Origin of the sequence: Bradyrhizobium sp. AZCC 1719, assembly GCF_036924525.1 — a bacterium.
Taxonomy (GTDB): Bacteria; Pseudomonadota; Alphaproteobacteria; order Rhizobiales; family Xanthobacteraceae; genus Bradyrhizobium.
The window spans coordinates 2,316,400-2,544,070 of record NZ_JAZHRU010000001.1; the positions used below are offsets into that span (position 1 = coordinate 2,316,400).

The 227,671-nt window shown below is 62.9% G+C and carries 215 protein-coding genes and 1 pseudogene (2 of these 216 running past the window's edge); 120 read left to right on the plus strand and 96 right to left on the minus strand.

Annotated elements, in window-relative coordinates:
* On the plus strand, positions 1 to 569 hold the 3' portion of the coding sequence (locus V1292_RS10930; protein WP_334372444.1) for an ABC transporter ATP-binding protein. 415 nt of this gene lie to the left of the window's left edge; the window shows 569 of its 984 coding nt (coding positions 416-984); its start codon lies off the left edge, out of view; it ends in the stop codon at positions 567 to 569.
* Between the two features lie 158 nt (positions 570 to 727).
* Here the strand turns inward: V1292_RS10930 and V1292_RS10935 are convergent, their stop codons facing one another.
* The gene (locus tag V1292_RS10935) at positions 728 to 967 is read right to left on the minus strand and encodes a hypothetical protein (protein WP_334372446.1); all 240 of its coding nucleotides are present in this window, start codon (positions 965 to 967) and stop codon (positions 728 to 730) included.
* 135 nt (positions 968 to 1,102) lie between these two features.
* Between V1292_RS10935 and V1292_RS10940 the strand changes: the two genes are divergently transcribed.
* Positions 1,103 to 1,372, plus strand: a complete 270-nt coding sequence (locus V1292_RS10940) for a GlsB/YeaQ/YmgE family stress response membrane protein (protein WP_028351772.1) — start codon at positions 1,103 to 1,105, stop codon at positions 1,370 to 1,372.
* Between the two features lie 6 nt (positions 1,373 to 1,378).
* On the opposite strand, the gene V1292_RS10945 is transcribed toward V1292_RS10940, so the two are convergent.
* Positions 1,379 to 2,311 carry a LysR substrate-binding domain-containing protein gene (locus V1292_RS10945; RefSeq protein WP_334372448.1) on the minus strand — a complete coding sequence of 311 codons (933 nt, stop codon included), beginning with the start codon at positions 2,309 to 2,311 and terminating at the stop codon, positions 1,379 to 1,381.
* 90 nt (positions 2,312 to 2,401) lie between these two features.
* Here V1292_RS10945 and V1292_RS10950 point away from each other — a divergent pair, with 90 nt between their 5' ends.
* The 3 genes from V1292_RS10950 to V1292_RS10960 all read left to right on the plus strand — a co-directional run bounded on the left by V1292_RS10950 (position 2,402) and on the right by V1292_RS10960 (position 6,410).
* Positions 2,402 to 3,217 (plus strand): acyl-CoA thioesterase domain-containing protein, encoded by an 816-nt coding sequence (locus tag V1292_RS10950; RefSeq protein ID WP_334372449.1) that lies wholly within the window; start codon positions 2,402 to 2,404, stop codon positions 3,215 to 3,217.
* 143 nt (positions 3,218 to 3,360) lie between these two features.
* Positions 3,361 to 5,106: a type I secretion system permease/ATPase gene (locus tag V1292_RS10955; RefSeq protein WP_334372450.1), complete on the plus strand. Its 1,746-nt coding sequence runs from the start codon at positions 3,361 to 3,363 to the stop codon at positions 5,104 to 5,106.
* Positions 5,103 to 6,410 (plus strand): HlyD family type I secretion periplasmic adaptor subunit, encoded by a 1,308-nt coding sequence (locus V1292_RS10960; protein ID WP_334372451.1) that lies wholly within the window; start codon positions 5,103 to 5,105, stop codon positions 6,408 to 6,410. Before V1292_RS10955 ends, V1292_RS10960 begins: the two co-directional genes overlap by 4 nt.
* Positions 6,411 to 6,603: 193 nt before the next feature.
* Here the strand turns inward: V1292_RS10960 and V1292_RS10965 are convergent, their stop codons facing one another.
* Positions 6,604 to 7,086 (minus strand): CinA family protein, encoded by a 483-nt coding sequence (locus tag V1292_RS10965; RefSeq protein ID WP_334372453.1) that lies wholly within the window; start codon positions 7,084 to 7,086, stop codon positions 6,604 to 6,606.
* A 140-nt stretch (positions 7,087 to 7,226) separates the two neighbouring features.
* On the opposite strand from V1292_RS10965, the gene V1292_RS10970 reads away from it, so the two are divergent.
* From V1292_RS10970 to V1292_RS10985, 4 genes are all read left to right on the plus strand, one after another.
* Positions 7,227 to 8,306, plus strand: a complete 1,080-nt coding sequence (locus V1292_RS10970; protein WP_334372455.1) for an amidohydrolase family protein — start codon at positions 7,227 to 7,229, stop codon at positions 8,304 to 8,306.
* Positions 8,303 to 9,406, plus strand: coding sequence for an amidohydrolase family protein (locus V1292_RS10975; RefSeq protein ID WP_334372456.1), 1,104 nt, complete (start codon positions 8,303 to 8,305; stop codon positions 9,404 to 9,406). The genes V1292_RS10970 and V1292_RS10975 overlap by 4 nt, the downstream gene beginning before the upstream one ends.
* Positions 9,406 to 9,819 carry a Rieske (2Fe-2S) protein gene (locus tag V1292_RS10980; protein WP_334372457.1) on the plus strand — a complete coding sequence of 138 codons (414 nt, stop codon included), beginning with the start codon at positions 9,406 to 9,408 and terminating at the stop codon, positions 9,817 to 9,819. The genes V1292_RS10975 and V1292_RS10980 overlap by 1 nt, the downstream gene beginning before the upstream one ends.
* Positions 9,820 to 10,043: 224 nt before the next feature.
* On the plus strand, positions 10,044 to 10,634 hold the full coding sequence (locus V1292_RS10985; RefSeq protein WP_334372458.1) for a DedA family protein: 591 nt from the start codon (positions 10,044 to 10,046) through the stop codon (positions 10,632 to 10,634).
* A gap of 49 nt (positions 10,635 to 10,683) precedes the next feature.
* On the opposite strand, the gene V1292_RS10990 is transcribed toward V1292_RS10985, so the two are convergent.
* The 8 genes from V1292_RS10990 to V1292_RS11025 all read right to left on the minus strand — a co-directional run bounded on the left by V1292_RS10990 (position 10,684) and on the right by V1292_RS11025 (position 21,039).
* On the minus strand, positions 10,684 to 12,660 hold the full coding sequence (locus V1292_RS10990; RefSeq protein WP_334377000.1) for a glycosyltransferase family 2 protein: 1,977 nt from the start codon (positions 12,658 to 12,660) through the stop codon (positions 10,684 to 10,686).
* Entirely contained in the window at positions 12,660 to 13,868 is a 1,209-nt protein-coding gene (locus V1292_RS10995) for a hypothetical protein (protein ID WP_442895514.1), read from the minus strand. Before V1292_RS10995 ends, V1292_RS10990 begins: the two co-directional genes overlap by 1 nt.
* A gap of 14 nt (positions 13,869 to 13,882) precedes the next feature.
* Complete coding sequence (locus V1292_RS11000) at positions 13,883 to 15,202, minus strand: HlyD family efflux transporter periplasmic adaptor subunit (protein ID WP_334372459.1); 1,320 nt, start codon at positions 15,200 to 15,202, stop codon at positions 13,883 to 13,885.
* A gap of 486 nt (positions 15,203 to 15,688) precedes the next feature.
* The gene (locus tag V1292_RS11005) at positions 15,689 to 15,955 is read right to left on the minus strand and encodes a hypothetical protein (RefSeq protein ID WP_334372461.1); all 267 of its coding nucleotides are present in this window, start codon (positions 15,953 to 15,955) and stop codon (positions 15,689 to 15,691) included.
* A 349-nt stretch (positions 15,956 to 16,304) separates the two neighbouring features.
* A complete protein-coding gene (tcuB, locus tag V1292_RS11010; RefSeq protein WP_334372463.1) occupies positions 16,305 to 17,420 on the minus strand; it encodes a tricarballylate utilization 4Fe-4S protein TcuB in 1,116 nt (371 codons plus the stop codon).
* Between the two features lie 33 nt (positions 17,421 to 17,453).
* Positions 17,454 to 18,485, minus strand: coding sequence for an esterase (locus V1292_RS11015; protein WP_334372464.1), 1,032 nt, complete (start codon positions 18,483 to 18,485; stop codon positions 17,454 to 17,456).
* A 67-nt stretch (positions 18,486 to 18,552) separates the two neighbouring features.
* The gene (gene tcuA, locus V1292_RS11020; RefSeq protein WP_334377002.1) at positions 18,553 to 19,944 is read right to left on the minus strand and encodes an FAD-dependent tricarballylate dehydrogenase TcuA; all 1,392 of its coding nucleotides are present in this window, start codon (positions 19,942 to 19,944) and stop codon (positions 18,553 to 18,555) included.
* A 195-nt stretch (positions 19,945 to 20,139) separates the two neighbouring features.
* The gene (locus V1292_RS11025; protein WP_334372466.1) at positions 20,140 to 21,039 is read right to left on the minus strand and encodes a transcriptional regulator GcvA; all 900 of its coding nucleotides are present in this window, start codon (positions 21,037 to 21,039) and stop codon (positions 20,140 to 20,142) included.
* Between the two features lie 115 nt (positions 21,040 to 21,154).
* Here V1292_RS11025 and V1292_RS11030 point away from each other — a divergent pair, with 115 nt between their 5' ends.
* Entirely contained in the window at positions 21,155 to 21,358 is a 204-nt protein-coding gene (locus V1292_RS11030; RefSeq protein WP_334372468.1) for a DUF1127 domain-containing protein, read from the plus strand.
* 71 nt (positions 21,359 to 21,429) lie between these two features.
* A complete protein-coding gene (locus tag V1292_RS11035; protein WP_334372469.1) occupies positions 21,430 to 22,050 on the plus strand; it encodes a GNAT family N-acetyltransferase in 621 nt (206 codons plus the stop codon).
* 65 nt (positions 22,051 to 22,115) lie between these two features.
* Here V1292_RS11035 and V1292_RS11040 read toward each other — a convergent pair whose 3' ends face one another.
* Both V1292_RS11040 and V1292_RS11045 read right to left on the minus strand, forming a co-directional pair.
* Positions 22,116 to 22,946: an enoyl-CoA hydratase gene (locus tag V1292_RS11040; RefSeq protein WP_334372471.1), complete on the minus strand. Its 831-nt coding sequence runs from the start codon at positions 22,944 to 22,946 to the stop codon at positions 22,116 to 22,118.
* 127 nt (positions 22,947 to 23,073) lie between these two features.
* Positions 23,074 to 23,775, minus strand: coding sequence for an SDR family NAD(P)-dependent oxidoreductase (locus tag V1292_RS11045; protein ID WP_065747561.1), 702 nt, complete (start codon positions 23,773 to 23,775; stop codon positions 23,074 to 23,076).
* Between the two features lie 170 nt (positions 23,776 to 23,945).
* Here V1292_RS11045 and V1292_RS11050 point away from each other — a divergent pair, with 170 nt between their 5' ends.
* A complete protein-coding gene (locus V1292_RS11050; protein ID WP_442895515.1) occupies positions 23,946 to 25,715 on the plus strand; it encodes an acyl-CoA dehydrogenase family protein in 1,770 nt (589 codons plus the stop codon).
* A 46-nt stretch (positions 25,716 to 25,761) separates the two neighbouring features.
* Positions 25,762 to 26,850, plus strand: a complete 1,089-nt coding sequence (locus V1292_RS11055) for a Zn-dependent alcohol dehydrogenase (RefSeq protein ID WP_334372473.1) — start codon at positions 25,762 to 25,764, stop codon at positions 26,848 to 26,850.
* A gap of 100 nt (positions 26,851 to 26,950) precedes the next feature.
* Here the strand turns inward: V1292_RS11055 and V1292_RS11060 are convergent, their stop codons facing one another.
* From V1292_RS11060 to V1292_RS11085, 6 genes are all read right to left on the minus strand, one after another.
* Positions 26,951 to 27,304 (minus strand): nuclear transport factor 2 family protein, encoded by a 354-nt coding sequence (locus tag V1292_RS11060; RefSeq protein WP_334372474.1) that lies wholly within the window; start codon positions 27,302 to 27,304, stop codon positions 26,951 to 26,953.
* A 38-nt stretch (positions 27,305 to 27,342) separates the two neighbouring features.
* Complete coding sequence (locus V1292_RS11065) at positions 27,343 to 27,852, minus strand: hypothetical protein (protein ID WP_334372476.1); 510 nt, start codon at positions 27,850 to 27,852, stop codon at positions 27,343 to 27,345.
* A gap of 127 nt (positions 27,853 to 27,979) precedes the next feature.
* A complete protein-coding gene (locus V1292_RS11070) occupies positions 27,980 to 29,452 on the minus strand; it encodes an amidase (RefSeq protein ID WP_334372478.1) in 1,473 nt (490 codons plus the stop codon).
* 106 nt (positions 29,453 to 29,558) lie between these two features.
* On the minus strand, positions 29,559 to 30,728 hold the full coding sequence (locus V1292_RS11075) for an alpha/beta hydrolase (protein ID WP_334372480.1): 1,170 nt from the start codon (positions 30,726 to 30,728) through the stop codon (positions 29,559 to 29,561).
* A gap of 266 nt (positions 30,729 to 30,994) precedes the next feature.
* The gene (locus V1292_RS11080) at positions 30,995 to 32,539 is read right to left on the minus strand and encodes an acyl-CoA synthetase (protein ID WP_334372482.1); all 1,545 of its coding nucleotides are present in this window, start codon (positions 32,537 to 32,539) and stop codon (positions 30,995 to 30,997) included.
* A gap of 187 nt (positions 32,540 to 32,726) precedes the next feature.
* A complete protein-coding gene (locus V1292_RS11085; RefSeq protein ID WP_334372484.1) occupies positions 32,727 to 33,899 on the minus strand; it encodes an acetyl-CoA C-acetyltransferase in 1,173 nt (390 codons plus the stop codon).
* 147 nt (positions 33,900 to 34,046) lie between these two features.
* Between V1292_RS11085 and V1292_RS11090 the strand changes: the two genes are divergently transcribed.
* The 7 genes from V1292_RS11090 (at position 34,047) to V1292_RS11120 (ending at position 42,630) form a co-directional block, all read left to right on the plus strand.
* Positions 34,047 to 34,712 carry a TetR family transcriptional regulator gene (locus V1292_RS11090; protein WP_028351745.1) on the plus strand — a complete coding sequence of 222 codons (666 nt, stop codon included), beginning with the start codon at positions 34,047 to 34,049 and terminating at the stop codon, positions 34,710 to 34,712.
* Positions 34,713 to 34,798: 86 nt separating this feature from the next.
* Complete coding sequence (locus tag V1292_RS11095; RefSeq protein ID WP_225670349.1) at positions 34,799 to 35,557, plus strand: SDR family NAD(P)-dependent oxidoreductase; 759 nt, start codon at positions 34,799 to 34,801, stop codon at positions 35,555 to 35,557.
* Between the two features lie 346 nt (positions 35,558 to 35,903).
* Positions 35,904 to 37,775 carry an AMP-binding protein gene (locus V1292_RS11100; RefSeq protein WP_334372488.1) on the plus strand — a complete coding sequence of 624 codons (1,872 nt, stop codon included), beginning with the start codon at positions 35,904 to 35,906 and terminating at the stop codon, positions 37,773 to 37,775.
* Positions 37,776 to 37,932: 157 nt separating this feature from the next.
* Positions 37,933 to 39,060: an acyl-CoA dehydrogenase family protein gene (locus V1292_RS11105; RefSeq protein WP_334372490.1), complete on the plus strand. Its 1,128-nt coding sequence runs from the start codon at positions 37,933 to 37,935 to the stop codon at positions 39,058 to 39,060.
* 110 nt (positions 39,061 to 39,170) lie between these two features.
* Entirely contained in the window at positions 39,171 to 40,418 is a 1,248-nt protein-coding gene (locus tag V1292_RS11110; protein WP_334372492.1) for an acyl-CoA dehydrogenase, read from the plus strand.
* Between the two features lie 141 nt (positions 40,419 to 40,559).
* The gene (locus tag V1292_RS11115; RefSeq protein ID WP_334372494.1) at positions 40,560 to 41,807 is read left to right on the plus strand and encodes an acyl-CoA dehydrogenase; all 1,248 of its coding nucleotides are present in this window, start codon (positions 40,560 to 40,562) and stop codon (positions 41,805 to 41,807) included.
* A gap of 109 nt (positions 41,808 to 41,916) precedes the next feature.
* Positions 41,917 to 42,630: a nitroreductase gene (locus tag V1292_RS11120; RefSeq protein ID WP_334372496.1), complete on the plus strand. Its 714-nt coding sequence runs from the start codon at positions 41,917 to 41,919 to the stop codon at positions 42,628 to 42,630.
* Between the two features lie 34 nt (positions 42,631 to 42,664).
* Here the strand turns inward: V1292_RS11120 and V1292_RS11125 are convergent, their stop codons facing one another.
* The 3 genes from V1292_RS11125 to V1292_RS11135 all read right to left on the minus strand — a co-directional run bounded on the left by V1292_RS11125 (position 42,665) and on the right by V1292_RS11135 (position 45,927).
* The gene (locus V1292_RS11125; RefSeq protein ID WP_334372497.1) at positions 42,665 to 44,305 is read right to left on the minus strand and encodes an ankyrin repeat domain-containing protein; all 1,641 of its coding nucleotides are present in this window, start codon (positions 44,303 to 44,305) and stop codon (positions 42,665 to 42,667) included.
* Between the two features lie 229 nt (positions 44,306 to 44,534).
* Entirely contained in the window at positions 44,535 to 44,795 is a 261-nt protein-coding gene (locus V1292_RS11130; protein ID WP_334377003.1) for a hypothetical protein, read from the minus strand.
* 103 nt (positions 44,796 to 44,898) lie between these two features.
* On the minus strand, positions 44,899 to 45,927 hold the full coding sequence (locus V1292_RS11135) for a helix-turn-helix transcriptional regulator (protein WP_334372499.1): 1,029 nt from the start codon (positions 45,925 to 45,927) through the stop codon (positions 44,899 to 44,901).
* An 87-nt stretch (positions 45,928 to 46,014) separates the two neighbouring features.
* Between V1292_RS11135 and V1292_RS11140 the strand changes: the two genes are divergently transcribed.
* The gene (locus V1292_RS11140; RefSeq protein WP_334372501.1) at positions 46,015 to 46,656 is read left to right on the plus strand and encodes a glutathione S-transferase family protein; all 642 of its coding nucleotides are present in this window, start codon (positions 46,015 to 46,017) and stop codon (positions 46,654 to 46,656) included.
* Positions 46,657 to 46,682: 26 nt separating this feature from the next.
* Positions 46,683 to 47,117 carry a DUF6157 family protein gene (locus tag V1292_RS11145; RefSeq protein WP_334372502.1) on the plus strand — a complete coding sequence of 145 codons (435 nt, stop codon included), beginning with the start codon at positions 46,683 to 46,685 and terminating at the stop codon, positions 47,115 to 47,117.
* A gap of 9 nt (positions 47,118 to 47,126) precedes the next feature.
* Here V1292_RS11145 and V1292_RS11150 read toward each other — a convergent pair whose 3' ends face one another.
* Positions 47,127 to 47,903, minus strand: coding sequence for an enoyl-CoA hydratase/isomerase family protein (locus tag V1292_RS11150; RefSeq protein WP_334372504.1), 777 nt, complete (start codon positions 47,901 to 47,903; stop codon positions 47,127 to 47,129).
* A 262-nt stretch (positions 47,904 to 48,165) separates the two neighbouring features.
* On the opposite strand from V1292_RS11150, the gene V1292_RS11155 reads away from it, so the two are divergent.
* Positions 48,166 to 48,831: a Crp/Fnr family transcriptional regulator gene (locus V1292_RS11155; RefSeq protein ID WP_028351732.1), complete on the plus strand. Its 666-nt coding sequence runs from the start codon at positions 48,166 to 48,168 to the stop codon at positions 48,829 to 48,831.
* 17 nt (positions 48,832 to 48,848) lie between these two features.
* The gene (locus V1292_RS11160; RefSeq protein WP_334372506.1) at positions 48,849 to 49,712 is read left to right on the plus strand and encodes a DUF6537 domain-containing protein; all 864 of its coding nucleotides are present in this window, start codon (positions 48,849 to 48,851) and stop codon (positions 49,710 to 49,712) included.
* A gap of 107 nt (positions 49,713 to 49,819) precedes the next feature.
* Here the strand turns inward: V1292_RS11160 and V1292_RS11165 are convergent, their stop codons facing one another.
* Positions 49,820 to 51,220: a TAXI family TRAP transporter solute-binding subunit gene (locus tag V1292_RS11165; protein WP_334372508.1), complete on the minus strand. Its 1,401-nt coding sequence runs from the start codon at positions 51,218 to 51,220 to the stop codon at positions 49,820 to 49,822.
* Positions 51,221 to 51,642: 422 nt separating this feature from the next.
* On the opposite strand from V1292_RS11165, the gene V1292_RS11170 reads away from it, so the two are divergent.
* Positions 51,643 to 51,996, plus strand: coding sequence for a DUF3307 domain-containing protein (locus V1292_RS11170; protein WP_083754910.1), 354 nt, complete (start codon positions 51,643 to 51,645; stop codon positions 51,994 to 51,996).
* 183 nt (positions 51,997 to 52,179) lie between these two features.
* A complete protein-coding gene (locus V1292_RS11175; protein WP_334372510.1) occupies positions 52,180 to 52,584 on the plus strand; it encodes a hypothetical protein in 405 nt (134 codons plus the stop codon).
* Positions 52,585 to 52,682: 98 nt separating this feature from the next.
* Here V1292_RS11175 and V1292_RS11180 read toward each other — a convergent pair whose 3' ends face one another.
* Together V1292_RS11180 and V1292_RS11185 are read right to left on the minus strand one after the other, a co-directional pair.
* Positions 52,683 to 53,030, minus strand: coding sequence for a YkgJ family cysteine cluster protein (locus V1292_RS11180; protein ID WP_334372511.1), 348 nt, complete (start codon positions 53,028 to 53,030; stop codon positions 52,683 to 52,685).
* A 46-nt stretch (positions 53,031 to 53,076) separates the two neighbouring features.
* A complete protein-coding gene (locus tag V1292_RS11185; RefSeq protein WP_334372512.1) occupies positions 53,077 to 53,775 on the minus strand; it encodes a helix-turn-helix transcriptional regulator in 699 nt (232 codons plus the stop codon).
* A 102-nt stretch (positions 53,776 to 53,877) separates the two neighbouring features.
* On the opposite strand from V1292_RS11185, the gene V1292_RS11190 reads away from it, so the two are divergent.
* A complete protein-coding gene (locus V1292_RS11190) occupies positions 53,878 to 54,126 on the plus strand; it encodes a hypothetical protein (protein WP_334372513.1) in 249 nt (82 codons plus the stop codon).
* Between the two features lie 62 nt (positions 54,127 to 54,188).
* Positions 54,189 to 54,920, plus strand: coding sequence for a glutathione S-transferase family protein (locus V1292_RS11195; protein ID WP_334372514.1), 732 nt, complete (start codon positions 54,189 to 54,191; stop codon positions 54,918 to 54,920).
* On the opposite strand, the gene V1292_RS11200 is transcribed toward V1292_RS11195, so the two are convergent.
* On the minus strand, positions 54,921 to 55,550 hold the full coding sequence (locus tag V1292_RS11200) for a pyridoxamine 5'-phosphate oxidase family protein (RefSeq protein ID WP_334372515.1): 630 nt from the start codon (positions 55,548 to 55,550) through the stop codon (positions 54,921 to 54,923).
* Between the two features lie 117 nt (positions 55,551 to 55,667).
* Between V1292_RS11200 and V1292_RS11205 the strand changes: the two genes are divergently transcribed.
* Positions 55,668 to 56,561, plus strand: a complete 894-nt coding sequence (locus tag V1292_RS11205) for a LysR family transcriptional regulator (RefSeq protein ID WP_334372516.1) — start codon at positions 55,668 to 55,670, stop codon at positions 56,559 to 56,561.
* Between the two features lie 106 nt (positions 56,562 to 56,667).
* Here V1292_RS11205 and V1292_RS11210 read toward each other — a convergent pair whose 3' ends face one another.
* Together V1292_RS11210 and pobA are read right to left on the minus strand one after the other, a co-directional pair.
* Positions 56,668 to 57,087: a PaaI family thioesterase gene (locus V1292_RS11210; protein ID WP_334372517.1), complete on the minus strand. Its 420-nt coding sequence runs from the start codon at positions 57,085 to 57,087 to the stop codon at positions 56,668 to 56,670.
* Between the two features lie 232 nt (positions 57,088 to 57,319).
* Positions 57,320 to 58,489 (minus strand): 4-hydroxybenzoate 3-monooxygenase, encoded by a 1,170-nt coding sequence (gene pobA / locus V1292_RS11215; protein ID WP_334372519.1) that lies wholly within the window; start codon positions 58,487 to 58,489, stop codon positions 57,320 to 57,322.
* A 277-nt stretch (positions 58,490 to 58,766) separates the two neighbouring features.
* Here pobA and V1292_RS11220 point away from each other — a divergent pair, with 277 nt between their 5' ends.
* From V1292_RS11220 to V1292_RS11260, 9 genes are all read left to right on the plus strand, one after another.
* Entirely contained in the window at positions 58,767 to 59,783 is a 1,017-nt protein-coding gene (locus V1292_RS11220; RefSeq protein ID WP_334372521.1) for a TRAP transporter substrate-binding protein, read from the plus strand.
* Between the two features lie 78 nt (positions 59,784 to 59,861).
* Positions 59,862 to 60,371, plus strand: a complete 510-nt coding sequence (locus tag V1292_RS11225; protein ID WP_334372523.1) for a TRAP transporter small permease — start codon at positions 59,862 to 59,864, stop codon at positions 60,369 to 60,371.
* Between the two features lie 6 nt (positions 60,372 to 60,377).
* On the plus strand, positions 60,378 to 61,694 hold the full coding sequence (locus V1292_RS11230; RefSeq protein ID WP_334372525.1) for a TRAP transporter large permease: 1,317 nt from the start codon (positions 60,378 to 60,380) through the stop codon (positions 61,692 to 61,694).
* 16 nt (positions 61,695 to 61,710) lie between these two features.
* On the plus strand, positions 61,711 to 62,169 hold the full coding sequence (locus V1292_RS11235) for a DUF3237 domain-containing protein (protein WP_334372526.1): 459 nt from the start codon (positions 61,711 to 61,713) through the stop codon (positions 62,167 to 62,169).
* 1,080 nt (positions 62,170 to 63,249) lie between these two features.
* Positions 63,250 to 64,056, plus strand: a complete 807-nt coding sequence (locus tag V1292_RS11240) for a crotonase/enoyl-CoA hydratase family protein (RefSeq protein WP_392698179.1) — start codon at positions 63,250 to 63,252, stop codon at positions 64,054 to 64,056.
* A 1-nt stretch (position 64,057) separates the two neighbouring features.
* Entirely contained in the window at positions 64,058 to 65,944 is a 1,887-nt protein-coding gene (locus V1292_RS11245) for a feruloyl-CoA synthase (RefSeq protein WP_334372529.1), read from the plus strand.
* 35 nt (positions 65,945 to 65,979) lie between these two features.
* Positions 65,980 to 66,741: an SDR family NAD(P)-dependent oxidoreductase gene (locus V1292_RS11250; RefSeq protein WP_057841108.1), complete on the plus strand. Its 762-nt coding sequence runs from the start codon at positions 65,980 to 65,982 to the stop codon at positions 66,739 to 66,741.
* A gap of 13 nt (positions 66,742 to 66,754) precedes the next feature.
* Positions 66,755 to 67,174, plus strand: a complete 420-nt coding sequence (locus V1292_RS11255) for an acyl-CoA thioesterase (RefSeq protein WP_334372532.1) — start codon at positions 66,755 to 66,757, stop codon at positions 67,172 to 67,174.
* An 88-nt stretch (positions 67,175 to 67,262) separates the two neighbouring features.
* The gene (locus V1292_RS11260; RefSeq protein WP_334372534.1) at positions 67,263 to 68,414 is read left to right on the plus strand and encodes an ABC transporter substrate-binding protein; all 1,152 of its coding nucleotides are present in this window, start codon (positions 67,263 to 67,265) and stop codon (positions 68,412 to 68,414) included.
* 179 nt (positions 68,415 to 68,593) lie between these two features.
* On the opposite strand, the gene V1292_RS11265 is transcribed toward V1292_RS11260, so the two are convergent.
* Genes V1292_RS11265 through V1292_RS11275 form a run of 3 tightly spaced genes read right to left on the minus strand, consistent with a single transcriptional unit; the run spans position 68,594 to position 72,137 of the window.
* A complete protein-coding gene (locus V1292_RS11265) occupies positions 68,594 to 69,325 on the minus strand; it encodes an ABC transporter ATP-binding protein (protein WP_213248609.1) in 732 nt (243 codons plus the stop codon).
* Positions 69,322 to 71,091, minus strand: a complete 1,770-nt coding sequence (locus tag V1292_RS11270) for a branched-chain amino acid ABC transporter ATP-binding protein/permease (RefSeq protein ID WP_334372537.1) — start codon at positions 71,089 to 71,091, stop codon at positions 69,322 to 69,324. Before V1292_RS11270 ends, V1292_RS11265 begins: the two co-directional genes overlap by 4 nt.
* Before the next feature lie 5 nt (positions 71,092 to 71,096).
* A complete protein-coding gene (locus tag V1292_RS11275; protein WP_334372538.1) occupies positions 71,097 to 72,137 on the minus strand; it encodes a branched-chain amino acid ABC transporter permease in 1,041 nt (346 codons plus the stop codon).
* A gap of 173 nt (positions 72,138 to 72,310) precedes the next feature.
* On the opposite strand from V1292_RS11275, the gene V1292_RS11280 reads away from it, so the two are divergent.
* Entirely contained in the window at positions 72,311 to 72,829 is a 519-nt protein-coding gene (locus V1292_RS11280; RefSeq protein ID WP_334372540.1) for a MarR family winged helix-turn-helix transcriptional regulator, read from the plus strand.
* Between the two features lie 121 nt (positions 72,830 to 72,950).
* Here the strand turns inward: V1292_RS11280 and V1292_RS11285 are convergent, their stop codons facing one another.
* The 9 genes from V1292_RS11285 to V1292_RS11325 all read right to left on the minus strand — a co-directional run bounded on the left by V1292_RS11285 (position 72,951) and on the right by V1292_RS11325 (position 83,900).
* The gene (locus tag V1292_RS11285; protein ID WP_334372542.1) at positions 72,951 to 75,098 is read right to left on the minus strand and encodes an EAL domain-containing protein; all 2,148 of its coding nucleotides are present in this window, start codon (positions 75,096 to 75,098) and stop codon (positions 72,951 to 72,953) included.
* A 179-nt stretch (positions 75,099 to 75,277) separates the two neighbouring features.
* On the minus strand, positions 75,278 to 76,567 hold the full coding sequence (locus V1292_RS11290; protein ID WP_334372543.1) for a glycerate kinase type-2 family protein: 1,290 nt from the start codon (positions 76,565 to 76,567) through the stop codon (positions 75,278 to 75,280).
* Positions 76,568 to 76,697: 130 nt separating this feature from the next.
* Complete coding sequence (locus tag V1292_RS11295; protein WP_334372545.1) at positions 76,698 to 77,924, minus strand: ABC transporter substrate-binding protein; 1,227 nt, start codon at positions 77,922 to 77,924, stop codon at positions 76,698 to 76,700.
* 164 nt (positions 77,925 to 78,088) lie between these two features.
* Positions 78,089 to 79,318, minus strand: coding sequence for an ABC transporter substrate-binding protein (locus V1292_RS11300; RefSeq protein ID WP_334372547.1), 1,230 nt, complete (start codon positions 79,316 to 79,318; stop codon positions 78,089 to 78,091).
* A 235-nt stretch (positions 79,319 to 79,553) separates the two neighbouring features.
* On the minus strand, positions 79,554 to 80,567 hold the full coding sequence (locus V1292_RS11305) for a branched-chain amino acid ABC transporter permease (protein WP_334372549.1): 1,014 nt from the start codon (positions 80,565 to 80,567) through the stop codon (positions 79,554 to 79,556).
* 2 nt (positions 80,568 to 80,569) lie between these two features.
* Positions 80,570 to 81,448, minus strand: a complete 879-nt coding sequence (locus tag V1292_RS11310) for a branched-chain amino acid ABC transporter permease (RefSeq protein ID WP_334372551.1) — start codon at positions 81,446 to 81,448, stop codon at positions 80,570 to 80,572.
* Between the two features lie 11 nt (positions 81,449 to 81,459).
* On the minus strand, positions 81,460 to 82,173 hold the full coding sequence (locus V1292_RS11315; RefSeq protein WP_334372553.1) for an ABC transporter ATP-binding protein: 714 nt from the start codon (positions 82,171 to 82,173) through the stop codon (positions 81,460 to 81,462).
* Entirely contained in the window at positions 82,170 to 82,967 is a 798-nt protein-coding gene (locus tag V1292_RS11320; protein ID WP_065731783.1) for an ABC transporter ATP-binding protein, read from the minus strand. Before V1292_RS11320 ends, V1292_RS11315 begins: the two co-directional genes overlap by 4 nt.
* Positions 82,968 to 83,036: 69 nt before the next feature.
* Positions 83,037 to 83,900: an IclR family transcriptional regulator gene (locus V1292_RS11325; RefSeq protein ID WP_334372555.1), complete on the minus strand. Its 864-nt coding sequence runs from the start codon at positions 83,898 to 83,900 to the stop codon at positions 83,037 to 83,039.
* A 176-nt stretch (positions 83,901 to 84,076) separates the two neighbouring features.
* On the opposite strand from V1292_RS11325, the gene V1292_RS11330 reads away from it, so the two are divergent.
* From V1292_RS11330 to V1292_RS11365, 8 genes are all read left to right on the plus strand, one after another.
* The gene (locus V1292_RS11330) at positions 84,077 to 86,173 is read left to right on the plus strand and encodes a 3-hydroxyacyl-CoA dehydrogenase NAD-binding domain-containing protein (RefSeq protein WP_334372558.1); all 2,097 of its coding nucleotides are present in this window, start codon (positions 84,077 to 84,079) and stop codon (positions 86,171 to 86,173) included.
* Between the two features lie 169 nt (positions 86,174 to 86,342).
* On the plus strand, positions 86,343 to 88,016 hold the full coding sequence (gene pimA, locus V1292_RS11335) for a dicarboxylate--CoA ligase PimA (protein WP_334372560.1): 1,674 nt from the start codon (positions 86,343 to 86,345) through the stop codon (positions 88,014 to 88,016).
* A gap of 31 nt (positions 88,017 to 88,047) precedes the next feature.
* Entirely contained in the window at positions 88,048 to 89,238 is a 1,191-nt protein-coding gene (gene pimC, locus V1292_RS11340) for a pimeloyl-CoA dehydrogenase large subunit (protein WP_334372562.1), read from the plus strand.
* Between the two features lie 188 nt (positions 89,239 to 89,426).
* Positions 89,427 to 90,566, plus strand: coding sequence for a pimeloyl-CoA dehydrogenase small subunit (gene pimD / locus V1292_RS11345; protein ID WP_334372564.1), 1,140 nt, complete (start codon positions 89,427 to 89,429; stop codon positions 90,564 to 90,566).
* A 136-nt stretch (positions 90,567 to 90,702) separates the two neighbouring features.
* Positions 90,703 to 91,476, plus strand: a complete 774-nt coding sequence (locus V1292_RS11350) for an SDR family NAD(P)-dependent oxidoreductase (RefSeq protein WP_334372565.1) — start codon at positions 90,703 to 90,705, stop codon at positions 91,474 to 91,476.
* Positions 91,477 to 91,729: 253 nt separating this feature from the next.
* Positions 91,730 to 93,232 (plus strand): glycerol kinase GlpK, encoded by a 1,503-nt coding sequence (gene glpK / locus V1292_RS11355; RefSeq protein WP_334372566.1) that lies wholly within the window; start codon positions 91,730 to 91,732, stop codon positions 93,230 to 93,232.
* A 6-nt stretch (positions 93,233 to 93,238) separates the two neighbouring features.
* The gene (locus tag V1292_RS11360; protein WP_334372568.1) at positions 93,239 to 93,832 is read left to right on the plus strand and encodes a GNAT family N-acetyltransferase; all 594 of its coding nucleotides are present in this window, start codon (positions 93,239 to 93,241) and stop codon (positions 93,830 to 93,832) included.
* A 12-nt stretch (positions 93,833 to 93,844) separates the two neighbouring features.
* Complete coding sequence (locus V1292_RS11365) at positions 93,845 to 94,135, plus strand: hypothetical protein (RefSeq protein WP_334372569.1); 291 nt, start codon at positions 93,845 to 93,847, stop codon at positions 94,133 to 94,135.
* Between the two features lie 50 nt (positions 94,136 to 94,185).
* Here V1292_RS11365 and V1292_RS11370 read toward each other — a convergent pair whose 3' ends face one another.
* Positions 94,186 to 94,608: a DUF6636 domain-containing protein gene (locus V1292_RS11370; RefSeq protein WP_334372571.1), complete on the minus strand. Its 423-nt coding sequence runs from the start codon at positions 94,606 to 94,608 to the stop codon at positions 94,186 to 94,188.
* 175 nt (positions 94,609 to 94,783) lie between these two features.
* Between V1292_RS11370 and V1292_RS11375 the strand changes: the two genes are divergently transcribed.
* Positions 94,784 to 95,413, plus strand: a complete 630-nt coding sequence (locus V1292_RS11375; protein ID WP_334372573.1) for a glutathione S-transferase family protein — start codon at positions 94,784 to 94,786, stop codon at positions 95,411 to 95,413.
* Positions 95,414 to 95,618: 205 nt separating this feature from the next.
* Here V1292_RS11375 and maiA read toward each other — a convergent pair whose 3' ends face one another.
* From maiA to metF, 3 genes are all read right to left on the minus strand, one after another.
* On the minus strand, positions 95,619 to 96,278 hold the full coding sequence (gene maiA, locus V1292_RS11380; protein ID WP_334372574.1) for a maleylacetoacetate isomerase: 660 nt from the start codon (positions 96,276 to 96,278) through the stop codon (positions 95,619 to 95,621).
* A 159-nt stretch (positions 96,279 to 96,437) separates the two neighbouring features.
* On the minus strand, positions 96,438 to 100,316 hold the full coding sequence (gene metH / locus V1292_RS11385; protein ID WP_442895516.1) for a methionine synthase: 3,879 nt from the start codon (positions 100,314 to 100,316) through the stop codon (positions 96,438 to 96,440).
* A gap of 4 nt (positions 100,317 to 100,320) precedes the next feature.
* Positions 100,321 to 101,235 carry a methylenetetrahydrofolate reductase [NAD(P)H] gene (gene metF / locus V1292_RS11390; protein WP_334372575.1) on the minus strand — a complete coding sequence of 305 codons (915 nt, stop codon included), beginning with the start codon at positions 101,233 to 101,235 and terminating at the stop codon, positions 100,321 to 100,323.
* Positions 101,236 to 101,616: 381 nt separating this feature from the next.
* Between metF and V1292_RS11395 the strand changes: the two genes are divergently transcribed.
* Entirely contained in the window at positions 101,617 to 102,636 is a 1,020-nt protein-coding gene (locus tag V1292_RS11395; RefSeq protein ID WP_334372576.1) for an LLM class flavin-dependent oxidoreductase, read from the plus strand.
* Between the two features lie 734 nt (positions 102,637 to 103,370).
* On the opposite strand, the gene V1292_RS11400 is transcribed toward V1292_RS11395, so the two are convergent.
* Together V1292_RS11400 and V1292_RS11405 are read right to left on the minus strand one after the other, a co-directional pair.
* Positions 103,371 to 104,231, minus strand: a complete 861-nt coding sequence (locus V1292_RS11400; protein ID WP_334372577.1) for a prephenate dehydratase — start codon at positions 104,229 to 104,231, stop codon at positions 103,371 to 103,373.
* Positions 104,232 to 104,264: 33 nt separating this feature from the next.
* Complete coding sequence (locus V1292_RS11405; protein WP_334372579.1) at positions 104,265 to 105,005, minus strand: 3-deoxy-manno-octulosonate cytidylyltransferase; 741 nt, start codon at positions 105,003 to 105,005, stop codon at positions 104,265 to 104,267.
* A 200-nt stretch (positions 105,006 to 105,205) separates the two neighbouring features.
* Between V1292_RS11405 and V1292_RS11410 the strand changes: the two are divergent.
* The 8 genes and pseudogenes from V1292_RS11410 to V1292_RS11445 all read left to right on the plus strand — a co-directional run bounded on the left by V1292_RS11410 (position 105,206) and on the right by V1292_RS11445 (position 114,479).
* A pseudogene (locus V1292_RS11410) lies at positions 105,206 to 105,758 on the plus strand (c-type cytochrome).
* Between the two features lie 295 nt (positions 105,759 to 106,053).
* Positions 106,054 to 107,967 (plus strand): extracellular solute-binding protein, encoded by a 1,914-nt coding sequence (locus V1292_RS11415; RefSeq protein ID WP_334377007.1) that lies wholly within the window; start codon positions 106,054 to 106,056, stop codon positions 107,965 to 107,967.
* Between the two features lie 14 nt (positions 107,968 to 107,981).
* A complete protein-coding gene (locus tag V1292_RS11420; protein WP_334372580.1) occupies positions 107,982 to 109,865 on the plus strand; it encodes an extracellular solute-binding protein in 1,884 nt (627 codons plus the stop codon).
* Positions 109,865 to 110,977, plus strand: coding sequence for a microcin C ABC transporter permease YejB (locus tag V1292_RS11425; RefSeq protein ID WP_334372582.1), 1,113 nt, complete (start codon positions 109,865 to 109,867; stop codon positions 110,975 to 110,977). Before V1292_RS11420 ends, V1292_RS11425 begins: the two co-directional genes overlap by 1 nt.
* Positions 110,977 to 112,155: an ABC transporter permease gene (locus V1292_RS11430; RefSeq protein ID WP_334372584.1), complete on the plus strand. Its 1,179-nt coding sequence runs from the start codon at positions 110,977 to 110,979 to the stop codon at positions 112,153 to 112,155. Before V1292_RS11425 ends, V1292_RS11430 begins: the two co-directional genes overlap by 1 nt.
* 35 nt (positions 112,156 to 112,190) lie before the next feature.
* Entirely contained in the window at positions 112,191 to 112,418 is a 228-nt protein-coding gene (locus V1292_RS11435; protein WP_334372586.1) for a hypothetical protein, read from the plus strand.
* Complete coding sequence (locus tag V1292_RS11440) at positions 112,411 to 112,851, plus strand: type II toxin-antitoxin system VapC family toxin (RefSeq protein ID WP_334372587.1); 441 nt, start codon at positions 112,411 to 112,413, stop codon at positions 112,849 to 112,851. Before V1292_RS11435 ends, V1292_RS11440 begins: the two co-directional genes overlap by 8 nt.
* On the plus strand, positions 112,851 to 114,479 hold the full coding sequence (locus tag V1292_RS11445) for an ABC transporter ATP-binding protein (protein ID WP_334372589.1): 1,629 nt from the start codon (positions 112,851 to 112,853) through the stop codon (positions 114,477 to 114,479). The genes V1292_RS11440 and V1292_RS11445 overlap by 1 nt, the downstream gene beginning before the upstream one ends.
* Before the next feature lie 150 nt (positions 114,480 to 114,629).
* On the opposite strand, the gene V1292_RS11450 is transcribed toward V1292_RS11445, so the two are convergent.
* Complete coding sequence (locus V1292_RS11450; protein ID WP_334372591.1) at positions 114,630 to 115,472, minus strand: C40 family peptidase; 843 nt, start codon at positions 115,470 to 115,472, stop codon at positions 114,630 to 114,632.
* A complete protein-coding gene (locus V1292_RS11455; protein WP_334372592.1) occupies positions 115,465 to 116,847 on the minus strand; it encodes a leucyl aminopeptidase family protein in 1,383 nt (460 codons plus the stop codon). Before V1292_RS11455 ends, V1292_RS11450 begins: the two co-directional genes overlap by 8 nt.
* 130 nt (positions 116,848 to 116,977) lie before the next feature.
* Here V1292_RS11455 and V1292_RS11460 point away from each other — a divergent pair, with 130 nt between their 5' ends.
* On the plus strand, positions 116,978 to 117,814 hold the full coding sequence (locus tag V1292_RS11460) for a tetratricopeptide repeat protein (RefSeq protein ID WP_334372593.1): 837 nt from the start codon (positions 116,978 to 116,980) through the stop codon (positions 117,812 to 117,814).
* 328 nt (positions 117,815 to 118,142) lie between these two features.
* On the opposite strand, the gene V1292_RS11465 is transcribed toward V1292_RS11460, so the two are convergent.
* The 10 genes from V1292_RS11465 to V1292_RS11510 form a co-directional block, all read right to left on the minus strand.
* Positions 118,143 to 119,117 (minus strand): type II secretion system F family protein, encoded by a 975-nt coding sequence (locus tag V1292_RS11465; RefSeq protein WP_334372595.1) that lies wholly within the window; start codon positions 119,115 to 119,117, stop codon positions 118,143 to 118,145.
* A 10-nt stretch (positions 119,118 to 119,127) separates the two neighbouring features.
* On the minus strand, positions 119,128 to 120,105 hold the full coding sequence (locus tag V1292_RS11470) for a type II secretion system F family protein (protein WP_334372597.1): 978 nt from the start codon (positions 120,103 to 120,105) through the stop codon (positions 119,128 to 119,130).
* A gap of 7 nt (positions 120,106 to 120,112) precedes the next feature.
* Entirely contained in the window at positions 120,113 to 121,579 is a 1,467-nt protein-coding gene (locus V1292_RS11475) for a CpaF family protein (protein ID WP_334372598.1), read from the minus strand.
* Between the two features lie 22 nt (positions 121,580 to 121,601).
* Positions 121,602 to 122,873 (minus strand): AAA family ATPase, encoded by a 1,272-nt coding sequence (locus tag V1292_RS11480; RefSeq protein ID WP_334372600.1) that lies wholly within the window; start codon positions 122,871 to 122,873, stop codon positions 121,602 to 121,604.
* Positions 122,870 to 123,619, minus strand: coding sequence for a CpaD family pilus assembly protein (locus V1292_RS11485; protein WP_334372602.1), 750 nt, complete (start codon positions 123,617 to 123,619; stop codon positions 122,870 to 122,872). The genes V1292_RS11480 and V1292_RS11485 overlap by 4 nt, the downstream gene beginning before the upstream one ends.
* A 9-nt stretch (positions 123,620 to 123,628) precedes the next feature.
* Positions 123,629 to 125,092: a type II and III secretion system protein family protein gene (locus V1292_RS11490; RefSeq protein WP_442895610.1), complete on the minus strand. Its 1,464-nt coding sequence runs from the start codon at positions 125,090 to 125,092 to the stop codon at positions 123,629 to 123,631.
* Positions 125,093 to 125,109: 17 nt separating this feature from the next.
* The gene (gene cpaB / locus V1292_RS11495; protein WP_334372604.1) at positions 125,110 to 125,901 is read right to left on the minus strand and encodes a Flp pilus assembly protein CpaB; all 792 of its coding nucleotides are present in this window, start codon (positions 125,899 to 125,901) and stop codon (positions 125,110 to 125,112) included.
* 127 nt (positions 125,902 to 126,028) lie between these two features.
* Positions 126,029 to 126,553, minus strand: coding sequence for an A24 family peptidase (locus tag V1292_RS11500; RefSeq protein ID WP_334372605.1), 525 nt, complete (start codon positions 126,551 to 126,553; stop codon positions 126,029 to 126,031).
* Positions 126,554 to 126,638: 85 nt separating this feature from the next.
* Positions 126,639 to 128,423, minus strand: coding sequence for a GtrA family protein (locus V1292_RS11505; protein ID WP_334372606.1), 1,785 nt, complete (start codon positions 128,421 to 128,423; stop codon positions 126,639 to 126,641).
* A 183-nt stretch (positions 128,424 to 128,606) separates the two neighbouring features.
* A complete protein-coding gene (locus V1292_RS11510) occupies positions 128,607 to 128,771 on the minus strand; it encodes a Flp family type IVb pilin (protein ID WP_334372607.1) in 165 nt (54 codons plus the stop codon).
* A gap of 278 nt (positions 128,772 to 129,049) precedes the next feature.
* On the opposite strand from V1292_RS11510, the gene V1292_RS11515 reads away from it, so the two are divergent.
* From V1292_RS11515 to V1292_RS11540, 6 genes are all read left to right on the plus strand, one after another.
* Positions 129,050 to 129,877 (plus strand): sterol desaturase family protein, encoded by an 828-nt coding sequence (locus V1292_RS11515; protein ID WP_334372609.1) that lies wholly within the window; start codon positions 129,050 to 129,052, stop codon positions 129,875 to 129,877.
* 18 nt (positions 129,878 to 129,895) lie between these two features.
* A complete protein-coding gene (locus tag V1292_RS11520; RefSeq protein WP_334372611.1) occupies positions 129,896 to 131,344 on the plus strand; it encodes a hypothetical protein in 1,449 nt (482 codons plus the stop codon).
* A gap of 60 nt (positions 131,345 to 131,404) precedes the next feature.
* A complete protein-coding gene (locus tag V1292_RS11525) occupies positions 131,405 to 132,232 on the plus strand; it encodes a sterol desaturase family protein (protein ID WP_334372612.1) in 828 nt (275 codons plus the stop codon).
* A gap of 135 nt (positions 132,233 to 132,367) precedes the next feature.
* Positions 132,368 to 132,862, plus strand: a complete 495-nt coding sequence (locus tag V1292_RS11530; RefSeq protein ID WP_442895517.1) for a pilus assembly protein N-terminal domain-containing protein — start codon at positions 132,368 to 132,370, stop codon at positions 132,860 to 132,862.
* A 182-nt stretch (positions 132,863 to 133,044) separates the two neighbouring features.
* Entirely contained in the window at positions 133,045 to 133,605 is a 561-nt protein-coding gene (locus V1292_RS11535) for a TadE/TadG family type IV pilus assembly protein (RefSeq protein WP_334372614.1), read from the plus strand.
* A gap of 8 nt (positions 133,606 to 133,613) precedes the next feature.
* A complete protein-coding gene (locus V1292_RS11540) occupies positions 133,614 to 134,204 on the plus strand; it encodes a TadE/TadG family type IV pilus assembly protein (protein WP_334372615.1) in 591 nt (196 codons plus the stop codon).
* 125 nt (positions 134,205 to 134,329) lie between these two features.
* On the opposite strand, the gene V1292_RS11545 is transcribed toward V1292_RS11540, so the two are convergent.
* The 3 genes from V1292_RS11545 to V1292_RS11555 form a co-directional block, all read right to left on the minus strand.
* Positions 134,330 to 134,542, minus strand: coding sequence for a cold-shock protein (locus V1292_RS11545; RefSeq protein WP_002714433.1), 213 nt, complete (start codon positions 134,540 to 134,542; stop codon positions 134,330 to 134,332).
* Positions 134,543 to 134,810: 268 nt separating this feature from the next.
* Entirely contained in the window at positions 134,811 to 135,098 is a 288-nt protein-coding gene (gene infA / locus V1292_RS11550) for a translation initiation factor IF-1 (protein ID WP_247834591.1), read from the minus strand.
* 23 nt (positions 135,099 to 135,121) lie between these two features.
* Entirely contained in the window at positions 135,122 to 136,564 is a 1,443-nt protein-coding gene (locus V1292_RS11555; RefSeq protein WP_334372618.1) for a DEAD/DEAH box helicase, read from the minus strand.
* Between the two features lie 542 nt (positions 136,565 to 137,106).
* Here V1292_RS11555 and urtA point away from each other — a divergent pair.
* From urtA to V1292_RS11635, 16 genes are all read left to right on the plus strand, one after another.
* Positions 137,107 to 138,423 (plus strand): urea ABC transporter substrate-binding protein, encoded by a 1,317-nt coding sequence (urtA, locus tag V1292_RS11560; RefSeq protein WP_334372620.1) that lies wholly within the window; start codon positions 137,107 to 137,109, stop codon positions 138,421 to 138,423.
* Between the two features lie 101 nt (positions 138,424 to 138,524).
* The gene (gene urtB, locus V1292_RS11565; RefSeq protein WP_334372622.1) at positions 138,525 to 140,138 is read left to right on the plus strand and encodes an urea ABC transporter permease subunit UrtB; all 1,614 of its coding nucleotides are present in this window, start codon (positions 138,525 to 138,527) and stop codon (positions 140,136 to 140,138) included.
* Positions 140,135 to 141,301: an urea ABC transporter permease subunit UrtC gene (urtC, locus tag V1292_RS11570; RefSeq protein WP_334372624.1), complete on the plus strand. Its 1,167-nt coding sequence runs from the start codon at positions 140,135 to 140,137 to the stop codon at positions 141,299 to 141,301. Before urtB ends, urtC begins: the two co-directional genes overlap by 4 nt.
* A gap of 4 nt (positions 141,302 to 141,305) precedes the next feature.
* Complete coding sequence (gene urtD / locus V1292_RS11575; RefSeq protein ID WP_334372626.1) at positions 141,306 to 142,067, plus strand: urea ABC transporter ATP-binding protein UrtD; 762 nt, start codon at positions 141,306 to 141,308, stop codon at positions 142,065 to 142,067.
* A gap of 157 nt (positions 142,068 to 142,224) precedes the next feature.
* Positions 142,225 to 142,920, plus strand: coding sequence for an urea ABC transporter ATP-binding subunit UrtE (gene urtE, locus V1292_RS11580; protein WP_334372627.1), 696 nt, complete (start codon positions 142,225 to 142,227; stop codon positions 142,918 to 142,920).
* Positions 142,921 to 142,964: 44 nt separating this feature from the next.
* A complete protein-coding gene (locus V1292_RS11585; protein ID WP_334372628.1) occupies positions 142,965 to 143,801 on the plus strand; it encodes an urease accessory protein UreD in 837 nt (278 codons plus the stop codon).
* Between the two features lie 40 nt (positions 143,802 to 143,841).
* On the plus strand, positions 143,842 to 144,144 hold the full coding sequence (locus tag V1292_RS11590) for an urease subunit gamma (RefSeq protein ID WP_028349318.1): 303 nt from the start codon (positions 143,842 to 143,844) through the stop codon (positions 144,142 to 144,144).
* Between the two features lie 131 nt (positions 144,145 to 144,275).
* A complete protein-coding gene (locus tag V1292_RS11595; RefSeq protein WP_065747475.1) occupies positions 144,276 to 144,581 on the plus strand; it encodes an urease subunit beta in 306 nt (101 codons plus the stop codon).
* A 380-nt stretch (positions 144,582 to 144,961) separates the two neighbouring features.
* A complete protein-coding gene (locus tag V1292_RS11600) occupies positions 144,962 to 145,417 on the plus strand; it encodes an endonuclease domain-containing protein (RefSeq protein ID WP_334372629.1) in 456 nt (151 codons plus the stop codon).
* A gap of 124 nt (positions 145,418 to 145,541) precedes the next feature.
* Positions 145,542 to 147,257 carry an urease subunit alpha gene (ureC, locus tag V1292_RS11605; protein ID WP_334372631.1) on the plus strand — a complete coding sequence of 572 codons (1,716 nt, stop codon included), beginning with the start codon at positions 145,542 to 145,544 and terminating at the stop codon, positions 147,255 to 147,257.
* Positions 147,258 to 147,303: 46 nt separating this feature from the next.
* A complete protein-coding gene (locus tag V1292_RS11610) occupies positions 147,304 to 147,603 on the plus strand; it encodes a putative quinol monooxygenase (protein ID WP_334372633.1) in 300 nt (99 codons plus the stop codon).
* 23 nt (positions 147,604 to 147,626) lie between these two features.
* Positions 147,627 to 147,926 carry a putative quinol monooxygenase gene (locus tag V1292_RS11615; RefSeq protein ID WP_057841049.1) on the plus strand — a complete coding sequence of 100 codons (300 nt, stop codon included), beginning with the start codon at positions 147,627 to 147,629 and terminating at the stop codon, positions 147,924 to 147,926.
* A gap of 21 nt (positions 147,927 to 147,947) precedes the next feature.
* Positions 147,948 to 148,523, plus strand: coding sequence for an urease accessory protein UreE (locus tag V1292_RS11620; protein WP_334372634.1), 576 nt, complete (start codon positions 147,948 to 147,950; stop codon positions 148,521 to 148,523).
* Positions 148,504 to 149,241 (plus strand): urease accessory protein UreF, encoded by a 738-nt coding sequence (locus V1292_RS11625; protein ID WP_334377010.1) that lies wholly within the window; start codon positions 148,504 to 148,506, stop codon positions 149,239 to 149,241. The genes V1292_RS11620 and V1292_RS11625 overlap by 20 nt, the downstream gene beginning before the upstream one ends.
* Before the next feature lie 162 nt (positions 149,242 to 149,403).
* A complete protein-coding gene (gene ureG, locus V1292_RS11630) occupies positions 149,404 to 150,036 on the plus strand; it encodes an urease accessory protein UreG (protein ID WP_334372636.1) in 633 nt (210 codons plus the stop codon).
* 345 nt (positions 150,037 to 150,381) lie between these two features.
* On the plus strand, positions 150,382 to 152,040 hold the full coding sequence (locus V1292_RS11635; RefSeq protein WP_334372638.1) for an HWE histidine kinase domain-containing protein: 1,659 nt from the start codon (positions 150,382 to 150,384) through the stop codon (positions 152,038 to 152,040).
* A 114-nt stretch (positions 152,041 to 152,154) separates the two neighbouring features.
* Here the strand turns inward: V1292_RS11635 and V1292_RS11640 are convergent, their stop codons facing one another.
* Together V1292_RS11640 and V1292_RS11645 are read right to left on the minus strand one after the other, a co-directional pair.
* Positions 152,155 to 152,703 (minus strand): sigma-70 family RNA polymerase sigma factor, encoded by a 549-nt coding sequence (locus tag V1292_RS11640; protein WP_028349310.1) that lies wholly within the window; start codon positions 152,701 to 152,703, stop codon positions 152,155 to 152,157.
* The gene (locus V1292_RS11645) at positions 152,703 to 152,894 is read right to left on the minus strand and encodes a NepR family anti-sigma factor (RefSeq protein WP_028349309.1); all 192 of its coding nucleotides are present in this window, start codon (positions 152,892 to 152,894) and stop codon (positions 152,703 to 152,705) included. Before V1292_RS11645 ends, V1292_RS11640 begins: the two co-directional genes overlap by 1 nt.
* A gap of 314 nt (positions 152,895 to 153,208) precedes the next feature.
* On the opposite strand from V1292_RS11645, the gene V1292_RS11650 reads away from it, so the two are divergent.
* The 6 genes from V1292_RS11650 (at position 153,209) to V1292_RS11675 (ending at position 158,405) form a co-directional block, all read left to right on the plus strand.
* On the plus strand, positions 153,209 to 154,015 hold the full coding sequence (locus tag V1292_RS11650) for a response regulator (protein WP_065747466.1): 807 nt from the start codon (positions 153,209 to 153,211) through the stop codon (positions 154,013 to 154,015).
* A 134-nt stretch (positions 154,016 to 154,149) separates the two neighbouring features.
* A complete protein-coding gene (locus tag V1292_RS11655) occupies positions 154,150 to 155,148 on the plus strand; it encodes a DUF808 domain-containing protein (protein ID WP_334372640.1) in 999 nt (332 codons plus the stop codon).
* 295 nt (positions 155,149 to 155,443) lie between these two features.
* On the plus strand, positions 155,444 to 156,055 hold the full coding sequence (locus V1292_RS11660; RefSeq protein ID WP_334372641.1) for a LabA-like NYN domain-containing protein: 612 nt from the start codon (positions 155,444 to 155,446) through the stop codon (positions 156,053 to 156,055).
* Between the two features lie 141 nt (positions 156,056 to 156,196).
* On the plus strand, positions 156,197 to 156,322 hold the full coding sequence (locus V1292_RS11665; RefSeq protein WP_334372643.1) for a hypothetical protein: 126 nt from the start codon (positions 156,197 to 156,199) through the stop codon (positions 156,320 to 156,322).
* Between the two features lie 163 nt (positions 156,323 to 156,485).
* The gene (locus tag V1292_RS11670; RefSeq protein ID WP_334372645.1) at positions 156,486 to 157,760 is read left to right on the plus strand and encodes an MFS transporter; all 1,275 of its coding nucleotides are present in this window, start codon (positions 156,486 to 156,488) and stop codon (positions 157,758 to 157,760) included.
* 228 nt (positions 157,761 to 157,988) lie between these two features.
* A complete protein-coding gene (locus V1292_RS11675; RefSeq protein WP_334372647.1) occupies positions 157,989 to 158,405 on the plus strand; it encodes a hypothetical protein in 417 nt (138 codons plus the stop codon).
* 1,006 nt (positions 158,406 to 159,411) lie between these two features.
* Here the strand turns inward: V1292_RS11675 and V1292_RS11680 are convergent.
* From V1292_RS11680 to V1292_RS11690, 3 genes are all read right to left on the minus strand, one after another.
* A complete protein-coding gene (locus tag V1292_RS11680; RefSeq protein WP_334372648.1) occupies positions 159,412 to 159,861 on the minus strand; it encodes a hypothetical protein in 450 nt (149 codons plus the stop codon).
* Positions 159,862 to 159,979: 118 nt separating this feature from the next.
* Positions 159,980 to 160,339, minus strand: a complete 360-nt coding sequence (locus tag V1292_RS11685) for a DUF883 family protein (protein WP_334372649.1) — start codon at positions 160,337 to 160,339, stop codon at positions 159,980 to 159,982.
* Between the two features lie 66 nt (positions 160,340 to 160,405).
* Positions 160,406 to 161,509, minus strand: a complete 1,104-nt coding sequence (locus tag V1292_RS11690) for an AI-2E family transporter (RefSeq protein WP_334377011.1) — start codon at positions 161,507 to 161,509, stop codon at positions 160,406 to 160,408.
* A 310-nt stretch (positions 161,510 to 161,819) separates the two neighbouring features.
* Between V1292_RS11690 and V1292_RS11695 the strand changes: the two genes are divergently transcribed.
* Both V1292_RS11695 and V1292_RS11700 read left to right on the plus strand, forming a co-directional pair.
* Positions 161,820 to 162,581, plus strand: a complete 762-nt coding sequence (locus V1292_RS11695; protein ID WP_334372651.1) for a L,D-transpeptidase — start codon at positions 161,820 to 161,822, stop codon at positions 162,579 to 162,581.
* Between the two features lie 25 nt (positions 162,582 to 162,606).
* Positions 162,607 to 163,248 carry a DUF2865 domain-containing protein gene (locus V1292_RS11700; protein WP_442895518.1) on the plus strand — a complete coding sequence of 214 codons (642 nt, stop codon included), beginning with the start codon at positions 162,607 to 162,609 and terminating at the stop codon, positions 163,246 to 163,248.
* 37 nt (positions 163,249 to 163,285) lie between these two features.
* On the opposite strand, the gene V1292_RS11705 is transcribed toward V1292_RS11700, so the two are convergent.
* Positions 163,286 to 165,379, minus strand: coding sequence for a methyl-accepting chemotaxis protein (locus V1292_RS11705; RefSeq protein ID WP_334372655.1), 2,094 nt, complete (start codon positions 165,377 to 165,379; stop codon positions 163,286 to 163,288).
* A gap of 207 nt (positions 165,380 to 165,586) precedes the next feature.
* Between V1292_RS11705 and V1292_RS11710 the strand changes: the two genes are divergently transcribed.
* Positions 165,587 to 165,739, plus strand: a complete 153-nt coding sequence (locus tag V1292_RS11710; protein WP_156908724.1) for a Thivi_2564 family membrane protein — start codon at positions 165,587 to 165,589, stop codon at positions 165,737 to 165,739.
* A 51-nt stretch (positions 165,740 to 165,790) separates the two neighbouring features.
* On the opposite strand, the gene V1292_RS11715 is transcribed toward V1292_RS11710, so the two are convergent.
* From V1292_RS11715 to cysD, 4 genes are all read right to left on the minus strand, one after another.
* Entirely contained in the window at positions 165,791 to 165,991 is a 201-nt protein-coding gene (locus tag V1292_RS11715) for a CsbD family protein (protein ID WP_334372657.1), read from the minus strand.
* A gap of 93 nt (positions 165,992 to 166,084) precedes the next feature.
* On the minus strand, positions 166,085 to 168,247 hold the full coding sequence (locus V1292_RS11720; RefSeq protein WP_334372659.1) for a malate synthase G: 2,163 nt from the start codon (positions 168,245 to 168,247) through the stop codon (positions 166,085 to 166,087).
* A 198-nt stretch (positions 168,248 to 168,445) separates the two neighbouring features.
* Positions 168,446 to 170,362 carry an adenylyl-sulfate kinase gene (gene cysC, locus V1292_RS11725; RefSeq protein ID WP_334372661.1) on the minus strand — a complete coding sequence of 639 codons (1,917 nt, stop codon included), beginning with the start codon at positions 170,360 to 170,362 and terminating at the stop codon, positions 168,446 to 168,448.
* A gap of 24 nt (positions 170,363 to 170,386) precedes the next feature.
* Complete coding sequence (gene cysD / locus V1292_RS11730) at positions 170,387 to 171,181, minus strand: sulfate adenylyltransferase subunit CysD (protein WP_028349295.1); 795 nt, start codon at positions 171,179 to 171,181, stop codon at positions 170,387 to 170,389.
* 253 nt (positions 171,182 to 171,434) lie between these two features.
* Between cysD and cysG the strand changes: the two genes are divergently transcribed.
* The 12 genes from cysG to V1292_RS11790 all read left to right on the plus strand — a co-directional run bounded on the left by cysG (position 171,435) and on the right by V1292_RS11790 (position 182,939).
* A complete protein-coding gene (gene cysG, locus V1292_RS11735; protein ID WP_334372663.1) occupies positions 171,435 to 172,871 on the plus strand; it encodes a siroheme synthase CysG in 1,437 nt (478 codons plus the stop codon).
* The gene (locus V1292_RS11740) at positions 172,868 to 173,179 is read left to right on the plus strand and encodes a DUF2849 domain-containing protein (protein ID WP_065747452.1); all 312 of its coding nucleotides are present in this window, start codon (positions 172,868 to 172,870) and stop codon (positions 173,177 to 173,179) included. Before cysG ends, V1292_RS11740 begins: the two co-directional genes overlap by 4 nt.
* Before the next feature lie 13 nt (positions 173,180 to 173,192).
* A complete protein-coding gene (locus V1292_RS11745) occupies positions 173,193 to 174,848 on the plus strand; it encodes a nitrite/sulfite reductase (protein ID WP_334372664.1) in 1,656 nt (551 codons plus the stop codon).
* Entirely contained in the window at positions 174,835 to 175,350 is a 516-nt protein-coding gene (locus V1292_RS11750) for a DUF934 domain-containing protein (protein WP_334372666.1), read from the plus strand. Before V1292_RS11745 ends, V1292_RS11750 begins: the two co-directional genes overlap by 14 nt.
* Positions 175,351 to 175,355: 5 nt before the next feature.
* Positions 175,356 to 176,078: a phosphoadenylyl-sulfate reductase gene (locus V1292_RS11755; RefSeq protein ID WP_442895611.1), complete on the plus strand. Its 723-nt coding sequence runs from the start codon at positions 175,356 to 175,358 to the stop codon at positions 176,076 to 176,078.
* 137 nt (positions 176,079 to 176,215) lie between these two features.
* Entirely contained in the window at positions 176,216 to 177,205 is a 990-nt protein-coding gene (locus tag V1292_RS11760) for a sulfate ABC transporter substrate-binding protein (RefSeq protein ID WP_334372668.1), read from the plus strand.
* Positions 177,206 to 177,273: 68 nt separating this feature from the next.
* Entirely contained in the window at positions 177,274 to 178,080 is an 807-nt protein-coding gene (gene cysT, locus V1292_RS11765) for a sulfate ABC transporter permease subunit CysT (protein ID WP_334372669.1), read from the plus strand.
* A 10-nt stretch (positions 178,081 to 178,090) separates the two neighbouring features.
* Positions 178,091 to 179,077: a sulfate ABC transporter permease subunit CysW gene (gene cysW / locus V1292_RS11770; protein ID WP_334372671.1), complete on the plus strand. Its 987-nt coding sequence runs from the start codon at positions 178,091 to 178,093 to the stop codon at positions 179,075 to 179,077.
* A complete protein-coding gene (locus V1292_RS11775; RefSeq protein WP_334372673.1) occupies positions 179,067 to 180,116 on the plus strand; it encodes a sulfate/molybdate ABC transporter ATP-binding protein in 1,050 nt (349 codons plus the stop codon). Before cysW ends, V1292_RS11775 begins: the two co-directional genes overlap by 11 nt.
* A 219-nt stretch (positions 180,117 to 180,335) precedes the next feature.
* Positions 180,336 to 180,833 (plus strand): CAP domain-containing protein, encoded by a 498-nt coding sequence (locus V1292_RS11780; protein ID WP_065747445.1) that lies wholly within the window; start codon positions 180,336 to 180,338, stop codon positions 180,831 to 180,833.
* A gap of 136 nt (positions 180,834 to 180,969) precedes the next feature.
* Complete coding sequence (locus V1292_RS11785) at positions 180,970 to 182,145, plus strand: patatin-like phospholipase family protein (protein ID WP_334372675.1); 1,176 nt, start codon at positions 180,970 to 180,972, stop codon at positions 182,143 to 182,145.
* A 5-nt stretch (positions 182,146 to 182,150) separates the two neighbouring features.
* Entirely contained in the window at positions 182,151 to 182,939 is a 789-nt protein-coding gene (locus tag V1292_RS11790) for a 3-hydroxybutyrate dehydrogenase (RefSeq protein ID WP_334372677.1), read from the plus strand.
* Positions 182,940 to 182,975: 36 nt separating this feature from the next.
* On the opposite strand, the gene V1292_RS11795 is transcribed toward V1292_RS11790, so the two are convergent.
* The 3 genes from V1292_RS11795 to V1292_RS11805 form a co-directional block, all read right to left on the minus strand.
* Entirely contained in the window at positions 182,976 to 183,803 is an 828-nt protein-coding gene (locus V1292_RS11795; RefSeq protein WP_334372679.1) for a sulfite exporter TauE/SafE family protein, read from the minus strand.
* 361 nt (positions 183,804 to 184,164) lie between these two features.
* Positions 184,165 to 185,532 carry an oligosaccharide flippase family protein gene (locus V1292_RS11800; protein ID WP_334372681.1) on the minus strand — a complete coding sequence of 456 codons (1,368 nt, stop codon included), beginning with the start codon at positions 185,530 to 185,532 and terminating at the stop codon, positions 184,165 to 184,167.
* 62 nt (positions 185,533 to 185,594) lie between these two features.
* Complete coding sequence (locus V1292_RS11805) at positions 185,595 to 185,921, minus strand: hypothetical protein (RefSeq protein ID WP_334372683.1); 327 nt, start codon at positions 185,919 to 185,921, stop codon at positions 185,595 to 185,597.
* Here V1292_RS11805 and V1292_RS11810 point away from each other — a divergent pair.
* Positions 185,920 to 186,084, plus strand: coding sequence for a hypothetical protein (locus V1292_RS11810; RefSeq protein WP_334372685.1), 165 nt, complete (start codon positions 185,920 to 185,922; stop codon positions 186,082 to 186,084). The two genes, V1292_RS11805 and V1292_RS11810, sit on opposite strands and share 2 nt — an antisense overlap.
* A gap of 133 nt (positions 186,085 to 186,217) precedes the next feature.
* On the opposite strand, the gene V1292_RS11815 is transcribed toward V1292_RS11810, so the two are convergent.
* Positions 186,218 to 187,051 (minus strand): protein-disulfide reductase DsbD domain-containing protein, encoded by an 834-nt coding sequence (locus V1292_RS11815; protein WP_334372686.1) that lies wholly within the window; start codon positions 187,049 to 187,051, stop codon positions 186,218 to 186,220.
* A gap of 137 nt (positions 187,052 to 187,188) precedes the next feature.
* Between V1292_RS11815 and V1292_RS11820 the strand changes: the two genes are divergently transcribed.
* Positions 187,189 to 187,839, plus strand: a complete 651-nt coding sequence (locus V1292_RS11820) for a YqgE/AlgH family protein (protein ID WP_065747440.1) — start codon at positions 187,189 to 187,191, stop codon at positions 187,837 to 187,839.
* 113 nt (positions 187,840 to 187,952) lie between these two features.
* Here the strand turns inward: V1292_RS11820 and V1292_RS11825 are convergent, their stop codons facing one another.
* Complete coding sequence (locus V1292_RS11825) at positions 187,953 to 188,840, minus strand: TauD/TfdA dioxygenase family protein (protein ID WP_334372688.1); 888 nt, start codon at positions 188,838 to 188,840, stop codon at positions 187,953 to 187,955.
* A gap of 249 nt (positions 188,841 to 189,089) precedes the next feature.
* Entirely contained in the window at positions 189,090 to 189,869 is a 780-nt protein-coding gene (locus V1292_RS11830; protein ID WP_334372690.1) for an SDR family NAD(P)-dependent oxidoreductase, read from the minus strand.
* Positions 189,870 to 189,967: 98 nt separating this feature from the next.
* Between V1292_RS11830 and V1292_RS11835 the strand changes: the two genes are divergently transcribed.
* The 3 genes from V1292_RS11835 to V1292_RS11845 all read left to right on the plus strand — a co-directional run bounded on the left by V1292_RS11835 (position 189,968) and on the right by V1292_RS11845 (position 191,712).
* Complete coding sequence (locus V1292_RS11835; protein ID WP_334372691.1) at positions 189,968 to 190,486, plus strand: GNAT family N-acetyltransferase; 519 nt, start codon at positions 189,968 to 189,970, stop codon at positions 190,484 to 190,486.
* 23 nt (positions 190,487 to 190,509) lie between these two features.
* Positions 190,510 to 191,244, plus strand: a complete 735-nt coding sequence (locus tag V1292_RS11840; protein ID WP_334372692.1) for an SDR family NAD(P)-dependent oxidoreductase — start codon at positions 190,510 to 190,512, stop codon at positions 191,242 to 191,244.
* A gap of 93 nt (positions 191,245 to 191,337) precedes the next feature.
* The gene (locus V1292_RS11845) at positions 191,338 to 191,712 is read left to right on the plus strand and encodes a CsbD family protein (protein WP_334372693.1); all 375 of its coding nucleotides are present in this window, start codon (positions 191,338 to 191,340) and stop codon (positions 191,710 to 191,712) included.
* 237 nt (positions 191,713 to 191,949) lie between these two features.
* On the opposite strand, the gene V1292_RS11850 is transcribed toward V1292_RS11845, so the two are convergent.
* Together V1292_RS11850 and V1292_RS11855 are read right to left on the minus strand one after the other, a co-directional pair.
* On the minus strand, positions 191,950 to 193,665 hold the full coding sequence (locus tag V1292_RS11850; RefSeq protein ID WP_334372695.1) for an SGNH/GDSL hydrolase family protein: 1,716 nt from the start codon (positions 193,663 to 193,665) through the stop codon (positions 191,950 to 191,952).
* A 160-nt stretch (positions 193,666 to 193,825) separates the two neighbouring features.
* The gene (locus tag V1292_RS11855) at positions 193,826 to 195,208 is read right to left on the minus strand and encodes a lytic murein transglycosylase (RefSeq protein ID WP_334377013.1); all 1,383 of its coding nucleotides are present in this window, start codon (positions 195,206 to 195,208) and stop codon (positions 193,826 to 193,828) included.
* A 231-nt stretch (positions 195,209 to 195,439) separates the two neighbouring features.
* Between V1292_RS11855 and galU the strand changes: the two genes are divergently transcribed.
* From galU to V1292_RS11870, 3 genes are read left to right on the plus strand one after another with little or no spacing between them, the layout of a single operon-like run.
* Entirely contained in the window at positions 195,440 to 196,318 is an 879-nt protein-coding gene (gene galU / locus V1292_RS11860; protein WP_334372697.1) for a UTP--glucose-1-phosphate uridylyltransferase GalU, read from the plus strand.
* A gap of 44 nt (positions 196,319 to 196,362) precedes the next feature.
* Positions 196,363 to 196,701 carry a type II toxin-antitoxin system RelE/ParE family toxin gene (locus V1292_RS11865; RefSeq protein ID WP_334372699.1) on the plus strand — a complete coding sequence of 113 codons (339 nt, stop codon included), beginning with the start codon at positions 196,363 to 196,365 and terminating at the stop codon, positions 196,699 to 196,701.
* Complete coding sequence (locus V1292_RS11870; RefSeq protein WP_334372701.1) at positions 196,698 to 197,000, plus strand: helix-turn-helix domain-containing protein; 303 nt, start codon at positions 196,698 to 196,700, stop codon at positions 196,998 to 197,000. Before V1292_RS11865 ends, V1292_RS11870 begins: the two co-directional genes overlap by 4 nt.
* On the opposite strand, the gene V1292_RS11875 is transcribed toward V1292_RS11870, so the two are convergent.
* The gene (locus V1292_RS11875) at positions 196,997 to 198,523 is read right to left on the minus strand and encodes a GGDEF domain-containing protein (protein WP_334377014.1); all 1,527 of its coding nucleotides are present in this window, start codon (positions 198,521 to 198,523) and stop codon (positions 196,997 to 196,999) included. The genes V1292_RS11870 and V1292_RS11875 overlap by 4 nt on opposite strands.
* Positions 198,524 to 198,655: 132 nt before the next feature.
* Between V1292_RS11875 and V1292_RS11880 the strand changes: the two genes are divergently transcribed.
* Positions 198,656 to 198,913, plus strand: a complete 258-nt coding sequence (locus V1292_RS11880) for a DUF7662 domain-containing protein (protein WP_334372702.1) — start codon at positions 198,656 to 198,658, stop codon at positions 198,911 to 198,913.
* 177 nt (positions 198,914 to 199,090) lie between these two features.
* Here the strand turns inward: V1292_RS11880 and V1292_RS11885 are convergent, their stop codons facing one another.
* Positions 199,091 to 201,967 carry an EAL domain-containing protein gene (locus V1292_RS11885; protein ID WP_334372703.1) on the minus strand — a complete coding sequence of 959 codons (2,877 nt, stop codon included), beginning with the start codon at positions 201,965 to 201,967 and terminating at the stop codon, positions 199,091 to 199,093.
* A gap of 121 nt (positions 201,968 to 202,088) precedes the next feature.
* A complete protein-coding gene (locus V1292_RS11890) occupies positions 202,089 to 203,087 on the minus strand; it encodes an NAD(P)H-quinone oxidoreductase (RefSeq protein WP_065747424.1) in 999 nt (332 codons plus the stop codon).
* Positions 203,088 to 203,208: 121 nt separating this feature from the next.
* On the opposite strand from V1292_RS11890, the gene V1292_RS11895 reads away from it, so the two are divergent.
* Together V1292_RS11895 and rcdA are read left to right on the plus strand one after the other, a co-directional pair.
* Entirely contained in the window at positions 203,209 to 203,400 is a 192-nt protein-coding gene (locus V1292_RS11895; protein WP_334372705.1) for a DUF1192 domain-containing protein, read from the plus strand.
* 1,158 nt (positions 203,401 to 204,558) lie between these two features.
* A complete protein-coding gene (gene rcdA / locus V1292_RS11900) occupies positions 204,559 to 205,071 on the plus strand; it encodes a protease adaptor protein RcdA (RefSeq protein WP_334372706.1) in 513 nt (170 codons plus the stop codon).
* Positions 205,072 to 205,295: 224 nt separating this feature from the next.
* Here the strand turns inward: rcdA and rpmE are convergent, their stop codons facing one another.
* Entirely contained in the window at positions 205,296 to 205,523 is a 228-nt protein-coding gene (rpmE, locus tag V1292_RS11905; protein ID WP_057833964.1) for a 50S ribosomal protein L31, read from the minus strand.
* 180 nt (positions 205,524 to 205,703) lie between these two features.
* Here rpmE and V1292_RS11910 point away from each other — a divergent pair, with 180 nt between their 5' ends.
* Positions 205,704 to 207,557 (plus strand): ABC transporter ATP-binding protein/permease, encoded by a 1,854-nt coding sequence (locus tag V1292_RS11910; protein ID WP_334372707.1) that lies wholly within the window; start codon positions 205,704 to 205,706, stop codon positions 207,555 to 207,557.
* A gap of 18 nt (positions 207,558 to 207,575) precedes the next feature.
* On the opposite strand, the gene V1292_RS11915 is transcribed toward V1292_RS11910, so the two are convergent.
* The 3 genes from V1292_RS11915 to V1292_RS11925 form a co-directional block, all read right to left on the minus strand.
* Positions 207,576 to 208,022 carry a GNAT family N-acetyltransferase gene (locus V1292_RS11915; protein ID WP_334372709.1) on the minus strand — a complete coding sequence of 149 codons (447 nt, stop codon included), beginning with the start codon at positions 208,020 to 208,022 and terminating at the stop codon, positions 207,576 to 207,578.
* Complete coding sequence (locus tag V1292_RS11920; RefSeq protein WP_334372711.1) at positions 208,022 to 209,047, minus strand: peptidoglycan -binding protein; 1,026 nt, start codon at positions 209,045 to 209,047, stop codon at positions 208,022 to 208,024. The genes V1292_RS11915 and V1292_RS11920 overlap by 1 nt, the downstream gene beginning before the upstream one ends.
* A gap of 174 nt (positions 209,048 to 209,221) precedes the next feature.
* The gene (locus V1292_RS11925) at positions 209,222 to 210,217 is read right to left on the minus strand and encodes a flagellar motor protein MotA (RefSeq protein ID WP_334372712.1); all 996 of its coding nucleotides are present in this window, start codon (positions 210,215 to 210,217) and stop codon (positions 209,222 to 209,224) included.
* Between the two features lie 364 nt (positions 210,218 to 210,581).
* Between V1292_RS11925 and V1292_RS11930 the strand changes: the two genes are divergently transcribed.
* The 3 genes from V1292_RS11930 to V1292_RS11940 all read left to right on the plus strand — a co-directional run bounded on the left by V1292_RS11930 (position 210,582) and on the right by V1292_RS11940 (position 216,298).
* On the plus strand, positions 210,582 to 211,607 hold the full coding sequence (locus tag V1292_RS11930; RefSeq protein WP_334372713.1) for an SAM-dependent methyltransferase: 1,026 nt from the start codon (positions 210,582 to 210,584) through the stop codon (positions 211,605 to 211,607).
* Between the two features lie 320 nt (positions 211,608 to 211,927).
* Positions 211,928 to 213,133 carry an efflux RND transporter periplasmic adaptor subunit gene (locus V1292_RS11935; protein WP_334372714.1) on the plus strand — a complete coding sequence of 402 codons (1,206 nt, stop codon included), beginning with the start codon at positions 211,928 to 211,930 and terminating at the stop codon, positions 213,131 to 213,133.
* Between the two features lie 9 nt (positions 213,134 to 213,142).
* On the plus strand, positions 213,143 to 216,298 hold the full coding sequence (locus V1292_RS11940) for a multidrug efflux RND transporter permease subunit (RefSeq protein ID WP_334372716.1): 3,156 nt from the start codon (positions 213,143 to 213,145) through the stop codon (positions 216,296 to 216,298).
* A 617-nt stretch (positions 216,299 to 216,915) separates the two neighbouring features.
* Here the strand turns inward: V1292_RS11940 and V1292_RS11945 are convergent.
* A complete protein-coding gene (locus V1292_RS11945; RefSeq protein WP_334372718.1) occupies positions 216,916 to 217,134 on the minus strand; it encodes a hypothetical protein in 219 nt (72 codons plus the stop codon).
* A 56-nt stretch (positions 217,135 to 217,190) separates the two neighbouring features.
* A complete protein-coding gene (gene opgC / locus V1292_RS11950; protein ID WP_334372720.1) occupies positions 217,191 to 218,570 on the minus strand; it encodes an OpgC domain-containing protein in 1,380 nt (459 codons plus the stop codon).
* A 604-nt stretch (positions 218,571 to 219,174) separates the two neighbouring features.
* On the opposite strand from opgC, the gene V1292_RS11955 reads away from it, so the two are divergent.
* On the plus strand, positions 219,175 to 219,837 hold the full coding sequence (locus V1292_RS11955; protein WP_334372722.1) for a response regulator transcription factor: 663 nt from the start codon (positions 219,175 to 219,177) through the stop codon (positions 219,835 to 219,837).
* Here the strand turns inward: V1292_RS11955 and V1292_RS11960 are convergent.
* The 6 genes from V1292_RS11960 to V1292_RS11985 form a co-directional block, all read right to left on the minus strand.
* Positions 219,832 to 221,952, minus strand: a complete 2,121-nt coding sequence (locus V1292_RS11960) for an MASE1 domain-containing protein (RefSeq protein ID WP_334372724.1) — start codon at positions 221,950 to 221,952, stop codon at positions 219,832 to 219,834. The genes V1292_RS11955 and V1292_RS11960 overlap by 6 nt on opposite strands.
* A 157-nt stretch (positions 221,953 to 222,109) precedes the next feature.
* Complete coding sequence (locus V1292_RS11965; RefSeq protein WP_334372725.1) at positions 222,110 to 222,601, minus strand: hypothetical protein; 492 nt, start codon at positions 222,599 to 222,601, stop codon at positions 222,110 to 222,112.
* Between the two features lie 557 nt (positions 222,602 to 223,158).
* Positions 223,159 to 223,455: a hypothetical protein gene (locus V1292_RS11970; RefSeq protein WP_334372727.1), complete on the minus strand. Its 297-nt coding sequence runs from the start codon at positions 223,453 to 223,455 to the stop codon at positions 223,159 to 223,161.
* A gap of 211 nt (positions 223,456 to 223,666) precedes the next feature.
* Positions 223,667 to 224,302: a cation diffusion facilitator family transporter gene (locus V1292_RS11975; RefSeq protein WP_334372729.1), complete on the minus strand. Its 636-nt coding sequence runs from the start codon at positions 224,300 to 224,302 to the stop codon at positions 223,667 to 223,669.
* A gap of 87 nt (positions 224,303 to 224,389) precedes the next feature.
* Positions 224,390 to 224,824, minus strand: coding sequence for a hypothetical protein (locus V1292_RS11980; protein ID WP_334372730.1), 435 nt, complete (start codon positions 224,822 to 224,824; stop codon positions 224,390 to 224,392).
* A 165-nt stretch (positions 224,825 to 224,989) separates the two neighbouring features.
* Positions 224,990 to 225,436 (minus strand): hypothetical protein, encoded by a 447-nt coding sequence (locus V1292_RS11985; protein ID WP_334372732.1) that lies wholly within the window; start codon positions 225,434 to 225,436, stop codon positions 224,990 to 224,992.
* Between the two features lie 364 nt (positions 225,437 to 225,800).
* On the opposite strand from V1292_RS11985, the gene V1292_RS11990 reads away from it, so the two are divergent.
* The 3 genes from V1292_RS11990 to V1292_RS12000 are packed head-to-tail and all read left to right on the plus strand — an operon-like array spanning position 225,801 to position 226,712.
* Complete coding sequence (locus V1292_RS11990; RefSeq protein WP_334372734.1) at positions 225,801 to 226,070, plus strand: hypothetical protein; 270 nt, start codon at positions 225,801 to 225,803, stop codon at positions 226,068 to 226,070.
* Positions 226,063 to 226,359, plus strand: coding sequence for a hypothetical protein (locus V1292_RS11995; protein ID WP_334372735.1), 297 nt, complete (start codon positions 226,063 to 226,065; stop codon positions 226,357 to 226,359). The genes V1292_RS11990 and V1292_RS11995 overlap by 8 nt, the downstream gene beginning before the upstream one ends.
* A 44-nt stretch (positions 226,360 to 226,403) precedes the next feature.
* Positions 226,404 to 226,712: a DUF1488 domain-containing protein gene (locus V1292_RS12000; protein WP_334372737.1), complete on the plus strand. Its 309-nt coding sequence runs from the start codon at positions 226,404 to 226,406 to the stop codon at positions 226,710 to 226,712.
* A 712-nt stretch (positions 226,713 to 227,424) separates the two neighbouring features.
* On the opposite strand, the gene V1292_RS12005 is transcribed toward V1292_RS12000, so the two are convergent.
* On the minus strand, positions 227,425 to 227,671 hold the final stretch of the coding sequence (locus V1292_RS12005; protein ID WP_334372739.1) for an inositol monophosphatase family protein. 548 nt of this gene lie beyond the right edge of the window; 247 of the gene's 795 nt are visible here — the last part of the coding sequence; its start codon lies off the right edge, out of view; its stop codon occupies positions 227,425 to 227,427.

Below are 227,671 nucleotides of genomic sequence, written 5' to 3' on the forward strand. Positions count from 1 at the left end.
GGATTCCCTCCGCCAAGCGCCGCTTGGAGGCCTATCCGCACGAAATGAGCGGTGGCATGCGGCAGCGCGCCATGATCGCGCTGGCGCTGGCCTGCAAGCCGAAAATACTGCTGGCGGACGAGCCGACCACGGCGCTGGACGCCACCGTGCAGATTCAGATCCTGCTGCTGCTGCGCGAATTGCAGCGCGAGTTCGGGATGTCCGTGATTTTCGTGACCCACGATATCGGCGTCGCCATCGAAATCTGCGACCGCGTCGCGGTCATGTATGCCGGCCAGATCGTGGAGCAGGGCCCCTTGCGCGACATCGTCCGCACCCCGGTGCATCCCTATGCCAAGGGGCTGTTGGCCGCGACCGTCCACGGCGCCAAGCGCGGCCAGCGGCTGGAGACCATCCCGGGCACGCCGCCCTCGCTCGACAAGGTGCCCGTCAGTTGTTCGTTTGCGCCGCGCTGCACGGTTGCGCAGCCGCGCTGCAGCGAGCGTCTGCCGCCGAATGTGCAGGTATCGCCGGATCGAACGGCCCGCTGCGTGCTGGCGGAGGCGGCGGAAGTTTCTGCGGCTAATTGAAGTGAAGCGGCTTCTGGCTGCGTTCCCCGGATGTTGCGCAACGCGCCGCACTTGCGGCGTGGCGCGCTGCTGATCCGGGGCCCAGTTGTTGCGGCACTGGGTCCCGGCTCAGCATCGCATCACTGCGTGACGCGCCGCGTCCGGGACATGAGAGAATCCTACCCGCCCAATCCGGGATCGGCCCAGCGTTCTATCTGTGACGGCCCAACGACCTGCTTCGGCTGATGCGGATTGAGCGTGCCGGCGCTGGCGGACCAGCCCTTGGCCAAAATTTGCATTGCAAACAGCTTGGCGTCGATTTCAGATTTGAAGGTGCGGGTCGAGCGGGCCATGCTCTCCGCAGTATTGTCCGTCTTGTCCGGACCGAAAGTCACATACCAAATATCGCCCTGTTTCATGCCGACATAACGCGCGTGACATAAAAAAGTTCACTTCGCACGTGCAGTTGACCGGCGGGCGGATTGCGGCTCGTCACATCGGACAATCGTGGATAGGCTGTCGTACGGCCTGCGCCGCAAAACCGGGGGCTTCACATGCAGATTTCCAACGAAGGCATTCTCGTCATTCTGTTTGTCGGCCTGGTGGCCGGCTGGCTCGCCGGCAAGATCGTGCGCGGCACCGGCTTCGGCATCATCGGCGATATTCTCGTGGGCATCGCCGGCGCGCTGCTTGCGAGCCTGCTGTTTCCCAGGCTCGGCATCCGTCTCGGCACCGGACTGGTATCCGAGATCGTCTACTCCACCATCGGCGCCGTCATATTGCTCGTGGTCGTGCGGCTGCTCCGCACCGGCAGGCGGTGGTAGTTCGCGTTATTTCGCCTGCGCCACTGCGTCGACGACCCAGCGCCGCACTGCGGCGATCCGGCGGTCGCGCGCCTGTTCGGTGCGGGAGACGAGATAGATCGTCTCGCTATGCGTGGCCTCGAATGTAAACGGCGCAACCAGCTTCTTACCGAAGCCGGGCCGCGCCTTGATCAGCGGCGACATCGCGAGCGTCACGCCGAGTCCGTGTTCGGCGGCCTCCAGCATCGCCGGCACGCTGTCGAGCCAAAGATGTCCGCGCGGGCTGAGGTGTTGAAGCCCGGCCTCGCGCAGCCAGACCGACCAGGCGCGCGGCTGCGTCGTCAGGTGTATCAGCACCTGCCGTGACAGATCTTCCGGCTGCTTCAATCCCGCCTTGACCAGCGCTGGCGCGCAGACCGGCAAACCCTTCACGGCGACCAGCGGCTCGAATTTCAGCCCGGCCGAATGCTCGCGGCCGTAGCGGATCGCAACATCGACGCGCGAGGCGTTGAAGTCGGCATATTGATGCGTGGCCTCGATGCGCAGCGCAAGCTGCGGATTGCGCCGCTTGAATTCCGGCAGCGCCGGAATCAGCACGGCGGAAGTAAAGAACGGCAGCGAACTGATCCACAGTTCGGCATTGGCATCGCGGCGATGGCGCAGCATGTCGCGGCTGGCATCCTGCAGCGCCGCCAGCGCGGCCGAAATTTTTGCGAAATAGCGTTCGCCATCGGCGGTCAGCCGCACCGAACGTGCGCCGCGGACGAACAGTTTTGTGCCGAACTGCTCTTCCAGTCCGCGAATCTGGTGGCTGATCGCGGATGGGCTGAGCGAAAGGTCGCGCGCTGCGCGGCGAAAGCTCAGTTGCGAAGCGGCGCGCTCGAATGCCAGCAATGCGGTTAGGGGCGGGATCGCGCGCAGCGGGGGAGGCGGTGCTTCAAATGATTGAATATCGTTCATCTGAGGTGAGAAAATCCCTTTTGTGGAAGGCCTTGGCTTCCATCAAGCTAGCTCAACGTTCAGTATTCCTCATCTCAGGACTCCGCACCGTTGGCAATCTTCGAGCTCGTAGGCGCTAATCGCTGGCAACCCACGCCGCTCGCCGCGGGTCCCTTCGCGGGCCTGCAGGGCGGGGCGGTCGCAAGCCTATTGACGGCAGAGATCGAGGCGCTCGCGCCTGCGCGAAAATGGGGCACGGCGATCGCGTCGTCGGCCTGGTTTCTGCGGCCGACGCCGATGACGGGATTGCGAACCCAACTTTCGGTCGTAACCGAGGGCGGCCGCGTCAGCGTGATCGACAACACGCTGTGGCCGGTGGATGATGATCAGCCCTGCGCCACAGTGCGGGTGACGCTATCGCGCGAACGCGCGGTCGATGTCCCCGGGTTCACCGAGCCCGTGGGCGCGGTCGCCGACCCCACTCGGTTTCCGATCCGCACCAGGCGGGCGGCACATGGCCGGCCCTGGTTCATGGAGGCGATGGAGGCGCGCGAAGGTGATGGCGTCGCCTGGTTTCGCATGAATCAGGCGGTCATTGATGGCGCAGGATCCTTGTCAAAGGCGCCATTGTCCGCGGTGCTCGGCCCGGCAGACTGGACCCATGGCATCGCCCGCCCGTTCCAGGATGTGGTGGCGGATCCGAACCCCGATCTGACGGTTCAATTGTTCCGCCAGCCGGCCGGCGAATGGGTCGGCATTCGCGCACAAGCCAGGTGGCGGCCGGCGGCCGGGTTAGGAACCGGTAGCGGCGTCCTGCTCGACATCCATGGCGAGATCGGCCGGGTCTCGATGTCGGTGATTCTGGTGCCGTTTCCGCCGCAAATGAAGTCCGCGCCCGCCGAAGGACTGGCGCCGGCGTCAAATTAGCTGCCCCAAACTCGCCAACTTCTCTCGTCACCCCCTTCATGGGGGGTGAACTGGACGTAGGTTAACGTGACTTAAAATGGACGGTGTCTAAAAACACCGGTAAAACCAGCACGTACCCTATCCTTTTGAAGAGATTCGCATAAATGGCAGCCGCTCCCGTCCGGCGTTCCGAGCTCGGTGAAGCGCTGCGCGCGTGCCGCAACGCCTTTATCGGCGTCGGCGTCATGAGCTGCATGATCAATCTGCTGTATCTCACCGGCTCGATTTTCATGCTGGAGGTCTACGACCGCGTGCTGCCCAGCCGCAGCGTGCCCACCCTGGTCGGCCTCGTGATTCTTGCGGCCGGGCTCTACATCGCGCAAGGCGGTCTCGATCTGATCCGCGGGCGAATTCTCGGCCGGATCGGCACCGCGCTCGATGAGGCCATCAATGCGCGCGTGTTCGAGACCGTGGTGCGCCTGCCACTGATGGTCGGCAGCCGCAACGAGGGCCTGCAGCCGCTGCGCGATCTCGACAATGTCAGGTCGTTCCTCGGCAGCATGGGGCCGGGCGCGTTCTTCGATCTGCCGTGGCTGCCGTTCTATCTCGCGATTTGCTTTCTGTTCCACTGGCTGCTCGGCATCACCGCTTTGGTCGGCGCCGTCATTCTGGTGGCGCTGACGCTGATCACCGAGTTCCTGTCGCGCGCACCGGCCAAGGAGGCGATGACGTTGGCGGCGCGGCGCAGCGATCTCGCCGCCACAAGCCGGCGCAACGCCGAAGTGCTGGTGGCGATGGGCATGTCCGGACGCCTGATGAAGCGCTGGGGCGAGGCCAACGAGACCTATCTGGCCGGCAATCAGCGCGCGAGCGACATCGCCGGCGGTCTCGGCGCGGTCGCCAAGGTCCTGCGTATGATGCTGCAATCGGCGGTGCTCGCGGTCGGCGCCTACCTCGTGATCCATCAGGAAGCCACCGCCGGCATCATCATCGCGGGCTCGATCCTGGCCGCCCGCGCGCTGGCCCCGGTCGACCTCGCCATCGCCCACTGGAAAGGCTTTGTCGCCGCGCGCCAGAGCTGGCACCGCCTCTCCAAACTGCTGGAGCAGATCCCGCCGGCGAACCAGCAGACCCTGCTGCAGGCGCCGACCAAGCGGCTGTCGGTCGAGGCAGTCAGCATCGTGCCGCCGGGCGATCAGCGCGTCATCGTGCAGGACGTCAGCTTCGCCGTCGAGGCCGGGTCCGGCGTCGGCGTCATCGGTCCGAGCGGCTCCGGCAAGTCGTCGCTGGTGCGCGCGCTGGTCGGCGTCTGGACGCCCGCCCGCGGCAAGGTGCGGCTCGATGGCGCGGCGCTCGACCAATGGTCGTCGGACGTGCTCGGCCGCCACATCGGCTATCTGCCGCAGGACGTCGAATTGTTCGCCGGCACAGTGGCGCAGAACATCTGCCGCTTCGACCCCGAGGCCAAATCGGAGGCGATCATTGCCGCCGCCAAGGACGCCGGCGTGCACGAGATGATCATCAAGATGCGCGAGGGCTACGATACCCAGATCGGCGAGCAGGGCACTGCGCTGTCGGCCGGGCAGGCGCAGCGCGTGGCGCTGGCGCGCGCGCTCTATGGCAATCCGTTCCTGATCGTACTCGACGAGCCGAACTCCAATCTCGACAGCGAGGGCGACGAGGCGCTGACCCGCGCTGTGCGCGCCGCCCGCGAGCGCGGCGCCATCGTGGTCGTGGTGGCGCACCGGCCGATCGGCATCGAGGCGGTCGATCAATTGTTGGTCTTGAAGGACGGCCGCATGCAGGCGTTCGGACCAAAGGAAACCGTGCTTGGCCAGGTACTGCAGCGCGTCCCGTCGCCGCCGCCGATCAAGATCGTGTCCGAAGCAGGAGCTACGAAAAAATCATGACCGCGGAGCTGAAAGGCGCGCGCCGCTCGATACGCTCGCATCTCATCGTCGGTCTTGCGCTGATGCTGGTTCTCGCCGGCGGATTCGGCGGCTGGGCCTCGACGGTGCAGATTTCCGGCGCGCTGATCGCGCCGGGCTCGGTGGTGGTCGATTCCAACGTCAAGAAGGTACAGCACCCGACCGGCGGCGTGGTCGGCGAGGTCCGGGTGCGCGATGGCGATGTGGTCAAGGCGGGCGACGTCGTGGTGCGGCTCGACGAGACCGTGGTCAAGGCGAGCCTTGCCATCGTGGTCAAGACGCTGAACGGCTTGTGGGCGCGGGCGGCGCGGCTGGAGGCCGAGCAGCGCGGCCTCGACAAGATCAAGTTCCCGTCGCAGCTCTCCGATCGCGCCGACGATCCCGACGTCCGCGACATCATCGCGAGCGAAACCAAACTGTTCGAGGTTCGCGTGTTCGGGCGCGCCGGGCAGAAGTCGCAATTGCGCGAACGCGTGGCACAGCTCAACGAGGAAATCGCCGGCCTCACCGCGCAGGAACAGGCCAAGGAAAAGGAAATCGCGCTGGTCGAGAAAGAGCTGGTCGGCGTCCGCCAGCTCTACGAGCAGCGTCTGATCCAGATCTCGCGCCTGACGGTTTTGGAGCGCGATCTCGCCCGGCTGTCGGGCGAGCGTGCGCAATACATCGCCGCGCGCGCGCAGGCGAGGGGCAAGATCACTGAAACCGAGCTGCAGATCATCCAGATCGACAAGGACGTCGTCAGCGAAGTCTCCAAGGACCTGCGCGAGACCAACGACAAGATCGGCGAGTTCGTCGAGCGCAAGGTCACTGCGGAAGATCAACTGCGTCGCATCGATATCCGCGCGCCGCAGGACGGCGTCGTGCTGCAGTCGACCGTCCACACCGTCGGCGGCGTCATCACTGCGGGCGACGCCATCATGATGATCGTGCCGAAGGCCGACGATCTCTCGGTCGAGGCCAAGGTCAATCCGCAGGACATCGACAAGCTGCAGATCGGCCAGAAGACGCTTCTGCGGCTATCTGCCTTCAACCAGCGCACCACGCCGGAACTCAACGGCGTGGTGACCCGCGTCTCCGCCGACGTCACCACCGACCAGCGCACCGGCCAGAGCTACTACACCATCCGCGTCTCGATGCCGCCGGACGAAGTCGCTCGCCTTGGCGAGGTCAAGATCATCCCGGGCATGCCGGTGGAAGCCTTCGTGCAAACCGGCGACCGCACCATGTTCTCCTACCTGATGAAGCCGTTCAGCGACCAACTGATGCGCTCGTTCCGGGAGCGGTAGTTCACCCCCGCTGTCGTTCCTGCGAACGCTACGACGCATGGGTCCCGGCTCTGCGTCGCGTCACTGCGTGCCGCGCCGCGTCCGGGACACGAAAGTTCTTGAGACAGCAGACTGTATCCGTTCCCCGGACGCAGCGCAGCGCAGCGCGTAGCGATGCGACGCAGAGCCGGGGTCCATGGGGTTACGATCACACCTACTTCGACAAATTCTCCAGCAACAAATTCAACGCCGTGCTCGCAAATTGTTGCATGTTCGCCTGCCGGTCGGCGCTGCCGGTTTCCAGTGTGAACACTTCGTTTTGCGGACCCGCTACCGCCATGCAGCTATGGCCCGCGGCATCGCCGTAGCGGTTGCCGGTTGGTCCCGTTGCGCCGGTTTCCGACAATCCCCAGTCGGTCGCAAAGCGCTGGCGGGCTTGGGCGGCGAGCAATTTCGCGTATGGTTCGGATGCCGAGCGAATGCCCGTCATCGCCTCGTCCGGGATATCCATCAGCAGCCGACGCGCGTCGCGGGTATAGACCACGGCGCCGCCGAGGAAATAGGCCGATGCGCCCGGCACCGATAACAGCGCCGCCGAGATCAGCCCGCCGGTAGAGGATTCCGCCACCGAAATCGTCTGTTTCCGCGCGATCAGTTGGGTCGCGATCTTTTCGGCGATCGTAACAAGCTCTTTCATTTCAACTCCTGCGCGCACGCCATTGATACAGTCATGCCTTCCTAACACAGGAGGGTTACGCTTGCCGAGTTGCCGCGCGCGCGCGGCCCTGATTGAATGCCTCAAACAGCCGCATCGACGCGGCCATACGAGGAAACACCATGACGTCGCCGATCGCGGGTGGCGTGGACTGCGACCTGCATCCCGCCGTTCCGCATCTGACCAGCCTGTTGCCCTACATGAACGACTACTGGCGCGACCAGGTAACGACGCGCGGCATGACCGACCTGGTGTCGCAATCCTATCCCACCCATTCGCCGATCTCGTCGCGGCCGGACTGGCGGCCGGCGCAGGGCAAGCCGGGCGCTGATCTGGCCGACATGCAGAAGCAGGCGCTCGACCGGTTCGGCGTTCGTTTCGGCATCTGCAATCCGCTCTATGGCGTGCAGATGGTGTTCTCCGAGGACATGCAGGACGCGTTCTGCCGCGCGCTGAACGACTGGTTGGCCAAAGAATGGCTCGACAAGGACGATCGGCTGCGCGGCTCGATCGTGATCCCCACGCAAAGCGTCGAGAAGTCAGTCGCGGAGATCGAACGCTGCGCTGAGGATAAGCGCTTCGTCCAGGTGCTCATGTTGGTCATGGGCGACATGCCGTTGGGCAAGCGCGCCTACTGGCCGATCTACGCCGCCGCCGAACGGCTGGGCTTGGCCGTCGGCATCCATGCCGGCAGCGCCTATCACAACCCGCCGACCTCGATCGGCTGGGGCTCCTATCACATCGAGGATTACGTAGCCCAAGCGACCGCGTTCCAGACCCAGCTCACCAGCCTGATCGTGGAGGGCGTGTTCGCCCGCCATCCGAATCTGAAAATGGTGATGCTGGAATCAGGCTTCACCTGGCTGCCGGCCTATCTCTGGCGGCTGCACAAATTCTGGCGCGGCATCCGGATGGAAACGCCGTGGGTCGATCGCGCGCCGCTGGAGATTGTGCGCAGCAACATCCGCTTCTCGCTGCAGCCGGTCGATGCGCCGCCGGATCCCGCAACCCTGAACCGCCTGTTTGACCATATGCAGTCGGACGAATTGCTCCTATTCTCGACCGACTATCCGCACTGGCAGTTCGACGGCGACGAGGTGCTGCCGCCGGGATTGTCGTCCGATCTGGTGCGCAAGATTATGATCGACAATCCGCTCGCGACCTACGGCCGATTGCAAGTAGCGAAGGAGACGACGCTATGAACGTCCAGTTTCGCCCAGAGCCTTCGTCATCCGTCAGCCTCAAGACCGCGATCGCCGATTGCGACATTCACCCGGCACGTGCCACCAAAGACGAGCTCTATCCGCTCATGGCGAAACGCTGGCACGAACATCTCGAGAGCTACGGCATCCAGGCCTATCACGGCATGATGGAGGGCCCGCCCTATCCGAAGGCGCAGCCCAACGCCTCGCGCCGCGATGCATGGCCGCCGGAAGGCGGGCCACAGGGCTCCTCGCTGTCCTTCATGCAGAAGCAGCTTCTCGATCCCTACAATGTCGCACTCGGGGTGCTCAATCCGCTCGCCACGGGGCAGGGCCTGCGCAACCAGGATCTGGCGGGCGCGATCTGCTCCGCAATCAACGACTGGCAGATCGAGAAATGGACCAGCAAGGACAAGCGCCTGAAGGCTTCGATCGTCGTTCCGAATGAGGACGGTCCTGCCGCCGCCGCCGAAATCCGCAAGCGCGCGGGCGACAAGAATTTCGTTCAGGTGCTGCTGCTCAGCCGCAATGTCGAGCCGCTCGGCCAGCGCCGCTACTGGCCGGTCTACGAGGCTGCGCAGGAGATCGGGCTGCCGGTCGGCGTGCACGCCTTCGGCTTCGGCGGCAATCCGCTCACCCCTTCCGGCTGGCCAAGCTTCTACATCGAGGAGATGGTCGGCCACTCGCAGTGTCAGCAGACCGCGCTGGCGAGCCTCGTGCTCGAAGGCGTGTTCGAACGCTTCCCGAAGCTGAAGATGGTGATGATCGAAGCCGGCTTCGGCTGGGCGCCGTCGCTGGCGTGGCGGCTCGACAAGAGCTTTGAGAAGCTGCACAGCGAAGTGCCGCATCTGAAACGAAAACCGTCGGAATATATCCGCGACCATGTCTGGTGGACCACGCAGCCGATGGAAGATCCGGAGCGCCGCGATCACCTGTTCCAGACGATCGAATGGATCGGTTGGGACAGACTGTTGTTCGCCACCGATTACCCGCACTGGGACTTTGATGAGCCGTCGCGCGTGTTGCCGGCCGGCGTCAGCGAAGCCAATCGCGAAGCGTTCTATCTCGGCAACGCGAAGAAGCTGTACGGGATCGTTTGATGGTGCGGCATGTGATTGCCCCGGTGGATGAGTTGCCGCCGGGGACGCGAAAATTCCTCGACATCGACGGCCGGCCGATCGCGATCTTCAACATCAAGGGCGAGTTCTTCGGCCTGCTGAATCGCTGCCCGCATCAGGGCGCGGCCCTGTGCGAGGGCCCGTTGATTGGCCTCGCGCAATCCTCCAACCCCGGCGAGATCGAGTATACAAAACTCGGCGAAATCATCCGCTGTCCCTGGCACGGCTGGGAATTCGACATCCGCACCGGGCAATCCTACTGCGACCCGAAACGCTTTCGCGCCCGTGCCTATCCCGTCAACGTCGAGCCGGGATCGGCCGTGGTGAAGGGCCCGTATGTCGCAGAGACCATCGCGGTCTCGGTCGAGAGCGATTACGTGGTGGTCGATTTGTAACGGCCTTCTCTCCGGCGCGTCGAAGACAGCAATTTGCAATCATCCCGCTCCATACATGCGCTTCGAGGTATGCGACTGCCATGCAAACACGCTCGGCGTGCAAAGCTGGCGGCCATTGGTGCGCCTATTGGCTTCCGTGTCCTTCCGCGGAGTGATAAGCGTTGGGACCGAACCCACTCTTCTGGGGGGAAATATCGCCATGAACGAATTTGGGTGGGCTTACATTGCTCTTTCCGACCGATCTGACCTCATTTCTCGAGCTCATCCGCCAACACGGCGATGCGGCCTACAGCCTGATGTTCGCCTATGCGGCCTCGCATAGCCTGTTGCTCGCGCTGTTCGCGGGCTACGCCGCACATTCGGGCGTGCTGGGTCTTGGTAAGCTCATCGTGGTCTGCTGGTTTGGCAGCTTCTCTGGCGACGTGATTCGCTTCTGGATCGGCCGACGTTATGGCGTCCGCTGGTTCGAACGTTTTCCGCGCATCGAGCGCACGCTGCAGACCGCAGCCCGGCTGACGGACCGTCACTACGGCTGGATGATCCTGTTTCACCGTTTCCCACACGGCGTCCGCGGGCTCGCGGGATTTGCCTACGGCATATCGCGGCTGCCCTGGTCCACTTTCCTGGCGCTCAACTTCGTTGCGGCGGGCCTTTGGTCCGGCGCCGTTGTCTCGGCCGGTTATGCCTTCGGTCAGTTCTCGGAGAAGTCGATCAACAATGCCTCTTCGGGTCTGGGTCTCGTGATGTTGGTCGCGTTCCTCGGCCTGTCCTGGTTGCTCAGCAGGAAGCTCGATCAGATCGCAGAGCGCTACTGAAGCAAGCTGCGCTCGCCTGTACTGATGTCGATGGGGCGTGCATACCGCCTCACGCCCCGTTAAATCCCCGTCGCAGCAACCCGGCCAGCGCGCCGCGCAGGCTGGCTTCATTGGCGATGTTGCCGCGTGATGTGCTGAAAAGCCGAACTACCAGCCGCTGATATTGTTCGGCCGTAGGTTCAAGGCGCGCCAGCACTGTCTCGCGGAATCGCGAGACCATGGATATGTCGGTCCATCCCAACCCTTCCAGGTGAATCTGGTAGCGCCAGCCTGCAAGCTCGAGGGCGTTGCCGGCCGGACCCGAAAAGCGCACCGAGGTCGGTGACACCGCGAGCAGGCGACACGACAGGATTTTCCCTTCGCCCGACAGCCAGGCGGGCTCATCCGTTTCGAACATGTCGCCAGGACGGGGCAATTCGAAGCAGACGAGAAACGCGATGAAGGCGATCAGCATCGCGATGCCGGCCCACAGCAGATTGAAGAAGTCGAGCGAGGAAATCTCGCTGGCTGCATAGGGCGAGATGAACGCCCAAATGATGCTGGCGGCAGAACTTGCGGCGATCAGCCCGAAGATCGCTGCAAGCCTCCAATGCACGCGTGGCGTCGAGCGGTCGCCGCCTTTGTCGGTGATCTTGAATGGGCGGCCGAACGGCTTGACGATGGCGCTCAAGAGGGTCGCGGTCACCGCAAAGCAGGTGACAGCGTGGGTGGCCTCCATGAACAACGGCAGCGTCCGCCCGCGCGAGATCCAGCCCATGTAGATGATTTGGCCGAGCAGCGCCGGCACGCCGTAGCGCAGGAAGGTGTGATAGTCGGCTTCGAAGGCGGGCAGGCCGCCGAACCAGTAGATCGTCGGCGCGATCAGCAGCAGCACCATGAATGGCTTGCTGAGCCAGTTCAGCACCCCGTGAAAATAGTGCCAGCGCTGGGTGAAGCTGAAGCCGCGGCCGAACAGCGGGCCATTGCGGAGCAGGGCGACCTGTATGGTACCAAGGCACCAGCGCGCGCGCTGGGTGATGTATTCGGGGATGCCTTCGGCCGAAAGCCCGAAGCTGAGGGGTTCGTTCAGCCACCAGGTACGGTAGCCGTGCGCGAGCATCGTGTAAGTGAGATTGATATCTTCCGAAATCGCTTGCTGCGGGAAGCCGCCGATCTCGTCAAGCCGGTCGCGGCGAACGACAAAGGAAGTGCCGACGCAGAACGCGCAGTCCCACGCGTCCTTGGCAGGCTGAAAGACGTCGAAGAAGAAGCGTTGATCGTCGACCCAGCTCTTCCCGGCGAGCAGATTGTGCTGGATCGGGTCGGCGTTATGGTAAAACTGCGGCGTCTGCACGATCGCAACCTCCGGATCGGACAACAGCAGGCCGACCGTGCGTTTCAAAAAATCCCGCCGTGGCGCAAAATCGGCGTCGAGCACCAGGATGACGGGCGCATTGGTCTCGCGCGCGGTCGCCATCAGCCCGTTATTGAGATTGCCGGCCTTGGCGCCGTTGTTGTCCGGCCGCGTCACATGACGCGCACCGACTTTTTCGCAATACTCCCGTAGCCAGTCGCGCCTGGTGTCGTCGAGTACCCAGACCGTCGCATTGGGATAGTCGAGCGCCAGCGCGCTGAGGATCGATCGTTCGAGGATTTCGAGCGGCTCATCATAGGTGCAGATGAAGATGTCGACGGCGGGGTAGCCACGCGATGCAGATAGTTCGCGTTGCGCCGCGTCGGCCTGCGCGGAGCGATCGGTGTTGCGGAACAGGATCACGATCGAGATCAGCGTGTAGAGAATGGCAAGAAGTTCAAACGAAATGAACAACCGAGGCCACAGGCTTTCGGCCGACAGCGCAAACGGCGGCAACGTATCGTTCCATCGCCAGAGCGCATAAAGGATCAGAAGGGCTGAAGTCGTGATGCCGAACAGGATACGGTCCTTGGCATGAAGCGGATCCAGCAGCCGCGCCATCACCAGAAGCCCAAGGAAGATTCCCATATCGATGGTGAGGATCGATAGGTCATCGCCGGCGCTCGGGAACATCATCGTATCTTTTCCCCGGTGAACGGATTCCAGCCCGTTTCGGCCAGCGCCGCCCATGCCGCGGCGCCGAGGTGCGGTCGGCGGTAGTAGAAGAAGTCGGGCACGGTGCCGGTGGGGTCGATCGACAACCCCGTCGTCAGTCGCGCGGTGCGTGCGGCGTTGAGCAGACCGGATCGCGTTTGATCGGCCTTCAAATTGGCCAGCAGCCGATCGCTCTGCGGTGTGTTGCCGCTGATCCGGCAGGCCAATGCCGCCTGCGCCGTTCCTTCGACCCAGATGCCGTCGCGGTCGCCGTTGAAATCGAAGCCGCCATCGACCGCCAAGTGAGTTTGCGCGAAATCAAGCGTGCTTCGCCAGGCCGCGGGCGCATCCGGTACGGCCATCCATGGCCAAAGCTGAGCGTCGAGCGCGAGCAGGCCTTCATCCGCAAGACTGCCGTCGGGTTTTGTGCCGAGCAGGAAGTGATTTCCGCGGAAGGTACGGTCGAGCAGCCGCCGGGCCTGCCCGGCCGCGTCGGCGTATTTCGGCTCGCCGGTCAGGCGGAACAGCCAGCTCGCGGCGGCGTGGACGTCGGCATTGTGCTCGGTCGACATCCAGGTGAGCGTGACCTGCTGCGGATCGTAGCCATGAACGCCGCCGCAGAACCCGTCGCCGCAGGCGGTCGTGGCGATGATCCAATCGATCAGGCTTCTGGCGTCGGCCAGATACTGCCGATCGTGCGTCGCCTGGTGCAGCGTCAGCAGCGCCAAGGCCGCCCATGCAACGTTGCCGGTCGAGGTACCGTCCTGCGCCGCATCCTCGGCCCAGATCCTGGCGTGCTCATCCCACCATCCCGGTAGATTCGGAGCCCCGTTGCCAACCGGGCCGGCGCGATAGGCGTTGCGAACCCGATGATCGTTAAACGTCCGGTCCTTGCGGGCCGCCCGGCTCAATGCGTTACCGATCGGTTTGGCATCCGGCACGTTGCCGCAGGCGATCAGCGCAATGACGGCGAGCGCGTTGTCATAGACAAACGCCGTTGTGGCAATGCCCGCCGGCAGGTTTGCTTCGTCAGCGCCGGGTTCATAGCTGCGGATGAAGACGGCATCGGCCTCGCCGGTCAGCGGTGCCACCGCCTTGTTCAGCCCGGCACAAAACGGACCGCCGCTCTTTTCCGGCTGCTTGCTCGCAGCAGGCGTCGAAGCCAGGACCATTGCACACAACGCCATTCCGATCGCGTGCTTCATCGCGATACGAGCGTGCGAGTGCGGGACCACCAGTTTTCATCGGCCTTCGACGCCTCCGGCTGGGCCATGCCGGCACGGCGTGTATCCGCATCGATCGGGTGGTTCTGCGCGGTCTCGCTGCCATCATCATGCGTCCACGAGGCCACGAGATTGCCGAGCCGCCGCCAGGTGACCGACATCGAAGGTACCATGCCGTTGTCGCGCGTGACGGTAACCCACTGGCCGACCGCGCAGGCCGCCGTATCCGAAGCCTGCGTTTCCCGCACCGGCGCGTCAGCCTCGTTCGTGGCTTCGGGCGTAATAATCGCATAGAGCTCGCGCCGTTCGGTTTGCGGAAACGGCACGGCAAAGCGCTCATCGACCTTGTCGCTGGTCTTCGGCAACACCGCGCTGACGATTCCTGTACGGAACGTACTCCCGTCGATGCGGACACGGGTGCCGGGCATCATGTTCTGTCCTTGTCGGTACGAGAAAATGGCAACCACGAAGCGCTTGTCGCAATCAACAACGGAGCTGATGGTATCGCCGGCGTTGACGTGACGCCCCATCGCTGCGCCGATAGTCAGCACCTTGCCGGAGCCGCGAGAAAGGACGTCGGCTCCTTCCAGGCTCGCAAGCCGCTTCTGCTCGGCGTCGATCAGGCGGTCCAGGTCGTTGAGGATGGCGGATTGCTGCCGCTCCTCGATCTCCATGCGCTGGGCATCGAGATCGATGTCCCGGCGCTTTTGCGCCAGATTGTTGAGCACAACCAGCTCCTCTCCGACATAGATGCCCCCGTTCAAGGCATTGAGCTGCGCAATCTTTTGATTGAGCTTGGCGCGCTCCGCGTCCGCATTGTGCATGGCCGCGGCATATTGCTGCGTGGTCGGCCTGAGCATGTCCATACTCGCCGTATTGCGCGTCACCATGTTGCTTTGCCGTTCCACCAAAACCTTCTTTTCGCCACTCTGGGCATTGGATTGCGACACGCGGGCGCGCAGCTCCTCGATCTGCGACTGGAACTGCATCTTGAGCTGCTCAGTTTGGCTGGCGAGTTCGGCCTCGAGGGAAGCAACATAGGCGCGGTCGGATGCGCCCTTTTCCCGCGTCGCGTCGAGCTTCTGACGCGCATCGGATGATTTTTCTTCCAACGAGATCAGCGTGCTGCGGTCGACCCTTGGATTGCTGATCTGCGCCAATCTGTCGCCGTCGCGAACGTCGCTTCCGGGAAGCGCCGTCAGCGTGTCGATTTCGCCGCCGATCGGTGCGGTCAGCAGCGTCACCGGCGCGTTGACAACGGCGCGGTCGGATTGATCGGCGGTAATTGGCGGAGCCACGGCCGTCACCATCAATGCCGACAACAGCCCGGCGACACCGACCGCGGAAACTCTCAGGATAGTCGGGTGGCGCCGGACTCTCGGTGGGAGGCGGTGGTGCAACCCGGAGGAACGTTCAGTCGCACCGGCGTTGAATATATGGTTCATCAGCTCTCTCTCGGTTGGTGACGCCCGAAAAAGCGCTTCCTCATGGACCGGCTCCGGTTCCTCCGGCGGCCTTGTTAATGCACTGCAAACAATGCAGGGCGCGATTGGTTCAAGTTAATTCGGGAAAAAGCTGCAGAACCTTCGGCGGGAAATGCGCAGTGACTCGCGTTTCCAGTGATCACGTCTGCGACATCATCAACGAACGCCGCGCTCCCTCCAGCGCCTCTCGGCGCGAGCTATGATGTGCAATTGCACGTCGGAGAATGACGGCTTCGTAGGACGCCGACGCCGTAGGGTGGTCGCTTTGCTCACCCTACGGTTCTGCGACTTCAATGTTGGTTATCGACCGCCGCCACCACCACCGCCTCCACCGCCGCCGGCGTCACGCATCGACGCGTTTTCGCGCGGATCGAGATTCTTCATGTAGCTCAGCGAAGTGTCGCGGCGGGTGCGAAGCTGCGCCACATAGTTCATGTGATCTCCGCAAGCCTGCCGTGATACCGCCTGATCGCAGTATGGCGACGCCACGAATGCGGGAGCGGCCATGGCGCTGGTCGCGCCGACCGCTACCAAAGCAGCCGCAGACAATATTAACTTTATCGACATCTGTACTCTCCATTCCTGTTGGCGAAGCCGGAATGGCTCGCACAGGAGTTCGACGGCGCGAGATGAAAGCCGGTTCGGAAGAGTCGATGAAAATAACGCCGGCCCTATCGGGTAACCGGAATGTGAACGATCTCCGGTGTTCCGAGCCGTCGTCACCCGCGACCCGTCCGCCGAAGCTCAACGAGCGAAAGCGGAAGGCGGGTAACCTAGTATCCCAGAGACAGCAGTAGCGTCTGCTGCTATCTCCACGTCATTGCGAGGAGCGAAGCGACGAAGCAATCCATATTTCAGCGCGCGGCGCGATGGATTGCTTCGCTTCGCTCGCAATGACGGGGAGAGGCCGGCGGCCTTACTCCGCCGTCCCCTGCGCCATCGCTCTTCGCTCCATTGCATAGCGCACCAGGGCGACGAAGCGATAGATGCCGTGCACGAATTTGCCATAGGGCATGGTGACGAACAGCGAAAACACCACGCCGAGATGCAGCGCCAGCAGCGGTCCCATCGCTGCCGTCTCGCGCAAGATCAGCAGCGCCATGCCCGTGAGACTCGTCAGGAACAGCATCGCGATGAACGCGACATCCATGCCGTAACGCGCTTCATCGACCAGGATGGAATCGCGCTTCCATCGTTCAGCGAGCAAGCCGATCGGCCCAATCAACAGCCCGATGCCGCCCAGCGTGCCGAGCACCACGGGCAGATCCCACCATGCATACGGCGCCTCGCGCGCCAGCAGATAGTGATAGAGCGTTGCGACGCAGGTCGAGGCAAAGCACAGCGCAAAACCGTAGAAGGTGAGGTGATGATAGAGCCGGCGGCGGTCGGTCGGGCGGTCGTCCTCGTTGAAGCAGCCGACGCCGCCGCCGTCGAGATAGCGTAGTTCGCCGGCGTCGCGGATGGCCTGCAACAGCGCGCGTGCATCGGTGTTCATGCCGATGGGTTCGCCGATGTCGCGCCAGAAGGCGCGCACGCCCATTGCCAGCGCCGCGATAGCGTAGAGGAACGCTGCGCCGAACAGGGCCGCCATCGCATTGTGCGGCATCAATTTGTAGAACGCACCCGGCCCGGTATGGATGCCGAACAGAATTTGTCGATCGTTCATCGCAGCAAAGCCGAAAATGAACGCGGCGACGCTGAGCGCGGCAACGAGGCTGATGACAAGTCCGTTGCGCGCGAACGTGCCCGCGAAAGCGCGTGGCCATGCATAGGCCGCATAAGATTCCGCGCGCGCCACCGCGAGCGTCCTCGGCACATTGACGTTGAATTCGTGCGGCGGCGAGAACTGGCAATCGGTGTAGCAGGCGCCGCAGGCGTGGCAGAGATTGGCGAGATAATTGAGATCGCCGTCGGAAAAGGCGCGGCGCATTTCCATCGCCGGAAACACCGCGCAGAGGCCCTCGCAATAGCGGCAGGAATTGCAGACCGTCATCAGGCGGTCGGCTTCCTCCAGAATCTTCGTTCCGTGCATGATGCGCTGCTTCCTGCCCCGCGGCCAACCCGGCTATTTCGTTAACCCCTTGCCCTCCAGCCAGTTCTGGATCAGGGCGGCGACCTCGGCGTTGTTCTTGTCCATCATCACCATGTGCGAATTGCCCTTGATGCCGACTTGCGGCAGATCGACGACATCGACGCTGCCGCCCGCCGCCTTGATCGCGTCCGCAAACGCAAGGCCGTTGGCGCGAATCTTCGGCCACCGCGAATCCTTCTCGATGTAGTCGCCATAGACGATCAGCGTCGGAATGTTCTTCAGCACGTCGACCTTGGCGGGATCGCCGACGCCGGCCGGCTCGATCGCAATCAGCGCCTTGACCTTGTCGGGCCGCGCCTGCGCCACCTTGAAGCCGAAACTGCCGGCCTGGCTGTGGAACAGGATGATGGAAGGGCCAACGCGGTCGATCTCGGCGATATAGGCGGCGATGATGGCATCATCGGTGGTGGTCCAGCGCGGCACGTTCTGCTTGACGAAATTCTCGTAGCCTTCGTTCGGAAACTGGCTGCCGGGCATCAGCTTCCGTTTGGCCGGATCGGGATTGTAGGAGCCGACGCCGTCGCCGATCCGAAACCGCTCGAACGGATTGGCTGTCGTGAGGAATACCGGCTCGCTCTTGAAGATATCTGGATATTGCGCCCAGCCGGCGCGGCCGCGCTCGACCGCGTCGGAATTGTAGACGGCCCAGCCCTTGCGCAGAAAATAGTTCAGCCAGCCCTCGCGCCCGTCGGGCGTTGTCTCGTAAGTGACGCCGGTCAGGCCGCCGCCATGCCACATCAGAAGTGGATAGGCGCCCTTTTCGTTCGCGGGCAGAAAATACTGCACATACATCTGCTCGACCTGATAGGTGCCGTTGGGATCGACTTTTGCCGGCACACCGCCGGGCGTGAAGGTCACTTCCTTCACCGGCTTGCCGGAAATTTCGACCAGCCGGCCGCCGACATGGAACGAGCCCATGTCGCGTAGCGCGATCGGCTCGGCGGCGTGGGCCAGCGTCGCGTTCATCAGAACGACTGCAGCAGTAGTGATCGCAAGCCGCATCACAAGTCCTCCCTTCGTTGTTCTCTCCCTCTCCCCGCAAAGGGCGGGGCGAGGTGAACCGAGCGCGTATCTAATTCTTCGCATTCTTCGCCGCTTCCCGTCCCGCGACCCGACCGAACACGCTGCCGATGGTCATCCCGATACCGGCCGCATAGCCCTTGCCGAGTACGTTGCCGGCCATGATCTCGCCGGCCGCGAACATGTTGGCCGAAGGCTTGCCGTCCTTCATCACCATGCGCGCCTGCCTGTTCACGCGGGTGCCGAGATAGGTGAAGGTGATGCCGGGCCGCACCGGATAGGCGAGGTAAGGCGGCGTCTCGATCCGGCGCGCCCAATGCGTCTTCGGCGGCGTGATGCCTTCAGTGCGGCAATCGTCCAGGATGGTGTGATCGAACGTGCCGGGCTTAACCGCGGCATTGAATTCGGCGATGGTCTTCTCCAGCGCCGCCGGATCGAGCTCGAGCTTGGCGGCCAACTCGGCAATACTCCCGCCCTCGATCGGCGGAAACAGCGTCGGCATAAAACTGTTGCGAACGGAGGCATCGAAGATGATGTAGGCGATCTGGTCCGGTTGCGCGGCCACCAGCCGCCCCCAGATCGCGTAACGCTTCGGCCAGATATCCTCGCCCTCGTCGTAGAAGCGCTGGGCGTGCTTGTTGACGACGATGCCGAACACGACCGAGTCGTGGCGGGTGATGATGCCGCCGTCGAATTTCGGAGCGCGAGCGTCGATCGCAACCGCGTGGCATTGGGTGGGATCGCCGATGTCCTGCACGCCCTTGTCGAGCAGCATTTTCAGGATCGAGCCGCGGTTATAGGGCGTGCCGCGGATCAGGAAATTATCCGCCGCATCGCCCCAATATTCCTTCAGCCATTCGATATTGGCTTCAAAGCCGCCGGCGGCGGCGACCAGTGCGGCAGCGCGGATTTCGCTCGTGCCGTCGATCGGCTGCTTCAGCTTGGCGGACAGGAACATGCCGTGTTCGATATCGAGGTCGATCACCTCGGCATCGTAGACGATTTCGACGCCGAGTTTTTCTGCGGTGAGATAGAGCGCGTTCAGCATCGCCCGCCCTCCGCCGAGGAAGAACGAGTTGGTGCGGCCGAGGCTCAGCGTGCCGCCGAGTGAGGGTTGCCAGCGCACGCCTTGTTCGACGATCCAGTTCAGAATGTCCTTGGACTCCCTGATCATGAATTTCGCCAGTTCCTCGTCGGTCTGACCGCCGGTCAGCCGCAACAGATCGTCCCAGAACTCCTCTTCCGTGTACGGCCCGGTGAGAATGTCGGTCGCGGCATCGTGCGCGCAGCGCATGTTGCGGGTGTGGCGGGTATTGCCGCCGCGATAAAACTTCGGAGCGCCTTCCAGCACCAGCACGGAAGCACCTGCGCGCCGGGCGCTGATGGCGGCGCAGAGTGCGGCGTTGCCGCCGCCGATCACCAGCACATCGAACTTGACTGTCAAATCGGCCATGCGCTCTTGTTGTCGTTGTTGGCCTGGAAAATCAAACCGGCGCTCGGCCAGGCAAATCCATCCGCCCCGCGATTTTCTAGCCTGATGCAACGGCCGCGTCACGCCTCTCGTGCGCCTGCATCAGTAATCAGCATGGCCGCATGCGACGATGTCGCATGCACTTGGCTATACGGAATATCCGCAAGCTCAGGGACGGTTCTGAACGGAGGCGAGCAGCCATTGCCGGAATGCCGCGAGCTTTGGCGGATCGGCTCTACCCGCCGGCGAGACCAGATAGAATCCGGCATCGACCGGGAAAGCCATCTTGAAGGGAACGACCAAACGTCCCTTGGCGATGTCCTCCTGCACATAGGCGGTGCGGCCCATGGCAACGCCGAGGCCGTCGATCGCGGCCTGCACCGTCATGAAGATCATGTCGAAGGTCACGCCCGGCTGTTTCGAAAAATCGGCTGGCAACCCGGCCGCCGTCAGCCACAGCCGCCAGTCGTCGCTATTCGCGTTGCTGGTATGCAGCAGCACGTGATCCCGGAGGTCTTCGGGGCATTTCAGCGGCTTGTTCCCCTTGAGCAGCGCCGGACTGCACACCGGAAAGAGTTCGTCCGCCATCAGCCAGTCGGCGCGAACGCCAGGCCACTGGCCGCGGCCGTAGCGGATCGCGGCATCGACCTTGTCGCGCTGGAAGTCGACCAGGTTGATCGAGGTCGTGATGCGAACGTCGATCCCCGGTTGCGCTTCCTGAAACGCCGTGAGGCGCGGCAACAGCCATTTGGCGGCCAGCGAGGCCAGCGTCGACACCGTCAGCACATGGTCGTCGTCTTTCCGCAGCAGGCGGTCGGTCGCGAGCCGGAGATCGTTGAAGGCGGCGCGGATGCCTGGAAGGTAGTCCTGCGCTTCCGCCGTCAGCGTCAGCGAGCGGTTCTGGCGAACAAAGAGGCGAACGCCGAGCTCTTCCTCCAGCCGCTTGATCTGGTGACTGATCGCGGTCTGCGTGACGTTCAGCTCGGAGGCGGCTTGCGTGAAGCTCAGATGCCGGGCGGCTGCCTCGAAGGCGCGCAGGCCATTCAGCGACGGCAGTCTGCCGGTCATTCCCGATCCTCCCTAATACATGAGTTTATATCATCCGAAACGGTACAAAGTGTCGTTTGTGAACGGCCCCGGGAGCGCAGATATTAGCGCCAACAGATTACTACAGGAGCCGAAAATGTCCACTTTCACGCATGAATCGATGATAAATCATCATGGACCGGGGATTTTGAGCCAATTGGCCGAGACCCTCCATGTCTGGCGGCAGCGCTACCAGTCCCGCCGCGAACTGGCCAAGTGGTCCGAGCGGGAGCTGCACGACATCGGCGTCTCCTGGAGCGACGTCGCCTACGAGGCCGAGAAACCGTTCTGGCGGGCTTAAGTAGCAGCCGGCCGGCGCCCTCGTCTGGGGGGGCGCCGGCCATTTTCATTGAGGACCGACGGGAGCGCGAGATGACCAGGCTGCGTTTCGACGATCTCAGGCAGTATTCGGACGTACTGCTTTCGCGGCATGGCCAGGCCGTGACCGTGCGCTTCGTCGAGCCGCGCGACGCCGAGGCGCTGCAGAACTATTTCCGCGCGCTCTCGACGCGCTCCCGCTACAACCGCTTCCTCGGCGCGGCCAGCGAACTGCCGCCGTCCGAACTCGAGCGCTTCATCCATGTCGGCGAAGCGGATCGGTTCAGTGTGGTCGCGACCATGCCGGTCGACGGCCGCGAGACCATCGTCGGCGAAGCGCGCTATGCCTTCGATAGCGAGACTGCTGCAATCGAGGTCGGCCTGTCGATCGACGACCGCTGGCAGGGCCATGGCATCGGCAGGGCGCTGTTGAAAAACCTCGAATGCCGCGCGGCCGCGTTCGGCGCCGAGCGCATCTTCGGCGACACGCTGCGTTCCAACGATGCCATGATCGCGCTCGCCCGCAAGTCCGGCTACGGCTTTACCAATACGCCCGGCGACTGGAAGTTGACGCGCTTCCAGAAAGATATCCACGTCGAACCGCAGGAAATCCCATGCGCCAGTTGGCGGCTCGCCGCCGTCTCTCCCAGCGCAATGTCCTCGCTTGCGGTTTGACCACTGAGCCCGGTTCTGGCCGCTCCAGAACCGGGCCATTTTTCCGCTACTCGCGGAAAGGAACTTTAGCTTCCCCTGAACACCGGCTTGCGCTTGTCGATGAAGGCTTGCACCGCCTCCTTGTGATCGGCGGTGGTAGTCAGGCGGACGAGACGCTCAGCCTCGTGGTCGCGCGCGGTGGCGAAGTCGAATTGGAGCGCTTCGTCGAGATTGTCCTTGATGTAGCGCAGCGCGAGCGTCGGGCCTTCGGCCATGGATCTGGCAAGCGCGAAGGCCTCAGTCTGCAGTCTGTCGTCGGGCACCACGCGGTTGACGAGGCCGATCGCCTCGCATCTTGTGGCATCGACCTTGTCGCCGGTAAACATCAGTTCGCGCGCCCGCGAAGTTCCGACCAGCCGCGTCAGCAGCCAGGCGATGCCGTAATCGCCGGAGAGCGCGACGCGGACGTAGCCGGTGGAGACGAAGGCGGATTGCGCCGCTAGTCTGATATCGCAGGCCAGCGCGAGCGCGAGGCCAGCGCCGACCGCGGGACCGGGCAGCGCCGCAATCGTCGGCTTGCGCACCGAGGCCAGCGCGCCGGTAAGCAGGCGCTGCCGCTCCTGCAGGTCGGCGACCTTCTCGTCGTAGGACATCTCTAGCTTCTTCTTATCGCGATGCGCGCCCATGCCCTTGACGTTGCCGCCGGCGCAAAACGCGGTGCCCGCGCCGGTGAGCAGGAGCGCACCGATCTCGGGGTTCTCGCCGCAGCTCTTGATCATGCTGCGAAGCGCCGGCGTCAGCGTATCCGAGAACGCGTTGCGCGCTTCGGGGCGGTTCAGCGTAATGATGGCGACGCGGTCGCGGATCACGCAGAGCAGTTCGTCGGTGCCGGTGTCGATTTTGGTTTCGGTGGTCATTTCGCTCCCCATGCTGGTTTGCCGTAGGGTGGGCAAAGCGAAGCGTGCCCACCATTCAAAGTCGCTCCCTGCGATAGATGGTGGGCACAGCGCTTCGCGCCTTTGCCCACCCTACAGCCGGACGCTTTTAAAACTTCTCCACCCACGGCCGCAATTCCACTTCCCACGTCCAGGCGCTGCGCGGTTGCTGCAGCACGTTCCAGTAGCTCAGCGCAATCGCGTCGGGATCGAGCATCGAGTCCGGCCGATCGGCAGGCTCCGTACGCGCAGCACTGCGGATGCCGCCATCGATGACGAAATGCGCGACATGGATGCCTTGCGGAGACAATTCGCGCGCCATGCTCTGGGCCAGCCCGCGCAGTGCAAACTTGCCCATTGCGAACGGCGCCGACTGCGGATAGCCCTTCACACTGGCGGAAGCGCCGGTGAACAGGATCGCGCCGTGCTTGTTCGGCAGCATGCGTGTCGCCGCCTGCTGGGCCACCAGAAAGCCGCCAAAGGCGGAGACTGCGATCGCATTCGCAACTTCGGCAGGAACCAGGTCGGTGAAGGCGCCGCGTGCGCGGCCGCTGGCGTTATAGACGACGAGATCGGGCGTGCCGATCTCGCGCTCGACCATGCCAAAGAGACGTTCGACTTCCTCCGCCTCGGTAGCGTTGCAGGCAAAAGCGCGGGCGCCGGTCTCGGTGCAGAGCGCGCCAAGCTTCTCGATCTTGCGCGCGGCAAGCGCAACCTTGATGCCTTCGCGCGCGAACAGTCGCGCCAGCGATGCGCTCAATCCCTCGCCGACACCAACAATCAGGGCAATCTTGTATTTTGGCAATTCCATGGGCGCAGTCCTCGGATGGTGGGGATTAGGTAATCTAGGAACCCAATTCCGCCTGGCAATCGTCCGCCGTGGGGCCCTCCAATTATGCTTGTTGACGGCACGTCCGCCCGCGTTATCGATAGTTGACCAATATCGGGCGGAACGAACAAGGGCTAAAAATGCATCCACTCATGCAAGACCGTGCAGCCGCGTCAGCCAATCAGCCGGGATTGCTCGCACCTGATACGACGGGGATGAATTTCTACCGCGCCGATCCGGCGTTGACGGATCTGCTTCGCCTGCATCTGCCCGACGCGCTGTTTCGCCATATCGAGCCGCATCTCGAGCGGCTCGGCGAATTGGCCGGCGGCTATCTCGACGAATGCGCGCGGCTCGCCGACCGTCATACGCCGGTGCTGCACCAGCGCGACAAGTTTGGCCGTGATATCCAGTATATCGAATATCACCCGGCCTATCGCGAGCTGGAAAAAGCCGCGTTCGGCGAGTTCGGCATTCACGCGATGTCGATCCGCAAGGGCATCATGGGCTGGCCGGATAAATACCCCGTCGTCGCCAAGCACGCCTTCACCTTCCTGTTCAACCAGACCGAATTCGGCATGGGCTGTCCGATCAACGTCACGGATGGTTGCGCGAAACTGCTCAACAATTTCGGCAGCGATGCGTTGAAGGCAAAATATCTCGACGGCCTGACCCAGACCGACATGAGCAAGCTTACTCAGGGTGGCCAGTTCATGACCGAGAAGGAAGGCGGCTCCGACGTCGGCACGCTGACGACGCGGGCCGTGCAGGAGGGCGATCACTGGCGGCTCTATGGCGAGAAATGGTTCTGCTCCAATGCCGACGCCAAGGTGGTGATGCTGCTGGCGCGGCCGGAAGGAGCGGGGCCCGGCACGCGCGGCGTCGGCCTGTTCCTGATGCCGCGCTTCCTTGATGACGGCTCGCAAAATCACTACCGGATCGTTCGCTTGAAAGACAAGCTCGGCACCCGTTCGATGGCGTCGGGCGAGATCAAGTTCGAGGGCGCGATTGCCTACGCCGTCGGCAAGCTCGACCGAGGCTTCGTGCAGATGGCCGAGATGGTGAATTCGTCCCGGCTCTCCAATGGCGTCAAGTCCACCGCGCTGATGCGGCGCGCGCACCATGACGCGATGACGGTCGCGAGAAATCGCGTGGTGTTCGGCCAGAGGATCATCGACCTGCCGCTGGCTCAGCGGCAGTTGATGAAGATCATGTTGCCGACCGAGCAGGCGCTGTCGATGAGTTTTCTCACGGCCGACGCGCTCGATCGCGCGGAAGCCGGCAGCCAGGATGCTGCGGCGCTGCTGCGCATCCTGACGCCGACGCTGAAATTCCGCGCCACGCGCGATGCACGCAAGGTTTGCGGCGATGCGTTGGAGATGCGCGGCGGCATCGGCTACATCGAGGAGTTTGCCACCGCGCGGCTGCTGCGCGACGCCCATCTCGGCTCGATCTGGGAAGGCACCGGCAACATCGTCGCGATCGACGCGCTGACCCGCGCGGTCGGCCGCCACGGCGCCGACACCGCGCTCGCGGCCGATCTGCACGCCCGCCTCGACGACAGCGCCAACGTGCCGCAGGCCTGGCGCAACCGGCTGCGTGAGCTGACCGACCGCGCGGTCGGCTTTGCCAGCGAGGTAGCCAGCCGCGCCGACAATGAGGGCGATGCACGGCGCGCCACCAGCGTGCTCTACCATGTCGCCAGCGCCGTTGCACTGGCCTGGGAGGGCGGGCGGATTCACGAGATGCGCGGCGACGCCAGGCGGCTGTTGCTGTCGCGGATGGTGGTCGACCACCGCGTCGCGCCGAGCGACCCGTTCCGGCTTGCGGAAAATGCCACCCAGCGCGCGATATCAGGCCATCTGCTCGGCGAACGCAGCGTCGGTATGGCCGAGGTTGGCGAATTGCTTGTCGCAGCGTAGGCTGCCGTCAGTATGGTTCAACAATAACAGAATAGAGGGAGCACCGATGAAGGCCGCCGTCCTGCATGAAGTCAACCAGCCGCTGGTGATCGAGGAGGTCAGCGTGCCGAATCCCGGCCCGCGCGAAGTCCTGATCCGCACGCGCGTCGCCGGCCTGTGTCATTCCGACCTGCACTTCATGGAAGGGCTCTATCCGCATCCGCTGCCCGCGGTGCTCGGGCATGAATCGGCGGGCGTGGTCGAAAAGGTCGGCTCCGACGTCACCTATGTAAAACCCGGCGATCATGTCGTGACCTGTCTTTCGGTGTTCTGCGGCACCTGCGACAACTGCACCACCGGCCGCACCGTGCTCTGCACCGACACGACCGTGAAGATGCTGCCGGGTCAGTCAAACCGGCTGTCCTGGGCGCGTGAGGAGAAGCTTCATCAGTTCCTTAATCTGTCGTCGTTCGCCGAGCAGATGCTGGTGCACGAGAACGCCATCGTCAAAATCCGCAAGGACATGCCGCTGGAGCTCGCGGCCCTGATCGGGTGCGGCGTCATCACCGGCTATGGCGCGGTCGTGAACACCGCAAAAGTTCAGGCCGGCGAAACGGTGGCCGTGATCGGCTGCGGCGGCGTCGGCATGGCCGCGATCAATGGCGCCGCGATCGCCGGCGCCGGCCGCATCATCGCGATCGACACCAATCCGGCCAAGCTGCAGTTGGCCACGAAGCTCGGCGCCACCGACATCGTCGATCCCTCCCGCGGCGACGTGGTGCAGCAGGTGCGTGAACTCACCGGCGGCGGTGTGCATCACTCCTTCGAGGTGCTGGGCCGCAAGGAGACCGCGGAGCAGTCCTTTGCGATGCTGGCGGCCGGCGGCACGGCGACCATCGTCGGCATGATCCCGTTCGGCCAGAAGATCGAGCTGCACGGCTTCGATTTCCTGCGTGAGCGCCGGATTCAGGGCTCGTCGATGGGCTCCAACCATTTCCGCGTCGACATGCCCCGCCTCGTCGAATTCTACATGCGCGGCAAGCTGCATCTGGAGGACTGGATCTCGGCCAAGCTGGAACTCTCCGAAATCAACGAGGGTTTTGCCAACATGAAAGCCGGCAAGACGCTACGCAGCGTGATCGTGTTTGATAGCTGACGACAACGTCGTCATCCCGGGGCGATGCGAAGCATCGAACCCGGGATCTCGAGATTCCGGGTTCAGCCCTGGCGGGCTGCCCCGGAATGACGGCGTTGGTTCACCGCGACACATGCGCCGACACTGCAAGCCACTTGCCATTCTGCTTCGCCCAGCAATCGGTATAACGCCCATGAGCCTGCTGGCCGTCCGGCGTGGTGTAACTCGTCGCTGCGTGGATGATGGCGAAATCGCCGAGGATTCGGATCCTCACGTCTTCCGCGCGCAGATTCTTGATCGCGACAGGCTTTGCGGTCTGTTGCAGGAACGTGGCGCGATCGACCAGCGACTTGTCGGGATTGGAGCAGTAGAAATCGGCTGCGAGGATTTCGTCAAAGCGCTTGATGTCGGAATTCTGCACGGACGCGACATAGTCGCGGTTGAGCTCTGTCAGCTCGGCGAGGTCGTTGTTCATGATTCCTCCGGTTCTTGTTCGTCACTGCAGAGCGGCTATCACGCTGTTCTCGGCGAGCGTTTGATCACGGCACGGGCGAGCGAGCCAAGCACGTAACCCGCGAGCGAGAAGGCGACGGGCGGCAAGAGCTGCTTGAGATCAAAGATGGCTCGAGACACGAGTTGTTCAAGCGCCGGCGGCACCAGCAGAAGATCCAAGTTCAGGAAAACAAGCGGTGATACCACGAGCAGCGCCAAACGGAGCCGGTGCTTGGCAAAGATGCATAGTACTGCAACGATAACCGCCGTGGCGCTGAACAGGCCATAGGCAATCTCAAAGCCGAGAGCGTGGCGGATGTTGAAAGCAGTGGCCAGCAACAGACCCCAAACAAGGCCGGCGATCAGAAGCGCTGCGTCGTCGATGCGCGGGAAAAGCGGCAGATACCCCAGTGCCAGGAATGCCAGGATCGACAGGGTAGGCCAGGCAGCGACAAAGGTGCCATGCATCAGCCCCCACAAGTGGAACGTTGGCCAGCCGAGCGCGGCATAGGCATAGCCAAGCGGCCACATCAACAGGAAACCGGCGACGACGGCGATGACGCTTCGAATGAAAGTCCGCATGGCGCTTTCAACGATACCGCTTCACCCTCCCGGCGAGGAGATGCGCTTGCGCGCAGCTCCCCGGCACGAGGGATCTTCAATCATCAAACATCGGCGGCGGCTTGAAGCCGCCGAATTCGCGCTCGATCAGCTCGGCCAGTCTCAGGGGCGTGCGATCCTCCAGCCACGGCCCGACGATCTGCACGCCGACCGGCAATCCGTCCGGCGAAAAGCCGGTCGGGATCGCGGTGGAGGGCAGACCGGGCAAGGTGGCGATGCCCGGCCACGAAAGCTGATCTGGATAGACGTGCTCCTTGCCGTCGATCTTGATGCGGCGTTTTTCCTGGTCATCGGAATGGTCGTGCGGATAGGCGGGCGTCGGCATGATCGGACAGATCACAGCATCATAGGTCTTGAACAGCTCGCGCCATTGGGCTCGCAGGCGTGCGCGCGCGACGTCGTCCATCAACCAGTTACGATGGCTTTGCGCCATGCCCCGCAGGCGTTCGGCAGCGAGGCTTACATCGCTCTGCGGTAGCGCGGCGGCGGCGGCCTCTGCGCCGGCATAGACTTCCGGCGGGAAGGAGGCGGCGAGGAACGACATCAGCATCCGCATGTAGAGCCGGGATGTCTCCGCAAAGTTCGGCAGCAACGGGCTGTTGCGATCCACCCTGGTGCCGGCCTTTTCGAGGTTGGAGGTGAGCTTGTGGATCGTGCCGCGCACCACCTCGTCGGTCGGCATGACCGGGTCGGTATCGACGACCAGCACGCGAAAGTCCTTCAGATCGCCGTGGCGCGGCGGCGGCAGGGCGAGTTTGTAACCCTTGCCGGCCTCGAGCGGATCGGGACCGGCGATGGTGTCGAGCAGCAGCGAGAGATCGGCGGCGCTGCGTGCCATCGGGCCGATCACGGCAAGATCGCGGTCGATCGGCAGCGGCTGGAACGGCGGCGGCGTGTGGCCGCGCCCAGGCACCAGAGCAAACGTCGGTTTGTGCGCGTAGACGCCGCAATGGAACGCCGGCACGCGCAGCGAACCGCCGATGTCTGAGCCCAGCGATAGCGGGCCATAACCCGCCGCGAGCGCGGCCGAGGAGCCGCCGGACGAGCCGCCTGGCGTCCGGCCGAGATCGAACGGGTTGTTGGTGGTGCCGTAGACTTCGTTGTAGCTCTGCCAGTCGCCGAGCCCGAACGGGACATTGGTCTTGCCGAGGATGACGCCGCCGGCGTCCTTGACGCGCGAAATCGACAGCGCGTCTTCCGTCGGCGTGAAATCCTTCTGCGCCGGAAGGCCCCAGGTCGTCGGCAGCCCCGCGATATTGTAGGACTCCTTCACGGTCAGCGGGAGGCCGAGCAGCGGCTTCTTCACGCCGCGCGCCAGTTCGGCGTCGGCGGCGCGGGCGGCGGCAAGGCCACGCTCGAAATCGCGCACGCAAATCGCGTTGATCTTCGCATCGTGCCGCTCGATCCGGCCGATTGCGTCCTCGGCCAGTTCGACGGCCGAGACCTTTTTCGCGGCAAGCGCCGCGGACAATTCAACGGCGGTCTTGAAACTCCATTGCGATTTGGCCAAGGCGTACGCTCCGCTCTGTTTCCGAGTACGGCGCGGATGATGCTCAGTTTGGGCGCGTGCGGCAAGAGCAATAGCTGTACAGCGGCGGTCCTCTCTTGCCGGTACGCTACCGGCTCGCCTTTGTCCTTGCGTTGTCCTTTGCTTCTTGCAGGAATTGCGTCAGCAGCCGGCTCACTTCGCCAGGCTGCTCCTGCTGCACCCAGTGGCCGGCGCCGTCGACGAGATGGCAGCCGATCATGTTGGTGCAGGCTCTCGACTGCATCGCCTCATAGACGCCGGGGCGCTGATAGGTGCCCCAGTCCTGCTTGCCCGAGATGAAAGCGGACGGCACGTCGATGGTGCGGCCGGACCATGTCTGTAATTCCGGCACAAAAGCGGCGGAGGTGCCGCAGCGATACCATTGCAGCCCGCCCTGGAATCCGTTGCGCTCGTACTCGGCGCTGTAGAAGGCGAGCTCATTGTCGGGCAGCCATTTGTTGGTGGCGATTTCAGCGGCCGACGGCATTTCTTCGGCAACAGTGGCCGCCATGTCCCTGGCGAGGTCCATCACATAATAAGTCGGCAGCTTTGCGATCTCTTCCGCGCTCCAGGATTTCAGCGGGTAGGGCTGGTTGGCTTCCCAGTCCGCGCTCTTGTGGTGATAGTAGGCGCGAAGGAAATCATGCACGCCCTGCGGCGCGCGGCGCATGTCGTTGTTCGCTTCGCGCGTCGAGTAGTACCATTGGTAATGTTTTCGCGGGCGCGGCAGCGCGGCGAGCTGGCGGTGAATGGGATCATCGACCGGCTTGGCGGGCTCGCGCACCGTATTGAACGGCAGCGATGGAGGCCCGCCGAACGGAGCGCTCATCATGACGACCGAGCGAAACATGTCGGGCCGTATCAGCGCGCACCAGGCCGCCACCGACGAGCCGAAATCATGCCCGATCACGGCATCGACGCCTGCGTAGCCGAACGCCGACACCAGCCCGAGCGCGTCGCGCACCAGATTGGTGAGGCGGAACGAGGCGAGATCGCCGTCGTAATTCGGATCCCATCCGGTGGTGCGGCCATAGCCGCGCTGGTCCGGCGCGATCACGTGGTAGCCCGCGTCTGCGAGAACCGGCATCACCTTGCGCCAGGAATAGGCGAGTTCGGGAAAGCCGTGCAGGAGCAGGAGGCACGGACGGCCGGGCGTTTCGAAGCCGGCTTCCAGCACGTGCATGCGGAGGCCGTTGATGTTCTCGATGGTGCGGGAGCGGATGGTGGAGGGCAGCGGGATGTTGGGGAGGGTGGGCATGGCTTTTCCTTATGGCGCGCGGTCGGCCAAGTCTTGTCATGCCGCGACTGTAATGGCGCGAATGTCTGCGACAAGCCACGAATGATTGACGCGCTCTCTACCCTCCCCTGGAGGGGGAGGGTCGGCTCACAGCGAGCGAAGCGAGATGTGAGGCGGGGTGGGGTGATCTCTCAACACGGGCAGCGCCCGATACGAAAGACTGTCACCCCACCTCGGTTCGCATTGCATGCGAACCGATCCTCCCCCTCCAGGGGAGGATAAGAGCGCTACCCCTTCGCCGCCGCTTTCGGCCAGTACCGGTCGCGCAGGTGGCGCTTCACCAATTTCCCTGTCGGCGTGCGCGGCAGCTCGGCTTGGAAATCGATGCTCTTCGGGCACTTTATTGGCGACAGATGTTTTCGGCAGAATGCGATCAGTTCGGCCTCGAGATCCTTGCCGGCTTTTGCCATGTCGTGCGGCTGCACCACGGCCTTGACCTCTTCGCCCATTTCCTCGTTCGGCACGCCGAACACGGCAACGTCGGAGACGGCAGGATGCGTGATCAGCACATCCTCGGTCTCCTGCGGGTAGATGTTCACCCCGCCGGAGATGATCATGTAGCTCTTGCGGTCGGTGAGATAGAGATAGCCTTCGGCGTCCAGATAGCCGACGTCGCCGAGCGTCGACCAGCCCTTGGCGTTGTAGGCCTTCTTGGTCTTCTCGGGATCGTTGTGATAGGTGAAGACAGGCGCATCGGCGAAATAGACCGTGCCGATTTCGCCGGTCGGTCTCTCCTGGTCGTTCTCGTCGAGGATTTTCACCTTGCCGACCACGGCGTGGCCGACGGTGCCGCGATGGGTCAGCCATTGCTGCGAAGTCGAGACGGTGACGCCGTTGCCTTCGGAGCCGGCGTAATATTCGATCAGGATCGGTCCCCACCACTCGATCATCTTCGCTTTCACGTCGACCGGGCAGGGGGCCGCGGCGTGGATCGCGCCTTTCAGCGTCGAGACGTCGTAAGCCGCGCGCACCTCGTCCGGCAGCTTCAGCATGCGCACGAACATGGTCGGCACGAGCTGCGACTGCGTGACCTTGTATTTTTCGACGAGTTTCAGAAATTCCTCGGCGTCGAAATGCTCCATGATGATGGAAGTGCCGCCGAGCGTGATTGCCATCATGTTGAAGCGCAAGGGAGCTGCGTGATAGAGCGGCGCCGGCGACAGATAGATGCTGTCGGACGACATGCCGCACATGTCGGCGCAGAGAATTTTCAGGAGCGGGTTCGGCACGTCGATCGCCTTGCCCTCGAACTCCTTCTTGATGCCCTTGGGCCGGCCGGTGGTGCCGGACGAATACAGCATGTCGTAGCCAGCGACCTCATCCGCAATCGGCGTCACCGGCATCGCGATCGCTTCCTTGTCCCAGGAGCGGAATCCCGGCGCGGGCTCGTCGACCATGAAGAACAGCGGTTCGCCCGGCTCGCCCTTGATCAAGCCTTTGGCCTTGTCGGCGCATTGCGGCGTGGTGATAAAAACCTTGGCGCCGCAATCCTTCACGATATAGGCGATCTCCTCCTCGGTGAGATAGCGGCTGATCGCGGTGTAATAGAGCCCCGAGCGCTGCGCGGCCCAGCAGATTTCCATGAACGCCAGGCGGTTTTCCATCAGGAACGCGATGTGGTCGCCGGCCTTCAGCCCGAGCTTGCGGAACAATTGCGCGCCCTGGTTCGATAGCTCGTCAAGCTCTCGATAGGTGATCGCCTTGCCGGTCGCCGCCATCTGGTAGGCGATCTTGTTCGGCGTGTTGCGGGCGTGGATGGAGGGGTGGGTCACAAACGTTTCCTCGGGTGATGCGTCGTCCCTGCGCACGAAGGGACCCATAACCACAGTTTTGATGTGTTAAAGGGGAGCTGGAGCTCCAGCTCAGCATAACCACAAACATCTGTGGTTATGGGTCCCGGCTCAAGGCCGGGACGACACCTATTGTGCGGACGCTTCTAACGGTCCTATCGCCGCTTTCTTAAAGCCTTTCCACGATCGTCACGTTCGCCATGCCGCCGCCTTCGCACATGGTCTGCAGGCCGTAGCGCTTGTTGTTCTGTTTCAGCGCGTTGACCAGCGTGGTCATCAGCTTGGTGCCGGAGCCGCCGAGCGGATGGCCGAGCGCGATCGCGCCGCCATTGACGTTGAGCCGTTCCGGATCGGCGCCCGTCGTCTTCAGCCAAGCCACCGGCACGGCCGCAAAGGCTTCGTTGACCTCGAACAGGTCGATGTCATTGATCGACATGCCGGCCTTTTCCAGCGCCCGCTTGGTGGCGTGCAGCGGCGCATCCAGCATGATCACGGGATCGCCGCCCATCATCGTCATGTGATGAATGCGCGCCAGCGGTTTCACGCCGAGCGACTTCAGGCCTTTCTCGTTGACCACCAGCACGCCGGAGGCGCCGTCGCAAATCTGGCTGGCGCTGGCGGCGGTGTGCTTACCGTTCTCGGCGATCAGCTTGACGCCCCTGATGCCGTCGAGGCTGGCGTCGAAGCGGATGCCTTCGTCGATATGGTGGGTGTCAGTCGAGTTGTCGGCGCGGGTGATCTGCAGCGGAACGATTTCATCCTTGAACTTGCCGGCTTGTGTCGCGGCAATCGCGCGCTGATGGCTGTTGTAGGAGTATTCGTCGAGCTGGTCCTTGGAGAGCCCATACTTCTCCGCCATCATTTCCGCCCCGGTGAACTGGCTGAATACGATGTTCGGATATTTCGCCTCGATGCCCGGGCTCTTGTAATGACCAAAACCGTTCTTGGCCGGCAGCGACGAAGCAAGCCCCATCGGCACCCGCGTCATCGATTCCACGCCGGCGGCGATCACGATGTCCATCGAGCCGGCCATCACCGCCTGCGCCGCAAAATGCAGCGCCTGCTGCGACGAGCCGCACTGCCGGTCGACCGAGGTGGCGGGCACGCTCTCGGGCAGCTTCGAGGCCATCACCGCGTTGCGGGCGATGTTGTTGGATTGTTCGCCGGCCTGCATCACGCAGCCCATGATCACGTCCTCGATCTGGGCCGGGTCGACACCGGTGCGGTCGACCAGCGAATTGAGCACGGAAGCGGCGAGATCGGCCGGGTGCCAGCCTGCGAGACGTCCGCCCTTGCGGCCACCGGCAGTGCGTGCGGCGGCGACGATATAGGCCTCGGCCATGTCTGTTCTCCCTGAATGTTGTTTGTGGCTTGGAAAGATGGGCCGGATTTAAGGGGGGCTGCGGGATTTAGTCAATCAATCAATTAACTCTTGAGTGCAACCGCGGCATGCGCTTATGTGCGGCCAGATTTCCCGCCCTCAGCAGTGATGGGATCACCGTTGAATACCAGCGTACCGACCAGGCTCCCGAGCGGCAAAAATACCACCGCCGAGAAGCTGCTTGTGGCGGCGAGCGAGCTGATGATCGAGCGCGCCTCGATCGAGGTGTCGCTGTCCGACATCGCGCAGAAGTCGGGTGTCAATGCCGCGCTGGTAAAATACCATTTTGGCAACAAGGACGGGCTGTTGCTGGCGCTTCTGGCGCGGGACGCCGCGACCGAGATGTCGCAGCTCGAATATCTGATCAGCCAACCGATCTCGCCGACGGCAAAACTGCGCCTGCATATCGGCGGCATCATCCGCGCCTATCACCAGTTCCCCTACATGAACCGGCTGATCCACTATCTTCTGCACGAGAGCAGTCCGGAAGCCGCCGACGAAGTCTCGCAATTCTTTGTCGCGCCCTTGCTCGACTTTCACCGCCGCCTGCTCGCCGAAGGCATCAAGGCCGGTGAGTTCCGCAAGGTCGATCCGGTCATGTTTTACACCAGCCTGATCGGCGCCTGCGATCACCTGTTCTTCGGCCGCCACGCGATGTCGCGCGCGACCGGGGTCGGTCCGGTCACCGACGAAGTCTGCCGCGAATACATCAAGCACATGGAAGCGCTGATCTGCGGCGGCATGTTGAACGGGCGAATAGCGAGTAGCGAATAGCGAATGGGCCGTCATTCCATTCGCTACTCCCTATTCGCCATTCGCCATTTAGAGAAGAAACGCCAAAGGAAGGAAAGGTTGTTACCATGCAGTTGAAAGACGTTGCCGTTCTCATCACCGGCGGTGGCTCCGGCTTAGGGGCCGCGACCGCCCGCGCCATGGCCGCGAAGGGCGCCAAGATCGGCGTGCTCGACCAGAACAAGGAGAACGCCGAGAAGGTCGCGGCCGAAGTGAAGGGCGTAGCCCTTCATGCCGACGTCACCAGCGAGGAGCAGATGAAGGCGGCGATCGCCAAGGCGGAAGCCGCTCATGGTATCGCGCGCGTGCTGATGAACTGCGCCGGCATCGGCGGCTCGCAGCGCGTGGTCGGCAAGGACGGCGTCTATCCCCTGGAAAAGTTCGTCCGCATCATCAACGTCAATCTGATCGGCACCTTCAACGCGCTGCGCCTGTTCTCCGAACGGCTTGCCACCGAGGCCCCAATCGGCGAGGAGCGCGGCGTCATCATCAACACCGCTTCGGTCGCGGCCTATGAAGGCCAGATCGGCCAGATCGCATACTCGGCCTCGAAGGGCGGCATCGTCGGCCTCACTTTGCCTGCGGCGCGCGATCTCGCGAGCCTGAAGATCCGCGTCAACACGATCGCGCCCGGCATCTTCTTCACGCCGCTGCTGATGGGTCTGAACGAGGAAGCCCGCAAGAGCCTTGGCGCCCAGGTGCCGCATCCGGCCCGCCTCGGCGAGCCCGACGAATACGGCGCGCTCGCGGTGCACATCGTCGAGAACGCGATGCTCAACGGCGAGACCATCCGCCTCGACGGCGCCATCCGCATGGCGCCGCGGTAAGCGGCAGTGGAGCGTTCTTGACCCTCCCCTGGAGGGGGAGGGTCGGCTCACATTGAGCAAAGCGAAATGTGAGACGGGGTGGGGTGATCTCTCCGCTCGGGCACTGTTGGACGTGGAGAGACCGTCACCCCACCCCGCTCGCGCTGCGCGCGATCGACCCTCCCCCTCCAGGGGAGGGTAAAAGTCCGACGGCTGACCCGCATGCCTGGAGGCTCGTAACCGACTCGACAGCCTCAACGCGCTCGATCCCTCGCTGATCGACGGCCTTCCTTGAGCAACGAAAGCCTGTCTATATCAGGCGATGACTTCAAGATCCGCAAAGGACAAGAATTCCGGGAGACGCAATATGAGTGGGAGTGCAGCAAAGGTGCTGACCAAGCCGGCCTTCCGCAAGATCGAATGGCTGCCGCGCGACATCGCGGTGGAGCGCCATCCCGATGGCGTCATCATTCTGAAGTCGCGCATTCCGCTGCAGCCTTACGAGAAGCATATTCCGGCGTCGCTGGCGAAATGGGCAAGAGAGGCGCCGGAGCGCATCTGGCTCGCGCAACGTGGTGGCGCTGAGCGGCAATGGCGGAAAGTCTCCTACGGCGAAGCCAAGCGCGTCGTCGACGGACTGACGCAGGGCCTGCTCAACCTTGGCCTCGCCGAAGGCCGTCCCGTTGCGATCCTATCCGGCAATTCGATCGAGCACGCGCTGATGACGCAGGCCGCGATGCAGGCCCGCTTGCCGGCCGCGCCGGTGTCACCGGCCTATTCGCTGATGAGCCAGGATCATCTCAAGCTCAAATATCTCTTCAACCTGATCAAGCCTGCGGTCGTGATGGTGCAGGACGGTCCGACCTTTGAGAAGGCGCTCAGGGCGATCGACCTGGCCGGCGTCACTGTGGTTCACGTCGCGCGACCCTGCGAAGGCATCAAGAGCGTGTCGTTTGCCGAGCTCGCGGCAACGCCGGCTACCAAAGATGTCGAAGACTCGATTTCAAAGATCACGCCGAAAACCATCGGCAAGCTCTTGTTCACCTCGGGATCGACCGGCATGCCGAAGGCCGTCATCAACACGCAGGAGATGATGTGCGCCAACGCGGCGATGATGATGCAGGTGCGCCCGCGCAACCCGAACGGGCCGGTTTCCACCTATCTCGACTGGATGCCCTGGAATCACACCATGGGCGGCAATGCGCTGTTCAACCCGGCGCTGATCGACGGCGGCACGCTCTACATCGACGACGGCCGCCCGATGCCCGGCCAGTTCGACGAGACCATCCGCAATCTGCACGAGATATCGCCGACCTATTACGCCAACGTCCCCGCCGGCTATGCCGCGCTCGCCGCTGCGATGGAGAAGGACGACGCGCTGTGCCGCAGCTTCTTCAAGAACCTGACCGTGATGGCCTATGGCGGCGCGCGGCTGCCGGACGATCTCTACGACCGCATGCAGGCGCTGGCGGTGAAGACCACCGGCGAGCGCATCGTGTTCTACACCGGCTGGGGTTCGACCGAGACCGCGCCGACCTCGACCGGCACCTATTGGGATACCGAGCGCGTCGGCCTGATCGGCCTGCCATTTCCCGGCGTCGAGCTGAAGATGGTGCCGTGCGGCTCCAAATACGAATTGCGCCTGCGCGGCATCAACGTCACGCCCGGCTATTTCGGCCAGCCCGACCTCACGAAGAAGATGTTCGACGAGGAAGGTTTCTACTGCATCGGCGACGCCGGCGTGTTCGTCGATGAGAACGATCCGCTGCAGGGCATCATCTTTGCCGGGCGCGTCGTCGAAGACTTCAAGCTCACGACCGGCACCTTCGTCCATGTCGGCTCATTGCGCACCGATGCCATCGCGGCCGCGACGCCTGTGGTGCACGACGCGCTGGTCACGGGACAGGACCGTCCGTTCATCGGACTTTTGGCCTGGCCCAATCTGCACGCCTGCCGGCAGATCGTGGGGAATCCCGATGCGACGTTCGAAGAGGTGGTCAAGCATCCCCAGGTGATCGCCTGCCTGAAGCGTGGCTTGGAAGCGCATAACGCGTCCGCCACCGGCAGCAGCATGCGGATTGCCCGCGCCATGTTGATGGCCGAGCCGCCCTCGATCGACGGCAACGAACTCACCGACAAGGGCTACATCAACCAGCGCGCCGGCCTCGAACGCCGCGCTGCGCTGGTGGAGAGGCTTTATACCGACAAGCCGGGAGACGACGTGATTGTGCTGCAATGAAACGACGCTCTCTCCACTCGTCATTCCGGGGCGCGCGAAGCGCGAACCCGGAATCTCGAGATTCTCAGGTGCGCAATTGCGCACCATAGTTCGATGCTGCGCATCGCCCCGGAATGACAGCGAACAAATAACACGAAAGCAACTGAGGTAGGCCGCCATGAACTTCGATTTCTCCGACGAACAAAAACAGATGCGCGACGCGGCGCGGAAGTTTCTCACTGAGAAGTGCCCGCCGAAAGCGGTGCGCGAGGTACTCGACGGCAAGGCGCCGTATGACAAGGAATTATGGAAAGGCCTCGCCGAGATGGGCTTCCTCGGCGTCGCGATCCCCGAACAGTTCGGCGGCGCCGGCGCCGGCCATCTCGAGCTTTGCGTGATCGCGGAAGAAATGGGCCGCGCGAATGCGCCGGTGCCGTTCTCCTCCACGGTCTATCTTGCCGCCGAGGCGCTGCTGCTGGCTGGCTCCGATGCGCAGAAGCAGAAATGGCTGCCGAAGATCGCTTCCGGTGAGGCAATCGGCACGCTGGCGCTGTTCGAAGGCAAGGGAAATCCGTCGCCGAAGGCGATCAAGCTGCAGGCTTCCGGCGGCACGCTTAACGGCGTGAAGAAGCCGGTGCCGGATGGCGCGATTGCCGATTTCGCCATCGTCGCCGCGCGCACCGGTTCGACCGGTCGCGATTCCGATATCTCGCTGTTCCTGGTCGACCTCAAGGCGGGCGGCATCGAGGCGAAGCCGCTGACCAGTATCGATCCGACCCGCGGGCAAGCCGAACTCACCTTCACGAAAGCCAAGGCCGAACCGCTCGGCGCGGCCGGCGAGGGCTGGAGCATCCTCACGCAAGTGCTCGACCGCGCCGCGGTGCTGCTCGCGTTCGAGCAGGTCGGGGGCTCCGACCGCGCGCTGGAAATGGGCCGCGACTACGCGCTCGACCGTATCGCGTTCGGCCGGCCGATCGGCTCGTTCCAGGCGGTGAAGCACATGCTCGCCGACATGTACGTCTCGGCGACGCTGGCGCGCTCAAATTGCTACTACGGCGCCTGGGCGCTCTCGACCAATGCGTCGGAATTGCCAGAGGCCGCAGCGGCTGCGCGCATCAGCGCGACGCAGGCGTTCCAGCACTGCTCCAAGAACAACATCCAGGTTCACGGCGGCATGGGTTTCACCTGGGAGTTCGACTGCCACATGTACTACCGCCGCGCCAACGCCACTGCGCTGACGCTCGGCAGCCTGTCGTACTGGGAAGATCAGTTGATCGACCGCATGCGCAAGAAGAACGCGGCGTAACGTAACGAACGTCATTCCGGGGCGATGCGAAGCATCGAACCCGGAATCTCGAGATTCCGGATCGACCCGCTTCGCGGCTCGTCCGGAATGACGGACGAGAGGATTGAAACATGAACTTCGACGACACCCCGCAGGAAGCCGCGTTCCGCACTGAGGCCAAAGCGTGGATACAAGCCAACGCGCCCAAGCAATACGAGGAAGAACTTCGAAAGTCCTCGCTCGGCCGCACCGTGCTGAAGGGCGCCAACATTCTCGAGGTCGCAAAGGCCTGGCAGAAGAAGAAGGCCGATGCCGGCTGGGCCTGCCTGCACTGGCCGAAGGAATATGGCGGCCGCGGCGCCTCGCCGATTGAGCGCGTGATCTGGCAGCAGGAAGAGGGGCCGTTTGGGAAGCTCAGCGGCATGTTCATCATCGGCCATGGCATGTGCGGCCCGACCATGATGGCCTATGCCGGCGAGGAGCAGAAACGCAAATATCTGCCGCCGCTCGCTTCCGGCGAAAAAATCTGGTGCCAGCTATTCTCCGAACCCGCCGGCGGCTCCGACGTCGCTGGGCTTCGCACCCGTGCCGAGAAGAAGGGCGACGACTGGATCATCAACGGCCAGAAGATCTGGACTTCGGGCGCGCATTATTCCGATTACGGCATCCTGCTGACGCGTACCGATCCCAATGTGCCCAAGCACAAGGGCCTGACGATGTTCTTCCTGGACATGAAGAGCCCCGGCGTCGAGGTGCGGCCGATCAAGCAGGCCAGCGGCCAGTCCGACTTCAACGAGGTCTATTTTACCGATGTGAAGATCCCGGACTCGCAGCGACTTGGCGCCGTCAATGACGGCTGGAACGTCTCGCTGACCACGCTGATGAACGAGCGCATGTCGATCGGCGCCGGCGTCTCGACAGGGTTCCCGGAACTGTTCGAGTTCTGCAACAGCCTGATGCTGGAAGACGGCCCCGCAATCGAGGATCGTAGCGTTCGTTCAAGGCTGGCGAACTATGCGGTGAAGGCGAGCGGCCTGAGATATACCAGCATGCGCGCGATCTCGGCGCTGTCGAAGGGCGAACGTCCCGGTCCGGAAAATTCCATCGGCAAGTTGGTCGCAGGATCGATGGTCCAGGAAGTCGCGATGTACGCGCTCGACCTGCAGGGCGCTGCCGGCGTGCTGAGCGGACCGGAAGACGCCGAAGTTGCCGGCAAATTCCAGGCGATGCTGCTGCGCGCGCCGGGCACCCGCGTCGAAGGCGGTACCGACGAGATCATGCGCAACATCATCGCCGAGCGCGTGCTTGGTTTGCCCGGCGACATCCGGGTCGACAAGGACGTGCCGTTCAACCAGATCCCGACCAAGGGAAGGACGTAGTTTTCGTCATTCCGGGGCACGCGTCAGCGCGAACTATGGTGCGCAATTGCGCACCTGAGAATCCAGAAGTTATCGATCGAGATTCCGGGTTCATGCGCGTTCCGCGCACGCCCCGGAATGACAAGAAAGAAGGAAGCCGCCATGAACTTCGACGATACGCCGCAGGAAGCCGAATTCCGAGCCACGGCTCGCAAATGGATCGACGCCAACGCGCCGAAGCAATATGAGGCGGAGCTTTCAAAATCCTCGCTCGGCCGCATCCGGCTGGAGAAGGAAGATATCGTCGATGTCGGCAAGGCCTGGCAGAAGAAGAAGGCCGAGGGCGGTTGGGCCTGCCTGCACTGGCCGACGGAGTATGGCGGTCGCGGCGCCAGCCCGATCGAGAAGGTGATCTGGCAGCAGGAAGAGGGCGTCTACGGCAAGCTGACGCAGCCGTTCCAGATCGGCGAGGGCATGTGCGGCCCGACCGTGATGGCGTTCGGCAGCGAGGAGCACAAGCGTCACTATTTGCCGAAGCTCGCCTCCGGCGAACATATCTGGTGCCAGCTTTTCTCCGAACCCGCCGGCGGCTCTGACGTCGCGGGGCTGCGCACGCGCGCGGAAAAGCAGGGCGACAACTGGATCGTCAATGGTCAGAAGATCTGGACCTCAGGCGCGCACTACTCCGACTACGGCCTGCTGATCACTCGCACCGATCCCAACGTGCCCAAGCACAAGGGCCTGACGATGTTCTTCCTCGACATGAAGAGCAAGGGCGTCGAGGTGCGGCCGATCAAGCAGGCCAACGGCATGCAGGAGTTTAACGAGGTCTATTTCACCGACGTGGTGATCCCGGACAGCCAGCGTCTTGGCGCGGTCGGCGATGGCTGGAACGTGTCCCTGACCACGCTGATGAACGAGCGGATGTCGATCGGTTCGCGGCTTGCGACGGGCTTCCCCGAGATGTTCGAGTTCTGCTCCAACCTGATGACCGATGACGGGCTCGCGATCGACGATCCCGCGACGCGCTCAAAACTCGCGAACTGGGCGGTGAAGGCGAGCGGGCTGAAATACACCAGCTACCGCGCGATTTCGTCGCTGTCGAAGGGCGAACGGCCGGGCCCGGAAAACTCGATCGGCAAGCTGGTGTCGGGTTCGATGCTGCAGGATATCGCGGCCTATGCGATGGATCTGCAGGGCGCGGCCGGCGCGCTCACCGGCGCGGACGAGGAAGCGGCGCGCGGCCAGTTCCAGCAGATGCTGTTGTCCTCGCCGTCGATGCGCATTGCCGGCGGCACCGACGAGATCCTGCGCAACATCATCGCCGAGCGCGTGCTCGGCTTGCCCGGCGACATCAGAGTCGACAAGGACGTGCCGTTCAACAAGATCCCGACCAAGGGGCGAGGCTAGACGTCATTCCGGGGCGCCGCAGAGCGGCGAACCCGGAATCCGGAGGTTGGGATCGAGATTCCGGGTTCGCGCTTCGCGCGCCCCGGAATGACGGGACGGAGGAAGCATCGTGGATGCAAAGGCACCGAACGCACGCTACGCTACCGCGGACCGCATCGGCGTGCTCGAAGAACTCTTGAACGAGCGCTACTCCGTGCGCGCCTTCCTGCCGCGGGAAGTGCCGCGCGAGATCATCGAGCACATTCTCAAGGTCTCGCAGCGCACGGCGTCATGGTGCAACAGCCAGCCCTGGCAGGTGCTGATCGCCAGCGGCGAGGCCAAGGAACGTTTCCGCAATGCGATCTATGCCGAAGCCGCCTCCGGCGCCAAGGACGATCATGACTTCACGCCGCCACGCGAATATCTCGGCGTCTATCTCGATCGCCGCCGCGAGAGCGGTTTTCAGCTCTACAACACGCTTGGCATCGCCAGAGGCGACAAGATGGCCTACGCCAAACAGGCGCTGGAGAACTACAATTTCTTCGGCGCCCCGCATGTTGCGATCATCCACACCGACGAGCCGCTCGGCATCTACGGCGCGGTCGATTGCGGCGCCTATGTCTCGAATTTCATGCTCGCCGCCCAGGCGCTCGGCCTCGGCACCATTCCGCAGGCCGCGCTGGCGCGGCATTCCGGATTGATCCGGCGTCACTTCAAGCTGGCGGATGACCGCCGCGTGGTCTGCGGCATTTCCTTCGGCTATGCCGACCACGCCCACAAGGTCAACAGCTACCGCACCTCGCGGGCGACCGTGGCCGATACGGTGACGTTCGTGGACGCGTAGGTCCCTCTCCCACAAGGGGAGAGGGAATGAACCTTCAAACGTCCTGCCGCAGCAGTACCTCAGTAACCTCATCCGAAAACCGCTTCTTGCTTCCTGCGATCATCACCCACTCAGGATCGCCTGGAATCGCCGCCGCGCCCGGCATGCCGTGATCGAGCAGCGCGCGTGCGCAGCCGAGCCAGTCGCCGCCCTCGACCGGTTCGTTGCAGGACGCCCATCCCAAGGTGCCGCTCGCATTGTCGCCGTGGCCATGCTGCTCGGCCCAATCGGCCCCGTGTTCAAGCAGGAAGCGCGTCAGCGCGGCATCGCCGCGGAACACCGCGAGGTTGAGCGCGGATGCATCCCAGTCGCCGCCGCGCACCGCGATCGGCCAGCCGAGCCTGACCATCAGCTTGACGACGTCGTCGGCGCCTGCCGCAGCCATATCAGGCAACAGTCGCAATTGCGCCGGCGACAGCGAGGTCGGCAGATCGGGGCGGTGCGAAGCCACCGCACGTGCCTCGGCTTCGTCACCGCGCGCGCATGCGGCGACAAAGCGCTCTTCGTCGGAAACATCAGGCGCGTCGGTTTGCGCCCGCAGCAGCGCGGCAGCCTCGGTAAGCCCGAACTGCAACGCCAGCCGGTATGGGCTGAGGCCTTCCGGCGTGGAGCGCGAAGGGTCGGCGCCCGCATCCACCAGGGCCTTCACGTGACGGGGGCGGCGGCGGTAGATGGCCCATGCGAGCGGCGAACCCCAATCGGTCAGCGGTGCATTTCGCGAGGGCTCGTTCGGGTCGCCGCCGTGCTCCAGAAGTAATTTTAGCGCGGTGTCGTCCTCAAGGTCGATCGAGCGATAGATCGCATTGCTTTCTGCGATGCGCGCGCCGTGCTCCAGCAGCAGGCGAGTGCAGGCCGGATTCTCGAGGGAGTGGTAGAGCGACTCGCCATCATTGGGATCCGCGCCGGCGTCGAGCAGTAGCTTTGTCAGGGTAAGGTCATGGTTGGCTCCCGCGGCGCCATAGAGCGTCGAGAGTGGATAGCGCATGTCGGGTTTCTCAAGCGACGCCGGCGGCCAGCGGCTGAAGATGCGCTGATTGACGTCGGCACCTGCCGCGATCAGCAATTGCGCGCTTCCGTGCAGGCGCTCGCGAAATTCATCCACGCGCAACAGGCCTGAATGCGCGACTGCAAAAAGCGGCGACATCTGCAGCGGGCCGCCGGGACGGTTGATCCAGGCCGGATCGGCCTGCGTGGCCTGCCGCAATGCGCTTTCGTCGCCGATGGCGCAGGCAAGGTAGGGATCGCCGGCGACCAGTCCGGGATCTTCCGCCAGCATCCGCAAACCGACGCGCAGGTTGGTGCGGCCGGACGTGTTGCTGACATCGCCGCGATAGATCAATTGCAGCCAGTGCAGGACCCGAGCGGCGCGCTCGTTGCGCGCAGCCATCTGCACTTCGACGTATTGCTTCAGGTCGGGCCAGGAAGCAAAGCCGTGCTCGCGCGCGATGCATGATTGCGCGTCGTGCAGGCGAAGTTCGAGGGACGCAATATCGCCATCGCTGCGCCCGGCCGCCGCCGGCAGCGCATGCCGAAACCGCGTCATCGCCGCCGCATCGCGGCTTCGATACAGGCGGATCAATTCCTTGGCTTGTTTCTTCAGATGATCGAGATTCAATCGATCGGGAGACCGGTTCATCAGACACCTCCGTGCGTGACATCGCCGACGGCCCGCAATACCGGCTGCACAAAGGCTCTAGATGTCGCTCGAAAGCTGCAAGTGGGTTCAACCCTTCCCGCGGGCCCGGGCGCGGCTTGCACCGCAGGCGCCACAATATGGCTGCAGCGGGCAGGGGTCAACGGATCAGGCAAGCGGAAAAATCCCGGTCGCTGGCGCGGCCGGGATCTTTCTTACAAGCGCTGTTCGATCAGTAGGCGCAGACGTTCACGGTGCGCAGGCGCATGCCACGGCGGGTTTCGACCCAGCGCTGCTGCAGGCAGCCGTTCAAACCGGTGTTGACGTAGACGCCGCCGAAGCCGACGCCGATGGCAGGACCCCAGCCGTAGCCATGGCCCCAATGATGGCCCCAGTGAGGGCCGTGGTAGAAGCCGCCGGCGGAAGCGGGCGCTGCAGCGGCAATGGTCAGCGAGGCGGCGGCAATCAGTCCGAGGGTAACCTTGCGAAACATACTCATTTTCTCCAGTTGCTTGGCACGAGGCCGTTGTTGCGTCCCTGCCCATCAGTCGGATCAGGCGCGGCTTGCGTTCACGTGCGAAGAGGAGAATTGTGTTTCAGGAATGTTTCGTGGGACGCGGTTTTCGGGCATCCTTTTGATCAGGATGTGCGCTCCGCACCGTCTGATAGCGGGCGGCCATGGCTTGTGTGAGCTCGGCCATCTTGTCGCGCAGCTCGGCTGGTGCGAGCACCTCGGCCTCCGCGCCGAGGCGCAGCAGCTCGGCGGCGGCATGCCACACCGTTTTCCCGATCGGCACGACGGCAATCCGCCAGCCGGCCGCATCGGCAGTCTCCTCGATACGGGTGCGCGTCCTCACATAGGGCTGGCTCAAGGCGTCGAGCAGTTTGACGCCAAGCGGCGATAGCCGGACGGTGGCGGAGTCCGGATGCATCTCGGTTTCGAGCCGAAGCGTTGCGGCTTGCCAATAGGCACCGAGATCGAAATTGACGGGCCGCACGAAACACTCATCGAGAACGTTGCAATCCAGAACGCGCGCGACGCGATAGGTGCGCACGCTGCCGTCGACGTGTCCGGCGAGATACCAGCTTCCGCCTTTCAGCACGAGCCCGAGCGGCGCGACGCGGCGGCGCTTCTTGGCGCTCCAGCTCTGGTAGCGGATTTCGATCAGGCGCTCGCGCAGCAGCGCGCCGGCGATCGCACGCAGATGTTTGGGCTGCTCGGCCTCGCCAAACCAGCCTGGGGCATCGAGATGAAAGCGCTCCTGCATCCGGCCGGCATTCGGGCGCAGATTGGCCGGCAGCGCCGCCATCAGCTTGGTCTGCGCCGCCATCATTGCAGCGTCGAGGCCGAGCGCGGCTGCGGGCCCTGGCAGTCCCGTCAAGAACAGCGCCTCGGCCTCCGGTTGCGACAGGCCATTCAGCCGCACGCGATAGCCGTCAAGCAGGCGATAGCCGCCTTCCGCGCCGCGCTCGGCATAGATGGGGATGCCGGCGGCGGCGAGTGCATCGATATCGCGATAGATGGTGCGCACCGAAACTTCGCAGGTATCAGCGAGTTCAGGCGCGGTGACCTGTCCCCGCGCCTGCAAGGTGGTGAGGATGGAAAGCAACCGGCTTGCGCGCATGGCCCTCTTAAACCATACCTGACACAGGATGTCAGGTATGGCCGGGCATAGAAGGGTGTGCCCGTGGGGGCGAAAAGGAGACTGCCAATGACCAGCAAGGACCGTATCACCCTTTATTACTCGCCGCAGACCCGCGCGACCGGCACGCGGGTGCTATTGGAGGAATTGAGGGCGCCTTACGATCTTCATGTCCTGAACATGAAGGCGGGCGAGCAGCGCCAGCCGGCCTATCTCGCCATCAATCCGCTGGGCAAGGTGCCGTTGATCCGCCATGGCGAGGCGCTGGTGACCGAACAGGTCGCCATCTACATCTATCTCGCCGACCTTTTTCCGGAAGCCGGGCTGACGCCCGCGCTCGACGATCCCAGGCGTGGCCCGTATCTGCGCTGGATCGCCTATTATGGTTCGTCCTTCGAGCCAGCTCTGATCGACAAGTTCATGAAGCACGAACCGGCGCCGCCGACGCAATCGCCCTATTCCGACTACGACTCCATGCTGGGCGTCCTGGAGACGCAGCTTTCCAGTGGGCCTTATCTGCTCGGGGACCGCATGACGGCTGCCGATATTCTCTGGGGCGTCGCGTTCAATTGGACGATGATGTTCGGCCTCGTGCCCGAAAAGGACGTGTTCAAGGCCTATGCCGAGCGCATTACGTCGCGGCCCGCCTTCCAGCGGATCAGCGCCGCCGATGATGCCATGGCGGCGGAGCACGCCGCGGCTTGCGGGTGAGTGGCGCGACGAGGTTTGATCGCTGGATGACAAAGACAGTTCACACCACCAACTGCTTCAACACCTTCATCCAGGTCGCGGAGGATTGTCCCGCGCGTACCGGCGAGGAACCGCCGGTCCGCGCGGGCAATCCAACGGTTGCCGGCCTGCAGTACAAGATGATTGCGGAAGCGCCCTACAAATACACGTCCGACGACGTGATATTCGCGACCTCCGCCCGCGGCCGGCAGCTTGGTGCCAAGGCGACGAAGCAGGAGCTAAGCCTTGCCCGCGAGGAATTCTTCTCAAAAGGGCAGGCATGCCTGAGAGCGTCAGGCCTCGGCAAGCGCTTCGGCTGGGGCGTGCACGCCGATGCCGAGGGGCGCGTCGCGATCCATGCGGTTGACAGCAAGCGCTACCAGGCGCTTGCGCGCGATCCTGCTATCCAGCAGGTCCGGGCGATGCGTACCAGGCGTGCCTGAACTTTTCGCTCAGAATTTCGGCGGCCGCTTTTCCGCGAACGCCTCGATGCCTTCCTTGATCTCGGCGCTGCGCATGCTCTCGCGATGGCGGAGGTCGGCGGCCGCTTCGTCAAGCTTGCCGCGGGCGAATTCGTTGATGGCGCGCTTCATGCCGCGCATCGCCAGCGGCGCGTTGCCGGCCAGGATAGCGGCGAGACGATCCACTTCGTCGTCCAGCATTTCCACCGGCACCATGGCAGTGAGGTAACCGATCCGCAGCATTTCCGGCGCGGCAATATTCTGCGCGGTGAGAAACAGCATTTTTGCGTTGTCGACGCCGAGCCGTGAGACGTAGCGCTTAATTCCGCTCTTGTAGTAGTGCAGGCCGAGCCGCGCCGCCGGCATGAACATTTCGGCGGTATCGACCCCGATACGGAAATCGCAGGCCAGCGCCAGGTCGGTCGAGCCGCCATAAACGCCGCCATTGAGCCGGCAGATCGTTGGCACGCCGAGATCCTCCAGCCGGTCGACCACTGCTTCGAATGCCGATCCCGCGCTCGGCTGCTCCTTCTCGCTGGTCGCTCGGTCCGCGACCGAATTGAGATCATAGCCCGCGCTGAAGGCGCGGCCGGTGCCGGTCAGCACCAGCACGCGGATCGCGGGATCGGCCTCGATCCGGTCGAACAGTTTCGTGAGTTCGCCGAGGTCCTCGCTCTGCAGCCGGTTCAGATGTTTCGGCCGGTTGAGGCGGATCGTGGCGCGCGGGCCGCTGATCTCGAGGACTGGTGCGCTCGCCGCTTCGGACATCCTGTTCTCCATTGTTCTTTTGTCTGCCTTGGCACGCCGTCGGGCCGGGAGCACCGTCAAATGCCTTGTCAAAACCCAGGCCGCGGCCGGCACTGTCCAGCAAGCGCCATTGCGGTGAATTTTACCCCGGAAAGGTGAGAATCCCGACAAATAGTCGCGTTTTCCTCGTATACCAAAGCAAGCTCGCGGACATTACGATAGCGGGCACGGCAACAGAAACGCGAATTAGATCACTCCCTGAAGAAAAATTGGTTGGCCTCCAATGGATACGTCTCATCTGGCACAACACGCGGGAACGGCCGGTGCGCTATTTGCCACGATCTTCGTCGTTGCCACCACGACGATGAAGACCATGATCCCGTTGCGGGTTTTCGGCATTCTCGCCAACGTCATCCTGATCATCACCGCAATTCCCGCCCGAAACTACCTGGTCATGGTGGTGCAGTTGATCATGCTGCTGGTCAATTCCTATCGCCTGCACCAGATGTTGCAGTTGGTGCGCGACGTCAAAAAATCCGTCAACAGCGACCTGTCGATGGAGTGGTTGAAGCCGTTCATGACCGAGCGCCAATGCCAGGCCGGCGAAATCCTGTTCTACAAGGATGAGAAGGCCGAGGACATGCTCTATATCGTCAGCGGCAAGTTCAAGCTGGTCGAATCCGGCATCGTGCTGCCGGTAGGCGCCATCGTTGGCGAGCTCGGTATGCTGTCGCCGTCGAACATGCGAACGCAGACGCTGGAATGCGTCGAATCGGGCCTCATCCTGAGCGTCAGTTACACCAAGGTTGAGGAGCTCTACGTGCAGAACCCGGCCTTCGGCTTCTATTTCCTGCGGCTGTCGAGTGCCCGGCTGTTTCAGAATATCGAAACGCTTGAGCGGCGACTGGCACAGCAGTCTGCGCCGGCAGCCGAGCCGAAACCCGCGTAGAGGCCGGAGCCCAAGGAGTGTCAGACCGCGGTATTCTGTCGTCGTTGCGTTATCTCTTCGCCGATTTCATCGGCGACGATGACGACGAGCCGCCGTTCCTGCCCGAAGGACTGCCGGAGCCGGTGATGGCGGTGGCGAGCGAGGCCATCCATCTGCTCATCGACTATCAGGGTCCGAGCTACGCCCGGCTCTATGTCGACCGGCTGCGGCGGTTCATCGACAAACGAGGCGTCGACGACGTGATGCTCGGCGAAATAGCGCGGCTGATGGCGGTGCGCATGAGCTATCAGGACCCGATCCGAATCGCGCAGCTCAAGCTGGCCGAACTGCACGGTCCGCCGGGCGCGTCGGCCGGGTCCGTCGAGGTCAAAAAATTCCGGCTTGAAGAGCTGATCGGCGCGCTTCCCGCCGTCATCGCCGAATACCTGCTCGATGCGCTGGAGTGGGTGGGATGGGCGCACAGGCGCGTCTCGATCCGCTTTAGTACGGCAAGTCGCTTTGGCATTCGCCGCCTCAAGATCGAGGCGGGCCTGCGGCGATGGCGACTGCTTTCGGTGCGCTATGCCAGGGAGCGGGTCTGGGTCGAACGCTGGCTGCACATGATCGACCGCAGCCTGACCAAACAGCCGCAAGCCGCGCCCGCGATCATCCAGACCGCGACCATGGTCGAGGGCTATGGCGACGTCTATCGGCAGGGCATAGCGGACTGGAACGCGATCATCGACGGGCTTGCCAAGCCGACCTTCGATGGCGTGCTGGCCTTATCAGATCTCGCCGGCGCGATAGCCGAAGCGCGCGCCGCCGCCTCGCCCGACCCGCGGCAGACCGCGCTCAAGCGCAAGATCGCCGAGATAAGGGCACGGGTGTCCGCTAACGTGTAGGGTGGGCAAAGGAGCGTGAGCGACGTGCCCACCATCTATCCATGCGCGAGGTCCTGATGGTGGGCACGTCGCTAGCGCTCCTTTGCCCACCCTACAAGAGCTCGGGTTTACGCGCTCTGCGCGGTCTTCACGACCACGACCTTTTCGTCTTGCGGCACGGCATGCCGCTTGAGATGTTCGCGGCGCAGGCCGATTTCGTCGCGCACGAATTCATAGCCGAGCTTGAAGGTATCCAGCCCGTCGCTACTGATGGTGCCGTCGCGCAAGCCGATCACCACGCCGCGCAGGATCGCTTCCAGCTCGTCCTGCAGTTCGTCGAGCGCGTCGAGCGAGTTGACGTATTCGACACGTTCGCCGATATCGAGAATTGCGGTCGCGAGCTGGCTGGCCTTTTCGGGGGCGATCCGGGTGACCTTGGCGTAGATGGCGGCAAAGATCGAGCCGATGATGCTGAGCGCCAATAGCGCCACATACATCAAATCGCTGTAGCGCTCGACAAAGGATTTGGTGTCGTCGTTGATGTATTCGGCAGCGCCCGGATGCGCCACGACGAAGGCGTCCTTGTCGGTCTCTGCGGGCTCGATCTTGGAGGCGAAGCCGTCGGGTAGCGCAAGCTCGGCCTTGTTCTCGTAGATGATCCGCGCAAGGTCGCCCACGGTGGTGGTCGAGAGCTTGGATTGGGCGACCAGCAGCCATTCGAGCCCGATCGTCTCGACATCTTCCGCAGGGACGGCGGGGGAGGCGGACAGCATTCCGGTCGCCACCGTCTCCTCCGAGATCGCCGGGTACTTCCTCGCGATCGCCTTTGCCGATTCGATCGCATTCAGCGTGAAGCTGCCGCGTCTGGCATATTGCGCGTAACTCTTGTCCTTTACGATCTGCGAGGCGTGCGCGATCTTGACCACGGCGCCGAAGCCCGCGGCGAACAATTGGTCGAAGGTCGCGCCCGGCGGGGCCATCTGGACCCGCGCCGCCGCATCCGGGGTGTCGGAGAGCTCGAGAATGTTGCGCACCAGCGCAGCCCCGCTCTCGTTGTCGGCTATGACGGCAATCTTCTTTTTCTTCAGCTCCGCGATAGATTTGATTTTCTTGCCGTTCGGGCTGATCAGCAACAGCAGGTCATGTTCGAGGATTGCCAGCGCGCGGGCGCGGGGCGGAATCCTGGCGTCGCTGCGCAAGATCGCAAGGTTGGCCTCCTTGCGGTCGAACTGCGACAACGCTTTGGCATTGTCGCCATTGGTCACAATCTTGAGCCGCAGCCGGGAGGAATTATTCTTCAGCACCGTCGCCAGCCGGGCGGCGAAGCGCGCCTCCGGGCTGTTGGTATCACCGACGGCAAATACCAGCGTCTCGGAATTGCGCAGCAGCGTCCGGCCACCCCACACCACGGCGACGGTCAGAACCAGCGTCAGGAAGGAAAACAGCAGGATCTGGGTCCGGTTGCTCTTGACGGCCCGCATGCGGCGACGCGGCATTTTCGGATGCGGCGTTGGGGCTTCAGCTCGCATGGCTCGTACCGGGGGTCAGGGACGTGTCGCCGGCCGAGCTGGCGCCGCGGGCCGTCCGAATGAATTCGTAAACATATACAAAAGGATGATAATTTTGCCCGCCAGCCGATGATAGCCCTCTCCTATGGGATTGCAAACCGCGCCGGCCGGGTAACCTTACCCCCGGGGCCACGCTGCGCGAGGTTGCCGCAGTATCGCAGTTCCGCCACACCGTGCGATTTTCAGACTACCCACAGGTGCATTCCGCCGCGGGAGATGTCATAAATAATGCAACGTTCGAATAGTCCGGGTTTGACAAGAACATTGCGCTGACAGCCTAGGCCCCGGTTTTTCGCCATCTCGTCAGTCCCAGCCAAAGGGCGTCAGCTTTGTTGTTCCCTTCGATGTCGTCCTCGATCCCGGTAGGTGCGCTGATCGGATGGATGCTGCTTCTCACGGTGAAGCACGTCATTGCCGATTTCATGCTGCAAACTTCCTGGATGGCGATCGGCAAGGATCAAAAGACCGGCTGGGCGATGCCGCTGCTTGCGCATTGCCTCGTGCACCTCGCGGTATCGCTGGCGTTGATCCTGATCGTCGCGCCGAGATTCTGGTTCGTCGCATTTATCGACTTCTTCATCCACATCACCGTCGACCGTCTCAAGGGGATCATCGCCTCCCGGTTTGGCGTGACACTCGAGAACGAGCATCCGTGGTTCTGGACGCTGATCGGCGTCGATCAGGCGCTGCATCATCTCACCGGTTTCGGTCTGGCGATTTTCATGGCGGCGAACTGATCCCGCGACTGGCGGCATCAGTCCAATCTTCTCCGAATTCGGAAGGCGCACCCGCGCCGGCTCGAATCATGTCCGACTTCCGATTCAGGCATCACTGGCAAGCGCCCCGGAACATTACTGGTGCGGGTGGTTAACCCTTCATTAGAGAATTGCGCGGCATCTTCCGGATAGGGAGAACCCGCAATGTTTTCAAGCCGCGACGCCTTCGAGAACGATTTCTGTCCGGTCCGGGACGAGCTGCTGGGCGAGATGTACCGCGCCAATCCGCACGGGCTGTCGCTGCTGGTGGAAAGCGTTTCATCCGACGTCCGCGCCATGCTGGCGCTGTTCTGTTACCGGCGCAGCCACCTCCACGCGTTGGCCGTCGCCATCGCGGCGAGCTGCACCGAACGCGAGCTGGTCCATTTCGGCGGCCGGGTCGGTTCTACGCTCTATGCGCTGTCGCGCGAACCCGCCGCGCGTTCCGCCTCGTCGTCATCGCACGGCGGCCGCAAGCCGATCACCCTTTCGACCAAGCCGCTCTCGACCTTCAAGCCGATCGAGGACGAGATCGACGACGAAGATTTTGCCGAAGCCGTGACGGCGTAAAGAACGCTCAAACTCTCCGTCGTCCCTGCGCACGCAGGGACCCATAACCACCGGACTTGGTTGGTTATTGAGCGACGCCGTTCAGCTCTATCGATAGATCACGCGGTATGGGTCCCTGCGTTCGCAGGGACGACATCGAGCACCGGCAATCCGTGCCGCTTTCGCGCCATCGCACACTCCGCATCGCCGGGCATGCAGGTGCGGCACACCTCGGGCCGCACCGCGTAGACCAGGCACGACGTCGCCTCGCCGACCTTGCCTGACAGCGCCGAACAGCGCTCGCCGTCGCAGCGCATTCCCGACAGCCGTTCGTTGACGAATTTTTCCGGGATCAGGTCGAGCTCCGCATCGTCCTCGGTGGTGAAACGCGGCCAGTTCTGTGAGTAGCTGCAGCAGGCGCCGCAGGCCTGGCAGGGGTTTTGGTTGTCGGCGACGATTCCTTGCATGTTTCAGCGTTTAGCCCGGAATGACGGCCGCGACCAGCGACCGGCCTCAAGTATCCTTCGGCGCTTCCCAGACCAGGCTCCGCCGCCATTTCGCCCGCAGGATATCGCGCCGTTCCGGATATCTTTCGTCGTGGTAGACTGCGTCGACGACGCGGTCGGTGCGGAAACTGCGAAAATCCTTCCGCAGTTCGCACCACGCCGCCAGTATCCGCACCGCCTCGTGATAGCCGACTGCGATCGGCCAGATCGTGCGCTGGCTGTCGCGGCCATGCTCGTCGCGATAGTTCAGCGTGATCTTCTTGCCGTCGTGGATCTGTGCCCGTGTCCGCACCATGTCGATGCGGTCGGGCTCCCGGTTCCATGCCCGTCGGGCGCGGCTGGCGGGCTCCAGCACAAATGGGCGCAAGCGCTCCGGCACGGTCTCGGCGACTTTCGCCATCAGGTCCTGCGCTGCGCGTGCCAACGCGGGATCGGCGTGGCCGACCACCCATTGTGCGCCGAGCACGCAGGCCTCGATCTCATCTGGCGTGAGCATCAAGGGCGGCAGGTCGAAGCCTTTTTCCAGGATGTAGCCGACGCCGGCTTCGCCGCGGATCGGCACGCGCTGTTCGATCAGGGTCGTTATATCGCGGTAGATGGTTCGCTTCGACGTCTCCAGCTCCGCCGCGATCGCGTCTGCGGTCAAAGGCTTGCGGGTGCGCCGGAGCACCTGAATGATTTGAAACAGCCGGTCGGCCCGTCTCATGGCTCGTCTCTTTTCCTGACAGGCGCTTGCGCATGCTGACAGCATGTTGGCAGCAGGGGTTTTGTATATCGGGACAACACCTCAATTAAAGGGAACTTGTCCATGACGATTTTCAGCGAATTCGGCTTCCGGCGAAGCCGCGGACCTCTCGTGAATGCCCACCGATTTGCATTGGAACAGCTCGTTTCCATCCACTGCGTCACCACCGACCTGCGCTGGGCGATGGTTGAGCTGGCATGGCGTTCGCTCATCGCCATGTGCGCCCTGGCGCAAGAGCAGCTTGCGTCGTGGGCGCGCAAGCCCCGTGCGCCGCGGCAGGAGGAAGGCGGCCGCCGGCACTGCTGCTGCTGACACCATGGTGGCAGCAGGGGGGCGCTAGCCTCGGCCCGCGTTTTTGAGATCGGGAGACCAGCATGATTACCCTCTACGGCTTCGGTGCCGGCTTCGGCCTGCCGGAGATCAGTCCCTTTGTGACCAAGACCGAGGTCCAGCTCAAGATGGCCGGTCTTGCCTATCGCAAGGAGAAGGCCAAGCCGCCGGCTTCGCCCAAGGGGCAGTTGCCGTACGTCGTCGACGAGGCCGAGACGATCGCCGATTCCACCTTCATTCGCGCGCATCTGGAGGCCAAGTATGGTTTCGACTTCGATGCGCCGCTCAGTCTGCAGGCACGGGCGCAGGCCTGGGCGTTCGAGCGGATGATCGAGCATCATATCTATTGGGCACTGGTCGGCGCGCGCTGGGTCGATGGCGACAATTTCGCCAAGGGCCCTGCGCATTTCTTCGACAGCGCGCCGGCACACTTGCGCGAGAAGATGCGCGAGGACGCCCAGTTCCGCGTCGCCGAGAACTACCTGCTCAGCGGCCTCGGCCGCCACGCCCCCGACGAGGACATCGATCTTGCCGCGCGCTCGCTGTTTGCGCTGTCGGTCCAACTCGGCGACAAGCCGTTTCTGATGGGCGAAACACCCTGCGGCATGGACGCCACCGCATTCGGCGCGCTCGCTGGAATCCTGACACCGTTCTTCGAGTCAGCGCTGCGGCAGCGGACCGAGCAATTCGCCAATCTCACCGCCTATGTCGACCGGATGATGCTGCTGTACTATCCAGAATTCGCCTGGGCGCCGGTGCAACAGCAAGCCGCCTGATTAACTCGCCGGAGCGGGCTGGCCCCGCAAAGCGGCCACCTCGCTCTCAAGTTCGGCAATGCGGGCGTCGCGCATCGCCAATGCCTGCGCGACGTCGGCAGCATCGAACTTCTGCGGGATGTGCTGCGGGCAGTTGGTGTCCCACGCCGCAATCTTGAACAGGATGACCTGCTCGGGCCGCGCCTTGTAGCCGTGCGGCATCAGCGATTTCGTCAGCGCCGGATCATCCTCCACCACGCGCGCCTCGCCCCAGATCTTCACGCGCCGGCGATGCGCATAGTCCATCACGAAAATATGAGCCTTCGGATTCTCCGATAGATTGCCTTGGCTGATGTACTGCCGGTTGCCGCTGTAATCGGCGAACGCGATGGTGTTCTTGTCGAGAATTTTGACAAAGCCCTTCGGCCCGCCGCGGTGCTGGATGTAAGGCTGGCCGTCCGCGGAAGCGGTCGCGAGATAAAAGCTCGTGGTCTCCGCTAGGAAGCCCGCGAGGTTTTCGTCGATCTCGACGCGCCAGCCGCCGCGCGCCTCGACGCTGGCATAGGCCTCGCGCGAGCCCTTGCGGGTCTGGATCGCCTTCACCGCCGGGGTGAAGGCGACGTCGCTGGAATAGGTGTGAACGTCAGACATCTGAGCCTCCCGTGGAGCGCCTAAACGGTCGTCCTTCGGGCGTTAAGATGGATGTTTCCGTAACTTAAACAATCTTAGGAATTGACACTTCACTATTGCTAGATATGCAATAGTTGGATGGACCGGCTCGATGCCATGCAGGCCTTTGTCGCGGTGGCCGACCTGCGGGGCTTTGCCCCCGCGGCGCGCAAGCTCGGGCTGTCGCCATCGGGCGTGACGCGGCTGATTGCGGCGCTGGAGGATCGTCTCGGCGCGCGGCTGCTGCAGCGGACGACGCGGCAGGTGACGCTGACCGACGCCGGCTCACGCTATCTGGAGCGGGCGCGGCGGATCCTGGCCGATGTCGAAGAGGCCGAGGGCGCCGTCGCGGGCGAGCGCACGCGCCCCGAGGGGCAGCTCGTCATCTCGGCGCCGGTCGGGTTCGGCCGGCTGCATGTCAGCGCAATCGTGACCGCCTACCTGAAGCGCTATCCCGACGTCGGCATCGATCTCCGTTTGTCCGACCGCATGATCAACCTCGTCGAGGATGGTGTCGATCTCGCTGTTAGAATCGGCCATCTGCCCGACTCGACGCTGGTGGCGCGCCATGTCGGCGAGATGCGGCGGATCGTGGTGGCTTCGCCCGGCTATCTCCGGGCGCGCGGCGAGCCGCAGCGGCCGCGGGACATCTCCGCGCATGATACGATCCAGTTCGGCGCCATGACGGCGGCGCTCGACTGGCGTTTCGTCGAGGATAACCGCGAAATCCGCGTCGCCAGCACGCCGCGCTTCGCCACCAACAGCTCGGATGCCGCCATCCAGTATGCCGAGCAGGACGGCGGGCTGACGCGGGTAATGGCCTATCAGGCCGCCGAATCCCTCAAAGCGCGGCGGCTCAGAATCGTGCTCGCGCCGTTCGAGCAGCCCGCAATGCCGATCCACATCGTCTATCCGACCTCGCGGCTATTGTCGGCCAAGGTGCGCACCTTCGTCGATCTCGTCACCGAAATGGCCGACTGGCATTTCGGGTAGGCCGTCATTCCGGGGCGATGCGAAGCATCGAACTATGGTGCGCAATTGCGCACCTGAGAACCTCGAGATTCCGGGTCTGGTGCTGGCGCACCATCCCGGAATGACATCATGCCTTCTTCGGCACCACCCGAAACGTCGCATTGGCCCGCGCGATCACGACGTCGTCGGCCTTGATCAGGCTCTGCGCAAAACAGATCGTCCTGCCGGTCTTGACCACCTCGCTCTCGACCGCGAGCCACTGCCCGACCTCGGCGGTGCCGACGAAATCGACCGCCAGCCCGATCGTCACCAGCGACGACACCCCGCCCATCACATGCGCGCAGCTATGGCCCATGGCATTATCGGCCAACGCTGCAATCAGCCCGCCGTGAATGAGCCCCCGGCCGTTGGTGTGCGGTTTTGCCAGCCGCAGCCCGATGATCACGGCCTTGTCGGTCTTCTTCGAATACAGCGGCTCCCAGGGATCGGTGAGCGGGCTCTTGCGGGTGTGCGGTTCGAAGCCTGCGGGAATGTCGGATGCGGTCATTGGCGGCTCGCGGTGTGCTGATGTTTTCAGTCATTGAACGCAACATGCCCTACGATGTCATCGCCTACAAAGTTTTAAACGGGATTTCGACGGGTGTTTGAAATGCCCGGCTCTCTTCATTCGTCATTGCGAGCGGAGCGAAGCAATCCATCGTCCCGCATACGCGGGTGCATGGATTGCTTCGTCGCTTCGCTCCTCGCAATGACGGAGAAAATATTGCGCGCGCAAACGCCTAGAACGGCAGCCCGACGTAATTCTCCGACAGCGACGCGGACGCCGCTTTCGAGTTGACGACGTAATCCAGCTCGGCGAGCTGAATCCGTGCGCCGAATTCGCCCTGGTCGGGGAATTTGTGCAGCATCGAGGTCATCCACCAGGAGAAGCGCACCGCCTTCCAGACGCGCGACAATGCCTTGGCGGAATAGCCGTCGATGCCGGCGGACGATTTCTCGTCATAATATTCGCGCAACGCCTGCGAGAGATAATGCACGTCGCTGGCAGCGAGGTTCAGGCCCTTGGCGCCGGTCGGCGGCACAATGTGGGAGGCGTCGCCGGCCAAGAACATCCGGCCGAACCGCATCGGCTCGGCGACGAAGCTGCGCAAGGGCGCAATGCTCTTTTCGATCGAGGGGCCGGTGACGAGTTCGTCGGCCGCCTTCTGGTCGATCCGGCGCTTCAGCTCGTCCCAGAAGCGTTCATCCGGCCACTGGTCGATATGATCGTCGAGCGGACACTGCACATAATAGCGGCTGCGCCGGGTCGAGCGCATGGTGCAGAGCGCAAACCCGCGCGCATGGTTCGAGTAGATCAGCTCGGGGCTGACCGGCGGCGTCTCCGAGAGGATGCCGAGCCAGCCGAATGGATAGATCCGTTCAAAGGTCTGGATCGCGGACGGCTTTACGCTGGCGCGGCTGACGCCATGAAAGCCGTCGCAGCCGGCGATGAAGTCGCATTCGATCTCGTGGGTGACGCCGTCCTTGACGTAGCTGACGCGCGGGCGGTCGGTATCGAAATCGAGCGGTTTGACGTCGGCGGCCTGGTAGATGGTGGTCAGGCCGGCCGCCTTGCGCGCGTTCATCAGGTCGAGCGTCACCTCGGTCTGGCCGTAGATCATGACGGTCTTGCCGGTGGCGCCGTGCAGGTCGATTCGGTGCCGCGCGCCGCTGAACGCGAGTTCGAGACCATGGTGGACCAGCCCCTCGCGATGGGCACGCTCACCGGCGCCGACCTCGTCGAGCAGTCCCACCGTGCCTTCCTCGAGCAGGCCGGCGCGGATGCGGCCGAGCACATATTCGCCTGTCTGGCGCTCGAGAATGACGTTATCGATGCCGTAGCGGTGAAGTAGTTGCCCAAGCAACAATCCTGCCGGACCTGCACCTATGATTGCGACTTTTGTCCTCAATACCCGCTCCTCCCGGTATTATAGGTTTCAAGCCGGCGGTTGCCCCAGGCTTGCAACGGTAGTCATCTTGCAATGATAGTTATATCATATAACGGTTTTGGCAAAGGACATTGACGCGAAACAGTATGAATGTACTTCGCGGCGGTGCACATGGCGACCAGGGGAAGAGGAGACGCTGTGGCTGAACGTTCGCCTTGAAAAGGCGGGCGAGTTAGATAACATGTTAATTAACAAGTCGGGCGATCGAACAGCCCGCGTGCCAAGGGAGAGGATGCCGATGAGGAAAGCATTTCTGGCGATGCTGCTGGCCGCCAGCGTGACGCCTGCGCTGGCGCAGGAGAAAAACTTCGAACTGAAACTGTCGCATTGGGTGCCGGCCTCGCATCCGCTGCAGAAGGCGCTGGAGGAATGGGGCGCGGCGGTCGAGAAGGAATCCGGCGGCACCATCAAGTCCAAGGTGTTCCCGGCGCAGCAACTCGGCAAGGCATTCGATCATTACGACATGGCGCGCGACGGCATCGCCGATGTCACCTACATCAATCCGGGCTATCAGCCGGGGCGGTTTCCACTCATCGGCGCCGGCGAATTGCCCTTCCTGATGTCGGACGCCAAGGGCGGCTCGATGGCGCTCGACGCCTGGTATCGCAAATATGCCGAGAAGGAGATGAAGGACGTCAAGTTCTGTCTCGCCTTCATCCATTCGCCGTCGACGTTCCATTCCCGGACGAAGAAAATCGTCACGCCCGAGGACATCAAGGGCATGAAGATCCGGCCTGCCCACGCCACCATGGCGAATTTCGTCACCCAGCTCGGCGGCACCAACGTGCAGTCCTCGGCGCCGGAGGTCCGCGACATCATCGAGCGCGGCGTCGCCGACTCCGTTACCTTCCCGTGGGGGTCGGTAGTTCTGTTCGGCATCGACAAGGTGACGAAGTATCACATCGAAGCGCCGATCTACGTCACGACCTTTGCCTTCGTGATGAACAAGGACAAGTACAACCAGATGTCCGACAAGCAAAAGAAGGCAATCGACAACAATTGCAACACGGAAGCCGCCGGCCGCGTCGGCGAACCCTGGGGCAAGTACGAGGATGCCGGCGTCGAAAAGATCAAGGCGATGTCGGGTCACGAGGTCTACAAGCTGACGCCGGAGCAGACGGCGGCGTGGAAGAAGGCGGCCGAGCCGCTGGTCAAGACCTGGGGTGAGGGCGTCAAGAAGAACGGCGGCGATCCGGACGCGGCGCTGGCCGAGCTCAAGGCTTCGCTCACCAAGTACAACGCGCTCGCGCAGTAGAGCGTAAGCGGCTTTGACGGCGGCAGGGATCTCCTGCCGCCGTCTCCTCCCTGCCATTGCCAGCCGTTCGGAGCGGACATGAATCGCGCGTGGATGGATCGTTTCATCGACACGATCGAATGGATCGCGGCCGGCTTTGTCGGCATCGTCGCGCTCAACATCTTCATCGGCGTCCTGCTGCGCAACACGTTCAATTATGCGATCCCGGATTCGTTCGACATCGGGCGCATGCTGCTCGGCATCCTGATCTTCTGGGGCATCGCCGCCACCAGCTATCGCGGCGGCCACATCACGGTCGATCTGATCTGGGCCAATGTCGGCCCAAAGTACCAGCGCATGATCGACGTGTTCGCGACGCTGGTGCTGCTGTTCGTCGTCACCGTGCAAACCTATACCCTGTTCGACAAGGTGCGCGGCACCTACAACGATAACGTCCTGACGTATGAAGTGCATATGCCAACCTGGCCGTTCTTCGCGGTCGCCTGGGCCGGCGACGCCGCCGCGGTGCTCCTGATCGCGATCCGCACCTGGCGGCTGGTCTTCCATCCGGAAGACATCCATGACGCCAAGATCAAGACCGTGGAGTAGGGCGGGATGAGCACCGATACCGTCGCGGTCCTGGGATTTGTCGCGCTCTTCGTGCTGATGCTGCTGCGCGTGCCGGTAGGCATGGCGATGGGCCTCGTCGGCGTATGTGGTTTCGGTTATCTGGTCGGCTTCACGCCGGCGCTCAAGATGGTCGGCCAGACCTCGATGCGCACGGTGACCGACTACACCTTCGGCGTGATTCCGATGTTCCTCTTGATGGGCGCGTTCGTCAGCAATTCCGGCATGAGCCGCGAACTGTTCCGCGCCGCCAACGGTTTTGTCGGTCATTTGCGCGGCGGGCTTGGCATTGCGACCGTCGGAGCCTGCGGCGGTTTTGCTGCGATCTGCGGCTCGTCGGTGGCGACCGCCGCGACGTTCTCGGCCGTCGCCTATCCGGAGATGCGGCGCTACGGATATCCGCAATCCTTTGCCACCGGCGTGATCGCGGCCGGCGGCACGTTAGGCGCGATGTTGCCGCCGTCGACGGTGCTCGCCGTCTACGGCATCATCACCGAGCAGGATATCGGCAAGCTCTTCATCGCCGGCATCATCCCCGGGCTGCTCGCCATTGCCATGTACATGCTGACGATTTCGCTGATCGGCTGGTTCCGGCCGGACTTCCTGCCGGCGGGTCCGCGAACCAAATGGCGCGAGCGCTTGGCCGGCCTGAAGAACATCTGGGCGCCGGTGCTGCTGTTCATCTTCGTGATCGGCGGGCTGTACGGCCTGCCATTTCTGCCGCGCTTTACGCCGACTGAGGCAGGCGGCGTCGGCGCCACCGGTGCGTTCCTGATCGGCATAGTGACGGGAAGGCTGGACAAGGAAAAGATCCTGGGCTCGCTGCTGCAGGCGACCCGCACCGCAGCCGCGGTGTTCACGGTGCTGATCGGCGCGCTGATCTTCGGCTATTTCCTGACGGTGACGCAGACCCCGCAGAAGGTCACCGAGCTGCTCACCGGCCTCGGGCTCGGGCCCTACGGCATCCTGGCGCTGATCATGGTGATGTATCTGGTGCTGGGCTGCCTGATGGATGCGATGGCCATGATCATCCTGACGGTGCCGATCATCTTTCCGGTGATCATGCATCTCGGTTTTGATCCGATCTGGTTCGGTGTCATCATCGTGATGACGGTCGAACTTGGCCTCATCTCTCCGCCGATCGGCATGAATGTCTTTGTCATCAAGAGCGTCGTCAAGGACGTGTCGTTCTCCACGATCTTCCGGGGCGTGATGCCCTTCGTGGTGACGGACCTGATCCGGCTGGTGATCCTGATCGCATTTCCACTACTGGCACTGTGGCTGCCGCAGCGCATGGCCGGATAGAGCATGGGTGGCGCCGATGAGCCCGCAGCTTGAGACCAGATACGTCTTCACCATCACCGTGCGGATCGGCGAGGTGACTTCGGCCGGCGAGATCGGCACCGGCGTGCGCCGGATCATTCCGATCATCGGCGGCGAGGTGAAGGGCGAAATCAACGGCAAGGTCTGCGCCTTTGGTGCCGATTTCCAGATTATCCGCCCGAACGAGCTGATCGAGCTGGAAGCCAAATACGCCTTCGAGACCGACGACGGCGCCGTGGTCTATGTCGAGAACAAGGGTCTGCGCTTCGGCCCGGTCGAACTGCTGCAGAAGCTCAAACGCGGCGAGCCGGTTGATCCAAAGCTGATCTATTTCCGCACCGTGCCGAGATTCGAGACGGGCGCAGAGAAATATCGCTGGCTGATGCAAAACCTCTTCATAGCCTCCGCCGCCCGCCACCCCGACCAGGTGGTTATTGATGTGCATCAGGTGTTGTGAGTCTTTACTTACCCTCCCCTGGAGGGGTCCGAGACGAGCGAAGCTCGCTCGTGGGTCGCCGCGAAGCGGCGGGGTGGGGTGACGGTCTCACCTCACGATCAGTGCCCGAGTGGAGAGATCACCCCACCCCGTTTCGCATTTCGCTACGCTCATGCGAACCGACCCTCCCCCTCCAGGGGAGGGTGAGCAGCTCGCAGACATCGCGGTTGTAGAGTGGGCAAAGGAGCGCTAGCGACGTGCCCACCATCCATCCCTGATCGCGCTGCTTGATGGTGGGCACGCTTCCGCCTTCGCTCATGGAGCTACGGCGGACGTGGGCGCTTTGCCCACCTACGATTTCTGTGACTTTGTCTGTGACTGCCCGACGGGCAAATCGCTTCTGATTTTCAGAAGTCGTGTCAAGGCGTGGAATCAAAAATATTCTGCTTTCGTTCTCACCCAAATCAGCCGCATAACTCCGCCTGTCTCACGGCAGATGAGGGGCGTCGGCCACGTCACGAACGCGCGGTGAGATGCGATGGACGCAGATGGCGCGATAGACGTTGCGCGCCGGAGGCGTACGGTGAAGTCGTGTGGTCCTGATGTCGCGGTGCTGGCATGAAGCTGCGTGGTGTTTTCACGCAGCGACGGTGGCAAAAGAGCCGTTCGCCGGGGAGAGCACGTTATAAGCCGTAAAGCCATTGCGCAGGGAAGGCCGGGATGCTCCCGCTGTACCTGTATGCTCGTGTGCGTGTTCTCTATGCGCAATTGCACACGAGACCGCGGGTGCAGCCAGCACCCGGTCTTCCCTGCGCCCTCAGAACAAGAGGGCGGGAAATTCTGAAGCAAAGCTCGGGCAATTCATGTCGCGAGATCGCGAACGCACACTCAGTTGTCATCGCCCGGCTCGACCGGGCGACCCAGTATTCCAGAGACGTCAGTGATTGAACCGAGAAGCCGCGGCGTACTGGATCCCCGCATGCGCGGGGATGACATTCGTGTGTTGGGGCCGCTCCCGCCCGCGGCGGGTGAAACAACTCGCCTTGACTCCCGCCCGGCAAAATCGTTATAAAACATAACTATTCTGCGCAGGACCTAAAATTGCCCATGGGAAACGCTTCCACCGCCGCTGCGGGTCAATCCGACCTGCTCGAGATCGAGCAGAAGGGCGCGGTGCTGACCGTGGGCCTCAACCGGCCGGCCAAGCGCAATGCGCTCAACGATGGCATCATCCTCGCGATCCAGGATTGCTTCTCCAATCTGCCCGATGGCACAGGCGCGGTGGTCATCCATGGTGTCGGCGACCATTTCTCCTCCGGCCTCGACCTGTCCGAACTGACCGAGCATGACGCCACCGAGGGCCTGCGCCACTCGCAGATGTGGCACCGGGTGTTCGATCGCATCCAGTATAGCCGGGTCCCCGTGATCGCGGCGCTGAAGGGCGCAGTGATCGGCGGCGGGCTGGAGTTGGCCTGCGCCGCGCATATTCGCGTTGCCGAACCATCAGCCTATTTCGCGCTGCCCGAAGGCCAGCGCGGCATCTTCGTCGGCGGCGGCGGATCGGTGCGGCTGCCGCGGCTGATCGGGGTGGCGCGGATGATCGACATGATGCTGACGGGTCGGGTCTATTCGGCCACCGAAGGCTCGGCCTACGGCTTCTCGCAATATCTCACCGAGGCCGGCGGCGCGCTGCCGAAGGCGCTGGAACTGGCGGAACGCGTGGCGGCGAACGCGCCGCTGACCAATTTCGCCGTGCTGCAGGCGCTGCCGATGATCGCGGAGGCCAATCCGCAAACCGGCCTCCTGATGGAATCCCTGATGGCAACCGTGGCGCAGAGCGACAAGGAGGCCAAGCGCCGCATTCGCGCGTTTCTCGACCACAAGACCGCAAAGGTGAAGCCGACCTGACATGAGCGCCAAGCCCAGCATGTCCGCCTCGACCGACTCAGCCGCGCGCGCCGATCATCCGCTGCGCCCGATCTCGTTCGGCACGCCCGCGGTGCATGTCGAGCGCCGTGACGATGGCACCATCTATCTGCGCCCGAAAGCGCAACTTCGCGACTATCCGGCGCGTATCACCGACCGCCTGCATCATTGGGCGGCCGCCGCGCCCGATCGGGTCTTCATGGCGGAGCGCAACGCGGCACGGGGCTGGCGGCAGATCACCTATGCGGAGCTGTTGACGTCGTCGCGGCACATCGCGTCTGCGCTGCTGGCGCGCGGGCTTTCGGCAGAAAAGCCGGTTGTCATCCTGTCCGGCAACTCGGTCGATCATGCGCTCGTCGCGTTCGGCGCGCTCTATGCCGGCATTCCCTTCTGTCCGGTATCGCCGGCCTATTCGCTGGTATCGCGCGACTACGGCAAGCTCAGCTATCTGATGAAGCTGTTGACTCCCGGCCTCGTGTTCGTCGACGACGCGACGAAATTCGCCGATGCGCTCGCCGCCAATGTGTCGTTCGGGACCGAGATCGCCGCCTCGCGCGGTGCGGTGCCCGGCCGTGATGTCACGACGCTTGCAGATCTGATGGCGACGTCATTGCATCCGCGGCTCGACGCAGTGCACGAAGCGATCGGCCCGGACACGATCGCCAAATTCCTGCTGACGTCGGGCTCGACGGGCAACCCCAAGGCTGTGATCAACACCCAGCGCATGATCTGCGCCAATCAGGTGATGCTGCGCGAGACGCTGGCGTTCCTGAAGGACGAGCCGCCGGTCATCGTCGATTGGCTGCCGTGGAATCACACCTTCGGCGGCAATCACAATATCGGGCTGACGCTCTATAACGGCGGCTCGATGTATCTCGACGAAGGCAAGCCGATGCCCGGCGGCATTGAAGAGACTGTGCGCAATCTTCAGGAGATTTCGCCGACGGTCTATTTCAACGTGCCCAAGGGCTATGAATCGCTATTGCCCTATCTGCGCGACGATGCGGCCTTGCGCAAAAAGTTCTTTGCGCGGCTGCAGGCGATGTTCTTCTCGGGCGCGGCGCTGTCGGCCTTCGTCTGGAACAGCCTCGACGAACTGTCGGTCCAGGAAACCGGCTATCGCGTGCCGATGCTGACCGGCCTTGGCGCCACCGAGACCGCGCCGTTCTTCATGTCGGTCAATCCGGTGACCAGCCGCTCCGGCCATGTCGGGCTGCCGGTGTTGGGCAATGATGCGAAACTCGTGCCCAACAACGGCAAGCTGGAGGTTCGCGCCAAGGGGCCGAACGTGATGCCCGGCTATTGGCGTCAGCCTGATATGACGGCGAAGTCCTTCGATGAGGAAGGCTTCTACAAGATGGGCGACGCGCTCAAGCCGGCCGTTGCAGATAATTTCGACGCCGGCTTCGATTTTGACGGCCGCATCGGTGAGGACTTCAAGCTTGCCAGCGGCACCTGGGTCAGCGTCGGCCCGTTACGGGCGCGCTTCGTCGCGGCCTGCGCGCCGCTGGTGCGGGACGTCGTCATTGCCGGCATCAACCGCGACGAAATATCGGCGCTGGTGGTGCTCGATCTCGACGGTTGCCGCCTGATCAATCCGACGCTCCCGCATGACGACCTGGCCACCGCGGCGTCCGACCCGCTGATCGTCGCAGCCTTCCGCGAACGCTTCAAGAAGCTCGTCGCGGGCGCAACCGGATCGTCGACCCGGATCACGCGCGCAGTGCTGCTCGATACGCCGCTGTCGATCGATCGCGGCGAGGTCACCGACAAGGGTTCGATCAACCAGCGCGCGGTCCTGGAGAACCGCAGCGCGCTGATCGAGGATATCTATTCGCCCGCGCCACCGGCGCAGGTGATCACGCTGTAACCAAATTCGCACAAGAGCTTGTCAGGGAGAGTATCATGCAGTTGAAGGACCAGGCCGCCATCGTCACCGGCGGCGCATCGGGATTGGGCGCGGCGACCGCGCGCCGGCTCGCGGCGCAGGGCGCCAAGGTTGCAGTCTGCGATCTCAACGCCAACCTGGCAGAGGCCGTCGCGGCCGAGATCGGCGGTGTCGCCGTGATCTGCGACGTTTCCGATGCCGCGTCGGCGGAAGCCGCGATCGCGAAGGCGGCGGCCGCCCATGGTCCGGCGCGCGTGCTGGTGAACTGCGCCGGCATCGGCGTCGCCAAGCGCGTGATCGGCAAGGACGGCCCGATGGCGCTCGGCGATTTCGACAAGGTAATCAAGGTCAACCTGATCGGCTCGTTCAACATGCTGCGGTTGGCGACCGCTCCGATGTCGAAGCTGGAGCCGCTTGCGACCGGCGAGCGCGGCGTGGTGATCTCGACCGCCTCGGTCGCGGCCTATGACGGCCAGATCGGTCAGTCGGCTTATTCGGCTTCCAAGGGCGGCATCGTCGCCATGACGCTGCCGATCGCGCGCGAACTGGCGCAGTTCGGCATTCGCGTGCTGACGATCGCGCCGGGCCTGTTCCTCACGCCGCTGCTGGCCAACCTGCCGCAAGAAGCGCAGGACTCGCTTGCCGCCTCGATCCCGTTCCCGCGCCGCCTCGGCCAGGCCGACGAGTTTGCCTCGCTGGCGCTGCACATGATCGACAATCCGTACCTGAACGGCGAAGTAGTGCGGCTCGATGCCGCGCTTCGCATGGCGCCGCGCTAGGACATTTCATCCCATGTTCGTCAACCGGCGCGACGTGCAGATCCAGTGGGGCGATTGCGACCCCGCCAACATCGTTTACTACCCGCGCTATTTCGCGATGTTCGACGATTCCACCTCGATCATGTTTGAAGCCGCCGGCTTTTCGAAACAGGACCTCATCCACAAATATGGCCTCGTCGGCATTCCCATGGTCGACACAAGGGCCAAATTTCATATCCCGTCCACCCATGGCGACTGGATCCGGATCGAAAGCCGGATCGAGAGTTTCAAGCGCTCCAGCTTCGAGGTGGTCCACAACGTGTTCAAGGGCGAGGCATTGGCGATCGAGGCGTTCGAAACCCGCGTGCTGGTCGGCAAGCACCCGGACGATCCCGCGAAGCTGAAATCGGCGCCGATGCCGCCGGAGATCATCGAGCGTTTCATGCGGGGCTGACTTACTATCCGGCATGACCTAATGAAGGGGCTGAATTAAGGGCCCGGTTTTGCTTAAGACTGCAGATAATAATCCAAGGGAGGAATGAATGAAGAAGTCTTTTCTGTCCGCGGCGGCCGTCATCGCGGCCCTCGCCCTGCCGGGGGCTCCGGCCATTGCACAGACCAATGAAATCACGATAGGCATCACCGTCACCACGACCGGTCCCGCAGCCGCTCTCGGCATTCCCGAACGCAACTCGCTCGATTTCGTGCCGAAGGAAATCGGCGGCGTGCCGATCAAGGTCATCGTGCTCGACGACGGCGGCGATCCGACCGCGGCGACCACCAATGCACGGCGCTTCGTCACCGAGTCGAAGGCCGACATCATCATGGGCTCCTCGACGACTCCTCCGACGGTTGCGGTCTCCACGGTTGCGAACGAGGCGGGGATTCCGCATTTCGGCCTCGCGCCGCTGCCGATCAACGAGGCGCGCATGAAGTGGTCGGTCGCGATGCCGCAGCCGATCCCGATCATGGGTAAGGTGCTGTACGAGCACATGAAGGCGCACGGCATCAAGACCGTCGGTTACATCGGCTACTCCGATTCCTACGGTGATCTCTGGGTCAACGACTTCAAGACTCAGGCTGTGCCCATGGGCCTGACCATGGCTACCGAAGAGCGCTTTGCCCGCCCGGATACATCGGTCGCCGGCCAGGTGCTGAAGCTGGTCGCCGCCAATCCCGACGCCGTTCTCATCGGCGCGTCCGGCACCGCAGCGGCGCTGCCGCAGACCACGTTGCGCGAGCGCGGCTACAAGGGCCTGATCTATCAGACCCACGGCGCCGCCAGCATGGACTTCATCCGCATCGCGGGTCCGGCGGCGGAAGGCGTGATCATGGCTTCCGGTCCGGTGATGTCGCCGGAGTCCCAACCCGACAGCGCGCTGACCAAGAAGCCGGGGCTGGCGCTCAACACCGCCTACGAAGCCAAGTATGGCGCCAACAGCCGCAGCCAGTTCGCCGGCCATTCCTACGATGCCTTTGAAGTGCTCAAGCGCGTGATACCGGTGGCGCTGAAGAAGGCCAAGCCGGGCACGCCGGAATTCCGCGAGGCGATCCGTCTGGCGCTGATCTCGGAGAAGGAAATCGCGGCAAGCCAGGGCGTCTACAACTTCACCGAAAAGGATCGCTACGGCCTCGACGATCGCTCGCGCATCATCCTGACCGTGAAGGACGGCAAGTACGTCCCGGCGAAGTGAGCGTAGGCAGCCGTTAAAACCCTCATGGTGAGGAGGCGCGAAAGCGCCGTCTCGAACCATGAGGCCCGGCTCGTGCCATTCATCCTTCGAGACGCCGCTTGCGCGGCTCCTCAGGATGAGGTCTGACAGGGGTGGGCACGGCGCGAGCGCGCCTTTGCCCACCCTACGCCGCCGACTAACTAAATCCCGCTTGCGCCCTCGTGCTGGAAGCCGAGATAGCTCGCCGCGACGCGCTGGTTGCTGGCGATATCCTTGGCCGATCCGGACAGGATGAATTCGCCGAGTTCCATGACGTAGGCGCGGTCGGCGATTTTAAGCGCTGCTTGCGCATTCTGTTCGACCAGCAGCACCGACACGCCGGCGGCACGCAATTCGCCGATGGTGCGGAAGATATCGGCCACGATGATCGGCGCGAGACCAAGGCTCGGTTCGTCCAGCATCAACAGTTTCGGCGCGCCCATCAGGGCGCGGCCCATCGCCAGCATTTGCTGCTCGCCGCCGGAGAGCGTGCCGGCCAATTGCTTGCGCCGCTCCTTGAGCCGCGGAAACAGCGCGTAGACCCGCTCGAACGACCTTGCCGCGGTTGCCTTCGGAATCCGGAAGGCGCCGAGCTGCAGATTGTCCTCGACGTTCATCGTGCCGAACAATTCGCGGTGCTCCGGCACGAGACAGAGGCCCGCCGCGACGCGATCCTCGATGTCGAGCGGGGTCATGTCGGTGCCGGCGAAGGCGGTGGCGCCCTTGAGCGGCAGCACGCCCATGATGGCGTTCAGCAGCGTGGTCTTGCCGGCGCCGTTGGCGCCGATGATGGTGACGATCTCATCGTCGGCGACGTCGAGCGAAACCGAGCGCACGGCTTCGACCTTGCCGTAGGAAACGTGGGCGTCGGAGACCGATAACAGCGCGCTCATGCGGTAGCTCCGAGATAGGCCTTAATCACATCGGGATTGGTCTTGATCGCATCCGGCGTGCCCTCGGCGATCTTGGTGCCGAAATCCAGCACCACGACGCGGTCGGCGAGATCCATCACAAAACCCATGTCGTGCTCGACCAGCAGCACCGACATGCCCCCGTCCCGCAGTTGACGGAGCAGGGCAGCCAGCCGCTGTTTTTCCATGTGGCGCAGTCCCGCGGCCGGCTCGTCGAGCAGCAGCAGCAGCGGGTCGACGCACAGCGCCCGTGCAATCTCGACAATGCGCTGCTGGCCGAGCGACAGGCTTCCGGCCAACTGGTCGATCTGATCGCCGAGGCCGACACGCTCGATCTGGCGGGCGGCTTCCGCCAGCAATTTCGCCTCGTCGGCCCGGTCGAGCCGGAACATGCTGGAGATCGCGCCCGCAGACCCTCGCAAATGCGCACCGATCGCGACGTTCTCCAGCACGGTCATGTCAGGGACCAGCTTGACATGCTGGAAGGTGCGCGCGACGCCGAGTTTTACAACCTCCTGCGGCGGAGCGTTGTCGACCTTGTTGCCGAGCACCGAGATGGTGCCGCCGGTCGTCGTCAGCACGCCCGTGATCAGGTTGAAGGTCGTGCTCTTGCCGGCGCCGTTGGGGCCGATCAGGGCAACGATCTCGCGGGCCTGGACGTCGAAGGAGACGTCGTTGACGGCGATCACGCCGCCGAACTGCTTGCGCGCCTTCTCGATCTGCAGCAGCACGGCGGACGAAGCCTGTGCGCGCACGGGCGTGGCAAGCGGAAGCGACGCATCGGGCAACTTGCGGCCCGGCTGGATCGGCAGTCGCGACATCAGCCAGGGCCAGACGCCGGTCGGCGCCAGTTGCAGCAGAACGACCAGCAGGATGCCGAACACGATGGTCTCGAGCTGGCTCTGGCCGCCGAAGATATAGGGCAGATAGCTCTGCAGGATCTCCTTGAGGATCACGACGATGCCGGCGCCGAGCACCGCGCCCCAGACATAGCCGGCGCCGCCGACCACGGCGATGAACAGATATTCGATGCCGGCCTGCGCGCCGAACGGGGTCGGATTGGCGGCGCGCTGGAAATGCGCATAGAGCCAGCCGGACAAGCCGGCGAGCACAGCCGCATAGATGAACACCAGAAGTTTGGCGCGCGGCGTCTGCACGCCGAACGCTTCGCCGGCAATATGCCCGCGCCGCAGCGCGCGGATCGCGCGGCCGGTACGGGAGTCCAGGAGGTTGATGGTCAGGAGCGCCGAGACCAGCACCGCGATCCAGATCGCGAAATAGATCGTGCCGGGATCGAGCATCCGGAAATTGCCGATCGAGAGCGGCGGGATGCCGGAGATGCCGTCATTGCGGCCGAGGAATTCCAGCTTGCTGAACAGGTAAAACAGGCCGATGCCCCAGGCGATGGTGCCGAGCGGCAGATAATGGCCGGATAGCCGCACCGTGACGATGCCGAGCAGGACCGCGGCGATGCCGCTGACCACAAGCGAGAGCGGCAGCGTGAGCCATGGCGAGAAACCGTAGGCCGTGGTCAATACCGCCGTGGTATAGGCACCGAAGCCGCAGAAGGCGGCCTGGCCGAACGAGGTGAGGCCGCCAACGCCGGTCAAGAGCACCAGCCCCATCGCCACCAGTGCGGCGAGGCCGATATTGTTGAGCAGCACGATCCAGAATGGCGGGACGCCCGGAATGAACGGGATCGCTGCCATCACGAGCGCGAAGATGATGAGGGGGGTGCGCTGGTTCATCGCCGTCAATCCTTCTCTTCCTCGACCGCGGGCGCTGCGAGCGAACGCAGCACCAGCACGGGAAGGATCAGCGTAAAGACGATGACCTCCTTGAAATTGCTGGCGTAGAACGATGAGAACGCTTCTACGCTGCCGACCAGCAAGGCTGCGACGGCCGTCAGCGGATAGCTGACGAGTCCACCGATGATGGCGGCAATAAAACCCTTCAGGCCGATCAGGAAGCCGGTGTCGTAATAGAGCGTGGTGATCGGCACGATCAGGATCCCGGAAATCGCGCCGATGATGGATGCCAGCAGGAAAGCGATCTGCCCCGACAGCGTGGTGCGGATGCCGACGAGGCGGGCGCCGAGGCGGTTGACGGCGGTAGCGCGCAACGCCTTGCCCATCAGCGTGAAGCCGAAGAACAGCCACAGCGCAACGATGAAGGCGACCGTCAGCCCGTAGACCGCAAGGCTTTGGCCGGTGAAGCGCAGCGGGCCAATCGTCAGTGCCGCATTCGACAGCGCCGGCCCGCGCAGGCCCTCGGCGCCGAAGAACACGAGGCCCAGGCCCTGCAGCGCGAGATGACAGCCGACGGAGGCGATCAGCAGCACCAGCACCGAAGTATGGGCGATCGGTTGAAACGCGATGCGGTAGAGGAACAGCCCGATAGCCGCGACGATCAAAAGCGACAGCGCGATGTTGACTGCAATCGGGGTCTTGGGACCGGCAAGGCCGTAGGTCAGGGCCAGGATTGCGGCGGGGAGAGCGATGTTGAGGGCAAAGGCGCGCGCGACCCGCCTGGGCCGTAGCGATCGCCGTGCCTCAAACAGGTCGAGGCCGAACGCGACCACGCCCATGGCCACTGCCAGCTTTGCGGTGCCCGGCACCTGACCGGTTGCCAGCATGGCGTAACTCAGCGCGCCGAAGGTCACGAACTCGCCCTGCGGGATCAGGATGACGCGGGTGACGGCAAACACCAGCACCAGCGCCAGCCCGAGCAGCGCATAGATCGCGCCATTGGTGATGCCGTCCTGCAGCAGGAACAGCATGATTGTCGTATTCAAGACTGGCGCTCCCCCTAAAAGCGTCGCCGGTCTTGACCTCGCACGGTCCGCCGGCCGTCCCATATCTCGGCAGTTGAAAGGCGCCGATATTTGATATATCCAATAACAATTATCAAATATAACATCAAGGCCCGGTCACCGGCCGCGCCTTTTTCGGGGGCGAGCCTCACGCCATGACAGTTTCCAAGGCAGCGACCGATGTCGTCAAGTCGTCGCGCGGCAACGGCAAGGAAATCGCCGATGGCGCCGCGGAGAGTGCCGGGCTGCAACTGGGCGAGCTGGCCGACCTGCTCGGCTATTCGCTCAAGCGCGCGCAGCTCAAGGTATTCGAGGATTTCCTGCGCTGTGTCGCGCCGCTGCAACTGACGCCGGCGCAATTCTCGGTGCTATTGTTGCTCGACCGCAATCCCGGGCGCAACCAGACCGAAATCGCCAACACGCTCGGCATCCTCAGGCCGAATTTCGTCTCGATGCTGGATGCGCTGGAGAGCCGCGGCCTCTGTGCCCGGATGCGCTCGACCAACGACCGTCGCTCGCACATCCTGGTTCTGACCGACAAGGGCAGGGCAGTTTTGGCGCGCGCCAAGAAGCTCGTCGCCAGCAAGCACGAGGCGCGTCTCAACGAGCTGCTGGGTCCCGCCAACCGCGTCGCGCTGCTTGAGATGCTGTCGAAGATCGCGGCGGAGTTTTGAGGCGCGTCATTCCGGGGCGGTCCGAAGGACCGAACCCGGAATCTCGAGATTCTCAGGTGCGCAATTGCGCACCATAGTTCGATGCTGCGCATCGCCCCGGAATGACGGTGATAGTGAGCAGTCACGCAGCGACGATGCGGCCTTGAGCCTCTCGCGGCCCGCGTCCCGACAGAAACTGCCGCTCGATCTCGGCGGCGGGAAGCGGCTTGCTGAACAGGAAGCCCTGCATTTCCGTGCATCCTTCGGAAGCGATGCTGTGGAGTTGCTCCGCGGTTTCGACGCCCTCGGCGGTCGCCGTCATGCCCATGCCATTGGCGAGCGCGGCAACCGCGCGCACGATGTTGAGCGAGCTCGAATTCTCGGTGATGTTCTTGACGAACGAGCGGTCGATCTTGATCTTGTCGAACGGAAAGCTTTGCAGGTAGGTCAGCGACGAATATCCGGTGCCGAAATCGTCCATGGCGATCCGGATGCCGAGCGCGCGCAACTGATGCAGCAGCGCGAGCGTCGCTTCCTTGTTGTGGAGCAACACGCTCTCGGTGATTTCGATCTCCAGCCGCGTCGGCGCGAGACCGGAGGCGGCGAGCGCGCCGACGATGACCTGCATCAAGCCGGGACTGCGAAACTGGATCGCTGAAATATTGACGGCGACGTGAAGGTTGTCGGGCCATTGCGCGGCGGTGGCACAAGCCTGCCTGATGACCCACTCGCCCATCGGCACGATGAAGCCGATCTCTTCGGCCAGCGGGATGAAGGCGGCCGGCGAGATCAGTCCCTTGGTCGGATGGTTCCAGCGTATCAGCGCCTCGAAGCCGCTGATTTCCTTGCTCGCCAAGTTGACGACCGGCTGGTAATGCAGCTCGAACTCGCCCGCCGGCAGCGCCTTGCGCAGATCCTGCTCCATGATGCGGCGGGTCTGCATCTGCAGGTCCATCGCAGGCTCGAAGAAGCGGAACGTGCTGCGGCCGTCGCTCTTGGCGCGGTAGAGCGCGAGGTCGGCATTGCGCAGCAATTTGTCGGGGTTCGATCCATCGCCGGGACCGACCGAAATGCCGATGCTGACGCCGATCACGGCCTGCTGGCCGTCGATTTCATAGGGCTCGCTCAACGCATCGATGACGCCCTGCGCCAGCGAAGTGGCATCGGCAGGGTCCGAGATCGGGGCCTGCACGATGACGAATTCATCGCCGCCCATCCGCGCGATCGTGTCGGAATCGCCAACGAGGCGGCGCAACCGTTCGGCGACGCTCCTGAGCAACTTGTCGCCGCAGGGGTGGCCGAGCGTATCGTTTACGGCCTTGAACTGATCGAGATCGAGGTGATGGACGGCCACCATTTCCCCGCCGGAAACCCTGCCAAGCGCATGTTCGAGCCGGTCGTTCAACAGCACCCGATTGGCAAGATCGGTCAGCGCATCGTGGTGCGCCATGTACTCGATCTTGACCTCGGACTGCCGCTGGTCGGTGATGTCCTCATGGGTCGCGACCCAGCCGCCGCCGGGCATCGGGCGGTGGCGGATCTTGAAGGTACGCCCGTTCTTCAATTCGACGATGCTGTCTTTCGCCTCATTGGAGACCGCCACGTTGGTGCGCCATTGCAGATATTCGTCGCGCGTCATGGCGGGGAAGCTGCCGGCCTCGAAGCGCAGGTCGACGATCTCGACCAGCGACATGCCGGGGCTGACGCGCTCGGGCGCAATGTCGTACATCGTAACGAAGCGCTCGTTGCAGACGATCAGGCGGTGGTCGGAATCGAAGAAGCAAAGCCCCTGCGACATGTTGTTGATCGCGGTGTCGAACTGAAAGTTCCTGACGCGCAGGGCTTCTTCCTGCTCCTTGCCGAGCTCGAATTGTTTCTTCAGCCGGGCATTGAGCTCCTCGCGCTCGGTGATGTCCTCGTGGGTCGCCATCCCGCCGCCGTCCGGCATCGGGTAGACGGTGTAGGCGACGATCCGGCCGTCGGTGAATTCCTGCACCGTGGTGTCGAGTGCGATGTCGCGACCGACGCGCTCACGGATATAATCATCGACCGCGACCTGCACCTTCAGCCCGAGTTTCAGCCGGTGCCGGATCAGTTCCTGCGTCGGTGTTCCCGGCTTCACCTGTTCAGGCGAGAGCCCGTACATTTCCCTGTAACGATGGTTGCAGAAAACGACCTCGCGCTTCTCGTCGAATACGACGATGCCGAGCGACATATGGTTGATCGCGTCCTCCAGCCGAGCGCTTAAATGCGCTGACCGCGGCGCGGATATCTGGACGTGATCTGTCATAGAGCGTTTCCCAAGCCGCCACTGGCGGCTCTCCTCCCCCAGGAGAACGGCCATTAGATGCCAAGCTGGTGAATCGCAGCTTCGAGATCGGTAAAACGCGCGCGGGTTCTTCGCAAACTGCTCAACAAAGCGTTAATGTCGTTGCGGCGCATGCGAGGCGCCGGCAGTTACCCCGCGATCTATGCCGGATCGACCAGGATCACCCTGACGTCGTTGACGTTGGTGAGGGTCGGGCCGATCAGCAGGAGATCGCCGGTGGCCGAAAAGAACGCGGTCGCATCGTTGTTGGCGAGGTAGGCCGCGGGATCGAGGCCGAGCGACTTCATCTTCGCGAACGTCGCCTGATCGATCAAAGCGCCGGCCGGGTCAGTCGCGCTGCCGGCACCGCCGTCGGCGCCGTCGGTGTCTGCGGCCAATGCCACAATGCCGGACGTATCCTTCAGAAGATCCGCCAGCGCCAGCGCATATTCCTGGTTGGGACCGCCGCGGCCATTGCCACGCACGGTCACCGTGAGCTCGCCGCCCGACAGGATCGCGATGCGTTTGCCCTCGCTTTGTGCCTTCAGCGCCAGTCGCGCATGATCGGCCGCCACCTCGCGCGCCTCGCCTTCGAGATCCGCGCCGAGGCCAACAACCTCATAGCCTGCGTCCTTCGCGACCTTGATCGCCGCGTCCAGAGAAGCCTTCGGCTTTGCAATCATCTCGAATTGCGCGCGGGCAAAGGCGGGATCGCCGGGCTTGCAGCTCTCGTTCCTGACGTCGTCGAGCGCGCGCCTGACGGCATCGTCGACTGTGAGATTATACTTTGCGACCAGGGCGCGGGCGTCCGCCAGCGTGGAGGAATCGGGTACCGTCGGTCCCGATGCAATCGCGGACGGATCGTCGTGCGGTACGTCGGAGATCGCAAGCGTCACGATCTCGGCGGCGCGCTGCCCGGCGCGGGCCAGCCGGCCGCCCTTGATCCGCGACAGATGCTTGCGCACGACGTTCATCTCGCCGATCGGCGCGCCCGACCGCAGCAGCGCGCGGTTTACCTGCTGCTTCTGTGCGAACGAAACGCCATCTGCGGGTGCGATCCAGTTTGCCGAGCCGCCGCCGGACAACAGCACCAGCAAAAGATCGTCCGCAGTCGCCTCCGCGGCGAGACGCAGCGTCTCGTCGGCGGCTTTTAGCCCGGCTTCGTCGGGCACGGGATGGCCGGCTTCGACAACCCTGATCCGCCGCGTCGGCACGCCGTGGCCGTGGCGCGTGGTGGCAAGGCCGGTCAGCCGCGACGGGTCGAGCCCCAGCGTATCGAGGTAGTGCCGTTCGGCCGCCGCCGCCATCGCCGCCGCGCCCTTGCCTGCGGCGAGGCAGATCACCTTGCCCTTGGGCGCGGGAGGCAGATGTGCTGAGAGCACGACGTCGGGATGCGCGGCCGCGACGGCCGCATCAAAGATCGCACGCAAGAGGGGACGTCGGTCGGTCATGATCTGCAACGGGGGCTGCTAACGGGACGGGAGGTCTGGTTATCCATCCAATCGCTGCAAAAGAAAACCCCCGCGAGCGTGCCGCGAGGGCTCTTCCGGCCCGCAATGGACCGATTACAAATTGAGATGACTAGCCGCCGGCGTCACCGGACAGGATTTCACCGAAGCGTTCCCAGGTCTCGCCCTTGAACTTGATCAGTTGCACCGACGAGATCGGCGCAAAGTCGGTCGGTGACGTGTTGACCTTGATGCCCGGCAGCAGCCCGCCGAGTTCGAGGTCCTTGATACTGGCGGCCTGCTTCATGACGTTCTCGCGCGTGAGATTGTCGCCGCAGGCTTTCAGCACATGCACGAGACCCTGCGCCACGGTATAGCCAAACATCACCGAGGCGTCGGCGCGGTTGGCTTCCGGATAATACTTGTCCAGGAACTCGTTCCAGGCCTTCATGCCCGCATCATCCTTCCACTGCGCATCCGTCGGATCTTTCAGGTATTGCGAGGAGATGATGTCCTGAGCGTTCTCCATGCCGGCCGGCTTGATGACGCTGCCGATCGAGGCCGAGACATTGTTGAGGAAGTGCAGCGGCTTCCAGCCGATCTCGGCGTTCTTCTTGATCGCCTGCGCCGCGAATTTCGGCGTGGTGATGTTGATGAACACGTCGGCGCCGGAGGCCTTCAGCTTGACGATGTGGGAGTCGATGGTCGGCTCGGAGACTTCGTAGCTTTCCTCCAGCACGATCATCGAAGCGGCCTTGGCGCCGAGGCCGTCCTTGAAGCCCTTCAGGTAGTCCTTACCGTAGTCGTCGTTCTGATAGAGGATGCCGACCTTGGCGTTCTGCTTCTCCTTCAGAATGTATTTCGCATAGATCTGCGTTTCGCTCTGGTAGTTGGGCTGCCAGCCCATCGTCCACGGAAAATGCTTCGCATCATTCCACTTGGTGGCGCCGGTGGCGACGAACAGTTGCGGCACCTTCTTGCTGTTCAGGTACTTCTGGATCGCCGTGTTCGGCGGGGTGCCAAGCGGGTTGAAGACCAGAAGGACTTCATCGCTCTCGACCAGCTTGCGCGCCTGCTCCACGGTCTTCGGCGGGCTATAGGCGTCATCATAGCTGATGAAATTGATCTTTCGGCCGTTGATGCCGCCCTCGGCATTGATCTTTCTGAAGTAAGCTTCCTCGGTCTTGCCGATCACACCATAGGCGGAGGCCGGTCCGCTGTAGGGCATGATGTTGCCGATCTTAATTTCGCTGTCGCTCGCACCGGAATCGTATTTCTTCTGTGCGAGAACGCCGCTCGAACTTGCCGCGAGCAATCCAAACGCGGTCGAAACCACCGCAAGTTTTTTGATTGTGGACACTTCTGTCTCTCCCTTTTCATTTCTTAATGTAACTGTCGGGCTTCTTGACGAGGCTCTTCTGACAGCGTCGTGATTAGCATCTTGCCAAAGGCGTCACAATAAAAAGGCCCCTGCGGCAAAAGCCGCAGGGGCTGCATCTTAAGCAGAGCTCGCGAAAGCGGGGGTTAGCCGCCGACGTCACCGGAGAGGATTTCGCCGAAGCGCTCCCAGTTCTCGCCCTTGAACCTTATCAGTTGCAATTGCGAGAGCGGAGCAAAATCGGTCGCCGACGTGTTGACCTTGACCCCAGGCAGCAGGCCGTTGAGTTCGAGGTTCTTGATGCTGGCCGCCTGCTTCATGACGTTTGCGCGGGTCAGGTCGTCGCCGCAGGCCTTTAGCACGTGCACCAAGCCTTGAGAGACGATATAGGCGTACATCACCGATGCATCGGCCCGGTTGGCTTCCGGATAATACTTATCCAGGAACTCGTTCCATGCCTTCATCGCGGCATCGTTCTTCCATTGCGCGTCGGTTGGATCCTTGAAGTATTGCGACGAGATGATGTCCTGCCCGTTCTCGAAGCCGGCCGGCTTCATCACGCTGCCGATCGATGCCGAGACGTTGTTTAGGAAATGCAGCGGCTTCCAGCCGATCTCGACATTCTTCTTGATCGCCTGCGCCGCAAACTTCGGTGTGGTGATGTTGAAGAATACGTCGGCGCCTGACGACTTCAGCTTGACGATATGGGAGTCGATCGTCGGTTGGGAGACTTCGTAGCTCTCCTCCAGGACGATCATTGATGCGGCCTTGGCGCCAAGTCCGTCCTTGAAGCCTTTTAGATAGTCCTTACCGTAGTCGTCGTTCTGATAAAGAATACCGATCTTGGCGTTCGGATGGTTCTTCAGGATGTACTTGGCGTAGATCTGCGACTCGCTCTGGTAATTGGGCTGCCAGCCCATGGTCCACGGGAAGTCCTTCGGATCGTTCCACTTGGTGGCGCCGGTGGCGACGAACAGTTGCGGCACCTTCTTGGTGTTCAAGTACTTCTGGATCGCCGTGTTCGGGGGAGTGCCGAGCGAGTTGAAGACGAGCAGGACCTCATCGCTCTCGACCAGCTTGCGCACCTGCTCCACGGTTTTCGGCGGGCTGTAGGCGTCATCATAGCTGACGAAGTTGATCTTGCGGCCGTTGATGCCGCCCTCGGCGTTGATCTTCCTGAAATAGGCCTCTTCGGTTTTTCCGATCACGCCGTAAGCGGAAGCCGGTCCGCTATAGGGCATGATGTTGCCGATCTTGATTTCGGTGTCGGTGGCGCCGGTGTCGTATTTCTTTTGTGCAAATGCGCCGCTGCTGGTCGCGGCAAGCAATGCGAGGGCGGCCGCAAAGGCTCCCAGTCGCAAGTTGATGGCGGACATTTTTTGATCTCCCTGGGATCGATGACTGTGTCATTGTTTTTGATTGGAGCGCTTGGCGGCTCTTGGGCTTCATTGAATACCTTTCGGCTGCGTCCAGCAACAAAAAGCCCCCGCGACGGCGTCGCGGAGGGCGGTATTTAGTCGGATGATCCGGGAAACTACCGCCCGGCGGAATATTGGTTAACGGCCGAGTTCGCCGCTGATGATTGTGCCGAACAGATCCCGCGGCGTGAAGTTAGTTCTTCAATTTACCGAGCATCTGCTGCGCAACGATTGCGACCTGCCTTGCGCCATGCGGCACGAGGAAGATGACAATAAACAAGAGCACGCCGAACACCGCGCCGGAGAGGCCCTTGGATATGTGTTCGGCGATATTCGGCACGAAGATGATAAAGGCGGAGCCGACGATCGATCCCGGCAGCCAGCCGACGCCGCCGACGACCATGCCGAGGAACAGCGAGATCGCGAGCGTGATGGTGTAGCCGTCTGGCGCCACGAACTGCACCGCGATGGCGCCGAGACCACCGGCAACGCCGGTGATGCCGGCTGAGACGCCGAACGCCAGCGTCTTGTACAGCGCCACGTCGACGCCCATGGCGGAGGCCGCGATTTCGTTGTCCCGGATCGCCATGAAGGCGCGGCCGGAGCGCGACCGAAGCAGGTTGACCGAGGCGATATAGATCCCGATCGCGATCACGAGGGTGAAGTAGTACAGCCACCTGTCCTGCGATATCGGCAGGCCGAACGGTGCATCGGGCTTGGTTACGACCAGTCCCTGCACGCCGCCGGTCCAGTGTTCGAAGAAGCCGAGTTTAAGCAACTGCGGCATTGCTACCGCCAGCGCAAACGTCGCCAGCGCCAGATAGATGCCGCTCAGACGCAACGCCGGCTGACCGAACAAGAACCCGAAACCAAAGCAGATGATGCCGGCAATGGGTAATGTCAGGGCGTAGTTTACGCCCATATGCTCCATCAGGATGGCGGAGGTATAAGCTCCGACCGCGTAGAAGGCACTTTGGCCCAGTGAAAACTGGCCGCTGCCGCCGGTCAGGATGTTCAGCGCCAGAACCGCCAGCGCGTAGATCAGCAACATCGTCATCTGGAAGACGAAGAAATTCTTCAAGAACATCGGTGCGATGATCAGCAACCCCAGCACCACGAGCGAGGTGCCGTAGCCGAGCGTCATGGCTCTCTTCGGGACGGCCTCGACCGCCGGTGCTTCGTTTGCGACTTCCTCAACTGCGCTCATGATCAAACTCGCTTCACGATGGGCCGGCCAAACAGGCCCGCCGGTTTGAGAACCAACACGGTGATGATCAGCGCAAGCGCGATCGGCAGTTTCAACTCGTTACCGACGCCGGGAATGTATGTCCCGGCGAGATTCTCGAATACGCCGACCAGGAAGCCGCCGACAACCGCGCCGAGCGGACTGGTCAGGCCGCCGAGGACGGCCGCGGCAAACCCGTAGATCAGCACGCCGCCCATCATGTTCGGCTCCAGGAACACCACCGGCGCTATCAGGATGCCGGCGATCGCGCCGATCGCAGACGCCATGCCCCAGCCCAGCGCGATCATCCAGGAGGTGTTGATGCCGACGAGACGAGCCGATTCTGGCAACGAGGCGGCCGCGCGCATGGCAAGGCCGATCCGGGTGAACTGAAAGAACAGATAGAGCAGAACCAGCAGTCCCACCGTAACGCCGATCATGCCGGCCTGATGGGTCGAGATCAGCTGACTGCCAAGAAAAGGTGACGATCCGAACGGTGTCGGAAACTGCTTGATCGTGAAGTCCCAGGTCAGTCCGGCGACGCTGTTGACGATCGCAAACAATGCGATGAAACCGGCGACATTGGTCAGGACCGGCGCCTTGGCAAGCGGCTTGAACAACATGCGCTCGATGACGATGCCGCCTGCGAACGAAAACGCCAGCGTGAGAAGGAAGGCCCACCAGTATGGCACCCCCCATTGCATCAGCTGCCAGGCGATGAATGTCGAGAACATCGCCATTTCGCCTTGGGCGAAATTGAGATGGTCGATCGCCTGGTAGATCATGACGACGGCGAGCGCCATGCAGGCATAGATCGCACCTGTGGCAATGCCAGCCAGAACTTGGTTGATAAAAAGTTCCACGGCTGCGCTCCTCAATAACCGAGATAGGATTTACGGACGTCTTCGTTGTTCGCGATTTCGGCAGCGCTTCCCGACATCACGATACGTCCGGTTTCAATGACGTAGGCCTTGTCCGCGAGCTCCAGCGCGAGTTGCGCGTTCTGCTCCACCACCAGAATGGTGACCTTTTCCTCACGGTTGATCTTGCCGAGAATCTTGAACAGCTCGCGCACGATCAGGGGCGCCAGGCCGAACGACGGCTCGTCCAGCAGCATCAGCCGTGGACGCAGCATCAGCGCACGCGCGACCGCGAGCATCTGCTGCTCGCCACCGGAGAGTGTGCCTGCCTGCTGGGTGTGCCGTTCCTTCAGCACCGGGAAATGCTGGTACATGCGCTCGATGTCGGCGATCACTCCCTTCTTGTCGTTGCGGGTGATGGCGCCGAGCTGCAGATTTTCTTCCACCGTCATGGTGGTGAAGGTGCCGCGGCCCTGCGGCACATGGGCGATGCCGAGGCGAACGACGTTTTCGGTCGATTGGCCGGAGAGCGGCTTGCCCTCGAACTCGATCGCTCCGGTCGAGCGCACCATGTTGCAGATCGCGCGCAAGGTGGTGGTCTTGCCGGCGCCGTTGGCGCCTAACAGGGTGGTCAGCGAGCCCTCGTTGAGGGCGAAGGAGAGGCCGTGAAGTGCCTGGACCTGGCCATAATAGGCGCGGAGGTCCTTGACGTTGAGCATCGCGGTCATTGGTCCTTGCTCCCCAGATAGGCTTTGATGACATCCGGGTCGGCCTGGACCTGGGCCGGCGTTCCCTCGGCGAGCTTGCGGCCGAAGTTGAGTGCGACGACGTGGTCGGCGATCGACATCACCAGACCCATGTGGTGTTCGACCAGCAGCACGGTCATGTGGCGCTCGTCGCGGATGCGCTTGATCAGGTCGCCAAGCACGTGGACTTCTTCGTGATTGAGACCGCCGGCGGGTTCGTCGAGCAGCAGAATCTTGGGATCCGCGGCCAGTGCGCGCGCCAGTTCGACCCGTTTTTGGGTGCCGAACGGCAGGCCTGACACGATGGTGTGGGCGACGTCATCAAGGCCGAGATAGGTGACGATCTCGTGGACGTGCTTGTTGAGTTCGGCCTCGCCACGGCGCACCCAGCCCAGTCGCAAGGAGTCGCTGATGATGTCGCTGTTGGAACGGGAATGGGTGCCGACGCGAACGTTGTCGAGCACCGAGAGATTGGGAAACAGCGCGACGTTCTGGAAAGTGCGCCCGATGCCGATCTCGGCGATCCGGTGTGGCGGCCGCGTCAAGATGCTGACGCCCTCCATCAGGATGTCGCCGGAAGACGGCTGGTAGAGTCTGGAGAGGCAATTGAACAGCGTCGTCTTGCCGGCGCCGTTTGGTCCGATCAGCCCGAGGATGTTTCCCTTGTGCATGTCAAAGGACACACCGTTGAGCGCGATGATGCCGCCGAACACGACGCTGACGTCGCGAACCGCGAGCAGGGGAGCATTTCCCCGCGCGAGCTGTGCCTGCGTCATCGCGTCCCGCCCGCCCTGATCACGGAGCGGGAATGACCGCGCAAATGTCTTTGCCGGTCATGGTGAAGGCTATCTGATCCCCTCGGCCAAACGTGCAACTCTTCCTCCTGCTTTCAACTTCTTGTTCTCTGATTTTTTTGATTGTGGTGCTGCGCCGCCCAGCGCTGCTTCGATGTTCCTTACCATCGTGACAAGGCGAGGTCCAATGTCGTTGATCAAACGATCTTCCGTAAAACGGAAAGCAGGCGCGCCGCAATTGAAGGCATACGGTCCGGTTCCGTCGCCGAGCTTCAGCGGCACACCTACGGCGTGCACATCGTCCTGCCATTCGCCGGCAGAGATAGTGAATCCGTGACGCGCAAGCATTTCGCCCGCGCGCTCGATGCCATCGCGCATTTTGGGCCAGCGATTGCCGTAGTGGTCGCGTAGTTCGCGCAATAGTGAGGCACGTTCGTCGTCGGGCAGGGCCCAGAGATAGGCCCGTCCCATCGCGGTGGTCGCGATCGGTACGCGTGAGCCGACGTCAAGCTGCACACCGAGCAGCCCGGTGCGGCTCTGCCCGAAATAGATCATGCTGTGACGGTCGCGTCCGCCGACCGCGACGGCGCCGCCAGTCTCGCGCATCAGCGCTTCGCGATAAGGCTCGGACAAATGCCGAACGCCGAGATTGGCAAGGGCGGCATACCCAAGCGCCATGGCTGATGGCGCGAGCTGATACTTTTCGAAGCGCGGAACGGGTGTAAGATAACCGAGTTTGGTCAGAGTGTAAGTCAGCCGGGAAATGGTTGGCTTCGGCAGTTTGGTACGGGCGGCGAGTTCTTGATTGCCGAGAAGCCCGTCATTGGGTTGGAATGCGCGCAACACATCGAGTCCGCGGGAGAGTGCGACGACGAAGCTGCGATCAGTCGCCACTTTCTTCCCTGGACGCTTCATTACCCGCTACTGCTGCTGATGATCTCGTTGACAAGGGACGTGCTTCAAAATAACCCTCCCTGTCAAGGTGTGGAATTAAATTTCGCAGTGCGAAATTGGTGAAATAGCCGAAATAGCCGTAGCTACTCAACGCAAGTTGAGCGGCATCCAAGAGCAAACGATCCAGGGAGACTCCCGTGAGCGAAGTGGTAAAACTCGAGCGTCATGACGTCATCGCCATCGTCACGGTCAACAGTCCTCCCGTCAATGCGCTGAGTGCCGCGGTACGCGGCGGCATCTTCGAATGCATGAAGAGCGCGATCGCGGATTCGGAAGTGAAGGCGATCGTGCTGACCTGCGCCGGCCGCACCTTCATCGCCGGCGCCGACATCACCGAGTTCGGCAAGCCGCCGAAGCCGCCGGGCCTCGCCGAGGTGCTTGACCTCATGGAGAAGTCGCCGAAGCCGATCATTGCTGCCATTCACGGCACGGCGCTCGGCGGCGGCCTCGAAGTCGCGCTGGCATGCCACTATCGCGTCGCCACCAAGGACGCTCGCCTCGGCCTGCCCGAGGTGAAGCTCGGCCTGTTGCCGGGCGCCGGCGGCACCCAGCGGCTGCCGCGCGCCGTCGGCCCCGAACTGGCGGTCAAGATGATCGTCAGCGGCGATCCGATCAACGCGGCCGACGCGCTCAAGAACGGCCTGATCGAGGAGATCGTCGACGGCCCCGCTTCGGGTGGCGAATCCTTTGCGCTGAAGGTGCTGGCGGAGAAGCGCCCGCTGCGCAAACTGCGCGACGATGACTCAAAGCTCGCTGCTGCCAAGGCCGACATCTCGATCTTTACCAATGCAGTTGCCGCATTGACCAAGAAGGCGCGCGGGCTGGAAGCGCCGTTCGCCGCGGCCGATGCGGTGCGTGCCGCCATCGAACTGCCGTTCGACGAAGGGTTGAAGAAGGAGCGTGAAGGTTTCCTCAAGCTGGTCTCCAGCGACCAGTCCAAGGCCCAGCGTTACGCCTTCTTCGCCGAGCGCGAAGCCGCCAAGATCGCCGGCGTACCTGATGGCACCAAGCCGCGCCCGGTTGAGCGCGTTGCCATCATCGGCGCCGGCACCATGGGCGGCGGCATCGCGATGTCCTTTGCCAATGCCGGTATCCCGGTGACGCTGATTGAGACCGGTGAAGAGCAGCTCAAGCGCGGCATGGGCGTGATGCAGAAGAATTACGAGGCGACCGCGGCGCGCGGTGGCATCCCGGCGGATGCGCCGGCCAAGCGCATGGGCCTGATCGACGGCAAGGTCGGTCTCGAGCACGTCAAGGACGCTGACCTTGTGATCGAAGCTGTCTTCGAGACCATGGCGGTCAAGAAGGAGGTATTCGAGGCGCTCGACAAATACGCCAAGCCCGGCACGGTGCTGGCTTCCAACACCTCGTATCTCAACATCGACGAGATCGCGAAGGTGACAAAGCGTCCGCAGGACGTGCTCGGCATGCATTTCTTCTCGCCCGCCAACGTGATGAAGCTGTGCGAGATCGTGCGCGCCGACAAGACCGCGCCGGATGCCTTGACCACCGCCGTGTCGATTGCGCGCAAGATCGCAAAGGTGCCGGCCGTGGTCGGCGTCTGCGACGGCTTTGTCGGCAACCGCATGCTGGCCCAGCGCGGCAAGCAGTCGGAGAAGCTCTTGTTCGAAGGCGCGTTGCCGCAGCAGGTCGACGCCGTGGTGACGAAGTTCGGCATGCCGATGGGCCCGTTCGCGATGAGCGATCTCGCCGGCCTCGATATCGGCTGGCGTTCGCGAAAAGACCGCGGCATCAAGTCGGAAATCGCCGACGCGCTCTGCGAGGCGGGTCGCTTCGGCCAGAAGACCGGCAAGGGCTATTACAAGTATGAAGGCGGCTCGCGCGCGCCGCTGCCCGATCCCGAAGTCGAGAAGCTGATCGACGAGACGCTGCAGCGGTTGGGCCGCAAGAAGCGCGTCGTCAGCGACGACGAGATCCTCGAGCGCATGATGTACCCGATGATCAACGAGGGTGCGCGCATCCTGGAGGAAAGCATCGCCGCGCGGCCCAGCGACATCGACGTGATCTGGCTTTATGGCTATGGCTGGCCGATCTATCGCGGCGGCCCGATGTTCTATGCCGATCAGGTCGGGCTGAAGCATATTGCCGACCGGCTGTCGTACTATGCCAAGGAGACCAACGATCCCTCGCTCGAGCCGGCACCGCTGCTCAAGCGCCTCGCCGCCGAAGGCAAGACCTTTGCGTCGCTGGCCGCGCAGTCGAAGGCGGCTTGATGGGAATCCTCGGCACGGCCTCTCCGTTCCCTCCCCCCTTGCGGGGGAGGGTTGGGGAGGGGGGTAGCCGCATCGGGACTGCCCGTGTGGACCCCCTTCCCCAGCCCTTCCCCGCAAGGGGGAAGGGAGCCTATCCGCTCGTGCCTGCCTCACTCGTTGCGAGGCATCCATGACCCATCCCGGCGAGCAGTTCTATCCGCAAGGCGTCCGCTGGGACGATCAGATCGCGCGCGGTACGCTGCCGGATCTATTGTCGACAGCCGCCGCCGAGTTCGCCTCGCGGCCGGCCATCGAATTCCGCGACCGGCCGATCAGCTACAGCGAGCTCGAAGCGTTGGTGGAGACCGCCGCGAGCGCCTTCCTCCGCGCGGGCTACGGCAAGAACAGTTCGGTCGCGCTGTTCCTCGGCAATTCGCCCGATCACCCGATCAATTTCTTCGGTGCGCTGAAGGCCGGTGCCCGGGTCGTGCATCTGTCGCCGCTCGACGGCGAGATCGCGCTGTCGCACAAGCTTTCGGACTCCGGCGCGCGCATCGTTGTCACCGGTAATCTCTCAGCGTTGCTTCCGACAGCGCTTAAGTTTCTCGACAAAGGACTGATCGACAAGTTGATCGTCTGCGAGGACGACGATTGGGGCAAGGTCGGCTCGCCGCAAACGCCGCTGCCGGATAACTCCGCGATCATCACCCACAAGCAGTTCATCGAGGGCGTGACTAGGCCGGACGCCTGGCCGGCAATCGACATCGACGACGTCGCGTTGCTGCAATACACCAGCGGAACCACCGGGTTGCCGAAAGGCGCCATGCTCTCCCACGGCAATTTCACGGCCGCCGTGTCGATCTACGATATCTGGGGAAGACCCGCCCGGCTGGAGCGCAACATGATCGAGCGCGTCATTTGCGTGCTGCCGTTGTTTCATATCTTCGCGCTGACCGTGGTGCTGCTTTCCTCGCTGCGACGCGGCAACCTGGTCTCGCTGCACCAGCGTTTCGACGTGGAGGCCGTGATGCGCGACATCGAGGTCAAGCGCGCCACCGTTTTTCCCGGCGTGCCGACGATGTGGATCGCCATTGCCGCGTTGCCCGATCTCGACAAGCGCGATTTCTCCTCGTTGCGTAGCGCCGGCTCGGGCGGAGCGTCGTTGCCGATGGAAGTCGCTAGGATTTTTGAGCGAAAGGTCGGCATGAAGCTGCGGAGCGGCTGGGGCATGACCGAGACGTCACCGGCCGGCACGGCCTATCCGGAAAATGGACCGGAGAAGCCTGGTTCGGTCGGGGTGATGCTGCCGGGCATCGAGATCGACATCGTATCGCTGACCGATCCGACAAAGGTGCTGCCGGTCGGCGAGTCGGGCGAACTGCGCATCAGGGGGCCGAACGTCACCAAGGGTTACTGGAACAAGCCGAAGGAGACCGCGGAGTCCTTTGTCGGTGACCGTTTCCTGACCGGCGACGTCGGCTATATGGATGCCGACGGCTATTTCTACCTGGTCGACCGCAAGAAGGACATGATCATCTCGGGCGGCTTCAACGTCTATCCGCAGATGATCGAGCAGGCGATCTATACGCATCCGTCGGTGCAGGAAGTCATCGTGATCGGCATCCCCGACGACTACCGCGGCGAGTCGGCCAAAGCCTTCATCACGCTGCGCGCCGGCGCTCAGCCGTTCACCATCGATGATCTGCGCAGCTTCCTCGCGGGCAAGCTAGGCAAGCACGAACTGCCGACCGCCGTCGAGTTCGTCGCGGAACTGCCGCGCACGCCGGTCGGCAAGCTGTCGCGCCACGAATTGCGCAAGCAGCAGAAGTCATCGCTAGCTGCCAACAGTAACAGCATCGTTTAGCCGGAATGTAATTCGCTCACAGGAGGATCCGATGGATCTCGCTTTCAGCAAGGAAGAAATCGCGTTTCGTGAAGAAGTCAGAGCCTTCTTCAGGGACAACGTACCGCCGGAAACGCGGCGCAAGATGGTCGAGGGCCGTCATCTCTCCAAGGACGAGATGGTCGCCTGGTGGCGCATCCTGAACAAGAAGGGCTGGGGCGTCTCGCACTGGCCGAAGGAATATGGCGGCACCGGCTGGAGCTCGGTGCAGCAGTACATTTTCAACGAAGAGCTGCAGATGCATCCGGCGCCGGCGCCGCTCGCCTTCGGCGTCAGCATGGTCGGCCCCGTCATCTACACCTTCGGCAACGAGCAGCAGAAGAAGCAGTACCTACCGCGCATCGCCAATGTCGACGACTGGTGGTGCCAGGGTTTTTCGGAGCCGGGCTCGGGATCTGACCTCGCCTCGCTGAAGACCAAGGCCGAGCGCAAGGGCGACAAGTACATCATCAACGGCCAGAAGACCTGGACCACCCTGGCCCAGCACGCCGACATGATCTTCTGCCTGTGCCGCACCGACACGTCAGCGAAGAAGCAGATGGGCATCTCCTTCATCGTGTTCAGCATGAAGTCGAAGGGCGTCACCGTGCGTCCGATCGAGACCATCGACGGCGGCCACGAGGTCAACGAAGTGTTCTTCGACGACGTCGAGGTGCCGGTCGAGAACCTGATCGGCGAGGAGAACAAGGGCTGGGATTACGCAAAATTCCTGCTCGGCAACGAGCGCACCGGCATCGCCCGCGTCGGCGTCTCCAAGGAGCGGCTGCGCCGCATCAAGGAGCTCGCCTCCAAGGTCGAATCGAACGGCAAACCCGTCATCGAGGACCAGGCTTTCCGCGAGAAGCTCGCGGCCTGCGAGATCGAGCTGAAGGCGCTCGAACTGACGCAGCTCCGCGTCGTCGCGGACGAAGGCAAACACGGCAAGGGCAAGCCCAACCCGGCGTCTTCGGTCCTGAAGATCAAGGGTTCGGAAATCCAGCAGACCACCACCGAACTTCTGATGGAAGTGATCGGCCCGTTCGCAGCTCCCTACGACGAGCACGGCGACGAGGCCTCCAACGAAACCATGGACTGGACCGCCCAGATCGCGCCGAGCTATTTCAACAACCGCAAGGTCTCGATCTACGGCGGCTCCAACGAGATCCAGCGCAACATCATCACCAAGGCGGTGCTGGGGCTGTAGGCAAGATAGCGCCACAACAACGCACGTCGTCCCCGCGAAAGCGGGGACCCAGTACGCCGCGGCGGTCGTGATTCACGAAGAACGCCGGTGAATACTGGATCCCCGCATTCGCGGGGATGACGACTGGGGGTGGGGCGCGGATGCCCGCGCATGACGACGAATTTGGTTAGCCGGAGAAAGTAAAGAACATGGATTTTGATTTGTCCGAGGAGCAGCGGCTTCTCAAGGAAAGCATCGACGGTCTGTTGACCGATTCCTACGATTTCGATGCGCGCAAGAAGTACCAGAAAGAGAAGGGCGGCTGGAGCAAGGCCGTCTGGGGCAAGCTCGCCGAGCAGGGCCTGCTGGGCCTGCCGTTCGCGGAAGCCGATGGCGGCTTCGGCGCCGGGGCGGTCGAGACCATGATCGTGATGGAAGCGCTCGGCAGGGCGCTGGTGCTGGAGCCGTATCTGGCCACCGTGGTGGTCGGCGGCGGCTTCCTGCGCCATGGCGGCTCGGCCGAGCAGAAAGCCGCGCACATCCCCGGCATCATCGACGGCAGCAAAACCTTTGCTTTCGCGCAGCTCGAGAAGAACTCGCGCTACGATCTCGCCGACGTCTCTACCACGGCCAAGAAGAAGGGCGCGGGATGGGTCATCGACGGCGAAAAATTCGTCGTGCTCAACGGCGAGAATGCCGACACCCTGATCGTGACCGCGCGCACCAAGGGCAGCCGGCACGACAAGACGGGCATCGGTGTGTTCCTCGTGCCGGCGAATGCCAAGGGTGTCACCCGCAAGGGCTATCCGACCCAGGACGGGCTGCATGCCGCCGACATCACCTTCACCGGCGTCGAGGTTGGCAGCGACGCCGCGATCAGCGATCCCGAGAACAGCCTGCCGCTGATCGAGCGCGTGGTGGACGAAGCCCGCACCGCGATGTGCGCGGAAGCCGTCGGCGCGATGGATGAATCGCTGAAGACGACCGTCGAATATCTCAAGACGCGAAAGCAGTTCGGCGTTCCGATCGGCAGCTTTCAGACTTTGCAGCATCGCGCTGCCGACATGTTCGTCGCCCTCGAACAGGCCCGCAGCATGTCGATGTTCGCGACCATGGCGGCCGATTTCGAAGACGCCAAGGAGCGCGCGACCGCGGTTGCCGCTGCCAAGGTGCAGATCGGGAAATCTGGAAAGTTCATCGGCCAGCAGTCGATCCAACTCCACGGCGGCATCGGCATGACCCAGGAAGCCAAAATCGGCCACTACTTCAAGCGCCTGACCATGATCGAGAATACGTTTGGCGACACCGACTACCACCTCCGCCGTGTCGCGGAAGGTGGGCTGGTGTAACACCCTCCGTCATTCCGGGGCGCGCGTTAGCGCGAACCCGGAATCTCGCGCCGACAACTTCTGGATTCCGGGTCCACGCGCTTTCGCGCGTGTCCCGGAATGACGAACTAAAAGCGGTCATGCGGAGCCAACAACAATGAAAAACACCCCGTTCGATCTCACCGGAAAAGTCGCCGTCATCACCGGCTCCAGCCGCGGCATCGGCCGCTCCTCCGCAGAACTGCTGGCAAAGCTCGGGGCCAAGGTCGTGATCTCCAGCCGCAAGGCGGACGCCTGCCAGGAAGTGGCCGAAGGCATCAAAAAGGCGGGCGGCGACGCCCATGTCATCCCCTGCAACATCTCGCGCCGCGAGGAAGTCGAGGCGCTGATATCGGGCACGACAAAGCATTACGGCAAGGTCGATATCCTCGTCTGCAACGCCGCGGTGAACCCCTATTACGGCCCGCTGCTCGATATCAAGGACGAGGCCTTCGACAAGATCATGGGCAGTAACGTCAAGAGCAACATCTGGCTCTGCGCGCTGGCGATCCCGCAGATGGCGGAGCGCGGCAACGGCTCGGTGGTGATCATCTCGTCCATCGGCGGCATGCGCGGCTCCACGGTGATCGGCGCCTACGGCATTTCGAAAGCGGCGGATTTCGCACTCTGCCGGAGCCTTGCCGGCGAATGGGGGCCCAAGGGCGTCCGCGTCAATTGCGTCGCGCCGGGCCTCGTGAAAACCGATTTCGCCCGCGCACTCTGGGAAGACGCCGAAAACCTCAAACGCCGCACCGCCACCACGCCGCTGCGCCGGATCGGCGAGCCCGATGAAATCGCCGGCGCCGTGGCCTACCTCGCCTCCGATGCCTCCACCTTCATGACCGGCCAGACCATCGTGGTCGACGGCGGTGTAACGACAGCAGCGCCGTGATCCTTCCTTATCCTCCCCTGGAGGGGGAGGATCGGTTCGCATGAAATGCGAACCGAGGTGGGGTGATCTCTCCACTCGGGCACTGATCAAGGGGACAGACCGTCACCCCGCCCCGTCACGCATCTTGCGATGCGTGCCGACCCTCCCCCTCGAGGGGAGGGTGAGCGCGCTGCCCGCTCTCCGCCCAACTTGACCTTCGCCTCCCAATCGGATTGCCTCTCCGCAACCAACAATCCTTCGGGGAAGCAACGTCATGTCCTTTGTGCTGGCCATCGATCAGGGCACCACGTCCTCGCGCGCCATGGTGTTCCGCAGCGATATTTCCATCGCCGCCACGGCGCAGCAGGAATTCCCGCAGCATTTTCCCGCGTCGGGCTGGGTCGAGCACGAGCCGGAGGACATCTGGACTTCGACGTTACAGGTCTGCCGCGAGGCGCTGGAAAAGGCCGGCCTGAGAGCCAAAGACATCGCCGCGATCGGCATTACCAACCAGCGCGAGACCACGGTGGTGTGGGACCGCGCCACCGGGCAGGCGGTGCACCGCGCCATCGTCTGGCAGGACCGCCGCACCGCCGACATCTGCGCCAGGTTGAAGAGCGAAGGCAACGAGCCCGCGATTTCGGCCAAGACGGGCCTGATCATCGATCCCTATTTTTCGGGGACAAAAGTTGCCTGGATCCTCGATCACGTCCCGGGCGCGCGCGAACGCGCCGGCCGCGGTGAACTGATGTTCGGCACCGTCGATTGCTATCTGCTGTGGCGGCTGACCGGCGGCAAGGTGCACGTCACCGACGCCACCAACGCCTCGCGCACGCTGCTGTTCAACATCCACACCGGCGACTGGGACGACGAACTCCTGAAAATCCTGCGCGTGCCGCGCTCGATGCTGCCCGAGGTCAAGGATTCCTCCGCCAAATTCGGCGAAACCGTGCCCGACCTGTTCGGCGGCCCGATCGCAATATCCGGCATTGCCGGCGACCAGCAGGCCGCAACCATCGGCCAGGCCTGTTTCACGCCCGGCATGATCAAGTCGACCTACGGCACCGGCTGCTTTGCGCTGCTCAACACCGGCACCACGCCGGTGGCCTCCAAGAACAAGCTGCTCACCACCATCGCTTATCAATTGAACGGCAAACGCACCTATGCCCTCGAAGGCTCGATCTTCGTCGCGGGCTCGGCGGTGCAATGGCTGCGCGACGGCCTCGGCATTATCAAGCAGGCCTCCGAAACCGGCCCGCTCGCCGACAAGTCCGATTCCATGCAAAGCGTCTATCTGGTGCCGGCCTTTGTCGGCCTCGGCGCGCCGTACTGGAATCCGCGCGTACGTGGCGCGCTGTTCGGCCTGACCCGCAACACCGGTCCGGCCGAACTCGCGCATGCCGCCCTCGAAAGCGTCTGCTACCAGACCTTCGACCTATGGGCCGCCATGCGCGCCGACTGGCCGGACGCGACCGCCGCCAACATCGTGCTCCGCGTCGACGGCGGCATGACGGCGTCCGACTGGACCATGCAGCGGCTCGCAGACTTGCTGGATGCACCAGTCGACCGGCCGAAGATCCAGGAGACCACAGCGTTAGGCGCTGCGTATCTCGCCGGGTTGAACGCCGGCGTCTATCCTGAGCCCGCAAAGTTCGCCGACAACTGGCGGCTCGAACACCGCTTCAAGCCGGCGATGAGTGCGGCGACGCGCGAGCGGAAGCTGGCGGGTTGGGCGAGGGCGGTGAAGGGCGTGCTGGCAAGCGATGAAGGGGAGTGACGTCAGTTGACAGTGCCTGACGGCTATTCGGACATCCCCGCCGGCAAGATCGCCGCTATCGTCACGCATCTGGAGATGACTGAACGGCCCGCGCCGCGTTCTGATCCGCCCAGAGCCTGGTCGCTGCGCCGGGTGGAGATCCCGCCGCTCGATTGGTTTCGCGATCTCTATCGTCGCGTCGGCGAGGAATGGCTGTGGTTCTCGCGAAACCAGTTGCCCGATGCCGAACTCGCGGCACGGCTCCATTCGCCGCAGCTCGAAGTCTACGCGATGGTCGACGACGGCCGCGATGAGGGCTTGCTGGAGCTGAATTTTCGCGAGCCCCGCCAATGCGAGATCGGCATGTTCGGCGTCACCGCAAAACTGGTCGGCACCGGCGCCGGCCGCTGGCTGATGAATCGCGCGCTGGAGCTCGCATGGTCGCGGCCGATCAGCCGCGTCTGGCTGCACACCTGCACCTTCGACCACCCCGCCGCGCTCGCCTTCTATCAGCGTTCGGGGTTTCGTGCGTTCCGACGGCAGATCGAGGTCGTCGACGATCCCCGCCTTGACGGCACCGCGCCGCGCGATGTGGCGGCGCATGTGCCGGTGATTGAATAGTGGGGAGGAGCTATGCCGGGCTTTTCGCTTGATTTACCGGCGGACTTCGCGGACTACGAATGGGAAGTCGAGACCAAAGGCTGGTTTTCCGAGGCACGGATCATTGTTTCAGGGAAGCGATATCGCTTGAACTTCTACGACCCCGTGCGCCTCGGCCAGGAGATAGAAAGCGAGCTTCAGCGTGGCGGCGCGTTTTTTGAGCCTAACTTGGTGATTGTTCAATCCGTAACAAGAGCAAATATGGAGCAAGCTGCGGTCCTGTTGGCGCAGTCAAGTCGGATAGCCGGCCTTATAGAGGAATAGCGTAACGTAATGTCTGAGGAGCCCGAATTGCGCCAGGTGTTTCCGTGACCTCAAAACATTTCCTGCTTCACTCTTGCCAGCGAGAACCCGCGTCGGTCCGTGTTGAAGCAGGTCACGCCGGCCTGCTCCGACTTGCACGTAAATCCCCCGCGCTGCCAGACCTCGTCGTACGCCAGCACCGGCAGTGATTTGTCCATCACGGTGTCACCATGGCAGATGCGGGCGGCCGGGCCTTTGGCGTTCATCTCGAAGGCGCTGCCATAGTCGAGTTCGCAATCGGCGGGGGGACGCGGCTTGGTGTCCATCACGCTGATGTCGCAGCGGAGCACGTTTTGCTTGTCGTAGTTGAAATACTGGCAGGCGATGTTTTTGGAGGGCGACTGGAAGCCGGTGGGGGCAGTTTGGGCGTGCGATGTGGCGGCAAATGTCAGCACGGACAGCGCGGAAAGCATAGGTAAGGTGCGCATCATCATGCGACTCGTTGGTTGCAATGTGAAGCAGCGTACTTAGGATGGCGAGGAGCGCAACCCCGACCCTGCATGTCATGCCCGGACTTGGTCCGGGCATCCATCCCTCTTCAAGAGAGTCTTTTGAAGAGGGATGTTGCGGGGTCGAGCCCGGCAATGACGAACCTGAGTGTGAGACATCATGATCCTGATCGGCCAATTCGACTCCCCCTTCGTCCGCCGCGTCGCCATCGCGATGCGGCTCTATGGCATCGCCTTCGAGCATAAGCCGTGGTCGACCTTCGGCGATGCCGACAAGATCGCGGCCCATAATCCGCTGCGCCGGGTGCCGACGCTGGTGCTGGATAGTGGGGAAGCGCTGATCGAGAGCGCGATGATCCTGGATTATCTCGACGATCGCGTCGGCCCCGAGAAGGCGATGATCGCGCGCGGCGGCGAGGCGCGCTGGCGGCATCTGCGGATTTGCGCGCTGGCGATGGGGCTCGGCGACAAGGGCGTTAGCCTGCTGTACGAGCGCGTGCTGCGCAAGGAACAGCTCGATCTCTGGGTGGAGCGCTGCAAGTCGCAGATCGCGGGCGTGCTGGAGGTGCTGGAGAAAGAGCGCGCCTCGGTCAAAACGCCGTATTGGTTCGGCGAGCGCGCCGGGCACGCCGATATCGCGGTCGCCTGCGTGCTGCGCTTCGTCGGCGAGGCGCATCCGGAGCTGTTCGACGCCAGCTATCGGGCGCTGAAAGCGCATTCCGTCACTTGCGAGGCGCTGCCGCCGTTTAAGGAAATCGTGCAGCCGCTGGCCCCGCCGAGCGGCGATTGAGCTGGACGGGGCCGCGCCTAGCCGCGGCCGCGGAGCCAGCCCAATCCTACTTTGCATGGGGTTGTTTTCGCGATTTTTTCAGCAGACGCTGGTCCCGCCGAAGGAGTGAGGGGCTTTGGTAGGGTGGGCAAAGCGCAGCGTGCCCACCATCCAGGATGGTCTGCCGATAAATGGTGGGCACGGCGCAAGCGCGCCTTTGCCCACCCTACTTCAGCCGCATCGCCTCCGGTGTGTCCGGCTGCGCCAGCGGATGCGCTTTTTCAAATTCCGGCAGCGCCATTGCGGTCTCGAAAATGCGCTTCACGGTCGGATAGGTCGTCAGGTTGACCTGCTGGTTCAGCGCGGCGGTGACATGGCCGACCATGCAGATGTCGGCGATTGTCGGCGCATCGCCATGGCAGAATTTTCCGGTGTCCTTGTTATCAGCAAGGTGCCCCTCCAGCGCTGCCAGCGTCTCGGCGATCCAGTGTCGCCGCCATGCCGCCTGCTGCGTGTCGCGCAGATTCAGCTCGTGGTCGAGATAGCGCCGCATCCGCGGCGTCAGCAACGGGTGGCCCTCGCAGGCAACCATCAGCGCCAGCGCGCGGACGCGGGCGCGGCCGGCGAGGTCGGTGGGCAGCAGCGGCGGGGAGGGATATTTCTCTTCGAGATATTCGAGGATGGCGAGCGACTGGAACAGGGTGGTGCCGTCGTCCGCGACCAGCGCCGGCAGCGCCATCTGCGGGTTGATCCGGCGATACTCGGGATCGCGATGAGCATTGGCGTCGAGGTCGACGAAGATCACTTCGACCGGAACATTTTTCAGATTGAGCGCGATGCGAACGCGAAAGCTCGCCAGCGATCGCCAGAAGGAGAAGAATTTCATGGGGCCTCCGTCTCTCTTCCCCTCTCCCCTTGTGGGAGAGGGTGGATCAATCGTGCGAAGCACGATTGAGACGGGTGAGGGGTTCTCTCCGCGGATAGAACCCCTCATCCGGCGCTTCGCGCCACCTTCTCCCACAAGGGGAGAAGGGAAGAAAGCGAGTTATCCAGCTCCCACGGCCTTCTTCCGCCAGGCGAGGTGCACGGCGCAGGTGCAGCCGGGCGGATGCGAGGTTAAATCCTTCGAGTCGACGTCGTTGGCGGGGACGATCTCCGCCGCTGGCGCCTTCGTCGCGGGCTGTTCCTGCGAAGGGATGTAATTCAACACCGGGGCCAGCCAGCGCTCGGTCTCGGCGACGCTCATGCCCTTGCGCGCGGCATAGTCCTCGACCTGGTCTCGCTCGATCTTGCCGACGCCGAAATAGAAGCTTTCGGGATGCGAGAAATAAAGCCCCGATACCGACGAGCCCGGCCACATCGCAAAGCTCTCGGTCAGCTTCACGCCGGCAGTCTTTTCCGCATCGAGCAGGCGGAACAGCGTCGCCTTCTCGGTGTGGTCGGGCTGCGCGGGATAGCCGGGCGCCGGGCGAATGCCGGCATACTGCTCGAGGATCAACTGGTCGGAACTCAGCGCCTCGTCCGGCGCATAACCCCAGAACTCCTTGCGGACGCGCTGATGCATCCGCTCGGCGAAGGCTTCCGCGAGGCGATCGGCCAGCGCCTTGCACAGGATCGAGGAGTAATCGTCATTGGCGTTCTTGAAGCGGTCGGCGACCGCGTCCTCGCCGATTCCTGCCGTGACGACAAAGCCGCCGATATAGTCTGATACGCCCGACGACGCAGGCGCGATGAAATCCGACAATGCGGCGTTGAAGCGGCCTTCGCGCTTCTCCAACTGCTGGCGCAGCGTATGGAACGTCGCGATCCTCTGCTTGCGGCTGTCGTCGGCATAAACCGCGATATCGTCGCCCTCGGTATTGGCCGGCCAGAAGCCTATGGTCGCGCGCGCGGCGAACCATTTCTCCTTGATGATGCGATCGAGCATCTTGCGCGCGTCGTCATAGAGCGAGCGTGCGACCTCGCCGATCTTGGGATCGTCGAGAATGGCCGGGAAACGCCCGGTCAATTCCCAGGTCTGGAAGAACGGCGTCCAGTCGATGTATTCGGCAAGCTCGGCCAGATCATAGGCGTCAAAAGTCTTGAGCCCCAGGAACGACGGCTTCTTCGGCGGCGATTTGGCAAAATCGGCCTTGACCGCATTGGCGCGGGCATCCGCAAGCTTCAGCCGCTTCTTGTCGGCCTGCGCGCGCAGATGTGCCGCGGAAATCTTGGCGTATTCGGCGCGGATGTCGGCGGCATAGGCCTCGCGCTTGTCCGGCGAGAGCAGCGACGACGCTACGCCCACCGCGCGGCTGGCGTCGTTGACGTGCACCACCGGACCGCCCTTATAGTTCGGATCGATCTTCACGGCGGTATGGACGCGGCTCGTCGTCGCACCGCCGATCAACAGCGGCATCTTCATGCCCTGCCGTTCCATCTCGCCGGCCAGAAAGCTCATTTCGTCGAGCGAGGGCGTGATCAGGCCCGATAGCCCGATGATGTCGGCGCCTTCCGCTTTCGCCGTCTCGATGATCTTGGTCGCGGGCACCATGACGCCGAGGTCGATCACCTCGAAATTGTTACATTGCAGCACGATGCCGACGATGTTCTTGCCGATGTCGTGGACGTCTCCCTTGACAGTCGCCAGCACGATCTTGCCGGCAGCGTTGCGGCCGTCGCCGGTGACGCCATTGGCGAGGTTGCGCGCCTTCTCCTCTTCCATGAACGGCATCAGATAGGCGACCGCCTGCTTCATCACGCGTGCCGATTTCACCACCTGCGGCAGGAACATTTTGCCGTCGCCGAAGAGGTCGCCGACGATGTTCATACCGGCCATCAGCGGTCCTTCGATCACATTCAGCGGGCGTTCGACTGTCAACCGAGCGGCCTCGGTGTCATCCTCGATGAACTCGGTGATGCCGTGCACCAGCGCGTGGCTCAGCCGCTTTTCGACCGGCCATTCGCGCCAGGCGAGGTCCTGCTCTTTTGTCTGCTTCTCCTTGCCGCGGAATTTTTCCGCCAGCGCCAAGAGACGCTCCGACGCGCCGGGGTCGCGGTTGAGGATCACGTCCTCGCACACCTGGCGCAGCTCGGGATCGATATCGTCATAAACGATCATCTGCCCGGCATTGACGATGCCCATGTCCATGCCGGCATGGATGGCGTGATACAGGAACACCGAATGCATCGCCTCGCGCACCGGCTCGTTGCCGCGGAACGAGAACGACAGGTTCGAGACGCCGCCGGAGACATGCGCTCCCGGCAGGTTCGTCCGGATCCAGCGCGTCGCCTCGATGAAGTCGACGCCGTAATTATTGTGCTCTTCGAGACCCGTCGCGATCGCAAAGATATTCGGATCGAAGATGATGTCCTCGGGCGCAAAGCCGACCTCGTTGACCAGGATGTCATAGGCGCGCTTGCAGATTTCGGTCTTGCGCGCGAACGTGTCGGCCTGGCCGATCTCGTCGAACGCCATCACCACGACGGCTGCGCCATGGCGGCGTGCGATGCGGGCTTCGTGGATGAACTTCTCCACGCCTTCCTTCATCGAGATCGAGTTCACCACCGGCTTGCCCTGAACGCATTTCAGGCCGGCCTCGATCACATGGAATTTCGAGGAATCGACCATCACCGGCACGCGCGCGATATCCGGCTCGGCGGCGACGAGGTTGAGGAACGTCACCATCGCGGCTTCCGAATCCAGCAACCCCTCGTCCATGTTGACGTCGATGATCTGCGCGCCGTTCTCGACCTGGTCGCGAGCCACCTGAAGTGCCGCGGTGTAATCGCCCGCGGTGACCAGCTTGCGGAATCTCGCCGAGCCCGTGACGTTGGTGCGCTCGCCGACGTTCACGAACGGAATCGCCGGCGTCAGTTCGAACGGCTCCAGCCCCGACAGCCGCAGCCGCGGCTCGATCACGGGGACGATGCGCGGCTTGTGCGGAGCGACCGCGGCGGCAATTGCGGCGATATGGTCCGGCGTGGTGCCGCAGCAGCCGCCGACGATGTTGACAAGGCCGGCTTCCGCGAACTCGCCGATCAGCCGCGCCATATATTCCGGCGTCTCGTCGTACTGGCCGAATTCGTTGGGCAGGCCGGCGTTCGGATAGGCGCAGACCAGCGTGTCGGCCACGCGGCCGATATCGGCGATGTGGGCGCGCAGGTCCTCGGCGCCGAGCGCGCAGTTGAAGCCGACGGTGATCGGCTTGGCGTGGCGGATCGAATTCCAGAACGCTTCCGGCAATTGGCCGGAGAGCAGGCGGCCTGATTTGTCGGTAATGGTGCCGGAGATCATCACGGGCACGTCGATGCCGCGTTCTTCGGTGATTTCCGAAATCGCGTAAAGCGCCGCCTTGGCGTTGAGCGTATCGAAAATGGTTTCGACCAGCAGCAGGTCGGCGCCGCCGTCGAGCAGGCCGTTGACCTGTTCGCCATAAGCCTTGCGCAAATCGTCGAAGGTGACGGCGCGATAGCCGGGATTGGAAACGTCGGGCGAGATCGAGGCGGTGCGATTGGTCGGGCCGAGCGCACCGGCAACGAAACGCGGTTTGCCGTCCTCGGCCGAGACGCGCTCGGCGGCGGCGCGGGCGAGTTTTGCGCCGTCACGGTTCAGCTCATAGGCGAGGTCCGACATGTCGTAGTCGGCCTGCGCGATCGAGGTGGAGGAGAACGTGTTGGTCGCGACGATGTCGGCGCCGGCGCGCAAGTATGCGGCGTGGATGTCCTCGATCGCCTCCGGCTGCGTCAGAATCAGCAAGTCGTTGTTGCCTCTGACGTCGCGATGGAAGTCCTTGAAACGCTCGCCGCGAAACGCTGTTTCGTCGAACTGCAGGCCCTGGATCATGGTGCCCATGGCGCCGTCGAGCACCAGGATGCGTTCGCGGGCGGCGGCGAGCAGGGCGGTTCGCTTCGGCGAAACCTTGGGCGAAATTGAAGAAGTCATCGGATCAGGCGGCTTTCTGTGCGCCATTGGGGCGGATGCCCAGCAGATGGCTGATCGCGAACACGAGGTCCGCGCGGTTCATGGTGTAGAAGTGAAAGGTATCGACGCCGTGCTTGGCGAGCTTTTGCACCTGTCCGGCCGCCACGGTGGCGGCGACGAGCTTGCGCGTCTCGGCGTCGTCATCCAGGCCTTCGAATTTGTCGGCGAGCCAGTCCGGCACCGTCGTGCCGGCGCGGGTCACGAAGCTGCGCGCCTGCTTGAAATTGTGCATCGGCATGATGCCGGGGACGACCGGAATATCGATGCCGCGGGCGCGGACGCGGTCGAGGTAGCGGAAGTAGAGATCGTTATCGAAGAACACTTGCGTAATGGCTCGCGCCGCGCCGGCGTCGACCTTGGCCTTGAGCGTATCGATATCGGCGTCGATCGTCGGGCTCTCCGGATGTTTTTCCGGATAGGCGGACACCGAGATTTCGATATCGGGAAAGCGCTTCTTGATGCCCGCGATCAGGTCGGGCGAACTTTGATAGCCGTCCGGATGCGCGCGATAGGCGGTGCCGATGCCGGTGGTGGGATCGCCGCGCAGCGCCACGATGTGGCGGACGCCGATCTCGTGATAGCGCGCCACCACGTCGTCGATCTCGCCCTTGGGCGCGCCGACGCAGGTCAGGTGCGCGGCAGGCGTCAGCCGCGTCTCTTTCAGAATGCGGGCAATGGTCGAATGGGTCCGCCCGCGGGTCGATCCCCCTGCGCCATAGGTCACCGAGACGAAATTGGGGGCGAGCGGCGCCAGCCGGTTGATGGTCTCCCACAGGCTCCGCTCCATCTCTTCGGTCTTGGGCGGAAAGAACTCAAAGGAGATCTTTGGCGAATGCAGCGCGCGATGGCCGTCGAAAGCGGGGGGCGTAACCTCGGTCATGGCACTTCACAAAGCTCCGAAACGATGGGCGAACGTCAGCCGTAGCGACGATGCGCTAAAATAAGCGAAACAGGGCGGGCCAAACAGCCCATTGGAGATGGGAAGTGGCCCAATACCTACAAAATATACGAATTTTATGTCTTGATCGAGGAGTTTAGTGGGCGACGCTCATGGTAAATTATGCAGCAAATACAATAGATAGTAAAAGAGTTTCTGGTGAAGAGGGCGTGTTATGTGGTGGGCAGAAGTACAAATTATCAAATTTGTCACATTTCGTCCCACTCCAGCGGTGCGATGTGGCGCTCTTTTCCCCACAAGCGCGGGCCTGCTCTGCGCCGGCCAGGCCTTTGTCGCCTCCCGTTGCCGCACTAGTTTAACGCCATGATCCCGCTTTCCGTCCTCGATCTCTCCGTCGTCACCACAGGCACAAGACCCGCCGCCGCGCTGCAGAACAGCATTGATCTGGCGCGCCATGTCGATGGGCTCGGCTATGTCCGCTACTGGCTCGCCGAGCACCACAATCTGGCGTCGGTGGCGAGCCCCGCGCCTGATTTGATGATCGGGCAGATCGCCGCGGTGACCAAAAACATCCGCGTCGGCTCCGGCGGCGTGATGCTGCCCAACCATGCGCCGCTGGTGGTGGCCGAGCGCTTCAAGATGCTGGAGGCGCTGTTTCCCGGCCGCATCGATCTCGGCCTCGGCCGCGCGCCCGGCACCGATGGCGCCACCGCCCATGCGCTGCGCAGCCGGCTCGACCGCCGCGAGGGCGACGATTTTCTCGAACGGCTGAGCGAACTGGTGTTGTGGGAGACCCGCGGCTTTCCGGCCGGCCATCCCTACAACAACGTGGTGGCGATGCCGGATGATACGCCGCTGCCGCCGATCTGGCTGCTCGGCTCCTCTGACTACAGTTCGGAATTGGCGGCGCAAGTCGGCATGGGCTTCGCGTTCGCGCATCATTTTGCTTCCTACGACGCGATCGCGGCGATGACGAATTACCGCAACCATTTCAAGCCGTCCGGTTGGCGGGAAACGCCACACGGCATTCTCGCCGTCGCAGCGGTCGCCGCCGAGACCGACGCGGAAGCCGAACAACTCGCGACCTCGATGGACCTCAACCGCCTGCGCCGTGATCGCGGACAATATCTGCCGCTGCCGAGCGTGGAGGAAGCGCTGGCTTATCCGTACACGGATGCCGAGCGCGCCTCGATCGCGCGCAACCGCTCGCGGCTGTTCGTCGGCAGCCCGGCGACCATCCTGACAAAGCTGCAGCCGATGATCGCGGCCAGCCAGCCGGATGAACTCATGATCATCACGGCGGTCTACGACCACGACGCACGCAAGAAGTCGTATAGTCTGCTGGCGGATGCGTTCGGGTTGGGCAACAAGGCCGCTGCGTAGCTACCGTGATTCCGGGGCGATGCGCAGCACGAACCCGGAATGATGACTTAAGGTCGTGATGACTTTTGTTCGAATCTCCTCTCATTTTTTTGAGCTTACCCTGCGCTGGTTTCGGATCTTGGAAGCAACCAAACGTTGTCAAAGAGGTTGTTGAGGTCTCCAACCACGGAGACAAACCATGGAACTGAAATCTGCTATTGTTGGGTTGGCCGCCCTCGGCGGCGTTGTGCTCACCGCCGGCTCGGCTTCCGCTGCGATGCCGAACGGCCTTCCGCAGGCCGACCAGATTTCACGCCAAGCCAATGATGTCGAGCAGGTCCGCTGGGTCTGCAACGCTTGGGGGCGCTGCTGGTGGCGTCCGGGTCCAAGATGGGGCGTCTATGGCGGCTGGGGTCCGCGTCCGGGATGGCGCGGCGCCTATGCTTGGGGTGGCCCGCCAGTTTGGCGTCCGCGCCCGGTATGGGGCCCGCGCCCAGGATGGGGCCCGCGTCCAGGATGGGGGCCGCGTCCAGGATGGGGCTGGCACGGCCGGTGGTGATCGGAGAGCGGGCGTACGCCGGCTGATAATGCCGGGCGAGTACCGCATTTAATATCCGTATCCGCTGCACCGTTAATGCCGCGCAACTCGCAGCTCGCTGGTAAGCACCCGGCTGCTGCACGTCACGAATCTGTGCTCTCCGCGCCTACGTCAGTAATCGTGCGCCGGGAGATGCGGGCAGACGTGCGCGCGTCCCTCAATCCAACTTCTCGCTGAAGGTCGCGCGGAACGGATGCGCCGGGTAGACGCCGACGATGCGGAATTCGCGCGAGAAGAACTTCAGCTCTTCCAGCGCAAAGGCGAGGCCCTTGTCGTCGGGATGGCCGTCGACGTCGGCATAGAACTGGGTGGCGAAGAAATTGCCGTCGACCATGTAGCTTTCGAGCTTGGTCATATTGACGCCATTGGTGGCGAAACCGCCGAGCGCCTTGTAGAGCGCAGCGGGCAAATTGCGCACCCGGAAAACAAAAGTGGTGACCAGCGCCCCCGAGCCTTGCTTGGCCCAGTCAGCCTCGCGCGCCAGCACCACGAAGCGCGTGGTATTGTGCGCCTCGTCCTCGACGTCCTCGGCAAGAATATCGAGGCCGTAGATTTGCGCCGCCAGGCGTGACGCGATCGCGGCCACGCTTTTGTCGTTGCGTTCGGAAACGTCGCGCGCGCTGCCGGCAGTGTCGGCGGCGACGATCGGCTTGATGCCGAGCTTGCGGATGATGCGGCGGCACTGGCCGAGCGCATGGACGTGGCTCTCCACCGTCTTGATGTCGGCGAGCTTTGTCCCCTTCGGCGCCATCAATTGATGGCGGATCGGCAAAAACCATTCCCCGACGATGAACAGGCCGGACGCCGGCAGCAAATGATGGATGTCGGCGACGCGCCCCGCCACCGAATTCTCGATCGGGATCATGCCGAGATTAGCCTCGCCCGAGGCGATTGCCGACAGCGCGTCCTCGAAGGTCGCGCACGGCAACGGCTCGGCGTCCGGATAGGCCTCGACGATGGCGATATGGGAATTGGCGCCAGGCTCGCCCTGGAATGCGATTTTGAGCTTTTTGGTCATGTTGTCTTTCCTGGCGGGCCTTTTAGCAGCCGATCAGCTATTTGCCAGTATGCGGCGGGCGGTTTCGAGGTCGGTCGGGGTATCGACGCCGCGCGGCACCTTATCGACGATGGTGATGTCGATCCGCATCCCGGCTTCCAGCGCACGGAGTTGTTCGAGCTTTTCCTGCTGCTCCAGCGGGGAGGGGGGCAAGGCCACGAACCGCTCCAGCGCGGCGCGGCGGTAGGCATAGAGGCCGATATGGTGGTAGCGCGGTCCGTCACCGTGAGGCGCGGTGGCGCGGGTGAAATACAGTGCACGCAGCCGGTTTGGACCGATCGGCGAGCCGACCGCCTTCACCACGCTTGGCGCCCGGTCTTCCTCCTCGGTGTGGATCTGCGAGGCCAGCGTCGCGATGTCGACCGCGGGATCGTCGAGCGGCGGCAGCGCGGCGCGGATGGTGTCCGGCATGATCGTCGGGAAATCGCCCTGCAGATTGACCACGATCTCGGCCCTGCCGGCCGGGTCGAGCGCCAGCATGGCCTCGTGGATGCGGTCGGAGCCGGAAGCGTGGGAGGCACCGGTCATCACGGCCTCGCCGCCGGCAGCCCGCACCGCGTCGGCGATCTCGACCGTGTCGGTCGCAACCGCAACCCGGCCGATTTTGGCTTCTTCCGCCCGCCGCAGCACATGCACGATCATCGGCAGGCCGGCGATATCCAGCAGCGGCTTGCCCGGTAGCCGGGTCGCCGCCATCCGGGCGGGAATCAGCACCAAAATACGGGAATCGGTCATCGTCTGAAGGCCCGGCGGGACAGCTGGTTTTGATGGGGATGGGACGAAATTCGGCGCGTTTATACGGGTTGCCAGAGCCCGGGCAAACCGATATCTCAACCCTGCTGAGGGTGCGGCGCGAAAGGCTGATTCCTCACGCCCACCCGCGGCCGTTTTGCCGGCCTTCAGTCGACCTTTCCGGCCTGGAGCCTGATCCCGTTATGGACTCCTTCGAACTCAACAAAATTCTTGGTGCTGTCCTTGGCACCTGCATTCTTCTTCTGGTGACGAGCTTTGCCGCCCAGGCGATTTTTGCGCCCGTGAAGCCGGAAAAGCCGGGCTTCGAGATCGCCGTGAAGGAAGACACCTCTCACGGTGCAGCCAAGGAAGCCGCCGCGCCGTCCGAGCCGATCGAGAAGCTCTTGCAGACCGCGTCCGTCGAGAAGGGCACCGCCGCCGCCAAGAAGTGCGCTGCCTGCCATACGTTCGAAAAGGGCGGCCCCAACCGCGTCGGCCCCAATTTGTACGGCGTCTTGAACGAGCCGAAGGGCCAGGGCCGCGGCGGGTTCAACTTCTCGGCCGCCTTGAAGGGCAAGGGCGGCACCTGGACCTATGAGGACCTCAACAAGTTCCTCGCCAATCCCAAAGGCCTTCGTTCCGGGCACGGCGATGGGCTTTGCCGGTATCCCGAAGGACAGCGAGCGCGCCGACGTGATCGCCTATCTGCGCAGCCTCTCGGAAAACCCGGCTCCGCTTCCGACGGCGGCGAAGTAATATTTCGTCAGTCCGGCATGGACTTGTCACGGCATGACGGCCAGGCATCGCCTGGCCGTTTCGCTATGTGGGATCGCATCGTTGTTGTCGGAGTTGTTACCGGGACTATTCGCCGCAGCGGCGGTGTTCCCAAGCTGCTATCATGAGGAAAAAGCAACGTAATTCGTCGAACCCTTGCCTTATATTGGGTCCTCACTAGCTCCGCCTTGTTGTTTGCGTAGTTCGTGGCAGGGGCGGCGGGCAGATCACCGACTTCGAAGGTATGGATACTGGGTCAGCAACAGGAATTCTGCATTTGGCAATTACCAGACGATACCTCCTTCAAAGCAGCGCCGCCGCCGCTATGGTGCCTGCGCTGGGGCTGGCCCCAGGCATCCCGGCAATTTCGTCGGCCCACGCACAATCGAGCGCGGGCGAGCCGGTCTTTCGGCATGCCCTGTCGCTGTTCGGCGACATCAAATACCCCGCCGACTTCAAGCGCTTTGACTACGTTAATCCGGACGCGCCCAAGGGTGGCACCGTCCGCAACGCCGCCTTCGGGACCTTCGACAATTTTAATATGGTGGTCGCAGGCGTGAAGGGCGCGCTCGCCGGCGCGATCCCGCTCATCTATGAAACTCTGACGACAGCGTCGCTTGATGAGGCCTCGACCGAGTATGGCGAACTCGCCGAGGCCGTCTGCCATCCCGACGATTTCTCTTGGGTGATCTATCGCCTGCGGCCGGAGGCGAAATGGCACGACGGCAAGCCGGTCAGCACCGATGACGTCATCTTCTCGCTGGAAGCCTTCAAGAAGCATCATCCGCAGTTTTCGCAATACTATCGACACGTTGTACAGACCGAGAAATTGAACGACCGAGAGGTGAAATTTGTCTTCGATGGTCCGGGCAACCGCGAGCTCCCGCTGATCGTCGGCCAGCTGTATGTCCTGCCCAAGCATTGGTGGGAAGGAACTGACGGCGAGGGACGCAAGCGCGATATCTCCGCAACCACCCTGGAAGTGCCGCTCGGGTCTGGCCAATACCGGGTGAAGGAGTTTGTTGCTGGCAGGTCAATCACGTTTGAGCGTGTGAAGGACTATTGGGGCCGCAATCTTGCGGTCAATGTCGGCCGTGCCAATTTCGACGAGCTCCGCTACGACTATTTTCGAGATGCAACGGTCGCGCTTGAGGCCTTCAAAGGCGATCAGGTCGATTTTCGTGTCGAGAACAGCGCGAAGAACTGGGCGACAGCCTATGACTTTCCTGCGGTGACCGACAAGCGAGTGTTGAAGGAGGAATTCCCCAACAGGCGATCGGGGGTGATGCAGGCGTTTGTGCCGAACACTCGCCGCAGCAAGTTTGCCGATCCTCGCGTGCGACTGGCACTGAATTTCGCGTTCGACTTCGAAGAAATGAACAAGCAAATCTTCTTCGGGCAATACACGCGGATCAGCAGCTATTTCCACGGCATCGACGAATTGATGGCAACCGGGCTTCCGACCGGAAAGGAGCTGGAGATTCTCGAGTCCGTGCGGGCGGAGGTTCCGAAGGAGGTCTTCACGACCGCCTACTCCAATCCGGTTGGAGGAAGTCCGGAAGCGGTCCGCAGCAATCTGCAGCAAGCGCTAAGGCTGATGAAGGAGACGGGCTTCGAGGTTCGTGATCGAAAGCTCGTCAACGTCGCAAGCGGTGAGCCGTTCTCAATCGAGCTGTTGTCGCGTGCCGATGATCCGGCTTTCGAACGCGTCGCGTTGTTTTACAAACCTTCTCTGGAACGGATCGGCATTTCGGTCTCTGTTCGTAGTGTCGATGCGATCCAATATCAGAACAGGCTTCGCAACTGGGATTACGACATGTTGACGATTTCGTCGTGGGGCCAGTCGCTGTCGCCGGGCAACGAGCAGCGTGAGCACTGGAGTTCGAAGTCCGCTGACCAGCCTGGATCGGACAACTACGTTGGAATCAAGAATCCGGCAATCGACAAGCTGATCGACCGCGTCATCTTCGCTACGGATCGTCAAGACCTCATTGCGGCCACCAAAGCGCTCGACCGGGTGCTATTGTGGAATCACTACGTCGTGCCGCAGTGGACCTATCCGAAACAGCGCACGGTGCGTTGGGATCGCTTCAGCCGTCCTGCGGAAATGCCAAAATATGGCTTGTCGGCCTTCCCCGACATCTGGTGGTACGATGCAGAGAAGGCTACCCGGATCAGCAAGCGCTCTTGAAGGATATTTCGCGTATGGCGCAATTTTCCCGCCGGCACGTCCTCGGCCTTGGCGCAGGCGCGCTGAGCGTTCTGCGGCTTGGCCCCGTCCGCGCTACAGAGGAAAACGGCACTGAGATGCACGGCATCTCGGCGTTCGGCGATCTGAAATATCCGGCCGACTTCAAGAATTTCGACTATGTGAATGTCTCTGCCCCCAAGGGCGGCATGTTCTCGACCATCCCCTCGACGCGCTCCTACAATCAGTCCTACCAGACCTTCAATTCGCTCAACGCCTACATCCTCAAGGGCGAGGGCGCGCAGGGCATGGACCTGACCTTCTCAGCGCTGATGGTGCGGGCCGGCGACGAGCCGGATGCGATGTACGGGCTCGTCGCAAAGTCGGTGCGAATTTCGCCAGACAAGCTGACCTACCACTTTACGCTGCGCCCCGAGGCCAGGTTTCACGACGGCTCGAGGATCACGGCGCATGACGTCGCCTGGTCCATCAACACGCTGAAGGCCAAAGGCCATCCGCTGATCCAGGTGCAGATGCGTGACGTCAAGGGCGCCGAGGCGCTCGACGATGCGACCATGATCGTCACCTTCGCCGAGAAGCGCGCGCGCGACGTGCCGCTCTATGTCGCGGGCCTGCCGATCTTCTCGAAGAAATATTATGAGACGCGGCCCTTCGATGAATCGACGCTGGACACGCCGCTGGGCTCGGGGCCCTATAAGGTCGGCAAGTTCGAGGTCAACCGTTTCATCGAGTACGAACGCGTCAAGGACTGGTGGGGGGCGAACCTCCCGGTCTGCCGCGGTTATTACAATTACGATGTGGTCCGCTACGAATTCTATCGCGACCGCGACGTCGCCTTCGAAGGCTTTACCGGCAAGAACTATCTGTTCCGCGAAGAGTTCACCGCGCGCATCTGGGCGACGCGCTACGACTTCCCCGCCATCAAGGACGGCCGCGTCAAGCGCGAGCAGGTACCGGACGAAAGGCCGTCCGGCGCGCAGGGCTGGTTCATCAATACCCGCCGTGACAAGTTCAAGGACCCCCGCGTGCGCGAGGCGCTGATCAACGCCTTCGATTTCGAGTGGACCAACAAGACCATTATGTACGACGCCTATGCGCGTACGCATTCGCCATTCCAGAATTCAGACATGATGGCGAAGGGGCCGCCCTCACCGGAGGAGCTGAAACTGCTCGAGCCATTCCGCGGCCAAGTGCCCGACGAAGTGTTCGCCCAGCCCTACGTGCCCCCGGTTTCGGATGGCTCGGGGCAGGATCGCACCATGCTGCGCAAGGCGCAGCAATTGCTCAACGAAGCCGGCTTCGTCATCAAGGACGGCAAGCGGATGACGCCGAGCGGCGAAGTGTTTCGCATCGAATTCCTGTACGATGAGCCTTCGCTGAATCCACATCACGCGCCCTATATCAAGAATCTGGGAACGCTCGGCATCGAGGCGAGCCCGCGCCTGGTCGATGCCGTGCAGTACCGCGCGAGGGTGGAAGATTTCGATTTCGACATGACTATCACGCGCTTCTCGATGTCGACGACGCCGGGCGACGCAATGCGTGCCTTCTTCTCCTCGCACGCTGCCAAAACCAAGGGCTCTTACAACCTGGCCGGTATAGAGAATCCCGCCATCGACGCGCTGATCGAAAAGATCATTGCGGCGGATACCCGCGCCGAGCTGACGGTTGCCTGCCATGCCTTCGACCGCGTTTTCCGCGCGGGCCGCTACTGGGTGCCGCAGTGGTACAACAAGACGCATCGGCTGGCCTATTGGGACACCTTCGACCGCCCGAAGAACCTGCCGCGTTATCAGATCGATGCATCGGGCTCCGGCGAGCGGGTTATCTGGTGGTATGACGCTGCCAAGGCCGGCAAACTTGAGCAGGCGAAGCAATAATGACCGCCTATATCGCCCGCCGCATCCTTTTGATGTTTCCGACCTTGCTCGGCATCCTCTTCATTTCCTTCGTGGTCGTGCAGTTCGCGCCGGGCGGCCCGGTCGAACGTGTGATCGCACAGCTTTCCGGCGCCGATACCGGCGGCTCCTCGCGCATCTCTGGCTCTTCCACCGGTGACTTTGCCGGCCGTACGCCCCAGGCAGGCGCCTCCGCCGATGCTGTCAATTCGAAATACCGCGGCGCGCAGGGCCTCGATCCGGATTTCATCAAGAACCTGGAAAAGCAGTTCGGCTTCGACAAGCCGGCGCATGAGCGCTTTGCGCTGATGGTATGGAATTTCGCCCGCTTCGATTTCGGCAAGAGCTACTTTCGCGATACCACCGTGTTGCAGCTGATCAAGGAGAAGCTGCCGGTCTCGATATCGCTCGGCCTCTGGTTGACGCTGCTGACCTATTTGATCTCGATCCCGCTCGGCATCCGCAAGGCGGTCGCGGACGGAACGCGATTTGATACCTGGACTTCCGCCGCTATCATCGTCGGCTTTGCGATCCCCGGTTTCCTGTTCGCGATCCTGCTGATCATCCTGTTTGCCGGCGGCTCGTTCTTCAACTGGTTCCCGCTGCGCGGATTGACCTCGGACGGCTGGTCGCAATTCCCCTGGTACTGGAAGATCGTCGACTACCTCTGGCACCTCACCCTGCCTTTGATCGCGATGGGTCTCGGCGCCTTCGCCACCATGACGCTGCTGACCAAGAACTCGTTTCTCGATGAGATCAGGAAGCAGTATGTCATGACCGCGCGTGCAAAGGGTTGCAGCGAGGGGCAGGTGCTCTACGGCCATATCTTCCGCAACGCCATGCTGATCGTAATCGCAGGCTTTCCCGGTGCGTTCATTGGTGCATTCTTCTCCGGCTCGCTGCTGATCGAGACCATCTTCTCGCTCGACGGGCTCGGGCTGCTCGGCTTCGAAAGCGTGCTCAACCGCGACTATCCGGTCGTGTTCGGCACGCTGTTCATCTTCTCCCTCGTGGGCCTTGTGGTGGGTCTGATCTCCGACCTCGCCTACATGTGGATCGATCCCCGGATCGATTTTGAGGCGAGGGAAGTCTGATGGCGCTGCTCGCCCCACAACCGGTCGAAACCACCGCGCGGTCGCCGCTTGGCGAGGTTGTCCCGGCCATGCAGCACGCGTTCGCGCCGTCGCCGCTGAACCGCCGGCGCTGGCAGAACTTCAAGGCGAACCGCCGCGGCTACTGGTCGCTCTGGATATTCCTTGCGCTGTTTATGATCTCGCTGTTTGCCGAACTGATCGCCAACGATCGGCCGTTTCTTATCAAGTATGACGGAAAACTGTATTGGCCGGCTTTCGTCAGCTATTCCGAGACCACTTTCGGCGGCGATTTCGAAACCGCGGCCGACTATCGCGATCCCTATTTGCAAAAGCTGATCGCCGAAAAGGGCGGCACCGTCATCTGGCCCTTGATCCGCTATTCCTACTCTACCCACAATCTCGATTTGCCGACGCCGGCGCCGTCGAAGCCGACATGGATGCTGACTGAAGAGCAGTGCAAGCCCGTGGTGGAGAAGAAGGGCCTCAAGAGCTGTAGCGACCTCGAATACAACTGGCTGGGTACCGACGACCAGGGCCGCGACGTGGTGGCGCGACTGATCTACGGTTTTCGCATTTCGGTGCTGTTCGGCCTGACGCTGACCATCCTGTCCTCGATCATCGGCGTCATCGCCGGCGGCGTGCAAGGCTATTTCGGCGGCTGGACCGATCTGATCTTCCAGCGCATCATCGAAATCTGGAGCGCGATTCCCTCGCTCTATCTGCTGCTGATCCTGTCATCGGTGCTGGTGCCCGGCTTCTTCGTGCTGCTCGGCATTCTCCTGCTGTTCTCCTGGACCTCGCTGGTTGGCCTGGTTCGCGCGGAATTCTTGCGCGGGCGCAATTTCGAATACATTCAGGCGGCGCGCGCGCTCGGCGTCTCCAACGGCGTGATCATGTTCCGGCATCTGCTGCCGAACGCGATGGTGGCGACCATGACCTTTCTGCCGTTCATCGTGTCGTCCTCGGTGATGACGCTGACCGCGCTCGACTTCCTCGGCTTCGGCCTGCCGCCGGGTTCGCCATCGCTCGGCGAGCTGCTGTCGCAGGGCAAGTCCAACGTGCAGGCGCCCTGGCTCGGTTTTACCGGCTTCTTCTCGGTCGCGATCATGCTGTCGCTTTTGATCTTCATCGGCGAGGGCGTGCGCGACGCCTTCGATCCGCGCAAGACGTTCCGGTAAGATTTATGGTAAGCTCGACTGAATAGAGGTGAACCATGAACAAGATCGTCAAGGAGCACTATCCGGCATCGAAGCTTCCGGAAGATTTGCGTGCGGGCGTTGATCCCGCCGCTATCGTGACCGTGACTATAGTCGAGGAGCAGTCCCAACCGGAAAGAAGGGTAGCCCTGGACGAGATTTTTGCAGCCCGTCAGCCGCCATTCCGTTCCGTGGAAGACATCGATAGGGATTTGCGCCGTCAGCGAGACGAATGGAATGACTGAATCGCGCATCTATCTCGATGCAAATGTGTTCATCTATGCGGTTGAGGGAAGCCCTGACGTCGCCGGTCAGCTTCGTGATCTTTTTGAGTTGTTTGGAAACAATCGCGGCATCGGGGTCACAAGCGAACTAACGCTGGCAGAAGTGCTGCCGAAGGCATCTGCGGTGCGGAAACGACTATATCTCGACTTGATTGTCTGGAGCTGCCTTTTTGATTTACAGCCTGTCAGTCGAGACATTCTGATTGAGACCGCCGAGTATCGAAGAATGGCCCAGATGCCCAAGCTTCCGGACGCCATTCACGTAGTGACCGCTATCCGCGCTGGTTGTCGTACGATTCTTTCAGCGGACTCGCGGCTCAAGCTACCCGAAGGACATGTGGCGCTGTTGCCGAACTCTGTAAACATTGCTCGTCTTATCCGTGAGCTATCGTAATGGACGCCGTCAACCAGCCCTTGCTCGATGTGCGCGATCTCTCGGTGGCGTTTCACCAGCCGAGCGGCGCCACGATTGCGGTCGACCGCGTCTCGTTTTCCATCAAGCGCGGCGAGTGCGTGGCGCTGGTCGGCGAGTCCGGTTCCGGCAAATCGGTCAGCGCGCTGTCGGTGCTAAGACTGCTGCCCTATCCGACCGCGTCGCATCCCTCCGGCACCATCCATTTCAAGGGCCGAGAGCTGCTCAATGCCTCGGAACGCGAGATGCGCGAGATCCGCGGCAACGACATCTCGATCATCTTCCAGGAGCCGATGACCTCGCTCAATCCACTGCACACGATCGAGGCGCAGATCGGCGAGATTCTTTCCCTGCACAGCGGCATCGGCGGGCAGATGGCGCGGGCGCGCACGCTCGAGCTCTTGACGCAGGTCGGCATTCCCGATCCCGAAACCAGGCTGAAGAGCTATCCGCACCAACTGTCCGGCGGCCAGCGTCAGCGCGTCATGATCGCGATGGCGCTCGCCAACGAGCCGGATCTTCTGATCGCGGACGAGCCGACCACCGCGCTCGACGTCACGGTGCAGGCCCAAATCCTGGCGCTGCTCGCGGAGATCAGGTCCCGGCTCGGCATGAGCATGCTGTTCATCACCCATGACCTCGGCATCGTCCGCCGCATCGCCGACGTGGTCTGCGTCATGAACTCGGGCAAGATCGTCGAGCAGGGCCCGGTCGAGCAGGTCTTCACCGCGCCGAAGCACGCCTATACCCGCGCGCTGCTCGCGGCCGAGCCCAAGCCCGATCCGGCACCGCCGCGGCCCAACGAGCCGGTGGTGATGTCGGCCGACAATCTCAAGGTCTGGTTTCCGATCAAGCGCGGGCTGTTGCGCTCGACCGTCGGCCACATCAAGGCGGTGGATGGCGTCAGCGTCGCGGTCCGCAAGGGGGAGACGCTCGGCGTCGTCGGCGAATCCGGCTCGGGCAAGACCACGCTGGGTCTGGCGCTGCTCCGGCTGATTTCCTCCGACGGCCCAATCGTGTTCCTCGGCAACAACATCCAGGGCCTGCGCTTCAAGGCCATGTTGCCGCACCGTCGCGACATGCAGATCGTGTTTCAGGATCCGTTCGGCGCGCTCAGCCCGCGCATGTCGGTCGGCGATATCGTCGCCGAAGGCCTGAGCGTGCATCAGAAGTCGCTGTCGCGTGAAGAGCGCGAGGCGCGCGTCGTCAAGGCGCTCACAGACGTCGGTCTCGATCCGGCGACGCGATTCCGCTATCCGCATGAATTTTCCGGCGGCCAGCGCCAGCGTATCTCGATTGCGCGTGCGGCGGTGCTGGAGCCGAACTTTGTCGTGCTGGACGAGCCGACCAGCGCGCTCGACATGCTGTTCCAGGCGCAGATGGTCGACCTGCTGCGCGAGCTGCAGCGCAAGCGCGATCTGACCTACATGTTCATCTCGCACGATTTGCGCGTCGTGGCCTCGCTGGCCAGCCATCTGATCGTGATGCGTCACGGCAAGGTGGTGGAGGAGGGGCCGGCCGCGGAGCTGTTCAAGAATCCGAAGAGCGACTACACCCGCGCCCTGTTCGCAGCCGCGTTCCGGATCGAGGCGGTTCCGGAGCCGCAGTAGCAGCCGTCACAAGTAACAGCCGTCAAAAATAACGATCGTCATACCCCGCGAAGGCGGGGTATCCAGTACGCCACAGCCCCTCGTTCACTCACAACTGTCTCGGAGTACTGGATCACCCGCTTTCGCGGGTGATGACAGTGGGGCTTGTGGCTACAGCCGTTTGATCGCCGTCACCTCGCTGCCGACGGCCTTGATCCGCGCAATCGCGTCATGCGTGTTCTCGATCACCGTCGCCATGTGATGCGCATTGGCGTGCACGATGCTGTCGGCGTCGCGCACGATCGCGACGTGGCCCTTCCAGAAGATCAGGTCGCCGCGCTGCAGCTTCGTCATCTCGGCGGGACCCAATGCCCGGCCAAGACCCGCCTCTTGCATGTCGCTATCGCGCGGGCAGCCGGTGCCGGCGGCATTCAGCGACACCTGGACGAGGCCGGAGCAATCGATGCCGAGCGAGCTCTTGCCGCCCCAGAGATAGGGCGTGCCGATGAAGCGTTCGGCGACCGCGACGAAATCCTTTTCCACTTCGTCGAGGCTGCCGACATGGTGACGCGGCAGATACCAGCGTTCGCTTGTGATGGCGAACGCGCCGTCCTCGCGTATCACCGTCATCCTTGCTTCCGTCGTCAACGTCTCGACCGGCGGCAGCTTGATCGATGGGCCTGGAAACGCGAACGTCCGCAGCGCCGTGACCTTGTGCGTCGGTGCGGCCGCAGGCTTTGCCAGCGCGGCATCCGGAATCCAGCCGACATAGCCGTCGCTCGCGAGCTGGCCCCACGCAAATCCTTCGCCGTTGCGGTCGTAGATCGTGACGCGTTCGCCCTTCAGCGCCTGCGTCAGCATCATGGCGCCGGCAGCAGGTCGCTCCCACAGCGGGGCGATGGCCTCACACACGCAAAATTCTTCGCCGGACACATAGCGCGCGGCCTTTACCTTGCCTTCGAGATATTTCGCGGCGATTTCGGGCCGTGCCGGCGTCAGGCGCGGATCATGCATAGCGTTCGCTCAACAGTTTGTAGATCGCGCGTGCGGCCTGGCATTCGCCGCCTTCGGGACGCGCGGGTTTTGCGGAAGGCGTCCAGCCGTAGATATCGACATGCAGCCAGCTCTTGGCATCGGTGACGAAGCGCTGCAGGAACAGCGCGCAGGTGATCGAGCCGGCAAAACCGCCCGACGGCGCGTTGTTGATGTCGGCGACCTTCGAATCCAGCCACGAATCATAGGGGGGCCACAGCGGCATTCGCCACAACGGATCGTTCTCCCGTTTCGCATGTTCTGCGACGCTTTCGGCCAGCGTCTCATCATGGGTGTAAAAGGGCGGTAAATCCGGTCCCAGCGCCACCCGCGCGGCGCCGGTCAGTGTGCCCAGGTCAATCAACAGATCCGGTTTGTCTTCGTCCGCCAAGGCCAGCGCATCCGCCAGCACCAGCCGTCCCTCGGCATCGGTATTGCCGATCTCCACGTTAAGTCCCTTGCGCGACTTGAAGATGTCGAGCGGACGGAAGGCGTTGCCAGCGACCGCATTCTCGACCGCGGGGATCAGGACGCGCAGGCGGACCTTCAGTTTCGCATCCATCACCATCTGCGCCAGCGCCAGCACGTTGGCGCCGCCGCCCATGTCCTTTTTCATGATCAGCATGCCGCTGGACGGCTTTAGGTCGAGCCCGCCGGTATCGAAGCAGACGCCCTTGCCGACCAGCGTCACTTTGGGGTGGGCGGGATCGCCCCAGCTCAGGTCGATCAGGCGCGGGGCACGCGCCGAGGCCATGCCGACGGCGTGGATCAGCGGAAAGTTCTGCTTCACGAGGTCGTCGCCGACGATGCAGTCGAAGCTGGCGCCGAAACGCGCCGCCAATGCTTTCGCGGCTTCCGCCAGTTGCTCCGGCCCCATGTCGTTCGACGGCGTATTGATCAGATCGCGCGCCAGCGCCGCCGCTTCCGCCATCCGCGCGGTGTCAGCAATATCGACGCCGTCGGGCGGCACCAGCCGGACCTCGGGCTTTTCGGCTTTGCGGTAGCGGCCGAAGCGGTAGCTGCCCAGCGCAAAGGCGAGCGTCGCCAGGCGCAGATCGTGCGGCGTGTTGGCGAAGCGATAGACGCCCGGCGGCAGCAGGCCGGGCAGCGCGCCGGGCCGGAACAGGTCGCGCGACTTGGCGGTCTCTTCATCAAGCCCGAACACGACCTGCGCAATCTTCCCGTCGGGGGCGGGCAGCGTCAGGCACTTGCCGGGCTTGGCGGCAAAATCATTGGCGAGCGCAAACTGCCGGGCCGGTTCGGGAAGATCCTTGGCGATCGCGCTCCAGGTGGTTTTGGTGGCGAAGGTAATCGGAATGGTGGGGGCGATAGGCGCGGTCTCGAACGGCGATTGCATGCTTGTCTCGCGGGGATTGGGGCGTGTCTGGCTGGCATAGCACGGCCAATTAACCGGCCGTTAGGGTTAACAGTCTATTGCTTCCTCGTACGGCTCTATTTGTTCCGCCATTCCCGTGAGTTGAAGTGCCATGTGTCGATCGTCCAGCCACGCCGGGTCTTTTGCCCGGTTCCTGACCTCAGCCGCGGTGACCGCGGTTTTGGCCGCGGGCCTTGGCGGCTGCCAGACCATGTCCGACATCACGGGATCGCTAAGCTCATCGTCACCCAAGGCGCAGGCCGTTCCCGACGATCCGCGCCGCGCGGCCGAGATATATGGCGAGCGCTATCGCGCCAATCCCAAGGATGCCGAGGCGGCGCTGGGGTATGGCCAGGCGCTCCGCGCCACCGGCCAGCGGGCACAGGCCGCTGCCGTGCTCGAACAGGCCACCATCGCCCATCCCGGCAACAAGACGCTGCTCGCCGCTTATGGTCGCGCGCTCGCCGATAACGGCAATTCGCAGGCTGCCTTCGACGTGCTCAGCCGCGCCCATACGCCCGCCAATCCCGACTGGCGCATTCTTTCGGTGCAGGGCACCACGCTCGACAAGATGGGCAAGCACGAAGAGGCCCGTCGCTATTACGCGAGCGCGCTGAAGATCGTGCCGGAAGAGCCCTCGGTGCTATCCAATCTCGGCCTCTCCTACATGCTGACGCGGGAGCTGCCGCAAGCCGAGGAAACGCTGCGGCGCGCCTATTCCAATCCGCGTGCCGACGGAAGGGTGCGGCAGAACCTCGCGCTCGTCGTCGGCCTGCAGGGCCGTTTCGCCGAAGCCGAGACCATCGCCAAGGGCGATCTGCCCGCCGACGAGGCGGCTGCCAACGTGGCTTACCTGCGGGAAATGCTGAGCCGCAAGGACAAGGACCATTCGCGTCCCCCCGGCAACAAGGCGACCGTCCCGGTCGCCGCCCTCAACCGGCCGGACTGAGCATCACAGCGGTCGCGCGCCGCAGCCGTGATCGCCGCGCGAAAGCACTGCAGCTCAACGAATAATGCTCACCAGCTTTCGCGACTCATGAGGGCGGAGTTCCGGCACCTGCCGCATGGGCCCCCGGATCTGCAGCGCACCGCCATAGCGCGTTGAAGACGCGCGTAAACGCGCTTTTGGCGCTGCGCAGCGTCCGGGGAACGGAGACTGTTTCCAGGTCTCAAAGCTCTCGTGTCACGGACGCGGCGCGTAGTGACGCGACGCAGAGCCGGGACCTACGACCCACCGGACATGTGCCCGGGAAGCGCCGGCCCGCCGTGCCGCGGCCTCACGGCAACGCCTGGATCTTGATGTAGGTCGGTCCGAGAATGACGATGAACAGGCATGGCAGGAAGAACAGGATCATCGGCACGGTCAGTTTCGGCGGCAGCGCCGCCGCCTTCTTCTCGGCCTCGTTCATGCGCATGTCGCGGTTTTCCTGCGCCATCACGCGCAGGCTCTGGCCGAGCGGGGTGCCGTAGCGCTCCGACTGCATCAGCGCCAGACAGACCGATTTCACGCCCTCCAGGCCGGTGCGCTTGGCGAGGTTCTCGTATGCCACCTTACGGTCCTGCAGGTAGGACAATTCCGCCGTGGTCAGGGCGAATTCCTCCGACAGCGCGATCGATTGCGACGCGATCTCGGTAGAGACCTTGCGGAAGGCGACTTCGACCGACATGCCGGACTCGATGCAGATCAAGAGCAGGTCGAGCGCGTCGGGAAAGGCGCGCTTGATGGAGAGCTGGCGCTTGCTGATGGCGTTCTTCAGGAACAGCATCGGCGCCTGCAGCCCGAGATAGGCGGCGCCGATGCAGATGCCGAGCTTGACCGTCAGCGACTTGTCCATCTGCGTGATCACGAAGACGTAGAGGGCGGCGCCGAGAAACAGCACGACCGGCGTCACCGCGCGGGCAAACAGGAACGTGACGTAGGGCGCGTGGCCGCGGTAGCCGGCCATGATCAGCTTGTCGCGCGCGGCTTCCTGCGCCAGCCATTTGGTCAGGTTCAGGTCTTCCACAACCTTGGAAACGAGCTGCTTCGGAGTCTGGCGCAGCGACACCTTCTCCGATTTGTTGAGGCGGTCGCGCTCGCGCTGGCGGAGCCGTTCGCGCTCGCTGGCGACCGCCTTCATGCGCTTGGCAAGACCTTCGCCGGCAAACAGTGGCATGATCAGCGTATAGGCGGTGGCACTCGCCGCGATGGCGGCAAGCAGCATGGTCATGAACCGCGCGTCGTGCATCTTGGCGATCAGAAACTCAATCATAGGCGCACCGTCAGAAGTCGAAGTTGATCATTTTCTTCATCACCAGGACGCCGATCGTCATCCAGGCGACGCAACATAGCAGCATGAACTGGCCGAGATGATGGGTCCAAAGCAGCCCGATGTAGTCGGGGGTCGTAATCCAGACCAGCAGCATCACGACCGGCGGCAACGAGCCGATGATGCCTGCGGAAGCCTTGGCTTCCATCGACATCGCCTGAATCTTCTCCGCCATCTTCTTGCGGTCGCGCAGCACCTTGGAGAGGTTGCCGAGCGCTTCCGACAGGTTGCCGCCGGACTTCTGCTGGATCGCGATCACGATGCCGAAGAAGTTGGCTTCCGGCAACGGCATCCGCTCATACAGCCTTGCGCAGGCCTCACCCAGTGGCATGCCGATCGTCTGGGTCTCGATGATGGCCATGAACTCGCCCTTGAGTGGTTCCGGCGCGTCGGCGGCGACCACTTTGATCGATTCGAACAGCGGCAGGCCGGCCTTGATGCCGCGCACGATGACGTCGACGGCGTCAGGCAGTGCTTTCAGAAACGCCTTCTCGCGGCGTTTCCTGAGATAGCTCAAGAGCCAGCGCGGCAGGCCGAGGCCCGCGCCGAACGCCATCACGGCGGCGCCCAGCAGCGAGCCGCCGACGATGAATGCGAGCGCGAAGCCCACCGCCGCGAGGATGCCGGAAGCGGTCCAGAATTTCTGAGGCGTCCAGGATCCCAGGCCGGCCTGGGTGAGGCGTGTCGAGAGCGGAACGGACTTGTCCTTCTTGCGCCGGGCGTCGAGTTCCTTGAGCGATCCTTCGACCTGCTCGCGGCGCGAGCGCTGGCTTTTCTCGGCCTGGCGCGCCGGCGCGTCGGCACGGGCGATCGAGGCGCGGCGCGATTCGGCCTTCCTCTCGCCCGACAGCGACGGATAGATGAATACCCAAGCCAGGCCGCCGATGGCGGTGGCGGCGAGGAACGCCAGTGCGAGCGCTTGCATGCTCATCGCCTCCTCACGTCTTGTCGACGACTTCGGCGGCATCGAGCGCGGCCGCAAGTCGCTTCTCTTCGTTGTAATACCGCGCGCGCTCCCAGAACCGCGGCCGTCCGATACCGGTCGAGCGGTGCCGCCCGATGATCTTGCCGTTGGCGTCTTCGCCGAGCAATTCGTAGACGAACAGGTCCTGGGTGATGATGGTGTCGCCTTCCATGCCCATCACCTCGGTGATGTGGGTGATGCGGCGTGAACCGTCGCGCAGGCGCGCGGCCTGCACGATGACGTCGATCGAGGCGCAGATCATCTCGCGGATGGTGCGCGAGGGCAGCGAGAAGCCGCCCATCGTGATCATGGATTCGCAGCGCGACATGGCTTCGCGCGGGTTGTTGGCGTGCAGCGTTCCCATCGAGCCGTCGTGGCCGGTGTTCATGGCCTGCAGGAGGTCGAACGCCTCGGGTCCGCGGACTTCGCCGACGATGATGCGCTCGGGGCGCATACGCAGGCAGTTGCGGACCAGCTCGCGCATCGTGACCTGGCCTTCGCCCTCGATGTTGGGCGGGCGGGTTTCAAGCCGCACCACGTGAGGCTGCTGCAGTTGAAGTTCGGCGGCGTCCTCGCAGGTGATGACGCGCTCGTCATGCTCGATGAACTGGGTCAGGCAGTTCAACAGCGTGGTCTTGCCGGAGCCGGTGCCGCCAGAAATCAGCACGTTACAGCGGACCCGGCCGATGATCTGCAGGATTTCCGCGCCTTCCGGTGAGATCGCACCGAACTTGACCAGTTGGTCGAGCGTCAGCTTGTCCTTCTTGAACTTACGAATGGTGAGTGCAGGCCCGTCGATCGCCAACGGCGGAACGATGGCGTTGACGCGGGAGCCGTCGGCGAGACGGGCGTCGCAGATCGGGGAGGATTCGTCGACGCGCCGGCCGACCTGGCTGACGATGCGCTGGCAGATGTTGAGAAGCTGCTGGTTGTCGCGGAAGCGGATGCCGGTCTTCTGGATCTTGCCGGCGACTTCGATGAACACCGTGCCGGCGCCGTTGACCATGATGTCGGCGATGTCGTCGCGCGACAATAGCGGCTCGAGCGGGCCGTAACCGAGCACGTCGTTGCAGATGTCGTCGAGCAGCTCTTCCTGCTCGGCGATCGACATCACGATGTTCTTGATCGCGATGATCTCGTTGACGATGTCGCGGATTTCCTCGCGCGCGGACTCGCCGTCGAGTTTGGCGAGTTGGGCAAGGTCGATCGCCTCGATCAGCGCGCCGAAGATGGTCGCCTTGACCTGGTAATAATTGTCGGAGCGCCGCGCCTCCATAGTGGCCGCGGGCTGCTGCTTTGCGGGGGCGAGTGGCGGCGAAGCCACCGTCGGCGCCGCGATCTCGCGCGGCGCGGCTGCGGCGCTGGAGACCGGCTCCGGCGCCTGAATGGCGGGCTTGAGTACCCGCGTATCACTATCATTTCCGCTACGCTTACCGAACACGATGGCACTCCACGCGGGCTATCTACTTCTTGGCCCGCAACTTCTCGATCAAAGGCGACAGCAACGAACTCTTCGGCTTCTTGGTCTCGCCACGGCCGGTGAGCCGTTGCGCAATCTGCAGGAACATCTCAGTGGTGCGATGCGTTGCGGATATTTCCGCGATCATCTGGCCGTTGTTGGCGGCCGAGCCGAAGATTTGCGGCTCGAACGGGATCGTGGCGATCGGGTGGTTTTCGATCGCCTTGGCGAACTCGGCGGCGGGGATCTCCGGCCGCTTCGGGATGCCGACCTGATTGAGGCAGTAGAGCGGCGCACGATCGTTCGGCCGCGATGCCTTCAGGAGGTCGAAGATATTCTTGGTGTTGCGCAGATTGGCGAGATCGGGCGCGGCGACGATCAGGATGTCGTCGGCCGCGATCAAAGCGCGCTTGGTCCATCCCGACCATTGATGGGGAACGTCGAGCACGATGCAGGGCATCGTGGTGCGAAGCGTATCGAAGATCGAATCGAAGGCTTCCGCGCCGAAATCGTAGACCCGGTCGAGCGTGGCCGGCGCCGCCAGCAGGCTCAAATGGTCGGTGCATTTCGCCAGCAGGCGGTCGAGGAACGCGGTATCGACCCGGTCGGGCGAGAACACAGCGTCCGCAATGCCCTGCGGCGGATCCTGGTTGTAGTCGAGGCCTGCGGTGCCGAAAGCGAGGTCAAGGTCCGCGACCACGGAATCCAGCGCCAGATCGCGCGCGATTGCCCAGGCGACGTTGTGGGCGACGGTCGACGCGCCGACACCGCCCTTGGCGCCGACGACGGCGATGATGCGGCCGACGGCCTTGGCTTCCGGCGAGGAGAACAGGTTGCAGACCGAGCGCACGACGTCGATGGCGCTGACCGGGGCGATGACGTAATCGCTGACGCCACGGCGAACCAGTTCGCGATAGAGCATGACGTCGTTGACGCGCCCGATCACGATCACGCGGGTTCCGGCGTCGCAGACGGAGGCGAGTTGGTCGAGCCCGACGAGAATGTCGTTGCGGCCCTCGGTCTCCAGGATGATGACGTTCGGGGTCGGGGCCGAGCGGTAGGCCTCGATGGCAGCGGCCATGCCGCCCATCTGGATCTTGAGATGAGCTTTGCCGAGGCGGCGGTCTTCGCCCGCCGACTGCACGGCGGCCGCGGTTTCCACCGTCTCGCAGAACGCCTGCACCGACACCCGCGGCGCCGGCGCGATGTGGTCCTCGGTCGACGGCGCCGTGATTTCCGGCTGCGGTTCTGTATTCTGGCGCGAGTAAGTGATCATTTGCCGGTATCGCTGAGTTTGGCCCTGTCGCTCTCGGGATAGGTGGTCGCCGTGGTCGTACCCTTGCGATACTTGTCGAAGGCTGTGCCACGGCGCGGCGCAAAGGCTGGGGTTTCGGGACGCGGCTGCGCGAGGTCGGACGGGTTGTCGACCATCGCCGCCAGGTTGCGCTGGTTGGAGCAGCCGAAATTGTAATACTGCTTGTTGTCGAAATAGCCCTTGTTGTGGATCGACGGTCCGAGGTCCTCCGGCCACAGGCCGCACGGGCCGGCCACCGCCGAGATCTTCGGATAGTTGAGGCGGATCGCGGCCATGTGCCTGGGATCTTCGGGATGATACTGACGGACATTGATCGCGCGCGGCGGCACGCCGGCAGCGGCAAAGCTCGCCCGGATCTCGCGCAATGAATCCTCGGCCGCCCGCGCGTTCGGCGTATTGACGGGCACGTCGACGCTGATGACGCCGGTGCCTTCGCGAAGCCAGTCCTGGGCCAGGCCCATGACGTCGGCGCGCTGAGAGGCGGACAAGCCGCCGCGTCCGCGACCGACGAAAACCACGATCGAGCGGTCGGCTTCCTGGACCGCGATCGGATGGCGCTGGCGATAGTCGTCGGGCACGCCGGCTGTCGTCGCGGGATCGACGACGGTATGTTTGCAGGCGCCGAGCGCCACGGAAAGACCGATCAGCGCTGCGGTCACGCGGAGCGCGCGCTTGCGATCGGCGGGTTTTGTGTTCTGTGATGTCATCGTCCCGCCTCAGTCCGTAATAAAGCCGTAGGTGCCGCGATAATTCCGCGCCTTCTCGACGCGGCCGGGAACGCCGTAGATGCGATTGATGCTGCCGAGCAGGTCAGCCTGCGGATCCGACGCGCTGGCAAAGCCGTCATCGGGACGCGACAGGTCCTTCTGCGCCACCGCGCGCACCACATAGGGTGTGACCAGAACCATCAGTTCGGTCTGGTTGTTGACGAAGTCGCGGCTGCGGAACAGCGTGCCGAGAACCGGCAGTTGCGCCAGACCCGGAAGACCGTTGATCGCCTGCTTGGTCTGGTCCTGGATCAGGCCGGCCATCGCCATCGCGCCGCCGGACGGAATTTCCAGCGTCGTCTCGGCGCGGCGGGTCTTGATCGACGGAATGGTTGTTCCATTTTGGCCGCCAGTCAGAGCGTTTTCGGTCGAGACTTCCGACACTTCGGTCATCACCCGAAGGCTGATCCGTCCCTCCGTCAGCACGACCGGCGTAAAGTTGAGGGAGATGCCGAATTTCTTGAAGCTGACGGTCTGGACGCATTGTCCGATGCCACCGTTCCCCGTTGCTTGGCAGGTCACGCCGGTCGGAATTGGAAATTCGCCGCCGGAGATAAAGGTCGCGGACTCGCCGGAAATGGCCGTGAGGTTAGGCTCGGCAAGGGTCCGGACCACGCCGGCGCTCTCCATCGCACGCAGCGTCGCCGTCACGGATGGCATCGAGCCGAAAGTCCCGGTAAGGGAGTTGCCGGGGACGAGCGGCGCACTGTTTGCGGTGAACGGGTTGTTGTTGGTGAACCTAACAACGGATGTGCCGTAGGTCATGCTGGCGCTGAGATCGATGCCCAGCTGCTTGATGACCGAGCGCTGGACTTCAGCGAGCGTGACTTTCAACATCACCTGGTCACGGCCGCGAACTACGATCGAATTGACGACCTTTTCGGCGCCGCCCACCAGGCGGGCGGCGATGTCGGCGGCCTGTTGCGCCTCGACCGGGGTCGCCGCGCTGCCGCTCAATAGCACGCCGTCACCGACTCCTTCGATCTGGATGTCCGAATTCGGCACCGACTGCTTCAGCGCGGCGCGCACGCCGTTGAGGTCGCGCTTGACGGCGATGTCGTAGGCCGCGATCTGCGCGCCGGTAGAATCGAAGAAAACGATATTGGTCTGGCCGACCGCGGCGCCGATGACATAGGCGCGCTGGGTCGAACGCACCACGGCGTTGGCGATCTTCGGATCGGCAACCAGCACGTCCTTGATCTCGCGCGGCAGGTCGATCACGATGGATTTGCCGATCCCGAGCGAAACGAAGCGCGCGTTCATCTGCCCGTCGGCGGACATCGGCGCGACGCGATAGTCGCTCGCCGCCACCGGCGTCAGCGCCGGATTGAGCGAGAGAGCAGCCACGGCCGAAAACGACAGGGCGCGGACGATGGACGTTCGCATCATCGGCTGAATTTCCCTGCACTTCATATCGTGCGTCCTTTCGGTCACTTCTGCATCGTCTGCTGGCTGGCAACGCCGTAACGAACGACGTTGAGGCTTTCGCCGGGCTTGTTGAGTTGTTCGTCCGGCTTTTCGACCGCCTTGATGTCGGCAATGCTGCGCAGCGCCAGCGTCAGCGTGCCGCTCTGGCGCGACCGCGCCAGCGTTTCGGCCTGCTCGGGCTTCACCTCGAGGGTGACTGTCCTGCCGACCAGCGAGCTGGCGCCTTCTTTTTCCTTCGGCGCCTGGTCGATCGCGAGAACGCGAATGTTGGTGAGAATGATCTCCGAATGGGAGACGTCCGGGCCCTTGGCGTCCGGATTTTTCTCGCGCTTGGTTAGAATCACGTCGACGCGGTCGTTCGGCAGGATGAAGCCGCCAGCGCCGGTTTCGGGTGAAATTTCGGTGGAAATGGCCCGGTAGCCGGCGGGCAGGATCGCCGCCATGAAACCGGAGCCGTCGGCCTTCACCAGCTTCTGCTCGCGAATCGGCTCGCCCGCGATGAACGGCGCGCGCGCGATCGAGCCGGTGATCTCCTTGACGGCGTCGGCCTTGCTGGCGCGGCTGATGAAATTGCTGCTGGCGGTCGCGGCCGGCCAGGTCTGCCATTGCAGATCGTCCGGCTTGACCGACTGGCCGAGGCCGATATCCGATTTCGCGACGAGAATATCGACGGTCTGCATCTGCACGACCGGCTGCGCCGGGGCAGACTTGTCGTCGGACCCACTGGCGAGATATGCGGCAATGCCGCCGGCGCCGATCGCGATGGCCAGGACCACAATGCGTGCGGATTTCATACGCGCTCACTTTCCACATTACGCTGCGACGCTTCCGTCGCTGTGATGGGAGTTGACCAGCTATTCGTCAAAGCATGGTTAATGAGGCGTGTGTAAATTGCCTTAACGGAAAGTTAGCGACGCCGGATCAGCGCATCGCGAGGTGAGTGAGGTCGACCGCCTTGATCCATTCGGTTTCCGGATAGACGATCAGCGCGCCGAGCGCGAGCGCTATGCCATAGGGGACTCCGCTCTGCCTGTCGTGCAGCCGGTTCAGCCAGGCTTGTCCCGTGAGCAGGGAAGGTAGCGGCCATTGCCGGAACTGAATCAGCAGGACCGTCAGCGCTCCGCCGAGCAGCGAGACATAGACGAGATAGTTGAGGAGGTGATCGAAGCCGAACCAGAGCGCCACGCTGGCCGCGACCTTGGCGTCGCCGCCGCCGACCCATCCCATCGCGAAGCAGGCAAAGGCCACGACGAGAACGGTGGCGCCGGCGCCAAAATGCAGCAGCATGTCGTGCAGACCCATGCCGCCGAACGCCGCAAGCGCAACGAAGCCCGCGATCAGCGCCAGCGACACTCGGTTCGAAATCGTCATGGTGAAAAGGTCGCTCGCGGCTGCGAACGCCATCAGGGCCGGAAACAGCAGGAGGCGGGCGGTATCGAGGATCATGGCGTAACGGCCCATTGAGTTGCGAAAGCGCTTCGCGCGTCGGCGCAGCCTATTGACGACAGGTAAACGATCGGAAAACGGCACATCAAGGTTGCGGCCGGACGCGATAGATATCGAGCGGCCGGCTGGCGTCCTGCGGCAACTTCTCGAGCCAGTCCGGCGGCTCGTCGCGGGCCAGCGCCGCGAGAAGGCCGGTGGGCGCTTGCCCGGCCAGCAGTGCGGTTTCGGCGTTGCCGCGACAGAAGACGACAAGTCCAACCCGGTTGTTCTGGATCGTGGTCAGCGCCTGCTCGGCCGTGCCCGTGAAGGCGTCGAGCGTGAGCAGGTTGCCGGTGACGTTGCGGTGATAGGGCCCGGCCAGCGCGCGGTGAGGCGAGCGCGCAAGGATCGGCGCCCCAAGGTTGGAGATCGCAAGCACGGTAGTCGGCGGCTGCGCGGCGAGAAGGGCGTAATCGGCAGGTCGCTCGCAAGTGCCCGCCGGCGAAGCCGCGCGCTCCGTCTCTCCGAGGGCCGCCGACGCCGCATGGGCGGCCGCGCTCCAGGTAACATTCAGGGAAACCAGCCAGACCAACGCCATCCGCGGCGAGGAGAACCGGTCCGACGACAACGCCGTGCGGTGTCGCCAGTCGCCGACCCAGCCTGCGAGCGCAATGGCTGCGAGCGGCAGCGAGAAAGTGGCCCCGCGCACCTGCCAAAGGCTGACAACGAAAGCTGCAGTCAGCAATGCCATCAGCATCCATCCAGCCCCGTTGCTACGACGGCGCAGCCGCAGCCCGAGCACGATCAGCGCGAGCATGGGCGTAACGTAAAAGCCGGCGGCCTTGACCCAGTTGTCGGAGAGCACGCGCCAGAACGGCTGCGCCTCAGTCACCTGATTCAGCCAGAACTGCTGCAGCTTCGGATCCAATCCGGCATAGGGATCGGCGAGGCATTGTGGAAAAGCGGTCACCGCCACTGCGGCAACCGCGATACCGAGCGCAAGCAGCGCGGTGAGCCTTCTGCCGAAGCTGCAGGCGAGGATGGGAGAGATTGCAGCTACTGCCAGGCCGATTCCGGATATCGCCGCGACAGAGAATTGCGGGATCGAATAGGCGTCGCAATGCGGCGAGAGCCAGCTAATGGCCGGCACCGTGGCAACGAACGCGGCAAGGCCAGCGCCGGCGAGGCCCATTCCGAAGCCGGCCGCCTTGGCGGCCTCGGGGCGATCACCCAGCAGATACATTGCCGCTGCGGTCAGCCCGGCAACGGCCACATAGGGTAGCGTTTCCATGCCGACGGCCAGCATCAGCGCGCAGGCGGCGCCTGCAGCGATCCCGGCAACATAACCTCGTCCAACGATCAGGGCGGTTATGGCGGCGAGGCAGAGCGTGAGCTGGATATTGTGGTGGTCGATATTGCCGGGGGCAAAGACGCCGCTGAAGTGGAGCGCCGCGGTGCAGATGATGAACGCCGGCATAATCGTCCACTCATCACCGACGGAGCGTGCGATCCGCAGCGAAAATGTCAGCGCGGCCGCCATCAACGGGGTCGTCCAGGCGAACACCGCCACGGTTTCGCCTGCCGCCAGCTTTCCGGTCAAGGCGGATACGACAAGGATAACAGCCGCGATCGGCGCATCGACAAGGCGTGACCAGTGCATGACGAAGCCGCCTGGCGGGCCCATCCGGTACTGGTGCAGGTCGAACCACGCCTGCCCGCCGATGAGATCGCGAATCTCGACCAGCCGAAGCAGGCTGTCATTGTCTCCGTTGGCGACGGCGAGCGTCGGGAAACCGGCCAGCGCGTGCAGGCCGAGCGCCAGCAGAGCCCCTGCCAGTCCCAGCATGGCATCGTCGCGCCATGTACCCGGTCGGACAGCGCTTTGGAGCATCGTCCTCTCGTTGACTGTCATTCGAAACTCGGACGTTGGGGAGAGGACAGGCTAGCGGCCCACTTTCAACGAAGCGTAAAGCATGCTCCGCAGCAACGCTGTCGCCCGGCGATCGGTCGGGGCCAATAACGATAAAGGCCCCGGCAATGCCGGGGCCTTTAAAGCACCTACGTGAGGCTTCGCTTACTTCAGCGAGGTCGAGATCGCGTTGAAGTTGCTGCCCAGCTTGGTGCCGACGCCCTGAACGGCGGTGATGATCGCGATCGCGATGCCGGCGGCAATCAGACCGTATTCGATGGCGGTGGCGCCGGACTCATCCTTCACGAAACGCGAAACGAGATTCTTCATGATAACTCCTGTGTACACACGTGGCTGGTCGAACTTAAGTTTGGTCTGCCGGCGTTCTCAGCACCGTGACCATGGCGTCACCCTAGGGTGCGACAATTTCGGCGCAGTTAATTCGATCCCGCAAAAATGCTCGGAACTTGCAGTTCTTGAGCACAGTAAACACCGCATTAAGGCATCCGATAAAATGCAAGCGCGGCTTCGTCGACCGACGCCTTTGATTCACGGCTCCTTAAGCGCGAGCGGATACGCCTTGCGGTGTCCGATTGAACGAGGTCGTCATGTCCGGTTTGCCAATGGAAGTCATCGAGGTAGTGGGCCAGACGATAGCGAAGGTCGTTCCTGTCACGATCGCGCTCGCCCTTGTGTTCACGATACTCTCGCATTTCTGGGCCTGCAATCCGGGCAAACCCTGGTGGCGCAAGCGCGAGCTCATCACCGACATCTGCTATTGGTTTCTCGTACCGGTGTTCGCGCGCATCTTCCGCATCGGACTATTGGTGCTCGGCGCTGCGGTCGTCTTCAACATTCACGAGGTCGACGAACTGATCGCATTCTACGACAATGGCCATGGACCGCTGGCGCAGCTTCCGCTCTGGGTGCAGGCGCTGTTGTTTCTCGTTGCATCCGATTTCATGCTGTACTGGCTGCACCGCATGTTTCACGGTGGCGGGTTCTGGAAGTATCATGCCATCCATCATTCCTCTGAAGATCTCGAGTGGATCTCGGCTGCGCGGTTTCACCCCGTCAACCTGTTCATCGGAACGATCCTGGTCGATGTTATCCTGCTGATGGCGGGCATTTCTCCCAACATCATGCTCTGGGTCGGGCCGTTCACGACCTTCCACTCCGCCTTCGTTCACGCCAACCTGAACTGGACGCTTGGACCGTTGAAGTATGTGCTTGCCACGCCGGTCTTCCATCGCTGGCATCACACATCGCTCGAGGAGGGCGGCAATACCAATTTCGCGGGCACCTTCCCGCTCTGGGACATTCTGTTCGGAACGTTCCGCATGCCGGAGAACCTGCTGCCCGAGGGCTATGGCGTAGACGATCAGGAGATCCCGACCGAGATCGGCGGACAATTGGCCTATCCATTCCGTCAATAATCCGGCCGGTCATTTCGTATGAGCACTGAAGCCGGGACGATCCAGCGGGCCAAAGCCTTCAGCCTTGGCGATGTCCCGGCATGGCTCTGGCTCGGCATCGCCGTCTACGCGCTGGTACTGATCGGTGGATGGCTTCTGAAGGATTCCGATACCTACTGGCAGATCGCCGTGGGCCAGTGGATCCTCGACCACCACGCTTTGCCACGCGTCGATATCTATTCTTTCACCAAGACCGGAGAGCCCTGGACATCATCGTCCTGGCTGTCGCAGGTACTGTATGCGGTGAGCTACAATCTGGTGGGCTGGATCGGACCCGTGGTTCTCGCCGCGACCTCTATCGCCGTAACCTTTGCGTTGTTCGCCCATATTCTCGGCCGCCGCATTCCCGCGACCTATGCGGTCGCGGTCGCGATCGCGGCGCTGGTGCTCTCGATGGGGCATTTTCTGGCGCGCCCGCACGTGTTGGTGCTGCCGATCATGCTGGCATGGGCGTACGGGCTGATGTCGGCGAGCGAGCGCGGCCAGGCGCCGTCACCATGGCTTTTGCTGTTGATCGCATTGTGGGCGAACCTGCACGGCGGATTCGTATTTGGCCTGGTGCTGGTCGGCGCCTTCGCGCTCGATGCGCTGTGGAACGCCGATCGCACGCAGCAAAGGTCGCTGGCGCTGCGCTGGGCAGCATTCGGCGTCGCCGCTTTGGCGGCGTGTTGCGTCACACCCTACGGATGGGGATCGATTCTTGCGGCGCGCAAGATTCTCGATCTCGGGGAGCTGCTGCATCTCATCTACGAATGGATGCCGGCCAACTTCAGCAAGTTCGGCCTGTTCGAGATGTCGATCCTGGCGTTGATCGCGGGCGCGCTTTACGGCGGCGTCAAGCTCACGCCGCCACGGATCGCGCTGGTGCTCGGCCTGTTGCACATGGCGCTGTCCCACGTCCGGAACGTCGAGATCTTCGCGTTGTTGCTGCCGATCGTGGTGCTCGCGCCGGTGGCGTCGCAGTTCGCGCTGCGGCCGGCCTGGCCCGCCCGCGCCGGCGCTTCGATGTCTGTGATGGCCGCGGTAATCGTCCTGCTCAGCGGCTGGACATGGCTGCTCGCGATCAACACCACATTTGCACCGCCGGAAAGCCAATCGCCTTCCGCGGCCGTGGACGCGCTGAAGGCGCATAATCCGAAGCGGGTTCTCAACGACCTTCCGTTCGGCGGCTATCTGATCTGGCGGCAGATTCCCGTATTCGTCGACGGACGCGCCGAGCTCTATGGCGAAGCCTTCGACGTGGCCTACTACCGCGCCATGCAGCTCAAGGACGTCAACCAGTTTCTCGACATTCTCAGGACCTGGGACATCGACGCCGTACTGCTGACGCCGCACACCCCGGCGGTCGGCCTGCTCGACAATATCAGCGGCTGGCGGCGCGCCTACGCCGACGAGAACGCGGTGCTGCACGTTCGCACCACTCACTGATCCGGCCGATCTCCGGCAGGCGAACTGGCGGACAAGCCGGGATTCTGGTACGCGAGCCGGATGAACCTGCCGATCGAAGTCGTGGAAATGCTGGGCCAGACCATGGCCAACGTGGTGCCGGTCACGATCGCGCTGGCGCTCGTGTTCTCGCTGCTTTCGCATTTCTGGGCCTGCAATCCCGGCAAGCCGTGGTGGCGCAAGCGCGAACTCGTCACCGACATATGCTACTGGTTTCTGGTGCCGCTGTTCGCGCGCGTGTTCCGCATCGGATTATTGGTGCTCGGCGCAGCTTTGCTGTTTGGAATTCACGACGCCGACGAACTGATCGCCTTCTACGACAACGGCCACGGCCCATTGTCGAGGATGCCGTTGTGGCTGCAGGCGATCCTGTTTCTGGTTGCTGCCGACTTCATGATGTACTGGCTGCACCGCATATTTCACGGCGGCGGGTTCTGGAAATACCACGCCATTCATCATTCGTCGGAAGATGTGGACTGGATCTCGGCGGCACGCTTCCACCCCGTTAACCTGCTGTTAGGTACCATCGGTGTCGACGTCGCACTGCTGATAGCCGGCATTTCGCCGGGCGTGATGCTGTGGCTCGGGCCGTTCAACATCTTCCATTCGGCGTTCGTTCACGCCAACCTCAACTGGACGCTGGGGCCCTTCAAATACGTCGTGGCGACGCCGGTGTTTCACCGCTGGCACCACACGTGTCGCGAGGAGGGCGGGGACACCAATTTTGCCGGCACCTTTCCGCTCTGGGACATCCTGTTCGGGACCTTCCGAATGCCGTCGGATCGCCTGCCGGAGCAGTACGGCGTCGACGATCAGTCCTCGTTCCCGCGCGAAATCATTGGGCAACTGGCTTACCCGTTCCGCAAATAGGCCGGCGGCGGATTTCTTGCCGCACGGTGGCGCCTATTTGCCGTTTGTTCATGAATTGTCGTCAGATTCACCTTGTCGGGCGCCGGTTCCGCTGCGTATCGCCATCGCCGGCTTGTTGATGCCCCGGGGTAAAGTATGTCGTTCAAGTTTCCGCGTATTCGCGCACGCGCGCGTTTTGGATTGCGTTCCCTCGCTGCAGGAATGCTGCTGTGGCCGGCCGTCGGCCTGGCCTCGCCCGATCCCGACCGAATCGCCGTCTATGTTGACCAGGCGAAGCTCGTGAAGCTTCCCGCCAAGGTCTCCACCATCGTGGTTGGAAATCCGTTGATTGCGGACGTCACCCTGCAGAGCGGCGGCATCGTCGTCGTCACCGGCAAGGGCTACGGCGCGACCAATTTCATCGCCATGGACCGCAACGGCGAGGTGCTGGTGGACCGCCAGATCCAGGTCGAAGGCCCGACCGATCAGCTCGTCACCGTCTACCGCGGCGTCGAACGCGAATCCTATAGCTGCATGCCGATCTGCCAGCGCCGGGTCACCCTTGGTGACGGCGACGGCTACTTCAGGACCGCCATTGATCAGGCCGGCTCGCTGTCGAGCCAAGCCGCCGGGTCCGCGGGCGGCAAATGAACTGAACCGGTTGCGCACGGCTCGCCGTTCCGTTCGGCGGGCAGCGTAGGCGCTGGTCTTCCAGCGCGGTTAATATCCGCTTAACGGCGCAGGCCGTTCTGTCTGCATCGGACGAAACAATTCAACAATCAGTTTCGGATAGGTTTTCGCGGCAATTCCCCTCGGGTTCTGAGGTCCCTTCGATGCCGCCTTTCACAGCTTCCAAGACAAACATCCTGCGCCGGTTTGGTCGCAACCGAAGGGGGTCGGCCGTTGTCGAGTTTGCACTGGTTGCGCCGATATTCTTGGCCGTTCTGTTCGCGATCATCGAACTGGCGCTGGTGTTCTTTGCTAGCCAGATCCTGGAAACCGTGACGCAGGATACCGCCCGCCTGGTCATGACCGGCCAGGCGCAGGACATCAAATATACCAAGGAGCAGTTCAAGGACATCGTTTGCGCCAAGCTCACCGTGATGTTCGATTGCGCGAACGGTGTCTCGATCGATGTGCGGAGCTATCCGTCGTTTGCCGGTGTGAACATCGACGCACCGATCGACGCTGCGAAGGTCTTCATCGACGACACGAAATACTGTCCCGGCAAGGACGGCGATGTGGTCGTGGTGCGGCTGTTCTATCCATGGCCGGTGTTCGTCCCCGGGCTTGGCTTCAATCTGACGAACCTAGCCAACGGCAAGCGTCTTCTGACCGCCACCGCCGCATTCCAGAACGAGCCGTTTCCTACCCCCGGCGTTACCTGCTCATGAGCGTTTCCATGAAAACGAAAATGCTGTCATCGATATGGTTGTTGCGCCTGCGGCGCCACGTCGCCGCTCTGCGCACGAACAACAGCGGTCTCGCTGCGATCGAATTCGCCATGATCATCCCGCTCATGGCTATGCTGTTCATTGGAACCAACGAGTTTGCTGCGGGCGTTGCCGTCGACCGCAAGGTGACGATCATGGCGCGCACGCTGTCGGACCTGACGTCGCAGAACACCGAGGTCACCGACGACAAATTCACCAACTTCTTCAATGCCGGCAAGGTGATCATGACGCCCTATTCGTCGACGCCGGTGCAGGGCACAATCTCGGAACTCTGGATCCATCCGGACACGAAGAAGGCGCGGGTGCAGTGGAGCAAGGGCGACGAAGCGCATTCGCAGGGTGACATCATCGAGATCCCGGATGCTCTCAAGATCGGCGGAACCTATCTGATCTACAGCGAGGTGAAGTACAAATACGTGCCCAGTGTCGCCTGGTTCATCAACAAGGTGAGTGGCATCACGCTGAGCGACGTCTCCTACACCCGTCCGCGCCAGGGGATTTGCGTGAAGTACAAGACGACGGACTGCACCACGAAGTGAGGCGGCCGCCACTGGTCGGGATGAGTGCGTCGAAAAGAATCACAAAGAAAAAGGCCGCGCCAAAAGCGCGGCCTTTTGATTTATTCAGGAGCGACCTCCGGGACGCGCATGCCCCGGAAAATCGCTTATCCGGCGGCGCGCAGATTGTCGGCCGAAGATTTGCCAGAGCGGCGATCTGCCACGATTTCGTAGGAGATCTTCTGGCCTTCACGCAACGTTCCGAGGCCGGCACGCTCGACAGCGCTGATGTGCACGAACACGTCATTGCCGCCGTCATCCGGCTGGATGAAGCCATAGCCCTTGGTAGCGTTAAACCACTTCACGGTTCCCATGCTCACTGGGGTAGTCCCTTCTCAGATAGACAAGTCGTAGCCCACCTTTCGATGGGCTGGTGAGATCGAATTTTTGGAAGGGTCGTCAGCGTCTAAACCGGCTGTACCGGTGGATAGCTAATGTCGTCCGGCCGAAAATCGATACCTAATATTATTCGATAGTAGGGTTCAAAACAATCCTGACGTGCGATTTTTTGATTCGGCCGGCCAGCCGCCCTCGCTCGCGCGCGACGCGGCCGCGTCGGGCGCGATTTCGAGGGCGTTTACGATCTGTTTACCGGCGGCGGAACTGGCCGCCGCGCGGCGGCCCACCACGTGGGGCGCCCGGTGTCGACGGACGCTCGTCCTTGTGTCGGAAGATCAGGCGACCCTTCTCCAGATCGTACGGCGACATCTCGATCGTCACGCGATCGCCTGCCAGCGTCTTGATCCGGTTCTTCTTCATCTTGCCCGCGGTATAGGCAACAATCTCGTGTCCGGCATCGAGCTGCACGCGATAGCGCGCGTCGGGGAGAATTTCGGTCACCAGTCCTTCGAACTGGATCAGCTCTTCTTTAGCCATGGTGGTCTCCAGGTCGATTGAGGCTAGCGCTGCGGTCGGTGGTTACGGTTCGGTTGATTATTCGGACGGCTCTCGCGATGCAAGAAGGCGACGCCTTGAATGCTTTCGCTGTGGCCGGCCTGGCTCTTGCCGCCCTGCTGCGCCGGCCGCGGCGCTTCGTGCCTGTTCGGCTGCTGCGCATTATTACCACCACCGCGGCGGCGTCGGCGAGGGCCTTTTGCGCTTGGGGCCGGTTCATGGGAACGGCTAGCATGGACACGTGTTCCGGGCCGTCCGCCCCGATGCTGGGCGGGGGCCGGCGCCGCATCACGGTGGCCCGGCGTCCTTCGGTCTTCCCGCGGCAGCGCAATGCGAATCAGCCGCTCGATGTCGCGCAGATAGCCCATTTCCTCGGCACCCGCGATCAGCGAGATCGCCACGCCCTCGGCGCCGGCGCGCGCGGTGCGGCCGATGCGGTGGACATAGGTTTCGGGAACATTGGGCAGGTCGAAATTCACGACATGGCTGATGCCATCGACATCGATGCCGCGGGCGGCAATGTCGGTGGCGACCAACGTGCGGATCTCGCCGGAGCGGAACGCCGCCAGCACGCGTTCCCGGTGGTTCTGCGATTTGTTGCCGTGAATGGCATTGGCTTCGATGCCGGCCTTGGCCAGCACCTTCACCACCTTGTCGGCGCCGTGCTTGGTGCGGGTGAAGACCAGCGCGCGGTCGACCGGTTCCTGCTTCAAAAGCTGCGCCAGCACCGCCGGCTTGGCCGCGAAATCGACCTGGATGATGCGCTGGGTGATCCGGTCGGCCGTCGAGGCCACCGGCGTCACCGCCACCCGCGCAGGGTCGCGCAGCATGGATTCGGCGAGTTCCGCGATATCCTTCGGCATGGTGGCCGAGAAGAACAGCGTCTGCCGCTTGATCGGCAGCTTGGCGACGACTTTGCGGATGTCGTTGATGAAGCCCATGTCGAGCATGCGATCGGCTTCGTCGAGCACCAGGAACTCGACCTGGTTCAGCTTCAGCCCGTTGCTCTGGACGAGATCGAGCAGGCGGCCGGGGGTCGCCACCATCACTTCGACGCCCTGCATGACCGAGCGGACCTGGCGGCCCATCGGCACGCCGCCGATCGCCAGCGCCGAGGTCAGGCGGATGTGGCGGCCATAGGCGTTGAAGCTGTCGAGGATCTGGCCTGACAGCTCGCGGGTCGGCGACAGCACCAGCACGCGGCAGCTCTTCGGCTGCGGCCGGGTGCGGTTCTCCAGGATCCGGTGCAGGATCGGCAGCGCAAACGCCGCGGTCTTGCCGGTGCCGGTCTGGGCGATGCCGACCACGTCACGGCCGGTCAACGCGATGGGAATGGTCTGGGCCTGGATGGGAGTGGGCGTCTGGTAATTCTCTTCCTTGAGCGCGCGCGAGATGGGATCGGCAAGGCCGAAATCCTGAAAGGAGGTCAAAAGGGTGGTTCTTTCCATTAAAAAAGGCAGGCGCCCGGCGATGTCAGCCAGGAGCGCGCGAGTGTGTCAGAGACACCCGCGTGTTTGGGGCGTCGGTTTTGCTAGCTGAAGGGGGCAAGCCAGAAACCGCAAAACGGGATCAGAACACGCGGCTCGCAGGGACCTGATGATTCTCTAGGTCACGACAGTCATATGGAGCACCTGCGCGCCGCTTTCAAGGTGAATTCGGCTCGCCTCGCCAGCGCGGTTAAAAGAAACCGATCGGCCAGATCGCGCCGTGCCGCATGGCCAACCCAAACGATCAAAATTCGTGCAAGAAATTTAGCCAAATTGCGGCATTTGCACAAAAAATAGATAGTTTGCCCCCAAAGCATACATTTCTACTGTCTAACAAATAGGCAAATTTCCTGCCGACGGTTTTCGCGTAGCCGGAATTTTCAAGCGATTAGAGGAGTTTATCCGGCCATCGAGCAATGGCATGGTTCTTGCGATTCCCTTAACGCAGGCGGCCGTGGGGCCGTTCGCAGCGTTCAACGCCTGCGTCAGGGAGATGACATTTCATGCTTACAAAATTGACTCACGATTTAGCGACGCTGAGCCGCCGCCGCTGGCTGGCGGCCACTGCCGGCCTGGTTTTGGGTCTGGCTGCGTTCTCCAACGCCAAGGCGCAGGAGACCATCAAGGTCGGCGTCCTGCATTCGCTTTCCGGCACCATGGCCATCAGCGAAACCACGCTGAAGGACACCATTCTCTTCCTGATCGAGGAGCAGAACAAGAAGGGCGGCGTGCTCGGCAAGAAGCTCGAGCCTGTCGTCGTCGACCCCGCCTCGAACTGGCCGCTGTTTGCCGAAAAGGCGCGCGAGCTGATCACCAAGGACAAGGTTTCGGTCGTGTTCGGCTGCTGGACCTCGGTGTCGCGCAAGTCCGTGCTGCCGGTATTCAAGGAACTGAACTCGATCCTGTTCTACCCCGTGCAATACGAGGGCGAGGAGAGCGAGCGCAACGTGTTCTACACCGGTGCTGCGCCGAACCAGCAGGCGATCCCCGCCGTCGACTATTTGATGAAGGACGAGAAGGTGAAGCGCTGGGTGCTGGCCGGCACCGACTACGTCTATCCGCGCACCACCAACAAGATCCTAGAAGCCTACTTGAAGTCGAAGGGCGTCAAGCAGGAAGACATCATGATCAACTACACGCCGTTTGGTCATAGCGACTGGCAGACGATCGTGGCCGACATCAAGAAGTTCGGCTCGGCCGGCAAGAAGACCGCTGTTGTCTCCACCATCAACGGTGACGCCAACGTTCCCTTCTACAAGGAGCTCGGCAACCAGGGCATCAAGGCGACCGACATTCCGGTGGTCGCGTTCTCGGTCGGTGAAGAAGAACTCGCCGGCATCGACACCAAGCCGCTGCTCGGCCATCTCGCCGCCTGGAACTACTTCCAGTCGATCAAGTCGCCCGAGAACGAGAAGTTCATCAAGGCCTGGCAGGCCTACACCAAGAATCCGAAGCGCGTGACCAACGATCCGATGGAAGCGCACGTCATCGGCTTCGACATGTGGGTCAAGGCGGTCGAGAAGGTGAAGTCGACCGATCCGGACAAGGTGATCGACGCGCTGCCCGGCATCGAAGCCAAGAACCTGACCGGCGGCACCTCCAAGATGCTGCCCAACCATCACATCACCAAGCCGGTGTTCATCGGCGAAATCAAAGCCAACGGCCAGTTCGACGTGGTGTGGAAGACCCCGGGCCTTGTTGCTGGTGACGCCTGGTCGAAGGAGCTCGAGGGCTCCAAGGACCTGATCGGCGACTGGGTCGGCAAGAAGTGCGGCAACTACAACACCAAGACCAATAAGTGCGGCGGTCAGGGTTCCTGATCCCCGTCTGACCTGCAACGATAACTTCCAAGAGAACTACCGAAGACCGGAGAGGGCGGCGCTGCCGCCGCCTTCTCCCACACTCCTGCCGGGGTCGTATTGTGTCTGCCAATTTCCTTGATCGCTTTCGCGCGCTCCTGCTCGCGATCCTTTTGGCTGCGGCCTTTGCGGCGCCGGCGCTGGCGGGCCCGTTCGAGGACGCGGTCGCCAAGTTCGCCAACGACGATTTTTCCGACACGGATGAAGCGATCGGCACGGTCGCGACGTCGGGCAATCCGCTGGCCTTTCCGATCATTAGCGCGCTGCAGGAAGGGCGGCTGTCGGCCGATCCGGATACCAAGAAGGTTTTCGTTACCGGGAGCGACGGCAAGATCATCGATGCCGCGACCGGCGCTGCCGTGGACAAGCTGCCGGACAACGCGTCCGCCGTGCGCCTCAACAACCGTTTGCGCCGCGCCGTTGAGGCCGCGCTCGGCGGGTTGACGCTGCTGTCACCGGACCCGGCCAAGCGGATCGCGGCGGCGCAATCGGTGTTCAAGAGCCATGAGGAGAGCGCGCTGCCCGTAATCGACGGCGCCCTGGCGAAGGAGACCAACAAGTCCGTCAAGGCCGCCTTCGCGGAAGCCCGTGCCGCCATCCTGCTCTACAAGTCCGACGCGACGGAGGTCGAGAAGCTCGAAGCAGTCGCCGTCGTTAAGGCGCGCGGCGATCAGGAGGCGATGGCGCTCCTGACCGGGCTCGGCAGCGACCTGCCGCCCAACGTCGCGCGCGCCGTAGCAAGCGCGATTGCCTCGATCCAGAGCAATCTTGCGATGTGGTCGATGGTGCAGAACGCCTGGTACGGCCTGTCACTGGGCTCGGTGCTGCTGCTCGCCGCAATCGGCCTCGCTATCACGTTCGGCGTCATGGGCGTCATCAACATGGCCCATGGCGAGATGGTGATGCTGGGCGCCTACACCACCTTCGTGGTGCAGGAGATCATTCGCAGCAATTATCCCGGCCTGTTCGATTATTCGCTGCTGATCGCGGTGCCGCTGGCGTTCCTCGTCGCCGGCGCCGTCGGCGTGCTGATCGAGCGTGGCATCATCCGTTTCCTCTATGGCCGCCCGTTGGAAACGCTGCTCGCGACCTGGGGCCTGTCGCTGGTATTGCAGCAGGCCGTGCGCACCGCGTTCGGCCCCACCAACCGCGAGGTCGGCAATCCCTCCTGGATGAGCGGCGCGTTCGAGCTCGGCCAGATCACCATTACCTATAACCGGCTCTGGATTCTTTGCTTCACGCTCGCGGTCTTCGTCATCCTGCTCGCGATGCTGCGTTACACCGCTCTCGGGCTCGAGATGCGCGCGGTGACGCAGAACCGCCGCATGGCGGCCTCGATGGGCATCGCGACCTCGCGCGTCGATGCGCTGACCTTCGGTCTCGGCTCGGGGATCGCCGGGATTGCAGGCGTGGCGCTGTCGCAGATCGACAATGTCAGCCCCAATCTCGGCCAGAGCTACATCATCGATTCCTTCATGGTCGTCGTGTTTGGCGGCGTCGGCAATCTCTGGGGCACGCTGGTCGGCGCCTTCACGCTCGGCATCGCCAACAAGTTCCTGGAGCCGGTGGCCGGCGCCGTCCTCGGCAAGATCGCCATCCTCGTGCTGATCATCCTGTTCATCCAGAAACGTCCGCGCGGCCTGTTCGCGCTGAAGGGCCGGGCGGTGGAAGCATGACGCCGCACATCCTCACGCGCTCGCTCGACCGCAGCGCCACCATCTTCCTAATCGTCGTCGCCGGCCTCGGCGTGCTGATCCCGCTCTCCAATCTCCTGCTGCCTTCAGGCTCGGCGCTGCAGGTGCCGACCTATCTGGTCGCACTGTTCGGCAAATACGCCTGCTACGCCATCCTCGCGCTCTCGATCGACCTGATCTGGGGCTATTGCGGCATTCTCTCGCTCGGCCACGGCGCGTTCTTCGCGCTCGGCGGCTACGCCATGGGCATGTACTTGATGCGCCAGATCGGCAGCCGCGGCGTCTACGGCAATCCGATCTTGCCCGACTTCATGGTGTTTCTGAACTATCCGGCGCTGCCCTGGTACTGGCACGGCTTTGATATGTTCTGGTTTGCGGCGCTGATGGTCATTCTTGTTCCCGGCCTGCTCGCGTTCTGCTTCGGTTGGCTGGCGTTCCGCTCCCGCGTCACCGGCGTCTATCTCTCGATCATCACCCAGGCCATGACATATGCGCTGCTGCTGGCGTTCTTCCGCAACGATTTCGGTTTCGGCGGCAACAACGGTCTGACCGACTTCAAGGACATCCTCGGCTTCAATGTGCAGGCCGACGGCACCCGCGCCGCCTTGTTTGCCCTGAGTTGCCTGGCGCTGATCGTCACCTTCCTGATCTGCCGGGCGGTCGTGACGTCGAAGCTCGGCAAGGTCTTGATAGCGATCCGCGATGCCGAGTCGCGCACCCGTTTCCTCGGCTACCGCGTCGAATCCTACAAGCTGTTCGTGTTCACGCTGTCGGCCTGCATGGCCGGCGTCGCCGGCGCGCTCTACGTGCCGCAGGTCGGCATCATCAATCCAAGCGAATTTGCACCGGGCAACTCCATCGAGGCGGTGATCTGGGTCGCCGTCGGTGGCCGCGGCACGCTGGTGGGCGCCGCGCTTGGCGCTGTCGTCGTCAACTACGCAAAAACCTACTTCACCTCGGGCCCGCTGGCGCCCTACTGGCTGTTCATGCTGGGCGCGCTGTTCATCCTGGTGACGCTGCTGCTGCCAAAGGGGATCGTCGGCACCTTCAACGCCTGGCGGGAGTCCCGGAAGGCAACCGAAAAAGCCAATGCCGAAAGCGCTGCTCTCGAAGACCGCGTCGGCGAACCGAAGCCCGCGGAGTGAGCGCATGAGTGTCATGGAGGGAAGGACCACTTCCGCGCTGCTCTACCTCGACGGCGTGCATGTCGCGTTCGACGGCTTTCACGCCATCAACAACCTGTCGCTGACGCTTGAGCCCGGCGAGATGCGCGCCATCATCGGTCCGAACGGCGCCGGCAAGACCACGATGATGGACATCATCACCGGCAAGACCAAGCCGGACGAAGGCACGGTGCTGTTCGATGGCATGACCGACCTGACGCGGCTGGATGAGACCCATATCGCCGAACTCGGCATTGGCCGCAAATTCCAGAAGCCGACGGTGTTCGAGAGCCAGACCATCGAGGACAATCTGTTGCTGGCGCTCAATGTCGATCACAGCGTCAAGGGCACGCTGTTCTGGCGCGGCAACAGGGACGAATCCGAACGGATCGACCGCGTGCTCGAAACCATCCGCCTGACCGATGCGCGCAATCGTCTTGCGGGCAGCCTGTCACACGGCCAGAAGCAGTGGCTGGAGATCGGCATGCTGCTGGCGCAGGACCCAAAACTGCTGCTGGTCGACGAGCCGGTCGCGGGCATGACCGACGTCGAGACGCATCAGACCGCCGAGCTTCTGAAGGAAATCAACAAGGAAAAGACCGTCATGGTCGTCGAGCACGACATGACCTTCGTGCGCGAACTCGGCGTCAAGGTCACCTGCCTGCACGAAGGTACGGTGCTGGCGGAGGGGACCATCGATCAGGTCTCATCGAACGAGCGCGTGATTGAAGTGTATCTGGGAAGATGAAGAATATGCTGACGGTTCCTCGTGAAAGCTGTCATCGTCCGCGAAAGCGGACGATCCAGTACTCCGAGACGGTGAGCTTTACCGCAGAGGCTCGGCGTACTGGATACCCCGCCTTCGCGGGGTATGACGCCACCTCTCAGCCGAAGCGAAGTGCCAAATGCTGAAGGTCGACAACATCAATCTCTACTACGGCGCAGCACAAGCCTTGCGCGGCGTCTCGCTGTCCGCCGAGCCCGGCAAGGTGACGTGCGTGCTGGGCCGCAACGGCGTCGGCAAGACCTCGCTGCTCCGCGCGATGGTCGGCCAGTATCCGATCGCAGGCGGATCGATCATGCTTGATGGCAACGACATCACCAGCCTCAAGCCGTACGAGCGCGCGCGACGCGGCATCGGCTTCGTGCCGCAGGGCCGCGAAATTTTTCCGCTGCTCACGGTTGAGGAAAATCTCAAGACCGGCTTCGGGCCGCTCAAGCGCGAGGATCGCTATATCCCCGACGACGTGTTCTCGCTGTTTCCGGTGCTGAATACGATGCTGGGGCGCCGCGGCGGCGACCTCTCCGGCGGGCAACAGCAGCAGCTCGCGATCGGCCGTGCGCTGGTCATGCGGCCGAAACTGTTGCTATTGGACGAGCCGACCGAAGGCATTCAGCCCTCGATCATCAAGGACATCGGCCGCGCCATCTCTTACCTGCGCAGCCTCGGCAACATCGCGATCGTGCTGGTCGAACAATATCTCGACTTTGCCTGCGAGCTCGGCGACAATTTCGCGGTCATGGACCGTGGCGCGGTGAAATATGCCTGCGACCGCGCCAATCTCGATCCCGCGGAGATCAGTCGCCAGATGGCGCTGTAGCAAACGCGCTTTTGAGGTTGCCACGTAACGCCGTTGGGGGACGGATGCGGACCGATATTACGCGCGCGGCTTCAGCGACGTTCGCTGCCAATCGGGCCCAGGGCGCGGTGCGGTTCGGCGTGCATCTGCAGGATGGCGTCACCCGCCGCGGGGACTTGCACGAATCCGGTTCGCTCCGCGTGCGCTTTCCCTCTCCTGAAGCGGAAGGACTATTCGGAGTGTTCGTCAACACCGCCGGCGGCATTGCCGGCGGAGACCGCTTCGATATCGATATCGGGGCAGGCGAGGGCACCCGGCTGACGCTGACAACGGCGGCGGCCGAGAAGGTCTATCGCGCCCCCGGCGCCGCCGCCCAGCTCAGCATCGCCCTGAAGGCGGAAGCCGGTGCGCATCTCGCCTGGCTGCCGCAGGAAACCATCCTGTTCGACCGAGCGCGAATTGTCAGGCGCATCGACATCGATCTGGCCGAAGACGCCTCGCTTCTGCTCTGCGAAATCGTCGTGTTCGGCCGTGCCGCGATGGGTGAAACGATGCGGCACGGCGAGTTCGTCGACCGTTGGCGCCTGCGCCGCGGCGGCAAGCTGGTGTTTGCGGAGACCATCCGGCTCGACGGCGACATCGGCGCAAAGCTGGCGCGGCCGGCTGTTGCGAAAGGCGGCGTCGCCATCGGCACCGCGCTGATCGTGCCGGGCGAAGAGGCGATCGTGGAGCGGATCCGCGAAGCCTCGGAAGCGTTCGGCGGCGAGGTCGGCATCTCCTGCTGGAATGGATTTGCAATGGCGCGCTTCTGTGCCCAAGATGCGGCCCGGCTGCGCGCCGATATGATGACGGTGCTCGGCCGTGCCGGCGGCGCAGCGCTACCAAGACTTTGGCTCAATTAACCGCTGTGGCTCAACTAGAGACAATCACCAGAGTGCTCGCATGAATCTCTCCCCCCGCGAAAAGGACAAGCTCTTGATCTCGATGGCGGCCATGGTGGCGCGCCGCAGGCTCGAGCGCGGCGTCAAGCTCAACCACCCCGAGGCGGTCGCCATCATCTCCGACTTCATCGTCGAGGGCGCCCGCGACGGCCGCACCGTCGCCGAACTGATGCAGGCCGGCGCCCAGGTCCTGACCCGCGCGCAGGTGATGGATGGCATTCCCGAGATGATCCACGACATCCAGGTCGAAGCGACGTTTCCGGATGGGACCAAGCTCGTCACTGTGCATGAGCCGATAAGGTAGTCATCGTCATTCCGGGGCGGCCGCAAAGCGGCCGAACCCGGAATCCAGAGATTGTTGATCGAGATTCTCAGATGCGCAATCGCGCACCATAGTTCGCCCTTCGGGCGCCCCGGAATGACAGAGGAGGGTACATGATCCCCGGCGAACGCTTCATCAAGGACGGCGAGATCGAACTCAACGCCGGCCGCAAGACGGTGACGCTCACCGTCGCCAATACCGGCGACCGCCCGATCCAGGTCGGCTCGCACTACCACTTCTTCGAGACCAACCCCGCACTGAAGTTCGACCGCAAGAAATCCCGCGGCATGCGCCTCGACATCGCCGCCGGCACCGCGGTGCGTTTCGAGCCCGGCCAGACCCGCGACGTGCAACTCGTCGCACTCGCCGGCAAGCGCACCATCTACGGATTCCGCGGCGACGTGCAGGGGAAGCTGTGAATTCCAAGGACGCGCTGTGATCGTTCGTGAGGTGAGCACACCGGCAGGGCTCCCTCCCCCCTTGCGGGGGAGGGTTGGGGAGAGGGGTATGTCGCCGCGGGCTCGGACCGGAGAGAGTCGTCGCGGTGCGAACCAAACTGGAAAGAGGATCGACAGTCTTGCAGCCGCGATCCGGCAAGCATCGGAGCAAGCGGTACCCCTCTCCCTAACCCTCTCCCGCAAGGGGAGAGGGAACCCATCCGCCGGTGCGTCCCTGACTGGTGCCATCACATCAGGGGCGCACCAATATGCAACGTGAGGTGAGCACGCTGGTACGGCTCCCTCCCCCCTTGCGGGGTCCGAGGCGAGCGAAGCTCGCTCTCGAGGTTGGGGAGAGGGGTATGCCGCACGACGAGGTAAGCAAGGTTCAGCGCGATCGCGCCAAGCGCTTAAGGCGCGAGATGACTCGTGCGGAGACGTTGCTATGGCGCCATCTAAAAGCGAAACGGCTCGCGGGGCTAGGATTTCGCCGCCAGGTCCCGATGGGCAATTACGTCGCGGATTTCGCTGCTCACTCTTGCAAGCTCGTCATTGAGATCGATGGCGAGAGCCACGATTTCGAGGAGCGCATTCGACACGACATTACGCGTGACCAATGGTTTGAATCTCGCGGCTATCGCGTACTGCGCTTCACCAACGACGACGTAATGAAGAATCTTGAGGGCGTTGTTCTTTTCATTCTGCAGGCAGCGGAGCAAGCGGCACCCCTCTCCCTAACCCTCTCCCGCAGGGGGAGAGGGAACCCGTCCGCTGGTGCGTCCCTGACTAATGCCAAAGACGTCGAGGAGCAGTCGTGATGCGATGTGAGGTGAGCACGCTGGTCAGGCTCCCTCTCCCCTTGCGGGAGAGGGTTGGGGAGAGGGGTGGCCGCGAGTTGCCAAGCCCGCAATGGGCACGAAACACCGAAAGCTGGAGGCCGTCATGTCCGTGAAAATCAAACGTAGCGTCTATGCCGACATGTTCGGGCCGACCACTGGCGACAAGGTGCGGCTGGCCGATACCGATCTCATCATCGAGGTGGAAAAGGACTTCACCACCTATGGCGAGGAAGTGAAGTTCGGCGGCGGCAAGGTGATCCGCGACGGCATGGGGCAGTCGCAGGTCACCAATCGACAGGGTGCGGCCGATACCGTCATCACCAATGCGCTGATCGTCGATCACTGGGGCATCGTCAAGGCCGACGTCGCGATCAAGGAGGGCATGATCGCGGCGATCGGCAAGGCCGGCAATCCCGATATCCAGCCCGGCGTCACCATCATCATCGGCCCCGGCACCGACGTCATCGCCGGCGAAGGAAAAATTCTCACCGCCGGCGGCTTCGATAGCCACATCCATTTCATCTGCCCGCAGCAGATCGAGCATGCGCTGATGAGTGGCGTCACCTCGATGCTGGGCGGCGGCACCGGACCCTCGCACGGCACCTTTGCGACCACCTGCACGCCCGGCCCCTGGCACATGGGCCGGATGATCCAGTCGTTCGACGCCTTCCCGGTCAATCTCGGCATCTCAGGCAAGGGCAATGCCGCCCGCCCCGCTGCGCTGGTCGAGATGATCAAGGCCGGCGCCTGCGCGCTGAAGCTGCACGAGGATTGGGGCACCACGCCGGCCGCGATCGACAACTGTCTCGCCGTCGCCGACGATTACGACGTCCAGGTGATGCTGCATTCGGACACGCTGAACGAATCCGGCTTCGTCGAGGACACGGTAAAAGCCTTCAAGGGCCGCACCATCCATGCCTTCCACACCGAGGGCGCGGGCGGCGGGCACGCACCCGATATCATCAAGATCGCCGGCCTGAAGAACGTGCTGCCGTCCTCGACCAACCCGACGCGTCCGTTCACGCGCAACACCATCGACGAGCATCTCGACATGCTGATGGTGTGCCACCATCTCGATCCGTCGATTGCGGAGGATCTCGCGTTCGCCGAAAGCCGCATCCGCAAGGAGACCATCGCAGCCGAAGACATCCTGCACGATCTCGGAGCGCTTTCGATGATGTCGTCGGATTCGCAGGCGATGGGCCGGCTCGGCGAAGTCATCATCCGCACCTGGCAGACCGCCGACAAGATGAAGAAGCAGCGCGGCGCGCTGCCCGAGGACAGGGGCAACGACAACGACAATTTCCGCGTCAAGCGCTACATTGCCAAATACACCATCAACCCATCGATCGCGCATGGCGTCTCGAAGCTGATTGGATCAATCGAGAAAGGCAAGCTCGCCGATCTCGTGCTGTGGTCGCCGGCGTTCTTCGGCGTCAAGCCGGACTGCATCATCAAGGGCGGCTCGATCGTGGCTGCTCCCATGGGCGATCCCAACGCCTCCATTCCCACGCCGCAGCCCGTGCATTACCAGCCGATGTTCGCAGCCTTCGGCAAGTCGCTGACCGCATCCTCGGTGGTGTTCACCTCGAAGGCCGCCGTCACCGGCGGGCTGGCGCGCAAGCTCGGCATCACGAAGCAGCTCTATCCCGTCAAGAACACCCGCGGCGGCATCTCCAAGAAGAGCATGATCCATAACGGCGCCACCCCGAAGATCGAGGTCGATGCCGAGACCTATGAGGTGCGCGCAGACGGCGAGCTCCTGACATGCGCGCCCGCCGAGGTCCTGCCCATGGCGCAGCGCTATTTCATGTTCTAAGGTTGATCCCGGAACTTTAGCCAGAACAAAGTCCGGGAGGATCTAAGTGATTTACGTCGTTGCCACGCTGACCATAAAACCCGAAACGCGCGCCGATTTCATCGCCGCCGCCACCGCCTGCATCAAGGAAACCCGCAAAGAGCCGGGCAACATCGCCTATGACCTGCATGAGAGCGTCACCGATCCCTCAAAAATGGTGTTCGTCGAGCAGTGGGAAAATGCCGAGGCGCTGGTGCCGCATCGTGGCGCCGAGCACATGAAGATCTTCGGTCGCGTCGCCGTGAAATGCATGTCGGCGCCGCCGAAGATCGAAGTGATCACGCCCGAAAAGGTCGACGTCCGCTAATCAAGAAACACGGGAACAAACCTATGATCTATGTCATCGCCACCACGCCGATGAAGCCGGAAAACAAGGACGACTTCATCAAGGGGCACAAGGCCTGCATCGCCGAAACGCGGAAGGAGAAAGGCTGCATCTCCTATGAGGGCCATGTCAGCGTGAACGATCCAAATCTATATGTGGTGGTGGAGCGCTGGGAGACGCGCGACGACCTCAATGCGCATGGCCGTGCGCCCCACATGAAGGTGTGGCGGGAATATTCCTCGCAAATGAAGACCGCGCCGACGGTGATCGAGATCATCAGCGACGGCAAGGTGGAGAAATTCTGACGTGTCTTTGAGCAGGGTGCCATGATCCGCGCGACAACAGTCCTGGGCCAGCATCGCTGGACGCAATCGGCGGCCGATACCGTCGTGCTCGATTTCGACGATCGGCATCGGCGGCGGATGGCGATGACCGGCACGCGCGGGCTGGAATTCCTGCTCGACCTGGAGAACGCGGTGGCGCTGCGCGGCGGTGACGCGCTGGTGCTGGAGGACGGCAGGCTGATCGAGGTGGTCGCGGCCGCCGAGCCCCTGATCGAGATCCGGGGCGTCGATCCCTTGCATCTGGTCCGCATCGCCTGGCATCTCGGCAACCGCCATTTGCCGACCCAGATCATGCCGAAGGGCCTGCGCATCCGCCGCGATCATGTCATCGAGGCGATGGTGAAGGGGCTGGGTGCGCGCATCATCGAGATCGAGGCGCCGTTCGATCCCGAAGGCGGCGCCTATGCGCAGGCTTCGCATGATCATGCCGCGCACCACCACGGCCACGGCCATGATCATCACCATGATGATGATCATGCGCACCATCACCATCACGACGAACAATGCGACCACGATCATCACCACCACGATCACTCCCATGCTCATGACCACAAGTGAGCCTGCGCCCGCCGGCGCGAGCAGCGGAATGAATGCGGAGGAGTCAGCGGCGCTGTACCGCCTGATGACCTGGCTGTCGCCGTCCTTCCCGGTCGGTGCATTCTCTTATTCCAGCGGCATCGAATGGGCGGTGGAGGCGGGCGATATCACCGACGCCGTATCGCTGCGCGACTGGCTGGCCGCGGTGCTGGTTGATGGTTCCGGCTTCTGCGACGCCGTGTTTCTGGCGCAGGCGTATCGCGCCGCGTCCGTGCAGGACGCCACGGCGTTGCGCGAGATTGCTGAACTCGCCGCCGCCTTCGTGCCCTCGCGCGAGCGTCAGCTCGAGACGACGACGCAGGGCCGCGCCTTCATCGATATCGCGCGCGCCGCCTGGGCTTGCGACGGGCTCGACAGCATGGTTGCCGCGAGCGGCAGCGCGATCGTTTATCCCGTCGCGGTCGGTGTCGTCAGCGCCGCCCATGCCGTTCCGCTTGCGCCGGCAATGCATGCCTTCCTGCATGCCGTGGTGTCGAATTGGATTTCCGCCGGCGCGCGCCTCGTGCCGCTCGGGCAAACCGACAGCCAGCGCATTCTCGCGAGCCTGGAAACCGAGGTCGCTGCAACGGCGAAGCGCGCGCTCGCCGCCTCGCTCGACGATCTCGGCAGCGCCACCTTCCGCGCCGATCTCGCCAGCCTCCGCCACGAGACGCAGTATACGCGGCTGTTCCGGTCATGAGGGACGTGAATTTTTCATCATCCGTCGTCCCTGCGAACGCAGGGACCCATAACCACGGGCGTTCATTTTGCGAAGGTCGTCGGCCACCGCGATTCATTGCGGGGCCGCGGCGTATGGGTCCCTGCGTTCGCAGGGACGACGACAATCGAGAGAGCTGCGCACATGTCTAAATCTCACGGCCCGCTTCGGATCGGCGTCGGCGGTCCCGTCGGCTCCGGCAAGACCGCGCTGATGGACCTGCTCTGCAAGTCGATGCGCGAGCACTACGACATCGCCGCCATCACCAACGACATCTACACCAAATGGGACGCCGAATTCCTGGTGCGCTCGGGTTCGCTGACGCCGGACCGCATCGCCGGCGTCGAGACCGGCGGCTGCCCGCACACCGCGATCCGCGAGGATGCATCGATGAATCTCGCGGCGGTCGCCGACATGCGCGCGAAATTTCCCGATCTCGATCTGGTGCTGATCGAGTCCGGCGGCGACAATCTCGCCGCAACGTTTTCTCCCGAGCTCGCCGATCTCACGATCTACGTGATCGACGTTGCCGCCGGCGACAAGATTCCCTCCAAGGGCGGCCCCGGCATCACCCGCTCGGACCTCCTCGTCATCAACAAGATCGACCTGGCGCCTTATGTCGGCGCGTCGCTGGAGAAGATGGAGACTGACGCCAAGCGGATGCGCGGCGAGCGGCCGTTCGTGATGACCAATTTGAAGAAGAGCGAGGGGCTCGATCGCATCATCGGCTTCATCGAGACCAAGGGCGGCCTGCGCCCGGCCGCAAAGGCCCGGTAGGCCCGGGGTAGCCGGCCCGCGGGGCCCGAACAGGCGGCCGAACGAAGGTCAGGCCAGCGGCGCATTAACATTAATGCTCGGTCTGCCGCCGTAGCCTTCGGATTTGTCCGTCCGCGCCGGAACCAAATCGACGCTGTCAGATTATCATCTTCTGGCGCCGCCAAATCAGCGTTAACGGCTGCCGTGTTGTGTTTGCCCGCTGCCAAGCTGTCAGTTGCGTGCTGATGATCGCTCCGTCATATTCGCCGCGCTTGGCCTTCGCGCTATTGCCACGTGTCTCTGCCCCGGCAGACCTCGAAATGCTTCCAATACGTCTTCGCCAACACGTCATTCCTGAGTAAGCGAGTGGTTCGGCTGGGCTTCATTATCGGCTTTATCGCGCTGATCGGAGTTTTGCTCTCCGGTCTCGCAGCCTATCGCGTCCACGAGCAGGAACTGGCGATCGACGGCATCGCGCTGTCGCGCGCCATCGACGTTCATGCCAGCCTGGTGCAGGACCGGCTGACCGAGCGCGAATTGCTCGCACGCGTTGCATCCGGCTTGTTTCGCTCACCCTCAGTAGTGAAGGCCAACATGCTGCAGCCGCTGCGCTCGGCGATCTATGCGTTCAAGACCGATTTCGTGAGCGCGTTCTGGATCGCGCGTCTCAAGCCGGGCGATCTGGCGGCCGCGCAGGCGGAGCTGAAGGGGGCCGGCTTCACCAATCCGACGATCAGGGATTTCGACGACAAGCCGCTGGATCTCCGGACCATCAACAAGCCGATCGACGTGCTGATGGATCTCGAGCCGCGCAGCCCGGACACGCTGGGTTTTCCCGGCCGCGCCTACGACCGGCACTCGGTGATCGGGCCGATGCTGGCGCAGGCGGCGGCAACCGGCAAGCCGCTGGCGTCGGACCCGATCCCGCTGTTGCGCCAGCACGGGCCGATCGGCCTCGTGCTGGCGTCTCCGATTCTGCTGGAGGGCAGTTCGGAGCCGGCCGGCTTCGTCACCTTTTCCTACGAGCTGGCGCCGCTGATGCTGACCGATGACGACCGCTCGCTGTTCTCGGTGGTGTTGAAGGACCCGGATGACGCCAACGACGAATACGTCGCCAACGACCAGGGCGTCATCACCCTGCGGGCGGTGAGGCAGGGCGATCCGTTGCCGTCGGTGGTGCGGACGGTGACGTTCGGCGCCCGCGACTGGTCGCTCGCCTATTACGCCAAGAACAACGCCGCGCAGCGTGCGCAGCAGACCGCGATCGTCGTGGCGGCCATTGGGCTGGCGCTCACCGGCATCGTCTGCGGCTTGTTCGGCTATGTCGCCTACAACAATCTGCGGCTCAGCCGCGAGATCCAGGTGCGGATCGGTTTCGAGCGGCGCTTGACCGCCGTCATCGACGAGCTCAACCACCGGGTCAAGAACATCCTGGCCGTGATCCAGTCGATCGTGACGCGCACGTTGCGTCACGGCTCCGACATGGATGTGGCACGCGAGCTGTTGATCGGCCGCATTCATGCGATGTCGAACGTGGTAACGCTGCTCAGCGAAAGCCAGTGGCAGGGCGTCAAGCTCAAGGGCCTGTTCGAGTCGCGCGCGATTCCGCATGCCGACCGCATTGTCGTCAACGGCCCGGATATCGCCGTCAGCGCGCGCGCCGCGCAGTCGCTCTCGCTGTTGTTTTTCGAGCTGGCCTCGCACTCCGATGAGGGCCTGTCGCTGGTCGGCAAGCATCCGCATATCGTCGCGAACTGGGAAGTCTCAGGCGAGGAGCCCGACACGATCTTTCATTTCCGCTGGGAAGAGTTCAACACCAGCGCGGCGACACGGCGCGAAGACTCGGATTTCGGCCTCATCCTGCTCGACCGCGTCGCTCCCGAAGCGCTCGGCGGCACCGCAAAACGCTACTTCACCGATGTCAGCTATGTCTACGAACTCATCGCGCCAATGGCCACGGTGGTCGACATGACCGAGCGCGATCGCACGGGCGAGATTTCCGCGCCGGTACGGCCGGTAAAGTAGGTCACGCTCCGTTAGCCTGTCGTCTCTGCGAACGCAAGGCATCACGTCCAGGTTACGATAACGACAAAAAAGGCGGCCGCTCGGGCCGCCCTTTTCCGTGTCGTCTCGGTCGCGTCAGCCGCCATTGCCGCCGATCACGGCGCGCACGGTCTCGTCAGGTCCGAAATCCTCGGCGCCCTCGACATAGAGCAACGCGGAGAGTTTCGAGCGCGCGCGGTTGACGCGGCTCTTGATGGTGCCGACCGCGCAGCCGCAGATGGCGGCGGCGTCCTCGTAGGAGAAGCCGGAGGCACCGACCAGGATCAACGCTTCGCGCTGGTCCTGCGGCAGCTTGTCGAGCGCTGTGCGAAACTCCTCGAACTCCAGATGCGCGTTTTGCGACGGCTGGGTCTTCAAAGTTTTCGCGTAATTGCCCTCGGCGTCCTCCACCTCGCGCCGCCGCTTGCGATAGTCCGAGCGAAACAGGTTGCGCAGGATGGTGAACAACCAGGCCGGCAGGTTCGAGCCGGGCTGGAACGAGTCAATGTTGGCAATGGCGCGCAGCAACGTCTCCTGCACCAGGTCGTCTGCACGATCACCATTGCCCGAGAGCGAGATCGCGAACGCGCGCAGGCTGGGTACCGACGCCAAAATGTCGTCGCGAAGAGAGTCTGTGAGAGGCATTAGTCCCTCCCGTCTTCTTGTTTGTCGATTTGGGCCGCCGCCGCCTCCGGCCCATCGAGCTTCCGGATCAGCTCCGCAAAGCGGTCCGGCACGCCCTGTCGGACCACATCATCGTACATGGCGCGGAGCTGGTGGCCGATCCTTGATTGAATCTCGGCATTGAGCCCGCCCTGCTTTTTTGCTTCCTTCATGGTCTGATCCACGCTTCCCCGAGAGTTAATTCTCTGTGGTTTCAAGAGGTTACCTCGAAATTGGGCCTAGGCCGCCGCGTTATAGGTCAAAGGCTAATGCGAATATCTGCGGATGGTTCCGAAATCTGGGAACCTTTTTTGGAACTTTTTTGCCTTCCGCGAGTAGTCGGGGTGACAGGGGAACCGGGTCCCCCCGAATCGAGCCTTAAAAAACTTTTAAATTGGCGCCGGACGCGGCGCACGAGGTTACGTCCGCCCAGATGCGACCCTAAGTAACGGCCATGGATACGGCCCAAGACAAGGATGGTATGGGGATGTCCCGATCACAGCTCGTTGCTGAACATCTGCCGCTGTTGCGGCGCTATGCCCGTGCGCTCACCGGAAACCAGGCCTCGGGCGATGCTTATGTGGCCGCCATGCTGGAGGCCCTGCTGCAGGATGCCTCGCTGCTGGATGAACGGTACGGCCCGCGCGCCGGGCTGTTCAAGCTGTTCACCCAGATCTGGAATTCGGTCTCGCTCAACGACAATCCTGATGTCGCGACATTGGCGCTGCCGCCGGAGCGGCGGCTGTCGAACATCACGCCGCTGCCGCGGCAGGCGTTCCTCTTGCTGTCGCTCGAAGGCTTCTCCGAGGAAGAGGTGGCGTTCATTCTCAATACCGACATCGCCGAGACCCGGCAGTTGACGGATACCGCCGGCCGCGAGATGGCGGCCGAAATCGCTACCGACGTCCTGATCATCGAGGACGAGACCTTCATCGCGATGGATCTCGAGAGCCTCGTGAAGAACCTCGGTCACAATGTTATCGGCGTCGCCCGCACCCATGCCGACGCGGTCGCGCTCGCCAAGAACAAGAAGCCCGGCCTGATCCTCGCCGACATCCAGCTCGCCGACGGCTCGTCGGGCCTGGATGCGGTCAATGAATTGCTGCGCGCGTTCGAGGTGCCGGTGGTGTTCATCACCGCTTACCCCGAGCGCTTCCTGACCGGCGAACGCCCCGAGCCCGCGTTCCTGATCTCAAAACCGTTCCAGCCCGCAATGGTTTCGGCGGTCGCGAGCCAGGCGCTGTTCTTCCAGCGCAACTCGCGCAATCGCACCCCGCGCGCGGCCACCGGCTGACGGGAGCCTTGTAGCGAGAGCAGTAACGATCCGGCGCGCTCAACTAGCGCGCCGGATTTTTTGCGGTCATAAACCGCAAGGCTTGAACCGCAAGGCTTGGGGCCGCGAATCAAATGGTGTGGGGGTAGAATTCGATGAGTATCGGGCTGATCGGCCTTCTCGACGATGTCGCTGGTATCGCGAAGGTAGCTGCAGCCTCCCTCGATGATGTCGCCAGCCAGGCCGCCAGGGCGGGCGCAAAAGCCGCAGGCGTTGTGATCGACGATACCGCGGTCACGCCCGGTTACGTGATCGGGTTCGAGCCGAAGCGCGAGCTTCCCATTGTGGGCAGGATCGCCGCAGGATCGCTGCGCAACAAGCTGTTGATTCTGCTGCCAGCCGCCTTGGTGCTGAGCTACTTCCTTCCCTGGACGATTACGCCGCTGCTGATGCTGGGCGGAGCCTATCTCTGCTACGAAGGGGTCGAGAAGGTGCTCGAAGCGGTCATGCCCCATCAGGCACACCAGCATGAGGCCCAACTCGAAACGGTCGCCTTGAATGCGCAGTCGGTCGAGGACGAGAAGGTCGCAAGCGCTGTCAAGACCGACTTCATCCTCTCGGCCGAGATCATGGCGATCACGCTGGCGGCGCTCCCGGCGGGGAGCATTTGGAAGCAGGCGCTCGTGTTGGCGGTTGTGGCGATCGGAATCACCGTCGCCGTGTATGGCGTGGTCGCCCTGATCGTGAAAGCCGACGACGTTGGGGTGGCGCTTGCGACCAACGATCGTGCTTCGCTTGTCGGCCGCGCGCTCGGCCGCGGCATCGTTCGCAGCATGCCCGTGCTGCTGAAAATCCTCAGCGTCGTCGGCACCGCCGCCATGATCTGGGTGGGCGGCGGCATCATCCTGCATGGCCTCGAGGCCTACGGCCCGCCCGCGATCGAACACGCCGTCAAGGCGGCGGCGGAGGCAGTGGCGCACGCTGTGCCGCCGGTCGCCGCGCTTCTCGAATGGGTGGTTGAGGCCGCCATCTCCGGTGTCATCGGATTGCTGGTCGGCGCCGCATCGATCCCGGTCGTCGGATTTGTCGTCGCGCCGGCGTGGAAATGGCTGAAGCATCTTCTGCAACGCGGTCAGAACAGGCCGGCTCAGTGAAGAGCCGCCGGTTTGCGGCGGAAGAGGTTAAACCTTCGTATAGCCGGTCCATCCGTTTCGATACCGGCGGCTTACCTCGGTACAATTGAGCTCGGCGCGCATGCACCTTAACGTTGGCGCGTCGAGGCAGGATGTAATATCGACTAAACTACCGGCGCAGCGCGCGATTGTTCCTCCCGGTCGTCGGCGCCCCTGCCTCGTCACCTCGGTCAGCTTTGGTACCTAGAGCGTGCGGGCAAGCCTTTAGCGAATGCTCGCCCGATCGGCGTCCCCTTAAATGAGAGGCCAGTGTCCGATGATGCCGTCCGACAGAATCGCGCTCTTTATCGATGGCGCCAATCTTTACGCGACCGCCAGGACACTCGGTTTCGACGTCGACTACCGGCGTCTGCTTAAGGAGTTCCAGGGCCGTGGCACGTTATTGCGCGCGTTCTACTACACGACCATTGTCGAGGATCAGGAATACACATCGATCCGTCCGCTGGTCGATTGGCTCGATTATAACGGCTACACCGTGGTCACCAAGCTCAGCAAGGAATTCACTGACGCCAGTGGCCGCCGCAAGGTGAAGGGCAGCATGCATATCGAGCTTACCGTCAATGCGATGGAGCTCGCCGAGCGTATCGACAGGATGTTTCTGTTCTCCGGCGATGGGGATTTTCGCTCGCTGGTGGAGGCGGTGCAGCGCCGCGGCGTGCACGTCACTGTCGTCTCGACCCTGACCAGCCAGCCTCCGATGGTGGCTGACGAACTGCGGCGTCAGGCCGATGCCTTCATCGAGCTTGCGGAATTGAAGGCAGCGATCGGGCGCGATCCGTCCGAGCGGCCGGGACTACGCGACATCCGTCAGCAATTGCCGCCGTTCGCAACGCGCGGAGCGATCAATGGCGGTGGCATCGCGGGATGATTTCTGATTGATCGGTTGAACCGCGGGCTGCGGACTGATCCGTGTTGTTGTTGCGTAGAGTTGGAATGCCCGCTCCACGGTCTGTCTTTTTGTGCACGCGGTCTGTGAAGCAGTTCACCTCCGGCTTGTGAGGCCGGCGGTATGATTGCTTCTCCTGATACGCCGCCGATCCCGGAATTCCACACGCTGGGACCGGCGATCGCCGGCGTTACCGTGTTCTCGGCCAGGCACCTCCCCCTGGCTAGGGCCACCAGCTTCGATGTGTAAGCTGGTCGGACTATCCGGCGCGCCACCAGCGCGCCGGATTTTTTTCGGACGATGCCGTGCGCGCACTGGAGGCTACCAATCGGATCGATTGCTTGTTGAACTGCGCGCCGCGCCCGCATAGGCTCGTTGCAACGAGAAAACAAACGGAAACGTTCCTTCACCGATGCAGTCCGCCGAGCGGCCTTTCCCCCACCGCCGGGGCCTCATCATCGTTGCGACATTGGCGACCGCCTATGTCGCCAGCCATTTTTTCCGCGCCTCCAACGTCACCATCGGCCTCGATTTGATGCGCGATCTCGCGATCGGGCCGGAAGCGCTGGGGGCGCTGACCGGCGCGTTCTTCTTCGGCTTCGCCGCGATGCAGATCCCTTGCGGCTTCTTCTTCGACCGTTTCGGGCCGCGCTATACCGTGGTCGGCATGCTGATCGTGGCCTGCATCGGCGGCGCGATGTTCACGCTGGCGCCGAGCTGGCCGGTGCTGCTCACCGGCCGCGCGCTGATGGGGGCCGGCTGCGGCGTGATGCTGATCGGCAGCATGGTGGTGATCTCGCGCTGGTTTCCACCGGATCGTTTTTCCACGCTGACCGCGCTCGTGCTGTCGATCGGCTTGCTCGGTAACCTCGCCGCCACCACGCCGCTCGCCTGGGCATCGCAGGCGGTCGGCTGGCGTCCGGTATTCGGCGCCGTCGTCATCTTCACCGCGCTCGCCACGGTCGCGATCTTTCTGGTGGTGCGCGACGCGCCGCCCGGCCATCCCTTCCTGAGCCGCAAGGCGGAGCCGCCCGGCGAGATGCTGAAAGGGCTGATCGAGGTGCTGCGCAATCCGCGCCTGAAGCCGATCCTGGCGCTGAACTTCTGCAACTATGCCTGCACCTTCACCGTGCAGGGCCTGTGGGGCGGCGCGTTCTTGCGCGAGGTGCATGGCCTGAGCCCGATCGCAGCCGGCAATGTCCTGCTCTGCGCCGTGATCGCCTACCAGGCCGGCATGCTCGCCTTCGGCCCGCTCGACCGCCGGCTCGACACCCGCAAATGGATCGCGATCGGCGGTACCTCGGCGATCATTTTGCTGCTCGCGCTTCTGGCGCTGTTCTCCCACCCGCCCGCCTGGCTACCGATCGGCGCCATCGTCGCCATGGGCTTCTTCTCCGCCTCCAGCACCATGGTGATGACCCACGGCCGCGGCATCTTTCCCGACCGCCTGATCGGCCGCGGCATCTCGACCATGAACACATCAGTGATGCTCGGCGTCGCCTGCATGCAGACGCTCTCCGGCATCATCATTGGCGCGTTCGAGCCGCTAGCCAGCGGCGCGCGCACGGAGGACGCCTATCGCGCGCTGTTCGGCACGCTGACGCTGGTGCTGATCGTGGCGGTTGCAATTTACAGCCGCTCGCAGGATGTGAAGCCGAGCGAGGAGATGCGGGCGGCGGGGCGGTAGTTACAAAAAAAGCAGGGTGCGACCGGCATCACCACGGTCGCACCCTACGTCGCCGGTCAATGGGGCAGGGGGAATAACCGGCTGCCGGGATGACTCCGAGCCCCCGGAGTCGTTCCATGGTGCCGCAAATATTTTTCATACACGGTTAAGTGATCGATAAGCGCCGGACCTACGGCTACTCGGTTCGGGTTGTGTCCGTGATCGCCATGGGGCGAGGGACACAGAGCCATGTCACAGATTTTCAAAGCAATTTTTGCCCTTCTCGCCGTCTTCGCCACGTTTGGCGCCGTTCAGCTTGCTTCCGGTCACGATCTCGCCAGCCGGCTGAAACTCGCCGCGACCGCACCCGGAACAGACATCAACCGCGGGGCAGACATCAACCGCGCCGCCAAGGCCGACCGCGCGGCGGTCAAAGCCGCTGCGGGCCAGACCGAGACGATTACCATCCGGACCGTCGGCCTCGAGGACACATCCGTGGTGGTCCGTGTTCCCGTGGTCCAGGAGGAGGCGCGGAACCGCCCGGCGCCACCGGCCAAGCCAGACAACAAGCCCGGCAAATCGAAGACAACGATCGCCTGCGAACCGCCCGTCAGCGTGTTGACCGAAGTCGCAAAACTGCTCCAGCCCGGCCGCTGCGTGACCTGAGGCATCGTATCCGCCAAACGAGATCTGTAGGGTGGGCAGAGGCGCGATAGCGCCGTGCCCACCATCTATCATCGAGCACGATTCGTGATGGTGGGCACGCTTCCGCCTTCGCTCGTTGAGCTACGGCGGACAAGTCGCTTTGCCCACCTACGAACCGCGGACTGATTTGTCTCGCGTGCAAGCACAATCTCGATGTACCGCTGCGACCAATTAACACGACGGCAAATCATTTCTGATTTTCAGAAACCGTGTCAAGCCCGGGAATTAAAAATATTCCGCTTAACATGTCGAGCAAATCATCTGCATAACTCCGCCCGTCTCACCCATTGAGGGGCGCTCGCGATCGTCACGAACGTGCGGTGAGATGCGATGGACGCGGAAGGCGCGATAGACGTTGCGCGCCGGAGGCGTACGGTGAAGTCGTGTGGTCCTGATGTCGCGGTGCTGGCATGAAGCTGCGTGGTGTTTTCACGCAGCGACGGTGGCAAAAGAGCCGTTCGCCGGGGAGAGCACGAAGTAAGCCGTAAAGCCATTGCGCAGGGAAGGCCGGGATGCTCCCGCTGTACCTGTATGCTCGTGTGCGTGTTCTTTATGCGCAATTGCACACGAGACCGCGGGTGCAGCCAGCACCTGGTCTTCCCTGCGCCCTCTGAATGGGAGGGCGGGAAGCTACAGCAAACCTCGGGTGCATCGTGCCGCGAGAATGCTTCGTCACATTCAGTTGTCATCGCCCGGCTTGACCGGGCGACCCAGCATCCCAGAGACGTCAGTGATAGAACCGAGAAGCCACAGCGTACTGGATCCCCCGCTTTCGCGGGGGACGACAGCGGTGTGTGCGTCGCTATTCCCACGCATTGCGAGCGCAGCGAAGCAATCCATGCCGCCGCATAAAGAAAGAATGGATTGTTTCGCTGCGCTCGCAATCACGTGGATGGGCTGCAGCGCACTGGATGCGCCGCGTGCTCAGGATGTGACAGTTTCACGATCTCACGGCACGCGAGCTCGCCTACTCCGCCGGCGCTTCGCTCTCGCCGCTGCTGGCGTTGGCGCGGCTTGCCAAAAATCCCAGCGCCAGTCCGCCGATTGCGAGAATCGGGATCAGCTTCTTGACGCCGATGGCGCGGATCACCTGGATGCCGGTCGCGACCAGCACCGGATCGGACAGCACGGCCTGCGCGGTGGATTTCGCCTTCGCCGCCTGTTTGGCGCGCGCCTCGATCTGCCTCTTGCGCACCATGTACCAGCCGGCTGCGATGAGCGCGACCACGAAGAAGATGGCGGCACCGGTGAGGCAAGCCTGCACGGGACCGTACCGCTCCAGCACGAACACGAAGGCCGCTGCGCACAGAAAGGCGGCCGTGACCAGCAATGCTATCGCCGCCGCTGCCGCCAGCGAAGTCAGCCGCAACGCGGTGCCGGTCGATTCCTTGAAATCGTCGATCAGTCGCTGAAACATGGCCACGCCTCGATCTGAAAACCGCGTCAACAAAACACGCCGCAGCGCTCCGTCGCCACGGGAATGCAGGAGGCGATGCAAGGCATGGCTGCCCGGCGCCCGCGATCGGTCGCCAAACCTACCTACGCCACGCCACGCCGATCAGAAAGCCGATCCCCAGCGCCACGGCGACGGTTGCCAGCGGACGCTGCGTGATGGCGTCTTCCAGCGTCTCCTCGATCGAAGAGGCGGCGTCTTGGGCCGCGTCCATCATCGCGCTGCCGCGCTCCGACACGTCGTCGACCACCTGTTCTGCATTGGCGCGCGCCTGCCTGTAGCCATGCCGCGCCTGCTTGCCGGCGGAGCCGGCAAAACTGCTCAGCGCCTCGGTGATCTGCTCGGTCAGGGCTGCGATATCGTTTTTCACAGCGGTCACGTCCTTCTGCAGGCGCTCGTAGGTCGCTTTGTCCGTCAGATTCTTCATTGCTGCGTCAGACATCGAAAGCTCCCGGGTACTGAGTTCATTCGCGGAACAAACGCTCCGCCGAATGGGAAGTTCCTCGCCCTAGTCCTCCGGCAGTTGCGGCGAAGCCAGCGGCATCAAGTGCTCCTTGACGATCAGCGCGACGATCAGAAGCGGCGACGACAGGAACGCGCCCATCGGGCCCCACAGCCAGGTCCAGAACGCCACCGCCAGGAATACTGCAAGCGCGTTCAGCGCCAGCCGGCGGCCGACGATCGTCGGCGTCAGGAAATGGCCTTCCAGGAAAGTCATCACGGCGAACATGGCCGGCGCCAGCAGCCCGGCGCCGATGGTCGGGAATGCGACAAGGCCGACCACGACCAGCACGGCAAACATCGCCACCGGGCCGATGATCGGAATGAAATTCAGGATCGCCGCCAGTGCGCCGAGACTGGCCGGGTTGGGCATGCCCGTGACCGCGCAGATCAGGCCGGTGGCGATGCCGACGCCGGCATTGATCATGGTCACCACCAACAGATAGTTGCCGAGATGCTCCTCGATCTCGTTGAGGATCCGCAGCGTCCGCAGCCGCCACGCCCGCTCGCCGAAATTCAGGATCAGGGCCCGGCGCAGGTCCCGCCAGCTCGCGATGAACAGGATCAGCGTTGCGATGAACAGCAGGAATTCGGCAAAGGTCGGCGACAGGAATTCCAGCGTCGGCTGCACCCAGTCGACCTTGGGCAGATGCAATGTCGTCAGAGTATCGGGCCCGCCGAGCATGCTCTGCAGCTCCTGCCACTGAGCGAGCGGCCGGTCGAACACGCGCAGCTTGTCCCTCAAGAGTGCTCCCAGCTCCGGAAGCTTGCTGCTCCATTCGATTGCGGGCGAGGCGATCAGGCCGACCATGAAAGCGGCGGCGGCGCTGGTGGCCGCCACGATCAGTACCGCGGCGACCGCGCGCGGAATGCGGTAGCGCTCCAGGAAGCTGGCGGCCGGCGACAGCATGGTCCCGACGATAAAAGCCATCGTGATCGGCAGAAGGAGCGGCTTGGCGAGATAGAGACCGGTAATGATGCAGATGACCAGGAGGCCAACGAGCGAGATCGCCACCAGTTCAGTGCGGCGGATGACCGGCGGCTGCTCTGCCTTGCTGTCGGGGATCGGCGCGCCTTCGTGCCCGTTGGGAAGCTGGCGTTCGCCGGGCAATGGCTTTGTCGGCTGAGATTTGGAAGCCAAAGGCTTGGCGGACGAACGCTTGGGTGGAGGCGGCTTGGTGGGAATGACGCTCACAAATGGTTTTCCCTCGCCCGAAGCTGCGGTGACACGGCAACAGCGACGTCGCAAACCGGACTGGAATCAGAACGTGATGTGGAGGCGCGGGTTCCATCGCGCAGGCGTGAGCGGTGCCGCGCGTGGCGCGATGCGCGGCGGTGCCGGCGGCACGGAACCGCCGGCTCGCGGCGGCGTTTGTTGGAGCAGAGCATCCAGCGATGCACAATCCCACGGGGCAGGTCCCATGACACAGTCCTCCGATCGCCGGCTTTCGTCGCGCGTGGCGAGCGCGTTTGTTCTCGTCGCCGCCGTTTTGCTGATGCCGTTGAGTGCTGCGAACGCGCAGACGCGCGACTACGCATCCACCCAGCCGAATGGCTATCCTGCCGATGAGGTGATTGCGTCCGACGAGGGCGCGACGCCCGAACGGCTTCGCCGTGCTGTCGTCCCCTTCGGAACGACGGAGGCGCCGGGCACCATCGTCATCGATACCGGCAACACCACGCTCTATTATGTGCTCGGCCAGGGCCGGGCCATCAGATACGGCGTCGGCGTTGGCCGCGAAGGCTTTACCTGGGCCGGGATGCAGACCATCAGCCGCAAGGCGGAATGGCCGGACTGGCATCCACCCAGCCAGATGATCGCGCGCCAGCCCTATCTGCCGCGCTTCATGGCCGGTGGTCCCGGCAATCCGCTCGGCGCGCGGGCGATGTATCTCGGCACCAGCCAGTACCGCATTCACGGCACCAACGATCCCTCGACGATCGGGAAATTCGTCTCGTCCGGCTGCATCCGCCTGGTCAATGAGGACGTCATAGATCTGTTTAACCGCGTCGATGTCGGCACCAGGGTCGTGGTGCTGCCGAAGAGAGCGCCGGTCATGGCGCGCGGCGGGGATTCCAGGACCGGCATCACGGCTCGTCCGTCTGCCGCGCATCCGCGCCCCGTCGCAATCGCGCCGTCGGGCCGCCAGGCGATGAACCTGACGCCGCCGGAGCTGAACTGAAGTGATGCGTGAGAGGAGCCCGTTGATGCGATCGGGAAAACTGGCGGCATGGGGAGCAGCCGCGCTGGCGTGCGCGTCGGCGCTGGCGCCTGCCGCGCAGGCGCAGGACTTCTTCTCGCAACTATTCGGTGGATTCGCCCGCCCGCGCCATCAGCCAAATATCCAGATGCCGTTTCCCAATGACGACGGCCAGGTGTATGCGCCGCGCGGCGAGGGGCGCACCCGTTACGGCGGTGGCGGCCAGGCGTATTGCGTGCGGACCTGCGACGGGCGCTACTTCCCGCTCACAGCGTCCGACAACGCTAGCCGGGGGACCTCCTGCAACAAGCTATGCCCGGCGAGCGAGACCAGGGTGTTCTACGGCAGCAGCATCGACGACGCGGCCGCCGAGAACGGAAAGGCCTATTCGGAATTGCCGAACGCGTTCCGCTATCGCAATGAACTCGTCAGCGGCTGCACCTGCAACGGCAAGGACCAGGTCGGGCTGGCGCAGGTCAAGATCGAGGACGACCCGACGCTGCGCAAGGGCGACATCGTCGCCGGCGAGAACGGACTCCTGGTCGTGGGCCGCAGCGGCGACAGGCGCGGCACTGAGCTGAACTTCTCACCTGCCTCCGGCAAGGCCCGCGCCAAGTATGGGCGGGTGCCCGTGGTGGCGCGGGATTGATCGCTGTCATGCCCCGGGCATGACGGGTGGAGGTGAACTAAGCCGCGCGGATCTTACCGAGGAACGCGGTGACCTGATTGCCGAGTTGCTGGCTCTGCGTCTCCAGCGTCTGGGAAGCCTGCTTGACGTCCTCGGCGGCGGCCGCTGCCGCGTCGGCATCGGCCTTCACGCCGGTGATGTTGTCGGACACGTTCTTGGTGCCCTGCGCGGCAAACTGAGTGCTGCGGGTGATCTCCTGCGTCGCGGCTCCCTGTTGCTGCACGGCGGCGGCAATCGCGGTCGCGACCTCGTTGACCTCGCCGATGATGCTGCCGATGCCCTTGATGGCGTCGATGGCCTCGCCGGCCACCCGCTGGATGTCCGAGATCTGCTCGGAAATCTCCTCGGTCGCCTTCGCGGTCTGGCTCGCCAGCGATTTTACCTCGGAGGCGACCACCGCAAAGCCGCGGCCGGCCTCGCCGGCGCGCGCAGCCTCGATGGTGGCGTTGAGTGCCAAGAGGTTGGTCTGTGCGGCGATGGTATTGATCAGGCCGACGACTTCGCCGATCCGCCCTGCCGATTGCGCCAGCCCCTGAACGGTGCCGTCGGTGTTGCGCGCCTGGCCGACCGCGCGGCTGGCGATGCTGGCGGCATGCGCCGCCTGCTGGCTGATGTCGTTGATCGAGGCGCTGAGCTCTTCGGAAGCCGCAGCGACCGTCTCGACGCTCATCGAGGCGTCGCCGGAGGCCTTCTCGGCGACCTGGACGCGCTCGTTGGTCTGGCGCGAAATCGTCGAGAGGCCGGTCGAGGTGGTCCGCATCTGGCCGGAAGCATCGCCGAGCTGGTTGAGCGTCTGGCGCACCATGCCCTCGAACTCGCCGACATAGCTCTCGATCGCCTGCTGCCGCGCCATCGCGCCGGCGTTGCGCTCGCGCTCCTGCGCCTCGATCCGCGCCTTGTCGGCGGCCTGCTGCTTGAACGTCTCCAGTGCGCCGGCCAGCGCGCCGATTTCGTCGTGGCGCGCCGCATAGCCGGTATCGACGCCGAGGTCGCCGGCGGCGACTTTCAGCATGGCGTCGCGCATGGCGTGCAGCGGCTTGATGACGCGGCGGGTAACGATCGCCATGGCGCCGAACGCCAGCGCCAGCGCGCCGATCAGCAATGCGAGCTGCATCGTCAGCGAGCGTTGGGCGGTGGAGCGCAGGTGCGCGGCGTGATCCTTGGCGGCGTCAAGCGCGGCTTCGGCCACGGCGACGGCGGCAGCGAGACGCCCGACCGTGACCGGGGTCCACTGGTTGGCGGTCAGTTCCGACTTCTCGCCGGCCGCAACCTGCGTCAGCAACCGGTCGCGCAGAGCGAGATATTGCGGCTCGAAATAGGCGGTTTTGGTTGCAGCCATGGCGCTCGAGATCGCCGGGGGCAACTGCATCCCCGCTGCCGTCAATTCCAGCGCGCTCCAGGCGGCGTCGATGCCGCCAGTATATTTCGTATAGGCGAGCCTCATCTCAGGCGCGACCTTGCCGGTATTGAGCCCGTTCGAGACGATCAGCGAGGCCTCGCCGGCGGTGTTGCGCAACAGCCAGGCGATCTGCTTGATCGCCAGCAACTGGTCGATGGTCGCGTCCTGGTGATTGACGGCCGCACCCAGCGCCCTGGACAGCTTCTCCAGCGTCTCCAGCATGGCACTTGCGGCAGCAAAGTATTCCTTGGCCAGCTCGGGTCGGCGCGCGGCCTTCGGCTTGGCCACGGCTTCCCAGAACTCCTTCTGCAGCGCCGTCATCGTCTTGTAGAGGCGGTCGAACTCGGGGACCAGCGTCTGGTGCTGTGCGAAGTCGATGCCGCCGAGCAGGCCGAGCGCGTTGCCCATCGCCGGCATTTCGGTGTCGCGGATGTTGCGCAGATACTTCTCGATATCGGCATCCATCGGCGCATCGGAATTCAAGAGCCGGTTGGTCGTGGAGCGATCGGTGCGCAGATTGTGCATCGCCTTGAACATGTTTGCGGAGGCGTCGGCGATGACCGCAATGCGGCTCGCCACCTGCAAGCGGCCCCAGGAGTCCCAGGCGTTGAGCGAAAATCCAATCACCACGCAGATTGAGGTGACGAGGATGACGGTTTTCAGCAGCGCGGATACGGTCAGACGGTTCAACATGATGCTCCCCCGAGGCGTCGTGGCCATTTGGAGGGCAAACGGTAAATACTTATCGAGTGAGAGCCCGCGTAGTACTACGAGGATTCCTTGAAATGACTGCAATTTTCCAAGCGGGCTCGGTTCCGTGACGCGGAACCCGGCGCGCTTGTTCACGTTAACAAAACACTACCAGCGCATTTTTCCGGCCAACGCCGAAGGGGGCTTCGCATGCTTGTCAGCATACTCATCACGTTTCTGGTCGTTATCCTCGTCCTCTATCTCATCAACCTCCTGCCGATCGACGGCCGCGCCAAGCAGATCGCCCGCGTCGTGGTGATCATTCTGGGCGTGATCTCGCTGTTGAGATACATCTCGGTCTAAAACGAAAAGCCCCGACGGATGCGGGGCTTTTGGTGTTCGGAAAGCGAGGGCCTACTTCAACGTCTTGAACCAGTCGTCGACGTCCTTGCGGATCTGGTCCTTGGCGAAGCCGTAGCGCTGCTGCAGCTTGCCTTCGAGTTGTTCGCGGCGGCCCTCGATGACGTTCAGATCGTCATCGGTAAGCTTGCCCCACTTCTCCTTGGCGGAGCCCTTGAACTGTTTCCAGTTGCCTTCAACCCTGTTCCAATCCATCGCCATCTCCTCCTCTTGGTATGGCGATCAACGGACAAAAAGCTCGGGCGTTCCGCCAAAATCGATGCGGCATCGTGACGTGTCGCGGCGGGCTCAGCCCGCCGCCTTTGCCTCGCGGCGGCGCGCGGTGAGGATGTATTCGGTGTAGCCGTTCGGCTGCTCGCGGCCCTTGAAGACGAGATCGCAGGCGGCCTGGAAGGCAACGCCGTCGAACGAAGGCGCCATCGGCTTGTAGAGCGGGTCGCCGGCATTCTGCTTGTCGACCACGACGGCCATGCGCTTCATCGATTCCATCACCTGATCCTTGCTGACGACGCCATGCGCCAGCCAGTTCGCCAGATGCTGGCTGGAAATCCGCAACGTCGCGCGGTCTTCCATCAGGCCGACATCATGGATGTCGGGTACCTTGGAGCAGCCGACGCCCTGGTCGATCCAGCGCACGACATAGCCGAGGATGCCCTGGCAGTTGTTATCAATCTCCTGCTTCACGTCATCGGGCGCCCAGTTCGACTGCGAAACCGGAATAGTAAGGATGTCGGAGAGTTTTGCGCGCTGGCCGCCCTTGGCGAGCTCTTCCTGTCGCGCGATCACGTTGACCTGGTGATAATGCAGCGCGTGCAGCGTGGCAGCGGTCGGCGACGGCACCCACGCCGTGGTCGCGCCGGCCTGCGGATGGCCGAGCTTCTGGCTGAGCATGTCGGCCATCTTGTCGGGCGCCGCCCACATGCCCTTGCCGATCTGGGCATGGCCGGGCAGGCCGTCGATCAGGCCCATGTCGACGTTCCAGTCCTCATAGGCCTTGATCCAGGGCTGCGCCTTCATGTCGTTCTTGCGGATCATCGGACCCGCTTCCATCGAGGTGTGAATCTCGTCGCCGGTGCGGTCGAGGAAGCCGGTGTTGATGAAGCAGATGCGCTTCGAGGCGTTCTGAATGCAGGCCTTCAGGTTCACCGTGGTGCGGCGCTCCTCGTCCATGATGCCGACCTTCATGGTATTCTCGGGCAGTCCGAGCAGCTTTTCCACCTCGCTGAACAATTCACAGGTCAGCGCGACTTCGTCGGGGCCGTGCATCTTCGGCTTGACGATGTAGACAGAGCCGGTGCGGCTGTTCCTGACCTTCGAATTGCCCTTGAGGTCGTGGATCGCGAGCAGACCGGCGACCGCAGCATCCAGAAGTCCTTCCGGAATCTCCTCGCCCTTTTCATCGAGCACGGCGTCGGTGAACATGTGATGGCCGACATTGCGCATCAGCAGCAGGCTGCGTCCGTGCAGCGTCAGCTCCTTGCCGTCCGGCGTCTTGTAGACGTGGTCAGGGTTGAGAGATCGTTGAACAGTCTTGCCGCCCTTCTCGAAATCGGCCGAAAGCGTGCCGTTCATCAGGCCGAGCGTGTTGCGATAGACCAGCACCTTGTCTTCGGCATCGACGGCGGCGACCGAGTCTTCCATGTCGAGAATGGTGGAAACCGCCGATTCCAGAATCATGTCGGCGACACCGGCCGGATCGTCCTTGCCGATCGCATGATTGCGGTCGATCTTCACTTCGACATGCATGCCGTTGTTGACGAGCAGGACCGCGGAAGGTTGGGCGGCATCGCCCTGGTATCCGGCGAACTGCGAGGCAGATTTTAGCGCGGTGGCGTTGCCGCTCTTCAGTTTCACCGCGAGCTGGCCGGCGATGACGCTGTACGACGTTACGTCGGTGTGGCTGCCGGTCGCGAGCGGCACGGCGGAATCGAGGAACGCCTTGGCCTTGGCGATCACCTTGTCGCCGCGCGCCTTGTTGTAGCCGCGGCCAGCCTCGCTCGGATCATGCGGAATCGCGTCGGTGCCGTAGAACGCGTCATAGAGCGAGCCCCAGCGCGCATTCGCCGCGTTCAGCGCGTAGCGGGCATTGGTCAGGGGAACGACGAGCTGCGGTCCGCAGATCTTGCCGATTTCCTCGTCGACATCGGATGTCTCGACCTTCTGCGTAGCCGGCTCGGGCAGGAGATAACCGATTTCCTTCAGGAACGCCGTATAGGCGTTCATATCGAACGCCTTGCCCTTGTTGGCGCGATGCCAGCCGTCGATTTTGACTTGCAGCGCGTCGCGGAGGGCGAGCAGCTCGCGATTTTTCGGCCCGAGCTTTTTGACGATGGCGGCGACGCCGGCCCAGAAGGCATCTGGGGAAATGCCGGTCTTGGGCGTCGCCTCCTTGGCGATGAAATCGAACAGGACAGGGGCGATCTTCAATCCGTGGGCATCGACACGCTTCATGACGGGCTTTCTCAAAAGAAATGGCGTTTACAGGCTGTTTTCCGGTGAAAAGCAGCAGAAAAACGCCAAAGGGGCGGCGTTGGCCGCCCTTTTAGCCCTAAAGCCGGGTCGATGAGAAGGCCCCAAAAGGAAGTGGAAGGCCTTATTTGGACGCGTTTTCTTTACGCGAACCGGTGTCCACTTCGCTCGAAAACGCTTTTAGATGTTCGCCGCCAGATCGACCAGTTCGTCGAACAGAATGCCGGTCTCCGCCAGCATTCGCTCGATCTCGTCGGTCGCGTCCGAAACCGTGCGCGCAGAGGTATCGATGCGCAGTTCTGCCTGAGCTGGAGGCTGGTAGTCGTTGCCGATGCCGGTGAAAGCCTGCAACGTGCCGGCGCGCGCCTTGGCGTAGTGGCCCTTGGGGTCGCGGCTCTCGCAGACTTCCGCCGGCGTCGCGACGTAGATCTCGCGGAACGAGGTGTCGGCGATGCGGCGCGCGGCTGCGCGATCGTCCGCCGATGGCGAGACCGCCGCGACGACGGCAATGTGTCCGTTGCGCGCCAGATGGGTTGCGACTTCCGCCAGTCGCCGGATGTTTTCGGTGCGGTCCTGCGCGGAGAAGCCGAGATCGCCGTTGAGGCCGGCGCGTAGCGTGTCGCCATCGAGCAGAATGGGCGAACCGCCGCGCGAAAACAGCCGTCGCTCGAGTGCGCGCGCCAGCGTCGATTTGCCCGAGCCCGGCAGGCCGGTCAGCCAGATCACTGCGCCGTTGTGACGGTAGCGCGCCGAGCGCTCTTCGGGGCGCAATGCGGATTCCACCGGCACGATGTCGATCGGAACGGCGCGCTGTCCGGCATCGACCGACAGCACGAGGCCGCCGCCGGCGATGCGGCCGTTGACCTCGATTACCAGCCGACCGGTGCGTGAATTTTCCTGATAGGGATCGGCCGCGATCGGCTGCGCCAGCGAAATGTCGATTTCGCCGACATGGTTGCGCGCGATCGCCGTGGTTTCCTCGTTGGAGAGTTCACCGGGATCGACCGCCTTCTCGATCGCGACAACGCTGGCGCGGGTTTCCCGCGTGCCAAGGCGGATCAGGATCTGATCGGCCTTCGACAGCGGCTTGTCGTGCAGCCAGAAAATGCGGGCGCGAATCCGCCGCGTGTCGCGCGGGGTAGCCCCCGCATGGGCGATGACATCGCCGCGCTCGATGAACAATTCGCGGTCGAGCGTGATGCCGACCGAGCGGCCCGCGCCATGGCTGCCGTTCAGCGGCGTCACCGGCCAGCTCTCCACGCTCTTGATCTTCGCGATCTTGCCGGCGGGCATGATGACGATTTCATCGCCGGCACTCAGATGTCCTGACTCGATGCGGCCCGCCACGATGCGGCGGTCGTCGAACTTGTAGATCGCCTGTACCGGCAGCCGCAGCGCCAGTTGCTCCAGCGGCCGCGCCGGCTCGAGCGCGTCAAGCGCTTCGACGACGGTTGGTCCCTGGTACCAGCCGATCCGTGGCGTATGCTCCGCAACACCGTCGCCGTCACGCGCCGAAATCGGAATCACCGCCGAGGGCGTCACGCCGAGGCCAATCAGATGCGCCGTAATCTCGTCGCTGATCGCCTTGAAGCGATCCGCGCTGAAGTCGACGCGGTCCATCTTGTTGACGACGATCGCGACCTGCTTGATGCCCAACAGATGCAAGAGATAGCCGTGCCGCCGGGTCTGGTCGCGCACGCCTTCCAGCGCGTCGATGATTAGCACCGCACCGTCGGCCTGCGAAGCGCCGGTGATCATGTTGCGCAGGAATTCGGCATGGCCGGGCGCGTCGATCAGCACGACGTCGCGCGAGCGGGTGCGGAAGCGGATTTGCGTGGTGTCGATGGTGATGCCCTGGTCGCGCTCGGTCTGCAGCGCATCGAGCAGGAACGACCATTCGAACGGCATGCCGCGCCGTGCGCTGACCGCTTTCAGCATCTCCAGCTTGCCTTCGGGCAGGCTGCCGGTCTCGTGCAGCAGGCGGCCGACCAGCGTGGATTTGCCGTGATCGACGTGACCGACGATGACGATGCGGACTTGCGGGCGGGTGGTGCCGTTCGGTGTTGCCGAAACGCTGGCAGGCAGGATCATGTTCATCGCAACGCTCACAGCAAATGTCCGTTAGAGATAGCCGGCGACGCGCAGCCGCTCGAAAGCATCTTCGGTTTCGTGATCCAGCGCGCGGCCGGCGCGCTCTGGCACCTTGGTGCCGTCGAGTTCGGCGAGGATCTCGTCGATGCTGGAGGCGGTCGAAGCAACCGGATTGGTGATGTCCTGATCGCCCAGCGAGCGATAGCGCTTGCCGTCCTTCGAGAGGTACAGCGGAATGATCGGAATGTTTTCGCGCTTGGTGTAGGCCCAGATGTCGGCCTCGGTCCAATGCAGGATCGGATGGACGCGTAAATGTGCGCCTTGCGGCACTGATGCGTTGAATTGGTCCCAGAACTCCGGGGGCTGATCGCGCACGTCCCAACCGCCTTCGAGCCCGCGCGGCGAGAACACGCGCTCCTTGGCGCGCGTGGCCTCCTCATCGCGGCGGATGCCGGCAATCAATCCGTCGAAACCATATTTGGTCAGGGCCCACTTCAGCCCTTCGGTCTTGCGGGCGGCCGAACGCGCGGCCGGCGGTAGCGTTGGATCGACGGCATCGATCGACGGGCAGGGTTCGACCTTCAGATCGAGATCCCACTCCTTTCCGAAGCGATCGCGGAAGGCGTACATCTCGGCAAATTTCTTGCCGGTATCGACGTGAAGCGCCGGAAACGGCACGCGGCCGAAGAAGGCTTTGCGCGCCAGCCAGATCATCACGTTGGAATCTTTTCCGAGCGACCACAGCAGCGCGAGTTTTTTCAACCGCGCGAACGCCTCGCGCAGAATGTAGATGCTCTGCGCCTCGAGCTCGTCGAGATGATCCATCGAGGGCGGCGGCAGCCGTCCATCGGTGAAAATTTGTTCGACTGTGGCGCCGCTTTTGCGGTCGGCGCCACGCAACCGGTCTTTGGCGGAGTCGGGATTGAGAAGATGCATCTCTGGGCCTTGGCCTTGGTGGGCGAAAATTCTATAGTCGCGATGCAACAGAGAAGAAAAAATTTTCTCTTTGCGGGCGCTGAACGACACATATATAGAAAATAATTCCAGTCAACCCCGAAGTGGGGGAAGCGAGTTTCGCATGCGATTCCTGCCCGTGTTTCTCGATCTGCAAAGCGGCGTGGTGCTGCTCGTCGGAGCCGGCGAACTCGTGCGCGCGAAGCTGCGCCTCTTGGCATCGGCCGGTGCAAACATTCGCTGGTATGCGACCGACGACAGCCATGACGTTTCGGGCCTCGATGCGGCCGCTGCCGCACGGATCGAACGCGCAACCGGCGATCCGCTCACGGCCGATCTCTCAGGCGTCATCGCGGTGCTCTGCGCCGGCGCCGGTGATATCGGCGTTGCGATGTCAGTGCGAGCGAAGGCGGTCGGTCTGCCCGTCAACGTGATGGACGATCTCGCGCATTCCACTTTCATCTTTCCGGCGATCGTCGATCGCGGCGACGTCGTCGTCGCCGTCGGCACCGGCGGCGCGTCGCCGGTGGTCGCGCGCCGCGTGCGCGAGCGCATCGAAGCGGTGCTGCCGGCGCGCATCGGCGATCTCGCCGCCTTCATCGGCAGCTTCCGTAAATCGATGCATGCGCGCATTCCCGAATTTGCGCTGCGCCGCCGCTTCTGGGAGCGCGTGATCGACGGCCCGATCGGTGCGCTGGTTCTGGCTGGGCGCAAGGCCGAGGCGGAAACCGCGCTGAATGAAATCGCCGATCCCTCCGCCTTCGCCGGCGCGAGCAAGGACGGCAAGGCCGAGGGCAGGGTGACGCTCGTCGGCGCGGGGCCGGGCGATCCGGATCTGCTCACCATCAAGGCGCTGCGCGCGCTGCAGGATGCTGACGTCGTTTTCTACGACGAGTTGGTGTCGCCGGAAATTCTCGATCGCGTGCGCCGCGACGCTTCGCGCATTCCGGTCGGCCGCCGCGTCGGCAAGCCCGGCATCGGCCAGGATGCGATCAACAAATTGCTGATTGAAGCTGCAAAATCTGGACAGCGCGCGGTGCGGCTGAAGGGTGGCGATCCCTTCATCTTCGGCCGTGGCGGCGAGGAGATCGAAGTGTTGCGCGCAGCAGGCGTCGCCTATTCGGTGGTGCCGGGCATCACCGCAGGCCTCGGCGCTGCCGCGCAGTTCGAAGCGCCGCTGACTTATCGGCATGAAGCGCTGCGCATCACTTTCCTGACCGCGCACAAGGCAAAGGACGCCGAGAACGTCGACTGGTCGGTGCTGACAGACAAGAAGATGACCATCGTGGTCTACATGGGCATGACGGCCGCGCCGTCGGTCCGCGCAGGGCTTCTGGCCGCAGGGCGGTCGCCAAAAACGCCGGTCGGAATATTTGCGCGGGTGACGCGGCCGGATGCGCAGGCCGTGGTCGGGACGCTCGAAAATCTTCCCGCGCTGGTCGAAAAAATCGATGGCGGCCCCGCCATCCTCATCATCGGCGACGTCGTCGCCCATTCCGCGCCGTGGCGCCAGTCCAACCTCACTCAAGTCATCTCAAAACTATTGGATGCTGCCGAATGACCTCTCCGCTCGAACAAAAGAAAATCAGAATCACCGGGCCGTCGGTAGTGACCGCCAACCGCACCTGGGATGGCGCCGTAGTCTACCGGACCGCACAACAGGGGTGGTCGACCGCTCTGTCCGACGCTGCGATCGTGAGCACTTCGGATGACGCGCGTGCGTTACTCGCCGAAAGCGCGGCCGATGACGTCGGCGCGGTCGGTGCCTATATCGCACCGGTCGAGCTCAAAGGCGGGGTGGTCAAACCCGGCAATCTCCGTGAACACATCCGGTCGAAGGGCCTCACCATCGACCTTCTTCCGGCCTAAAGGCTGATCCATCATGTATGCATATGACGAACTCGACCGCACGCTTATCAACGAGCGTGTTTCGGAATTCCGCGATCAGGTGAAGCGCCGCCTCTCGGGCGAACTCACCGAGGACGAATTCAAGATGCTGCGGCTGCAGAACGGCGTGTACCTGCAACTGCACGCCTACATGTTCCGCGTCGCGATCCCCTATGGCACGCTGTCATCGAAGCAGTTGCGCCGGCTCGCCCATATTGCCCGCCGCTACGATCGCGGTTACGGCCATTTCACCACGCGGCAGAACATCCAGTTCAACTGGATCAAGCTTGCCGAGTTGCCCGATGCGCTGGCCGAGCTTGCCGAGGTCGGCATCCACGCGATGCAGACCTCGGGCAATAACATGCGCAACGTCACCTCGGACCAGTGGGCGGGCGTCGCGCCCGGCGAGGTCGAGGATCCCCGCATCTGGTCGGAGATCCTGCGTCAGCACACCACGCTGCATCCGGAATTCTCGTTCCTGCCGCGCAAGTTCAAGATCGCGATCACCGCATCCGAGCACGACCGTGCCGCGATCAAGATCCATGACATCGGCTTGCGCCTGCACAAGAACGCCGACGGCGAGACCGGTTTCGAGGTGCTGGTCGGCGGCGGCCTCGGTCGCACGCCGTTCATCGCCAAGACCATCAAGCCGTTCGTAGCGGGCCGCGACATTCTCAGCTACGTCGAGGCGATCCTGCGCGTCTACAACCAGTACGGCCGCCGCGACAACATCTACAAGGCGCGCATCAAGATCCTGGTGCATGAGCTCGGCATCGAGAAGTTCGCGCGTGAGGTCGACGAGGAATGGCGGCAGATGGGCCACAGCGCCCTGACGCTCGACCATTCCGTCATCGAGGAGGTGCGTTCGCGCTTCTCCTATCCGGCCTACGAGAAGCTTCCGCACATGCCGGACGAGCTGAAGCAGGCCGCGCATGATCCGCTGTTCGAGCGCTGGCGCAAGAACTCGGTGGCCCCGCACAAGGTGCAGGGCTATTCGATCGTGACGCTGTCGCTGAAGCCGGTGGGCGGCCCGCCCGGCGATGCCACCGCCGACCAGATGGATGCGATCGCCGATCTTGCCGACAAATACTCCTTCGGCGAAATCCGCGTCGGTCACGAGCAGAACCTGGCGTTGCCGCATATTGCCAAGCGCGACCTGCCGCAGTTGTGGAAGGCGCTCGACCGTCTCGGGCTCGCCACGCCGAACGTCAATCTGGTCACCGACATCATCGCCTGCCCGGGGCTCGACTACTGCTCGCTCGCCAATGCGCGGTCGATTCCGATCGCACAGGAATTGACCCGGCGTTTTGCCAACCACGACACCGCCGACATGATCGGCCGGCTGCACATCAACATCTCGGGCTGCATCAACGCGTGCGGCCATCACCATGTCGGCCATATCGGCATTCTCGGCGTCGAGAAAAACGGCGAGGAGTTTTACCAGATCACGATCGGCGGCCGCGCCGACGAGAACGCGCAGATGGGCGCGCTGATCGGCCCGGCCGTCCCCTATGCGGAAGTTGCCGACGTGATAGAAGACATTGTCGAAGCCTATCTCGCGCTGCGCGACCGTCCCGAAGAACTGTTCGTCGATACGGTCAAGCGTCTGGGCGTCGAGCCATTCAAGGAGCGGGTCTATGCCACTCGTTAAGCAGGGAAGAATCACCACCGACCTGTTCGTCCATGTTGCCGACGGCGCCGAATTGCCGGGCGACGGAGCGGTCCTCATTTCGGCGGCGCGGTTCCTCGAAGATCCGGAAGCCATTCTCAAGCGCGCCGGCAAAACCGGCGTGATCTGGCCGAACAGCCGCGCCGTCGACGACCTCGTGCCCTATCTCGACCGCCTGGCCGCCGTCGCGCTGGTGTTCCCGACCTTCCGCGACGGCCGTGCCTACAGCCAGGCGCGATTGTTGCGCGAGCGGCATGGCTATGACGGCGAGCTGCGCGCCACCGGCCAGGTGCTGCGCGACCAGTTCGTGTTCATGTCGCGCGCCGGCTTCGACGCGTTCGAGGTGAAGAAGGATGCCGACGCCGATGCCTTCGCCGAGACCATGAAGCGCTATTCGGTGTTCTACCAGCCGACCGGCGACGGCCGCGTCACCGCGCTGAACCGGCGGATGCAGTTGCGTCATTCTGAGAGTGCCGGCCAGTGAGCACGATTTCACAGCAGGTGGTCGCCGCAGGTCCCGCGATCCTTCATTCGGCGCAGACGCTCGACCATACCTTGCGCGACGCTTCGCCGGCGCATGTCATTGAAACCGCGCTGAAGACTGTCGGCCGCGAGCAGCTTGCGCTGGTGTCGTCGTTCGGTACGGAATCGGCGGCGCTGTTGAAGGTGATGGCCGACGTCGATCCCGCGATTCCCGTGATCTTCCTCGATACCGGTTGGCTGTTCGAGGAGACGCTCGCCTATCGCGATACGCTGATTGCTGCGCTTGGTCTCCGCGACGTCCGCTCGATCAAGCCGCTGGCAGAAGCGCTCTCACGCCAGGATCCCGATCGCGAATTATGGTTTTCCGACCCCGACGCCTGCTGTCGTATCCGAAAGGTCGAGCCGCTGGCGCGGGCGCTCAAACCGTTCTCGGCCTGGATCAACGGACGCAAGCGTTTTCAGGGCGGCGCGCGCGCTGAGATTCCCGTTGTCGAGGACGACGGCAACAAGCTGAAGTTCAATCCCTTCGCCAACGTGTCGCGCGAAGAGATCGAGGCGATCTACAAGCTCGCCAAATTGCCGCCGCATCCGCTGGTCGCCTCGGGCTATCTCTCGGTCGGGTGCATGCCGTGTTCGAGCCGGACGGCGCCGGACGAGGACGCCCGCGCCGGCCGCTGGCGCGGCAGGCCCAAGACGGAATGCGGCATCCATACGACCAAAACTTCCTAGAGTCCGGACTTTATAGGACAGGCAAGCTGCGGAATCGCAAACAATGAAATGCGGTTTCGTTGACTAAGCGGCCTTTCGTCGCGACTTATGCGTTCGTGTTTGATGATATGCTTCATCCAGCCGAATGGAGATCAACGATGATCCGTCGCATTCTGCCGCTCGTCGCGGGACTGCTCTGGGCGAGCTCGGCCTTCGCCGCCGACTTTACTCTGCTCAACGTCTCCTACGATCCGACGCGCGAGCTTTACGCCGATTTCAACAAGGCGTTCGCCGCGGCTTTCCAGAAAGAAACCGGCAAGAGCGTCGAGATCAAGCAGTCGCATGGCGGCTCGGGCTCGCAGGCGCGCGCGGTAATCGACGGGCTGCAAGCGGACGTCGTCACGCTGGCGCTGGCCTATGACATCGACGCGATCGCCGCCAAGGGCCTTGTGGCGGCTGACTGGCAGAAGAAGTTGTCACTCAACGCCTCGCCCTACACCTCGACGATCGTGTTTCTGGTGCGCAAAGGCAACCCGAAGGCAATCAAGGATTGGGACGATCTGATCAAGCCCGGCGTGCAGGTGATTACGCCTAACCCGAAGACCTCGGGCGGCGCGCGATGGAATTACCTGGCGGCTTGGGGCTTTGCCGAAAAGAAATTCGGTTCCGCCGACAAGGCGAGGAAGTTCGTCGCCGATCTCTTCAAGAATGTTCCGGTGCTCGATACCGGCGCGCGCGGCTCGACGGTAACCTTCGTCGAGCGCGACGTCGGCGACGTGTTGCTGGCGTGGGAGAACGAGGCATTGCTGGCGCAGCGCGAATTCGGCAAGGGTAAATTCGAGATCGTCGCGCCGCCATTGTCGATTCTCGCCGAGCCGCCGGTTTCGGTCGTCGACAAGGTTGCCGATAAAAAAGGCACGCAAGCCGTCGCCGAAGCCTATCTGAAGTATTGGTATACCAAGGAAGGCCAGGAAATCGCCGCGCGCAACTCCTATCGTCCGCGCGATGCGGAAATTGCGAAGGAGCACGAAAAATCCTTCGCCAGGATCGAACTTTTCACAATCGACGACGTTTTCGGCGGTTGGACCAAGGCGCAGAAAGATCACTTCGGCGAAGGCGGCATTTTCGACCAGATCTACAAGAATTGATCTGGCCAACGTCAGCCGTAGCGGAAGCAGGGGGATTTGTGAGCACAGCGGTTGCACGGCGCACGAGCTTGCCCGGGTTCGGTCTGACCATGGGCCTGACGCTGACGTGGCTCTCCGTTATCATCCTCATCCCGCTCGCCGGTCTGTTCCTCAAGACGCTCGAGCTTTCGCCCGCGCAGTTCTGGGAAATTCTCACCAGCCGCCGCACGCTGAATGCGCTGAGGATTTCGTTCGGTCTCTCCTTTGCCGCAGCCTGTGTCAACCTGGTGATGGGCACCATCATCGTGTGGGCGCTGGTGCGCTACCGCTTTCCGGGCCGGCGGATATTCGATGCCATCGTCGACATTCCCTTTGCGCTGCCGACCGCGGTTGCGGGCGTGGCGCTGACGCAATTGTTCGCACAGAAGGGATGGCTCGGGGCGCCGCTGGCTGAGCTGGGCATCAAGGTGGCGTTCACGCCGATCGGGATCTTTATCGCGATGGTTTTCATCGGCATCCCCTTCGTGGTGCGCACGGTTCAGCCCGTCCTGATCGATCTCGATCCGGAGATCGAGGAAGCGGCCGCAAGCCTTGGCGCCAACCGCTGGCACACGGTTTTTCGTGTGATTTTGCCGAGCCTGATTCCCGCGCTGCTGACGGGCTTCGCGCTGGCGTTCGCGCGCGCGGTCGGCGAATACGGGTCGGTGATCTTCATCGCCGGCAATCTGCCCAACGTATCGGAGATCGCGCCGCTGCTGATCGTGATCCGGTTGTCCGAATTCCGCTACGCCGATGCGACGGCGATTGCCGTCGTCATGCTGCTGGCTTCGTTCGTGATCATCTTAGCCGTCAATCGCCTGCAACGCTGGGCGCAAACCCGCATTCCCGCGCATTGAGGGCCGACCGATGTCGACGCAAACGAGCTTTGTGACTCCGGCGACGCCGCTAAAGGCCTACGCGTCAACGGCGGGCGCGGCCATTTCCTCGCTGTCGCGCCGCGAAGCGCGCGAGCGTCCGCGGGCGATTGCTTCACCCAAGGATTTTCGGACAGAGCCCGGGCCGGTCCGCTTCGTCATCATCGCGCTTGCCGTCAGCTTCCTCACCGTCTTTGTCGTGCTGCCGCTGGTCGTGGTGTTCGCATCGGCCTTGTCGAAAGGGTTTGGTGCCTATTTCGCCGCGCTGGCCGAACCGGAGGCGCTGTCGGCAATCCGGCTGACCCTGCTGGTGGCGGCGATTTCGGTCGGTCTCAATCTCCTGTTCGGGGTGATCGCGGCCTGGGCGATCGCAAAGTTCGATTTCCCTGGCAAGACCTTCCTGGTCACGCTGATCGACCTGCCGTTCTCGGTCAGTCCGGTCATTTCGGGCCTTGTCTTCGTGCTGCTGTTCGGTGCGCAGGGCTATTGGGGCACCTGGCTGCAGGCGCACAACATCCATATTCTGTTCGCCGTGCCCGGCATTGCGCTCGCAACCATCTTCGTGACGTTTCCGTTTGTGGCCCGCTCGCTGATCCCGCTGATGCAGGAGCAGGGCACGCAGGAGGAGGAAGCCGCGATCTCGCTGGGAGCGTCAGGCCTGCAGACCTTCTTCCGCGTCACTCTGCCCAATATCAAATGGGGCCTGTTGTATGGCGTACTGCTGTGCAATGCGCGCGCCATGGGCGAGTTCGGCGCGGTATCGGTGGTGTCGGGCCATATCCGTGGCGAGACCAACACCATGCCGCTACTGGTCGAGATCCTCTATAATGAGTATCAGTTCGTAGCCTCGTTTGCGATCGCCTCGCTCCTGGCGATGCTGGCCTTGATCACGCTGGTCGTGAAGACCATTCTCGAACAGCGTCTGGATGAAGGACAAACCCCAAGCGACGATCTAAGGGACGATCCGCGTGACCATTGAAGTCAAAAACATCGTCAAGAAATTCGGCGCGTTCGCAGCCCTCGACAACGTCGATCTGAAGGTCGGCAAGGGCGAATTGCTGGCGCTGCTTGGCCCCTCCGGTTCGGGCAAGACCACGCTGCTGCGGATTATCGCCGGCCTTGACTGGCCCGATGCAGGCGAGGTGCGGATCGATGGCGAGGATGCACTCGGCCACGGCGCCAGCGAGCGCCATGTCGGATTCGTGTTTCAGCACTACGCGTTGTTCCGCCACATGACGGTGTTTGAGAACGTCGCCTTCGGCCTGCGCGTGCAGCCGCGCGCCGTCCGCAAGGATGAGGCCACGATCCGTGCCCGCGTCAAGGAATTGCTTGACCTGGTGCAGCTCGACTGGTTGGCAAACCGCTATCCCAGCCAATTGTCGGGCGGCCAGCGGCAGCGCATTGCGCTCGCCCGCGCGCTTGCGATCGAGCCACGCATCCTCCTGCTCGACGAGCCCTTCGGCGCGCTCGACGCGAAGGTGCGGAAAGAGCTGCGGCAATGGCTGCGTTCGCTGCATTCCGAAATCCACGTCACCTCGATCTTCGTCACCCACGACCAGGAAGAGGCGCTGGAAGTCGCCAACTGCGTGGTGGTGATGGACAAGGGGCGCATCGAACAGATCGGCACGCCCGGCGATGTCTATGACAATCCGGCGACCGCCTTCGTCCACGGCTTCATCGGCGAATCCATCGTGCTGCCGGTCGAGGTCTCAGGCGGCTCGGTGCGGCTCGGCGGCCGGCCGCTCAATATCGCCGCCGATGGTGCGGCCTCCGGCGCCTCAAAGCTGTTCGTCCGTCGCCACGACATGCAGATCGGGCCCGCCGGAACCGGCTCGCTGGAGGGCGCGGTGCGTCATGTCCGCTCGTTCGGCCCGATCCAGCGGGCGGAGATCGCGTTGACAGGCGGGGAGGACAAGACCGTGATCGAGATCGACGCCCCCCGGGACCGGGAACTCCAGGCCGGCGAAATCATCAGCCTGCAACCCCGCCGCTACCGGATTTTTGCCGCGCAGGATTGACGACGAAGTCGTCATTCCGGGGCAATGCGCCAGCATCGAACTATGGTGCGCACTTGCGCACCTGAGAATCTCGAGATTCTCAGGTGCGCAATTGCGCACCAGAGTTCACTTCGCGCCCCGGAATGACAGCCAAGATGCCCCCCGTTCACCATTCAGCCACGGTTGGTATGCAACAAGCGGCCATCCAGGCTTAGGGGCTTCTTCGGGGGGATTCTTTCAGTGAAACGGGCGACCACCGCCATTATCGGCCTATTGCTGCTTGCCGGCTGCTCGGCAGACGTCAAGATTCCGGAACAGCCGGCCATGTATCTCGACATGGCCCAACCCGGCGCCACGCTCGACCCCGTGGCGGCGGCGCTCCTGATCTCGCAATATCGGCAGAACAACGGCCTCGGCGCCGTCGTGGTCGATCCCGATCTGATCAAGCTGGCGGAGCAGCAGTCCCAGGCGATGGCAGCCCGCAACAAGATGGACCACAACGTGAAGGGCCCGCTGGACAAGCGGCTGGGGGCCTCAGGCTATCCGGCGAAGCTTGCCGTCGAGAATATCTCGGCCGGCTATCACACGATGGCGGAAGCCTTTTCCGGTTGGCGCGACTCGCCGCCGCACAAGGCCAATATGCTCAAGAACGGTGTCACAAAATTGGGCATCGCGGCGGTTTACGCTCCAAACACCAAATACAAGGTGTTCTGGACGCTCATCCTTGCATCAACCTGAGGCAACGCCGGATGCGGACATCGGCGTCTCACAAAGCGATAAACTCGGCGTGATCCTTGCTCGATCTTGCCCGATTGACGCCGTCGCGAACTGTCGCCACGGTGCCCCGGTCATTGTCCACTAGCCGACGGTCACGATGGATCATTACGATACCGCGCCGGCAACCACGCCCGCCAAAGCGCAGCGTGTGCTGGTCCTGCAAGGCGGCGGCGCGCTCGGCTCCTATCAGGCAGGTGCCTTTCAGGCGCTGTGCCGCTCGGGGTTCGAACCCGAATGGATCGCGGGCATTTCGATCGGCTCCGTCAATGCCGCGATCATTGCCGGCAACGAAGGCGAAAAGCGCGTCGATCGGCTGAAAGAATTTTGGGAGATGGTGTCATCTCCGGTGCCATGGAAGCCCGTCGCATCAGGCGACCGCGCGCGCTCGCTGTTCAACGAGACCAGTGCCGCGCTGATTGCGACCTTCGGCGTACCGGGCTTCTTCACGCCGCGCATTCCGCCTGCACCCTTGTGGCCACCGGGCAGTCGGCAATCGCAAAGCTATTACGACACTGCGCCGCTGAAGAAAACGCTGGAGCGGCTGGTCGACTTCGACCGCATCAACGATCTGAAGACGCGGCTCAGCGTCGGCGCGGTCGGGGTAACCTCGGGCAATCTGAAATATTTCGACAATTTCGAGTTCAGGAGGCTCGGCAAGAGGATCGGCCCGGAGCACATCATGGCCTCCGGCGCGCTGCCGCCTGGCTTTCCTTCCATCGAGATCGAGGGTGAGCACTATTGGGACGGCGGCATCGCCTCCAACACGCCGCTCGATTATGTGCTGGGCGAGGAAACCAACCGCGATCTCCTGATCTTTCAGGTCGATTTGTTCAGCGCGCGCGGCGAATTGCCGACATCGCTGCTGGAGGCTGCAGAGCGCGAAAAGGACATCCGCTATTCCAGCCGCACCCGCATGACTACCGACAAGAACAAGCAGGTGCACAACGCGCGGAAGGCGCTGCGCGAGCTGCTCGGAAAGCTGCCCGATGATCTCAAGAACGATCCGTCGGTGGCAGTTCTCTGCAACGCGGCCAAGGAAAACACCGTCACCGTCGTGCATCTGATTTACAAGAGCAAGAACTACGAAACGTCATCCAAGGATTACGACTTTTCGCATGTCGCCATGGTCGAACACTGGAACGCAGGCGTCCGCGACGTTCATCTGTCGATGCGTCACAAGGATGTGCTGGAGCGTCCGCAATCCGGCCAGACCATGGCGGCCTACGATATGACGGGGGATGTTTGGAAGACCGCAGCAGGCAAGCAGGAGTGATTGGAATGGGTACGTTAAAAGGCAAGACCGCTGTCGTGACCGGCTCGACAAGCGGCATCGGATTGGCTTACGCGCGCGCTTTTGCCGCCGCCGGCGCCAATGTCGTCCTCAACGGCATGGGCGTGCCGGCCGATATCGAGCGCGAGCGTTCCGGCATCGAGACCGACTTCAAGGTCCGCGCCGTGCACTCGCCCGCCGACATGACCAAGCCCGCCGAGATTGCCGAAATGGTCGCGCTTGGCGAGAAGACGTTTGGTTCGGTCGATATCCTCGTCAACAATGCCGGCATCCAGTTCGTCTCGCCGATCGAGGAGTTTCCGCCCGAGAAGTGGGAAGCCATTATCGCCATCAACCTGTCGTCGGCGTTCTACGGCATCCGTGCCGCAGTCCCCGGCATGAAGAAGCGCGGCTGGGGCCGTATCATCAACACGGCTTCCGCGCATTCGCTGGTCGCGTCGCCGTTCAAGGCGGCCTATGTCTCGGCCAAGCATGGCATCGCCGGCCTCACCAAGACGGTGGCGCTGGAGCTTGCGACGTTCAAGATCACCTGCAACTGCATCAGTCCCGGTTACGTCTGGACGCCGCTGGTGGAAAAGCAGATTCCCGACACCATGAAGGCGCGCAGCCTGACCAAGGAGCAGGTCATCAACGACGTGTTGCTGCAGGCGCAGCCGACCAAGGAGTTCGTGACCTCCGAACAGGTCGCCGCACTGGCACTGTTCCTGTGTAGCGACGATGCCGCCCAGATCACCGGCGCCAATCTATCGATCGATGGCGGATGGACCGCGGCATAAGACAAATCGTGAGCAGGCACCGGGAAGCGCGCCTAGTTAATGGGCGACGCTCCCGGTCACGGCTGCGATGCTCTGGGAAAAATGCAGCTCGTTGAAGCCGAGCTTGCTGGCCACCAGAATCAGGACTGAGGCCAGCACCACCCGCAGCACCGTCTCCGGCACGCGAACCGCGCAGTAGCTGCCGATCACGATGCCGGGCAACGATCCGACCAACAGCACACTCATCAGCGCCCAATCGACCGAACCCAGCGCCCAGTGTCCGATGCCGGCCACCAGCGTCAGCGGCACGGCATGTGCGATGTCGGAGCCGACAATGCTCGCCATCGGCAGGCGCGGATAGAGCAGCAACAGCGCGGTGACGCCGACTGCGCCGGCACCTACGGATGAAATCGAGACCAGCACACCGAGCGCCACGCCGACCATCACGGTCGCGCGGCCGGTCGCCGCGGCATCGAATCCTTCCATGCGCCGGCGATAGTGATCCATGATCGCCCTGCGGAAGATCAACGATGTCGCCGTAAGGAGGAGTGCGAAGCACAGCACCAGATTGACCAGGCTGCGCGCGGACTCCCCCTTGAGCTCGAGTTGCCACAGCACGAGCAATGTAACGACGCTTGCCGGGATGCTGCCGCTGGCGAGACGCATCACTGCCGGCCAGTGGATGCTGCGTGCAAAGCCATGCACCAGGCTGCCGCCCGTCTTGGTGGCCGCGGCATATAGAAGGTCGGTGCCGACAGCGGTCGACGGGTGGATGCCGAATAGCAGAATCAGCAACGGCGTCATCAGCGAGCCGCCGCCGACACCGGTCATCCCGACCAGCAGGCCGACGCCGAATCCCGAGGCAACGTAAAGTGGATCAATCATTTCCGGGTGCAAGTTCCATGTGGCGTGAGCGAGTATATATCAACGCAGGGGATAAACGTCCTATCGATGGCGGTGCATCGGGTGAAATAAGAATATTTCATACGCGCATCGGAATCCGGTGGTTATTTCCCCCAATTTGCCGGTGCAGAGCGAAACCGGTATCCTCCCTCGCCGATGCTGCCGACGCGCCTGGCGGAGCCCTACTGGTCAATCTCGTTGACGGGCCGTCGCGACGTGTGTCGGATTGTGCAGGATATCGATCGTGTCCTTGCGCACACGATAGAAAATCCGGAACGGCTAACGCAGGACGGTTGCGATCATGCAGGCGGCCGTCTTCCAACCGCTCCAGTGGTCTGTAGGATCAGCGCTTCCCGAACGCCAGCACATGTAGTCCGAGCCGCCGGCGCACGATCCAAAACAGCAGCACCGTTTCGAACGTCAGCGAGATCGAGGTCGCGGCCGCCGCGCCGTGGCCGCCGAAGCGGGGCACCAGGACGACACACAGCACAACGTTCATGACAAAGGCGAGCGCATAGGCCAGCGCGCAGATGTGCTGGTGGCCGAGCATGTTCAGGAGCCGCTCGACCGGGCCGATGGCGGAACGCACCACAAGGCCAATCGCTGCAATGAACATGATGTCATAGCCGACGACGAATTGCGGTCCGAACAACCACAATAGCGGCTTGCCCAGCGCCAACAGCAGAATGGTCGCGCCGAGCGACGGCCAGAACGTCCACTGGATCGCATGCGCCACATAGGCCGACAGCCGCGGCTTATCGCCCTGCGCGTGATACTCGGCAAAGCGATGCGCAGTCGAAGCTCCCATCGCGTAGTGAATGAAGGAGACCAGCGCCAGCGTCTTTATAACGGCGAAGTAGACGCCGACCTCTTCCGAGGAGCGGAATTGCTGCAGCACCAGTACGTCGGTGTAGGATAACAGCAGATAAAAGCTCTCTACCAGCAGGATTGGCAGCGAGACGGCGAGCCAGCCGCGGAAGTCGTAGGCCCGGGGGCCAGGCTCGATGTGGCCGCCGAGCTTGCGATTGAGCACGATCATCTGGCCGATCATCGCGATCCATACCGCCGCGGCGCTGGCCCACATCGCGGCGGTGGCGCCGAGATCGAAGCCGAGCACGAAGGCGCCGGCGGTCAGGCCAATGATCAGCGACTGGCGCACGATGAACTGCGGCACCAGGCCAAGCCGCATCCAGTCGTGCGAGCGGGCGATGCCGTCCTGGGTGTTGGCGACGACGAACGCCGGCAATGTCAGGCAACCGATGTAGAGTGGAACGATCGCGTTGCCGTCGATCCACGGCGACAATCCCTTCACCACGCCCGCCAGCAGCAGCGAGACGATGGAGGAGACTGCAAACGTCATCCATCGGCTGCCGGAGAGAAAGCCGCGCAGCAGCGCATGCTCGCCGCGTGTACGATATTCCGGAATGATCTTCTGCGCGGACGCCGAGATGCCGAAATCCATCATGCTGCCGAGCAGCAGCACCCAGGTCCAGACATAGACATAGACGCCGTAGTCCGAGCCGCCCATCCAGCGCGCCAGCAGGATCTGCGAGAAATAGGCAAGCGCTGCGCTGAAGACGCGGATCACGAAGATCGTGCCGGCCAGCCGCCTTGTAACGGAGGCTTCACTGGAGCCGCCAAGCAGCGCACGCAGGCGCGCGATCACGCCGGCAGGCGAAGCGGTTGCGGATTGCGAATCCAATACGGCCACAACGGTACATCCCCGAAACGTGCCGCGAGGCGGCGGCGTCGGTCGGATGTATCAACCATTCGTTAAGATTCGGTTGGATGGCCTGCTGATCGCTTCCCAACCGCATTTCGCTGAATTGCTGCCGCCTGGAGCTGCGAAACGATGAAGTTCTTAGGAATAAAGTGGCTGAGCCGTCCGATGCCGGTAAGGCCCGCGGGCTCTCGGGAACTTTTCTGGCGCTTTGTAATTTTCAGCTTCGGTCGCATGGTGCGGCCGGGGAGGAAAAATATGAAACTACTGCTTGTTACCGCTGTAACGATCATCACCGCGCTGGCTGTCAGCCCGGCTTCTGCCCAGAAGGCTTCTGCCAAGGCTTCTGCCCAGAAGACGGGTTGCACGAGCGAAAACATGGCCAAGCTCGTCTCGTCCGGCAACACGATGCCTGATAGCCCCGGCAAATTTGCGATGATGAAAGAGATGGGCGCGGCGAATGCCGCCATGTCAAAGGGCGACATGCGTAGTGCTTGCAAGAGCTATATGCGCGCTCAGCAAATGAGCGGCCAGAAGAGCTAGGAGGACAGGTTGCTTCCGAGGAGAGCCGGCAAGCGCCGGCTCTCTTCGGACTACAAAGCGTAGCTGCACCGGGGCGGAAACACGTCGCGGCATCGTGGCGCGCTGCGCACATCCGCAGGGACACTAGATTGCATCAATTCAAGCTGACGTTGAACTCGTAGGCCCGGTCACCGCCGACCAGCGTCAGTTTGAGCGCGGCGCCTTCCGGACTGGCGCCGGGTGGCAGGCCGTCGAGTTCGAAGGCAAAGCGTTTGACGCCGGGCGGGCCTTGCTCCACGAGCTTGGGAACCGGCAACGCCCAGTCGGGCGTCGGTCCCTCGGCGAACAGGTTGACCTCCTTGGCCTCGGGAGCGGTCACGTCGACCAGCACATTCTTTCCCTCGCGCTTGACGTCGCGGATGGTCAGCGGATTGGTGTCCCCGACATTGGCCGGCTTCGGCACCGCATTGAGCGCATCGGACAATGTGCCGTCCTCGGTGCTTGCCACGCTGGCAAAAGCGAGTTCGGCATGGGCTTCGACGGGAATGCAGAGCTTTTCGCAAACCGCGTAGCTGATGTGGGTGCGCAGCGTCACCGGCTTGTCGGCATTCTTGGCGACGATCCGCAACGGCAGCACGACCTGTTGCTTGTATCCCAGCGCGGTGCCGCCTGCGCCGTCGTCGAATTTCATCGGTGCTGGCCACAGCACCGTCACAGCTTCGACATTGTCGGATTTGGAGAAGTCGAAGCGGGGTGGCACGCCGGAATCCCCGGGCGTCCGCCAATAGGTCTTCCATCCCGGCTGCAACTGGATGGCTACGCCGCCAAGCAACACCGCGCCGCTGCGTGATCCCGCCAGCAACCGTACCGCGGAATGGGCGTCGTGTTGCCACGGCGAAGCATCCTGGGCGCGAACCTCCGACGCCGCACACGCGACACTCAATGCGGCGACGCCGAGTGCGGCGCGCAGGGGAACTAGGACGCTCATGGCACGTCTTTACAGGCAAGTTTGGAGGCAAACCATTGAATTGCGTGTGATCGGCAGCCGAATGATGCCGGAAGCTTGATTGACAGAAACCGCACCCGATATCAGGATATGAACCTGCAAGAGAAAGGCCTTTGCGGATGAGCCCTGAAGGCAAGACATCGAAGCCTGTCCGCCGCAAAACCGCTGGCTTTGGCGATAATTCGTCCGGCGAGGGCTATCTGGACGGCCGGCTGCTGATCGCCATGCCGGTCATGGGCGATCCGCGCTTTGAGCGCTCCGTCATCTACATGTGCGCGCACTCGTCGGAAGGGGCGATGGGCATCATCGTCAACCGTCCGGCCGGCAGCATCGACTTTCCCGGGCTGCTGGTGCAGCTCGACATCATCGAGAAGGCCGACCAGATCACGCTGCCGGAAAACGCCGAGACCATGCAGGTGCTGAAGGGCGGTCCGGTCGATACCGGCCGCGGCTTCGTGCTGCATTCGAGCGATTTCTTCATCAAGGACGCGACGCTGAACATCGACGACGGCATCTGCCTGACCGCGACGGTGGACATCCTCAAGGCGATCGCCAAGGGCACCGGTCCGAAGCACGCCATCCTGGCGCTCGGCTACGCCGGCTGGGCGCCCGGGCAACTCGAGAACGAGATCCAGCACAATGGCTGGCTGCATTGCGACGCCGACCCGGATCTGATCTTCGGCGACGACGTCGACGACAAATATCAACGCGCGTTGCGCAAGATCGGCATCGACCCCGGCATGCTGTCGAACGAGGCCGGGCACGCGTAGCTCCGATTCGTAGGGTAGGCAAAGCGAAGCGTGCCCACCATTCACGACAACGGTTTGGATGGATGGTGGGCACGGCGCAAGTGCGCCTTTGCCCACCCTACGGCTTTGGCTCTCTACTCCGCAGCCTGCTGCGTCACCGTCGGCTCGGTACCGGCAACCGTGGCGCGGCGCATGTCGCGGGGCTGCGACTGGTCGTAGCGCCGCACCCGGTGCATGGTCTGGCGATTGTCCCACATCACGAGGTCATGCACGGTCCATTTATGGACGTAGACGAATTCCTTCTGCGTAGCGTGCTCGGTCAGGTCGCGCAGCAATAACCGCGCCTCGGGCATGCTCATGCCCAGAATAGCGCCCGCGTGCGATGACAGATACAGCGACTTGCGGCGATGCACCGGATGCGTCCGCACCAACCGCTGCAGCACCGGCTTGAACATCTCTTTCTCTTCATCGGTATAATCCAGGAAGCCGAGCGAGCCGCGCGAATACATCAGCGAATGTTCGCAGATCAGGTCCTCGATCTCGGCCTTGGTGTCGTCGTCGAGCGCGTCATAGGCCGCGCGCATGTCGGCGAATTCGGTGTTGCCGCCCTTCGGGTTCACCACCCGCGCCGACAAGAGCGAGAACTTCGCCGGGATCGGGCGGAACGAGCTGTCGGAATGCCACAGGCAATTGCCGAGGTTGAACAGATGCGCGCGGCTGTCGCGCGGCAATGGCTTGCCGTCCTTGCCGAGATTGGAGACGTCGTTGAGGCCGGTCGAGAGGCGCGAATCCTGAGGCTTGACGATGTTGCCGCCGCGAGCGTCTTCGCGCTTGCCGAAATTCAGCGCAAAAGCGAGTTGCTGTTCGTCCGTGATGTCCTGGTTGCGGAACAGCAGCACGGCGTATTTGTCCATGCCGGCTTCGACGTCGATTGCTTCCTGCGGCGTCAGAGGTTTTCGCAGATCAAGTCCGGATACTTCGCCGACAAAATGCGGATGCAACTGCCGGATTGCGATCGCCATGGCGTCTCTCCCGAAAGCGGCGGGCGGTTTTGCCCGCTCTGTTTGTAAGAAAAATTACTCCCCAACCTGTCCAAGTCAACGTTGCGGCGCGCATGCGGCATTGCGCCTGTCTCGTGTCCCGGACGCGGTGCAGCGTGCTCCCGGCGATGCGAAGCATCGTCCGGTACGCTGCTCTGCGGAGCCGGGACCTACCCTGGACCCCGGATCAGCAGCGCAGCATTTCATGCTGCGCAGCATCCGGGGAACGCCTCACGCATTCCGCGCCATCAAGCCGCCATCGACCGGGATCACCGCGCCGGTCAGGTACGAAGCCGCCGGCAGGCACAGGCTCAGCGTCATGTGCGCCACTTCCTCAGGCTCGCCGTAGCGGCCGAGAGCGGTGCGGCGCTTGGCATAGATCGTCTTGTGCTCTTCGGAAATCCGCTCGGTGATCGCGGTGCGGATCGGGCCCGGGCAAATGCAGTTCACGGTGATGCCCTCGCGGCCGAGCTCGACGGCGAGCGAGCGCGTCAAGCCGGTGACGCCGGCTTTCGTCGCCGAATAGGGACTGTGAAGTGCGGTGGCGCCGAGCGCCTCGGTCGATGCGATGTTGACGATCCGCGGATTCTTCGATCGGCGCAAATGCGGCAACGCGGCCCGGATGATGCGTGGATGCGCGGTCAGCATCACGGCCAGCGCCTTGTCCCAAGCTGCTTCATAACCTTCCTCATCGATCGCCACGCGTACGGAGATGCCGGCATTGTTGATGACGATGTCGAGCCCGCCGAAATGTGCGGCGACGTCGTTGACCACCTTGATGATGTCGTCGGGCTTCGCGACGTCGAGCGTCCACGCTTTCGCCGTGCCGCCATTTGCTGCGATTTCGCTGGCAACCGCCTGGGTAAGCTCGGCGTTTAAGTCGGTAACCGCGACATTGGCGCCCTCGGCTGCGAACACGAGCGCGGTCGCGCGCCCCATGCCGCTGGCAGCACCGGTGACGAGAACGGTCAGACCTTTGACCGAGCGGCTGAGCTGCTTGAAATCTGACATGATGCGATCCGGACAGAGATGCGAGGTGCGCGTTGCAGGATTGACAAGGCTGGCACCGATCCGCAGACAGGTCAAACGAAGCCGAGCGAGGTGCAAACGTGACGAATATTCGCGGCCTGCAGATCCGCCGCCTGGAGCCTACAGACGCTGCGCTGTTCAGGGATATCCGGCTGGAAGGCCTGCAGCGAAATCCGGAAGCCTTCGGCAGCACGTTTGAGAAGGAGAGCGCGCTACCGCTGTCGTGGTTCGAAGCCGTCCTTGGCCGTACCGTCATCTTCGGCGCTTTCGTCGAGGAGATGCTCGGAGGCGTCGCGGCCTATGCTGCGCAGGAAGGTACGAAGCAAGCGCATCGGGCGACCCTCTGGGGCATGTATGTTCGAGACACCGCAAGAAACTTGGGGCTCGGGAAGAAGCTCGTTGCGGCGGTCCTCGACCATGCACGCGGACGCGTGGAGATGGTTCAACTTACCGTAGTGAGTGAGAATGAGGGCGCGCGCCGCCTTTACAGCGCCGCGGGTTTCGTCGAGTACGGCTATGAAAAGAGGGGCCTCAAGTATGATGGGCGATATTACGACCAGGTCCTGATGGTCAAATTCCTCGACGAAGGATTGAACTAGAACACAAGGAAGGGATCGCAGGGATGAACGAACTGGATTTCAACGGCAGGCAGGTGCTGGTGGTCGGCGGCTCCAGCGGGATCGGCAATGGCATCGCGCAGGCGTTTCGTGCCAAGGGCGCGCGTGTCGCCATTTGCGGTACCCGCGAAAGCGCCGCCGACTATTCGCCCGACGAAGGCTCGCATCTTGACGGGCTCGACTATTTCCGACTCGACGTCAGCAATGCGCAGGCCATTGAATCCTTCAAGCCATCCTTCACGAAACTGGACGTGCTGGTGTTGGCGCAGGGCGCGGTGATCTACCGCCGCGGCGAATTCGAGATGGATGGCTTTCGCAAGGTGGTTGAAGTCAACCTGATGAGCCTGATGGCCTGTGCGACAAAATTCCATGCGATGCTGAGCGCCAGCAAAGGCTCGCTCATCATCGTCAGTTCGACCGCCGCCTATCACTCGACTATGGGCAATCCGGCCTACAACGCCTCGAAGACCGGCGCGGTAGGGCTGACGCGCACGCTCGGCGAGGCGTGGGCCGGGGATGGCATCCGCGTCAACGGCATCGCGCCCGGCCTGGTCGACACCAAGATGACCAAGGCGACCACCGCCAATCCGAAACGCCTCGAAGGCGCGCTCGAGCGGATCCCGTTGAAGCGGCTCGGCACGCCGGCCGACATGGCCGGCGCCGCGCTGTTCCTGGCCTCGCCGCTTGCGTCCTACATCATCGGCCAGACCATCGTGGTCGATGGCGGGCTGATCCTGTAAGCCCGGCATCTTGATTAGAAGTGCGTTTCGATCGCGGTAGGAACCCGAACGGGGTCTCACCGGTTACTTCCGCTGAAGACAGGAGTGACCGCGATGGACAAGGATCGGATTGCAGGCTCGGCCGAGGATTTTGCGGGTAAGGTCGAAAGCACCGTCGGCGACATGGCTGGCGATGCGAAGACGCAAGCCGAGGGCCGCGTGCGCGAAGCGGCCGGCACAGTGCAAAATCTCTACGGCCAGGCCAAGGACGCCGCTCGCGACGCCACTGACACCGCCGTCAGCTATGCCAAGGACGCCATTGAGCACAGCGGCGACACCATTCGTAGCGGCCAGCAGACGGTAGCGAAAACCGTGCAGGAAAATCCGCTCGGTGCGCTGTTGGTCGCAGCCGGAATTGGCTTTGCGCTGGCGCTGTTGATGACGCGCCCGCCGCGCCGCCCGCCGCCGCGCTGGCGCTATTACGGCTAACTTCATCCTGAGGAGGCCGCAACGCGGCCGTCTCGAAGGGCGACGGCCCGACTGGGGCCGCTCACATCCTTTGAGACGCGCGAAGACGCGCTCCTCACCATGAGGACTAGAGCCCGGTTCTGATTGAATCAGAACCGGGCTCTAGGTTTTTGTTTTGGCGCGTTTTCTTGACGCGAACCGGTGTCCACCCCGGATCAAGTCCGGGGCAGGCTTTCGCTGGAAAACGCTCTATCTAAATCACCGCGTGAAATTGCCCGGCGGAACCTCTGCCGAGCGCCCGACATTGCCCGGCGGCCGCGGCGCGCCCGGAAGAGCAGCGGGTCCGCGCGGTGGTGCAGCCGCGGGTGGCGCAGGCGGCCGCGGCGCCGCACCGAAACCGCCGAAGAAGTCACGCAGTGACGGACCGTTGTTTTGCGCCGGGCGGATCTGCATCGGCGGCGGCAGTTGTCTCTTCTGTTGCTGCAGCGTTTGCTGCGGCGGCGGCAGTAAGAGCTGCTTCTGTGGCGGGGCGGCTGCCGCGGTTCCGCTCGGTGAGGTGGCCGCCATCGGCGTATCACCCTTCGCCGGCTCGCGGCCGATTTCGCGACGAGGCCATATGTAGTCGTCCGCGCGGCCGGCCGGCGCGGCCAGCGCTTCACCCTTCACCAGCGTGCGCGCGGCGAGCGCATCGACCGCTGCCGGACGCGAGCCGGGACCGCCGAGCAACTGATCGGTGCCGACGGACGAGGCGACCAGCGGCATGACCGGTCCGGCCAGCGGACGCGGCGCCGGCTGGCCAGGCGCGACATTGGCCTCCGGCGTCGCCGGTTCGATCGGCACGGCGATGGGCCCGGAGCGGGCGGCCAGCAGGCGCGTCACCTCGCGCTCGACATAATGCGCGAGCTTGCGCGCGCCGGGCCTGGTGAAGAAAACGCCGTCGGCCGTGCGGAGCTGGCGGATCTGGCCTTCGAAGTCGGGACCTTTCTGCAGGAACCGGCCGGCTTCATCGACAAATCCATCCCAGATATCGACATAGGTGATACCGGCCTTGCCGGCGCCGTCGCGATACAGCGCATCGAGGAACAGCATGTCGGCCGTTCCCCTTTGCCCTCGGATCGCCGGCAGGCCGACCCACAACACCGGGACGCCCTTGGATTTCAGCACGCCGATCAGCTCTTCGATCTTCTTGGTGTAGAGTTCGACCCAGCGCTCGTCGCGGAACTCGTAAAGTCCGCCGCCAGATCGCGCGGGTGCGGCGCTTTGCGGCGTGTCGTTATCGGCTGCATCGTCAGGCGACAATTCGGCATCGGCCGGCTTATCGTCGCGCTTTGCCGTGTCAGCCGAGCCTTCCGGCTTCTTTGCGTCGGCCGGCTTGGTATCTGTCTTGGTATCCGTCTTGCCGCGCGCGTCCTTCTTGTCTTCCTTCTTGTCGGTCTTCTTCTCGGTGACCGCCTCGCGGATGGCCTGGCGGTCGTGGAGGCCGAGCATGACGACGATGGCGTCGGGCTTTTCGGTGGCGAGGATGCCCTTGGCGGCCGCGGTCCAATCGGCGGGCTCGCCGCGCGGCTGATACTTGATCAGGCCGGAGACGGTCTTGTGCTTGCGGATCACGCCCATGTCGGGCTGCTCGGAATAGGTGTCTTCCAGGCCATAGGCGAGCCAGTCGGCCATGGCGTCGCCGAGCACCAGCACGTTACGTTCCGGCACCGTGTCTCGCTTGGCGGGCGCGGGCGCGCGGGAGAAATCCTGGCGCGGCGCCTGCGGGGCCTGCTGCTGGAATGGCGAAAAGAAATCGCCGCCGAACCAGCCGCGTTGCGGCGCTTGCCGCTGCGGCTGCCCGCCAAAGCCGCCGAAATTGAAGAACTGCGCCGACGCTGGTCCCACGATCCCGATCAGGAGCGCGATCGCAACCGCCAGCGCCACCAGTGGCCCGGTCTCGGTAAACACGCGCAAGAAGGACGTTGGCTTTCGCATCCGGCTCGGTCGCAAATGGATCGTGAAGCGTCACATATAGCAGCGGAATCGGGCCGCAAGCGGGCAGATTTCACATCCCATAAACCGGGGTTCCGGGCCCAGCGTCAAGGCTCCTGCCGAATCGTGGTTTTCAGGGCCACTTTAGCGCTGAAAACGGGCCTTAACGGCCCCGCAGCCGCTCCAGCACGTCGGAAGAGGCAAATCCGTCCGCTGGCGCGCCGATCGAAGCCTGGAAGCTGCGGAGTGCCTCCCGCGTCTGGCCACCGAACTGGCCATCCGGCGTGCCCTTGTAGAAGCCGCGCTGCGCCAGGAGCTGCTGCAGTTCCAGTCGCTCCGCCCGCGACAGCACCCGTTCCTGCCGCGGCCAGGGTTGCACGAACGGCGGCCCGCCGCGCAGGCGGTCGGCAAAATGGCCGATCGCCAGCGCATAGGCCTCCGCCGGATTGTATTTCATGATCACCCGGAAATTCTGCAGCATCAGGAAGCCGGGCCCCTGCATGCCGGCCGGCGCCAGCAAATAGGCCTTCTCGGTTGTGTCAGGAAACGGCTTGCCATCGGCCCGCTTCAGTCCCTGGCTCTGCCACTGCGCAATCGTCATCGCCTTGGACTTGTCCGCCAGCATGAAATTGAAGCTCTCCGGCAGCACCACCTCGTAGCCCCAGCTCCGGCCGGTCTGCCAGCCGTCTTTCTTGAGGTTGTTGGCGGTGGAGGCGATCAGATCGGCGACGTTGTCGACGACGTCGCGGCGGCCGTCACCGTCGGCGTCGACGGCATAGCGCTTGAAGGCCGTCGGCATGAACTGCGTCGGCCCGAACGCGCCGGCCCAGGAGCCGCGCATCTGTTCGGGTCTGAGATCGCCGCGGTTGAGGATCTCGATCGCGGTGAGGAATTCATCCTTGAAATAGGCCTGGCGGCGGCCGATGCAGGCCAGTGTCGCGGTCGATCGCACGACGTTGCGGTCGCCCACTTGCGTCGAGTAGTTGGATTCGATGCCCCAGATCGATGCGATGATGTAGCGGTCGACGCCATAGGCTTTCTCCGCCGCGTCGAATTGCGGCTTGTATTGGGCGAGGATCTCGCCGCCCTTGGCAAGGCGGTTGTCGTTCACGAGGATATCGAGATAGTCCCAAATCGCCTTGGTGAATTCGGGCTGCGAGTCCATCAGGTCCATGATGCGCAAATCAGGCTCGAGCCCGGCGGTGAAGCGCTCGAAATTTTGCTGGGTGACGTTGCGCCGCGCAGCATCCGGCCACATCGAGGCGACGCAATTTTGAAAGTTCGCCGCCGCCTGCCGGATCGCGGACGCCGTCATCAGTGGATGGCCGGAGGCGCCGTCTTCGCCGCTCCAGGGCGGCGGACTGCCGTCCGGGCCGGGCGTGACCTGCTGCGCCACGGCCTTCTGCCCTGAGAAGATATTGCCGAAAAAGTTCGAAACCCCGTTGCCGGAGGATTGGGCCTGGGACTGGCCGCTGGAACACAACAGCGCTGCGGCGATTAAGATCGCGCCGGTTCGATTATCCGTCACTCGTTCCAAGAGACCCATGCCGTACCCGTCCGTCGAAACCAACCCCGTGCCAGAAGGCCCTGACACGGTTTCCAATAGCTTAACAGTGGGCATTTTGTTGTCCCGCCCGGCGCGCGCAAGGGGAGGTGCAAGTCGGGCGGGAACACCACCATACATCCGCCTTTGTTCAGGGGTGCAAACCGGCTATCAACGTGCAATCAAAGCACTTTCCTCATTTCCAAATCTCGATATCAAGGCGCCCGACATCCCATGAAAATCCGTAAAGCCGTCTTCCCGGTCGCCGGCCTCGGCACCCGCGTCCTGCCCGCCACCAAGGCGATGCCGAAGGAAATGCTGACCATCGTCGACAAGCCGCTGATTCAATACGTGGTCGACGAGGCCAAGGAGGCCGGCATCGAGCATTTCGTCTTCGTCACCGGGCGCAACAAGGGGGTGATCGAGGACCATTTCGACCGGATGTTCGAGCTCGACACCACGCTCGCCGCGCGCGGCAAGAAGGCCGAGCAGGACATCCTGGCGCGCGACCAGCCCGAAGCCGGCGCCATGAGTTTCACCCGCCAGCAGGCGCCGCTCGGCCTCGGCCACGCGGTCTGGTGCGCGCGCGATATTGTTGGCGATGAGCCGTTCGCAGTGGTGCTGCCGGACGAGCTGGTGCTCAACAGCCCGGGTTGCCTGAAGCAGATGATCGAGGCCGCGGCGAAACTCGGCGCTAAATCCAATCTGCTCGCGGTGGAGGCGGTGCCCGACGATCTCACCCACCAGTACGGCATTTGCGGCGTCGGCAAGCGCCTCGCCAAGAACATGTTCGAGGTCGACGGCATGGTGGAGAAGCCGCCGAAGGGCACCGCGCCGTCAAACCTCTCCATCACCGGGCGTTACATCCTGCAGCCGGAAATCTTCAAGATCCTCGAAACCCAGGAGCGCGGTGCGGGCAACGAGATCCAGCTCACCGATGCAATGAAAGCTCTCGCCAAGATGCAAAAGTTCTACGGCGTGGAATTCGAGGGCGAGCGGCACGACTGCGGCTCGAAATCCGGCTTCATTCGCGCCAACATCGCCTACGGCATGGCCCGCCCCGAGCTGCGCGACGGCCTGCGCGCGGAGATGAAGAAGTATCTGGAGAAATGAGTGAACTTGACCATGCTACGGCATTGCCGTAGTGTAGTCTCTTGATGCAGACCGTTGTCGAGACGCCGTCGTACCTGGCCGATGCGGAACGCCTGTTTTCGTTGGACGAACGAAAAGCCATCGTGGATCGACTGGCATCCGATCCTGCCTGCGGGGTAGTCGTCCCCGGTGGTGGCGGAATTCGTAAAGTGCGATTCGGCTTCGGCGCGCGCGGCAAGAGCGGTGGCGCGCGAATTGTCTATTTGTTCTCTGGAGCAGACCTGCCTGTATTTATTCTGGCAGTTTTTGCCAAGAACGAGAAGGCCAATCTCTCGGCTTCTGAACGTAATGCGCTAGGCAAGATGGTTGCGACTATGATCGAAGACTATCGGAGGCGAAGGTGACAAAAGCCGCATTCGACAAGATCAAGGCAGGGCTGGGCGACGCCAAGGCCTATCTCGACGGATCCGCGAACAAGAGGACATTCGGAATTCATGTTCCTGCGCGGGTGAATGTAAAAAAGATACGTACGCAGCTCGGTATGTCGCAAGAGAGCTTCGCTCAAACCTATGGATTTGCGTTGTCGGCCGTGCGTGATTGGGAGCAAGGCCGCCGGCAGCCGGAACGCAGTGCCCGCATTTTGCTCAAGGTCGTGGAGAAAGAGCCCGACGCCGTGACGCGAGCCTTGGCGAAGAGCGCCTAAGCCACCAGCGCAAGCTGCGGGATCGCGGCGACCACGGACTGGTTACGGCCGTTGGCCTTGGCTGCGTAGAGCGCCTTGTCGGCCGCTTCGATCAGATAGGACCAATCGATCGCTGCCGTGGGCGTCATACTCGCCACGCCGATACTCACCGTCGTCACGCCGGGATCTTCCGACCATTGTTCGACCTTCAGGCGGATGGTCTCGGCGACCGCGAACGCATCCACAGCCGAGAGGCCAGGCAGAAGTACCGCAAATTCCTCGCCGCCGTATCTGGCCGGACAGTCGCCGGCCCGCTTCACCGAATCCGAAATGCAGATCGCAATGCCGACCAGCACCTGGTCGCCGGCCTGATGTCCAAACGTGTCATTGTACGATTTGAAATGATCGGCATCGATCATCAACACCGCGACGGGGGTCTGGTTGCGCGTCGCCCGCCGCCATTCCAGGTCGATCTCGGAATCGAATTTGCGCCGGTTCTTCAGGCCGGTGAGCGCGTCGGTGGTCGCAAGCTCTTCCAACTTTTCCTCAGCCTCGGCGCGGCGGCCGATCTCGCGCGCGAGGAACAATGTGGTGCCGAACACGAACAGGATCAGGGCCACCATGACCGCTCCGATCCGGATCACCTCCCGGTGCCAGAGGCTCAGGATGCTCGCCAGCGGTTTTCCGACTACGACAAAGAACAGGCTCGTATTGGCGCTTCGAACGTAAAGCCGCGGTGTCGGGTCCACCGGTCCGACCCCGGCGTAGGATCCGCCTTGCTTCAGATTTGTCGGATTCCAGTTTCTTCGCTCTGCCAGATTTTTGCCGACGATGTCGAGGTCGAATGGTTTGCGCATGATGATCGTCCGGTCACGACGCAATACCGTGATCGTATCGGCGGGATCGAGTGTCAGCCGCCCGAACAAATCGTGGAAATAACTGAAGCGGATCGAGCCCACGACCACACCGAGAAAACCACCATCGGCGTCGGTGATGCGCCGGCTGAGCACGATCGAATAGGCGCTGCGATGCAGCATCGGACGGCTCATGTACAAGCCGACGTCGGGCTTGTCGCGATGGACGAAGAAGTATTCCTCATCGCTGCGATCCTCCGGCACCGGATCGAGGCTTGCCGCATCGATGATCAGCTTGCCTTGCGCGTCGAACACCTGGATCGCGCCGAAATGCCTGGCAGTCGCGGCATGATCGAACAGAATCAGATGGCGAATCTCCTTGCTGACCTTTTCGATCTCCGGCATCACCAGATTGGTGGCGACGTTACGCAGCGACAGGTCGTAGAGTTCGATATTCCGGCTGATATCGGCGTCGATGCTCGAGGCTAGATTTTCCAGTGTTTGCCGCGCCAGCTCTTCCTCGCCGCGGCGCATGTCGAGCATGACGCTGGTACAAATCGCGGAGAAGCCGATCACCGCCGCGACCGACGATGCGATCAACAGCTTTACGGACAATCGCCAGGGGCGGCGGCCGGAGTCTTTCCTGAACCAACCCTTTCTGGCTTCGTCGCTTTGCCGCTCGAATAGCATCATCCGCTCCAAGCCTTCCGGTATGCGCCGGATAAATTGTTGCGGTCTTAAGCGGCGACGGCGATATGGTAGACAGTTAACATTCGGTTGCCGGCGCCGACGGTTTTGTGCAATTCGCTTAAGAGGGCACGCGTGAACGTTTACGATCCGTTGCGGGACTATCTGAAGGCGCAGACGCGCACCGAATTCGTGCTGAGCTTCGAAGAGATCGAGGAGATCATCGATGCGGCGCTGCCGCGCGCCGCGCACCGTGCGTCATGGTGGGAGACGTTGCGCAGTCCGCAGGAGAAGATGCCGCAGCGCGAGGCCTGCCTCGAAGCCGGCTACATCGCAACGCGGCAGGCGGATGGAAAGAGCGTGAAGTTCAAGAGAATGCCGGTGAGGCGGTGAGTGCGTGCCGAAAGTTCAGCCGTCATCTCTCACCTCGGTTGTCATCGCCCGCGCAGGCGGGCGATCCAGTATTCCAGAGACGTTGGTGCTTGATCGAGAGGGCGCGGCGTACTGGATACCCCGCTTTCGCGGGGTATGACGGCTGTGTGTGAGGACGCGTCTTGCTTCTGACGCGATCTAGCTCGCCGCTTGCAGCCGTTCTTCGGTCAGTAGCCGCATCGCGGCGTCGGCATCCATTGGCTCGCCGAAGGCGAAGCCTTGCGCGTATTCGCAGCCCAATTGATAGAGCTCGACCGCATCCGAATCCGTCTCCGCGCCTTCCGCCACCACGTCCATGCCGAGGTCATGCGCCAGCGCAATGATCGATTTGAGGATCACCGGCCGCGTGCCGCGGCTGGTGGTGCGCACGAAGGACTGGTCGATCTTGATGGTGTCGAAGGGAAAGCGCTGCAGATACGCCAGCGAGGAATGGCCGGTGCCGAAATCGTCCAGCGACAGTCCGGTGCCGAGTTCGCGAATGCGCGCCAGCATCTGCGCTGCATGCTCCGGATTCTCCATCACAAGCGACTCGGTGAGCTCCAGCTTAAGCGTGCCGCGCGCCACCGACGAACGCGACAGCACGGTGCGGATATCGTGGATCAAGTCATGGCGCAGCAACTGCCGCGAGGAGACGTTGACGGAGGCGAAGATCGGCTCGCGCGAGCGCATCGCGCGCTGCCATACCGAGAGCTGCCGCGCGGTCTGGTCCAGTACGAACATGCCGAGGTCGACGATCAGGCCGATTTCCTCCGCAATCGTGATGAACTCGGAGGGCGACATCCTCCCGAGCTTGGGATGGTCCCAACGCGCCAGCGCCTCGAAGCCGGCGATCGAGCGATCTTCCAGCCGCACGATCGGCTGGTAAAGGATGGTGATCTCCTGCCGCTCGATGGCCCGGCGCAGTTCGCTTTCCAGCGTCAGGCGGTCGGTCTTCCGGGCGCGCATCGCCGGCTTGTAGACGTCGATGCGGTCGCCGCCGATCCGCTTGGAGTGATACATCGCAAGCTCGGCGTCCTTGATGATCTCGTCGGACAATTGCGTCTGCGGATCCGACAGCGCGAGCCCGATCGAAGCGGTCAGGAAGATCTCGCGGTCGTTGAAGGCGATCGGCGCGCGGATGGTCTTGCGGATGGTTTCGGCGAAGGCGGTGATGCGCGCCGGGTCCTGCTCCGACATCAGGATCAGGCCGAACTGGTCGCCGGCCAGCCGCGCCAGCGTATCCTGCGGTTTCAGGATGCGCGTCAGCCGACGCGCCAGCGTCAGCAGGATAGAGTCGCCGACCGCAATGCCGACGGAATCGTTGACCTGCTTGAAACGATCGAGGTCGATCACCATCAGCGTCGGCCGCAGGTTCGGCATGCTCTTGGCGAAATTCGCCACCGCGCCGAGGCGATCCATGAACAGTTTGCGGTTGGGCAGGCCGGTGAGGTTGTCATGCACGGAGTCGTGCAGCATGCGCTCTTCGGCGTTCTTGATTTCGGTGACGTCGGTTAGCGTTCCAACCACGCGCGAGACCTCGCCGTCGGAGCCAACCACCGGGCGCGCCTTCAGCGCGAACCACATGAAGTGGCCGTCCGGCGTGCGCAGGCGGAAATCCTGCACCAGCCGGCCGCGGCGCTGGTCGAGCACGCTGTCCAGCGCAGCACGGAAGCGATCCTGGTCGAGCGGGTGCAGCACCTCCAGCCATTTTGCGGCCGGACCTTCCAGCGTGCCGCGCCTCAGCCCGAGCAGGCTTTCGGTCTCCGGGCTGGTGAACACCTTGTCGGCGGAGACGTCCCAGTCCCAGATCAGGTCGCCGGAGCCGGTCAGCGCCAGCGCGCGGCGCTCGATGTCGGAGACAATGCCGGTTGTCGCGCCGCCGCCGGCGAACGCGTGCTGCATCACCGTAAATCCGATCAGCATCACGATCAGCACGAGGCCGCCGAGCAGCGCCGGACCCACGATGTCGTTGGTGACGGAGCCCGCCACCGTCATGCCGGCGGCGATCACCCAGACCACCAGAAGGAACCAGGTCGGGATCAACAGCACCGCGCGATCGAAACCATGCGTCGAGAGATAGACGATCAGTGCAAAGCCGGCGAAGGCGATCAAGACCAGCGAGATGCGCGCAATGCCCGAGGCGACGGCGGGATCGAACAGCGCCAGCGCTACCAGCGAGCCGAGGAAGGCCAGCCAGCCGACGGTGATGTGGGAATAGCGCACATGCCAGCGGCTCAAGTTGAGATAGGCGAACAGGAACACCAGCAGCGTCGCCGCGAGGATCGCTTCGCCGGCCGCGCGCCAGACGCGCTCGGCGTTGTTCGACATGTCGAGCACCTTGCCCCAGAAGCCGAAATCGACGCCGATATAGACCAGCACAGCCCAGGCGAGCGCGGCGGCGGCGGGGAACATGATGCTGCCCTTCACCACGAACAGGATCGTCAGCACCAGTGCCAGCAGGCCGGAAATGCCGATCACGATGCCCTGATAGAGCGTGAACGAGTTGACCTTGTCCTTGTAGGCGTCGGGTTCCCACAGATAGAGCTGCGGCAGCTTGTCGGTGCGCAGCTCCGCCACGAAGGTGATGACGGCGCCGGGGTCGAGCGTGATGCGGAAGATGTCGGCCGTTGCGCTTTCCTGGCGCTCGGGACGATCGCCGGTCGACGGTGTGATGGTTGCGATGCGCGACAGGCCGAGATCGGGCCACAAGAGGCCGGATGACACGATGCGATAGTGTGGCGCGACGATCAGACGGTCGAGCTGGTCGTCGGTGTTGTTGGCCAGCGCGAACACCACCCAGTTCTGTCCGCCTTCGCGAGCGCGAACCTCGATGCGGCGGACGATGCCGTCGGTTCCTGGCGCCGTCGAAACCTGGATGCGGTCGGTCTCGCTGCGCTGATGATCGAGCACCGCGGTGAGATCGATGGCAGGCGCGTCACTGCGGACGCTGACCGCGTCGATGGCATGCGCCGCAGGCGCGGCCATAACAATCATGAGGCCCAGCGCGACTAGCGCAAGGCACCTGATCAGACGCAATGTCAGTACTCCGCGACCAACGATTCTCCCGGCCCAGCGAACGGGGTCGGCGTTGCCGCGATAAATGACATGAAAGCAAAGCAAATCAAAGGGTTTCCACCCGCGCTTCGCTCGCGATCGGCTAGACCGCCAACACAATTTTGCCAATATGTGCGGAGGTCTCCATCCGCCGGTGCGCGTCGGCCGCTTTTTCCAGCGGGAATGAGCTGTCCATCAGCGGTTTTACACGTCCCTCGCGCAATAGCGGCATCACCTTGGCCTCGATCGCGGCGACCATCGCGGCCTTATCCGCATTAGTACGGGGGCGCAGCGTGGAGCCGGTATGGGTCAGCCGCTTCACCATCACCTTGGCAATGTTGACGGTAACCTTGGGGCTATTGAGCGTTGCGATCTGCACGATACGGCCGTCGACCGCAGCAGCGTCGTAGTTGCGATCGACATAGTCGCCGGCGACCATGTCGAGGATCAGGTTGGCGCCGACATTGTTGGTCTCGGCCTTGACCACGGCGACGAAGTCTTCGGTCTTGTAATTGATCGCGCGGTCGGCGCCGAGCTTGAGGCAGGCGTCGATCTTGTCCTGGGAGCCGACGGTCACGATCACCTTGGAGCCGAACGCTTTCGCAAGCTGGATCGCCATGGTGCCGATGCCGGACGAGCCGCCGTGTATCAGAAGCGTTTCGCCGGGCTTGAGCGCGCCGCGTTCGAACACATTGTGCCAGACGGTCATCAGCGTTTCCGGGATCGCGCCGGCTTCCTGGATCGATAGCGACGGCGGCACCGCCATCGCCTGCGCGTCTTGCGCAATGCAATACTGGGCGTAGCCACCGCCCGCGACCAGCGACATCACCTTGTCGCCGAGCTTGTGCTTTTTGGCGCCTTCGCCGAGCGCCACTACTTCGCCCGCGATTTCAAGGCCGGGCAGGTCGCTGGCGCCAGGCGGCGGCGGGTAAGCGCCGGAACGCTGCGCGACGTCGGGGCGGTTGACGCCGGCGGCCATCACCTTGACCAGGATTTCGCCTGGGCCGGGCGCTGGAACGCTGCGGGTTTCGGGCAACAGCACTTCGGGGCCGCCTGGCTTGCTGATGCCGATGACGGTCATTTGCGCGGGCAGCTTTTCCATGATTTGTCCTTGCGAAAGGCTGAGAATTGAAGGCGGCCCCTGATTAGCCAGCCCGGCTGCGGCTGGCAACCGCGAGAAGGGACGGCCAGACCTGCAGGGAAATGCCGAAAGGAGGAAACGCATGGCCATCGAAGACGACGACAAGCCGCGGAAGAAAATCAGCCATGAGATTGGCCAGGACCTGTCGCTGCTCTCGGTCGAGGAATTGACGGAGCGGATTGCACTCTTGAATTCGGAAGTCGCGCGGCTGCAAGAGGCCGTCACCAAAAAGCGCGCGTCAAAGGACGCCGCGAACAGTTTTTTCAAGACGTGAGTGGATCTCGTGTCCCGGACGTGGTGCAGCGCCCTTAGCGCTGCTCCGCAGTGCCGGGACCCACGCTTTCGTTCCGGGCAAGATGGGCCCCGGATCAGCAGCGCATCGCTTGCGCGCTGCGCAGCATCCGGGGCACGAGACCGGCTACTCTCCAAACGATTGCAAGTCCAAAACTCGGCCAATGGCCGACATGGCAAACAATCTCTAAAGAAATTCGTTCGTTTACGGTCCGTTAAGCTTTCTCGATTATGACTGTCATCGTCCTCGTTTGGACACCGAGTGGCTCCTGTCCACTCTGTTTGACGCCTCCCTGTTATCAACTTCAAAAGCCGCCGGAAACGGCGGCTCTTTTTTGTGGTGCGCCAGGCATGGCGCGGAGCGCCTTGACGGGCGCGATTTGACCGGAGTGGTGTCCGGTTGATGACTTGGAGGTGAGAGTCCTCTACGGACCCTGGTGATGGGAACCGTTAGCCGAACAGCAAGGGCGTCGTCGCGAGGCGAGGTCTGAAGGAAGCTGTAAGCAAAGTGCCGGCCTGACGAACAGCCAGCGCATAAGAGGCGTCCGCATCCGGGCGAGGGAGCCACAAAGCCCAAAGCCCAATATCACCCGGAGGGTGCGGCCGTAGATGCGACAGGTATATGGCACGAAGGTCACGCGACTAACCCTGGGAGGTCTGTCGTCCTGCCCCCGGCAACGGGTGTGCTACCGGCGTCGCAAGGCGTCGGGATGGGGCGGCAGAAGTCAGCAGAGGCCGTAGTAGTCGGACCAACCGATGAAGGGCTGAACTTGTCGGAGAAGCTGGGACCGCTTTTCTGATCGCCTTGAGCAGATGCCGCGCGAGCGGGCTTAGATCTGAGGTCGTGGACGGAATCCGCGAGGTACGATCAAAGCGCTTTGAGGGTGACAGGCACTGAGGATCGCAGAGCGGACACGACAGGAACCGCCGTATACGGGACCGTACGTACGGTGGTGTGGGAGGGGGAAGCCGCAAGGCTTCCTCCTACCCGATCTCTCCGCGGCTATTTTGTGCCCCCACGAGCTGGAAACCATAAATCCGGTTGCCGCTGGACTCTCGACTTCGCCCGAGCAATGATTTGTTCATCATAAGCCGGTGGTTCACAGCCGGTGGGGCAAATAGTGGCGTGAGGGCGTTAACCATGGCGGACCGTTCGCAAAGCGAATCCGCGCTCGTTCTGTTCAGCGAGCGGCTGACTAATTCGGCGGCGTTCGGAGCTCTCTTCCGGGAAGGCATGGATCTGGTCGAGGAAACCGCCGCCTATCTCGATGGCGACGGCCGCACCGAAGCCAAGGCGCTCGAACGTTCTGTCAGCCTTACTTACGCAACCGAAAGCATGCGCCTGACCACCCGCCTGATGCAGCTTGCGTCATGGCTGTTGCTGCATCGCGCGGTCAAGGAAGGCGAGATGACGCTGACCCAGGCCAATCGGGAAAAGACCAAGGTCAAGCTGACGGCCGCCGATCCCGGGCCGGAGGACATGATCGAGAAGCTTCCGCAGCAATTGCAGGATCTGATTGCGCGATCGATGAGCCTGCAGACGCGGGTCCGTCGCCTCGACATCTCGATCCACGCGGCGCCCGCCGAACGCGCGCCGATCGGCAATCCGCTGGTGCCGCAGCTCAACAGGTTGAAGGCGGCGTTCGAGCAGTAAGTCGAACAGATCTCACCGCCGTCATTCCGGGGCGATGCGCAGCATCGAACTATGGTGCGCAATTGCGCACCTGAGAATCTCGAGATTCCGGGTCTGGTCCTTCGGACCATCTACGATGCGCAATTGCGCATCGGAGAATGACGCGGCAGTGAACCGCAAACGAAAACGCCCCGGAAACCGGGGCGTTTTTGTATTCTGGATACGAACGGAACGGACGAAACCGCTCAGTCCTTCTTGAGGAAGCCTGAAAACTTCTTCTGGAAGCGCGACACTCGGCCGCCGCGGTCGAGGATCTGCTGCGAGCCGCCGGTCCAGGCCGGGTGCGACTTGGGATCGATGTCCAGGTTCAGCTTGTCGCCTTCCTTGCCCCAGGTGGAGCGGGTCTGGTACTCGGTCCCGTCGGTCATCACGACCGTAATCGTATGATAATTCGGATGAATTTCGGCTTTCATGGCATATCCTTCGGCGCGCCGGCGCCCGTCTCAACTGTCAGGGGATACGGGATTTGGCGGCTCTATAGCTCAGGAAGCCTGTCAAAACAAGCTACGTATATGTCCTGATTGGGAATCTCCCGGATTTGCCAGAGGGGGGCGCGGAGGCCTATCTGGGGGCAGAAAAACGGGTCGAATTTCATGAGCGCAGTGGAACAGATTGAAGCCCCCCGCGGCACGCCGCCGCGTGACGCCCTGCTCGAGGAAGAGGCCTTCATCGAGAGCCAGTTGACGCAATCGCCGGCCAGGACCGGCGCCAGGCTGCGCCCGCTGCTGGCGCTCGCGCCCTATGTCGCGCGCTACCGCTGGCGCGCGGCGCTCGCCTTCATTTCGTTGACGGTTGCGGCGATCACCACGCTGGTCGTGCCGATCGCGGTCCGGCGCATGATCGATTTCGGCTTCAGTCCCGAAGGCATCGCCCTGATCAACAGCTATTTCAGCGTCATGATCGCGGTCGTCGCGGTGCTCGCCGCCGCCAGCGCGTCGCGTTACTACCTCGTCATGACGATCGGCGAACGCATCGTTGCCGACGTCAGGCGCGACGTGTTCACGCATCTGATCTCACTCTCGCCCGCGTTTTTCGATTCCGCGCGTTCGGGCGAGTTGGTGTCGCGGCTGACGGCCGATACCACCCAGATCAAGTCCGCGGTCGGCGCCTCGGTATCCATCGCGCTGCGCAACATGATGCTGTTCATCGGCGCCGCCACCATGATGGTGATCACGAGCCCCAAGCTTTCAGGCTTCGTGCTGCTGGCAATTCCTGTGATCGTGATCCCGCTGGTGGCGTTCGGGCGCTGGGTGCGGCGGCTGTCGCGCAACGCGCAGGATACGCTGGCGGACGCCAGCGCCTACGCTTCCGAACTGGTCGGCGCGATCAGGACCGTGCAGGCCTATACCAGCGAGCGGATGGCCACTGCCCGCTTCGGCGGCGAGGTTGAACAGGCCTATGAGGCAGCGCGCAGCTCAACGCGGGCGCGCGCGGTGCTGACGCTGATCATCATCTTCATCGTGTTCTCCAGCGTGGTGGCGATCCTCTGGGTCGGCTCGCACGACGTGCTGACCGGCCAGATCACGCCGGGCCGGCTCGGTCAGTTCGTGCTGTATGCGGCGTTCGCCGCCGCCGGTCTCGGACAGCTTAGCGAGGTCTGGGGCGAAGTCTCGGCCGCATCAGGCGCGGCCGAGCGGCTGTTCGAGATTCTTCGGGTCAAGTCGCAGATCACGGCGCCAGCGCAACCGGTTGCGCTGCCGCAGCCGGCGCGCGGCGACGTCGGGTTCGAGAATGTCAGCTTTGCCTATCCGGCGCGGCCGGACGTGCTTGCGATCGATCAGGTTTCGCTCTCGGTCAAGGCCGGCGAGAAGGTCGCGATCGTAGGTCCCTCGGGTGCGGGCAAGAGCACGCTGTTTCATCTCCTGCTGCGGTTCTACGATCCGGCCAAGGGCACGATCTCGCTCGACGGCGTGCCGGTCAAATCGGCGGATCCGCTTGACGTGCGCTCGCGGATTGCGCTGGTGCCACAGGACTCGGTGGTGTTTGCGGCCACCGCGCGCGAAAACATCCGCTTCGGCCGGCCCGATGCCACCGACGCCGAGGTCGAGCGCGCCGCCGATCTCGCGCACGCCACCGAATTCCTGCGCAAGTTGCCCGGCGGCTTCGAGGCGCAACTCGGCGAGCGCGGCGTAACGCTGTCCGGCGGCCAGCGCCAGCGCATCGCGATCGCGCGCGCGATCCTGCGCGACGCGCCGCTACTGCTGCTCGATGAGGCGACGTCAGCGCTCGATGCCGAAAGCGAGACGCTGGTGCAGACCGCGCTGGAAGAGCTGATGCGCCATCGCACCACGCTCGTCATCGCGCATCGCCTCGCCACCGTGCTGTCCTGCGACCGCATCATGGTGATGGACCAGGGCAGGATCGTCGAACAGGGCACGCACGCCGAGCTGGTCGCGGCGAACGGACTGTACGCGCGATTGGCGCGGCTGCAGTTCGAGGGCGTGTAGCGGACCTGGGTGAGGGTGTTATGCCTTCCATTCCATCTTCAGCACCGGCCGGCCCGAGGTCGGGTTTACATCCTCGCCGGCATGTTCAAACCCGTTGCGCTCGTAGAAGCGGATCGCGCGCGCGTTGTCCTTATTCACGAGTAGCGTGACGCCCTTCGGCGAGATGCGCTTGGCCTCTTCGACCAACAGGTGAGCGACGCCGGAGCCCCAATGCTCTGGCGCAACCGCAAGCTGGTCGAGATAGCCTTCGCGATCGACGGTGACAAAACCGACCAGCGCGCCGCCCTCCTGTTCCGCGACCACAATCTCGGCTTTCGGTACGAGATCGTTGCGCCAGCGGCCGCGCCACCATTCCAGCCGTGAGGTGACGTCGATCTCGGGATACGCCTCCTGCCAAGTGCGATGCCACAGCTCAATTGCCGCTGCTTCATCATCTGCACGGTAGAAGCGAGTATGATATCCCACTACCGTTCCGTCAGCTTCAGTTCGATGCGGCGGTTGCGCTTGTAGGCGTCTTCGTTGGGGGCCGAATCGAGCGGCTGGAATTCGGCAAAGCCGGCGGCGACCAGCCGCTGCGCGGGAACGCCGAGGAAAACCAGATATTGCACCACGGAGATGGCGCGCGCCGACGACAATTCCCAGTTCGACTTGAACAGCGGCGAGTTGATCGGCCGCATGTCGGTGTGGCCGTCGACCCGCAGCACCCAGCCGATCTCGCTCGGTATCTGCTTGTCGAGATCGATCAGCGCAGTGGCGAGTTTGTCGAGTTCGGAGCGGCCCTCGGGGAGCAGCACCGCCTGGCCGGTATCGAAGAACACTTCCGACTGGAATACGAAGCGGTCGCCGACGATGCGGATATCGGGGCGATTGCCCAGAATGGCGCGCAGGCGACCGAAGAATTCCGAACGGTAGCGCGACAATTCCTGCACGCGTTGCGCCAGCGCGACGTTCAGGCGCTGGCCGAGATCGGCAATCCGTCCCTGGGATTCCTTGTCGCGCTTTTCGGAGGCTTCCAGCGCTTCCTCGAGCGCCGCAAGCTGGCGGCGCAGCGCGCTGATCTGCTGGTTCAGCACCTCGATCTGGGCGAGCGCGCGCGAGGTCACCGCCTTTTCGGATTCGAGCGCCTTGTTGAGCTCGTTGGCGCGGCCCTGGGCGTCGCCGGCACCGCTCAACCCATCGTAAAGCCCCTTGATGCGGTCGCGTTCGCCTTCCGCGGCGGCGAGGCCGGCGCGCAATTGCGCGAGCTGGTCGTCGAGCGTGATCTTGCCGAGCTTTTCCAGCGACAGCAGGTCGTTCAACTGTGCGATCTTGGCGTTGAGTTGTTCGAGCGCCTTGTCCTTGCCGGTGACCTCCTGCGACAGGAAGAATTGCACCACCAAAAACACCGACAGCAGGAACACGATCGACAGCACCAGCGTCGACAGCGCATCGACGAAGCCTGGCCAGTAGTTGAAGCCGGATTCACTGCGGCGTGCACGGGCGAGGGCCATTTATTGTCTCCGATATCTGTCCCGGACGCGGCGCAGCGTGTAAACGCTGCGCCGCAGAGCCGGGACCTATTCGTGTTGGGTCCCGGCTCTGCGTCGCATCACCATAGCGTGTCGAAGACGCGCGTAAACGCGCTTTCGCGTGCTGCGCCGCGTCCGAGACACGAACTTTCCACTTCAGCTCTTCTCGGGCTGCCTGGCGATCCGCTCCAGAAGCTTCTTGATCTCGCGGTTTTGTTCGCCCTGGCCGTCGGCCCATTCGCGGATCATCTGCTGCTCGGTGCGCATATGCGCAACCAGGCCCTGGATCGCCTCGGCCAGATTGGCCATCGCCGCCGTGGTGTTGCGGCTGCCGCCGCTCTCTTCCACCACTGCGCGGATACGTTCCATCGCATGCTGCAGTTCGCCGCCGATCCCGGAACTGCCATCGCCATATTCGCGCACGGTGGAGGCGAGCCAGTCTTCAAGGTCGGTATAGAAGCGGTTCTGCGCCTGGCTCGACTGCAGGTCCAAAAAGCCCAGGATCAGGGAGCCCGCGAGGCCGAACAGCGAGGACGAGAACGAAATGCCCATGCCGCCGAGTGGCGCGGCCAATCCCTCCTTCAGGGTGTCGAACAGCGAGCCGGCATCGCCGCCGACCTTCAAGCCGTCGATCACCTTGCCGACGGAACCGACGGTTTCGATCAGGCCCCAGAAGGTGCCGAGCAGGCCGAGGAAGACCAGCAAGCCCGTCATGTAGCGGGAAATATCACGGGCTTCGTCCAGCCGTGTCGCGATCGAATCCAGCAAGTGCCGCATGGTCTGCTGCGAGATGCTCATGCGCCCCGAGCGCTCGCCGCCGAGGATCGCCGCCATCGGCGCCAGCAGCTTCGGGCGCCGGTCGATCGCGAGCCCCGGATCGGCGATGCGGAAATTGTTGACCCAGGCCACTTCCGGATAGAGCCGAACCACCTGCCGGAACGACAGGATGATGCCGATCAGGAGCACCCCGCCGATCAGCGCGTTAAGGCCAGGATTGGCAAAGAACGCCACGATGATCTGCTTGTAGAGCACGACCATGACCAGCGCGCATAGCACCAGGAACACGAGCATCCGCACCAGGAAAATTCGTGGTGAGGACAGTTTGCTCAGCTCGATCTCCATTTCGGAGCGGGAGGAGGGGCCTGAAGGCATTTGCGGGGTGTCATCCGGTTACGAAAAGGCGCGCTGGCGGCCAATATGGCACAGCGGGCTGGAGAAAAAAGCTGGCAAGCCGCGATTTCGGGCCGACGGTGGTGGAACCTCTTCCCGAAACCCGGCTTTGACATCAGCGTATTTTGGAACGGTTCGATGTCCAACCGGGATTTTCCATGACGCTCTTATATCCGGAGGCGTGGGTGCACCGCCCAGCGCCCGGCAGTGGCGCTATCGCGACTGCCGGTTGCGCACCAGCCCATTCTTCCCGGCGCCACCGACATGATCCACCCGGAGGGTCGCGTTAGCCCATAGCGGGGACCGGTTCTTGAAAAGGATCGTGCCAAAAAGGGAGGGAGTGGTCATGAGCTTCGTCTCCACGATCATGGGCACCGCCGAGCGGGTGCCGCTGCCCGACGTCATTGTCCGGGCCGCAATCCACCAGCTCTGCTCACGCACCGCCACGAAGCTCGCCACCGGAAATGCAGAAAGCGATGCCTGGCTCGCCGACGAAATGGCGGCACGCGCCATCGAATATGCCGACGCGCTCGATATCCAGCATTACGAGGTGCCGGCCGCTTTCTTTGCCCGCGTGCTCGGTCCCAACCGGAAATATTCCTGCTGCTTCTACCGCGAAGCGGCGTCGACCCTGCAGGAGGCCGAGGAAGAGGCGCTGCGCCAGACGGTGGAGCATGCCGATCTGGCCGACGGGCAGTCGATCCTCGAACTCGGCTGCGGCTGGGGTTCGCTGTCGCTGTGGATGGCGCGGCAGTTCCCGCATTCGCAAGTTACCGCGGTCTCCAACTCGAACGCGCAGCGCGAATGTATTGAGGGCGAAGCCGCAAAGCGTGGTCTGGCCAATCTGCGCATTGTCACGTCAGACGTGAACCTGTTCGCACCGGAAGCGCGATACGACCGCATCCTCGCGATCGAGATCTTCGAACATATGATGAACTGGCGCGAACTGATGATGCGTCTGCGCGTATGGCTGAAGCCCGATGGCCGCTTCTTCCTGCACATCTTCACCCACCGCTCCGGCGCCCATCTGTTCGATCGCGCCGATGGCGAGGACTGGATCGCGCGGCATTTCTTTACCGGCGGCGTGATGCCGAGCCATCACCTGATCCGGCAATATGCCGACCTGTTCGGGGTCGAAAAGGAATGGCGCTGGAGCGGCATGCATTATCAGCGCACCGCGCAGGACTGGCTGGCGAATTTCGACCGACATCGCGACGAAATCGAGCGCGTGCTTCGCAAGGTCTATGGCGGCGAGACCGCGCTGTGGATGCGGCGCTGGCGCTGGTTCCTGCTCGCCACCGCAGGCCTGTTCGGTTACGCCGGTGGCAGCGAGTGGGGCATCAGCCATTACCGGCTCAAGGCGGCGGCTTAGCCCGGCGTTAACTGATTCGTGCCGGATGCCTCCCGCGCGGTCATCTGCTGCAATCATATGCAGCGAAACGGCGTATTCCCGGCCGTCTGTTTCCGACCCAAGCGCAATGGAACCGTCTCACAATCAAGTGAGTCCGGAAAAATCGGCGGTAATTCAGTGTGATAGCGTTATGTGACATTGGGCCGCCGCGAAACCGTATTGCGTCGCAGCACCCTGTCCCTATCCTATCTTCCATCAACCGTGAGTTCCCAAGACTACTTACGACAACGTCGCGAATGCTCAATTCGCGCCCTCCAACCTGAACTGGGGCAATGCTTTCAATGTCCGGACTACGAACGCAATCGGCATGCATCATTGTGATGTTGACTGCGATGGCGCCGCTTTTGGCTGGCTGCAATGAACCGATCGCCGCGACCGCAGCGGCAAAGCCGCCCGAGCCTGAAGTGGGCACTTTCACCGTCAGATCTCAGGCCCGCGCCATCATTCGTGAGTTGCCCGGCCGAATCGCACCCACTCGGGTGTCGGAAGTCCGTGCGCGGGTTTCGGGCATCGTCGTCGAGCGCCTGTTCCAGCAGGGCACCGAGGTGAAGGCCGGCGATCCGCTGTACCGGATCGACCCCAAGCCGTTCGAAGTGGAACTGCAGGCGAGCGAAGCCGCGCTGGACAAGGCGGAAGCTGCGCTCGATCTCGCCACCCAGCACGCCCGGCGCATTGCGACGCTGACCAGCCAGCGCGCGGCGCCTGAGGCCGAGAACGAAAAGGCCATCGCAGCCCAACGCCAGGCTGAGGCTGAAGTTGGCAGCCGCAGGGCCGATGTCGCCCGCGCGAAACTCAATCTCGACTATGCAACAATCCGTGCGCCAATCAGCGGCGTCGTCGGCGCCGCGTTGGTGAGCGAAGGCGCCCTGGTGGTGCAGAACGAAACCACAAGCCTCGCCACGATCCAGCAACTCGATCCAATCTACGCCGACTTCACCCAATCGATCGCAGAGATGAACAAGCTGCGCCGTGCGCTCGAAAGCGGCGACCTCGACCGGATCGCGCCCGACGTGGCCAAGGTCCGCCTCGTGCTCGACGATGGTCCGGTCTATCCGATCCCCGGCAAGCTTCTGTTCTCCGATGCCAAGGTCGACGCCTATACTGGGCAGGTCACGCTGCGCGGACAGTTTCCGAATCCGAATCGCGAACTGCTGCCCGGCATGTATGTCCGCGTCCTGATCGAACAGGGCATCGATTCCGATGCCATGGCCGTGCCGCAGCAGGCGATCCAGCGCGATGCCAGCGGCGGCAGCGAGGTCTTCGTGGTCAAGGACGACGGCCGCGTCGCGACGCAGCCGGTCCGCACCGGCCCGATGCAGGACGGCCTGTGGCTGATCAGCGATGGCCTCAAGGAGGGCGACCGCGTCATCGTCGACGGGTTCCAGAAGTTTGTTGCCGGCGACAAGGTCAAGGCGAAGGCGTGGATCGATGCGGATGCCTCGGTTGGGACGATACCGGCAGCACCGGCAGCGCAAGCGTCCCGCTGAGACCGGGACATGCCCTCCTTCTTCATTGACCGGCCGATCTTCGCCTGGGTGGTCGCGCTTTTCATCTGCCTGATCGGCGCGATCTCGATCCCGTTGCTGGCGGTCGCGCAATATCCGATCATCGCACCGCCCTCGATTTCGATCTCGACCAGCTATCCCGGCGCGTCGCCGGAGAACCTCTACAACAGCGTCACGCGGCTGATCGAGGAGGAGCTCAACGGCGCCTCCGGCATCCTCAACTTCGAATCTACCTCCGACTCGCTGGGGCAGGTCGAGATCATCGCCAACTTCGTGCCCGGCACGGAGACGGGTGCGGCGTCGGTCGAAGTGCAGAACCGACTCAAGCGCGTCGAGGCGCGGCTTCCGCGCGCGGTGATCCAGCAGGGCATCCTGGTCGAGGAGGCCTCCTCTGCCGTGCTGCAGATCATTACGCTGAATTCGTCCGACGGCTCGCTCGACGAAATCGGCCTCGGCGATTTCATGATCCGCAACGTGCTCGGCGAGATCAGGCGCATTCCCGGCGTCGGCCGCGCCACGCTCTATTCCACCGAACGTTCGCTGCGGATCTGGGTCGATCCGGCCAAGCTGGTCGGCTACGGCCTCACTGCCGACGACGTCAACAAGGCGATCTCGGCGCAGAATGCCCAGGTCGCCTCGGGCAGCGTCGGCGCCGAGCCGAGCACGCCGGAGCAGAGGATTTCCGCGCTGGTGCTGGTCAAGGGTCAGCTCTCATCGCCGGATGAATTCGGCGCCATCACGCTGCGCGCCAATCCGGATGGATCGACGGTGCGGCTGCGCGACGTCGCCCGCATCGAGATTGGCGGCTTGAGCTACCAGTTCAACACGCGGCTCAACGGCAAGCCGACGGCGGGCCTTTCGGTGCTGCTGTCGCCGACCGGCAACGCGCTCGCCACCGCGAGCGCTGTCGAAGCCAAGATGCAGGAATTGTCAAAATTCTTTCCGGCCAATATCGGCTACGAAATCCCCTACAACATCACGCCCGTCGTCAAGGCCTCGATCAACAAGGTGTTGATGACGCTGGTGGAAGCGGTGGTGCTGGTCTTCATCGTGATGTTCCTGTTCCTGCAGAACATCCGCTACACCATCATCCCGACCATTGTGGTGCCGGTGGCGCTGCTCGGCACCTGTGCGACGCTGATGGCGGCCGGCTATTCCATCAACATGCTGACCATGTTCGGCATGGTTCTGGCGGTCGGCATTCTCGTCGACGATGCCATCGTCGTGGTCGAGAACGTCGAGCGGATCATGGCGGAAGAGGGCCTGCCGCCGAAGGAAGCGACCCGCAAGGCGATGTCGCAGATCACCAGCGCCATCATCGGCATCACGCTGGTGCTGATGGCCGTGTTCGTGCCGATGGCGTTCTTCCCGGGTTCGGTCGGCATCATCTATCGCCAGTTCTCGGTCACCATGATCTCGGCCATCGCTTTCTCCGCGCTGTTGGCGCTTTCGCTGACGCCGGCGCTGTGCGCGACGCTGTTGAAGCCGGTCGAGGCCGGCCACGGCCATGCGCGCAAGGGCGTGTTCGGCTGGTTCAACCGCGTGCTCGAGACGAGCCGTGGCGGCTATTCGCGCACCGTGCAGGGCTCGCTGAAGCGCACCGGGCGTTTGATGCTGATCTACGCCGCGCTGCTCATCGGCCTCGGCTGGGCCTTTGTCCGGCTGCCGGGCGGCTTCCTGCCGGTCGACGACCAGGGCTTCATCACGACGGACGTGCAGACGCCGTCCGACTCCTCCTACGCCCGAACCGAAGCGGCGGTCCAGGCCGTGGAGAAGTATCTGCTCAATCGCGCCGGCGTCGAGGACGTCACGTTCCTCACTGGCTTCAGCTTCCTCGGCCAGGGCATGAACACGGCCCAAGCCTTCATCACGCTGAGGGACTGGTCGGAACGGGGCAAAAAGGATTCCGCCGCCGCGATCGTCGCCGACGTCAACCGCGAGCTCTCGTCGATCCGCGACGCCAGGATCTCCGCGCTGCAGCCGCCGCCGATCGACAATCTCGGCAATTCCTCCGGCTTCTCGTTCCGCCTGCAGGACCGCGGCCAGAAGGGCTATCCGGCGCTGGTCGCCGCATCCGACCGGCTGATCGCTGAAGCCAACGCCAGCCCCATCCTGCAGAAGGTCTATGTCGAGGGCCTGCCGCCGGCGCCGCAGGTCAATCTTATGATCGACCGCGAAAAAGCCGGCGCGTTCGGCGTCACCTTCGAGGACATCAACCAGACGATTTCGACCAATCTCGGCTCGAACTATATCAACGACTTTCCGAACCGCGGCAGGATGCAGCGCGTGATCGTGCAGGCCGACCGCGCCAGCCGCATGAACGCCGACGACATCCTCAACTACAACGTCAAGAACAGCCGCGGTCAGTTGGTGCCGTTCTCCGCTTTCGCCACGGTCCAGTGGTCGAAGGGGCCGACCCAGATCGCGGGCTTCAACTATTATCCCGCCGTGCGAATCTCAGGCGAAGCCAAGCCCGGCTTCACCTCCGGCGATGCCATCGCAGAGATGGAGCGGCTGGCCAACAAGCTGCCGCGCGGCTTCGGTTTCGAATGGACCGGCCAGTCGCTGCAGGAAAAGCTGTCGGGATCGCAGGCGCCGTTCCTGCTCGGCCTCTCGGTGCTGGTGGTGTTCCTGCTGCTTGCTGCGCTCTATGAGAGCTGGACCATTCCGCTCGCGGTCTTGCTGACGGTGCCGCTCGGCATCTGCGGCGCGGTGATTGCCGCGACCATGCGGGGGCTACCGAACGACGTCTACTTCACCGTTGGCCTGATCACTATCATCGGCCTGGCGGCGAAAGACGCCATCCTCATCATCGAATTCGCCAAGGATCTGCGTGCGCAAGGTAAGCCGCTGATTGAAGCGACGGTCGAAGCCTGTTCGCTGCGCTTCCGCCCCATCCTGATGACGGGCTTGGCCTTCGTCTGCGGCGTGCTGCCGATGGCGATTGCGACGGGAGCCGGCGGCGCCAGCCAGCAGGCGCTCGGCACCAGCGTGATGGGTGGCATGATCGCGGTCGTGATCCTGGCGCTGTTGATGGTGCCGGTGTTCTTCGTCTCGGTGCAGCGCGTGCTGGCGGGGGACCGGGAGAAGGTGGAGGAGGTGGCCGGAGCCGAGGTGGCTGGCCCGCCGGCGCCGGTGAAGTCATAGACGCTGTCATGCTCCGTGACCCCGAGACGCCAGGGCTTCGCCGGGACTTGCGGTCTCAGGCCGTCGAGAAACTTTAGCGTAGGCGGCGGCCGATGCATCCAGTCCGTGAACTCATAAAGTTGCCGGGCTGACGCCGCGCCAGAGTCCGCCATGCCCCGATAGCCGACGTGCTACTGCATAACAGCGAAACGACGCTATGGGCCATGAACGGACGATGCCTTAACTGCCGCACTAGGGCCGTGGCAGACCGCCACCACAGGAAGGCTGGATCAACAGCAATCACTTGCCTTGCACACTTGCTTCGGCCTTATCGGGCTGACCGATCACCGCGTTGGATCAAGGCGAAGAACCCGAAGTCGCCGGACATGCACCGCGCCACCGCGCCACGAATGCGTTCTCATGATCGGTGCTGCCACGTAGGGATCGTTGGTTCCAGGAATTCCTGACCCAAGATGGCATATCATCCGCCTAAGTTTCCAACCGAGCGTCAGACCGAGCAGCTGTTGGAGTTAGCCAAGCGTATCGGCAGCCCGACTCAACCTAGGAAAGGAGCCCTCGCAGAGGGTGTCCGCTGATTTCAGCTGACATTCGCAGCATGGCGTCCGGTTTGTCGTGTACTAGGTCCGCTTGCGCACGCCAGTGGAAACGGTCTCATGTGCACGCACCGGGGTGCAGGTCGTGATTACGAGCGCAAACCGGCTACACTGCCAGTCAGCGCCGAGCGCGGCGCTGGTGGGTGATGTCAGGTTGACCGACAGTAATGCCGCTACGCAGGCAAACATCACCCACGCCGCGATCAGCACCGCTCCCTTGTGGGTCCTTGGGTGGGAAATCATGGCCTTGGCTCCTGTACGATGGTCGGAAGAAGAATAAGGGGCAGGCCCCACAGTCTCTAATTCACGTCCTGAGCCACATTTTTCGCCGGTGGCCCGAAGGCGTGCGCGATTGCTGGCACTGGATCAGCGCCGCAGCCGGACTCGCGCACCGGAGCAAACAGCATCTTTATTCGATCACCTCGTCGGCACGGGCGAGCAGCGTGGGCGGAAACGCCGAGCGCGTTGGCTGTCTTGAGATTGATGACCAGCTCAAGCTTGGTTGGCTGCTCGACGGGCAGGTCGGCGGGCGTCGCGTGCGGCTGCTGCCTGGGTTTGACCTTGATCAAGTTCAGCAGCATCGCCGCCACGATCATTGCCAGGACGCCGCCAACACTGAGCGCGATCTGCATCGTCAGCCCCTCCGAGATGTCGAGCAGCGCAAGGTGGCTGGCGAACGTCAGCAGAACGCCGAGGCAGTAGATTGGCAGCGAGTTCTGGCCACAGAGAATGGCGCCGCGCATCACCGCCGTCGTCAGCCCTCGCCAATCGCGAGGCACGACCCATATCACCAAAACCGCAAGGGCCAAAAAATGCAGCAGTCGCAATGGATCGAGATTCGATTTGTCCATCGGGTAAAGCAGCGTCAGCAGCGCCTGCGGGACCGGCGCTTCCAGCGGTTTGATGCTCCAGCTCAATGCGATGATCAGGCTGAACACCAGATAGAGAACGGCAGCCACAAGCGCCGTGCGTGAGGTCACCGACGGCCGGAATCTCCCGCCCTCGATGATCCACCACGCGCCAAGCACAAACGGCAGCTGCCAGGCCAGCGGATTGAAGAACCAGTGGTTGTTCGGCCATGCCGGGATGGTCCAGCCGAAGACGTGCACCAGTGCGTAAAGCAACAGCGACGCGCCGAGCGTTGCGTTCGGTGCTCGCAGCAGCAGCCACAGCAGCGGCGCGAACAAAAGGTGATAAAGCACGAACAGCGGCAAGACGTCGGTGTTGACGGGGCGGTATTGCAGGATCGCCGCGTGCGCGAGCGTCACGCCCGGCTGTTCCAACAGAATGCGCGTATTGCTCTCGTCGGCAAGACGGCCGCCGCCTGCGAGGTGAACCATGATGGCGCAGGCGAGCGTGAGCAGCAGAAATGCGACATAAATATCCCAGCTTCGCCACAGCGTTCGGCCGATCACGCCGGTCCAGCCCCCGCACCGCCGTGCTTTGCCGTAGGCCAGCGCGCAGGTCACACCCGAGACGAACATGAACACTTCCGCGGCATCGCTGAAGCCGTAGTTACGCAGCGTCAGCCAGCTCCCGATGTTGTTGGGGACATGGTCAAGAAAGATGCACCAGAGCGCGATGCCGCGGCAGGCATCAATGCGCAGATCGCGGCCGTAGCCTTTCGGCTCCGGCAGCGCGCCTGCCAATGGCTTCGGGGTGGCAGTTCGATCATGCATCTGGTTGCCCGTCCGGCGTGCGAGCACGCTTCAAGAGGGACCGAATTTGACAAAAAACATCGCCGCCGCACTGTCGGATCGTACCAACGCCGCAGTCTGGCGCTGCTTCACGCCGAACCCGGCGACGAAAGCTGCGATGACGATCATATGGCGGCGCTTGGTAGAACATCCTAGCGCGTGAGGCTATTGACGATCATCGTTCAACGGCACAGCGCGTCAATCAGCCGGAGGTCCACACAGAGAGGTTCCTAGGTCCTATGATCAAGGTACCGTACAGACCTCGGCATCAATTGACGTCCGTCAGACGCATCATGGACGTTCACCATTGCGCATGGACGAAGGAGACTCTGAGTCCCGCGAGTCTCGTCGTCCGCACTCGCTTTTTCGGTGTCCTACCGTGAGCTGATTACAATTGCAGCACACAACGGCATTCGGCTCCTACCTTGAGTGGCTGACGGTGGACCGCTGGTTGGGCCAAGGATGGAGGATGGATGGTTTCGGGAGCCAGTCTTCCAACAGCCTCTTCCTCGCCAAAGACCCGAAGGTGGGTGTATGATTTTCTTTTATTTGGATCTCCGTGCAATGGGATGACGGAGAGCTTTTCATGAAAGTTCTCATTGTCGACGACCATGCATTGATTCGCGAGGCGTTGCACGCTGTCCTGAAACAACTGAAGCAAGAAGCCGTCATATTTGAAGCTTCGAACAGCCGTCAGGCAATGCACATAGTCGAGGAACATCCCGACATCAGCCTCATTTTACTTGATATCAATTTGCCTGATCGAGATGGCTTCTCTGTCCTCCGCGAACTGCGAGACCGCTATCCGACCATTGCTATCATCATTCTTTCGTCCTCGGATGATCAAGACACAGTCAAGCGCGCTTTCAAACTTGGCGCTCTGGGTTTCATCCCGAAAACTACCAAACGAGAGGTCATGCTCAACGCCATTAAGTTAGTGTTCTCCGGCGGTATTTACATTCCCTCGGAAATTCTGGAGGAAGCAACGTCTCCGCGGCCTACAAATAAGCTAGCGACGCGCGACACTCTTAAGGGTCTCGGATTGACCGATCGGCAGATTGAAGTGCTTGCGCTCCTGATGAAGGGAAAAAGCAACAAGGTCATTGCCAAGACCCTCAATATGGCAGTGCCGACAGTGAAGAACCACATCACGGTCGTTCTCAAGGCGCTCGGCGTAACGAGCCGCACCGAGGCAGTAATAAAAGTAGGAAAAATGGGCTGGGAATCGTCGCCGAAATCTGAATCATAAAGCCGGCCCGGTATCTCTCCTATCGTCATGATCCATAAAGAGCTCTTGCATGACAGCGCGGAGCCGCATTGGGTCGACAGGCTTGTGCAGTAAAATGTATCCTCTATCCTTAGCGTCACGTAATGGTTCAGGTGCCGTATCGCCGCTGATGAGAATAGCTGGGATTGATGAACCAAACGCCGCATTGATTTGTTCAATGGCTCGGATCCCCGTCTTTCCGCTCGCAAGATGATAGTCCGAGATTATAAGATCGGGGCGTTGTTGGCGCTCGGCAAGTTGGATAAGTGCCGCTTCGTCGGATCCGGCGGTAAGGACGGAGTATCCCCATTTGCCAAGCAATCCGCCCGTTCCCTCCTGCACAATTGGGGCATCGGCAATAACAAGAATTACCCTGCCTTCGACCGCAAAGGCTACGGGGTGAGGTGAGTCGATGGGCTCGGTGGACGTGACGCATTCATCGGCCATCGGCACCAGGATTGCGAATCGCGAACCTCGGCCCACAGTCGAAGCTAAGTCGATTTGATGGTTGAGAAGTAGGCGAAGCCTGTCGACAATAGCCAGGCCGAGCCCCAGGCCGCCGTGCCGGTACCGTTCTGGGGCAGCAAGTTGAAAAAACTCGCCAAAGATATTCTGCTTCTGATCCTCAGGAATGCCGGGACCGCTATCCCATACTTCGATACGCAACATTTCACCGCGCCGACGACAGCCGACAATGATCCCGCCGCGCAATGTATAACGCACAGCATTGGATACCAAGTTGAGGAGTATGCGTTCGAGCAGCATGGCGTCGCTCCTCACCCAGGAGTCACTTCGCCTAACGCGTAGACGCAAGCCCTTTGCTAGCGTTGCCTGATCAAACGTCGTCTCAATTTTTTGCAACAGGCGCGCGATCGGGAATTCAGTCAGTTTGGGTGTAAGGATCCCAGCATCGAGTCTGGACATATCCAGGAGCGAATTGAACATTTCATCCATTTCTTTGCGCGTTGCATCGACCAGCTCGATCGTCCTTGTCCTTTCCCCCGATCTGAGCGGCGTGCGCAGCTGTGCAATAAACAAGCCTAGTGCATGTAATGGCTGCCGCAAATCATGGCTTGCCATGGCAAGAAAGCGCGATTTTGCTGCATTTGCGAGCTCAAGCTCTTGCGTACGCTCTGCGACCTTCCGTTCTAGTTCGATCTGCGCGCGGCGCAGACGTTTCTCCCCCTTCTTGCGCACCTCGACGTCGGCGCTCAACAGCAAGCTTGGAACGGTAATACTGATCAAGAACATCAACACCAGCAGGAATGAAGCGTTGAGATCCGCGGTCGTGAAGGGGCCGCCGCCCGTGAGTGTCCCCCAAATCGTGATTCCGGAAAGCACCAGCGCAACCGTTGCGGTGTCACGTGGACCGCGGCGCAGCGCCGCCCACAACATTGGCAGGATCGCAAGAAAACCCAGCGGATCTCGGCTCGGCGTTTGCTCGATCAGGGGACTGAAAGCAATGAGTCCAACGGCCGCCGCTGTTGCGAGGACGCCGACCGTCTCCAAAAATTGATTGCGGTTGAAGGCATGGTAATGGCTTGATGCCCAAAGCACGATAACGGGAGCGATGACCAGCGCGCCGGTCACATCTCCCAGCCACCATGTGACCCAGGCGTTCGCGAAATTCGTCCATTCGATGTACCCGGCAGTTGCCAGGCTGGTCAGTCCAATGCTGGCGCTGATCGGCGTCGCGATCACGAAGCAAATCAGAGCAAACTTCGCGACAGAATTTGGCGTCGAAAACGTATTACATCCGCTCGACCATCGAGTGATCAGGTAAGCGCCAACAACCGCTTCAAGAGAATTACCAGTCGCAATCGCAATTGCGGTGGCAACCGAGCCGGCGGTCGTCGCATTGGCGATCACCGCCGCCGTGAAAATTGCGGGCCAAGTCCGATATCCCCATAACAGCACCGCCGCCAGCGCGACACCCGTCGGTGGCCAAATTGGCGTTGCACTGGGATGAATAGAGGCGAGAGCAAGGCCGCCTTTTGCCAGGGCGAAATAGATCACTCCAATTGCGACCAGGCCGCCGGCATAGCTAATGCCTCGGCGGAAATTTACCTCTGGCGTAAGTGATCGTTGATCGGACATCGTCGACGCCTAGACTAGGCAGTTGGATCGTCCACTATGACTGACCTTTTGATCTCCTTGATAAAGATCAATGATCGCTACTTTCCCGTTTACCAAGCGGTGGATCGACACCCCTACATCCGACCGGTGCGACAATGCAAAACTCGGCAAGATGCGCTCAGATCGAATTGATCACCGCAGTCTGCTGACGGACGAAGAAAAAGGCCGGATTCTGATTCCGGACATGGTCTGTGTGGGACATAAAAGCCCTATGTCTCGTTGGGGTCGCGACCGCCTTCCTGTTCCAGTTGAAGTCCAGCTTCACATCAGCACCCCGCTTGCCCAAGCCGGTGTGGCTTGCAACAAAGTCCCTGACGTGTTCGGGTACTGGTACGCCATCGATATCGCAGCAGGCTTGAATATCTTCGGCTACTTGGTTGGAAACATCCTCGATCCAGTGGTCAAGTGTGTTGAAGGCCATGACGCGAACCGGGGCGTTGAATTGGCCGGTTAGGAGATCGGAGATGGTCGTTTCGAGGTCGTCCCGCTCGATCTGTTTTTCAGGCCAATCACTGCGTGACGCTCCGAAACTATCGAACACAAGGTAGACGGTCTGATCAGCGCCGTAAGGCACTACCGTCGGCAAGCAATTTGGCATAGGTATCGCCACGTTGCTCTCCTTCGATGCAAGTTACTTTAACGTCTGCCATGCTACTTCTAGTCGGAAGCCGACAATCTGGATGCACTGTTGCGCAAAGTTTGTACGGCATTTGATGGCTGCCTTTCATCGCCATGCAGCCCGGGCATGATTGCCGAGTCGCACGCCCGGCGCCATTCTTATGAATCCGAGGTTCGGCGCGAGGGCAAGAAAGAGGTTACGCATTTTTTTCTCTCCCACGTTGAAGTGCCCCACTTGACGGTGGGACCAAACGTGCGGGGTCGATGTGAACCGGCTCACATCGGCGGATGCAAATTTTTGAGATCGACCGCACAGATGTGTAAGGAAGCCTGTCAAGTCCGAGTTGGGACATCTTCGACGCCTCGCCCGGACGCTGATGACTTCAGCTCTTCACCAACAGGCGACATCGCGCGTGCACTCCTCTAGACAGTCTTCTAGCGTTCACGCGCAACGGTCAAGTGAACACGACTTTTCTTGTTGGCGAACGCTACGGCCGCCTCTCGACGCCATGCTTGTGCACGTAGCGGATGAGTAGTCTTTCCGAACAATTACGCATCAGATTCTATATTCACCAAAACCTCCCCGGCGATGATTTCGGGGTCTCCAAGATTAAGTTCAAACAGGCTTGCCTGAACAAACTCCAGTACCTTATCGTTCGCCGCATTGGCGCTTTCGCGGTCCTCGAATATCATCACAGCGACTCCGACGCCTTCGCCCCCATCCAGTACATAATAAGATCTGAATCCGTGCGATTCCTTTAGGATCTGACCGATGCCGCTTTTGGCGCGGCGAGCGGCATCCGCAACCGAACGAACCTTGGTGTACTTTCGAATGAATATGTACATCGGGCCACCGTACGTCTCAGTTCCAGCCCCACGCATCAAAGCATATCGGGCAGGCCGCTGCTGGACTAGGGCCTACTTCCGGGATGGGTCATTAGCGCCGGTTTAGCCGTGTGCCGATCACTTCCGGTCTACCCCGATAAGCGGACAATTTTCAGAACCGGTCGGCAGGTCGCAAAGGGCCAGGAGCGGTCATCGCTCAGTTTGAAAATCACTAACTTTCGGCGGCACGCGATTCAGCGTGATCCGGATGACCGCAAACGATCTTTTCGGGCCAGATCAGTTCCTCGTGAGATTCGAATACCTCACGGCCCGTAGTCACAATTATCCAGACGGCGATGGCGCCTGCGATAAGAGAATCAAAAAAGGAATAGCTTGTGAGGAGCAGGAGCACCCCTGCCACCACCGGTGCAAGCGACACCCACACGTCACCCATGTTGTGAATGCATGCGAGCCGGATGGCGGCATTGTTACGGCTCGGTTCCAACAGTAGCCGGGCGACGCCCCAATTCGCGGCAGCGGCAGCAAGTCCGACAATAATGGGGACGAACCCGTGCACGGGCACGGGATTCCACATACGCTCGACCGCCTGCCACAACAACAACCCGCTTACTGCGATCAGGCCAACTGAATTGAAGAGATTGGCGCTCCTCAGCAGCTTTTGGGACGGCCCTCGGGCGACGATGAATGCCAGGTAAAGGCAGACAAGTGCCAGTTCATCAGACAGGTTATGGACGCTGTCCATGATGAGGCTCAGGCTCGAAGCCTGATAGCCCGCGATCGCTTCAACGACGAAAATGCCGGTGTTGAGTCCAACCGCAGCAGCTATGGGTTTTCGGTAGTGGGCCATGGAAGTTACCTTCCACTCCAGTTGGTGATGTACGCAATACTATAACATCACATCTCAACATCAATCTGGGATGGCTGGCGTCCGCAACTATTCCATTAATTGGCGGTTGAGTGGGGGTATCGATTGGAGATTGAGTCGCAGGGAGTATCGACGATGGCCGAATGCACCGAGAACCACCACGACAATCACCCCCACAAGCATGGGCCGGGCTGCGGGCACACCGCGATTCGCCACGACGGCCATGTGGATTACCTTCATGATGGCCATCTCCATCACATGCACGAGGATCACGTGGATGAGCATGCGATCGCGATCAACACCACAAATCCCGTGCAGTGCACGCCGGAAGTCCGTTGCTCGCACAAACACGGTCCAAATTGCGGACACGAAGCGGTGCCGCACGGCGATCATGTCGACTATCTCGTAGACGGCCGGCTGCACCATCCGCACGGCGATCATTGCGATGATCATGGGCCCGTGCAGCTCGCTTGAGAGCCGGTCACGACGCTGGTCGAGCCGCATAAGCAGCTCATTTCAGAGTTGGGTCAGAGTCGGACGAAGCCGCGTTTGAGTTCGCTTTGCCTAGGTCAACGGAGATCGCCGCGCAGTGGTGTGAGGTCCGAGTTGGGCCAACAGGTGATATTCGCGAAAATGAAAGAGGCCGCCAACAGAGGCGGCCTCAAACCATCAACACCGGTATGGCGGTGGTTGGTGACCCGGCGGAATTCCAGGATACCAAGTTCTGCACGAGCCCGGTGGCGGCAGGTGGCCGCGCGGGATTCGTTCCGCACGATGATAGCCACGCCCGCGCCGTGGTCCTTCATCCTGCCAGTTGTAAGCGCCGCGCTCGCGCCACTTTCCGCTTTCGTCCTTACCCGGATCGGCAAGCGCCGGACCTGCGAGCGCCAGAAGCGCAAAAATACCTAGTGCGTATTTCATGTCCCGTCTCCAATCGTGCGTTCGATAACACTGAGGCGTCGGGAATGTTCGGCAACAAATGCAGATCCTCACCTCGATGTAGCCTTCTTGCACGAACTGCCTGGCGTTCTTCAGCGCGGCCGCAGCCGTGACGCGGCCGAGATTTTCCCGGGCCCCTTCATGGTTGCCACTGACCAGGTATTTCAGTTTCGGCATGGAGGACTGCCACCGCGATCACGACGATCGCAAGCAGCAGGGGGACGATGACGGGCGGCAGGATCCACTCGGCCAGGCGAAATTCCGCAAGGGAATGCTCCTGCGCTTTGCGGCGGGAGCGCGACCCTCAATCACCGGTGGATGCCGTGGGAAATGCGGTGATGGCCGGCCTACGCTGTTTTTCCAGCAGCAACAGCGAGCGCCAAAACGCTTCGCACCGGCTGCGGCAAGAGCGCACAGGAAGCGACAAGGAACCGCCTCCATTCGCCGCGCGGCAAGAAAGCGATGGCTATTGCGGTGGAGGGAGCGCATGCTGCTCTGCGGGCGGCGCCGGCGTCGGCACTTTTGCGAAAGGCAGGCGCGCATGACCATCCGTTCCCGACGTGAAGTCGTCACCTTCAAACATCCGTTCCGGATCAGGGGCATCGATCGCCTGTTGCCCGCCGGCGCCTACGAGGTCGTCACCGATGAGGAGACGATCGAGGGCCTTTCGTTCGCGGCGTTCCGCCGCGTCGCCACCATAATCGAGGTGCCGGCGGAAGGCTCGCGCGGATTGGCGATGGAGGTGGCCTCGATCGGCCCGGTCGATTTGTCGGACACCCAGCGCATCGACGCGAGCACATCCGATGACTGACGAACCACTCGACCTCGACAGCCACCGCGGCATGGCGGCGCAGAAAGCGACCGACATCCGCCGCGCGCTGGCGGAAGTCGAGACCCATGCGCGGGAGCTGCGCGAACGGCGCGCCGAGATCGAAGATCACCTGCTGGCGTTTCCCGCCGAATCGTGGCCGGAGGCGGCCGCCAAGGCGCGCTACGTCCTGAAGCTGTATGCCGCAGGACTGGCGCCGGAAGACACGAGGCATCGCGACCTCGTCGCGGCCATCCTCAAGGACTTTGCCCGGCTCACTGAGCAGGGTTGAGGCAAAAAAGGGCTGCCTCGCGGCGCCGCGTAAGGAGTAGTTACATGACGCTCACGCACGGACGCTTCATCAGTTACGAGTACGACAGGATGGTGGTGCTGTTCTCAATGCTCGACGGCAACAGGGAGATCCCTTGCGCGGTCTCGACCTCCGCCATGGATGAACTGGATGGTGTGGTGCGCATGGCAGCGGGCCAGCGTGAGGGGCAGTTCATGCGGTTGCGCGAGCGCATCGAGGCGTGCGCAGCCGACAAATATCGGGCGACGGAGTTCGAGGGCACGCCGCCCGGAATTGTCCTGCGCAGCATCGATTTCCACAGCCGACGCGAAAATTTTCCAAGAGCGTCGGACTAGCCATAGGGTGGCTCAAGCCCCATATTACTAGTATCACCGATCGTAAAAAGGCTTCAGTGACTGAGAGACCGTACCGTGCTCCCGCCGCCCAACAGGAGGGAGTCCATGAAGTCGATCATCTATCCATTGCATTTTCAGCGAAGGTTCGAGCGCCGCTGGGCTTCTAGAATGGTCAGCGAGCTGCCCCGCTCTCCATCACGAGGGACCAATACCTGCAGCTGCGAACAACTTGTCACTGCCCCGGTCAGTTCAACCTATTTGCCCACGGGCGTTGTCAACGAATGGCGGTGTTCCGCTTGCGGCAACAACTGGGAGACGATTGCTGATCCCGGCGCGGGCTCAACGAAGCCAGCTCAATGAGCCATTGGCCTGCCTCGTGCTCGGCAGAGGCGGCGCGGCGGTGACCGAAGCCGCCCCATAAAGGCGGCTCTGACACAACGGCGAAAGAGCGCAGCGATTCGCACGGCTCGACCTGAAGCAAACGGCTCGACCTGAAGCAAGGAGGCTCTTGTGAAAGGCAATATCAACAGCAAGGGTAGTCACGTCGGTGTTATAGTGGGTCGAGAAATTTTCGACCGTCGCCGGCTACTGTGCATGGGGTTGTTTTCAATATTTTGGCTGGGAGCGCCGAGGCTCCTCGTCCTTCCGCCGTCTGTGGAAGACTGCATCGCCGATCCCGGATGATGACGGCGTGCGGCTTGGAACCGTCGCTCTACTTGTCGAGCGGCCCCAATATCTTCACCAATTCGCCGTGCACGAACTCGTTGCCGCAGACCACGTGCCCGGTCTTCAGCGCATCGTCATTGCCGCCGATATCAGAGATCGTGCCACCGGCCTCGCGCACCATGATCTGCCCCGCTGCGATATCCCACGGCGACAGGTTGCGTTCCCAGTAGCCGTCGAGGCGGCCGGCGGCGACAAAGGCGAGGTCGAGCGAGGCGGCGCCGAAGCGGCGGAAG

Bases quoted from the DNA above. Each gene is read 5' to 3' on its own strand.
- V1292_RS10935 (WP_334372446.1), bottom strand. From the start codon at position 967: ATGAAACAGGGCGATATTTGGTATGTGACTTTCGGTCCGGACAAGACG.
- V1292_RS10940 (WP_028351772.1), top strand. From the start codon at position 1,103: ATGCAGATTTCCAACGAAGGCATTCTCGTCATTCTGTTTGTCGGCCTG.
- V1292_RS10945 (WP_334372448.1), bottom strand. From the start codon at position 2,311: ATGAACGATATTCAATCATTTGAAGCACCGCCTCCCCCGCTGCGCGCG.
- V1292_RS10955 (WP_334372450.1), top strand. From the start codon at position 3,361: ATGGCAGCCGCTCCCGTCCGGCGTTCCGAGCTCGGTGAAGCGCTGCGC.
- V1292_RS10960 (WP_334372451.1), top strand. From the start codon at position 5,103: ATGACCGCGGAGCTGAAAGGCGCGCGCCGCTCGATACGCTCGCATCTC.
- V1292_RS10965 (WP_334372453.1), bottom strand. From the start codon at position 7,086: ATGAAAGAGCTTGTTACGATCGCCGAAAAGATCGCGACCCAACTGATC.
- V1292_RS10970 (WP_334372455.1), top strand. From the start codon at position 7,227: ATGACGTCGCCGATCGCGGGTGGCGTGGACTGCGACCTGCATCCCGCC.
- V1292_RS10975 (WP_334372456.1), top strand. From the start codon at position 8,303: ATGAACGTCCAGTTTCGCCCAGAGCCTTCGTCATCCGTCAGCCTCAAG.
- V1292_RS10980 (WP_334372457.1), top strand. From the start codon at position 9,406: ATGGTGCGGCATGTGATTGCCCCGGTGGATGAGTTGCCGCCGGGGACG.
- V1292_RS10990 (WP_334377000.1), bottom strand. From the start codon at position 12,660: ATGTTCCCGAGCGCCGGCGATGACCTATCGATCCTCACCATCGATATG.
- V1292_RS10995 (WP_442895514.1), bottom strand. From the start codon at position 13,868: ATGGCGTTGTGTGCAATGGTCCTGGCTTCGACGCCTGCTGCGAGCAAG.
- V1292_RS11005 (WP_334372461.1), bottom strand. From the start codon at position 15,955: ATGTCGATAAAGTTAATATTGTCTGCGGCTGCTTTGGTAGCGGTCGGC.
- tcuB (WP_334372463.1), bottom strand. From the start codon at position 17,420: ATGCACGGAACGAAGATTCTGGAGGAAGCCGACCGCCTGATGACGGTC.
- V1292_RS11025 (WP_334372466.1), bottom strand. From the start codon at position 21,039: ATGACCGGCAGACTGCCGTCGCTGAATGGCCTGCGCGCCTTCGAGGCA.
- V1292_RS11030 (WP_334372468.1), top strand. From the start codon at position 21,155: ATGTCCACTTTCACGCATGAATCGATGATAAATCATCATGGACCGGGG.
- V1292_RS11035 (WP_334372469.1), top strand. From the start codon at position 21,430: ATGACCAGGCTGCGTTTCGACGATCTCAGGCAGTATTCGGACGTACTG.
- V1292_RS11040 (WP_334372471.1), bottom strand. From the start codon at position 22,946: ATGACCACCGAAACCAAAATCGACACCGGCACCGACGAACTGCTCTGC.
- V1292_RS11045 (WP_065747561.1), bottom strand. From the start codon at position 23,775: ATGGAATTGCCAAAATACAAGATTGCCCTGATTGTTGGTGTCGGCGAG.
- V1292_RS11050 (WP_442895515.1), top strand. From the start codon at position 23,946: ATGCAAGACCGTGCAGCCGCGTCAGCCAATCAGCCGGGATTGCTCGCA.
- V1292_RS11055 (WP_334372473.1), top strand. From the start codon at position 25,762: ATGAAGGCCGCCGTCCTGCATGAAGTCAACCAGCCGCTGGTGATCGAG.
- V1292_RS11060 (WP_334372474.1), bottom strand. From the start codon at position 27,304: ATGAACAACGACCTCGCCGAGCTGACAGAGCTCAACCGCGACTATGTC.
- V1292_RS11065 (WP_334372476.1), bottom strand. From the start codon at position 27,852: ATGTGGCCGCTTGGCTATGCCTATGCCGCGCTCGGCTGGCCAACGTTC.
- V1292_RS11075 (WP_334372480.1), bottom strand. From the start codon at position 30,728: ATGCCCACCCTCCCCAACATCCCGCTGCCCTCCACCATCCGCTCCCGC.
- V1292_RS11085 (WP_334372484.1), bottom strand. From the start codon at position 33,899: ATGGCCGAGGCCTATATCGTCGCCGCCGCACGCACTGCCGGTGGCCGC.
- V1292_RS11090 (WP_028351745.1), top strand. From the start codon at position 34,047: ATGGGATCACCGTTGAATACCAGCGTACCGACCAGGCTCCCGAGCGGC.
- V1292_RS11095 (WP_225670349.1), top strand. From the start codon at position 34,799: ATGCAGTTGAAAGACGTTGCCGTTCTCATCACCGGCGGTGGCTCCGGC.
- V1292_RS11100 (WP_334372488.1), top strand. From the start codon at position 35,904: ATGAGTGGGAGTGCAGCAAAGGTGCTGACCAAGCCGGCCTTCCGCAAG.
- V1292_RS11105 (WP_334372490.1), top strand. From the start codon at position 37,933: ATGAACTTCGATTTCTCCGACGAACAAAAACAGATGCGCGACGCGGCG.
- V1292_RS11110 (WP_334372492.1), top strand. From the start codon at position 39,171: ATGAACTTCGACGACACCCCGCAGGAAGCCGCGTTCCGCACTGAGGCC.
- V1292_RS11115 (WP_334372494.1), top strand. From the start codon at position 40,560: ATGAACTTCGACGATACGCCGCAGGAAGCCGAATTCCGAGCCACGGCT.
- V1292_RS11125 (WP_334372497.1), bottom strand. From the start codon at position 44,305: ATGAACCGGTCTCCCGATCGATTGAATCTCGATCATCTGAAGAAACAA.
- V1292_RS11130 (WP_334377003.1), bottom strand. From the start codon at position 44,795: ATGTTTCGCAAGGTTACCCTCGGACTGATTGCCGCCGCCTCGCTGACC.
- V1292_RS11135 (WP_334372499.1), bottom strand. From the start codon at position 45,927: ATGCGCGCAAGCCGGTTGCTTTCCATCCTCACCACCTTGCAGGCGCGG.
- V1292_RS11140 (WP_334372501.1), top strand. From the start codon at position 46,015: ATGACCAGCAAGGACCGTATCACCCTTTATTACTCGCCGCAGACCCGC.
- V1292_RS11145 (WP_334372502.1), top strand. From the start codon at position 46,683: ATGACAAAGACAGTTCACACCACCAACTGCTTCAACACCTTCATCCAG.
- V1292_RS11150 (WP_334372504.1), bottom strand. From the start codon at position 47,903: ATGTCCGAAGCGGCGAGCGCACCAGTCCTCGAGATCAGCGGCCCGCGC.
- V1292_RS11155 (WP_028351732.1), top strand. From the start codon at position 48,166: ATGGATACGTCTCATCTGGCACAACACGCGGGAACGGCCGGTGCGCTA.
- V1292_RS11165 (WP_334372508.1), bottom strand. From the start codon at position 51,220: ATGCGAGCTGAAGCCCCAACGCCGCATCCGAAAATGCCGCGTCGCCGC.
- V1292_RS11170 (WP_083754910.1), top strand. From the start codon at position 51,643: ATGCTGCTTCTCACGGTGAAGCACGTCATTGCCGATTTCATGCTGCAA.
- V1292_RS11175 (WP_334372510.1), top strand. From the start codon at position 52,180: ATGTTTTCAAGCCGCGACGCCTTCGAGAACGATTTCTGTCCGGTCCGG.
- V1292_RS11180 (WP_334372511.1), bottom strand. From the start codon at position 53,030: ATGCAAGGAATCGTCGCCGACAACCAAAACCCCTGCCAGGCCTGCGGC.
- V1292_RS11185 (WP_334372512.1), bottom strand. From the start codon at position 53,775: ATGAGACGGGCCGACCGGCTGTTTCAAATCATTCAGGTGCTCCGGCGC.
- V1292_RS11190 (WP_334372513.1), top strand. From the start codon at position 53,878: ATGACGATTTTCAGCGAATTCGGCTTCCGGCGAAGCCGCGGACCTCTC.
- V1292_RS11195 (WP_334372514.1), top strand. From the start codon at position 54,189: ATGATTACCCTCTACGGCTTCGGTGCCGGCTTCGGCCTGCCGGAGATC.
- V1292_RS11200 (WP_334372515.1), bottom strand. From the start codon at position 55,550: ATGTCTGACGTTCACACCTATTCCAGCGACGTCGCCTTCACCCCGGCG.
- V1292_RS11205 (WP_334372516.1), top strand. From the start codon at position 55,668: ATGGACCGGCTCGATGCCATGCAGGCCTTTGTCGCGGTGGCCGACCTG.
- V1292_RS11210 (WP_334372517.1), bottom strand. From the start codon at position 57,087: ATGACCGCATCCGACATTCCCGCAGGCTTCGAACCGCACACCCGCAAG.
- V1292_RS11220 (WP_334372521.1), top strand. From the start codon at position 58,767: ATGAGGAAAGCATTTCTGGCGATGCTGCTGGCCGCCAGCGTGACGCCT.
- V1292_RS11225 (WP_334372523.1), top strand. From the start codon at position 59,862: ATGAATCGCGCGTGGATGGATCGTTTCATCGACACGATCGAATGGATC.
- V1292_RS11230 (WP_334372525.1), top strand. From the start codon at position 60,378: ATGAGCACCGATACCGTCGCGGTCCTGGGATTTGTCGCGCTCTTCGTG.
- V1292_RS11235 (WP_334372526.1), top strand. From the start codon at position 61,711: ATGAGCCCGCAGCTTGAGACCAGATACGTCTTCACCATCACCGTGCGG.
- V1292_RS11245 (WP_334372529.1), top strand. From the start codon at position 64,058: ATGAGCGCCAAGCCCAGCATGTCCGCCTCGACCGACTCAGCCGCGCGC.
- V1292_RS11250 (WP_057841108.1), top strand. From the start codon at position 65,980: ATGCAGTTGAAGGACCAGGCCGCCATCGTCACCGGCGGCGCATCGGGA.
- V1292_RS11255 (WP_334372532.1), top strand. From the start codon at position 66,755: ATGTTCGTCAACCGGCGCGACGTGCAGATCCAGTGGGGCGATTGCGAC.
- V1292_RS11260 (WP_334372534.1), top strand. From the start codon at position 67,263: ATGAAGAAGTCTTTTCTGTCCGCGGCGGCCGTCATCGCGGCCCTCGCC.
- V1292_RS11265 (WP_213248609.1), bottom strand. From the start codon at position 69,325: ATGAGCGCGCTGTTATCGGTCTCCGACGCCCACGTTTCCTACGGCAAG.
- V1292_RS11270 (WP_334372537.1), bottom strand. From the start codon at position 71,091: ATGAACCAGCGCACCCCCCTCATCATCTTCGCGCTCGTGATGGCAGCG.
- V1292_RS11280 (WP_334372540.1), top strand. From the start codon at position 72,311: ATGACAGTTTCCAAGGCAGCGACCGATGTCGTCAAGTCGTCGCGCGGC.
- V1292_RS11285 (WP_334372542.1), bottom strand. From the start codon at position 75,098: ATGACAGATCACGTCCAGATATCCGCGCCGCGGTCAGCGCATTTAAGC.
- V1292_RS11290 (WP_334372543.1), bottom strand. From the start codon at position 76,567: ATGACCGACCGACGTCCCCTCTTGCGTGCGATCTTTGATGCGGCCGTC.
- V1292_RS11300 (WP_334372547.1), bottom strand. From the start codon at position 79,318: ATGTCCGCCATCAACTTGCGACTGGGAGCCTTTGCGGCCGCCCTCGCA.
- V1292_RS11305 (WP_334372549.1), bottom strand. From the start codon at position 80,567: ATGAGCGCAGTTGAGGAAGTCGCAAACGAAGCACCGGCGGTCGAGGCC.
- V1292_RS11315 (WP_334372553.1), bottom strand. From the start codon at position 82,173: ATGACCGCGATGCTCAACGTCAAGGACCTCCGCGCCTATTATGGCCAG.
- V1292_RS11320 (WP_065731783.1), bottom strand. From the start codon at position 82,967: ATGACGCAGGCACAGCTCGCGCGGGGAAATGCTCCCCTGCTCGCGGTT.
- V1292_RS11325 (WP_334372555.1), bottom strand. From the start codon at position 83,900: ATGAAGCGTCCAGGGAAGAAAGTGGCGACTGATCGCAGCTTCGTCGTC.
- pimA (WP_334372560.1), top strand. From the start codon at position 86,343: ATGACCCATCCCGGCGAGCAGTTCTATCCGCAAGGCGTCCGCTGGGAC.
- pimC (WP_334372562.1), top strand. From the start codon at position 88,048: ATGGATCTCGCTTTCAGCAAGGAAGAAATCGCGTTTCGTGAAGAAGTC.
- pimD (WP_334372564.1), top strand. From the start codon at position 89,427: ATGGATTTTGATTTGTCCGAGGAGCAGCGGCTTCTCAAGGAAAGCATC.
- V1292_RS11350 (WP_334372565.1), top strand. From the start codon at position 90,703: ATGAAAAACACCCCGTTCGATCTCACCGGAAAAGTCGCCGTCATCACC.
- glpK (WP_334372566.1), top strand. From the start codon at position 91,730: ATGTCCTTTGTGCTGGCCATCGATCAGGGCACCACGTCCTCGCGCGCC.
- V1292_RS11365 (WP_334372569.1), top strand. From the start codon at position 93,845: ATGCCGGGCTTTTCGCTTGATTTACCGGCGGACTTCGCGGACTACGAA.
- V1292_RS11370 (WP_334372571.1), bottom strand. From the start codon at position 94,608: ATGATGATGCGCACCTTACCTATGCTTTCCGCGCTGTCCGTGCTGACA.
- V1292_RS11375 (WP_334372573.1), top strand. From the start codon at position 94,784: ATGATCCTGATCGGCCAATTCGACTCCCCCTTCGTCCGCCGCGTCGCC.
- maiA (WP_334372574.1), bottom strand. From the start codon at position 96,278: ATGAAATTCTTCTCCTTCTGGCGATCGCTGGCGAGCTTTCGCGTTCGC.
- metH (WP_442895516.1), bottom strand. From the start codon at position 100,316: ATGACTTCTTCAATTTCGCCCAAGGTTTCGCCGAAGCGAACCGCCCTG.
- metF (WP_334372575.1), bottom strand. From the start codon at position 101,235: ATGACCGAGGTTACGCCCCCCGCTTTCGACGGCCATCGCGCGCTGCAT.
- V1292_RS11395 (WP_334372576.1), top strand. From the start codon at position 101,617: ATGATCCCGCTTTCCGTCCTCGATCTCTCCGTCGTCACCACAGGCACA.
- V1292_RS11400 (WP_334372577.1), bottom strand. From the start codon at position 104,231: ATGACCAAAAAGCTCAAAATCGCATTCCAGGGCGAGCCTGGCGCCAAT.
- V1292_RS11405 (WP_334372579.1), bottom strand. From the start codon at position 105,005: ATGACCGATTCCCGTATTTTGGTGCTGATTCCCGCCCGGATGGCGGCG.
- V1292_RS11420 (WP_334372580.1), top strand. From the start codon at position 107,982: ATGGCGCAATTTTCCCGCCGGCACGTCCTCGGCCTTGGCGCAGGCGCG.
- V1292_RS11425 (WP_334372582.1), top strand. From the start codon at position 109,865: ATGACCGCCTATATCGCCCGCCGCATCCTTTTGATGTTTCCGACCTTG.
- V1292_RS11430 (WP_334372584.1), top strand. From the start codon at position 110,977: ATGGCGCTGCTCGCCCCACAACCGGTCGAAACCACCGCGCGGTCGCCG.
- V1292_RS11435 (WP_334372586.1), top strand. From the start codon at position 112,191: ATGAACAAGATCGTCAAGGAGCACTATCCGGCATCGAAGCTTCCGGAA.
- V1292_RS11440 (WP_334372587.1), top strand. From the start codon at position 112,411: ATGACTGAATCGCGCATCTATCTCGATGCAAATGTGTTCATCTATGCG.
- V1292_RS11445 (WP_334372589.1), top strand. From the start codon at position 112,851: ATGGACGCCGTCAACCAGCCCTTGCTCGATGTGCGCGATCTCTCGGTG.
- V1292_RS11450 (WP_334372591.1), bottom strand. From the start codon at position 115,472: ATGCATGATCCGCGCCTGACGCCGGCACGGCCCGAAATCGCCGCGAAA.
- V1292_RS11455 (WP_334372592.1), bottom strand. From the start codon at position 116,847: ATGCAATCGCCGTTCGAGACCGCGCCTATCGCCCCCACCATTCCGATT.
- V1292_RS11460 (WP_334372593.1), top strand. From the start codon at position 116,978: ATGTGTCGATCGTCCAGCCACGCCGGGTCTTTTGCCCGGTTCCTGACC.
- V1292_RS11465 (WP_334372595.1), bottom strand. From the start codon at position 119,117: ATGATTGAGTTTCTGATCGCCAAGATGCACGACGCGCGGTTCATGACC.
- V1292_RS11470 (WP_334372597.1), bottom strand. From the start codon at position 120,105: ATGAGCATGCAAGCGCTCGCACTGGCGTTCCTCGCCGCCACCGCCATC.
- V1292_RS11480 (WP_334372600.1), bottom strand. From the start codon at position 122,873: ATGATCACTTACTCGCGCCAGAATACAGAACCGCAGCCGGAAATCACG.
- V1292_RS11485 (WP_334372602.1), bottom strand. From the start codon at position 123,619: ATGACATCACAGAACACAAAACCCGCCGATCGCAAGCGCGCGCTCCGC.
- V1292_RS11490 (WP_442895610.1), bottom strand. From the start codon at position 125,092: ATGAAGTGCAGGGAAATTCAGCCGATGATGCGAACGTCCATCGTCCGC.
- cpaB (WP_334372604.1), bottom strand. From the start codon at position 125,901: ATGAAATCCGCACGCATTGTGGTCCTGGCCATCGCGATCGGCGCCGGC.
- V1292_RS11500 (WP_334372605.1), bottom strand. From the start codon at position 126,553: ATGATCCTCGATACCGCCCGCCTCCTGCTGTTTCCGGCCCTGATGGCG.
- V1292_RS11505 (WP_334372606.1), bottom strand. From the start codon at position 128,423: ATGCTCCAAAGCGCTGTCCGACCGGGTACATGGCGCGACGATGCCATG.
- V1292_RS11510 (WP_334372607.1), bottom strand. From the start codon at position 128,771: ATGAAGAATCTCGTTTCGCGTTTCGTGAAGGATGAGTCCGGCGCCACC.
- V1292_RS11515 (WP_334372609.1), top strand. From the start codon at position 129,050: ATGTCCGGTTTGCCAATGGAAGTCATCGAGGTAGTGGGCCAGACGATA.
- V1292_RS11520 (WP_334372611.1), top strand. From the start codon at position 129,896: ATGAGCACTGAAGCCGGGACGATCCAGCGGGCCAAAGCCTTCAGCCTT.
- V1292_RS11525 (WP_334372612.1), top strand. From the start codon at position 131,405: ATGAACCTGCCGATCGAAGTCGTGGAAATGCTGGGCCAGACCATGGCC.
- V1292_RS11530 (WP_442895517.1), top strand. From the start codon at position 132,368: ATGTCGTTCAAGTTTCCGCGTATTCGCGCACGCGCGCGTTTTGGATTG.
- V1292_RS11535 (WP_334372614.1), top strand. From the start codon at position 133,045: ATGCCGCCTTTCACAGCTTCCAAGACAAACATCCTGCGCCGGTTTGGT.
- V1292_RS11540 (WP_334372615.1), top strand. From the start codon at position 133,614: ATGAAAACGAAAATGCTGTCATCGATATGGTTGTTGCGCCTGCGGCGC.
- infA (WP_247834591.1), bottom strand. From the start codon at position 135,098: ATGGCTAAAGAAGAGCTGATCCAGTTCGAAGGACTGGTGACCGAAATT.
- V1292_RS11555 (WP_334372618.1), bottom strand. From the start codon at position 136,564: ATGGAAAGAACCACCCTTTTGACCTCCTTTCAGGATTTCGGCCTTGCC.
- urtA (WP_334372620.1), top strand. From the start codon at position 137,107: ATGCTTACAAAATTGACTCACGATTTAGCGACGCTGAGCCGCCGCCGC.
- urtC (WP_334372624.1), top strand. From the start codon at position 140,135: ATGACGCCGCACATCCTCACGCGCTCGCTCGACCGCAGCGCCACCATC.
- urtD (WP_334372626.1), top strand. From the start codon at position 141,306: ATGAGTGTCATGGAGGGAAGGACCACTTCCGCGCTGCTCTACCTCGAC.
- urtE (WP_334372627.1), top strand. From the start codon at position 142,225: ATGCTGAAGGTCGACAACATCAATCTCTACTACGGCGCAGCACAAGCC.
- V1292_RS11585 (WP_334372628.1), top strand. From the start codon at position 142,965: ATGCGGACCGATATTACGCGCGCGGCTTCAGCGACGTTCGCTGCCAAT.
- V1292_RS11590 (WP_028349318.1), top strand. From the start codon at position 143,842: ATGAATCTCTCCCCCCGCGAAAAGGACAAGCTCTTGATCTCGATGGCG.
- V1292_RS11595 (WP_065747475.1), top strand. From the start codon at position 144,276: ATGATCCCCGGCGAACGCTTCATCAAGGACGGCGAGATCGAACTCAAC.
- V1292_RS11600 (WP_334372629.1), top strand. From the start codon at position 144,962: ATGCCGCACGACGAGGTAAGCAAGGTTCAGCGCGATCGCGCCAAGCGC.
- ureC (WP_334372631.1), top strand. From the start codon at position 145,542: ATGTCCGTGAAAATCAAACGTAGCGTCTATGCCGACATGTTCGGGCCG.
- V1292_RS11615 (WP_057841049.1), top strand. From the start codon at position 147,627: ATGATCTATGTCATCGCCACCACGCCGATGAAGCCGGAAAACAAGGAC.
- V1292_RS11620 (WP_334372634.1), top strand. From the start codon at position 147,948: ATGATCCGCGCGACAACAGTCCTGGGCCAGCATCGCTGGACGCAATCG.
- V1292_RS11625 (WP_334377010.1), top strand. From the start codon at position 148,504: ATGCTCATGACCACAAGTGAGCCTGCGCCCGCCGGCGCGAGCAGCGGA.
- ureG (WP_334372636.1), top strand. From the start codon at position 149,404: ATGTCTAAATCTCACGGCCCGCTTCGGATCGGCGTCGGCGGTCCCGTC.
- V1292_RS11640 (WP_028349310.1), bottom strand. From the start codon at position 152,703: ATGCCTCTCACAGACTCTCTTCGCGACGACATTTTGGCGTCGGTACCC.
- V1292_RS11645 (WP_028349309.1), bottom strand. From the start codon at position 152,894: ATGAAGGAAGCAAAAAAGCAGGGCGGGCTCAATGCCGAGATTCAATCA.
- V1292_RS11650 (WP_065747466.1), top strand. From the start codon at position 153,209: ATGTCCCGATCACAGCTCGTTGCTGAACATCTGCCGCTGTTGCGGCGC.
- V1292_RS11655 (WP_334372640.1), top strand. From the start codon at position 154,150: ATGAGTATCGGGCTGATCGGCCTTCTCGACGATGTCGCTGGTATCGCG.
- V1292_RS11660 (WP_334372641.1), top strand. From the start codon at position 155,444: ATGATGCCGTCCGACAGAATCGCGCTCTTTATCGATGGCGCCAATCTT.
- V1292_RS11665 (WP_334372643.1), top strand. From the start codon at position 156,197: ATGATTGCTTCTCCTGATACGCCGCCGATCCCGGAATTCCACACGCTG.
- V1292_RS11670 (WP_334372645.1), top strand. From the start codon at position 156,486: ATGCAGTCCGCCGAGCGGCCTTTCCCCCACCGCCGGGGCCTCATCATC.
- V1292_RS11675 (WP_334372647.1), top strand. From the start codon at position 157,989: ATGTCACAGATTTTCAAAGCAATTTTTGCCCTTCTCGCCGTCTTCGCC.
- V1292_RS11680 (WP_334372648.1), bottom strand. From the start codon at position 159,861: ATGTTTCAGCGACTGATCGACGATTTCAAGGAATCGACCGGCACCGCG.
- V1292_RS11685 (WP_334372649.1), bottom strand. From the start codon at position 160,339: ATGTCTGACGCAGCAATGAAGAATCTGACGGACAAAGCGACCTACGAG.
- V1292_RS11695 (WP_334372651.1), top strand. From the start codon at position 161,820: ATGACACAGTCCTCCGATCGCCGGCTTTCGTCGCGCGTGGCGAGCGCG.
- V1292_RS11700 (WP_442895518.1), top strand. From the start codon at position 162,607: ATGCGATCGGGAAAACTGGCGGCATGGGGAGCAGCCGCGCTGGCGTGC.
- V1292_RS11705 (WP_334372655.1), bottom strand. From the start codon at position 165,379: ATGTTGAACCGTCTGACCGTATCCGCGCTGCTGAAAACCGTCATCCTC.
- V1292_RS11710 (WP_156908724.1), top strand. From the start codon at position 165,587: ATGCTTGTCAGCATACTCATCACGTTTCTGGTCGTTATCCTCGTCCTC.
- V1292_RS11715 (WP_334372657.1), bottom strand. From the start codon at position 165,991: ATGGATTGGAACAGGGTTGAAGGCAACTGGAAACAGTTCAAGGGCTCC.
- V1292_RS11720 (WP_334372659.1), bottom strand. From the start codon at position 168,247: ATGAAGCGTGTCGATGCCCACGGATTGAAGATCGCCCCTGTCCTGTTC.
- cysC (WP_334372661.1), bottom strand. From the start codon at position 170,362: ATGAACATGATCCTGCCTGCCAGCGTTTCGGCAACACCGAACGGCACC.
- cysD (WP_028349295.1), bottom strand. From the start codon at position 171,181: ATGGATCATCTCGACGAGCTCGAGGCGCAGAGCATCTACATTCTGCGC.
- cysG (WP_334372663.1), top strand. From the start codon at position 171,435: ATGCGATTCCTGCCCGTGTTTCTCGATCTGCAAAGCGGCGTGGTGCTG.
- V1292_RS11740 (WP_065747452.1), top strand. From the start codon at position 172,868: ATGACCTCTCCGCTCGAACAAAAGAAAATCAGAATCACCGGGCCGTCG.
- V1292_RS11745 (WP_334372664.1), top strand. From the start codon at position 173,193: ATGTATGCATATGACGAACTCGACCGCACGCTTATCAACGAGCGTGTT.
- V1292_RS11750 (WP_334372666.1), top strand. From the start codon at position 174,835: ATGCCACTCGTTAAGCAGGGAAGAATCACCACCGACCTGTTCGTCCAT.
- V1292_RS11760 (WP_334372668.1), top strand. From the start codon at position 176,216: ATGATCCGTCGCATTCTGCCGCTCGTCGCGGGACTGCTCTGGGCGAGC.
- cysW (WP_334372671.1), top strand. From the start codon at position 178,091: ATGTCGACGCAAACGAGCTTTGTGACTCCGGCGACGCCGCTAAAGGCC.
- V1292_RS11785 (WP_334372675.1), top strand. From the start codon at position 180,970: ATGGATCATTACGATACCGCGCCGGCAACCACGCCCGCCAAAGCGCAG.
- V1292_RS11790 (WP_334372677.1), top strand. From the start codon at position 182,151: ATGGGTACGTTAAAAGGCAAGACCGCTGTCGTGACCGGCTCGACAAGC.
- V1292_RS11795 (WP_334372679.1), bottom strand. From the start codon at position 183,803: ATGATTGATCCACTTTACGTTGCCTCGGGATTCGGCGTCGGCCTGCTG.
- V1292_RS11810 (WP_334372685.1), top strand. From the start codon at position 185,920: ATGGCCAAGCTCGTCTCGTCCGGCAACACGATGCCTGATAGCCCCGGC.
- V1292_RS11805 (WP_334372683.1), bottom strand. From the start codon at position 185,921: ATGTTTTCGCTCGTGCAACCCGTCTTCTGGGCAGAAGCCTTGGCAGAA.
- V1292_RS11815 (WP_334372686.1), bottom strand. From the start codon at position 187,051: ATGAGCGTCCTAGTTCCCCTGCGCGCCGCACTCGGCGTCGCCGCATTG.
- V1292_RS11820 (WP_065747440.1), top strand. From the start codon at position 187,189: ATGAGCCCTGAAGGCAAGACATCGAAGCCTGTCCGCCGCAAAACCGCT.
- V1292_RS11825 (WP_334372688.1), bottom strand. From the start codon at position 188,840: ATGGCGATCGCAATCCGGCAGTTGCATCCGCATTTTGTCGGCGAAGTA.
- V1292_RS11830 (WP_334372690.1), bottom strand. From the start codon at position 189,869: ATGTCAGATTTCAAGCAGCTCAGCCGCTCGGTCAAAGGTCTGACCGTT.
- V1292_RS11840 (WP_334372692.1), top strand. From the start codon at position 190,510: ATGAACGAACTGGATTTCAACGGCAGGCAGGTGCTGGTGGTCGGCGGC.
- V1292_RS11845 (WP_334372693.1), top strand. From the start codon at position 191,338: ATGGACAAGGATCGGATTGCAGGCTCGGCCGAGGATTTTGCGGGTAAG.
- V1292_RS11850 (WP_334372695.1), bottom strand. From the start codon at position 193,665: ATGCGAAAGCCAACGTCCTTCTTGCGCGTGTTTACCGAGACCGGGCCA.
- V1292_RS11855 (WP_334377013.1), bottom strand. From the start codon at position 195,208: ATGGGTCTCTTGGAACGAGTGACGGATAATCGAACCGGCGCGATCTTA.
- galU (WP_334372697.1), top strand. From the start codon at position 195,440: ATGAAAATCCGTAAAGCCGTCTTCCCGGTCGCCGGCCTCGGCACCCGC.
- V1292_RS11865 (WP_334372699.1), top strand. From the start codon at position 196,363: ATGCAGACCGTTGTCGAGACGCCGTCGTACCTGGCCGATGCGGAACGC.
- V1292_RS11875 (WP_334377014.1), bottom strand. From the start codon at position 198,523: ATGCTATTCGAGCGGCAAAGCGACGAAGCCAGAAAGGGTTGGTTCAGG.
- V1292_RS11890 (WP_065747424.1), bottom strand. From the start codon at position 203,087: ATGGAAAAGCTGCCCGCGCAAATGACCGTCATCGGCATCAGCAAGCCA.
- V1292_RS11895 (WP_334372705.1), top strand. From the start codon at position 203,209: ATGGCCATCGAAGACGACGACAAGCCGCGGAAGAAAATCAGCCATGAG.
- rcdA (WP_334372706.1), top strand. From the start codon at position 204,559: ATGGCGGACCGTTCGCAAAGCGAATCCGCGCTCGTTCTGTTCAGCGAG.
- rpmE (WP_057833964.1), bottom strand. From the start codon at position 205,523: ATGAAAGCCGAAATTCATCCGAATTATCATACGATTACGGTCGTGATG.
- V1292_RS11910 (WP_334372707.1), top strand. From the start codon at position 205,704: ATGAGCGCAGTGGAACAGATTGAAGCCCCCCGCGGCACGCCGCCGCGT.
- V1292_RS11920 (WP_334372711.1), bottom strand. From the start codon at position 209,047: ATGGCCCTCGCCCGTGCACGCCGCAGTGAATCCGGCTTCAACTACTGG.
- V1292_RS11925 (WP_334372712.1), bottom strand. From the start codon at position 210,217: ATGCCTTCAGGCCCCTCCTCCCGCTCCGAAATGGAGATCGAGCTGAGC.
- V1292_RS11930 (WP_334372713.1), top strand. From the start codon at position 210,582: ATGAGCTTCGTCTCCACGATCATGGGCACCGCCGAGCGGGTGCCGCTG.
- V1292_RS11935 (WP_334372714.1), top strand. From the start codon at position 211,928: ATGTCCGGACTACGAACGCAATCGGCATGCATCATTGTGATGTTGACT.
- V1292_RS11940 (WP_334372716.1), top strand. From the start codon at position 213,143: ATGCCCTCCTTCTTCATTGACCGGCCGATCTTCGCCTGGGTGGTCGCG.
- V1292_RS11945 (WP_334372718.1), bottom strand. From the start codon at position 217,134: ATGATTTCCCACCCAAGGACCCACAAGGGAGCGGTGCTGATCGCGGCG.
- opgC (WP_334372720.1), bottom strand. From the start codon at position 218,570: ATGCATGATCGAACTGCCACCCCGAAGCCATTGGCAGGCGCGCTGCCG.
- V1292_RS11955 (WP_334372722.1), top strand. From the start codon at position 219,175: ATGAAAGTTCTCATTGTCGACGACCATGCATTGATTCGCGAGGCGTTG.
- V1292_RS11960 (WP_334372724.1), bottom strand. From the start codon at position 221,952: ATGTCCGATCAACGATCACTTACGCCAGAGGTAAATTTCCGCCGAGGC.
- V1292_RS11970 (WP_334372727.1), bottom strand. From the start codon at position 223,455: ATGTACATATTCATTCGAAAGTACACCAAGGTTCGTTCGGTTGCGGAT.
- V1292_RS11975 (WP_334372729.1), bottom strand. From the start codon at position 224,302: ATGGCCCACTACCGAAAACCCATAGCTGCTGCGGTTGGACTCAACACC.
- V1292_RS11980 (WP_334372730.1), bottom strand. From the start codon at position 224,824: ATGCGGCTCGACCAGCGTCGTGACCGGCTCTCAAGCGAGCTGCACGGG.
- V1292_RS11985 (WP_334372732.1), bottom strand. From the start codon at position 225,436: ATGCCGAAACTGAAATACCTGGTCAGTGGCAACCATGAAGGGGCCCGG.
- V1292_RS11990 (WP_334372734.1), top strand. From the start codon at position 225,801: ATGACCATCCGTTCCCGACGTGAAGTCGTCACCTTCAAACATCCGTTC.
- V1292_RS11995 (WP_334372735.1), top strand. From the start codon at position 226,063: ATGACTGACGAACCACTCGACCTCGACAGCCACCGCGGCATGGCGGCG.
- V1292_RS12000 (WP_334372737.1), top strand. From the start codon at position 226,404: ATGACGCTCACGCACGGACGCTTCATCAGTTACGAGTACGACAGGATG.